The organism is Leptospira selangorensis, from assembly GCF_004769405.1.
In the GTDB taxonomy this organism is placed as follows: domain Bacteria; phylum Spirochaetota; class Leptospiria; order Leptospirales; family Leptospiraceae; genus Leptospira_B; species Leptospira_B selangorensis.
Map to the genome: position 1 here is coordinate 1 of NZ_RQES01000012.1, position 230,686 is coordinate 230,686.

The following is a 230,686-nucleotide window of genomic DNA, read 5'->3' on the forward strand; positions in this document are numbered from 1 at the left end:
ATCTCGCGGGTCACGCTACTCTATATGTTTTCAAAGATCTTTTAAAGATCCCCTCAGGCTTCTTTCCCTCCCGGGCGAACTCCTTCAGGCGTAAAGACCATATTAATTACGTCGCCCAACCCGTCAAATCTCTTTTGTATTTATTGATTCGAATTTTGGATCTTTTTTGAAGAAAATTTAAAGAATTTTCCCGCCAATTTTCATAAAAAGACGGTTAAGTTTCTAAAGTTTTTCGGTTCATTAAGACTCATCTAAGAAATATTTTTTTGAATCTTCTTTATCACAATAAAAACAACTTGCCCGGAAATTCATTTCTCATACACAAGAGACATGCGTTATTCGCGTTACAAAAACTTAATTTACAAAATCGTCTTTTTATTTATCCTTCATACCAATTGTTCGGGCGACCCGAGCAATATTCCTTTATTTCTAGCTACACCTAATAGCGGAGATGGAATTCATATCATACATCCGCATGCAATTACTGAGAATAACGAGATAGTCTCCGGATATACGACCTTTTATATAGATAAAGACGGAAACGCTTCGAATATGACTTTGAAGACGAGTTGGCAAACAAATCTTCCTCATACAATCGGAACAGGCGGATCTTTGCATATAACGGATAGCGAAGATCCGCTTAGCGGAACCATCGTCGGCACCGTGGACGGAATGACTGATACGTTTCGTATTTCAGGATATTACGGAGCTATTCTCGACTTCGTAGCGAACGCGGATCCGAATGATACTTCTACGTCCTGCCCTGTGCGAATCGGCACAAGTATATACTTTAAAGACAATCAGGACGCTACATTTACTTGGACGGATTATTCCTATCAATGGAATCCGTACACTGCAATCGGATATTGTGATTCGACCGATACGATTTGTAATCCTTTAAAAATCATAATCCTGGGTCATAAATTATCAAATGATCAGATCATTTTGGAAGATGCTACAATCTTAATGGATTTTTCCACTAGCACATTTTCAGGTTCCGTAATTATTGAAGGTACTCCTGCTTGGGTCGGAGTAAATAATCCTCCATGCCGTGGAATCTATTCTATTTCCGGATTTATAATCGAACAGGATGATAATCCGATTCCTCATTAGAATTTAAGTGAGAGTCTCCGCGGCAGTGATGCGCAGACCTTTAGTCCCGGCTTAGCCGGGATGAGCGCGACTGCGCGAAGTCGGAACAGCACGGTCCGAGCGATGCGAGGAGCCGCCCTAACCCCATACTCTCTATTTTCAAAGTTGCAAAAAAGTTTCGATTTTGAAAGAAAAAGGAATTCGAATTTGGTCTTTGAAATTTCAAGTTTCTTGCAAATGGAGAAGGGTCGAAAATTTTATCTTTAGATGAGTTCGTATTTTTCTCCAGGAGAATCGGAGCAGTCAGAGATGATAGGTTTGCCCAAGGCCAAAAAAGGCGCGCGGGCATTGGTAGTTGCAGGCGGAGGAATGAAAGGTTCCTTTGCAGGTGGGGCATTGTACGCCATCAACCAGGCAGTACCTTCTACATACTTCGATCTAATTTTGGGAGTTTCTTCCGGCTCCTGCGCTGCAGCTTATTATACTACAGGTTATGAGACGGATTATGCTCATGGTTTGAAGATCCTGGATATTTGGAGAAAAGAACTCACCGGCAGCCAATTGATCTCTTTTTTAAATCCTTTCCGGGGAAAAACTTTTTTAGATCAAGAATATCTAATAGATTATTTGTTCGGGACAAAGTATAGACTCCCTTCCGAATATTTGGAGAAGAAAGAGACTTCTCCTTTTTATGTGGTGGTCACAAATCTTGCAAAAGCAAGGGCGGAATATGTGAAGGCAACCGCCTCCAACGTTTTAAATTTATTGAAAGCCGCAACTTCTTTGCCGATCGCCACCAGAGGGAAATGGAAAGTAGGCGGGCAATATTATGGAGACGGAGGAATATCTGATCCGATCCCTGTAGAGTCTGTAATCCAAGCTGGTTATAAAGACATTACCGTAGTATTAAATAGCCCCGAGGATGAATTTTCAGATCCGATCCCCGGATTCCAAGGTTGGCTTTCTTATCCTTCCAACAAAAAACTTTCTCATATGATCACCAAGGTGCATCATACTATGTACAATCGTGCGGTTCGTATTATTCATTCTCCACCTAAAGGAGTGAAGATCAGAGTCATCTCTCCGGAAGAATCGGAGTTAAGCATGGTCACAACAAGTTCCAAACTTTTAAATCGTTCCGTTACCAAAGGTATGGAAGCTGGACAAAGATTGGTCGCGAACATGATCGCTGAAATTTCAGAACTCAAAAACAAATCCAAACTTTTGAGAAAACTTTTTATTCCTACGATCCGTCCGGAAGAAGGCAAAAGTTGATCTTAGGCTGCTTCTGACAATCTGATCTTTTTCAGATCTCCTTTCCTTTTTAATTCGGAAATTGCAAAATAATATGATTTTCGAACGGAATGTTCGCTGAGTCCCAGATACCAGCCTATCTTTTTGAAACTTTTTTCTTCCGTCACTGCCCCGCAGACTTCGACTATCTGTTTTCTGGACATTTTCCATCTTTCTAAATTTTCGAAATGATTGATCTGCATACCCTGGTAAAGTCTGGAAAGTTTTTCGTTTAATTCTTTTTTCCTAAGCCAGGATTTTCTTTCTTCTTCTATATCTTTTGAATAATAATCGCTTAATTTTAATTTTTTCTTTTTTAGTTTAGAATAGAATAATCTGGATTCTTTTAAGTTTAAGGGAATCCTATGTTTTAGCTTTAGAATAAGGGAAACAATCGGATCCATTTCAGCCAGAATATTTTGGATTAAAAGAGAAGTTTCCTGGGTTTGGCTCAATATATCATTAGTGAATTCGGATCTAGGATCGTAAAATCTTTCGAATCCATCCGATAAAATTTCACTTTGATTGAGCCGGATCTCCTTCCTTCTTTGATTCCATATTAGATTTTTAGTATATGTCGTAAAAAATGCAGGGAAATTTGAATATCCTCTTTCCTTGAATAAATGTAATACTTCTTCCGCATCCAGAACCAGTTTTAAAACGATCTCAGAACAGGAATCTTCGTCCAAATGATATCTTCCTTTGGCGAGCGTCCAGGCCCAGATCCATGCTTCTTTTAGAAAATTTTCTGAGTTCCCTTCTCTAAAATAAAATTCAACGGAAGAGATAAGTCTTTTGTCTTTTTCGGAGTTTTTTTCCATGATCGGATTTCGAAATAGAAGATACGATCATCTACAAATATAAAAAAGGAACCGTTCGCCTTAGGTTCGATTGTAGAGGCTAAGACGAACTTTTTTGGATTTTTTTAATTCGCGATCCCGACTGTGAGACTTGCGATATATCCTCCTGTGGAAGAGTCCTCTGTAATTGTACATAATTCTAAACTTAGATCGGAACTTGAGTTATTAAATATATTATCATAACAATTTCCGGGAACGGAAGTGTTTTGACCATGAGCTGAATATAAAGAAGTATTATATACTGTTTTTGTAATGTCTTCCGGGAAAGCGATTTGAGAAGTAGCTACGAGCCCATTATTCAAATACACTTGAAAATGAATATGAGTCACCCTTCCAGAATACCAACCGGGATAGATCGTTGTAAAATTTACGATCCCTGAACTATCGGTAAGTTGTATCCCTCTGCAGAATGTTTCTCCTATATAATTTTTGGCCCCCAAATATCCGGATTCGCTGTATCCTGAATAATATCCGTCCTTATCACAATGCCAAATATCCACTCTTGCATTCGAGATAGGATTACAATTATCATTTATATTTTGGATCGTTAATACAAGACTCAAAGGAATTCCTGTTTTTCCTTCCGTGATATCTTGGCGAAAATAAGAAGAATTAGAGCTCAGATCCAAAGGATAAGGACCTTCCGTTTCTTGCGGGATCAAAGCGCATACGGAAGAACTATAAACGTCGGAAGTATTACAGGAAGAAGTATCCAGAATTCCTTGTAATAAGCCAAGATTAGAAGGAGAACTATCCTTTTGAGAATTACAGGAATTGGCAAGCCCTGTAAAAACCGCGCCTGATACGAATATACTTTTCAGAAAATCTTTTCTTTTCAATGCAAACTCCGTATTCTCTCTCATTGGAAAGAGAGATTTGATTTAGATATTTTTTGCATCTAGATAAACCCGGTTAGGAAAGAAGGTTCCCGGGAAATGTTATAAGAAAGTTTTTTACAAAATAAAAATGATCTTTATTCGGATAATAATGTTCCTTAAGGATAGAAAACATAAAATGAAACTAAATCATAATATTATAGGTCGCAATAGAAAATAAAACTAAGGAACTAACAAACTCCCGCAAGAGAACCCTATTATGAAAAAATTAATCTTATATTCAGCACTAGCACTCAGCTTAACCGGAACTACATTCGCACAACCAAGCGGCGGCCCCGGAGGACCTCCGGGAGAAGATCCATGCAAAACCGAAAGACAAACCTATTGTAAGGATTCCAGACATGGCCATGAATCCGATCGTTGTTTGAGAGAATACATGTCCAAACTATCTGAAACTTGCAAAAATCATATAAACGAAATGATGTCTCGTTTCGAAAAATTCAGATCAGCCTGCGCAGCTGATGAAGAAAAATATTGTAAGAACGTTGAACGCGGACATGCTCATATGAAATGTATGAGAGAGAACGAAAGTAAGTTATCCGCCGCATGTAAGGCCGCGCTTCCATCTCCTCCTCCTGGAGGCGGACCTAGAATGTAGGATTTCGCTCTTACCTAGGCTGGCAAAATCCCTGGATCATACTCGTCCGTAGGCAAAGGAGTACATCCGGGAATTTTGCTCCAGTCAGGTTCGTCCCCAATATGACGATAAGAGTGGGACCAAAGAATCCTATCTTTCAAAACTAAAAAAACGCCGGGCATTCTAAGTAAATGCCTACCTTGGACTCCGTAAAAATTTCCTTTTGCAAGTGCACGTACTGCACTCACCCAAACTTCCGGGCCGGCTAATTCGATTAAATTACCTTCAGGAACATCGATCTGGTCATAAAAAGAAACGTTTGGATTTGAGATCGCTTTTGCTTCCGGCCAGAATCTGGAAAAAAATTCTTCTCCTTCCCTCACAGACTCAGGATATACAAATAAAACGGGAGGGAATGCAGCCATTTCCGAACTGAAAACACGAAGGTCTTCCACTGTTTCTCTGCAAAATATACAACCAAGATGACGCAGAAAAACGACCAAACTAGGTTTTTGAGGAAGATTGTCCCCGAAACTTAAGCCGGTTAAATTTCTTCCATGGACCTGGGATTCCAAAATTTCTTTCGGTAGGAATTTCATCTCTCTTTCAAATCTTCCACGATACCGTAAAGGAAATCGATTGCTTTTCTAGTCCTTAGACGAATTTCTTTCTACAATGGATTTGCATCTTGTAGACATTATCATCTCTCTTCTGACCCTCACAGCAATGGAAATCGTTCTAGGAATCGATAATATTGTATTTCTTTCTATTGTAGTTGGTAAACTTCCTAAAGAACAACAAGCAAGCGGACGTACAATCGGTCTTTTAGCCGCATTAGGCTTCAGGATAGGTTTGTTATTTACCGTAAGTTGGCTTGCAAGTCTCACAAACGGACTTTTCCAAGTCGGAAATTTTACGGTGACCGGAAGAGACCTGATCATGCTTGGCGGGGGACTTTTTCTGATCGCAAAAAGTACAAGCGAGATCCATCATAAAATGGAAGAAGGTGAAACGGATCTGGACACAGGATCTTCTCCTTCTTTTTTTAATGTGATCGTTCAGGTCATCATTTTAGATATTATATTTTCAGTAGATTCTATCATTACTGCAGTTGGACTTTCGGGAAATCTGATGGTCATGGTACTTGCAGTAATCATCTCTCTTGTGATTATGCTCATCTTCTCCGGAAAGGTAAGCGATTTTATAAACGAACATCCTACTATGAAAATTTTAGCTCTATCCTTTTTGATCATGATCGGAGTAATGTTATTCGCAGACGGTTTACATTTCCATATTCCGAAAGGGTATATTTATTTCTCTATGGCATTCTCACTTTTGGTGGAATTCATAAATATGCGGGTTCGTAAGGTAAATCAATCCCCTTAAGAACTCTGGAATTGACCCTCGCTTTTCGATTCCAAATAGCCCAGCTCAGATTATAAAGTGGAGAAGACCAGATATTCGGAAGTATATTTCCGTTCACCGCAAGTTCTAATACCTGGTTTCTCCATTTTTTATAAAGTTTATCCACTTCTTCCGAAACTTCTTTTGTGATCGGATCCAGGGAAAAATTCCTTTCAAGACCGAGAGTATATTCTACTTTTTGAATATATTTCTCCTGCTTCTCCTTTAACTCCGCGCTAAAGACGGAAACTGCCTTATCATAATTTTTCAAACAGAGTCTATATAAAATTTCATGATTCCACCAAAGTGAAGAATCCGGGCTTGCTCCCGGCTGAACAATATCTCCTTGTAAGAAAGTTTTTCCTGGAATGGAGAAAGGAATAAAAACCGACAGAGAAGGAATAGAACATCCTGTCGCCCAAAACTGAGAATAGGCAGGATTAGTATCTAGTTCCGCTACAAATGAAGAAGTTGTCTGGTTGGGAGAAAAGGGACCTCCCGCATGAAGACAAACTGAACCCATACCGGACTGACTAGGAGAATATCCTAAACTCTTAGATGGAAAACCTCCTTGGCTGATAGAAAGAGGGACACTCCCCTTTTCTTTACCTTCTAACCTCAAGATCTGCATCGCTTCCGCAATACCTAACTTGGAACCGAAAAATTTCCCCCCTCCTGTGACGATCTCTCTCCGTATTTTACATTTACTGAAACTAGTGAATAGAGAATCGGAAAATGCATCTTTAAAGGAAAAGGTTTCTCCCTTCTTCAACCAACCCTTTGCTCTCGCAAAATCGATCGCATGTGAATGAAGACCATCATAATCTGAACCCAAGGTTAGACCGTTCGAGATTGCATAAAATCCTTTGACCTTCTTCCAAGCCCAGTATCTATCCGCGGTTTCCAAAACATAAGCTTCTTTAGGATCTGCGATTATAAAACTATTATGATAGAAGAAGTTCCGATTTGAATAACCTCCACATGCATCTTGGCCGAATCTTTCTAAATATTCAATGATAAGGTCTCTTGCTTCTGCTGCAGTATCCGAACGTTCTAATCCGAGACGTAAAAGATCCATCCCGGTCAAACCGTCATTTTTCTTTTCAATCTTAAGTTTTGTGAATACGGCCTCGTTACCGATCACAACACCTTTTGAATTCGCACCCATCTCAGCTCCCCACATATGAAGAGGACGAGAGATCAAAACTTCTCTGGATTTTTTGGAACTAGGAACATCTATAAAGGTAAGTCTTTGCTGGCTTTCCTTAGATACCGTTTCCGGATATCGTACCAAACATTGGGGTTCGTTCGGTTCTCTGTCTGAATTTTTTCCGAAGATCATTTTTCCGGAAGAAGTAGAATCCGGAGTCGCCACGAAAGTATCGCACATGGGCAGTGATCCTAACTCTTCCTATAAGAAGAGCAAGATGTTTTTTGTTTAGAGAACTTCCAAATATAACATAGTCATATCGTCCTTAGGCGGAGAAGAATGTAGACCAAGTATAGCTTCTCCCAGAGAATCCAAAAATACTCTACCGGAAAGAGATGTATAATCTCGGACCAGATCGATGAATGCTTCGTTTCCGAAAAATTCTTTTTCTTTACCATAAAACTCGAACATTCCATCCGAGAACAATAAGACCCTATCTCCGGACTCTAATAAAATTTCGTAATCTCTATTGAATAATTTCGGAAGAGCAAGAAGTACGGTTCCTTTCCCGGTCAATTCTTGCACGGAACCGTCAGACTTTATGATAATTGCTGGATGATGTCCCGCATAGGAATAGGTCAGAGCTTTTTTTTCCAGGTCCAGTCTCATATAAACTGCGGTGATAAAAAACCCGCTTATCATAGTCATTAAAGACTCATGGATCAGAGTTAAACCTTTAGAAGGACTTTCCGCAACAGGGGCAGTAGTTTTAAAAGCCATTACCGCCATAGCCGAAACCATCGCAGCAGAAACTCCATGACCTGCGGCATCTGCAAAGAAAAAGTCAAGCTCCCCTTCTTTGCCCAGATTTGTTTTGATCAAATCCCCACCCACACTTTCCAGAGGTTTAAAATAAGAATAGATCCTAAAATTTCCTGCTTCCGGAAATTCAAGATCCACAAGGCTTTTTTGGGTCTTCTGAGCGATGGCCAATTCTTCTTCGATATTGATCTGGAATTTTTCCATCTGCACATCTGCTTCTAATAAGGTTTCGAATGTTTTCATTCTAAAGCCGATCACAAGAACCGACAAAACTCCGGAAGAGATGAGACCGAAATAATACATCCCGACATCTATCTTAGGATCTTTTACATGCATTCCCACAAAGAACGCGACCGCTATAAAAAGAAGAAGGATCGCTATCAATACCCTTCGGTTGTTAATGGAGACCCCGGTGCTGAATACAACAAGTATCAATCCGAATAAATAACCCAGATATAAACCATTCACATATAAAAGATAAAATGAATGGATACTCATCACGGCGAAATGAAATAGCAAAACCGGTTCGGAGTATTTTTTAAATTTTTCGAATTTAAAACTTAAGAATAAGGAAATACAGATAAGAGTGACATGAGAGACCCTCATCCATCTTGGATCGGAAAGGCCCTCCGAAGCAGGATCGCCTAACAACAAACCGAACCCAGCGAAAAAAAGAAAAAGGGACATCGCGAATCGAAATCGCGAAAGAGATTCCTCTGATAAAAATTCTTTTACGCTTGTGATAGCCGGCGTTTCATTTGTTTTGCTGGAAGAATTGTTCCTTGTAGACATCTGGAATTGCCACCGGTTTACCAGTAGAAAAATTAAACCATAACAGTTCCGCTTTTCCAGTCAACACGCATTCCCCTGCCTGGTTCCACATGGAACAAACGATCGAAAAAGATCTGTTCTTAACGGATTCCAATTTTACGGAAATATCAATCGTTTCCGGAAAACGAACCTGCTTTCTATAATCCATTTCAATATGAGTCAGGACCGGCCCACCTTCCATAGGTTTCTGAGGAGATTCCCAAAGACCCATATCATCAAAATAAGAAGCCCTCGCAGTTTCGAAATATCTCGCATAGACCACATTATTCACATGGCCAAATGCATCCATATCTCCCCAAGCTACTTTTTGTTGAACACTGTAAGGGTATTTTTCCGGTTTAGACATAGAGCTAGAAAAATCGAAGGGAGAAATTCTGGAAAGGAAAGAATTTCGTTTATGTTTCGCACTGAGGACATAGGGACCATTGAGAAAAGTCAAAACAATGAGGAACTTTTATATTTTTTCAACGCGTCTTTAGATATTTCTGCCGGAACAATTTCCTGTAAAAATTTTAAAAATACATCCAATCCGGCTAAATAAGTAACAATTTCGATCTTCACTTTTGGGCCGTAGACACGAAATGCGGACTGGCTAAAAGTTACCTTATTAATCTCTTTCCAGGATAATTCCGATTTATTCCTAAAAAGACCGAAAGATTGGATCGACTTTTTATCTATAATGATTTCGTGGTTCTTGCAATAGAATAGTAGAATTATAGATGCAATCATCATCGGAAATGAAATATAGAAGGCTGTTAGATCTGATGGTAAACTAAACTCACCTAATTTAAAATGAGGATAATATTCCAGAACTAATAATCCGAATAAAAAAATAAGAAGGAAAATAGCTAAATACCAATATATAATCGGAAGTCTTAATACAATTTTATCTCCGACCTCTTTCGGCTTTGTTTGTTTCGCGAGCAAATAAATAATAAATCCAAAAATAGCAACTGCTATTTCTGTCACAATATGATCCAATATCCAATCCAAATCTATCACCTCGAATAATGTAATTTTCTAATATAGGACTTTTCCCTTAAAGACGGTCACTTATTATTTAATAATTTAATAAAACAAGTATTCCATCAGGGTTTTTTCAAAAACTGTTTATATTTTTGAAATGCCCCTTCATATAGATCGGATGTGACTGATTCTTCTAAGGCAGAAAGAAATATTTCAAATCCGGACAAAAGAGGTACAACTTCTATCTGATTCTTCCCGTCGTTCAGAAAAAAAGCGGATCTTTCGAATCGGACAGATTGAATATCCTTCCAGAGAAGCCTTTTATGTTTTCTAAAAACTCCTTCAGATACAATACCGTCCTTTTCCAATACGATCCTATAATTTTTACAATAAAGTATAAGTAAGATCCCTGCTAAAAATAGCAGAAAGGAAACCAAACATAAAATTGGATCTGGAAGACTAAATACCCCATTCTTATAAAAAGCAAAATAAGTATCTCCCAACAGGATGACTGGAACCAAAGAGATTAGGAAAAAACCGGCTAATCTATATAGTATAGGAAGCCTCAAATAACGTTTTGTATTCTTTTGAAACTGAAGTTTATCTGTTTGTTTAATCAAATATTCGAATGTATATGTAAGAGAAAAAGCAAAAACGGATCCAAGCACAAGAACCAGGATCGTTTCTCTTGTGAACCATTCCGTATTTATAAAATTCATACAATGACAGTGGAAGATCTGCGTATAAGCCGGATTTTGTACTCTTGCGAGCGATGATCATTTATCTTGGTCTTTTAGTTACCGAAAAGACTCTTTGCTCTCTACCCACGGCCCTGCAGAACCAACGATGGCCGCCTATTCGAGATTGCACCCGGGAGGGTTTACATTGCCCGCTTCTTCACAAAAGCGGCGGTGGGCTCTTACCCCGCCATTTCACCCTTACTAGAAAACTAGCGGTATATTTTCTGCTGCACTTTCCATATCCGGTTTCTTGCGATCCCGAACTCCGGGAATTACCCGGTCCCGTGGTTCTATGGTGTCCGGACTTTCCTCACAAACTCTCCGAATGAGGGAAAATCCACTCGATCAGAAAAGAAAGCGCGACCATCCGGCAGACCTTCCAATACGAATTTAGAATGAATCCACGGCAAGTCGCTAAGAAAAGAAGAAATGTAAAATTTCCCCGCCTCTATTTTGCAACCTTGCAAGGCAAAATTCTTCTAATTCAATAATGTCATCCAAGAATATACAAAAGCCCCATCCAGGAAGTTCTGAATTAGCCAGAAAAGCATTACGCTGGTTCGGAAGACTTTATGGATCCTTATTTTATAAAACAGAAGTTTATGGATTAGAAAATGTGCCCCAAACCGGAAAAGTTTTAGTACTCTCCAAACACCAAAGGAATGATGATATTCCTCTGGGGCTTTCCAAAGCATTATATCATAGAAGAATGGATATCTGGGCGATCATGAAAGATTCTCTCGCTGCTCCTATTTTCATGGACTATTTTCTAAAATGTGGGGGAATTCCTCTCAATAGAAAAGAACCTAGAAAAAGTAAGAACGATCTTCTATTTGCCAAAAAGGTACTCAATGAAGGCAATATGCTCGTGATATTCCCGGAACAAACCACCATCCCTTATAAAATGGGGAAAGGCCGTCCGGGCGGATTCAGATTTATTGTAGGAAAACCAGAAGAACCGCTAGCAGTTCTTTGCCTGGGATTAGAATATAAACCCAGAGGATTCTTGCGTAGGACCAGTTTTATAGTCCGTGCTGGAAAACTCAGACACTTTGAGCCTGATATGGACCATGAAGATTTCCTTCACGATTGTATGCATGAGATCGCAAGCCTAACCAATCTCAAATACCCATTCGAACAGGCTAAAAAGGCAAACGACTCAAATGGAGATTTAGAACTTCTCGAAACGATCTCTTAGAATCCATTTTTGGCACGCTAAGTCGCTAAGAAAAGAAGAGCCCTTGCTAAAAACGCCAAACCTTCTTACCTTTGCGTCTTTGCGTGAGCCTACAACGTTACTCTTAACATCTCCTTAACGGGGTGGAAGGAACTCCTTACACCCCTCCCTATTCCCAAAGAAGGCCATAATCGTTAAACTCTAGGCATGTTTCAAACAGCGTGCCAACTGGCCCTCAAACTTCCCTATATCGGAATTTCAGATTCGAAATTTGAAAAAAATCTAGTTTTTCCCAGAAACTTGGCACGGCGTTTGCACTATATTAGACAAAGCCTCGGCTGGGAGATAAAAAGATGAACAAATTAATTAAAATTGCCCTAATTTTAAGCATCTCCACTGCAATTTATGCAGAACCTGAAACCAACGTGATCGAAAGTTCGCTCAAGAACTACACACCGGAGACAGACACCCAGCTGGCAAATAAGCTAACTGCCCTTGGTAGCCTAAAACAAAAAACCAGGGACTACGAAGGTGCAATCGCTTTTTACGACCAGTCCTTAGCTGTGAGAACAAAAATCGGTGATAAAGAAAGTTCTGGATACGCTCTGGTCCTTTATCTGAAATCCATCTCCGAATTCCGCCTCGGCAAATCCTGCCAAGCCTTAGAGAACATTAAAGAAGTTATCCATGTATACCAAAAGATTGGTGACCTTGATTCCGCTCTTCACGCAGAGGAAGAAGGTCTTAAAAAATACCAGGAAGCATGCAGCCTGGCTTTTGCGAAACAGCCAAGCCTGACTCTAAACAAGGACTAAGAAACAGCCGGAAATCATCCCATCTCTAGTTCTAACTTCCCTGGTCCGCCCCTTTCGGGGCGGGCGCTTTTTTTGATTTGACTCTGATTTTTTCCATCCTAATCTTACAGGAATTCCTGGGTTGGGATGACTCCCTTTCTTTCCCGTCCAAAAATACGTTTCTTTAGTTTTTTCTGATCCGCATTCGTGCTATGATAAAACTTTGAGAAGCCAATAAATAAATTCCGCGGAGGCTTTACATGAAAATCGTTTTTAATTGGAAAAACTTGGATCATTCCGGAACGGCAGAAGATTATGCCGGAAAAAAATTAGAACGAGTCTCTAAATATATACAAAAGTTAGTTTCGATGGAAATTTCATTCGAACAGGTGCATGGATTGATTAGCGCTAATTTGAATTTAGCTGCGGATGGAAGTAAATTTAACGCACAACACGAAGACAAAGATATTTATTCCTGCATAGACGGTTTAGAAGATAAGATCGTAAAACAAGTAAGTAAACATCACGATAAAAAAGCCGCTCATTGATGGACCAAGACAGGAAGTACGAAGAAGCGATAAAACATTTATCCGAAGGAGAGTTCGAACTCTCTCGAAACATATTCGACTCCCTATTGGAAGAAGATCCGGAAAACCCCGAGTTTGCCTCGGGGTTTTATATTTCTTCTTTCTGGGATCATAGAATAGATCGGATCCATCTCACAAAGGAAGGAAGAGAAAGAACGGGACTTCTATTAGAATTCCTGAAAGACTTCGATTCAGTTTATAAAAGTAAATCATTTCTCAAAGAACTCTCTTATCATTCGGCGATGGGTTCTATTCTACAAGAAACCACTGACCAAGTTCGTATTGCTCTTAGAAAAGAGGGGATACAATCTCTTTCTCCCGGACTAATAGCAGAACTCGCGTATAGACTTTTACTCGCAGAAGATACCGATCTTGCTTCCGAAGTATTGAGAGATTCTTCCGGTCTGGAAAGATTTTCCCCGGAGTTATTATTTTTCAGAGCGGAATGTACTTATTTAAGCGGACAACATTCTCAGGGACTTTTGCTTTATAGAGAAGCTTTTCTAAAAGAGCCGAGCGCTATCCGACTGGAATCTGTTCGTTCAGAGCCAATCTTCTCCGCTATCCAAATCTTAAAGGAAGAATTTAAAGAAGAAGGTGAACTGAAAGAAGCATTGCCTGTTCTTCTTCTCGAAAAAGGAGTATTCAAAGAGATCCGCAAAATGAGCGATAAGGAACTGGAAGCATATCGTTCCGAATTGTTTAGGCTTAGAGATTCTTTGGGACTGCGCAAGGGCGGAACCGAATTTAAGGTAAAGTGTAGAATGATCCAACTCTGCTGTGCATTGCTCGATTCCAGGACTTCCATCCTTTATGGAGAAGTGGCTCAGGAAGCAAAACTTATCTTGGATTCTTTAGATCCGAATTTATATCATAAAAGATTGAAGGTCTAATATAAGGCCTGAGTAAAAAAATAAAGGGAGAATACTTTTGACTCTCGAAAATCCTATCTTGCAAGCCCTGGGTTTAAAAGGCCCACTTATCCTCTCTCCATTGGCAGGAGGTCCTTCCACTCCTGAATTGATTTCTGCAGTTTCTAATGCAGGCGGTCTTGGATCTCTCGGACTTGCTTATGAAACACCTGAACAGATCCGCGCGACCATCCAAAAAACGAGAAACCTAACCTCTAAACCGATCGCAGTGAATCTATTCGTTCCTGCTATAACTCCGGAACTTAGCTCGGACCAAATCAATCAGGCAATCGAAGCCACAAAAAAATATAGAGAGGAGTTAGGAGTTCCGTCCCCTAAACTTGAACCTCCTTATGCACTCGATTTTGACAAACAATTCGAAGAGATGTTAAGCCAAAGACCTGAGGTATTCAGTTTTACTTTCGGACTTCTATCCTCTGATTATATAAAAGAATGTAAGAAAAATCATATCATCACCTGCGGAACAGCCACCACATTAGAGGAAGGTATCTTAGCGGAAGAAAGTGGTGTAGATTGGCTTGTTGCACAGGGTATAGAAGCAGGTGGGCATCGTGGGATCTTCTCCTCAACTGAAGAAGATTCCGGGATCGGATTATTTCCTTTAGTCAGAAGTTTAGTTCACAAGCTGAAAATCCCGGTAATCGCTGCAGGTGGGATTATGGATGGAGCAGGAATTGCAGCTGTTCTCGCTTTGGGGGCGAGTGCTGCACAATTAGGCACTGCATTTTTATTATGCGAAGAAGCGGGAACTTCTAAACCTTATAGAGAAGCTTTACTTTCTAAAAATCGTAAAACAAAAACCACTCGTGCATTTTCAGGAAGGATCGCAAGAGGTTTAGAGAATAGATTTATGAATGAAATGGAGACTGGGAATATTCTGCCCTTCCCCGCTCAAAATGTTTTTACAAGAGATATCCGAAAAAGATCTGCAGAACTTGGGAAGTCCGATTTTTTATCTCTTTGGTCAGGACAAGGAATAGAGTTAATCAGGGAAACGAAGGCTGGTGAACTTGTTGCGGTCTTATTCGAAGAATTAAGAACCGCAACACTATCTCAGTAGAGAATTATTTGCCGGTAGATTCCAGAACGTGGCGGATTTCTTGAGCCGTTCTATAATCACCCTTTTCAATAAAGTATTGCTCTAAAGAACCTAAGGTCTTAGAAGCTTGGGGATTTTTAGAAATCTCAAGAAGATGGCGTGAATTCAAATCCACATCCACTCTTGCAGAAGAAGGAAGATCCACGAATTCACGATCTTCGCCTACTGTAAGGGTTCCGGATCTTTCTGCCAAACTTGTTTCGTTAGAAGAAGAAAAACGACCTACTGTAACTGCGAGAACTAAGATTGCGAGAGCTGCACTGAGGGAGTATTGGAAGGAACGGTTCCAAACAAAACCGCGGGAGAACTTGGACCAAGAGGTTTCTTCATCGAAGCGGACATCTTTGAGTAGATTCTCTAATCTAAGATTGAAATCCTTGGAGAGGTTGATATCTTTCATCTGTTCCGTTCGCAGTTCTGATACTGCTCGGACCAGAGAATTTTCCAATTTAACATGATCCGGATCTTCCTTTTGAAAAATGGAAGAGAATCCGAACTTTGTTCCCTGTTGTTTACTCGTTTGTTTTTCCATACCTTACTACCTAAAAAAGCCTTCGCCCTTCCCATCTTTCATAATCAGATGTTTCAAAAATTCCTTTGCCTTAAAGAGCCGGCTTTTGACTGTTCCGATATTTGTTCCGAGGATCTCTGCTATTTGTGAATAGGACATTTCCTCGAAATACCGGAGCTCGATGACTTCTTTGTATATATCCTCGAGTTCGTTGATTTTGTTGATTAGATAGTTACTCTCGTCGGAAAGTTCTACTTTTTTTTCGAAGCTTATCCGATCATCAGTCACCTGAAACTCGGAATCGTCCATGGAATTCTCCCTGGCCCTCTTTCTTTTGGCCAGAAGGTCCTTGGATTTATTCACCACGATACGGTACAACCAGGTATATACCCCTGATTCCGCCCTAAAATTGCGTATGGAGCGATATCCTGAGATCAGTGCGTCTTGGACGATATCCTCAGCGTCATCCCCATCTTTTACCATGGAGACAGCTTTTCTGTACAATCTTTCCCTATAAGGGCCGGTAAGCTCTATGTATGCTTTATCATCCCCTTCTTTGATCCGTTTTAGAAGTTGGATTTCTTTTTCTCGTACGGTTTGTTTGCGTTGAGGATTGTCGGTTTCGATCATTAGAAGCCTTTACGACATAGGTAGGCTCTTCCCTGGCCTTTGCAATAAAAATATGACGTAAGGAATCGAGCGCTTACGTATGCGATTTTAGGATTTTAACCTTCTAAGGAAAGATTGATGAGTATAAGTGACTCTGTAAGTTCTAATGGATCTCTAAAACGTATTCCGTATAAGAACTTTCGTTTTGAATCTACCTGCTTTGGGATTTTCCAAACTACGTCGCCTAAAAATTCCAAACGTTTACCGGTTCTTCTTTCTATGACTGAACCTTCGATCGGAATGGAACCTGGCAGATCTTCTCCGCTCATTAAGATACAGATACCGGATTCGGAAATATTACCTAGTTTTCCCTCTAACGTGATTAGCCCTGAATCCACCTGCACGATGTACTCGTCGAAATCTCTGGGATAAAATCTGGGACTCCTAGGTTTTTGGCCGGGTTCGCTCATCGATAAGGGTTCAAATTAGAAACGAATTCGACAAGTGTCCAGCGTTTTACTTTTTTCAGAAGTCGAAGTAGATAAAAGGGATCTCTCCATCCGGACTTAAGATCGCAAAACAAAATGCTACCAAAGGATAAAGAGAAAATTCCAACCAAACTGGGATCTTGAACTCCTTTCCTTTTTCATAAATTAGCCAACCAAGATAATGCCCAATGATCACACAAAGTATCGCAGGGATACCTTGCTTTAACATATAAGGTCTAAGTTCTCCACTTTGATACACATACATTCCGTGAATCATTTTCAGAGCGGATTCTATATTTGCGGAACGGAATATAACGCCGAAGGTAACCGCCACTGTGCTCGCATATAAAACTCTAACAGGGGTTAATACTTTATCCCAAGAGTCTGAAATCGTTAGGTTCGGGAACCATTTCGCTTTCCATTCTTTTAATACAGATTCTATTAATAGAAATCCACCTTGGATAGAACCCCAGATCAGGAAGGTCCAATTGGCTCCATGCCAAATCCCTCCCACGAACATTGTGAACCAAACATTGAATCTATGACGGAAAAGCCCTACACGATTTCCGCCCAAAGAAATATACACATAATCCCTGAGCCAAGTGGAAAGAGTGATATGCCATCTTCTCCAATGTTCCGTGACTGACTGAGAAATATAAGGCATTCTAAAGTTTTCAGGAAGCTCATAACCCAATAGAAGCGCTGCAGAATATGCCATATCAGTATACCCACTGAAATCACAATATACCTGCACCCAGAAAAGGAATGCCCCTAACCAAAGTGTTTCCGTAGAATATACATCCGGATTTTTAAAGATGAGATCGGCGATAGGAGAAATATTATCCGATAGTACAACCTTCTTAAAATAACCCATTAGAAAATAGCGGATCGCTTTTCTAAATGGAATATCTTCTATCTTCTTCTCCGTTTGTAGTTGAGGTAAAAAACTTTTGGCGGTGACTATCGGTCCTGCTACTAATTGAGGGAAGAAGGAAACGAATAATGCGAATCTTATGAAGTTCTTTTCGGAAGGAATTGCCCCTCTATATACATCTATCGTGTAACTTAAACTTTGGAACGTATAAAATGAGATCCCTACTGGAAGAACTATTTTAAGAACAGGAAATAAACTCTGGAAGCCGAAAGTATGCAGAAGTGCATTCAGGTTCTCGCTTAAGAATCCGTAATATTTAAAAAACCCTAAAATGAATACAAGGTTCAACACCAAGCTGATTACGATCAGCCTTTTACGGAAAACTTGGTTCTTGGATTCGAAGATCAGATCCGCTAAAAAGAAATCGATTAAGGTGGATAATAAGATCAACCCGCCGAATTTCCAGTTCCAGCTCATATAGAAGATATAACTTACTATGAGCAGGAAGATATGTATGGACGTTTTACGTAGTTTTGGCTCCGGAATAAGCGCCGGTAAAATATACCAATGGGTTACAAATACGAAGGAGAAAAAAAGAAAAAATTCAAGTGTGGGAAAGATCACGTAGGTTCCCTATCAAGCGGGCATTTGCCCTCAAGAACGGCTTTATTATTTAATCCGTCTTTCGGTCCAGAAATATCGAGACTGATACTAGGTCAAGGGATTCTCTTCCCTTTATTGGATCCCTTTCGGGCGGGAATTTTTCAGTCAAGATTTTGCTCCACAAAAAGCAGGGAAGAATGGAAATCTCTTGCAAGATTTTTTCCTTACTTTATTCGTAGTTTCGCATTCCATTCATATAAAGGAGTTCCGTTTTCAATGGTGAAAAACGTTTTAAAAAAAATTATCCTGACCTTGGTACTGGTAGGAGCTAGCTTCGGTTCCTTAGCGAACTGTTTCGGAAAATTCGCACTTGTAAGAGTTTTCTACAATGCTAACGACGGGATCAATGTAGGCGGCGGCCTTCTTGCAAAAATCGTAAAAACGGTTCTATTCTATATTCCTTTCGGATTTTTAATGGCAATCGGTGGATTTATCGACTTTATTCTTTTCAACTTGATCGAGTTCTGGTCTGGAAGTAACCCAGTAGGACTAAACGAGTATGATAAAGAAGGAAGATACGCAAAATCTTTCGAGCAAGACGGAGAAAAACTAACTTTAGTTTATACTGAATTCGGTTCCAGATTGGATCTAACTGCAGTTTCTAAAGAAGGAAAATCAGAAACTCTGACTGCTTTCCGCTCTCAACCTGGAAAATTTTTCGTAGAGAGAGAAGGACAACTTTCCGAGATCGAAGTTACTTCTCAATCAGTAGGATCCCAAGTGATCTTAAAACTTACTGAACAAGGTAAATTAAAATCTTCTAAAGTAGTTGAAGCTCAGAATTTACAGGATCTGCAATTAAGAGCTGCAGAATCCCTTTAATAGTAAAAAGCCTAGTCTTTCGGACTAGGCTGTAAAAGATCCGTTCAGATTTGTGAGCGGATCATTTTCCGATATATCTACTCTCTATCTTTAAAACAGAATTTTTCCCGAGCCCTCGTTTTGCAAACCATCTAGGATTTGCTTCCACTGCATACATTACCTTTTGGGTAGAATGATACAAAACTTGAGTCTGGTTCGGGGCCATCTCATAAACATCGACCAACTTTTTATCTTTTGAAAAATAGCCGATGCTCAAAGGGATTAAAGTATTTTTCATCCAAAAAGATAAATGATCCTCACTAGGAAAAATGAAGATCATTCCTTCATTCTCTCCTAACTTTTTACGGAACATCAATCCTCTCTGCCTGGATTCGTCAGTGTTTGCCACCTCTACAAGTAGCGCATGATCTCCAATATATATGGTAGTTTTTTCTAAATATAGGGGAGAATTATATTCTCCCCAACCCGCCATTGGAAGGCAGATCAAAAAAGTTAGACATAAGAATCTGAAGGTTTTCATGGATCTTCAGAAATTAGGAGGACGTTTTTCTAAGAATGCTCCCATTCCTTCTTTGGATTCTTTTCCAGAGAATAGATTAGAAAATTCTTTTTTCTCCAATTCTTGACCTTTGAATAACTGCATATCTAATCCATTTAAAATGACTGATTTTGCAGTGGAGACTGCAATCGGACCTTTTTTCAGAATGGATTCCGCGGTTGCCTTTGCGGTGGAGATCAAATCTTCTCCGTCTTTAGTAAGTTTATTTAATATACCGATTCGATAAGCTTCTTCCGCACCGATCATATCTCCTGTGAAAATAAGCTCTGCAGCTCTTCCGTATCCTATCAATCTTGCAAGTCTTTGGGTTCCGCCAAAACCTGGGATCAATCCAAGAGAAACTTCAGGCAGTCCTAATTTTGCTTTTTCAGAACCTATACGGATATCGCATGCAAGTGCAAGTTCCAATCCACCACCAAGCGCAAATCCGTTCACTGCAGCTATAGAAACCAATCTGCTTTTTTGGATCCTATCGAATGTGCTTTGTCCAAGGGCCGCAAACTTCTCAGCTCCACCTGCATTTAATTCTTTCATCTTTGCGATGTCAGCGCCGGCAACAAATGCTTTTCCTTGTCCGGTAATGATCACTACTCGGATAGAAGGATCCTTTTCTAAATTATTGATCTCGCTAGTTAATTCGTTTAATAGTTCTTCGTTTAATGCATTTAAAGCAGAAGGACGATTGATCTCTAAAATCGCCAGTTTGCCTTCTTTTTGCAGATGAATCAGTGATTCGCTCATTTATTTACTCCATCTCGATGATCAGGAAAAGTGTGTCGTCTTCGAATTCAGCATCTCCAAAAAATGCGGAGAGTTCTACTTGGACGGCTTCTTTAAACTGTTTTAAATCGGTAAAAGACTTATTTCTGTTCAGGATTTCAATTAGGCCTTCACTTCCAAGCTGTTTTCCTTGTGGATTTCGATTCTCTATCAATCCGTCGGTGTATAAAAACAACCTTTCCGCAGACTGAATAGGCAAAGACACAAGTTCAGCGATCGGCCTTTTGATCCCGAATCCTAATATACTTCCGGTAGTTTCAATTTCTCTAAAGTCATTTCCATTTTGGGAATGCATCAGATATGGATGTCCCCCATTTGCAAAATGGATCTCTTTAGAGATAAAATCGAAAAATATATAAACCGCAGAAGCGTGGTGAGACTTGAACTGCCTAAGAAGTGTCTCATCCAGATATTCAAGTAATCGGACGGGATGAAGTTTAAGACGATAAGGCATGGTCGCTACCATAATTTTGATAAACGACGCGACTAACGCAGAAGCGATCCCATGGCCTGCAATATCGGTAAGGAAAACTCCAGTGTTTCCCTCCCTTAATTGAATAAAATCGTAAAAATCCCCGCCGATCTCGTTGGGAGTGGATCTAAATACCTCGTATTTAAAACCTTTGATACTTACCTCTTCCGGAAATAATGTTTCCTGCACTTTCCTAGCGATCTGAAGTTCATGTTGTAAAAATCTATACTCAGAATCCAATTCGGAAGAAATACGGACTAACCTTCTTACGATCACAACAATCGTTGTTCCGATCAAACTTAAGATCAGATATACAACATCCGGAACGAATAGAACTAAAGGAAATCCAGGAAGAGAGCTATTATTGAGTTTGAAATAAATAAACCCAAGGTGTAATACTATAGAATAAGTTGCAGTTAAGAAGCAGCCCTTCACTTTTAGTCGGAACATTTGGAATAGAACCAAAAATCCGACGAGTAAGAAATAATTATTATAAAGTTGTAAACTATGAAGATCGTCGAAGCTGTAGAATGATTCGTTTAAGATCAACATTACCAAAAAGATAATGCTAAAGTTTGTACCATGAATAACTGCGGGCAGATATTTTCTTTGGAAAGAAAGAACAAGGCTTAGAATATTTAAGCTTAAGATCAGACCGAAATAGATGGTCCCATGAGCAGAATTTTGTATTTCAGGGATTAAAGCTAAAAAATAGACTAAAAAATGGAGAAAAAAAGCGAGTCGAATGAATGACTGATCGATACGAACGAAGTCTTTCCATGCGCTTACTTCCCTGTAATTAAACTCGGTTTCCAGGAAAGACCAAGGGTTGAGTATTCCGCCAGCTTTTTTATTGGATAGATTCATCTAATATAAATTCGTAAATTTCCGATCCGTTAAATCTGATCTTCATATTGAATCCAGACTTAAGATACCGGTCTAATTTTTCCGCTAATTCCAAACCTTCTTTAGAATCCTTAATATTAGAATAATAGAAAGCGGCTGATTTTGATTTATAGTTATACGGAAATCTTTCGTTAATTAGTAAAGTAACGCGAAATCCGCCGGGCCTTGTCTCTAAAACAATATGACTCACATCTTTTCGATTTAAGATCCTCTCATCTATAGGAAGCTCCCAAGGATTGGTCACATCAGAATAGATAGAGACTCCATAAAGAAACGATAAGACTAACCATAACAAGAAAGAAGTCCGAGCAAAATTGCGGGGAAATCTGCAAGTGTTATAAAAAAAGGCACCGGTCTTCATGAGAGACAGGCACAAATCTTACAAAGGGCCTATGAAATGCAAATCAATATCCCTATCTTTCTCTTTTCGATTTTTTGCGATGCAAAGAAAAATACTTTTCGTTCTAGCTCAAGTTTTGCACATTCAAAGCCGCATGTTTTTATGTCGATTGTTTGTCTTATTCATTCTTGTTTTTGAAACCTTCTACTCTTGTAAAGAAGTAGGAGATCCGAATCCTTATGCAGATGTTCTATCTTCTACTCCTCTTTCAAAGATAGAGAACTATGTCGGGTTGGAATCTTCAGACTGGGATTCCAGAATTCTTAATTTAGACAAACATGCCTTAGATTATGTGAATGAATTGAATCGAATAGATGGATTTACCGAATCACCTAGTCCCATTAAAAATCTAAACGTATTCAAATCCATACTAATAGAAGCTTTAAATTCTCAAGCGGGTCCGGTTCTTCCTCTTCTTAAAAATAAACTTCTTCGTATTTATGTATGCGAAAATTTAGGAGGCTCTGCAGTTACGGGGATAGTGCGCAAGAACGGTAAATCAATCGGCGGATTTGTGATCTTAGATACAAATACTCTAAATCGAAACGCAAACGACTGGATCAGCTATAAGGAAAATTCTACATTCCAAAAAGGAAATATAAAGATACGAATCAGAATAGAAGAAGAAAAACAAAACACAAAGGCGAATGCGCTTCGTTATATTCTGCTACATGAATTCGGCCATATACTATCCGAAACGGAAAACATAGGCCCAAGTTTCTTTTTCACTAAAAGATCTTATACAAACTTTGAGTTCTACCAAGGAGTATGGAAATCGGAGAAGGTCAGCTATTCGGATGATTCAATGTTTACCATCCGACCTCAGATCCGTTTCTATTCCGAATCTCTTTCTTTAGATGAGAACTGGGAGAAAATTTATCCGGTCCTCTCTAAAACCCCTTTTCCTACATTATATTCCGCCATAAATGCGGATGATTTTTTCGCAGATTCTTTTGTTTCATACGTTCATGTGGTTTTAGAAAAGAAACCTTGGGAATTGGAAATATTAAAGAACAATAAATCGATTTTTAAAATGGAAAACGGGATCCAAAAGGATTCATTGATAGAACAAAGGAAAATTATAGAGAAAATAATCGTTCCTTAATTTATTTTAGCACGCGAAGCCGCTAAGACCGCTAAGTTTTTTGCTCAACGGTCCAAGATCTTCTTAGCTTAGCGTCTTTGCGTGAATCGTTTTATAGTTTGAACTTATCCACTGACTTCAAGAGTCCTTCGGATTGTTGGTGCATCTCACCAGAGTAAGAAGTGAGATCATCCGCTCCGGAAGCAACTTCCTGGGTTCCTTCAGAAATACTTACGATCGTTTTAGTGATCTCATCTGTAGCCCTCTTCTGTTCCTGGACTGCTTCTTCTATCTGTAAACTGAAACTCATTAGGAAATTCGCTGATTGATGGATGTCTTGGGTGTTCTTCTCTTGGGTCTTAACGGATTCCAAAACCTTCTTCGCAGATAATCCGAAGGAATCCACAGAGGTTCTTAACTTACGAAGTATATCACTCGCCTCTTTTACCTTAGTGTTCCCATTATGAACTGCATTGTTCGTGGAATCCACAAGCTCTCCAATCTCCTGCACGGAAGAAGAAGTTTGGGATGCAAGTTTACTGATCTCTTCTGCAACTACAGCAAACCCCTTACCGGCCTCGCCTGCTCTTGCTGCTTCAATCGCTGCATTTAATGCAAGAAGATTTGTTTTTTCGGAAATTTCAGTGATGATGGATAAGATCTCGTTAATACGACTCGCACTTTCTCCAATCTCATCCATCGCTTGGTTCGTAGCACCCATCGCATTCTCACCTGTCACTGCACGCTCCTGGGATTCGGATGCCACTTGGGATAATGTCTGCATTTCGTTATTAATCGTTCCGATCTGCTCGCGAAGAAGAACTACGTTTGTATCTATCTCCTTCATGTTCTCGATCGCTTTTTCCATGGATCTACGAACATTCTCCGCTGACGCAGCGAGTTCCTCTACTGCCGCAGATGATTCTTCTGCAGCAGAAGCTTGTGCCTGCGCAACATCCGAAAAATTACGACTGGATTCCGCCATTTGATCGGAAGTGCTATTTAATTTTGTAGAAGAAGTTTTGATATCCAAGATGATCTTGGAAAGATTCACCTTCATCAGATCCATTGATTTGAGTAATTTTCCTATCTCGTCTTCTCTTGCTATCTCTATATGAGAAGTCAGATCTCCATCTGCGATCTTCTCGGAGAAACCGATCGCTTCTAATAATCCCAATGTAATGAGCTTATTAAAGATCAAGTTTAGAATAATTAGAATCACCACCATAATAATGAGAGAAGATAGAATCGTCTGTAAGATCACACCCCTCATATCCGACCAGAAGATGGAGTCAGGGATCGATACTTCCACCGCCCAAGGTTTATCATAATTCCCTAATAGAAATGGGAAAAAATGATGCCCTTCCCCTCCTCCATGCAGAGAGAAAGGTTTTCCTTTCGAGATCCCTTCTACTATCTGTTTTAACCATTCTTGGTCCGGGTTCTTTTTACCGACCAAGGACGGATCCTTTCCATTTGCAGCATAGGTTCCATTCGGAGATATAAGTGTGAGATAACCTTCCCCTCTAAATGGTTTAATAGGTCCTAATAATTCCTGCAAGTTTTCCATGGCAAGGTCTATGCCTACTACTCCCGAGAAACTTCCTCCTCTAAATACGGGTTTCACTATGGAAACCATAAGTACATCTTTTCCTCCAACAGGATAAGAGAAAGGATCTGCAACATAATCATGGAGAGACTTTTTAGGAACAGTATAGAATGCTCCCGACTCATCCAGGTTTTCGTAATATATTACAGGCTCTGCAATCACTGCACCTTTGGATTTGTTTACATAAGGCACAAATCTTCCGGTCCCATCGTGATAAGGAGGTTTATTCTTATATCTTGCATCCGGTCCATCAAAGCCGTTCGGTTCGAATACAACCCAGGTCCCGAAATAATATTGGTTTGCCTCTACCAACTTCCAGAGTGCCGCCACTACTTCTTCTCTGGCCGGTTTAGAAGATTCTAATAAAAACTGGGTCCCTCTAAGAGAACCTAATGCGGAATCTAAAAAATCTTTCACTTCATAAGCGAATCTTTCTCCGGCCATTCTGGATCCGTCTTCTACCTGATACTTTAGGCTAAAATAAGACCCTACCGAGTTGATCACGGTCAAAATAACCGAACCCGAGAGTAAAACTATCGATAGATAAAGTGAAATCCTAAACCGAATACTCATTTTATATATTCCTTATATACTTAAAAGTTTTGGCTGAAACCTACGCTAAACCAAACCAAATGAGAAGGGATTTTCTGCAAAAGATAAGATTCCCTTACCGATTGCCTCAATTGATCCGGTATGGTCGTGGAAGTATTGATAAAATCCAATACTAACTGATTGGCTGGACCGTTCACCTTTCCTGGATCCACGATCTTACTATCCTTGCTCGTGCTATTTACGTAACCACCGGTCGCCCCGTAATAATTATCCGTATCATACATATATAAATTAGGCCTATACACGTCCGCTGCCTTCACGAAGAACTTTCCGAAAAAGAAAGTGAGAGTAGAAGTTATATCCTGGATCCCATATCTATTATCCACGATATTATTACTCATCGCATAACCTATATTAACCTGAGGAAGTATCCTGAAAAAATTTCCTTCAAAAAATTCATGCCCCATCGTTAAAGATAGATAGTTTTTTCCCGCCATCAAACCTGCATTCTCTTGAGAGAATTGAGTATAAAATGAAATTGTAGGATTCACATATTGTAAGAAAGGCAATTTCCAAAAGAAGAAATACTCCTGCCAAGCCAAACGAGTGATCTGTGTAGAAGGATTATTTGCTCCGGCAACTCCTTGTGCGGCAGCGGAATTAAATCCTCCTAATGCTGGAGACGTATAAGCTGCGCTCTTTTGAAAAGTATTATAGAACCAAATACCTGCAGTAAAAGTTCCCCAACTGGTTTTCTCGAAATTATAATAGAATGCGTAGAACAAACCGTCCGAACGTTTCATACCGTTCTGTTCTTTTTTGAAACCTGGAACATCCCCACCGCAAGTGGAACCTGTAGTTGGATTTCCCGCCAAAAAGTTCGTTTGAGTATCATAAGGACAAGCAGAGTTTAACGTATCAGGAGAAGGAGCAGAGAACGGGCTTAAAGAACCTGCGGAACCTTGTCCTGCATAACCAGGTCCGGCTCCACCGGGATACATTTGAAATCTTCCGTCATTATCCCTATCATTACGTTCCGTTAATTGAAAGTTCCCCCAAAACTGCACCTGGAAACCTTTTAATGGAGTATTAAAGGTAACAGTAGGTTGGTAAGAAGGAACGAAAGTCATAGCTCTATAACTTTCGTTATCTCTGCGATTCGCGATCTCTCCGGAGAAACTAAGTCCCCGCCAAATAAAGTCCGTGACCACCTCATGTATCACTTCTATAGAAGTATCTCCTGCCCCATTCCCATTACTGGATCCGGCACTCGGGCCATACATATTCGGAGGCCCAGTCTCCACATGACCTTGAGGAATATCCGAAACTTTTTGCGGAGTCGTTTTTTTATCTAAGGTAGAGGTGCCGGTATTTTGTTTGCCTTTTTCATAACTTACCTGAGCTACGTTATCCTTATCTACATAACGAACATAGTCATCATTCTCAGCTACCAATACCTTCTCATCATCCTCCAAAATGATCTTACCTCGGACTACTTGTCCGTTCTTTAAACGAACGAAATCGGCTGAGAATACTTCTCCGAAACCGAAAAGAAAAAATAACCCTGCAGCATATGCAAGCGAACGTTTCGGCCAAACTCCAAGGAACATAATTTTGTCTCCAATATAAACTAGGGCGGGCACCCTATCTTCTCTCGATTTTTCCCCGGTACATAGAGTGGTCTTCTGCGGGACGAGAATCATCAAGAAGACGAAAAGAAATGTGTATTTATCCTAACTCGTCACTCAAAAAATTTTATTCTAAAAAATATTGATAATTTATTTCTGAACACTTGAAATATTTCGAACAGTTTACATTTTCAGCGGGTTTGGGATCAGGAAAATTTTGCCTTATTCTTTCCACACAATCACAACAAAGGCGGAATGAAAAACCAAAGCCTCCCGTATTTTTGTTTTCAAAGTAAGGTTTTCACTTTCTATTAAATAGAGAGTGGATCCCAAAAATACAAAACAAAAGGACAAGGATCTCCAAACGGAGTTAGATGCGGCGACCCAAAGGATTTCCGAGTTAGAGAAAAAATTAGAAAAACTCTCCCACTCGGAATCGGACAATCGTCTTTTGAGATCTTTGATCGATTATTCGCCTTCCGCGATCACGATCGTGAACTCCGATACAGGTATCTTCGAGGTGGTTAATTCAACTGCCGAAATTCTTTTCGGATATACCAGAGAAGAATTCTTAACATTAGGTCCCGCCGATATCTCTCCTGAATTCCAGCCGAATGGAAAATCTTCCAGGCAAGCTGCTTACGAAAAAATATCTCTCGCATTACAAGGAGAAACCCCTGTATTCAGATGGGATCATCGTGATAAGAAGAAACAGATCATTCCTTGCGAAATACATTTAGTAAAGATCCCAGGTTCCACCAATCTAGTCCGTGGAAACATAATCGATCTTAGAAAAGAATTAGCAGCAGAAATTCTACTCAAGACAAGAGAAGAACAATTAGATCTAGTCATTAAAAGTGCGGATCTAGGATTTTGGGACTGGAATATTCCGAATGCATCAGTAATACCTAATGAAAGGTGCGCGGAAATGCTTGGGTATACTCTAGAAGAATTCTTACCCACTTCTGAATTTTGGAGCTCCAGGATCCATCCGGACGATATCTCTTTAATAATAGAAGGATTGAATAAACATATCGAAGGTCAATCCGAGTTATTCGAAACGGACTTCAGAATGTTATGTAAGGATGGAACTTGGAAATGGATACGTTCTAGAGGAAAAGTTTGGGAAAGAGATAAAAACGGAGCTCCCGTCCGAGCACTCGGAATTCATATAGATATTACCGAAAAAAAAGAAACGGAAAAGATCCTAGAAGAAAAAGAAAGATCCCTAGATCTAGCCGTGCAAGGAGCGAACCTAGGTATATGGGATTATAATATCGCAACAAACGAACATCATGTGGATGAGAACTGGCTGAAAATGCTCGGTTATAGTTTGGGAGAAATAATTCCTACCTACGAATTTTGGAATGAAAGTCTTCATCCGGAAGACAAAGACAAAACGAACGTCGCCTGGCAAAGTTATGCAAAAGGAGAATTGCCTGCCTACTCCACAGCGTTCCGTTTAAAATGCAAAGACGGTTCTTATAAATGGATCTTAACTAGAGGAAAAATAGCAGAGAGAGATCCTGACGGGAATCCGGTCCGAATGATCGGTATCCATATAGATATCTCAGAACAGAAACAGATAGAGGACGAGTTAAGAGAAACAAAACTTTTCTTAGACAGAGCCCAAAAGACCGCCAAAATAGGAAGTTGGGAATATGATATACCTTCCGGAAAGATGACCGCTTCCGAAGGATTATACCAAATAATAGAAACAAACGATAGAATGCTAATACCTACATTCGATTATATGCATCCGGATGATAGAGAAAGAGTAGAAGAACATTTCAAAAGATCCGTGATAGAAGGGATCTCGGCAGAAATAGAATATAGATCAATTACTCCATCCGGAAAGGAGAAGGTACTTTTAAACAGAACGGATTTTATCAAAGATTCGGAAGGAAAAGTACTCAAACTTTTAGGAACGATCCAAGATATCAGCGACGAGATCAAAAGAAAAAAAGAAGAAGAACATAAAAGAAATATAGAACGCCTGACTTCTTCCATCTCTACGGAACTTATCAATCAACCTATATTAGAAATAGAAGAAGCGATCGCAAGTGCAGTTCGAAAGATCGTTAAAACTTTCAAAATGTCCAGGGGAAATCTAGTCTTATACGACATGGAAAAATTAGCCAGGACACTCTCGTATGAATTCATCGATCCGAAATCCAATAATCAAGATCCGAGCTGGCCTAAGGAAAGCCCGATAGATCCTAATAATTTCCTTACGAAAAAGATCTTAGATGGGAATATATTTCTGCTAAGCCAGGAGGATTTTCCAGAATCCGATATTAAGAACAAACTGAATATTTTACAGATCCAGTTCTTAATCGCTATTCCACTTACCTTAGAAGGAAAAATAGTCGGAGCCCTAGGCATGAATAGCGAAGTTCCGTTAAACAAATCCAATCTAAAGTTTGGAGAATTCGAACTCAAAAGTTTAAAAACAATCGGAGAGACTCTTACCAACGCGATAGAAAGAAAAAGAAAACATAGTGAACTCATTGCAGAAAGAGACCTTCTTGCAGAGATCATGAAAACTTCGGTAGCTGCGATCACAGTATTAAGCCCTGATGGGAAAATTTTATACGCGAATTCTTCCGCGGAAAAAGTCCTGGGGTTAAACGTAGATCAGATACAAGAAAGAAAATACAATGCACCTGAATGGAAAGCGACTTCAATTGACGGAGGGGAATGGACCGCAAACGATCAACCATTCACTCGAGTACTTACTTCAGGACAACCTGTATTCGATATTCGACATGCGATAGAAGATGAATTCGGAAATAAAAAATTCTTATCCATCAATGGGGCTCCTATCAAGGATGTTTCCGGAAAAATAAAAAATCTAGTTTTCCTAGTCACAGATATTACTGAATCACTTTCAGCTGAAAAAGCATTAAAGCTTAGCGAAGAAAGACTCAGGCTCGCGCTAAATGCTTCTAAGATGGGAACCTGGAGTTGGAATCTAACGGATAGAACAGCCCACTGGTCTTCAGATACCGGATCCATTTTCGGAATAGATTTACAGGATTTTGATAACGCTACTCAAGTTTTCATGGACCTTGTCCATCCTGATGATCAAAATATGATCCGAAAATATGTAAAATCGAGTCTTTTTGGAAAAGAGAATGCAATCAACATAGAATATAGAGTTTTCCATCCTGACGGCACGATTCATTGGTTAGAAGTGAAAGGCCAAGTATATCGCAACTCTAAAAACATTCCTAGACGAATGGCAGGGATCGTAGCAGATATCACCGACAGGAAAAAATCGGAAGAAAAATTAAAAGCAAGCGAGGCCAGGTTCCAAACCTTCTATAGATTTGCAAACGAGGCAATCATCTTCTTAGATCCAAGAACGGAAAGTATCTTGGACACTAACCCTGCTTTTTTAAGAGTATTCGGTTTTAATCAAAAAGATATTCATTCCGTTTCTCCCGTGTCCTTATTCACTCCTGATTCCTGGGCCACATTACATGCAAGGATACGTTCTTTCGAAAGTTCAGAAAACCTGGAACTAAGAGCAATACGCTGGAACGGCCAAGTGTTTTCCGCAATAGGAAGCGTTCATTTTTATACTGAAAAAGAAACTTACGTGGCCGCAGTAAGTCTTTTAGATACTTCCGCTATCCAAGAGGTGGAAGAATTAAAAGTGATTAACGATGAGATCTCTGTCAGGAATAGACTGATAGAGATGCAAAAAAACGAGTTATTAGAAACATTAGAAAACCTTAAAAAAGCCCAGGCCCAACTCATCCAGTCCGAAAAGATGGCGGCCCTAGGACAATTGATCGCAGGTGTAGCTCATGAGATCAATAATCCAATCGGAGCAGTTCAAGCATCCAATCAAAACCTGCAAGAATGCCTGATCCGTTTCCAATCAATTTTACCTGATGTACAAAATGTATTAACCGGAATGAATTCGGAACAGGTAGAATCCTTCCGCCAATTTTTAAGTCTGGTTCGACAGCCAAAAGACCAATTGGCCGGCATGGAAGAAAGGAACGCCAAAAAGAATATTGCAGTTAAATTACAGGAATTGAATATTCCTTCTCCTTATGCAATTGCGGACACTCTAACCGATATGGGATTTAAAGAATTGCCTAAGATAGCACTCCCCTTCCTGGTCTGCGAAAAAGCAAATGTGCTCTTGGAATATTCCGCATTGGAAGCATTCTTTTTCTCAAATACGAATACGATACAGATCGCAGTGGACCGGGTCTCTAAGATCTTATATGCTTTAAAAAACTTCTCCCATTTCGATACCACTTCGGAAAAGATCCCTGCATCTATTACTGAAAATATAGAAACAGTCCTTACAATCTACCAGAACCAACTCAAAAAAGGAATCCAAATTTTCAAAGAATACGAAAGCATTCCAAAAATCTTATGTTATCCGGATGATCTCATCCATGTATGGACAAATTTGATCTATAATTCCCTACAAGCAATGGAGTTCAGGGGAACAATAAATATCAAAGTTTATCAAAAAATGGACTTCATCTGCGTAGAGATAACGGACAATGGGCCTGGGATCCCTGAAAATATTCTAGATAAAATCTTCCAACCGTTCTTCACTACTAAACTTCCGGGAGAAGGAAGCGGCTTAGGACTGGATATTGTGAAAAAGATCGTGGAAAAACACGAAGGAAAGATAGAAGTAGAAACAAGACCCGGATTTACAATGTTCCGGATCCTGCTTCCTTTTATAGAAGTTAAAGTTTAAACTTATCTACTGACTTCAAAAGCCCTTCCGATTGTTGGTGCATTTCTCCTGAATAAGAAGTAAGATCATCCGCTCCAGAAGCAACTTCCTGGGTTCCTTCAGAAATACTTACGATGGTCTTTGTGATTTCATCCGTAGCCCTCTTCTGTTCCTGGACTGCTTCTTCTATCTGTAAACTGAAACTCATTAAGAAATTCGCAGATTGATGGATGTCTTGTGTATTCTTCTCTTGGGTCTTAACGGATTCCAAAACCTTCTTCGCAGATAATCCGAAGGAATCCACAGAAGTCCTAAGTTTACGAAGTATATCGCTCGCCTCTTTTACCTTAGTGTTCCCATTATGAACTGCATTGTTCGTGGAATCCACAAGCTCTCCAATCTCCTGCACGGAAGAAGAAGTTTGGGATGCAAGTTTACTGATCTCTTCTGCAACTACAGCAAACCCTTTACCGGCTTCTCCCGCTCGAGCAGCCTCAATTGCTGCATTCAATGCAAGAAGATTTGTTTTTTCGGAAATTTCAGTGATGATCGATAAGATCTCATTGATACGACTTGCACTTTCTCCAATCTCATCCATCGCTTGGTTCGTAGCACCCATCGCATTCTCTCCAGTCAAGGCTCTCTCCTGGGATTCGGATGCCACTTGAGATAATGTCTGCATTTCGTTATTAATCGTTCCGATCTGCTCACGAAGAAGAACTACGTTTGTATCTATCTCCTTCATGTTCTCGATCGCCTTTTCCATGGATCTACGAACATTCTCGGCTGATGCAGCAAGTTCCTCTACCGCCGCAGATGATTCTTCTGCAGCAGAAGCTTGGGCTTGGGCTACATCCGAGAAATTACGACTGGATTCCGCCATTTGATCTGATGTGCTATTTAGTTTTGTAGAAGAAGTTTTGATATCCAGGATGATCTTGGAAAGATTCACCTTCATCAGATCCATTGATTTGAGTAATTTTCCTATCTCGTCTTCTCTTGCTATCTCTATATGAGAAGTCAGATCTCCATCTGCGATCTTCTCGGAGAAGCCGATCGCTTCTAATAACCCCAATGTAATAAGTTTATTAAAGATCAAGTTTAGAATAATTAGAATCACCACCATAATAATGAGAGAAGATAGAATCGTCTGTAAGATCACACCCCTCATATCCGACCAGAAGATAGAGTCAGGGATCGAAACTTCCACCGCCCAAGGTTTATCATAATTCCCTAATAGAAATGGAAAAAAATATCTTGTATGGCCGGAACCCTTGATCTGAAAATCTTCTCCTTTCAGACTCAGTTCTTTCACTTGCGTACGAATATTTTCTTCAGGGATCGCCTTACCTACCAAGGAAGGATCTCCACCATTTGCAGCATATAGCCCGTCAGGTGAAACCAAGGCCAAATAGCCTTCTCCCCTAAATGGTCGGATAGGCCCCAAGAGTTCCTGTAGATTTGCCATGGCAATATCCGTTCCAACTGTTCCTACAAACTTTCCACCCCGTAGGATCGGTTTTACCATAGAAACCATAAGTACATCTTTTCCACTTACGGAATATACATAGGGATCCGAGATAAAATCTTTTTGGGTCTTTTTAGGAATTCGATAATAAAAGCTGATCGTATCATCCACATCATAAGATTCTGCGAATGTGATCTTTAAATCACCGGTTGCCCTATTCCAATAAGGAATAAACCTACCGGTCGCATCATGATAAGGAGTATTTTTATATCTTGCATCCTGCCCATCGAAAGCATTCGGCTCGTATAATACCCAGGTCCCGAAAAAATGGGAATCTGTTTCGGCTAACTTTTTAAGAGATGCGATCATCTCTTCTCGATTAGGACGAGAAGTTTCCAACATAAATTGGAAACCCCTTAAAGATCCTAAAACGGAATTCAAAAAATTTGAAATTTCATATTGATAACGTTTACCGGCCATAGTAGATCCTGAATCTACCTGAGACTTTAAACTGAAATAAGAGGAGAATGAATTTATACCTGCCAGAACAAAGGAGCCTGACAAAAGTACAATCGCTAAGTAGAGTGAAATCCTATATCTGATACTCATAGTAAAAAGCCCGAAATTATATTTTATTCTGATTTGGGAAAGGAAAAGCGAAAAATAGTGCAGCCGGGTTCACTTTCCCAATTCCAACTGCCTCCGTATTTTTTAGAAATGGAAGCGGCAACCGCAAGTCCGATTCCTGCGCCTACTCCTTCCGATTTTCCGGAAGATAAAACTTCTCCCACTTGTTCTCTAATGTTTTTAGGAATACCGGAACCACTGTCTTCCACTTCACAGATAATTTTGGATTCCGCATCATAGATACTTACTTTAAGTTTTCCTTCTCCGGACATTGCTTGGTATGCATTATCCACTATCTGTGTCCAAAGTCTCACCAAATCTTCCGGAATACATCTCATAGTCGCTTCAGAGATATAATTTCTTTCGACTGTGACTCTGTTACCACCTGCGCCTTCGTATACACCGAGCACAACTTCCATTGTGTCGGAGACCTTGACCCATCTTTCCTTATCTTCTTTCGCGGTCCCTGAATAGGTTTCCAATGCGGATACAATCTTATACATTCTATCAGTGGATCTATGGATCACTTCTTCCGAAATTTCCAATCCTCTGACCGCCATTAAAAATTCGGAGATACGTTCCCATTCGGAACATCTGCATAATTGAAGAATGAACTCGGGACAATTCGCAAAACCTAACTCTGCTACGACTGCAGCTTTATCTCCTGCGTCCTCTATTTGTTCCTGTCTTAAGAACGCCTCTATGGAATGTCTGGTCTCTCTGAACTTTTTGCCGATCTGTTCTTTATCGTTTTCTAATGTTCTTTTTAAGGTGATATTAAAAAATTCTCTCTCCGATTCGTCTGCGTCGCTTAAGTATTCGAAAAGAAAAGGTAGAAGTATCGTAATTCTTTTTACATAAAAGGAAATATTCTCTCTGGATGCTCCGATAGCCCCTAATGGATTGTTGATTTGGTGGCTGACTGCGCCGGAGATCCTACCTATCGCAGCCAATCTTTCGTTTCTAAGTAAAGTTTCCTGCGCGGTTTTTAATTCCCCTAGAGTAACTTCTAATTCTTCTTTTTGGAGTCGGATAATCTCATTACGCGAATAGATCTCGGCAGATTCTCTTAAGATCTTTTCCGATCGGATCTGTTGGTCGATCGCCGCCAACAATTTCTCCTTCATATTCTCTAATGTTATGAAAAGATGATGGATCTCATCTTGGAATTTTCTGGTAGGGATCTGTGCAGAATAATTTCCGGCTCCTAAAGAATCCGCAAACGTAGTAGCTTCCGATAATCCTTCCGAGACGTATTTACAAAAGAATCTATCCAGAAAATATAAACATACGGGTAAGAGTGCAAATGTGATCAGTAAACATCTTAGAATGATCGGACCTAAATCATTCCAAAGAACTGAATCCGGAACATATACTTCAATTGCCCAGTTCTTTCCGTAAGTTCCCATACTGAATGGGAATATGTAGGAGTTCCCACCTTCTACTGGATAAGCAAAAGGTTGTCCGGAAGCTAGAGATTTCTGAATGGACTCTTTTACTTCAGGAGTTCCCGCATTCTTTCCTTGCAGGATTCCTTTAGCGCCATGGACCGCATACTTTCCACCAGGAGAGATCAATGCTAAATGTCCGTCGCCAAACGGCCTCTTGGAAAACAATTCTTCTTCCAAATCGGATAGTTTTAGGTCCAGGCCCACGATTCCTATAAATCTTCCATGGCGACTGATCGGCCGGATCAAGGAGATCATAAAAATATTCACTCCTTCTAACGGATAAAAATAAGGTTCTCCTACAAAGTCACTTAACGTAGCTTTTGGGATCTGGTAATAATTACCGCTTTCATCGGTATTATCGTAATAAACACTTTCTTCTAAGCTGATCTCATCCGGATTCTTGATACTTCTATGAAAGTACGGAACGAATCTACCCTTAGAGTTGGAACCTTTCCGGCCAATAAACGAAACATCCCTTCCATCAAAAAGATTCGGTTCAAAAACCGCGCCTGCTCCTAAAAATCTTTTATCATTTTGAAAAAGATCCACTAGATCCTTTTCAACGGAATCGCGAGAAGGACGAGTAAGCTCCCAACGAGTTTTAGCTTCTCCCACCTTGGAAATTGCTTCGGAAAAAATTTTACGTACTTCGAAGGAGGCACCTTCTGCTTTTGCAAACGCAGCTTCTTGGGAAGAAACTTTCGAATCATAAAATGCGGATGCAGCCACTAACATAGTCAGTAGAACAGAGAACGCAAATAGAACAATAGCGCAATAAAGAGAGAAGCGCGTTCGAAGGCTCATTATGCCCCCCTATTTATTTAAGGGCTGAGGTAATAGTGGTTACTAATTCTTTTTCGTCCCAGGGCTTTTTCAAGTAGCTGTATAAATTGATCTCTTTCTTTAAAGCTTCGACGGAAGCGATATCAGCATGACCTGTGATGATAATCTTTTGGATCTCCGGATATCTTTGGTGAACGATCCTCAAAAATTCGTCCCCTTTGATATTAGGCATCAGCCAATCAGAGATTACGATCAGGATCTTGACTCCTTCCGTTACCAATTCTTCAATGATCTGCATCGCTTCAGACGCATCTAGAGCGGTCTCATAACGATAAGTATCACCCAGATGTCTTTTGACTTGGGATTTCATACTCATCAAAATGAGCGCTTCATCATCAACAAAAAGAATCGCTTTCTCCACCGCTCCCCCGGTACCAACGTATAAATTAGACGAACAAAAACGAAAAAACCCCGGCTCAAAATCCGGAGCAAAACAAGGATACTTACTCTATAAATTATGTTTGCAACTCATTTTCGACTTTATCTCCCGAAAGAATGAGTTACAAGACCACCCGGAAAAAAATAGACCAAAGTACCTATTCAATAATTTTTATCGAAACCGGGGTTATGTCAGGAGAAGGCTGCATAATCAGGTATCCTTGCGAATATTCTATCCCCAGAGAACGTACAACTTTCAGTTCCTCCGGAGTAGAAACGAATTCTGCGACTACTTTCGCGCCGATTCTATGTGCAAGTTCTGTGATTGCAGAAGTCAGAATAAATGCTGTCCGATTTCTTTCCAAAGATTGTATAAATTTTCCATCTATCTTGATGAAGTCGGGTTGGATCTCCAGTAATCTGGAAAAATTCGAGTGCTCTACTCCGAAATCGTCGATTGCAATTTTTGCTCCCAATTCTTTCAGCTCTGCGATCACTTTCAGTCTTTCCGGATTTCCGTGAAAACTTGCAGTTTCTAAAATTTCAAAAGTTACTCTGGAAGGATTGATCCCGTAATGTTCCATTCTAGACAAAGCCCATTTCGGAAAACTTGGGCTTTCCAATTCGGTCTCGGACAAATTGATGGAGAATGAATAAGAAGAATCTGAAAATTTTTTAAGCGCCTTTTCGAAAAGGATAGGGCTGATCCTTCTCAAAAGTCCCGTGGACTTTGCCAGATACAAAAAGCTCGCGGGCGCATAAACTTTTCCGTCTTCCACGATCCTGGCAAGGCATTCGAATTTTTCCACCTTACCTGTTTGGTTGTCCATAATCCCTTGGAAATATGGTACGACATTGCCGGAATGGATCGCCTGGTTCAGTCTTTTTCCAAGATCCATATTGATCTTGTAAAGGTCTTGGTCGTCCATCTTCTCGGAATAGGAGTAAATACCTGATTCAGAATCGAATTCGGGCTCTTGGCTCGCTTTGACGAGTGCAAGCCTTGCCTTATAATATAGATCTTTTTTGCCACTGGCAGTGGCTATGGTCGCATTGATCCGGAAGGAAATTCCGGAAGCCGTAAAATAATCGGAGCGGAGAAGGATCCGAAATGCAATCAAATGAGGCAAAAACTCCTCTTCCGACACTTTGGAGAGGACCGCTACCTCGTCCTCGTATACATGGAAAATTTCTCCGTAGTTCCCAAGGATAGATTTCATAGAATCCAGGAACTTCTTCATTAGATCCTTATAGAGAGAAACTCCGAAATCTCTTGTAGTCAAAGAAGTAGATTCTATTCGTATTAACGCGAGAAGAGAATCTTCTTTTTCTTCGGCTGCGAGATCCAATCTTCTTCTTAATGATTCCAAATTAGGGAGTCCGGAATCTCTATTATAAAGAAGTGCTTCTTCTAATTTTTTATTTAGCTCGGAAAGAGAAATATCTGATTCATAAGAACGGACCGCTTCTTTCACGGTCATGAGTAGATCGTTTGAGTCCCAGGGTTTGGAAAGATATCTGTATAAGTTCGCTTTATTCAAAGCATTTCCCACGGACTCTGCACTCGCCTGTCCAGTGAGCATAATTTTTCTGGTATTCGGATTTGTTTCTTGGATGCGTATTAAGAACTCATCCCCTCTAATCCCCGGCATTACCTGGTCGCTTAATATCGCTGGGATATGAATTCCCGCCTGATTACATTCTTCCACTATTTGGAGAGCGAGTTCTGCGCTGTCTGCCGCTTCTATCTGGTAACTTTTTCCGAAGGCGGATTTGAGCTGCTCTTTGAGTCCCCTCAAGATGATCAACTCGTCATCGACGCATAAAATCACCGATCTTTTAGGCGATTCTTCTGATGATCCATTTTCTTGGTTTTTCACGATCGGATACTCGTAGAACTTGGAATTAGACGTGGAAAAAAAGAATTTCCGGCCCGGACCAAAAGAATATTTTTATTCTTAGAGAGCGTCATGATAAAGATTATTTTTGAAAACGACAAGGAAGTATTCCTCGAGCCTTCCGAATTAAACAAGTCATTATTACAGATTTCGCTGGATGCAGACATCCCTCATATACACGCATGTGGAGGTAACGCACGTTGTTCTACTTGTAGGGTATTGATCCAAGAAGGAGACGAACATCTTCTTCCCCGCAACGAAAAAGAAACGGCGTTAGCTCAGAAGAAGGGTTTTCCGGATAACGTAAGACTCGCCTGCCAGACGAAAACCACAGGTGATATCGTACTCAGAAGATTAGTTATAGATGAAGCTGATAAGGCCCTCGCTTCTACTTTTTCAGATCTGATCTCTGGGATAGAAAAACCTGTTGCGATCTTATTTAGTGATATTAGAGGTTTTACCGGTTTTTCCGAAAGTCATTTGCCTTATGATGTAATTCATATTCTAAATCGGTACTTTTATAGGATGGGAGATAAGGTCCTAAAGTACGGCGGGATCATTGATAAATATATAGGCGATGGACTTATGGCGATCTTCGGTTTAGAAGATCCTGATCCGGTCCGTGCAAACCTAAATGCGATCCGCTCGGCATTGGAAATGAGATCCGAATTAGAAAGTTTGAATACTTATCTCCAAAATCATTTGGGTTCCGAATTCGAAATAGGGATCGGTATCAATTATGGAACTGCAATCCTAGGAAAATTAGGTCATCCATTAAGCATGTCCTTCACTGCGATCGGAGACACGGTCAACTCTGCAAGCAGGATAGAAACAACCACTAAGAAGGCAGGTGCAAAAATTTTAGTCTCTCAAAAGGTTTACGAATCCGTAAAAGAAAGAATTCAGAAAGGAAGAAGTTTCGAAACGAAACTGAAAGGTAAGACCGGGAACTATAGAGTCCACGAAGTATTAGGGACTAAAAATAATTGTGAAGGAAGCACTTGGCAAGAAACAGGATACAGGATCTGGGATAAGATCGATCCTACGGAAGTTGGAGCCTGGCTTCGTATGGTATTTCACGCTTCTTCTATCTTCTCCGCCGATGGAGAATGGTTAGGTCTCGAAGGTTCGATTCGTTTTCCTAGCATCTTAAATGATGAGAATAATCGCGGAGTCGCAAAACAAATTGAAGAGATCATTCATTTAAGAGAAGAAATGGAAAAAGAAGGAAGAGTTGGAATTCCTTCTCTTTCGGATATGATCGCTCTTTCGGGAGCACTCGCACTTCAAAAAGCGGGAGGACCTCAGGTCCATATTCTAACAGGTAGAAAGGATGCGAATTATCCAAGTGGAAGAATGCTTATGCCTGTGGACAGTCCGGACGTAAAGGATTCTTTGGATTATTTTTCTATGATGGGATTTTCCACAAGAGATACGGTTCTATTAATGGGAGTCCATACATTGGGCTGGCATTCTAAGGGTTCTTTTACGGAGACTCCGAATATATTCAATAATCATTATTTTAGGGATCTACTTTTAGACGGTGGAGTCAGAATGCTCGCAACAGACAGGGCACTACTCGGCTCCGAAGAAACCAAAAGAATGGTGATGGAATACGCGCTCAACGAGTCCTTATTTTTCAAAGACTTCCAAGGGCTTTACCAAAGATTGGTAGAACAAAAACGATTGGAAGAATCCTGACTCCGTTTTTTTCTGGAATTAGATGCGATTCCAGCCCGCTTTAGACAAGATCCCGGCTTACGAGGCCGGCAAACCGATTGAACTAGTTGTACGTGAATACGGAATTTCTCCTGAGAAAGTTCTCAAACTTGCCTCCAATGAGAATCCTTATGGTGTATCTCCCAAGGTTTCCGAGGTCATTAAAGAAGCTGTATATAAGATGCCCTTATATCCTGACGACTCCTATAAGGCGTTAAAGGATGCGCTTGCAAAAGCGCATGAAGTAGATGCAAAAAACGTAATACAAGGGAACGGTAGTGACCAGATATTCGATTTTGCGACACGATCCGTTCTAAGCCCTGGAGATAAAATCCTCCAAAACGGCAAAACATTCTCCATGTATTCCATTTACGCAGGACAATGCGGGGCCGAGACAATCCAAACCGGTTCGGAACTCCATGATCTGGACCAGTTTTTAGACCTGTATAAAAAACATTCTCCTAAGATCATATTCATATGCACTCCTTGTAATCCGATCGGGGACGCTTTGGATCAGTCGGACCTATACACTTTTCTCCAAAAAATTTCCTCGGATACGATGGTGGTTTTGGACGCTGCTTATATGGAGTTCGGAAAGACCAGAGATCCTAAAAAAGAAGTCAAAGCGGCGGATGTAATTTCAAAATTCCCGAATGTATTATATACAAATACATTCTCTAAAATTTACGGATTAGGCGGAATGAGGATCGGATATGGTATCGCTTCCGAAGAAATGATCCGCGCATTCTACAAATTGAGACCTCCATTCAATGTTTCTCAACTTTCTCAATTGGCGGCGGCAACTGCATTAGCTGATAGAGAGTTCGTGGAAAATTATCTCAAATCAAACTTAAAAGAGATGGTCCGTTACGAAGAATTTGCAAAGAAGAAGGGCCTTTCTTACTTCGAATCCTATGCAAACTTTATCACGATCAAATTGGACCAAGCAAAATTGGATTCCACCCAAACCTTCGAGACATTGCTGAAGGAAGGGATTATATTAAGAAATCTAAAAAGTTACGGATTGAACGCTTTGAGAATTACGATAGGAAGGCCGGAGCAGAACGACAGGGTATTAGAAAGACTTTCGGAACTCTTATGAGAAGAAGTTCCGGATTTATTTTTCGTATAGATCTGGTCTTAGTCGGACCACTTTTTCGTCTCTGCTTTCTGCCTTTTTAGTGGAGAAATTTACAGCTTCCGAACGAGCAAATTCCTTTCTAACCTGGATAGGTCCAGCGGATTGAAATTGGCTTTTTTCGTTTTTCTCTTTTTCGGATCGAAACATTCGAAACCTCCTTTTTTCGTCTTAAGGGTAAGACCCGCAGTTTCCATATTTAGTTTCGTCTCGAAACAGCGAATTCCTTACCGTATTATGTCAAAATTTTCTAGTTCATTATTACCTTACTCCCTATCTACAACAAGTGGATGACTAGAATATTACAGAAAGATATTTCTTTTAAAGCGAAGGTAGGAACTCCTTTCCGAAAATCCGCCAGGAAGTTTCGAAAAGAAGCCTAGATTAGATTAAGCTGCAACAGAAGATCCAGATTTTTGGGACAATACTCCTACTCCGGATAAAGTATCCTTCACAGGGCAGATCCTTTCTATATGAGCAAGTAGTGAATCCACATTCTCTTTAGGAGAATCTGTTTGGATATCTACTCTATAACGGATTTGAGAAAACCCAGGACGAACTGGTGCAATTTCCTGGAACCCGTCCAAATCCAGATCTCCTTCCACGAATATATGGAAATCCTTTAATTCTACCTTATGAGCTGGAGCATAAAGAGAAACCAAAACTCCGACACAACTTGCAAGACCACCTAACACAAGTTCAACTGGATTCGGCCCTTGGTCCGTTCCACCTAAAATTTCAGGCTCGTCCACTACCCATTTATGATTCCTGGATTGCAGGTTTAGTTTCAAACCTCCTGCCCAAGAAGCCTTACTTTCAAATACAGTATTTGCCATATCTTCCTCCCGAAGTTAAAATCATTCGGGATCCTGGCTTTTGGATGGGAAGAATTTAATATGTTATTACGGATATTTTAGACGTTTTATTGAACAAAGGAATGGACCTTTGCCCAATCACTTGGTCTTACATTTTTTCGCCGGGCAATTCACTGGCCTGTTTGATCCAGGAAGAAAGTTGGGCCTCGTCTATTTTATCAGTCTCTTTGATATCCAGGTAACGAACTTCCTTATGTTTGGATTCACCAGGAGGAAGCGGTTTTAAATGGCTTCCTCTAAAGAAGGCAACCTTAACGTATTTATTGAAAACATGAATTCCAAGAAACCAACCATCTCCTTCGATCCCATATAAAGGAGAGTTCCATTTTACTGCCTTATATACGTAAGGAACAGTGCGGACTATAATTTCGTCCAGCTTTCGCCCTATCTCTTTTTTCCAACCTGGCATTGCGGAAATATATTCTTGGACCGGGCCGTCACCATAACCTTTTGCAATTTGTGGATTACCGCCTGAAAGTAAGACCGGATCCTTTTTTTTAGCCGCAGGTTTAACTTTTACCTTCTTTGCTGGTGCCTTCTTCTTAATCATCTAATCCCTTTCCTTTCAGAATATGAGGGATATACTTTTGGATCCTCGCCTCTCTTGTCTTCGCTTGTTTCGCGGAAGAAAAATGAAGAAGATATCCTCTTTGCCTTCCTGGAGTTAAGGAATCAAAAGCGGATTTTAAATTGGGAGATTCCTCAAGTTTACTTAAAAATTCCTCAGGCATATCAAATTCTTTCGTCTTTTTGAAATTTACTTTTTGGCCCGACTTCTCCACTTCTATAGCATTTTTGATATAAGATTTTAAAGCAGTTTTGAGTTTATCGATTTCTTTCAGATTCGTAAATCGGATCTGGCGAGCCGACTGTACATTCTTGGTTTGTTGGATTAAAATTCCTTTTGGGTCTTTTAATAGTGCACCTTTGAAAAACAAAAATGCACAATATTCTTTGAATCCGTGTATCAAAACTATATTATTGTCCTGAGACGTGTAACAAGGTTGACCCCATTTTAATTCTTCGGTAAGTCCTGAAGCTAAAGCGATCTTACGTAATGCTTCATATTCTTCCTTCCATTGTTTGGCCTTATTAAAAAAGAAATCAACCTTGGGATTCATTGATGGATCAACCTTGTAATTTTCTGTCAGCGGGTCTGAAATACCAGGATACTACAGTAAGCACCAGCAATAATACGGGTCCAAAATATTCTTTTGCACCGTCTCCTGCCGCGAAATGAGAGAACACTGCTCCTGACATTGTAAAGAAAAATCCCGCGTAAGCCCATTCCTTTACCAAAGGATATTTAGGGACAAGAACAGCGATCACTCCTAATAATTTCCAAATACCTAATATGATCATCAAATAAGCGGGATAACCTAAATGTGCAAACATATCCGCTTCTTCTTTCATTTGGATCGTTTGAACGATCCCGGTCGATACCATTCCCAAAGAAAGCCAAGCAGTGGCGATCCAATATATAATCTTATTTCTCATTTCCAAAATCCTATTTTAATTTAATTACGATTTCTTGTAATCTGTTATGAGCCATATTGATACCTTGTGCGAAAGGTAACTTTAATAGCTGGTCTCTATGTGAGACAGACTTGAATATTATGTGCATAGTAAGTTTACTTTTCTCTTCGCCCAATGAGTCGAATTCTAAAAATTCAAGCTGGGGTGGAAAAGTCGAATTTTCCATTTCAAAAGTACGAATAATCTTTTGGTCCGGAACAAATTCATGGATAACGCCATTAAATCCGTGTTTGTTTCCAAGAGGATCTGTGGTTACATATTGCCAGCTTCCATGCTTACTTGCTTCTAATTTCAAAACTTTTGTCCCCATCCATTCTTCTACGATCTCCGGTTCAATATGCGCCTTAAAAAGTAGATCCACAGGAAGATCAAATTCTCTTGTGATCAGCAATTCTTGTTTGCCGTCTTCTGCATCAATTTTGGTTTTTCTTTCCATATTCTATTTTCTTGATTTGTATTTTTTCATTACGGATTCAAGCTTATTGAAGCGATCGTCCCACATGTTACGGAATGGTTCTATAAAGTCGGCAATTTCTTTCATCTTATTCGGATTCAATTGGTAATAAATTTCCCTACCGTTTTGCTCTTGTTTCAGCAATTCGCACTCTGTAAGTATCTGTAAATGTTTGGAAACAGTAGGCCTGGCAGTATCAAAATTAGAAGCGATAGCTCCTGCAGTCATTGCCTGAGAGGCCACTAACAGGAGTATTGCCCGTCTAGTAGGGTCTGCGATTGCCTGAAAAACGTCCCTTCTTAGATTCATTATGTAGTCACTTAACTACGAATAAAAATGTAGCTATTTAACTACGCAACATTTTTTTGAAGTTTTTTACGGAAATTATAAGAGTGGCTTACTCGTAATTTTTGCCGGAGATCTTTTTCCAAATGGAGGCCAGATGTTCTCTGATCTTTCCTTCCATTCCGTTTTTGGTTGGCTTATAGAATTGAGGAGGATTGTCCGAAAGATCGTCCGGAAAATAGGAGAATGGCACAAACCCGCCGAAATCATGAGGATACTTGTAACCCTGACCTGCTCCTTCTTTTTTATGAGTAGAAGTAGGAGCATTTCTAAGTCGGTTTGGGATCTTTAAACTTGGTCCCCTTTCTTTTACGAAAGAAAGTGCGGAACCTATTCCCAAATAAGACGCGTTGGACTTGGGACAAGAAGCTAAGAATGTAGTGACCTGCCCTAAAACGATCCTTCCCTCGGGCATTCCGATCGTTTCTAATGCATGCAGTCCGGCGACCGCCAAAGGTAAACCATGAACGGAAGCATTTCCAATATCTTCAGAGGCCAGGATGATAAGTCGCCTTGCGATGAAGAGCGGGTCTTCTCCTCCTTCTAACATCATCGCTAAATAGAATAATGCCGCGTCAGGATCACTTCCTCTCACCGACTTGATGAATGCGGAGATCACATCATAATGGCTTTCTCCGCTTTGGTCGTATTCGATTACTCTACTTTCTAAGAATGTTTCTATATCGGAGGCCTCTATGGAAGCTCCGGAATCTCTGGAAAGAACGAGTCCTTCTAAATTAGAGAGAAGTTTTCTTGCATCTCCTCCCGAATAACGGACGAGCAATGAACTTGCTTCTTTTGTAATATTAGGTTTTGGATCTAAAGATTCTATTCCTCTGGAAAGTATTTCCAAAAGATCGTTCTCTCCCAATGGTTCAAGTCTGAGTACCTGGCATCTGGATAATAATGGCCTTGTAATTCGAAAGGATGGATTTTCGGTAGTTGCTCCTATTAGAACAATCCCTCCTGTCTCCACTCCTTTTAATAAACTATCTTGTTGAGAAGAACTGAAACGATGTATCTCATCTAAAAATAGAAGAATACTCCCTTCTTTCTCGGATCTTTCTAATAGTTTTTTGATATCTGCAACGCCTGTGGTGACTGCGTTGTATTCTACAAAAGGTAGTTTCCAGGTATTTCCTAAGATCCTGGCGATTGTGGATTTTCCTGTGCCGGGAGGTCCGTACAACAGAATGCTTACCGGTTCTTTATATTTTTGTAATTGAAGTTTTGCCTTTTCCTGTCCTATGACCTGAGCAAAAGAACTAGGCCTGATCTTATGAGGAAGAGGAGCTCTCTCAAATAGACTGCCCAAGATCTTCTTCCAATTCTCTTTGGATCTTACGTATGCAGGAGCGGATTGTAGAATTGCACACATCGCAGGCACTATGACAACATACTAAGGATTGTTCTCTGATCTTTCCATCCAATACATTCTCTATCAATTCGGAAATACGAACAGGTAAAGCGAACCAATCTAAATTTTCTAAGATCAATTCTTTTCTGGTTTTAGGAATGAGTCTGGGAGAATCGTCCTTCATCTAAACTTTTGTACCTTTGTTTATAACTTACGTCAATCCGAATGTTCAGATCCCGATCCATCCGCCCTTTATTAGATAGTAATAAAGAATAAAACGTGGGATCCTAAAAAGTGCCGCTGCAAAAAAAAGATCAAGCCTCATCTTCATTACACCAGCCGCCACCGAAGTCCAAGAGTATGGCAATGGAGTGAGAGCCGCAAGAACCACCGCCCAGAAGCCGAATCTTTTTACGTATACTTCTAACTTTTCTTCATGGTTTCGAATGAACTTGGAAAAGACTGTTAACTTAGGAAGAAGGAATCTTCCTTGGGAATAAGAACATCCTCCCGCAAGTAAAGACCCTACAGAAGCAAAAAAGATTACCCAGAAATCAGGCATCTTTGCCGCTACTGCCAGGATCAAAAATGTATCTGGCGGAAAAAATACATGTACTGAGTCCGCAATGAATATGGAAAGTCCCACTCCCCATACTCCAGTGTAATCCAAAAAGAGCCCGGCAACCTGAGTCACCCTTTCATTAAAAAATCTTGCGAGAACAAGTACTACCAATAACAAGATCACGCTTGCGATCAATGTTTGTCTGACCAAGGTGGAGATTACATTTTCAGTGGAGTTTTTAAGTTCTTGGGATTCCGTTTTCAAATTTTACCTGCGATGAAACATTCTTTCCAGATCTTCTCTGGTTAATTTAACCAAGGTGGGTCTTCCGTGAGGACAACGGGATGGATTCTCACAATAACTCAAACGGTTCAGCATCTCTGCGATTAGATGGTCCGAAAGTTGATCCCCTTTTTTAACTGCAGATCTACAAGCCACACATTTTGCCATAAGATCGTATAACTCAGGCTCGGGAACTTCTTTGCCTCCGGTTCGATTTAAAAAATCAAGAACGATCTCTTTTTCATGTCCCGGCAAAAAGTAACCTGGAACTTCTCGAAGGACCATTGTGTCTTCTCCGAGTGAATCTAATTTTAAACCGACTTCTTGGTATTCACCAAGTCTATCTTTGATATCTTCCGCTTCTTGTTTAGATACGGGAATACGGACAGGAGTGAGAAGAGGTTGAATGCCGTAATTTTTCTTTTTCAGTTTTCTTAATACTTCTTCGTAACGGATCCTTTCGTGGGCAGTGTGTTGGTCTATGATATAAAAACCATCTTCTCCTTCTGCCAAGATAAACGTTTCGAATAAGAGTCCGAAATGTTTTTTAGGAATAAACTCTGAATGTTTGATCGGTATATCCGTTAGATCATCCAATCTGGAGCCGGGACCGACTGCTTCTACAGGAAAAGAAGGAGAATGTTTCACTTCTTCATAAAGTGCTCCTCCTAAAAGTTGTTGTTCCATTCCTGGAGAAGAATTACCGGAAAATGAATATAATGTGGATTCCATCTTTTTAGGTTCAGGTCTTAAAAGCCTGTTTTTTAATTCTAAAAAGCTGACCGGTGTGCTGGATCTAAGTTCTTTTTGGATCAATTGCAAGAAGAATGTATTAAATCCTTCCTCATCCAAGAAACGGATCTCTTTTTTAGCAGGATGAACGTTTACATCTATGGATTCCGGATCTACTTCAAAAAACAAAAAGCAGTACGGATGAGCGTTTGGAGGAAGAAGTTCATCATAACATTTTTTTAATAAATGAGAGGAATATTTGATCTCAACCGGTCTTCCATTCACGAATATGAACTGGCCTGTTCGATTCGATTTATAAAAATCAGGATCGCTGATATAACCTTTCGCCCTCCAACCTTTTCTTTCCAGTTGGACCTCCAACAAATGGTCCCTGAAATTTTCTCCGAATAGGTCTATGATCCTTTCTCTTTTATCTTTAGGGGGAAGTCTATATATCTCTTTATGATCCTGAACGAATCTAAATCGGATATCTTCTCTTGCGAGAGCCTGGACGGTTACCTTGTCACGGATCTTCTTATCTTCTGAACGAACCGATTTTAAAAATTTCCTTCTGACCGGAGTATTATAAAATAGATCCTCAACCAGGATCTTAGTCCCTTGAAAACCAGGGATAGATTCTTTGGAAAGGATTTGTCCTTTTTCCGCCCTCACCTTCCATGCAGTAGGTTGTCCTGTTCCTGTTTCAATCGTGAGTTTGGAAACGGAGGCGATGGATGCCAATGCTTCTCCCCTAAATCCATAAGAAGAAACTAATTCAAGATCTTTTAATGTACGGATCTTACTTGTGGCATGTCTTTGGATCGCAAGAGGGATATCCTCTTCTTCTATTCCAGATCCATTATCCGAAAGAAGAAGTGAGGTCAAACCTCCGTCTCTGGATTCCACTTCGATCGTGTCTGCGCCTGCATCCACTGAGTTCTCCATCATTTCTTTGAGGACTGAGTGAGCAGATTCTATCACTTCCCCGGCGGCGATTTGGTTGATTAATTCCGGACTGAGTTCTTGGATCCTTCCCATATAGTTTGGACCCAGCTTGGAAGGTGGAAATCTTATGTCAAGATTGGATTTCCGGTTTAGATAGAGCAATTTCTAGTATAAATTCGGAACCTTTGCCGGGCACACTTTGGACGGAAATATCCCCATCCATCTTTTGGGCGAGAGCCTTACAAAGTGCAAGCCCGAGCCCTGCTCCTTGGAATGGTTTAGTAACACCGGAATCCACTTGTTGGAACGGATTGAATATAGAACTGAGTTTATCTTCCGGGATTCCTATGCCAGAGTCTTGGACCCTAAATCTAAGCCTATAATCCAGATTGGTGTCTTGGATCTTTTCTCCGGAAAGTTTGACGAATCCTTTTACGGTGAACTTCTCCGCATTTTCCAAAAGGACCAAAAGCATAGTTTTAAATCTTTCTTCATCACCCTCCACAATCTCAGGAAGGTTATCTGAAAGTGTTACACTAAAGTCCAAATTCTTTCTACGGATCTTATCTTCGACCCTCATCGCAGCTTCATAAACAGAAGCTTTAAGGCTAAAACGTTTATTCAAAAGGTATAATGTACCTTTTTCCAAACTGGATGCATCCAACATAGAACCAAGGATGACCATCATAGCATCCCCGCTTCTTTTAAGTAACTCCAACATCTCTTGGTGTTCCGGTTTGAGATCGGAATCCAATAACATCTGAGTGATCCCCATGATCCCGTTCATAGGAGTCCGGACTTCATGGTCTACGTTGATCAAAAATTCACTTTTTGCTTTATTGGCAGCCTCTGCTTCGTCTCTTGCAAATTCTAATTCCCTAGTTCTCTTTCTGACTAATTCTTCCAGATTGGTATTCAGAATTTCTTGGACCTTCTCTCTTTCTCTGAATCCACTTAACATTTTGCTAGACAAAGAAAGAGAATTTCCGAGTACGAATATTCCTACTCCTATCCCACTCAACTCCCATGAATCTAAAAGTTCTGCATGAAATAATATCTCACTTATCATAAAGAATAGAAGGAAAATAAAACCGGTGAGATAGATATAAGCCCCCACCATTTTCTGAGAAACCGCTTTTGCTAAAACAACAAGAGAACAAGCTCCGTTAAACACGAATAATATATATGAAGGATTGATCAGATAAGAATAGATCGCAGGTCCTGTAAACAAAGTGATTAGCGTAAAAATTCCTGCGAAAATATAACTGAGTTTCAGAAAATTTTTACCGAAGCCGGAAGGGAATACTACCAATAAAAAATGGAAGGCCAAAGGCATTCCCATAAACCAGGTGATAAATTCGGTTCTTAGATAAATCTCTGGCCCCACTAAAAAATGTTCCGGAAATAATCTAACTCCGGTGGAATATAATCTTAGCCCAACCGTTATGGAAAGAAGTCCCAGAATGAATGCGGAAGGATCTTTTTTATAAAAAGCAGATACGAATATATGGAATAAACCTAAAAAGAAAAGTCCTCCGCAGAGTATTCCTTCCAAGTCCCTTCTGTCCATATAATAGCGACTTACACATTCTGCAGTGCCTAAGATCGGAGGTTTCCAAAGCCCTCCCTTTCTATATTGGTAATTTGAAATTTCAAAATCAAGATGCGCTGTTCCCTGCCATACCGGAAGGATAGAATAGCTGGTCTTAAGTTCCAGACCATCCTCGGTCGGATCTCCTACTTTCCCAACTTCATTGATTACTTTTCCGTTAAACAGTATTCTATAATTTGTTCCTTGGTCATAAGAAACCAAATGTAAATTTTCTACAGGAGTAGAAGAGACCAAGTCCACTCTATACAATGCTTTTCCGTATTTAGGAAATTCTCCCTCGTCCGAACCTGGCCAATCATGTTTAGTCCAGCTACCAGGGACAACGTTTAAGGAAAATTTTTCAGGCTCTTTGGGAAGACTTGTATCTGGAGCGGCACCCAACCAGGCAAACTTCCAATCTCCCGTCATTCGGAAACATTTTCCCTGGTGGACGGACTTCTCCCAATCTATAACACCATTCTCTAATAAAGCTTTTTTAGGAGAAGGTGTACAGTATGCGAAAAATAAGAATGCCGCCAAAAGAAAGAGCGGATCCTTTTTGGACAAAATTCCCATAGAGTTGGCTATCTTTTATCGATTTGCCGGAAATCGTCCAGGACAAAATCGATGTTAGAGTACGATCTAAAAATTAAACTGAATCCGCCTGAGAACTGATAAACGGGGCCTTAGGAGACAAGAAGTATCCGCTTAAAGAGGCAAATAAGACTGGAGTAAAATTGGAAACTCCAGTTAAACCCGTAAGCAATATAGTAGTACTAATCGGTGTTTTGGTTACGGATGCATTTACGGATGCCATCAAACAGATCAGCAAAAAGGATTCGTTTTCAGAAGGGAAAAAATCCATAAAGAATCTACCTGCCACAGCTCCAACGAAGAATAACGGTATAATAATACCGCCCCTCCAACCGCTGGAAACGGTAATATTGATCGCCAAGATCTTTAATAAAGCAAGAGTCCCGAAAAAGATCCAATTCCCTTTTGTGACTACGATCTCATTCAACTGGTCATGACCAAAATAACGAGTGAGTGGTTCGTAATACGCAATACACCCTAAGAGTAATCCGCCTATGGTAGTCTTTACAAAAATAGGAAGAGTTATTTTAGAGAAAGAAAATTTAGTAATCCTGAATATTCCATAAAATATCCATCCTACGATCGCACCCGCCATCCCGAAACCGATCGCGTATTGGAAATCTTCTATTCCGCCAGGAATATATTGTGGGAATTCCCAAGTAGGTCCTATTCCCATATCAGTCATAAACAAGAATACAAAATACGCACTACAACTGGAGAGAAATGCGGGAAGTAATGCCTCGTAATATTCTACCACATGTCTATGTTGTAGGATTTCCAACGCAAACAAGGCTCCGCCTAAAGGAGAACCGAATAAAGAAGTGAATCCCGCTGCCATTCCGGCAATGGTCATAGATCTAAGCTCTTCTCCTTCTAATCCTATCTTTTCAGCAAACCAGCTTCCGAAAGATCCAGTGATCTGAACTAGAGGAGCCTCCGGTCCTGCACTTCCTCCGGAAGAAATACTAAGCAAAGAAGATAAACTCATCGAAGGATTATTTTTAGGGTCGAGTTTTCCTCCCCTAAAACGAATATTATCAATTACTAATGAGATCTCTCCAGGCTCTCCCAAGAAATAAATGAGGAGTCCGATACCCAAACCGGACAAGGTCATGATCAGAATAATATAATGCCCTTGGAAACCTGCTAAAAGTTTGGTGAGATATTCCAGAATTTTCCAAAATACTGCTGAGAATACTCCTGCAAATAATCCAAGGAGTACATACAGGATACTCCATCTAGAAAGCATGAATGGATTCTTTTTAGATAAGATAAAAATTGGATTTTTTAGAAGAGTTTGGATCCGATCCATATTTCTACCGGTTTGAAAAGTTCAGACAAAAAGAACGGACTCTTTATTTTTCGAAGTGATTACTCCGATTTTATGGACCAGCTCTCCTTTTTCTTCCAAAGCCGCAGTTGCATCTGCCACAGACTCCGGAGAAACGATGACTATGTATCCGATTCCCATATTAAAGGTGGAATACAATTCCTTTTCGGTTAAAGAAGGAAAATCTTTCTGCACTCGGGCAAAGAAAGGATTTTCAGGAAGATTCTCTCGTTTGATCTCAATAGCTAAAGAATCAGAAAGCACTCTAGGAATGTTTTCGTAAAAACCTCCTCCAGTGATATGTACCATTCCTTTTACTTCAACTTTTTTGGTAAGGTTCAGTATACTCTGAACATAGATCCTCGTAGGACGAAGTGCGAATTCTTTTAAGAAATCGACTAACCCTGGATCTGCGGGGAGTTTTCTTCCACCTTCCAAATACAATTTGCGGATAAGAGAAAATCCATTGCTATGAGGACCGGAAGATTCTAAACCTAAAACGATATCCCCAGGTTTGATCTTGGATCCATCTATTAAGTCTTCCTTCTCCACTGCACCTACAACGAACCCGCCTAGATCGTATTCGTCCGGATCCATTGTGCCCGGATGTTCTGCGGTTTCTCCGCCGAGAAGTGCAGCTCCGGAAAGTTTACATCCTTTTACGATACCTGCAACGATCCTTTCCATTCTTTCCGGGATCAATTTACCGCAGGCTATATAATCTAAGAAAAATAAAGGTTCTCCACCGGAGACAAGAATATCATTCACACACATAGCGACCAGGTCTATGCCGATCGTATCATGAATATTGAATAAACGAGCGAGCTCTACCTTGGTACCTACACCGTCGGTCCCGCTAAGTAATATCGGATTTTTATAATTTTTGAGGAAGGAAACGTCGAAGGCGCCTGAAAATCCTCCAAGCCCGCCGAGAACTCTTGGGCCATGGGTAGATTCTACGTTTTGTTTGATCTTTTTGACGAATTCTTGGCCGGCTTCTGTATCGACTCCGGCGGATTTATAACTGATTTCTTCTTGCATGGACCCGCTCCAGAACAGAATTCCCGGCTCGGGTCTAATGCCCAGAAAAAAAGCTATTTCATTTGATCGATTTGTTCCATTGCGGAGAGCTCTCCCGCAGCTGCAGGGCGAACTTTTAGAGCCTTGATCCCAGGTCCCAAGTCTACTGCTTCTCCTGCTTTTACCAAAACTCGTGCCTCATCGTCTTTTCTTGTGATTTGAACACTACCTTCTCTCACTGCGAATGTTCCTGTTTCATTAGCAGGATTTACCTGTCCCCAAAATTGGGTCCCTCTAACGGCAGCTACTACGGTAGGAGTATCGATTGAGATGGATTCGTTCTTTTTCAGTTTGGCGACTTTTACCAAAATATTGCCTGAGTTGATCTTAATATAATTTTGATCCGCTCTCAATGCAGCGATAGAAGCCTCGGAACCACCTAAGAGTCGAACTGTCCCTAAAGTAGTGGTTAGATCAAGAGTAGCATCTTTGTCTGTTTTTACGATTTCTGATTCCACAACACGATCACTCGCCTTCAGGACAGAGCCCGCTTTTTCAGCAGTCGCTTTTCCTACGATAAAGGAGACGATTGCATCCGTAGTTTCTTCTTCTTTAGGTTTGCAGAAGAAGAATAGGCTCGGAACTAATAGGATCACAACTAGCTTTGATATGGATATAGAGTTCATACGGATTCATAAAGCTAATACAAAGCGCCTAGACCGGGAACCAAAAAAATACTCTTTAGGAAAAAAATTTCCACCTGTTATGGGGATACTTTTTGTAATAACTGGGAGGCCAGACCTTCCGTTTCTTTTAGATTATTAGGGGAAGAAAAGAACAGATTATAATTAGGACGCCCTTGTTTTCCATCCAAATGAAGAGATCTGACTAAATGGCGGACGGTCCCCTGGTTCCCATCATGCAGAATTGCCTCCGGATAGAGGTCTTTTATTTCGTTTTTCAAGAATACGTAATGTGTGCATCCCAATACAAGAGCACGAATTCTTTGTTCTTGAGGAATTTTTAATATGTTTTTAAGAAGAAGTTTGGCTTCTCCCCATTTTCCATGATCCACTAGTGTCGCAAGACCGTCACAATTTAAGTGAACTACTCTTTCGGACGCGCCCAATTCGGATTTCAGGGCATGCAGTTTCTCTTCCCTATGAGTAACTGAAGTGGCGAGTAACGCAATTTTTTCTCCAGGGTGGGCCAGAAGTGCAGGTTTGATTGCAGGTTCCATACCGAATACAGGTACGGACAATTCTTCTCTTAATTTAAAAGCGGAAGCAGAGGTTGCAGTATTACAAGCAAGAAGGATCGCATCTACTTCTTCTTTTAAGAAAAAATTACATACATTGCGAGTGAGTTCCAAAACTTCCGAGGTTTGTTTCTCCCCATAAGGAGCATGAGCAAGATCTCCATAATAGAGAAAATTCACGGAATAGGGAAGATCCAAGAGTTCCTTAAGAACGGAAAGTCCTCCCATTCCGGAATCCATTACTCCGATCTTAGGAACTCTTTCTTTATTGTTTCCCATATCCTAAGCGGAAGCTGTATAGTCCTCTATACTCTTTCTCAAAGTATTATAGATCCAACGGAATTTTTCCTCATCTTCTTCTAGAAGTGTTACCCTAAATCCGTCTCTATCAGTACAGAAAGAAGAAAGTGGAACCACACATATTCCAGTAGAAGCCAAAAGATAATACACAAACCTACGATCCGGAGCACAATTCCCGAGAAGAGGTCTGATAAATTCTTCTGCCTTTGGATTAGAGATAGGAAGAGTCATCTTATCCCCTAAAATTCCCTTATCAAATGCAACAGTAAGATAAAATGCACCCTTAGGTTCTACTACAGTAACACCTTTTAATCCTTTAAAAGACTCGGTGGCAAGTTTGGCCTTCTTCTTGAACTTCTCATTTCTTTCTTTTAAATGGGGAAGAAACTGAGGATGGGAATATACTTCCGGGATTGCCATCTGAGGAAGAGTGGTAGAACACACCTCCAACATTTTAGCATCCAAAAGAGTTTTTACATAACGAGCAAAAACCGGATCCTTATCCTTGTTGAATATCTCCAACCAACCACATCTTCCACCTGGCCAAGGAAATTCCTTCGAAACGGAACGAAGAGCCATTCCAGGCACCTTGTTCCCGATCACTTCAGAAAGATGGATTGTTCCTGTTTCGGAATAATTCACATGAGCATATGTTTCGTCGCAGATAAGCATTACATCGTATTTTTCTGCGATCTTTACGATCTCACGCATTACATTTTTATCATATACTGCACCGGTAGGATTATCCGGATTGATTAGAAGAATTCCAGCAATCGAGTCGTTATATTTGACCTTATTCTCAATATCTTCCAGATCAGGCATCCAACCCTGCTCCGGATTTAAATTATAGGTCATATGCTCGTAACCGGAGTGAGCAGCTTCCGCAGAAGATAGTGTAGAATATGCAGGGCTTGGTCCTATGACCCGAGCCTCTCTTCTTAAAAATCCGAAAATTTTAGCGACCGCATCACCTAGTCCGTTGAAAAATAATATATCATCGGCGGTGATTTGCGCTCCGCCTCTTTCATTCACTTTGTCCGCTAAAAAGTTTCTGGTTTTTTCGAATCCTTGAGTAGCCGTATAGGCCCAGGACTTGTCTTCGAGGATCAGATCCGAAACGATTTTTTTCATCCAAGGAGCGACCTTCTCTCCTTTTTGGATGGGATCTCCGATATTCTCGTAAGTAATCGGAACTCCGAGAGCTTCTAACTTTTTAGCGACTCCTACGATCTGACGGATCTCGTAAATGAGAGCATCAGCACCGCTGTGAACGATATTTCTTCTCATGTCTAGCCTTATGATTTTAGAAAAATTATTTCTGTATCAATCTAACGGTCAGTTCTTGCAGGGATTTTTCCCTGTAGATCCTAAGTTTTAACCTGCCGCCTAATCCTACTATTCCGACCTGTTCCCTCAGATCATTAATATTTTTAACTTGGACTCCGTTTGCTTCCATAATGAAGTCATATCGTTTCAAACCGGAACTTTCTGCGGAAGAACCTGAATCCATATCATAGACCAAGACTCCCTTCCAATCTGCGGGAATTCCAAGAGCCTTTCTATGGTCCGGAAGTGGGACAGTCGCCATCACTCCCAGAGTGGCAGGTCGGATAATTCTGCCCTTATTCTCTTCGATGAGCTGGATTATCTTTTTGGCATAATTCATCGGGATCGCAAAACCGATGCCGGTGTTCCTACCAGAATCGCTTCGGATCAAACGATTGATCCCGATTACTTCTCCGTAAATATTAAGAAGAGGCCCACCGCTGGAACCAGGATTGATCATGCTGTCTGTTTGGATATGGGTTTGGCCCGTCTCATCCAGATCTTCTCTATATTTTGCGGAAACAACACCCACTGAAAAAGATCTTTCTAAACCGAAGGGAGAACCGATTGCAATTGCCCAATCCCCCACTTCTATCTTATCAGAATCTCCGAAAGAAACTGGTTTGAGTCCGCTTCCTTCTTTGATTTTCAGAAGAGCGATATCCGCTCTTTCATGGCTTCCCACAAATTTAGCGGGGAAAACACTACCGTCGGAAGCAATTACTTCTATACTTTCCGCATCCAAGATCACGTGAAAATTTGTGACAACATATCCTTTTTCGTGGATGAGAAACCCGCTCCCGAAAGAGGAAAGTTTTTCGGTGCGATAATCGAAATATTGATAAGGGCTTGTAATCGCTTCTGTTTTTTTGGTACGGATAGAAACTACAGAATCCTTTGCGGAATTATAAACATTTCGAAAAGCATTCTGCAATTGGATCCCGGCTCTTTGGTCGGAATATCCGAGAGGTTTGCCGCCTCGGAAAAAGGAGGACAAACCTCCTTCTCCCGGAAGAATGAGGACGAATAGGAATAAAACCAAAAGTCCGATATTGATCCAAACGATTTTAGGAAGACGAATATTCATGCAATCAGACTCAACCCACCTTCTACCTAACGGAAAGAATCGTCGACTAGGATTCTTATCCGGGATACCCGTTTTGTTTTTTCTATTCTTTTCCGGCCAAGGATGTATTCCCTATCTTTATCATTTGGGAAAAGAACAGGCAAAGATATTACTACAAAGAAAAGCAATCTCAGAAGTTTTAGCCGATCCAGAGATACCGGAAACTACCAAAACAAAATTAAAAGAAGTGGAGAAGATCAGAGAATTCGGGATCCAAGAATTGGCACTCTCTCCGGAAGGTGGCTTCAAAAGTTTTGTACAATTGGATAGACCAGCAATCGGTTGGCATGTAAGCGCCTGCCATCCTCTTAAATTCGAATCCTATACTTGGTGGTTCCCCATTGCAGGAAGAGTCCCATACAAAGGATATTTTTCTCTCGAAAAAGTAAAAGAAGAAGAACAATCTTTAAAAGACCAGGGCTTCGATACAAGAATACGAATCACAGCGGGTTATTCCACCTTGGGATGGTTCGAAGACCCGTTATTCTCTTCTCAACTTTATGAAGATCCGGGAGATCTAGCTTCAATCGTTATCCACGAAATGGCGCATGCCACAGTATATTTTCCAGGAGATACTTTATTTAATGAAAGTTATGCAAGTTTTGTAGAAGACCAGGGCTCGGAGGAATATGTCTTAAAGATCGGAGGCCCAAAACTTTTAGAAGAAAGAAGAAAATCGGAAGAAGAAACGAAACTTTATAAAAACTTAATTATAGAAACTGCAAATTCACTAAAGGCAGCATACTCGAAAGGTGACACAGATGATGTGCTAAGAGCCAAAAAATCGGAGATCATCGGCGACTTTAGAAAAAAAATCCTCCAAACAAAATGGACTAAGATCAATTCTAAAAAACTTGCAGAAAAAGATTGGAATAATGAAGACTTCATCGGAATGCTTAGATACAATTCCGGAACCGGGTATTTCAAAAGAAGGTTTATAGAAGTTGGAAAGGATTTTTCTAAATTCCACGAAGAGATGAAAAAGTTAAAAGAGAGAAGTGCAGAAGAGAGGAAAGCACTATTAGAAGAGAAAAATTAAATCGTTTTCGAATGAAAAATTTTCAGGAATAGATTCGTCGATACGTTTTATACTTTTCAAATCAGATACAAATAAGATACTTTCATTCGAATGTCTGGCCTGGGAAAAATCAGAAGATATCCTTATTTTATCCTTCCCTTTTTTCTATTCCAATTCTCCATTTCCTTCTATCCTACCCCTAGCGGACTGGAAACAGGATACCAAATCAAACAAAAGGTCCATAAAAACCTAGTAAAATGGACTCATAAAGCGGATATGGACGAGGATGGGATCTACTCCGGTTGGATGTCGGATTCTTCAGAATATGATCCTTCTTCCGAGATCTCCGATTTTTTAATATCTAGATTCTTTACTAAAACCTCGAAAAAGCAACTTTCCTGCGGATCTCAATTCGTTTTGTCGAATTTGCTCACAGATCTGCCCCCTCCCCTGTCGATTTAAATATTAGTATTTATTAAAATTCTAAATCGTATCCTGAAATCATATAGGGGGTATTCCAGTATGTACTCATACATATTCCGAAAAAAACGTTTTCTTATTCTATTATATTTAAGTGCACTATGCCTTGCTCTGGAGGCAGATCCGCCCGATCCGGAAGCGGAGATAACGGCACCTAACGTTAAATTTATAGACTTAAAAGAAGCGGAAGACTTATTTTTAAAAAATAATCTATCACTTCTTGCCTCCAAATTAGATGCAGAATCCCGGAAAGGAGCCGTATTACAGGCGAGGCTTTGGGATAATCCTTCCGTATTTTTGGATCAGAATATCTATAATCAGAATACGGGAGTTTATTTAGATACCACAAGACATGGACAAACCGCAATCCAAGTCCAACAGTTATTCCTATTAGCAGGCAAACGAGATAAAAGGATCCGTCTCTCCAAATGGAACCAAGAAATTGCGGAGCAATTATTTTATGATACACTTAGGTCCTTAAGATTGGAGCTCAGGTCCACTTTTTACGGTTTATATTTTTCCAAAAAGGCTTTGGAATTTTACGACGAAAGTATTCCCCAGGTAAGGAGTACAATAATAGGCGCAGAAAAAGTTTATAAAAGTAGAGAGATGCTTCTTTCCGAAGTTCTGCGTTTAAAAGCGATCCTATTTCGTTTGGAAACGGATCGTTCCGAGTTAGTAAAAGATATCCTGGATAAGGAAGCTTCTCTCAAAGTATTATTGAATGAGCCGAGTTTTTACGATTCGGAAATTTCTCCCTCCTATATTCCAAATAATGAATATACCCCGCTTACTCCCGGGTTAAATCAGAATGAGCTCATCAATAATGCCATGGAATGGAGGCCGGATCTTAGAAGTATGGAACTTTCCGTCAAAGCGGAACAGACCAATCTTTCTCTACAAAAAGCCATGGCCGTCCCCGATCTCGCTCTGGGCGGAAGCTGGGATAGAGCCGGAAATTATATACAGAACTATTACGGATTTACCGTATCCACGACAATTCCGGTATTCGATCGGAACCAAGGAAATATCAAAACTTCCGAAATGGCTCTTGCTTCGAAAAAGGCTGCATACGAGGAAAAACGTTTGAGCGTAAAAACGGAAGTAAAGGCGGCCCTCGCTAAACTTAAGGAAAAAGAGAGAGTATTCGGCGAATACAGAAATTATTTTACTCAGGATTATAGAAATCTAGCAAATCTAATGATAGAAAATTATAGAAAAAAATACATTACAATTTTACAATTTGCTGATTTTTACGAATCATACAGCGATAGTATAGTGAAAGCGATACGGTTAAATTCAGATCTAATAGAATCTATGGAAATCCTGAATAGTAGCATCGGAAAAACGATCTTAGGAGCGGACAAATAGATGTTTTCTTCTTTGTATGAACGTTATCTGAAAGGAAGACCTAAAAGATGGCTCCTTATTCTCATTTTTATAATATTCTCTTTCTGGCTAAACTCGTGGTATTCTTCCCATAAACAGAAGGAAGCCTGGAAGGAAGAAAAAGATAGAAGTCCCAAAGTTACCGACAACGGACAACATATAGAATTCCCTTCCGATTCTCCTGCACTTGCAAAATTCGAAACAGTAAAAGTGGGGATCGGTAACGCATCTTTTTCTGTCCTTGCTCCTGCAAGGGTGATCGCAAGTATCAATACTTCCGTAAACTCAGGAGAAAAAATCATTCTTTTTGATTCCGGAGAAACCACCCAAATCTACGCCGAATACAAAAGAGGAAGAGCCGTTACTTCCAAGTCATTAAAAGATTTGAATCGAGTCAGGGATATGTATGCAAACCAAGCAGCAACAGGAAGAGAAGTTGCAGAAGCGGAATCGAATTTTGCGATCGCCAAATCCGAAAGTGCGGAAGCGGAATCAAAACTTAGGACCATAGGTTTTAATCCCAAAGAATTGGATTCAGTCACCGGTTCCTCTCTTTGGCTCATCTGCGACGTGCCGGAATCACAGTTGAGCGAGGTTCAAAAAGGAGAAGAAGTACGGATCCAATTCTCCTCCTTTCCCGGAAAAATATTCTTAGGAGAAGCGGAAGCAGTGGGAGAAGTGGTGGATCCTATATTAAGAACCGTTAAAGTTCGGGTCACAATTAAAAATCCCAAGGATAAAATCCTACCTGGAATGTATGCAAGGGTCGATTTCGGTGATCCTAGAACTTCCGTCATAGTATTACCTAATAATTCCATAGTCACAGTGGATGAAAAAAGTTATGTTTTCATCCAGGAAGAACCGGGAATATTCATAAGAAGGCAGGTAGTATTAGGAACATCCGGAGAAGATAGAACGATCATAAACGGAGGCCTTCAAACGGGAGATAACGTGATCATAAACGGAGCCTTTCTTTTAAAAGGTTTAAGTTTCGGATTCTAAAATGATAGATAAACTTATCTCCTTTTGTTTAGAAAATAGGATCCCTAGTATAACCCTTGCTGTCTCCATTTTAGGATTCGGACTTTGGTCCTGGTCCGATCTAAAAAAAGAAGCATACCCGGACGTGGGAGATACTCAGGTAAGCGTAATTGCACTTCTTCCCGGAAAAGCTGCCTTAGAAGTGGAGAGAAGAATCACTCTCCCTTTAGAAAGAGGGTTAAATTCCGTTCCATATGTTCTGACCAGAAGATCCAAAACAATTTTCGGATTAAGCGTTTTACAATTCGTATTCGAGGACGGAATCACTGATTTTACCGCAAGGCAACTCGTTTTAGAAAGACTGAATAATGTTGAATTGCCGGAAGAAGCCGAAGTAAGCCTTGCACCTTTGACAGGACCGGTTGGAGAAATTTTTCGTTATACTATAGAAGCGGATCCGGAATGGACTCCTATGGAACTCCGTACATTACAGGATTGGGTGATCATTCCATCTCTAAGACAGGTCCCCGGTGTAGCGGATATTGTAAACTTCGGAGGTCTTGAAAAACAGATCCATATCATCACCTCTCCCAACAGATTATATAGATATCATCTTTCTCTTTCGGACCTGATGGAAGCGGTTAAAAATAATAACCGAAATACGGGAGGAAATATTCTCACAAGAGGAGAGCAAGGTTTCGTAGTACGCGGATTAGGTGCCATCCAGACAAAAGAGGATATCGAGAATATAGTGGTTACCGCTGTCGGTGGAACTCCGATATATATCAGCAATCTTGCCTCTGTGGAAGAGTATCCCAGATATCCGGACGGATTTTTCAGTTATAGTCTTAGGAATCCGATCACTGGAGAGATCAAAGCTAGAAATTCAGGCATCCAAGGTTTGATCGCGATGAGAAGAGGAGAAAACCCTTCCGAAGTGATCGAAAGAGTCCGAGATAGAATAAACTTTATCAACAAACATCTTCTTCCGAAAGAAGTAAAGATAGTAGCTACGTATGACAGGACAGAGCTAGTAGACTATACGATCCGCACAGTATATCATACCTTATTCGAAGGAGTTAGTATAGTAACTCTAGTTCTGATTTTTTTCTTAGGAAGTTTAAGATCCGCACTCGTGGTTGCTTGCACGATTCCGATTTCATTATTATTCGGATTTACCATGATGAAACTCACAGGTATTCCGGCCAACCTACTCTCTTTGGGAGCGATCGACTTTGGGATCATAGTAGACGGTGCAGTCGTTATGGTGGAGAATATTTTCAGAAAATATTCGGATCACAGAAAAACACATCGGGCTGGGACCGGGTTTGCGGAAATTTTGGATCTTACCAAAACATCCGCCACGGAAGTGGGAAAAGAGATCTTTTTTTCCATCACGATCATCATATTCGCATATCTTCCTATATTCACATTCCAAAGGATAGAAGGGAAATTATTCTCTCCTATGGCATTCACACTTTCTTATGCCATATTGGGAAGTTTATTATTAACGCTTACAGTAATACCCGTGCTCATGGCCTTACTTTATAGGTCCAAAATGGGCTCTTATTCGGATACTCCCCTAGAATGGAAAAATCCGGTTCTGGAAAATCTATTAAAACTTTATGATACTGTAATAAATATCGCCTTAAAATCCCCCGGAAAAACCGTAGGTTACTCTCTTGGGATCGTATTATTTACTTTCACAGTAGGTTTCGCCAGACTGGGGACGGAGTTCCTGCCTGAATTGGACGAAGGCGCAATCAATGTAAGATGTTTTTTTCCGGTCGGTATGCATATACGAGGAGCCGAAAAATATATTCCGTCCATTAAAGAATCATTATTAAAACACGAACAAGTTTCTGTGGTTCTAACACAACTCGGAAGAAATGACGAGGGAACGGATCCTTACGGACCGAATCGTTTGGAAATCCTGGTAGGTTTGAAAGATTACGAACTCTGGAAGGAAAAAATTCCGAAAGCGGAACTTTTAAAAAGAATCAAAAAGGATCTGCAGGACATTCTCCCAGGAGTACAACTTCTTTTTTCCCAGCCGATTTTGGATAATGTTACCGAATCTGTAACAGGAAGCGTTTCTGATCTTGCGATTTTTTTGAATGGAGAAGATCTAAAGGAACTCAGAAAAACCGCGGGCGAAATCCTTGAAATCATTCGAGAAATACATGGAGCCACGGAATCCGGGATAGAACAAGAAAGGGATCAGGCTCAACTCACTATAGAAGTGAACCGAAAAAATTCCGCAAGATACGGGATCAATGCCTCGGATATCCTAAACACTGTGGAAGCGGCAATCGGTGGAAAAGAAGTGGGAGAACTTTACGACGGCCCAAGAAGATTCGATATAGTGGTAAGATACACCACAGACTTCCGCTCCTCTTTGGAATCCGTCAAAAATCTTTTAGTCAGTTCCCCTAGCGGAGGAAGGATACCTCTTTCCGAACTTGCGACGATAGAATTAAAAGACGGACCTACGATCATCCAAAGACAGGATGGAAAAAGACAAATCTCCGTACGCACAAACATTAGGGGAAGAGACCAGGGAAGTTTTGTCCAAGAAGCTAAACAAAAAATTTCCGAAAAAGTAGTACTGCCCGAAGGGATTAATATTGGATGGGGAGGACAATTCGAAAATTTAACTAGAGCAGGCGAAAGGTTAAGGATAGTAATTCCTGCGACCCTCGGGCTTATATTCTGCTTTCTATTTGCGATCTTTAGAATTCCACGTTATGCTCTATTAGGACTTGCAGGACTTCCGATTTCGGTTACCGGAGGAATTCTTGCATTACAGTTAAGAGGTATGAATTTTTCGGTCTCCGCCGGAGTTGGATTTGTTTCCCTTTTCGGAATTTCGACTATGACCTGCGTCTTATTCGTTTCCAGAATGTTACATTTACTTAGTGATGGTCATCATCTGGATCTGAAAAATTCGGTATTAGAGGCGGCAAAATTGCAATTCAGACCGAGAATCATGACTGTTCTTCTAGCTCTACTAGGTTTAATTCCAGCGGCAACCGCCACTGGGATCGGTTCGGATGTGCAAAGACCCTTGGCAACAGTTATAGTAGGGGGTCTAACTTTGGAAATATTTACCCTGGTTTATCTGCCCTGCATATTCTATTTGGTGGAAAAATCGAAATCTCCTCTTGCAAAATCCCACAAATAAAACTAAGGATTATTCTTTTATAATAAAAGAAGTCGTAAATAATCTATAACCGTTCCAATATTTATCTACAGGGTAGACTTCTCTCATCGTATCCATCGTTTTCAAAAAACGGCTCCGAAGAGAAGTTTTAGAGTCTTCTTTTCTGGAGGAAATCTCTTTTAAGAATCTGGAATTATGAGTGTCCGTTTGGAACCCAAGATTTACGATCCCTGGTCCCTTCCAAAATTTTCCTAAATAATATAATGAATCTCTTAAACTTAAAGAAGCATTCCCCAAACCCTCTAGGAAAGAAGAAGCGAGTATCCAAACACCTTGTAAAGTTCCAGGTTCTATATCAGAAACAGATTTATTTCCGAACAGAATTCCTCTCTCTCTATCTTCCACTAAAGGTATCCGAAGCACATGAAATGGAGTGATCGAAGGATTTCCCTTAGGAGAAAGTTCTAAGTTTTCCAATTGGAGCAACTGTGAATACCAGCTCGGAAAGTTTGAATCATCCTTAGTGATAATCCCAAACCCATCCCAGAATTCGTCCTTTTCCTTATGCACAGGATTTTTTAGTAATGTCTCCGGATCTGCCACATAATAGATCTCTTCATCCGCCTTAGGCAATATTGGAGCCAAGAAATGATAAGAAGAAAGATATAGATATGTGGTCTTATTTTTAGAAGGACGAATATTCTGACGAATCTCAGTCTCCAAAGCTTCCCTCAGTAAAACCTCTGCACCACCCTTATCTGCTTCTTCATTATATTTATAAATAGAAGCTCTTAACTTTCGATTGTCTTTGAAAGCGAGGTCACCTTTGGATTTACCTTTTGTAAATTTGATATAGAAAGTTTTCAACCCCAGGTCCATCAAAGCCAAGAACTCTTGGTTTTCAGGAATTTTCTCTTCCAATGAGAAGGATATTTTATTAAAATTAGGAAGATCGGAATAAGAAACAGAACGTCCAAACAAAGCCGAACGAACTGCATAAATTTTATCCTTGATCAGTCCTAAATCGAAAAACGTCTCCGAATCATTTTGTTGAAAGGAAAGAGTCTGCAAATACGTTATAAAATCGTTAAGCTCTCTTCTTTCTGCAGAGATAAACTTTTTCTTTTTTCTATGTTTAACAAAACGATTTGTTAATTCCACAAATTCGGAAGACTTTTTAGTAGAAGCATTTTCGTATTCGGATAGATATTCGGAAAAACCGGACTCTGATATTTTAGCGGGTTTTTTGCCTTCTAAATAGGAAATTTTAGAATTTAAAAATTCAATTTCAGCAGAATAAAGCTCATCCGAAATTCCTTTCGATTTGGAGATCCAATATTTTGCTTTATCATAATCCCCTCTGGAAAGATAAGCCTTTGAAAACTCTAACATGATCCTTGCTTGTCGTGGAAAATTTTTCTTAAAACTTTCCAGTTCCACAAAAGAATTCAAAAATTCTTCCATTTCCTTTCCGGTTTCTTCCGGAAGAGAATAGCGTAGTAGATCCAACACGGAAGATCTGGACTCAGTATCTAATGTTTGGAACAAAGTTTTGGAAGAACTATGGATCTCAGAATATAAAGAAAGAGGGGAGATCCTATGTCCTAACTTTTTACGATTTTCTAAAAATGCCAAATGCCTTGGATAATTTCTCTCTTGCGGGTCCAATTCAATTTGATTAGAATTTTCAGACCAATCCTCCTCTTCTTCCAATAGAGCTTTTTCTTTCTTGATCCGAGCTTCCATCTTTTTCCAAGTTTCCAGATCCGAACCGGAGGAGATAAATTGTTTCGCAAGTCCAAGTTGAGAAATAGCCAAATCAGGATAATAAGCTTCCAGGGCTAGATTAGAAAGTTTTAATCTAAATAAGAAAGGATCGTATTTATCCGCTGAAATATTAGAACTGAGAGAAGTCCCTGGAAATTTCCCCTCTTTTAAGGCAAATATTCCATTTAAAATTTCATTCTTAGTTTCCGGCAGAGAGATTCCACCACAGTCTTTATATTCCGTTTCCAGCAATCTGGACAAACATAAGTTCAATCCTAATTCTTTCTGAGAATTTAGATCTCGATTTTCATAACGTAAGGAGAAAATTTTACCCAAAGAAAAATCAGGTTTTAACCTTTGGTAAGCCCTTAACAGATCCGATTCGATCTTAAGAGCTAAATTAGAATTCGATTCCGCATATGAACGAGCCTTATGTAGACCGGAAAACACTTCGGAAGAATCCGAAATTCTTTCGTCTCTTCTGGACTTAGCAAATAACCTTTCCGCTTCTACATTTCTATTTCCGGATCTTTCCTGAAGTCTTCCGAAACGGATCGCAGAATTGGATAGTTTACCTGTAAAAATTTCCCCCAAGGATTCTTTCACACAAGTTTCGCCGGGACATACATACATCAAATTTACGCCCGATCCGGAAAGCCCCGTGTAAACTTTTGAGATCTGGCGCCAGTTCGGCTTTTCAGAATAAGTAAATATGACCGCACCTAATCTATGTTCTCTCGAAAAAAGTTCTCTTAATTCGAGTGTATCCTTTTTTCTTTCTCCAAAGGTAGAATCTCCTTTTACATCAGGGAAAGGACTTATTAATACATCAGTATCTTCTAATATATCCGTCCAGGAATCAGAATCTATTTTTCTGTAATTCCATCCGCCAATAGGCAAAAAAGAGGAGATCACTTTCGGAGTTCTTTCTTCTTTATTAGAGACCGAAGAAGAAAGTTTAAAGCTGATGCCGGAAATCTGAGATCCCAATGTTTCCCCAATGGATGTATTTCCAGGATCTAAAATAAGATTACGACCTGCATTTTCATAATTAGATTTGATCCAACTTTCCGCTTTGGATTCATTCTCAAAATTCATGATTTTTAAAGAAGAAGCACTTCTGATCCTTGCAAATACGGAACCTCTGGATTCCAATAAACGAATTTCGGTTTCATTCTGATTTAGAACTTCGTCGGCAACTGGGCCGAAAGGATCTAAAAACGCAGTTCTTTTGGGAAATTTTGATCTTAACACTTCTAAAGATTTAGTGACTTGGGCTCCAGATTGAAAAAGTGTAATCTCTTCTTTTTTAACATCCCCTCTTGTCTCCAAGGCATTCTGGTATTTAAAGTAAGTATTTCTGTAGTTTTTCCAATCCGATTCAAATTTTATGTATTCCGCCCTGGCTTCTTTGAATTCCCAATTTCCTTTTTGAAAATTACGAAAATTTAATAATCTCTGCAGTCGTATCCAATCATTAAACGCAGTATTCGTATTTCCGGAGTCCAGTTCCGCCCTGATCTTTGTTTCGTATAAATCCCTTAGTAAAAAACTTTTATTGTCCGAGATCAGATGAAATTGTTTTTTAAGGAGTTCTTCTGCCTTGGATAGTTTTACCTTTGCCTTATCCGGCTTTTTAGAGATTAGATCCAGCCTTGCTTGTAAAACCCAGGTTTGGATCAACTCAGCTCCAAAGTAAAATACATTCGCCATCTCTTCCGCGGCTTTTAAACATTCTTCCGCTTTTTCCAGGTCCCCTAATCTATAAAATACACTAGCCCTACTTAAAAAGTGAAATACCCTTTCTTTTCTCGGGAATGGATCCTTTGAAAGTCCAACAATCTCTTTCGGCAATCCGGAAGGAGTTTCGAGTAAAGAAGAAGAGATCCCTAATTTTTCGAAACCTTCTAACCATTCTCCTTTTTTAAAATTCTCTTCCCCGGAATAATAGAGTAATGTCGCTTTTAATATATCATAATCATAATATTGTTTGTAAAACGTTTCGGAACATACCGAATTTCCTTCCAATAGATCTTCCGACCAGGAAGAGAGACAGTTCTCCATAGATTCTCTTTTGAATCTATCAAGCTCTTCCAACGCTTTGTTTAATTCTTCGGAATATACCTTTTTATCGGAGGCTTCTATAGAAGCGAATAACGAATATAAATATCTTTTAAAGCTACCTGTTGACCTTCCTGATAGGTTTGCAGAGTCTTTTAAGAAATCATTCTCTTCTAAAAACGCTAATTTAGCTTTTTCAAATTCATTTCTTTTATACTGAAAAAACCCAAGGTCTGCATAAGATTGGGACTGCACCAATTGCCCGGCCAAAGTTTTCTTCAAACCTTTTTTACTTACATATTCCAATCGTTTATCTGTTTCTTCCGCGGCTAAACGATAGTTCTGTTCTAAAACAAGATTATTTACTCTGATTCCAGAAGACAATAATGGTTGGAATACCGGAGGAATAGCCTCCGGAAATCTACCTGATCCGGAAATACGGACCGAATCCGGAAGAACCGTTTCAAAAACGAAATCCCAAATAGAATCCCAGACAGATTCCCAAAATTTAGGACTTACCTTTTTGGGTAACCAGAGAGTTGTCCTGGAAGAAGCTAATATCTCCGCCTCTTTTAAATTTTCTTCGGACTTGGAAATATAACCCAACTTTTGATAAGAAATCGCTAATGCGTTTCTGATATTGATTGGGTCTACTAATCGGGAAGGTTCGTTTAATTCCAGAGCTTCCGTCAGATAAGGAAGAGCCAGCGCGTATTCTCCCAATTCCATATGGGATAAGCCTGTTAATGTCCTAAGTAGAGTTAATTTTTCCCTATAACTTTGAAGGTTTTTAGTGTAATCCGTTCCGGAGTATAATTGTAAAAATTCGTTTTTAGAATATATATCGGATGCATTCTTTAGTTTTCGGACCGCGTCTCCATACTTCGACATGTACATGGAAGCACGAGCGGAGTTGAATAAGAAGACCGCTTTTTGTCTATAATCCTCGAATTGCGCCTTAGATATTATATAATTCGAATAAGATTCGACTAAAGAATATTGTTCATCCGCCTTAGGATAGTTTTTAAGTAAGAAATAATTATTACCTAAATTCAATCTAAGATCCGAGAGAGCTTTTTTGTTTTGGAAATTTTCTCCAAGCAACTCTAAGATCTGGCTGTATAACTCTATATTCTCCTCAAAGTTTTTCTCCGGGAAATATTTGGAATATACGTCCTTATACTTATCCTCATCAGTAGGTTCCTTATCATTAGGTTTTCTAGACTTCATGATGTCCACATATTGGTATAACCAACCTAAAAGTTGGTATGCATCATGATAAGTTGGCTCAGCAAATATGATCCATCTAAGCTCATATTCCGCCTGTTTGAAATCCCTAAGAGCCGCCTCTTTTTTGATACGGTCCATTGTTCCGGAATTATAATAAAATGTTTCCCGGATCACGGAACGATTGATCAGATAATACGCATAACCGTATAATGTGGCTAGGTCCAAGAAGGCCCGAGCCCGAGGTAAAATTTTCTCTTTCTCAAAATACTGATCTATATAAACAAGCCCTTCTTTTTTATCCAATGGATCGAATTCGAGAGGATTCAAATTACCTAAAATACTCGAGGCATTCTTTTCACTTATAGATCTGGCCAATTTAAAAGAAGTATCCACCATCAGTTTTTGATAATAGATGGCATAGTCCTTATAAACGGTGTCCTGAAAGAGATTTTTGCTCTTCGCCAGGAACATATTTTCCGTATTATAAAAATAATGTAGAGATGCTTGGAAGAAGTCGGATCGATTCTCATAGTTCCGAGCAAGATTCTCAAAATAGATAAAGAACCTTTCCATCTCTTTATCAGAGATCTCTACTCCGGAATCATGATCATAGTTTTCTAAAAATGTGCGGAGAGATTCCAAAGAATAACGCACACTTCCGAGACCTTTAAAATTCGAGGATCGTAATAGATGAATTTTTAGAAAAAGTGGATCTTTGGGAGTAATCTCTTTTAATAAAGGTTCGAGCAAAGAATTACTTTCCGCAAATGCTCCCTGTCCGAAAAGCCCCGCGGCTTTCGTATACATTAAAAATCTGTATAATACAGTAGAACGTTCTTTGATCTTATTCGAAGATTCTATCTTTTCCGAGAGAGAAATTTTCTCCGAATCCGATTTACCTGCCAATATCTGTTCTTCAAAAAGTCCGTATAAATTCCTAAGTTCGATCGTTTTTGATTCGGATTCATTCGCCGCTTGCAAAAGTGTAGAAGGTATGGTCCAATCCTTCTTCTTTGCTTCTTTCAGTTGTAGGGCACCTATATTTCTTAAAATTTCGTGAATATTATAATATCCAGGAAATCGAGTCACCAATTCCTGTTTTGAATTCAATGAAGCTTCTATTTTACCGGATCTTTCTTCTAAATTTCCGATTTCTTCCAAGATAGAAGCTGCCACCTGAGCATCTGCATTATTTCGAATATTAGAAAAATATTCTTTAATTTCAGAGATCCCTTTATTCTCAGATTCCAAGTAGAATACATAAGCAAGACCCCATTTAGGGTCCATACGAGAAGCGCTCATTTCTTTTTTGATCTCGGAGGTTTTTCCGGACTTTTTATAGAGTGAATATTTTTCGTTTAAAACCTTGGCTCGAAAAATAGGATAAAGTGGATCTTCCTTGTAATATAATTCCAAGGAATCCAATGCCAATAGATAATCATCCAGGGATTGTTTTTTGCCGTATTCTTTTGCCAGTTCAAATTGTGCGGAAATATTAGAAGCCTTCGGGATCGACCCACTCAAAGGAAGAAAATAGATATTTAAGGTTCCATAATATGATGCAGTGAACAGGACACTTCCTCCGTTAAAGGAAGAATATTTCGTATCGAATAAAGAAAAATTTCCGGAGGTAAGTCTTCTTTCTTTCATATCAGAAAGATCCAATCGGATAATCAGACTATTATCTCTCTCGTCCAATTTTCGATTTCCATCCGAATCGGAACGAATAGATGTATAGAATAAATATCTTCCATCAGGAGATAGGCTGGGAGAAAAATCTAAATAAGAATCATTTGTTAGTCTTTTAGATTTCCTTGTATCTAAATCCAAGGAATAGATCTCCCCTTCCCTGGAATCCGCATATGAAAGATATACGATCGATTTTCCATCCTGGGACCAATATGGATTCACTGCCCCTGATTGAGTGAGTAAAATCGGTTTTTCTTTTCCTTCCGTATCCCATAGGATCAGGTTAGGTGTCCCTGGAGTTAGTCTATCCGAAGAGAATAATAATACCCTACTATCCATTCCCCAAATAGGATCCGAGTCCGAAAACCTATCCGACTTAGAAATATCAGAATATTCCGGATTTGTAATAAACTCGAAGTCGTCGTTTAGAAATCTTTTTCCTTCTAAAATCTTTTTAGCCCAGACTTCGGGCTCTATTTCTAAAAGGACTATATCCCCCGCTGTATCATATTGTTCCGATACGAATGCAAGTTTCTTACCGTCCGGGCTAATAGCAGGCTTGTATTCCGAAGAAGGATGTTCCGTGATTGGGACCACTATGGAACTTTTGAGATCTCTAAACCAGATATCATAATTTCCTTTTTGACCCGTCGTATAAAATAGATATCTTCCATCCTTGGTGGTGGAATTATAAAGGTTGTTTCCCCTTTGAACTGTCAAAGGAAACGGTTTATCATTTTCAGGATTGAAATAGTTTTTAGAGATCGGGCCGTAATCGAACTCGATCGGTTTTACCTTTTGTACCGGGATAAAAACAAGGCAATTACTGGATAGAAGTAGGAAAAAAAATAGGACCCAGTGTCTCATTAGACTATTCCTTCTTTTTCCAATTCCCGGAAGAAACTTCGTAATATTCCCCTATATCCACAGAACGGAGCCAAGTGGTTTGGATACTTTCCTTAATGGAACCTTTTTCTTTTTCAGTAATAGTTCGATTCGGATCTGCAAATGCCTTCTTTAATTTTTCCTTAATTATGATGTCTCTATTTTCGTTCGTAAGTTTGATTAGATCATCTATTCGAGACTTTTGTTTCGGATCCTGGGAAATTTTGTCCGCTCCCGCTTCTCTAAGCTTAGGATTCCATCTTACTTTTCCATCCAGCCCTTCTGCCAATACTCCGAGACTTCTGTATTCCCTAAGTTCTCTCGCAAGATACGCAAGAATACGAAGTGCCATATAGAATTGATTATCACCTGTATTTCCAAATTCTTCCTTAATTAGATCTCTTTCCCAGATCTCGGAACCGGAAGAAGAAGTTTTAATGGATGCAATTAACCATCCGTCTTTTTCAAGATTTCGATCTTCTCCCAACATTTGTTTTTCTGCAGCAGTTTGGGTCTGAGTAAACGTGATCGGAGGGGCCTTGATAGGGCAATACACGAACAAAGGAAAGATTGCAAAAAGAATAATATAGGATTTCGGAATATTCTTCATAAGTTTTACTGATTGAAAGTTTCGATCTCGTTTTGGGCACGTTTCAAGAAGTTTGCCAAAGGCATTCTTTGCTGGGACACCTGGTTATTTTCCAACTGGATAATAGTTCCTAAAATGGAACGTTTGAATAGGATCACTGCATATACCAAGCCTTTGGACAATTCCAATTCTATCTTATCTACCGCATAACTGCCGTAAATAAAATCGGTGAGTATATTAGAAGGTGCAAAAATATTGATCGCACTTTTACCAAAATCGTTCCCGATCTGATAGATACTAAAAAACAAATTCAAATTAGGGACCGGATCTCCCAGATTTCTCCCCCAAAGATTCAGATCGGCTTTCACTTTTCCATCATCTATCTTGACCTGAGTTTTCGCTGGAAGCAATTGTTTTAGATCTATATCCTTGACTCTCAAAGAAACTGAATATTCCATTTTTTCAGGATCTCCTGAGCCGACGTTAACGATCATATCCTTACCCCAAATTTCTCCGTCCAGAGTATATACTTTGAGATAATCCATTCGTAAATAATTTTCCGAGTATTCCATATTAGCGGAAAGTCCGGGAGACTCCGCTTTAGGCCTACTATATTCAAAAGGAGTTCCTTTTAAGGAAGGATGGTTTCCAATGATCTGTCGAATCGTAAAATTAGGAGCTGGTGTTCTGCCATAATTCATCACGAATTTTCTTTTATTTCCTTCGATCAGATTTTTGGTCTCTTTAACTGAAAGATCGTGTGCGAACGGAACATCCGCATTCCAACCGTCTATCTTATACAATTTACAATCGTATCCAGGGCAGACGCCGCTCTGTAAAAGTACATTAGAATTTTTAGATATTAAATTCCCTTGGATAAGACTTCCATACCAATTAAATTTAATTCCCGCTTCTCCCTGAAAGAATAATCCTTTGATGAGTCCGGCCTCTTTAGGAGATAAAAGTTTTAATTCTCCTTTTAAACTCGGGATAAATTCTCCCAGAGATGGAGAAGGTCCTGTTTTGGATGCTTTGGTTAATTCTCCACCCAGCCCTAAATATAATTTTTGGGAAAACGCACTTAATTCAAGTTTATCGATTTTGATCTTAGAACTTGGACTTCCGATCATCTTTAGATCTAAAGAAAGTTTTCCGTCTCGTAGATTCATCCCGGGTAGGTCTACTCCTAAACTTCCTTGGATATTTTGTCCGTGATTCCCGAGTGAATAATAAAAATCTCCGTCCAATCCGATCTTCTTACCTACTTGGTTTCTGACGGGGATTATTGTTTCTCGGAGTGATAAAGGAAGAAGAGGAACAAGATGTTCTAAGTCCAGATCCAATCCCGCTTTTTTTAGATCTAATACGAATGGTTCCCCAAGCCCGATCCTTCCACCTGTATTCAATTTTGCAGCAGAGTTACCTTCCGGGGAGAAGGCTTGTAGGTTCAAATTAGATACTAATATTTCCTCCAGGCCCCAGGCTTTTTTAGGAAAATGGAATATAGCTTTTAGGCCTCCGTCCAAATTTATATTTCCGGAGTTTCCTCTTCCTAATGGAAACCTAAAACCTCTGGCTCTTAATTTTAACCCCGCATCTAATTGTGAAAAATCTTTTCCAAAAGCGGAAAGTTCTGCGGAAAATTTTCCCGAATACCCGGCAAGATAATCTCCTAGTCCGAAATTATCCAATTTAAGATTTAGATTCGGGCCTTCCGTCTGGGAATAATTCAGATTTCCCTCTAACAGAATTTCATTATAGATCGCTTTCAAATTTTTGAATGCAAAAGATCTCACCCAGGGAAGAGGGATTTTTGGCCCTGGATCTTTTTCACTCTGGGGGTCGATCCGAATATCCCAATCCAAATTGAATACAGGAATTGAATGTCTCTTCTTCCCTACCCTGAAATCCAATGAGTTTCCGCGAACTTCTCCCAGAACTCTTAGATTGTCCCAATCACCTTCCGCTAAAATAGGAGCAAGGCTTGCTTCTCCGCTCATGGAGAATGAATCAAATCCAAGACTATGCAAAAAATCCGATAAAGGTGCGAGTCTGATCCTGGACTTTTGGATGGCGAGATTCACTTTTCCCGAATCCGCAGCGAAGTCTGAAATTTTTCCACTCCCTTCTAACCAGGTATCTTCCCCTACTTTCCATTCTAAATTTCTAAGTAGGAGCTCCTTCTTCTCCGGTGAAACATCTAAATCGTATTTAAGTGAAAAACCAAAAGGTGCACTGACTCTGTTTGCAATCCGTATAGGTATTTTTTCTGAACCGAGATCGAGCCTGGAATGGAAACCTGACTTGGAGCCTTCTGCCCTTTCCCAAACCAATGTACACCTAAATGGATGGTCCAGTCCACCGGATGAATCTTGGAATTTAAGTTTTATCTGATTCTCCGGATTCAATTTTACTTGGAATTCGTCGATCAGGTCCAAAACTTTCAGATCGAATGGAATTCTTGTAAAACGATTCGTATCTAAAAGAAATCCAAGCTCCAATCCTTCTAATCCTGCTGAGTAAGATTTAGAACCGTTTTCTGAATTTACATGCACATTGATATCTTTCAGATCCAATTCTAAGAATGCACTGACTGGAATATAAGTACGGATCTCCGTAAGAGGTTCCGTTTTCTCGATGGTAGCTTCTTCTTTTTTACTAGGAGGAAAAGTAGAGGAGATATTCCAAATATTCCCTCTTTGTTGGAGGTCCAACTCCAATCCGTGAATGGAAATTTTGGAAATTTTCAATCTTCCGAAAATGACAAGAGGAAGATTATAGGCGATCCCCAACTCTTTAGCGGTCATTACAGGCTTCACACCCCAGTCGGTTGTGGGATATAATTTTACGTCAGTGAATCTGATCCCGTAGAATGGAGAAAAACTCCTGACATTCGCCTCGAACTTTCCCGCAAAAACGGAAGAGGCGATTTTATCTACTAGGATCTGTCCTGTGATTGAGTTAAATAGGAGGTGATAGAAGAGAAAAATCCCCGCAATGATCCCAAGGCGGAGTTTTTTCTTTTTCAAATACTGTAAGAACTCGGAAGCCAACCGAAATGTTTAGGCTAATACTCGAAGGATTCGATAGCCTCTTCCAGCGTTTTGTAGATCTCGAAAATGCTGGCTAACTTTGTAATCTCCATTAGATTTTCGATATCATTATTCAAATTGGTGAATACCATACGACCTTTCAAACCGTCGATATGTTTGTAGATATTAAGAAACATCCCCAAACCGGCTGAGTTGATGAAAGGAACTTTTTTCAGGTCGATGATAAACTTCGGAACGTCACCTTTCGAGATATACTCCTCGATTTTTTGACCAAGTTCGAATTCATTTCCCGCTTTAATCGGGCCTTCGATCTTGATGATGTGAACGTCGTTTTTAGTGGTGACTTTGATTTTCATAACCCTTTCTTGGATTTTTGTGCTTATATAAGATCTGCATTCCAGCCTCCTTGTAAAGCCCTTTTTTGCAGAATTGACCAGTAGAATCCCTCGAAAGCTCCCAAAAATCAAAGAGAAACTAGGTTTTGACTCTGATAGAAATTACAGGAAATATTGTCGACATTTTGGCCGAATACAAACATCGTACCAAGGTCAGCAATGCCCGCAAAGCCCCCTCTTTTATCCCTAGTCATTCCCGTTTATAACGAGGAAAAAACCATCCCCGAACTTGTAAAAAGACTTCGGGGTTTACTCACTATCTTAAAAGAAAAACACCGCTTCGGAAAAGAAGATACGGAAATTCTTTTTGTAAATGATGGTTCGAGAGATGGAACCTTCGATGTATTAAAAAAATTCTGCGAATCAGAGCCAGGTTTTTTTCTTTTAAATTTATCTAGAAATTACGGACACCAGTTGGCGATCACTGCAGGGATCGATACTGCAAGAGGCGAAACAGTCGCAGTCATGGATGGAGACTTGCAAGATCCTCCTGAATTTGTGGCGGACCTTTACGCAAAAATGTCAGAAGGTTACGATGTTGTCTATGCCAGAAGAAAGAAAAGAGAAGGTGAATCTTTTTTCAAACTGATTACTGCTCACGTATTCTATAGGATCCTAAAAAAGCTGACCAGGTTCGAGATCCCAATCGATACGGGAGATTTCAGGATCATGAGCAGAAGGGTGACTAATGTTCTAGTCTCCATGAAAGAACAACATCGTTATATCCGAGGATTGATTGCTTGGATCGGTTTCAGACAAACCGGTTTGGAATATGATCGAGACGAACGTTTTGATGGAGAAACCAAGTTTTCAGTTAGCAAGATGCTCAAGTTCGCTTTGGATGGGATCACCTCCTTCTCCTCTGCCCCGCTTAAATTTTCCTCTTATTTAGGATTTACTTCCGCGTTTTTCGGAGCATTATACACTATCTATATTCTATACTTAAAACTTTTTACTGATAATACGATCCAAGGCTGGACCTCGGTTATGATTGTAGCATTAGTATTAGGCGGGATCCAACTTATCGCATTAGGGATGATAGGCGAATATCTAAGCAGAGTACACGATCAATCCAAGAATCGCCCTCTGTATGTGATCGAAAAGATTTACTCTGCGAGACCAAAATCTAAAAAATGAACCGGACCTTGGATAGAGTTTTAGGCATTTTATTCGGCTTACTTGCCTTATTTGCAACTGGAGTTATGATCTCCAAAAATTGGCAGGCATTCTTAGAGATTTGCCCGATTACGGACCTTCTTACTTGGGATGAGAATATACGACTAACGGCAGTATACGACCAATTCCAAGATTATAGGGACGGTAAAATTTGGAGAGCAACGCTTCCTTTCTTGGAAGCTGCTACCTGGCCGCCTCTTAGGCCGATATTCTCACTTTTACTTTTAGCAAGCCCAGGCGAATGGCCAATCACTTGGAAGGATTCCTTTCTAGGTTTGGCATTTTATGCTCTTTGTTTTCCTTCTATCATCTATATCGTTTCCAGGATTTCAGGGTCTCTTCTTTTCGGAAGTTTGGTTTCTATTTTCGTATTGGCGTTAAGCCTTCATACTTCTGAAACCCCTGCTTATAGTCTTTCTTCTATGTTGGAAACCCAAGGAATGTTCATTCTTCTTTGGGTGTATTGGGGTTTGTATAAACTTTATGATTCCGTAAAGGACTTAAAACCGGGAGAAAGTTTGCCTGTCGGTTCCAAGGTTGCAGCCTTAGTCTCTGCGGTTTTGATACTTCTATTTTTTACTAAGTATCCTTATGGGCTTTTGTTATTCATCTCCATCTTTTTATTCGAGTTGATTTCCAGATTCCCGGAATGGATCGGGTTTATTAGATTCTCCGTAAAGGTCCATTATAAAGGGATCAGACTTTTGTTCCTGATTGTCGTAGTCCTACTCGTTCTTTCATTACCTGTATTGAGAGTAGTGACGGATTGGAATCTGGACCAAAGATCGTTTAAAAAGGTATTATACTTCCTTACAGTTCTTCTTTTCTTGGACTTCAATTATTTCTTATATAAGAATAGAAAAGACTTAGGAGAAATTTCTCCTCCTTCTATCAAAATTCTTTATCTGTATGCGATCCTTCCTTGTTTTATCTGGTTATTCACGAACCTGGATAGGGTGATGAGTTTAGTAAACGCTCAGATGATCGTGAATAAATTTGTTCGCAGTTTTATCTTAAGTTTATTCGAATCTCCCGCAGATAAATTTCCCGCGAGTCATGTATTCAGCGAACCTTGGATTTTTAGGACCTTCTTCTTATTTTCTTTGAGTGCAATCGGTTATTGGCTCTATCTAAACGGAAAAGACAAAACTTCCTCTCCGCAAACAAAAGGAGAAGGAAGAATAGATTCTCTACTTGCAAAGTTGCAGAATATTAGCTGGCCTAAATTTCTAAAAGATCCGTTATTCGCGATCACAGTGATCGTATTCTTGCAATATATCGTCATCGATGCGAGCACAGGGAACAAACAACTTAGGCATGTTTTTTATCCTTTGCCTGCTTTACTTACAATCTTAAGCTTATGGTCTTTCAGATTAATTCAAATTTCTGAAAAGAACAGAAAATTCATCTTCTCCGGGGTTTTCCTATTCTTTTTACTTTGGGCCTCGAGCCTATTCGTGAGAGAATCCGGGTTATTCAGCCAAACGTATTTTTCCAAAAACCAATTTTGTTTAAAAGGATTCGACACCGCAGTATTCGAACCTGCAAGAGAATTTGCAAAAGAGATAGACCCCCAAGGGAAATACGTCGCATTCAATATGTTCCATGACGAGGAGAACTTCCAGACGCCGGGAAGAATTCTCGCATCCGAATTCGATCTTTTGTTCAGGCAAAAAACGGTCGAAAAAGGGAAATATCGCAACGATAGCAAATACAAATGGAAATCCTGGGACGAGTTTGACAAAGCCGTGTATGTAGGACCTTCTTGTGAGTTGCCTCCTAAGGTTCTTTCCAGGGCGGAAAGTTTAGGAATTACCCTAGAACCGATTAAAGAAATTAAACACCCGACTGGAGATTATTGTTTCAAAGAATTTCGTCTTATTAGAAAATAATCGGACTAAACCGAAACCTGTTTTCGGTAAACGGCTCAAGGCATCGTGACTCATCCTTGGTTATTACCCACCATTATTGCGGCTACGCCTTCCGCCTTTTTTCTCATTTTTATCTATCTATATTTATATAAAAAGGAAAGACAGAAGGCTTTGCTTGCCTGGTCCATCTGTTGGATATTCCATCTTTTAGGCTATTTAGGAAATATTATGCAGGTAGGAGGAGCGGACTCTTACAAATATTTTCCTTCCTTCTCCATCGATTTTATCAGAGCACTTTTCCAGTTCTTAGGTTGTTTATATTTTTTAAATAAATCATTTTCCAGACCTTTTCAGATCTTATTCCTATTAACCGGTCTTTGGGCGATATTTCTGGATATAGAGAAAATCCGAGACGCATATATGGTCTGGCCGATCTATATACTAATAGGCGGATCTCAAATTTATACGGGGATCATTTTCCTTAGAACTAAAAACCTAATTCCAAGTTTAGGAAAAAGTATCGCCGGTTGGATCTTCATTCTTTGGGGACTCCATGTACTCAATTATCCTTTCTTACGATTCCATCCTGAATTCGGATTTATAGGTTATTTCATCGCAGGCCTTTTTAGATTTGCTTCTGCAATCGTGATACTACTGGTATTCTTCGAAGAAACAAAGGCGGCACTTTCCAAAACGGAAGAAAATTATAAAAAGATAGTGGATACCACTTTAGAAGGTATCTGGTTAATCAATAAGGAAAATAAAACCACATTCGTGAATTCTAAAATGGCGGAATTCCTGGGAATGAGTGAAAAAGAACTCCTTGGTAAAAATCTTTACGACTTTGTAATTCCCGAAGCAACAGATATCGTAAATAAAAGATTAGAAGAAAGAAAACAAGGAAAAGCGGAAGTCCATGATTTCTATTTCAAACGTCCGGATGGAGAATCTGTTTGGCTCTTAATGTCCGCAAATCCGATATTCGATTCGCAAGGAAATTACGATGGTTCACTTGCGATGTGCACTGATATTACTTATTATAAAAAAACGGAAACTGCGTTAAAAGAAAGTGAAAGACAACTTTCCACTTTGATCCGAAATCTTCCAGGCATCGCGTATCGTTGTGCATACGATCACGACTGGACCATGGAGTTTATCAGCGAGGGTTGTTTCGAACTTACAGGTTATTCTCCGTCCGACTTCGTTTCTAATCGTACGGTTACTTATGGGGAGATCATGCATCCGGAAGACACTGAAAGAGTCTTTCATGAAGTTACGGAAGCAATCGGCAAGAATGTTCCGTATCGCCTTCTATATCGGATCTATCAGCGAAATGGAGAAATGCGATGGGCATTCGAACAAGGTTCAGCCGTCAAAGGTGATAATGGTGAATTGATCGCCTTAGAAGGTTTTATCACAGATTTCACTCAAGTAAAACTTGCGGAAGAAATTATGGCGAATTCTCTTCATGAAAAGGATATCTTGCTCAAAGAAGTCCATCATAGAGTTAAAAACTATCTGCAAGTCCTATCCAGTTTACTCTCTATCCAATTGGAACAGGTAGAAGCAAGTAATCCAACCCAGGTCCTGACAGAATCCCAAAATAGGATCTTGTCTATGGCCTATGTTCATGAATCTTTGTATGGAAAACATAGGATCAGTGACGAATTTTTCCCCGAATTCGTAAGCAGGCTTGTGGATAGTCTTCTCAAATCGTTCGGCCACAAAAAAGAAGAGATCCAAATTTCCCTAAATTGTGAATCCCTTCCTATCAAACAAAATTCAGCGATCCCTATCGGCTTGATCCTGAACGAGTTAGTAACTAATGTTCTAAAACATGCCTTCTCGTATAAAAAACATTCGGAAGAAAAGATCATCAAGATCTCTTTTTACAAGGATGGAAATTGGATCCATTTGGATGTTACGGATAATGGAAAAGGTAAATCCTCGAATCCTAAATCTGAAGATTCTATGGGTCTGGAACTCGTGGATCTTTTGACTAAGCAATTAAAAGGTTCTGTTATGGATCTTTCTTCCGAGCAAGGAACAGTTACTAGGATACGATTCCCAGCTTCTTATTAGGAATTGTGGTTGGGGATTTTTTTGTAGGAGTTCCTACATGGGTTCAAAGGCGCCCCCACCCTGAGCTTTGGGTGGGGGGAGTGGCTCGTGGGAGAGCTCTTTCGCATATATCACAAATTTCGAATCTTAACAATCAAATTTTACATCTCTTTTCTTGTTGGAATTCCTACATTCCAATGTCTATTCTAAACTCTCTGAACCTTTACTTCTCTCAAATTAGAATCCCCCGCTACCTCGGGCTCTCGATTCGTCACTTCTCTAAAAGTATCGAAGTAATTCTCGTGATTCGTCCGCATAATTCTATCCCAAATATTAAAGTACAAACTGTAATTGCAGTTAAAGTATTTATGGTGCATATTGTGGTGAGTAGTAGAATTATGAAGTCTTAATATTCTATTCTCAATAAATCCTTTAGGGAAAAGTTCGAAAGAAAGGTGCCCCAATACGTTCAAAAAATTACTGTAAAAGAAAAATACTATAAGTGCAGTTGTATGCACAGGTAAAAACAGGATCACAAGAGGCACAATCCCCGCTTCCACTACCGCTTCGTACGGATGAAAAGAAAATGCAGCCCAAGGAGATGGGTTAGTAGACTTATGATGTACTAAATGCATTTTTTTGAAAAGAAGAGGATGATGCATCATACGGTGTGTCCAATAAAAATAAGTATCATGCAGGAATATTAAAGCAATAATGCTGAATAATAGATAAGGAACACCATAGTCTTCCACCTTATCGTAGATAAAAGTCCAACCTGCCTTTTTCATCAAGACTACGAGGATCCCGGAAGCGGCGAAGATCGCAAGTGAGATCGCCGAATATTTAAGTTCATGGGAGATTTTATCTTTTTCAGGAAGTTTATTTTGGATGATCTTATGTTTAAGTCTTTCTTTGTAGATCATCCAAACGAAAACATAAGCGATCCCAGCCATCAAAATATAGCGGAACCATAACATACCCAAGGTCAGAAAATAATAGGCGGTATAGCCCATTTGATCCACAATTTCATTCATCCTATTCTCTCCGTGTGTGCACACAGTTTACACGATAGGACAAGGATCAGCCTATCCGAATTTTAAAAATCTCTAGCTGATTTCAAAATCGGCGGTACTTTTTAAGGATTCGTCCCTACCACGATTGCGGCGGAATTCTGTCGGAGTAACTCCAGTAAGTTCTTTAAATGCGCGATTAAATGGTCCCAAGGATTGGTAACCTAGATCCATGGCGACCCGAATGATAGGAATTTCGTCCTTTCCCGAATCCAGAAGTATCTCGCAGGCTTCTTGGATCCTATAACGATTTAAGAAGTCTGGAAAATTTCTAAAACCCATTGCTTGGTTGATTAACCTTCTGAGTTTATATTCCTGTACTTCTAAATCTTCTGCAAGCTGCCCGATTGTCAGGCCTTCCTTTCTATAAAGTTTGGTTTCTTCGAACGCCGAGACTAATTTTTTCTTCAATGCCGGGTCGGCATATACGGCTTTTTCTTCTTTGTCCCCTGACTCTTCCGGTCTTGGATCGACGAGACCTTCTTTCAGCTCGAAGACTAAATACATAAACGCAAGTATAAGTCCCCAGGCAAAGACCACATTCGCTAAATCTAAAATTTCAGATAAGACCTTACCCCTTAGGATCAAGTGAGAAAACATATTAAAAGTGATTACACTTCCGGTCATCAGTATATGGACTTCACGTAATCTTCTTCTTGTCTCGATTAAGTCATCCTTTCGTCCTGAATAGATACGAATGATTGCGGCCACAACGAAACCCAAGGACAGAAGAGTTGGAATGATGATATGGGCAAGAACAGTTTCTGAAACAATAGGCCCTCTCATGTTGATCAGATCCAATACAGGATAAACAGACAACGCAGAGACTCCTACCTTACCGAGAAGTAAAAGCCAATACCAAAATTTGATCTCGAAATGATCTTCGAAGATTGCGAGACTGATCATCCAAAAGAAAAAAGGTAAACTGATAAGACCTGCAAATAAAAATACGCGAATAGAATAAGGGATTTTTAAATCAGGATCCAAGGAAAGAATGATATAACATATGATCCCGAATGAGAACCCTCCGGCGATACGTATCCTAAAATCGTAAATGTACCTCCATCCTAAAAGTCCTATAATGAAGATTAGATTCGAAAGACAGAATAAATGTAATATGTCCGTGATCTGCGAGATCAAATGAGTTCTTCCAGTTTTTCCAATTCTCCCCAAAAGTCCTTTGTTTGTAAACCAGGAAGAAATTTCCTGATCAAGCTGCTATCTATAAAACTGTCCTCTCTATCCATCTTTTCTTCCGGAACAACCTGGATCTTACCATGATCTTCTAAAAATCGGAAGATCTCTAACCATGTATGCCATTGTCCGTCGGATAAAATTAACTCGGAAGGCAGATCATTTCCGAGATAAGATAGAAGCAAACGTACTACTTCCGAAATATCGTCCCCATGGATCAGATTCAATTGGCGTTTAGTCTTTTTAACGGAGCCCTTTCTCGCCCAGTTTGCAGGATTTCTATCCGGTCCATAGATCCCGGAAAGCCTGAGGATCTTACCACCCTTCTCCAAAAATTGTAACTCCGTTTCATAACGATCATGTTCAGGATCTAAAGGAGTTTTTTCAGTGATATCAGGCGTGATCCGTTGATAGATGCTGGTAGACCCAAACATCCAAACCGTTTTAGAGATGGAGAAAATAGAATCAAAAACTTGGTCTCTATTTTCGAGTTTTTGAGCGGGGAAGGTGATAAGGCTCGCGTCAAACTTCGAGCCTTCGTTCTCTTTGCGGAAATTTTCCAAAGCCGCCACATCGGATAGATCCAAAAGAACGGATTCTTCTACTTGCGTAGCTCGAGAAATTCCTATAACAGTATTCTCTTTTTTTAATGTATTTAGAATTCGTAGGCCGGTATATCCCAGCCCAAAAATCGCAAACTTAGGCATTACTCCAAACCGAGTCTTTTATAGATCAGCCCGACTTTATCTAAATAAGGAGAAATTTGGAAGATAGAATCCAGATCTCCAGGTTTCAGAACCTTCTGCACCTTAGGGTCCTCCGCAAGTCTTGTCTTAAGGTTTTGGGAAATATCCGCCCAAACTGCCATCGCATGACCTTGCACGATTGCATACGCGTCTTCTCTGGTCATCCCACCTTTTTCGATCAAGTGGAGAAGAACCTTTTGGGAGAAGATCAAACCTCTTGTGGTTCCCAAAGTCCGTTCGATCGCATCAGGATAGACATGCAGATTTTTTACTACGAATAACATTTTATCCAGAATATATTCTAGAGCGATTGTGGAATCAGGAACTACGATCCTTTCTGCAGAAGAATGGGAAATATCCCTTTCATGCCATAAAGCCACGTTTTGTAAAGCAGTGGAGACATTAGAACGAATCACTCTGGAGATTCCGGAGATCCTTTCACAAATCACAGGATTTCTTTTATGAGGCATTGCAGAAGATCCTTTTTGACCCGGCGAAAAAGGTTCTTCTACTTCTCTACCTTCCGTTTTTTGAAGAAGGCGAACTTCAGTTGCAAAACGATCCAAACTCGCAGCAGTTACGCCTAACGCGGACATATAAGCAGCATGTCTATCTCTTGAAACCACCTGGGTCGCGATCGGATCAGGTTTAAGCCCTAACTTCTCGCAAACATATTCTTCAATGTCCGGTTCGATATTGGAATAAGTTCCGACTGCTCCGGATAATTTTCCTACGGCAACTTCTTCTTTTGCCAGGGCCATACGCACCCTGTTTCGTTTCATTTCTTCATAGAATAATGCGAACTTCAAACCGAGAGTCATCGGCTCCGCATGGATACCGTGAGATCTACCTATACAAGGAAGATCCCTGTATTGGATCGCCTTCTCCTTGATCGCTTCGATCAACTGATCCGTTTTTTTCAAGATCAGATCCATTGCTTGGACCATCTGCACACAAAGTGCGGTGTCTCCAATATCGGAAGAAGTGAGGCCGTAATGCACATGGCGACCTGCAGGCCCGATATAAGAATTCATATTAGTTAAGAATGCGATAACGTCATGGTGGACCTTGGATTCAATTTCCAAAATTTCATCCACATTAAATCTTGCTTTGGAACGGATCTCTTCGAAGTCTTCTTTAGGAACCTCACCTTTTTTCATCCGGGCTTCGGTGGCCAATATTTCGATTTCTTTCCAAATATCGAATTTGTTCTCCAATTCCCAAATTTTAGAGATCTCAGGATTCGAATACCGATCAATCATTCCAGTTTCCTTGGGGAAATACCCCCATTGATAGGATTTTTACCTGGCGCCTATACGTAAACGGTTTTTAGCCCAGCTCGAAAGAGCTTACAAACTCTTTGATCAGATTGATATGGTCTACTTCGGGAGAAGGGTTTTCCTTACTCGGTTCGTATAAATGTTCATCAAAAACATGGTAATCGAAAATTTTAAGCTCGAAGTCAGGTATGGTGATGATGATATTTTCGGAATGGATATCGAAGATCAGTTTTTCTTCCTGAGCAAGATAACGTGTTACTTCTATCACCCTATGAAAGTCCAAGGCGATCTTTTTGAGTTTAGACTTATTGATGATCCCGAATCTATGAGTATCAAAGTTCAATTTCCATTTGGGAAAAAGTGCATCCTGGATAGGATTTTGTCTGACCTTCTCATTCAATCGGATGAATTCTTTTAAGTGTTTTCCAGGTAATAAATTTTGGTTATCACAGGGAGTGAGAGTAACCACAGGAATACCGAACGGGCTTCTCCTAAAACGTAAACCCATAAAAAATCGAGTAGGAAGTACAAGATCAGGGATTAGACTTTTTAATTTCCAATAATGGAGTCTTTCCAATCCTAAACGTGCGAACTTAAAACGGATCTCATCTCTTTTAGATTCCCCCCATGCGGATTTTTGCAAATGATGCATGAGTCCGATCTCTTCCGTTTTTAAATAACGTTCCAGATTATTCTGCACTTCTTTATATAAAGAACCAAAAATAGGATCAGAAGGTAATTTAGATTTTCCTATTTTAACAACTTGGTTCCAAGGAAGTGTATATACGAATTTATAAGAGCCCCTTCCTATATAATTCTCAGAAGCGAGAGGCATAAAATTATCCAAAAACTCTCTACCATATCTATGCGTTATACGAAACACGTGAGATACAGGAAAAAGTCTTTCGTAAAATTTTCGGGCAAAGCCGGATTGCCTAAGGCGAAAGTCGATGGGCAGATCCTCTTTTGGGATCTGAGAATCCGCCCTATCCGGATCAAAAAATAATTCTTTATCAAGGCCCTTTTCCAGGATCTCGATAAAGCTGGGAATCCCAGGAGAGTTCCAAAAATTTCGGATCGCTTCTCCGAATTCGCTGAATCTTCCCTTCTTTGCCATTATAATCCCATTATTTATTTGGAATGATAGTACAAGTCTCTTTTGTAAGTAGGGAGAGCTGTCTTATTCTTCTTAGAATTTTCCAAAGCCTTATCTTTTTCCTCATCGATCCACCATAAAGACTTAGCAGCACCTTCTCCAGAATATCTGGCGAGTGGATTTTCAGGAGTTCCGAATCTATTCCAATAAAGGACTCTTGTAGATTTAATTCCCCAAAGAAGAACGTAAGGAACTTCTTTAGTTAAGATCTTATCTATCTTCTTTAAGATTTCCGTTCTTTTTTTAATATCGAATTCCGTTTTTTGCTGCTCAATGAGTTTGTCTATATCCGGATTTTTGAAACCATTATAATTATTTTGTCCGTTCTCATTCGCGTATTTGGAATCCCAATGATGTTCCGGATCCGGGAAAGAACTTCCTGCACCCCAAGCCGCCCAGGTAACATCAAAATCATACTTGTCCATTCTTTCGGACCAGTTCGCAAGGTCAGTGCTCTCGATCGTGACTTGGATACCCAACTCTTTCACTCTTTCCATGAATAGAGTAAAATATTTTTCCACACTTCTATCCCTTTCCAGGATATGTATCACGAATTGTTGCCCGTCTTTTTCCAGGAAACCTTTTGCATTCGGTTTCCATCCTGCCTCAGCAAAAAGTTTTTTGGCAATTTCTGGATCATAGTCGATCGCAGGATTCGGCAATTGCCCTTCTTCCCATACGGAACCGTAATAAGAATCAGTGAGCTGATATTCTCCGAATGCAAGTTTATCCACCATAAGTTTTCGATTCACCAAATGAGCGATCGCCTTTCTAATACGAACATCGTCGAAAGGTTTTCTTCTCATATTGAATGCCCAACCCTGGAAGCCCGATTTTTTATCGTTATAGATCTTTTGTTTTACGATATAATTCTTATCGAAAGGTTCTCCCGTTGTATCCTGGACCCAAGTCGCAGCCTTATACACAGGATATAGATCTATATCACCTTTTTTGAATGCTTGGAATGCCACCGCGTCATCGTTAAATACTTTAAAGATGAGAGTATCGAAGTTGTCAGTTCCTTTATAAAAAGGATAAGCCCTCATCCAATAGTCATTCCTACGTTTCATCTTCACATAGATGCCTTTTTTCGCGGACTGCAATTCATAAGGACCGGAGATTACAGGGAACTCGAAATTTTCCTTATTAAAGTCCTTTCCGTTATAATAATGTTCCGGAAGAATAAAGAACTCATATGCGATAAATTCGAAGTTTTTCCAATGGATCTCTTTTTGAGTAAATTCAACTTCGTGTTCATTCACTAACTTTGGAGCTTCGAAACGAGAAAGGTCGATCCTATGAAGTGCGGTATTATTTTTCTTATTCATGATGATTTCATAAGTGTATAATACGTCTTTAGCGGTAATAGGTTTACCATCGCTCCATTTGGCGTTTTTATCCAAATTGAATGTAAAAGTTTTTTTATCGGAAGAGATCTTCCAAGAAGAAGCAAGTTTAGGAAGAGGTTCCAATGTAATCGGATGTCTTTCTAAAAGTGGCTCGAACATCTGACCAAAGATCTCGGCGGTAGTGGAAAAATTTTCCAAATACCAATTCAAAGATTTAGGATACTGATGGCTATAGATCCTAAATATCCCTCCCCTTTTTGCGTTAGGAGAAGAAGACGGATTCGGCTTTCTCAATGCTTCCGGGATACTATTAGGATCTCCCTCCCAAGGAAGATCTTCAGTCGCCACTGAAATTTGGACTTCTTCCTTCTCTTTACAGCCGCTTGAAACGAACGTAATTACGGATAATAAAAGTGTAAAATAGCAAATGTTTAGGAGTTTGGAATTTTTTAGAGCAAGGTTCAAAGCACACCTCTTAGGAATGTTCGTGTTCGAAAGCTTCCGGGAAAACCCGATTTCAGGCAAACTTAAATGTAAAATTTTCGATGAAAAGATAGAAGTAGAAGAACCTACAACTAAACCTTATTTAACCCTATGAGCGAAGACCACATCGGGAATACGTTTTAAGTTGCCTAGGATTTCCTTTAATTGGTCCAAATGTTCCACTTCTATCATGAAGCGGGCCATCAAAGTATCCTTTTGCACTGTAGAAGCTCCGGCCTCCAGGATATTCGTCTGGGTTCCGGAGATACTTTTTACCATCTCCAAGTAAATTCCCTGACGATCTTTAGCCTTCACTTCTACTCGAACAGGTACCGGCTCAGTCTGGCCATAATCCCAATCCACTGTGATCTGTCTGAGTTGCTCTTCTTCTCTTTGTTTTAACGCTACACTACAGTTCTTTTTATGAACGGAAACACCACGCCCTCTAGTTACAAATCCTATGATCTGGTCTCCAGGAAGAGGAGAACAACAACCCGAAAGTCGCACCGGAATATCTCTAAGTCCCGCGACTAAAATTTTTCCGCCCGCAACTTGGCCTTGTACTTGAGTTTGTTTAGAAACTTTTTCGGAAGGTTTACGTTTGAGTTCTTCTAATACTTCCGCATTGAGAGTAAGTTCCGCAGCACTCTCGGCGCCTTGTGCTAGATCCTTGCTGGTCTCTTCTCTGAGTTTTCTGAAATAAGCGCGTAACTTTTGTCTGGCAGAAGGAGTTTTAACAATACGAAGCCAGATAGGAGAAGGTTTGGATCTTTTATCCACAACAACTTCTACCTGGTCACCGCTACGTAATTCCGTACGAAGAGGGATCATTCTACCGTTGATCTTTGCTCCTTTACAATGCAAACCCACATCTGTGTGAATCCTAAATGCGAAGTCTAGAACCGTAGCACCTTTAGGAAGTTGTATAATTTCTCCCTTAGGAGTGAAAACAAATACCTCGTCTTCATGAAGATCGTATTTTAATTCTTCTAAAAATTCTTTAGGATCTAAAGAGGAATCCTGCCAAGTCTGTAGGACTTCCAACCACTTAACCGTTAGATGTCTTTCATTGGCGTGAGTTTTACCTTCTTTGTAAACCCAGTGAGCTGCGATCCCGAATTCAGCGATCGCATTCATCTCAGCAGTACGGATCTGCACTTCCAAAGGTTTTCCATCCGGACCGATCACAGTCGTATGAAGTGATTGGTACATATTCGTTTTAGGAGTCGCGATATAATCCTTAAATCTACCCGGAACAGGAGACCAAAGTGTATGGACAATCCCGAGTACACCGTAACAGTCTTTGATCTCGTCCGTAACGATACGGATCGCTCTTAAATCAAAAATTTCGTCGAAGGTTTTTTCCTTCGTTTTCATCTTACGATAGATGGAGAAGAAATGTTTTGCTCTTCCTTCTACATTCGCGTTGATTTGGATCTCAGCGAGTCTTTGTTTTAGGATCAGCTGAAGTTTTTCTATATAATCTTCTCTTTCAGACTTTTTAGCACTGATCCTTTTTTTAATGTCCTGGTATTCTTCCGGAAAGATAACTTGGAATGCCAAATCTTCCAGCTCTGATTTTACTGAATAAATACCAAGTCTTCCTGCAATTGGAGCGTATAAGGAAAGAGTTTCGTTAGCGATCCTTCTCTGCTTTTCAGGAGGCTGAAAAGAAAGAGTTCTCATATTATGGGTCTTATCCGCAAGTTTGATCAGAATAACTCGAATATCCTGGATGGTAGCGATAATGATCTTTCGAATATTCTCAGCAGCCTCCGTCTCTTTGGATTGGCTTTTAATCTGAGAAATTTTAGTCACACCTTCCACAAGTTGAGTGATCTCTGTTCCGAAATCTCGGACCATATCATCTCTTGTGTATTTTGTGTCTTCAATCACGTCATGAAGGATCCCTGCAGAGATTACCTTCTCATCCAGACCTAACTCATATAAAATAAAACCAACTTGAAGAGGGTGAACAATATAAGGTTCTCCCGAAAGACGGAACTGTCCTTGGTGAGAATCTTCAGAGACCTTATAAGCCTTCTCGATCATTTCCAAGGCTTCGGGCCCCATGGTTTCCCGAACTCCTTCGATTAACATTTCTTTGGTGGCAGGAGCCTTAACAAATCCCATTCTTAGGTCCTTATATCCAAACCAAGATCCAAAAATCTGGTAGTATGAGTCAGATATCCCATGCTAACTCCTACTCCAGGGAACTCGGACAACGCTTCCAGCTTTTCCGGGGTGATCCCTCCGGAACACTCTATTAGGATTTTAGGATTTTTTTCATTTACCCTTTGGAACGCTTTGCGTGTATCAGGTATATTAAAATTATCTAATAGTAAAACGTCTGGTTCCGCTTCGAGTGCGTCTTCCAGTTGGTCCAAGGAATCTATTTCCAGTTCCACCATTCTTCCAGGAAAATTGGATCTAATCTTTCCTACGGGAATTTTTGCAGATCCGAATAAAGCCAAATGATTGTCTTTGATCATTGCCATTTCAGAAAGATCCAATCTATGGTTGGAACCTCCTCCACAGTACACTGCATACTTTGCAAGTTTCCTGTAACCTGGCAGGGTCTTTCTGGTATCCAGGATCATTATACCCTTAGACCCGTACTGATCTACGATCTTTCTAGTAGAAGTAGAAATACCGGAAAGATATTGTAAGAAGTTTAGAAGGATTCTTTCTACACGCAACATGGAGAGAAGGCTTCCTTGTATTTCTGCGATCTTATCTCCTTTGGCAAATTTTTCTCCGTCTTTAAGGAAGAAGTTAAACTGCAAATCTCCGCCGGAAAGTTTGGAGAGCACCTGAGATACACTGCTACCGCAGAGAATACCTTCTTCCCTTGCGTTTAAATATGCGATTGCTTTTTGATCAGGAGAGAATAAGGAAACAGACGTTATATCTTGGTCAGGACAATCCTCGTCCCATGCCATTTTAGCGAGAGGAAAATAATCCGCCTCGCTCGTCTCTGATATAGGCTTAGTATAAGCCCTCTTCACTTTGAATTCACCGCTAAGTAAAACTGTTTCGAATAATAAATGAGGATCAAGCGGAATTCTAGATTTTCAAACTCCAGAAAAAAAGAAAGGCCCGGAAAAATCCGAGCCTCACATTTGTTAGAGTTGCTAAAATATTAGACTTATATTAACGAGCTTCTTCGTCGCTTTCCTGTTCACCGGAATCAGAAGGTTGCTCATTTTCTGTAGAAGGTGCCGGAGTAGAAGGCTCTTCTTCTTCCGGTTCTTGCTCAGAAGTGGAAGCAGGAGGAGTTGTAGTCTCTTCCTTCTTTTCTTCCGGAGTAGAAGCTTCTACTTTATCACTTCCAGTCTGCTTTTTAGGAGCTTTTTTAGGATCGAACTTAGTGGATCCTTTAGCAGGTGGAATTAGCAATACTTGTTTTGGATAGATCAAGTTAGCATTTCTGATCTTGCTACGGTTCGCTTCGTAGATACGTTTCCAAAGTTTAGAAGTACCGTAATGTTGTTTGTAAGCAGCAATTCTCCAGAGGCAATCTGCAGGAATTTTCTTACGAACTACGTATTTTTTCCAACCTTCAGGAAGTTCTCCGGAAGAAGAAGCAGTTGAATCTTCTCCTTTTCTGGTGGAAGAAGAACTAGAATCTCCTGCATCACCTTTGCGACCTGCAACAGAAGACCCGGTCCGTAATCTTTCTGCGATATCATCAGACTGGTCTACTACGATGCGAGAAAGTCTGATCGCTTCTTCGGATCGACCGATAGAATCTTCGTATTTTTCGGAAGAATATAACTCTTCTGCGGAAGCTAAAGACTCATCCGCCGCTTTTAAGTTCTCGTCAGCTCTTTGGTAAGAAGTTTGGAGATCTTTGCTGGATTTCAGTTTGGACTGATCAATTCCAGATAGTTTATCCTTAGCTTTTCCGATAGAATCTTTTGCTTCTACCTTCTTCTTAAGTGCGTAAGCTTGGATATTTTTTGCTACGAGTTCTGCTGATTTTTTACGGATATCATCAACTTCGGAATAACCTTCTTTGATCTTTCCTTCGTCGATTTTTGCTTTTGCAGCATTCAAACGTTCTCTTGTTTGAGCAACTTCAGGATCTTGGCCACCTGCATATCTGTCAGCATCATCCAGATTTTTTTCGATGTCTGCAAGAGAATCGATCAACTGTTGCTTTTGAGAAAGAGCCAAAGACTTGGCGTCAGTTGCCGCCTTTTTGGACTCGAGATACTTTTTATTACTTTGTTCGTACTGATCGAAAGCAGCAAGACGAGTTCTAAGTTTCGCGTCGTCTCCGGATTCCTTAGGATAGGATTCCAAAGTACGGTCAGCATTGTCTCTTAGAGTGTCCCCTTCTTTCTTAAGCTCTACTGCATTATTATAAGGTTCTGCAGCGAGTTGAGAAGCATAAGCCTCATCCGCTTCATTGATAGCGGTGCCTGCCTGTGCTTTTGACTCTTCAGTCAATTGAGGATAAGATCTTTCTAATGCATCATACGCTTTGCTTTTTGCGTATTCAGCGCTTTTTTTGGTCTCGCCCAAGTCTTCGTTAGAAGCTTTTTCATGAGCTGTCAAAAGACTTTTGCGAGCTTCCTCGAATTCTCCGGAAGCGTATCTTTCTGCGCCTGCATCTTTAGCGCGAGTGATAGCGGTTTTTGCTTCCGCCAATTCTTTTACGGGTAGTTCCGACCCACAGGCAACTAGGAATCCTAAAACTCCCAGTACCAATGATGGGAACGATATAGCTCGAAAAGTTTTCATTTATTTTGCACCAGCCAGAGGATCGTTAAAAAAGTGCCTTACTTATTTGAAGGCAGCGACTGCATCAGCTTCGTTATCAAAGATCTCGAAGAATGATGTTAATTTAGTTAATTCAAATACCTTTCTTACGGAACCCGCAACGTTGATAATTTTAAGTCCGCCCTGGTATTTTTTTAAATTAGAGAGGCTGGAAATCAAAGCACCGATTCCGGATGAGTCGATATAAGAGACCTTTTCCAGATTGATAATAGTATAGTATTTCTGCTCTTCAATGAGCTTTGCGATCACATCCTTAATCTCAGGGGCATTGTATAAATCGATCTCCCCATTGATGTCCAGAATTACGATGTTACCGCTTTCCCTTCTGGTGATTTCCATAAAAAATCAGCAACTCCTTTCTTTATCTGTTTGAACCATCCTACAATAGGGGGGTCATTCTCTATATAGTCAACGAGAAATTTCCGGTCTTTCGTACAAATTTTTCCATTTAACGAAAAACTCGCTGAAATTTCCAACTTCGATGGAATGTCGAAGTTCTTTCATGAACTTTTTCATAAAATACAGATTATGGTACGTGCTCAAGGAAAATGCACTTAGCTCTTTCACGTGATGTAGGTGTCTGATATACCCAATACTGTATCTTTTACACACTTTACATTCGCATTCCGGGTCCATAGGCGCATCTAGGAGCTTCCATTTTTCATTTCTGAGATTCACTTTCCCTTGAGAAGTGAACACTTGGCCGTTTCTTGCGTTGCGGGTGGGAAGAACGCAGTCAAACATATCGACTCCATTTCGCACTCCTTCCAAAATATCCGGAACAGTTCCTACTCCCATTAGATATAGAGGTCTAGTCCTGTCGGTGTAGGAAGAAATTCCTTCCATAGTCCGAATAAAATCAGGTCTTGGTTCTCCGACGGAGAGACCTCCGATCGCAATTCCGGAAAAAGGAAGTGAGCGGATCTTCTCCAAACTCTCCAATCTTAGATCTAAATTGGTTCCACCTTGGAAAATTCCGAATAGAAATTGGTTACGTTTGTCTTTCGCCCAATAGTTTACGGCTTCTTCTGCCCAGCGATGAGTTCTGTCTAGAGCATCTTTGATCCGAGAAACGGTTCCATCTCCAGGAGGACAATCGTCCAACACCATCATGATGTCCGAGCCGATCGCTCTTTGGATATCGATCACTTTCTGTGGAGTGAAAAAATGAGGACTTCCGTCGATATGAGAACGGAATTCCACTCCTTCTTTCTTAAATTTCACAAGAGAATTCAGACTAAAAACTTGGAAACCGCCGCTGTCTGTGAGAAGAGCTTTTTTGTAAGAAACGAAGTTTTTGAGTCCGCCGAATTTTTCCAGGACTTCTGTGCCTGGGCGAAGATACAGATGATATGTATTCCCTAAGATCAGTTCGTAACCTAACTCATCAATGTCGTCAGAGTCCAAGGACTTGACGGCACCTCTTGTGCCCACAGGCATGAATACAGGTGTTGGAATTTCTATTCCGTTGAGAGATAAGGTACCGGTTCGAGCGAAAGAATTTGGATCCTCAACTCTGGATCTATAGATCATTTTTTGTTCGGACAATTCGGATCCAAACAAGTGCCGTAAATATTCAAGCTATGACCAGTGATCTTAAATCCGTTGCTTGCAGCGGCCTGCTCTTGCAACTGTTCGATCCTCTCGTCCATGAATTCTACGATCCTGCCGCAATCTCCACAGATAATATGATCGTGATGAGTATGACCTATGATATGTTCGTAATACTTATAATCTTGGCCGAAATTATGCTCCTGCAATAATTTCGCTTCCACCATGATGGATAAGATTCTGTAAATGGTGGCCTTGGAAATTTTATCCCTTTGGTCCTTGAATTCTTCCAAAAGGCTTTCCGCGGTAAAGTGATTGTGCAGGGAGAAAATACGTTCTGCGACTAACATCCTTTGGTTGGTGATCTTTAGTCCCTTTTTCTGTAAGTAATCAGAAAAAGTTTTCATCTCCATCCGGATGGAATCGTCTACGGTTTTCAGAATTTCAGTTTCTCGGTCTTTATTCATTTTTTAGGAGGAATGGAACTTCACTTGCAGAATTTTCCTTTCGGATCAAGGAATCTGGGTGTTCACATTCTTTTCCACAATTTAAGATCCGGTTATGAGAATTATCAAGTGGAATTTCATTTTTAGGAAATGAAATACTACTCTTCCTCACCTTCTATCTTGCCTGCTATAGAATAGTACCAGGCTCTTTCCAATTCTTCTGCGATACGAACCGCAAGAATTTTGAGTAATCTGGTCTGGGCCTGCCCTTCTGTTTCCATAAAACCGACTTGGTCGGAATAGATAATTCTTGCAGGGATTTCAGTTCTTTCTAATGGAATTTTTTCGCCACCGGCTTTCTGGAGTTCTACCTTGCAAACAACGAACATTTCTTTGCTGAGCTGTTGGCCACCCTGATCCAAAAGAGCTCCTACCTGTTGGTAATGACTGATCTCTCCGTAGATACGATATGCGGCTTGGGACTTCTCCCTGGTTTGGATAAATCTTCCTCTATAATTGATCTCTTGTTTTACCAGATCGGAAAGAGTGGTATGCATCGCGATCCCATAGGAATTGTTCCGGAAATTCTGCACATACACTGTACGTCTGGAATCAGGGATAGGAATGCCGTCAATTTTAGGAGGATTACCGGGCTCCCGAGTGAGATATGTACAAGAACTTAGGCAAAATACCAGAAAAATCGGAACAAGAAGCCTCATAACATCAGGCTTTTCTCCAAGTATGAGGCGGCAAGAAAATTTCGTAGATTTCAGGCTTTACAATTTAGAGGAACCGGATCTGAATTCGCAAATGGGAAAAAATTTCCTGAAACTTTTTCCACAAATCCCTTTTCGATCCGGACTCTTAATTCTGCTATTCATACTTGCATGGGCAGAAGGTAAGGCAGGCGAAACCGGTTCCAAAGTGTCCGCAGTTTCTCCCAATCTGAAAACAAATCCGGCCGTTCAAAAAAATATTTGGGATGATCTCACTCCTGAGGTTTTGGCCGATCTCGGTAATTTAGGTTTTCCCATGGAGATGGAAACTCCTATCTCGGGTTCCTATGCGGAATACAGAGTACATCATCTTCATATGGGCTGCGATTTTAAAACATTCCATACGAACGGGATCGCTGCAATTTCTCCGTTCCAAGGTTATGTAGAATCGATCGGTCAATCCACAAAAGGATACGGCTCTAATATAATTTTAAAATCCTCCGGTTCTAATCTCAAGGCTAAGTTCGCTCACTTGTTGGATTTCAAAGGTTTCAGAAAAGATCTAGATCTGTTACGCGAAGCTTTGGCATTACTCAGCAGTGGAGAATTTCAGGTAAAACTTTCTCCAGGTTCTTATAATCTCCCTAAAGGAGAAAATATAGCAAGATTAGGAGAATCCGGAACTGGAGTCAGTCATTTACACTTCGAATTACATTTACCTAATGGAACATTAAACCCTCTCCCCTATTTGCCTTTGAGAGGAAAGGACAGATATTCTCCGGAACTTTTGTTATTGTATGTGGATTCCGAAGACGGAGTACAAGCTAGATTACCTTTGGAAAAAAAGGGAGAAGGTAAATATACACTTCCAGGAAATCAAAAACTAAACCTTGCGGGAGGGGTTCGTTTTAGGTTGGGTGCTTATGACCAAATGACCTCCAGGAACAAGAACAATTTATTCTTTGCAGGACTCTATAAGGACGAGATTGCTTTATACGAAAGATCTTTTAGAGGAATGAGTTATGAAGAAGCAAGGATCCACCATGATATTTTCGACTCGAACCGTTCTTCTTTAAATCCCCCTGTTTATGTTTATAATCTATTCCCCGCAAAAGGACCGAGCATAGATCTTAGAAATTTCGAAACCGGAAGTATAGTTAAATTGGTTCTCAAAGCTTCCGATCATGCAGGAAATCACTCTGTTCTCCCCTTAGAAATAGAAGTCGGAACGGTAAACGGAAAAAGACCATCTATTACAAAAACTGAATTCACTTCGGCTGATGGTGTTTTAAAGATCAAAACTCCCGCAAAAACAACTTACGGCCAAGGCTCATTACTTTTCAAAAAAATAGAAAAATTGGAAGAAGATCTTAAACTTCCGGAAGGACTAAAATCAAAAGGTGCGATTTACGAATTGGAATCTACCGATCTATCTTGGGTGGGAGAAGCGGAACTTAGCTGGAGGGGTGCGGCACTCGGCAAAAAAGACGGGATCTATATTTACGATAAGGCTTCTAAAAAATGGTCAGCTTTAAAACAAAAAGGCCAATTGGGCTTACTGACAAAATTAGGAGCACTCGCAATTCTCACTGACGATGCAAAACCGGCAGTCAATTATCCGTATCTGATCACAAGACACAGAAGGATCAAAGGCCAGGAAGAAGAAGGAATCGAAGAAAGATTATATTCAGTTTCCGACACAGGTTCCGGTTACGCAGGCGGCGCGGAAGTTTTACTAGAAGGAGAGGTTTACCCTAGTGAGTTCGACGCGGACCGTAAAATGTTGATCATCAAATTCCCTAAAACTTTCTCTGCATGGAAAAAGTATATGCTTCTTCAGATCCGTATCAAAGACAGGGCTGGAAATTCTTCCGATTGGTTTACTGACTTGGTTCGGTTCTAGTTCCCACAAATAAAAAACCCCGCGAACTTTCGCGGGGTTTCAAACTTACAAGATTAAAGTTTGTAGCTTTCTTAATCCTGGTTTTGGAGAGAGTATCTGCTGATTTGCAGAACCTTAAACTTAGTTTCTGCTCCACCAAGATTTAAAGAAGCGTTATCTCCCACTTTTTTACCTAAAAGAGACTTAGCAAGAGGTGACTGATAAGAAATAATATTCTTTTCAGTATCTGCGTCCCAAGCTCCCAAGATAGAATAAGTTTGGTCTTCTCCACTGGACTCGTTTTTGAGTTTTACAGTGGTTCCGATATTGATACGATCCGTTTTCACGTTGGAAAGATCTAAAACGATAGCAGCTTTGAGTTCCGCTTCCAGTTTTTTGATCTGAGCTTGGAGCTGGACTTGTTTTTCCATAGCGGCTTTATATTCCGCGTTCTCTCTTAAGTCCCCTCTTTCCTGAGCCTCTCCGATATCTCTGGAGTTTTCAGGCATCTCAACGTTCACCAAATGTTCGAACTCTGCTTTTTTAGCGTTTAGAGCACGACGAGTAACAAGAACTACGTTTTCCGGAATTCTCGCCAGAACATCCTCATCCTCTTCATCATCATCCTCTTCTTCCCAGATCAAATCCGGTTTCAGAACTCTGATAAGAGCCATCAGTTTGTCTTTTTCAGTCTCTTCGATATAAGGAACTTCTCTATAAAGAGCATAAACTTTACGGATATATTCGGAGTCTCCGTTTTGGATCGCCTCGCTGATCACAGCTGCCTCATTTCCGAATAGGATCTCTTGGCAGGTGTTCTTAAGCTTGGTTCCTTTTTCCTCTATCTTATTTAGAGGTTTTAATAAACGAAGAACTCTCAGGATTAGATCCTGTCTAGAAACGTTCATCCATTCTTCTTCCCAAGTTTTGAGAAGGATAGATTTTGCCACCCAAAGGAATACTTCAGGATTTTCTTTCGCACGGCTGGATGAGGTTTCGATGAATAAGTTTAGTTCAGCGAATTTTCCGTCAGCTTCCAGAACGGAAACAACGTATTTGTTATTCTTAACTGGAACTTCGAAAAGAAGTCCAACCAGGATATTGACCCAATCAGAATGGGATTTTTTCACTAAGTCGACGAAAGACTTTTTGATATCTAAGTTGCTGATCTTAGAAGAATACTCCAGGACCTCTTCTCTTTTAAGAGACTTAACGATCTTGGAAACATCATCCAATTTTTGGTATCTTTGGAAATCATAAGGACTTCCGTCCTCTCCTTCCATGGTAGAAGCGACTTCGTCCAGATACAGATAAGCAACTATCTTGCGGAATGAATCGTGAGTTTGCTCTTCTTCAAAATAATGATGAGCGAAAGTATCTATCGCTGATTCAGCTTCTTCTTTATTTCGAAGCGCTTCGATAGCGATGTCTAAACGTTTAGCAGGATCCGCATTCGCGTTGAATTTTTCGGTCAATTCTTCGGCGTAAGTGATCGGTTTTTCTCTATACCAAAGTTCGTCTTTTTTCTTAGGATTAAAGCCCAGGTTATCTTCTTTTTTGATAACATTCTTTGCTTTGTTCCACCATTTCGACCAATCGACTACCGGGATAAATTTTCCTGCGATCTCCGCCTTCATTTCCGCAACCAACATATGGTTTTCGAAAGAAGTTAATAATTCCTTAAAGAAGCCAGGAACATCAGTCTCGAATAAAGAGACAACGGAAGCTTTATCTTCATAGAACCTCACCCAGATATGATCTCCTTTCAGAGGTTTCAAACTGGTGATCGCCATCTGGATGGAAAGTTTATGATTTTTTTTATCTTTAAAGTCTACGAAGATAGAATCTCCGTTAGGCGAAATGGAAACGATCTTACCTACTCCCCAGTTTCTATGAAGAACGTAGTTACCGGTATCGAATACGATGTTTCTTTCGAAGTTGGAAATACAAACCTTAACAGGCTTTCTGTTATTTCCTAACTCGGACATTTTTAAGAAATCTTCCAACAAGCTGTGGTTGGCATATTTCAGTTTATAAACTCTGATCAGTTCGTTTCTTGCTTTATTGGAAACAGGTTCATGATCTAGGATCTTTTTCAAAAGATAGATCACTCGGTCCCAATCTTCCGTAATCTTGAACGGCTCTACTAGAGGATAAAGATAACCGGCAAGGCGGGTCTTTTCGCGGTGGCCTAAAAGGATACGTTCTATCTTTTCTACGAACTGGATATCGTCGTAACTATTGGTTACGAAAATAGGCCAGATCTCTTCGAACTGCACATACTCTTTAGTTTTTGCGAAAGTTTCGATCGCTTGTTTTAGATAAGCGACTGCTTTCTCTTTGTTTTCATCAAGAATTGCTAATGCGTATTTTTTAGCGATTTCCGGGTTCTTGCGATCTTGTTTTGCAAGTTTTTCCAGAATAGGCTTCAGCTCTTTATTCTTCTTTAGTTTTTCAAGAGCTTCTGCTTTAAAACGAAGAGCATAACGATCCTCTCCGAATTTTAAAATATTATCAGTGATATGTTCAATGATGACCCATTTGCTGGCTTGTTTGAAGGAATCCAGTAAAGTCTTGAAATAAGAAGCAGCGTCTATACTTCCTTTTTGTAGTCCAAGTAATCCAAGCATGTATCTTGCAGAAATACTTTCAGGATGATCAGCAAGATGTTCTTCTAATTTGGTTTTAGATGAATCTATAAGCCCGGATGATTGAAAGGATTCTATAAGATCGTCGTAAATTTTAAATTTAGATGCTGGAATGGAATTTGCGTCCGAGCGTACATAAATCTCCTCGTTAAAAAGAGAAGTCAGCTTGTCCAGTTCGCTGGCAGGCTTAGTTTCCGCGGTTGTCGCAGTTTCGTTAGACATAGGAATTACTCCGCCGACGGGGTCGGCATTCAAAAATAGGTTCGGATGGGCGGTTTTTTTGTCTCTTAAGAGCCCTTTCAGATCAATTATAGCAGCTTAGGCTTATACGTAAACTAGAATTTGGAGAGAAGAGGTTCAGAGCGGCTTTACTTATCACTCAGGGAGTCATTTTGGCTTTTATTTCTCACGCAGAGTCGCTAAGTCGCAAAGGTTTTGGTCCTACATACTCAAAAGCTCCCTCTGTGCCTTTGCGTCTCCGCGTGCAATAAAACTCTGCGGCTCTTAAAACAAAAAACGCGGGAGAGTCCCGCGTTTTCGTTAGAGTCGGATTGTGGGAAAGGCTTACTTGCCGTTTCCACCACCTTCACATTCTTTCTCAGCTTTCACTTTCAACATCTTATCCAACTTACGTTTAGAGCGGCAATCATCCGCATCGAAGTCGATAGATGCTCCGTCGAAGTGAACTTCGAATACGTCAGAAAGAACTCTTAGCTCATCAAAGAAGAGGTAAACAGTTTCTCCACTCGTATCGTTACGAGAGCGAATTTTAAATTGTTTGAATACAAGTGTCTTCACTTGAGGGAAAGAGTTTACGTCTTGAGGAACTCCCGGAGGAATTTCAAAAGTAAGAGGTCTCCAACCGATAAAGTCCAGATCTCCAAATTGGAAGATATGAGAGTCACCTTTCCAGTCTTCTAACCAACCCTCTAGGTTATACTCGTTACCACGACCGCAAACCCAAACAGAAACCGCTTTTACGATCCCTGGGAATTCAACACCATAGATCTTGAATTCTTTTCTTTTATTGTTCGCGTCCAAATAAGCCATTTTACGAGTGATCTCGTATTCAGGAGTGCGAGGAGGACGGATACTTACTGAGTTATCTCCTGGGAAAGTGAATGCGAACTTCACTCCCAAAACTTTTCCAGTTCCAGCATCTACGTTCTTGATATCTCCAGGTTTTCCAGGAAGAAGTTTAACTTCTCTCAATGCTTGGGCATTGGAAGCAGTAGGTTGATATTGACCTTGTTGTCCTTGAGGAACAAGAGTATCTTTATCAGTAGCAACTTCCCAACCATAAGGGGCAGCACCTGGAGGATTATCCCAAGATTCTACAGTGATGGAGCGTAACTCCATTCCACTTACGTCGATTCCGGTAGGAGATTCGATCCCACCTTTTTTCTTTTTGATAAATTGCGCGCTCACGGTCCCGAGAAGAAGGATGGAAGAAATACCTACTACTACTGCCGCGGTGATTTTAGTTTTTTTGCTGAGGTTTTTCATACGTGTCCTACCGGAGTAATATCACCAATTGTCCTTAATTTCAGAACCAGGATACTTCGTATCAGATTTATCGGCACGAACTTCTAAATCATCTACATAAAAGTAGAAGCTTCCGCCCACTTCATGAACATCGGAAGTCACGAAAATGGAAACGAATCTTAGGTTCTTATCCAATAATGCAAATCTGGTACTTTGAGGAACGAATCCTGGAACAGTTGCAGTTAATTTTCTCCAACCGAAATAATCCAAGCGACCCATTCTGATATTATGGGTTTTTCCTCTATAGTCTCTCAGTTTAACAAATAGAGTATGACGGAATTTTCTTCCCAGAGCCCAAATAGAGATCTGGCGAGCTTTTCCTTTTACGATATATTCGTGAGGAGGGAAAACTTCTACACGATCGAATCCTCTATCGGTATAATGAGTTTTGATTCCGAGGATATGGTTCTTTTCTAATTGGTCTCCACCATTATCCGGAACAGTATTCTCGTCGAACACGTCACGGATCAGACCTCTTTGAACCATCTTAAGAGTTTTAGTCTCTCCCAGGGGAGTAGTAGACTTAGCTCTCCAGTCTTCGGACTCCTCGAAGTTTTCGAGTATAATTTTCTCGAGGGGATCCGGTGCTTGGCCGCCTTGACCACCGCCTTGGTTCCCTCCCGCTGGCTGCTGACCGGAAGTTCCGGTAATCGCCAAGAAAAAGAGAACGCTAGCTAATAAGTACGTCTTTTTCCCCATGAGAACATCTCCTAAAGATTTAGTGCAATCCAATCTAATTCTGAGAGGGAGGGATCTCCGTAATATCTCCATCCTGAATCAGGTCTTGGAACTTACGTAATACCTCGATCATCTTTCCGACACCTTCTGCCGGAATGAATATGGAAGATTTTTTGCTATTGGACCATTCGGAAACTTTTAAATAGTATCCGTTCTCATTCCGTTTTAGATCTACCAGGAACTTTTTGTTCTGGGTGGCGACCTTCTCCGTTAGGATTTCGGGGTCCAAATAGATTTCTCCTTCCCGTCTCTGTGTATAAATATCGGTAGCCTAAGTTGCAAAATTAGCCAAGTAAAAAGTTTTTTGCGGTTCGGGAGAAAAAATCGAAAAAATTCCACCCTTCAACCGAAAAGCCGCCTACACCCTCCGCCCTTTTAAGCGACATAACTAATGTTTCCTCTTATTCCATACAAGGATCCCGATGATCCAGATATAGTTTAAGGCGAGAAGGCCTGCAAGTCCCAGGACTCCCATATTGAACAAAACTTCTTCCGGATTCGAGATCGGTAGAAGGATCCTAGGATTTTTGGGAAGATCGAAACCGAACTTTTTACAGGCTTCCAGAATGGCCTCCGCATAATATGAGTTCAACCCTGCGATATTCGAATGAGACAGAGACTGCCCTACCCTCGCGTTCTGCTTCTCCCAATCGCATACTTTTTCGGAGAATTGTGGGCAGACTGCCCAGGTCAGGACCTCGTCACCTTCTTTCCAATCGGATGAAACCCAGGGTGCCACATGGAAATACAATGTTTTCTTAATAGAGCCAGGAGTGGTCTTAGTGACCTGGTATTTATACAAAAACTTGGAATCCGTGAATCTATAGATATGAGAATTGGAAACACCGCTTTCTTTCTGAAAGATAGTCTGTTCCGGGGATTTTAACCCCAGGAAGAAGCCGAATGCATGGCTAAGATAGAGCGCAGAAACAGGTGCGGAGATAAAGCCCAGGAATAATGCGAAGAATATACTATTTCCGTAAAACTTGGTCAGCCTTAGGGTCATAAAAAACATGGGAAGAAATAAAAAACCAAGGCAGGCGATCGTGGAGATCAATGTCCCGAAAAGACCTATCGGTAAGAAAAGTGCGGCCATTCCATTTACAAATAGAAGACCTAAACCAAGTAATCTCCAAGGAGGTTCCGGTTTTTTAGGTTTTTGGTTTTCCCAGTTTTTGACTAAGGCAAACATTCCCTCCTATTCTACGACGACAGAGGAAGAAAATCCACTCCAGATTTTTGTGCCTAAGGCCTCTAATTTGCTTGGATAGGCCAAAGAGAATAGTATTCCCCTGGTCCCTCTTAAATAAAATTTTTCCAAAACTATAATTTGGCTCTTGCGACCATCTTCTCCCACAAAATCGAAACTCGTTCTATATAGATCCCCTTCTTTTTTACGAAGATAATTCCATTCTCTCATTGTCCTGGAATTAATCCCTCTAAGTGAGTCCCAAATTAGATAGTAGTTCTGTGCATTAAAGATTGAAGGATGAAAATGAAGTGTAGTTCCGACAGTGAATACGATCCGATCCGGTCGGAAAAATAAGATCCCTTCGCTACTCTTTCTATATTCTTTTTCCCAAGTAGAAGGTCCTCCTTCTACCGGAAAGTTTTGGTAGAATCTATGCACCTGCCAAAGATAATCCGGATCTTCTCCCGAAAACTCCCTGTCCTCGTCTGGAAATAAATAAGTCAGATCGGGAGGAAGATCGAATGAATATGCAAAGTCCGAACTTCTGATCTTTAAAACTTCAGGTGTCCAACAACCGAATGGATCCGTAAACCTTTGCAGCTCTTTTTCTTTATGCGCATATTGGTCTAAAAATTTTCCCAGAAGTTTTGCTGTTTTTTCATAACCTTCCGGTACCAGTTTTCCATATCTCAATCGATAACAGTACATGGAACCTTTCAAGAGTCGGATTGCAGAATACGGATTTGCATGTTTTTGCAAACTTTCCGCCTCGCTATAATGTAGATCCAATTCTTGTCTGTTCGGAAATACTTCTTTATAATTCCGATCCAGGATCATCTCCACCTTTCCGTCCTTATAAAAACGATAATTGCGAGATCTGGAGTCCGTTTTCCAAACATAATGTGCGCTTAAACGAAAAGCAGTTTGGAGCCTATTATAGAGTAGTTCTTCTTTTTTTTCTTGGTCGGAAAACCAAGGCTGGCGCAGAAGTGGGTCTAGCTCTTGGGCAGAAATGGGCACAGTAAAAAAAGCAAGGGCAATCGAATTATAAAGGATAAACAGAAAAATAGTATATAATAATTTTATAATATACAAGACACGCGAGAACGGATTATTTAAAACCCGCGATTTCACTTAAACAGACCTTCTAATTCCCTTAGAGCGCTAATCCCTACGATCTCCATTCCGGGAATTTTTTCAAGCTCTGCCAGATTTCCTTTAGGAAGAAATACGGTTTCTATCCCTACACCTTTCAGCTCTTTTAATCGAAGGGAAACTTGCCCCACAGAACGAACTTCTCCGGATAATCCTACTTCTCCAATGACTGCAAATCCTGATTGAACAGGTCTTTCAGTATAACTGGAAAGTATAGAAGCACAGATCGCAAGGTCGAGTGCTGGTTCGTCCACTTGCAATCCTCCTGCCAGGTTCCCGAATATATCACATTCTGATAATGTATGTCCCAAGTATTTTTCGATAACTGCCGCAAGGAGTATGAGTCTTCGAGTGTCGGGACCTTCTGCCATTCTTCTTGCTTGAGAATAATTTGTCCTACTTACCAAGGCTTGGACTTCTACACTGAGAGCTCTGCTTCCTTCTACAACAGAACTGATGACCGATCCACTTTTTCCTTCCGTGAGAGAACTGATAAATACTCTTTGTCTGTCTTTTACTTCTTTTAAGCCGGATTCCAACATTTCGAAAACTGCAAGGTCTCCCACTGCGCCGAATCTGTTTTTTACGGCACGAAGAAGTCTGAAATAATTCAGTTTGTCCCCTTCGAAGTACAATACCGTATCGACTAAATGTTCCAATACCTTAGGACCTGCGATCGCTCCATCCTTAGTAATATGTCCTGTCATTATAATCGGGATTCCGGTACGCTTTGCGGTTTCCAAGAGAACCTGTGTACATTCTCTAAGTTGTGTAACTGTTCCTGCTTGGTTGGGAAGTGCTTCTCTCGTAAGAGTCTGGATCGAATCTACAAATACCAGATCGGGGGCAATATCCTCGACCATCGCGGAAATATTCTCCGCATATGTTTCGGAGGAAAGAAGAAGATTCTCTGATAGAACATTCATCCGCGCCGCTCTTAAACCCACTTGAGCCGCAGATTCTTCACCGGAAATGTATAAAATTTTTCTGCCTTGAGAGATCATACTTCTACTGATCTCTAAGATGAGTGTGGACTTACCTACTCCAGGTTCTCCACCTACTAAGATCAAACTTCCAGGAACAAGTCCTCCGCCTAAAACCAAATCCAATTCGGAAAGCCCCGAACTCAGACGTTTTGTATCATCGGAAGGAATCGAATCTATAGGAACAGGTTCTTTATATACTGCGGATTTTTTATAACTGGGAGAAGAGGAAAAACGATCCCCTCCCGATTCTTCTACGATCGTATTCCATTTTCCACAGGATTCACATTTACCTGCCCAACGGGAAAATTCCTGTCCGCAAGATTGGCAAAGAAAGGTTTTGGAAATTTTCTTTTTCAATGTTCGAATAAATTCTCCATTTGGAGCCAATCAATCTGATTGAATACGGGAAGACATTGGAACGCTTCTTGTGCGAGTTCATATCTTCCTTCTCGAATCAATATCTGAGTAAGTTTTTGGGAAAGAGAGATCAGGAATAAAACATCTCCGGATGCATATTCGATCTGATCCTTAGTTAAACTTTGAGCACCCCAATCGGAGGACTGATTTTTTTTATCCAAGGTCTCGTCGAAAAATTCTCTGATAATATCTTTCAGACCATGTCTGTCTGTATAAGTGCGAGCAAGCTTGGATCCAATCTTAGTACAAAAAACTCCCTTGGTTAAAATCCCAAGTCTGTATCTTAAGAATAAAGTATCCATCCTAGCGAAATGGAATACTTTTATAATATCAGGATTTTCGAATAATTTCTTGAGTAGAGGAGCTTCCGTTTGGTTGGGCAGAATTTGTACCAGGCTCACTCTATTTTTGGAATCACAGATTTGGACCACGCAAAGACGATCTCTTCTTGGATTTAAACCCATCATTTCGCAATCTACTGCCAAATGATCGTCTTCTAAATATTCTTTGAATCTCTCTTCTGAAAGATCGCCCGGAAAAAGATCCGGCTTATTGTTCGCGCGGTTAGATGCCATAAAGCCAAAATAATCGAATAGGATCTCAGGTCCGCAAGAAAAGTCCTGCCTCTCCGGCGGTTTTTTTCCTTTTCTATCTTTCGAATCAGTAAACCATCGTCCTAGAATGAAAGCAATTTTGCGAACCCGTATCTATGAAGAAGAACAAAAGTCTCAGTTTGAGTTCCCGGCAGGAAGAGCAGAGACCAAGAGTGATTGCGGGAATTATAAGTTTTCCTTTAAATTAGTCAAATCCCAGGGCAAATCCACATATGCTCCCATTTTAGAATGGATAGCAGAAAGAAGGCCCCCTGCAGGTTTAGAACTCCTTACCTTCGAGTGGGAACTTCCTTCTCATGGGATCAAAGAAGGAAAAATTTTCAGACATGGATACCAGTCCTGGAGTCTTTCCGCTGCAGAAGATCTAAAAGATGCAGACATTGCTCCGAAAATAGGTTTCTTACATTATGCCCAAGAGAATGTTTACTCGGAACATGCGGGAGAAGAAGGTAACTGGATCTCAGAAGCCTACGTTATCTTATTACCTAAAAACGAAGACACTAAGTTTTTTGCTGGGGCAGTTTCCAAAGGAGAAGAAGGAGTTAAGTTTAAAATTCTGACCTCACCTTCTTCCAAAAAAGGCGCGGAGGATTTTTTCAGCGGAGATATTAGAGTAGTATATGATTTCTTCCGCTTCGAAGATTTTAAAGGAAATAAACTACCACTTACCCAGATCCGTGTTTCCAAATTTACAGGCGACGAAGCGATCTTTATTAAAAATTATTTCGCAGAACTTGCAAAAAATCTAAAAGTAAAACTTCCGGAAACACAGGTCCCAACAGGTTGGTGTTCTTGGTATCATTATTATACCAAAATTTCAGAGAAGATCATTCTTCAAAATTTGAAAGAACTTAGATCCAAAAACCTAGGATTAAAAGTTTTTCAAATTGATGATGGTTACCAAGCGGAGATTGGAGACTGGTTAGAAACAAATGATCGTTTTCCGGGTGGAATGGGCTTACTTGCAGAAGCAATCCGTTCCGAAAAATTAATGCCTGGGATCTGGCTTGCTCCATTCCTAGTTCGTAAAAAATCCAAATTTTTCCAGAAATTTCCGGAAGCAGTTTTAAAAGACAGAGATGGAAATCCGGTACCTGCACTTTGGAATCCAAATTGGGGAATAGATCATACTTATAGTTTAGATGTGACCCACCCTGCTTCTAAAGAATTTTTAGCCACGGTCTTCAAAACTATCGTTAAAGAATACGGATACAAATACCTAAAACTGGATTTCTTGTATTCTGCATTACTTCCTGGTTGGACTTATGACAGAAGTTTATCGCCTCATACTCGTTATGCGGAAGCGATTAAGTTCATCCGAAAAGTAGTCGGAAAAGATATATTCATCCTAGGTTGTGGAGCTCCAATGCTTCCATCTGTCGGACTATTTGATGCAATGAGAATTTCCTGTGATGTGGCACCTTTCTGGTATCGAGAAAAATCCAGGATCCTAGTAAAAGATAGAAACGGGCTCTGCACGGAAAGAGCACTCATCAATGATATCACCAGAGCTTCTATGCATAGAACACTTTGGTTAAATGATCCGGATTGTTTGTTAGTTCGTAAAAAGAAAAATAGTATGACGGAAGCCCAGACAAAGATCATGGCAAGTATCATGTCCGTGTCTGGAGGAATGTTATTCGTTTCAGACGATCTTTCGCTGGTAAATGAAGATCGACTTGAATTATTACAAAAAAGTTTAACACTCCAATCCAAGTGTAGAGGTAAAACCCCTCTTCCAGTAGGACTCGGAACTGAGTTTTTCCCGAGCGCTCTATACAATCCTTCCGGTTATTTAGGGATTTGGAATCCAAGTAACGAAAAGAAAGAGATCTCACTCTCCTTATTCTTCCCTTGGGATAAAAAGAATTCTATTGATTATTGGACTGGAAAAAAACCGGAGTCCTTAGAGATAGATTCCCGTAAAAAAATTCTCAAAATTGAAATGGAACCTTGGTCCACTGTGGTCCTATATTCCGGAAAACAAAGTTGACTCTTACTTAAATCGGGAAGAGAATAGGCGCGAACGTGTCAGAAACTTTCTTCCAAAATTAGGAAGATCAAAGACGAGGTACATCAATGAAATTTTTTCACAAAATTCTGGGAGCAGGTTTACTTATATTCGGTATCCTACTTTCCCAAAATTGTTTTATAGATTCCATATCAAATTCACTTTCTAAATCTTCGGACTCACTACAAAGTATTTCTAATGCTGTGGTATCCGTAGTTTCTTCCGTTTCCTCTTCTTCCAAAGACGAAGCTGCAGAAAAGAAAGGATATAAAAGAGACGTAGAGAACCTAACCGCTTTCTATTTACAAACCGGATCCACTCGTTCTTCCGAATTTGAATCTGACTTAGCAGAACTCGCTTCTAAAAACGGAGTGATTAACTGGAAAAATTCAGAGAGCACTTATGTTTCCATCGGAAGAGGACTCAAAAAAGCGGGAGTAAGCGAAGAAGGTTTTAAAAGTTTTGCTGCAAACATAAACTTCAAACCTGAGATTGCAAAAGCTCTGGAAAGAGGCTATCTTTCCCTCTAATTTGAGATCGAATATATATAAGCGGCCCTTTAAACAGGGTTGCTTATATCTTCTTTTTTTACTTCTCCCTTTTTCTAATCTCCGCTCTGAAAACAACTATTTAGATTTTATCTATGTGGATGCAAACACCGGGCAATCCAGCGGTGGGCATTCTGCACTTAGATTCGATGATACAGTCATCCATTTTCAATATTATCCGGACGAAATATTCAGAGTAGTTCGAGAATCCTACGAAAGATTTTCCTATTCTTATAATACTTATTCCAATCGAACCAGTAAGATTGCAAGAGTAGAAATCTCAGAAAAAGATCTGGATAAGATCAGAACCGGATTTGAAAAACTGGCATTGATCCAATTCAAACATCTTAAAAATTTAGAATCCATTCGAGCGGATGTACAATTCCTAAAAGAAATACAAAAACCGGAAAAGAATATAAAGATCAGGACATTCGGCTATTTTAAAAAAGAAGAAGGAACCAAACTTTTCTCTTTAAAAGAAGAACTGAATTCCATACTCGGAAAAGGTTGGCTCGGGAAGATACGAACTCAGATCAAAAAAGAATTAAACTCTGCATATACCGAAGAAAAATTTGCGACATTCTCTGAGGCGCCGGCTGTCCAAAACGGAACGTATCCGTTTTATAAAGAAGGAATTTCTTCCTGGTTTTTACCCAGATTAGAAAAACTTTCCGTTTTAGAAATCCTGGATTTAGGATATTCCCTAGATCCTGAAACAATCTTTCTTTCTTCCGGAACCTCTTTAAGCGAAGAAGAAAAAACAAAACTAATCTTATTACGCGACTCATTAAAACTTTCCATTATAGAACTCATCAAAGAGGAAAATTCGAATTGGGGTCATAGCGTTCTAGTCAATCTGGCCAGATTTTTAGTTTTGGAAAAAAGTATAGAAGAAGGTAAACTTTTCTTTTTAGTGACCTTCCCTGAATCAGTGTCCCAAATCACTCCAACCACTTGGTCCAAGGATAAAAAAAGTGTGGAAGCAAGTTCGGATCTATTATTAGAAGCTTCTAAAACTTTTAGAGAAAAAAGGATAAAATCCGAAAACCTTACGGAAGAAAATTATCTTATATGGGAAGATCTAGAAAATCGGGACTGGGAATTGAGAACAGGATTAAGTAGAGGAATTTCGATCCGAAATACTTTTGATCGACTTTCTCCCGATCTTTCCGGAAATTCTGTATTTTCTTTCCCTACTCCTGAATCAGAAATTATCTCAGAATATTTAACCCGCTCCGAAAAAGAAGAAGAAACATATTATGATAATCTGAAACGTTTTTATACTTTCAAACTGATCACCAAAAACTGCACATCCGAAATTTTTGACTCCTTAGAATTTATCTTAAATGAGAAGGAATACGGAATAGTTCTTGGAAAAAGGATAGATCCCCACTCTTCTCTCACTTTTATCCCGTTTATCGCCTATGATTCCATTACTGAAAAATGGAATGTAAAAGAGGAAACAATAGAGCTTTCTCATAGAAAGGTAGCTTTGAAAAAATTGTACGAATCTAATCCCAAATTGAGAACTTATTTAAAAGAATCCAATGTTTTTAGCTCCAGTATTTATAGGAGCAATCCGGATGATCATATGTTTGTGTTTTTTACGGATGATATAGTTTTACTCAGACCGATTTATGGGATCGTAAATTTAGGCTGGGGGATCGGTAATTTTACAGTCGGGATATTCACTAGCCCATTCGACAAAGGGAGAAGATTACAAAACGGACTCCAGTCCGCATTCTTCTCCTTGCCTGAATTACTATTTTTTAATATCCGGAAAGGGACCTTTCCCGGAGCAAAGCCGAATGTATCGGAAACGAAATTAGAGCCTCAGAAGTAAATAACTGGAATCATCCCTAAATTCTCTAGTAGGCAAACTTACCTTACTGAAAGTGCGGATCGCTTCCTGGTAATCCTCTATGCTCAGGCCCTTTTTGCGGACCTCTTCCAACTCTTTGAATAGAGGACTGGAAAGGCTGTTTAATAACCCATCACTGTATAAGAACAAAACATCTCCGGATTCATAAGAGATCTCATGAGACTCGAATTCCAGTGCATCCATGATCCCGAGTAATTGTCCCGATTTTTCGTTCAGTAGTTTTTGTCCGGCAGCCTGGTATAGAACAGGGAAAGGATGGCCTCCCCTCGCATAACAGATTGTCTTTTTTTCCAGATCGATCACTGCAACTGCAGCAGTTAAACTATGAGTTCCTATCTCTTGGGAAAGTTCCAGGTTCATTCTTTTAAGAACATTAGAAGGGTCCTGGCTTTCTTTATAAGCTTCTCTTGCGATACTTGTCATAAGAAGTCCTATAAGTCCAGAAGTGACTCCATGATCCTCGATGTCTCCGAGTAGGGCCATTACCTTATTCCCTATTTTAGAAAGAACATAAAAGTCCCCGCTCACGAAAGAAGCCGGAGTATTATCCACAACCACTTCTAAGGGAGAGATTACAGGAACAGAAAGTATCTTTTTTTGGATCTTAGAAGCGAGTCTTAGATCTCTCAGGATATTTTCATCCCTAGCTTCCTTCTCCTTTAGCAAAGTATAATAATCCAATGCTCTTTGGACCGCAATACGAACTGTTTGTAGAGAAAATGGTTTTAAAAGAAAATCGGAAGCCTTATGAGTGAGAGAAGTCACCACATTATTGATGTCTCTTTCTCCGGTCATCATAATGACCTGAGTGGCAGGATTCAAATTTTTGAAATAAGGTAGGACATCCAACCCGCTGGTTTTTGGCATGTGGATGTCTAAGAAGACGATCGGGTTGGATTCTTTTTCGAAATATTCCTTACCCTTCTCCACTGAATCAAAAAAAGTAGAATTGTAACCTAATTTGGAGAGAAGAATTTCTAGGGCTTCTCCTACATCCCGATCATCGTCTATGATCAGAATTTCAGGTTTAATCGTAATTGATGTCATCTAATCGATCCTAGAAAATTCCCTGGTCTCGGAAATTCTGGCAACCATAGAATCATACTGTTCGTCAAACAAGGATTTTTCGAGGTACGGATTGGTCGCGGACACCATTTCTCCGTAACTCCAGGAGTATACTGCAGAGGTCTGGTTGTCTAAAATTTTTCCGGAATGGATGGCTCCGGAGAGAGATCTTAGGTTTTCTTTTTTAAAACATCTGAGTAGAGCCCTAAATTCTCCTTCTTTTTCAGGAGCTAAGTATCTGAAATTTTTATGAAATAGAACTGCGTCGTGAAAATATTCGGGAATATTAAAAGCTCCCGCTGCCCCGATTTTTCCGGAAAGTAAACGGATAAAAGAAGTGATCTCGTTCATAATATTCAGGCCTGGATATTCCTGGCCCTCGAATAGTTTTTTCTTTTCTCCTAATTTCCCGAGCCTTACGTTTTGGCTTAATAACCAATCTATATAGATCATGGGAAAAGATTCGTTTATCTTTTTGAAAAGAAAATCGGAGAATTTTAAACGCATATGGACTAAAATTTCATTCTCTTCCGTTTTGATATAAATACGATTATCTACTTCTGAAATTCCATGGATCTCTAATTTAGTTTTCTGGAATCCTCTGAACTGTAACATTTCGAACATTCCGGATTGTTCCAAAAGTTCGTGCACTTCTTTGGCGGAGAATCTATTGAATAGAGTGTCTTCTATCCCTAAATGTGTTTTGAATTCCCTATTTACATCTATGAGACCTAATGCCTCTGGATCGATATAACTCTGACCCGATGTGGATTTATCTGAACCGGAAAATATACTCATGTAATTAAATTAAGGATGCGAAAACCCTGATCGTATTAAAATGAATACGAACCGTATCATTGAAGTTCCTTGCATAACCGCCTGCGGGCATAACCACCACAGGAATATCCAAAGAATCCGCAAAAGTTTTCACCATTTTATCCCTTGCCTTCAATCCGTCGAAAGTGAGCTTTAGATCTCCTAAAGAATCATCTTCGAAAGGATCTGCGCCCGCAAAATAATAGATCAGATTCGGTTTGAATTCTTTTTGGATCTTATCCAAACCTTCTTGCAAACGGGAAAGATATGTTTTGTCATTAGTCCCGTTGTCCAAAGGTATATCCAGATTGGACTTCTCTTTTTTAGGATATAACTCTTCTTGGTGCATGGAAAAAGTCCAAACGGAAGGGTCTCCTTGGAAAATTCTAGCGTTCCCATTTCCTTGATGAAGATCCAGATCTATAAATAAAACCTTTCGCTCCGGATATTTTTGCAGATAAAGTTTCGTCGCGATCGCTGCGTCGTTCAGATAACAAAAACCTTCTGCACGATCGGGCATACTGTGATGGAATCCCCCACCGATATGATATACGTATTTATAATTTTCGGTCATCTCGGTCGCGAGAATGGTGCCTCCCACTCCCAGACAAAAACTTCTGACCATGGTTTGGTTGAGGGGAAGCTCCGAATACATGGTCCGATCCGTATATCTCAAATTCATAAAATCTGAAATGAATTCCGGAGTATGGACTAGGCTTAATTCTTCCTCTCCGACCGGGGCCGGTTGGAGGGCAGGCAAAGAAGAAAGTTTCGGATCTTCCTTGACTTGATTGTATATCATTGCGTATTTACGTGCGGGGAATACGTGAGGACCAAGGTCCATATTGTATTCCGGATGATAAACTAGAGCGAGCCGTTCTAACTGTTGGCGCAATTGGGTGTGCCTTTTTTTTCCCAAGCTTACCCTTCCGTTTCGCCCCGTAAAGAACGAAATAGCATTCTTAAATACGTCCAAATTTTCGGAGGTTCCCATTCATGTTTAGCCCGGAAAAAAAAACCAAAATGGTCTGCACCATCGGTCCTTCTTCCTCAGATGAAAATACTATCACCGCACTTCTCCGAGCCGGAATGGATATCGCGAGAATGAACTTCTCTCACGGCACTCACGAAGTTCACAAAAAAGTTTTTGAAACTTTGCGAAAATGCGAATCCGAATCCGGCGTTCCTCTAGGTATCATGGCGGATCTACAAGGACCAAAAATCAGAACCGGAAAACTCCGGGTTCCCCAAATCGAATTAGAAAAGGGAAACAAGATCAGACTTTTACCCGACGCGGAATACTTAGGAGATTCCGAGGCGGTCGGCACTACCTACCCTGCCATGATAGAAGATCTTCGTTCGGGAGACAAACTATTAGTAGATGACGGTAAACTCGTACTAGAAGTCGAATCCAAATCAAGCAAAGAAGCCGTTTTAAAAGTTATAATCGGAGGAATTCTAAAAAGCAACAAAGGAATTAATTTGCCTGGAACTCCTATCTCAGCTCCGGCACTTTCCGAAAAAGATCTATCGGATCTGAAGTTTGCATTAAATTTAGGGGTGGATTACGTCGCATTAAGTTTCGTAAGAAGAGCCTCAGACCTAGAACTCGCCAGAGAGATGATGAGAGGCACCCAAACAGGACTCATCGCTAAAATAGAAAGACCGGAAGCGATCCGTAATATAGATGAAATTTTAGAAGCGGCAGACGGGATCATGATCGCAAGAGGTGACCTAGGTGTCGAAGTGGAAACGGAAAGAGTCCCGGTTTTACAAAAAGAACTTATCTATAAAGCGAACCGCGCGGGAAAACCCGTGATCACAGCGACACAAATGTTGGAGTCCATGGTGGACAATCCAAGACCTACCAGAGCAGAAGCAAGTGATGTTGCAAATGCGGTGATGGACGGAACAGATGCAGTGATGTTATCCGGAGAATCCGCGAGTGGAAAATATCCTGTGGAATCCGCAGAGATGATGGCAAAGATCCTAAGAGAAACTGAAAACTTAGATCGAATCTACGAGATCCATTGGAATTTAAAAAAATCCGAATTAGAAATAGAAAGAGCCGCACTTGGTTCTGCTGCAAGAGAGATAGCTCATAGTATCAATGCAAAAGCGATCGTGAATTTTACAAGAAGCGGATATTCTGCACTTATCACTTCAGAGATGAGACCTAAGGTTCCCATTCTTTCCTTTACTCCTTATTTAGCGACTGCAAGAAAGATGAAATTATATCGAGGTGTTCAACCTTATGTTATGCCGTTCATGGAAACTTTCTTTGATATGATCCGTTATATGGAAACTAAACTTCCGGAAGATGGAATGTTGGTCCAAGGAGATATAGTTGTGATTCTTTCCGGAGCCCCGGGAGGAGAAGCTAAGTCCGTAGATTTTTTACAAATTTATAAAATACGATAAAAACCTATCATGATCAAATATATTCTGAGTTGGTTCCTTCTTCTTTTAGCCGCATTATTGAATGCGGCCATACGAGAATTGGCCTATAAGGATTTTTTTGAAGAACATCTTTCCCACCAGATCTCCGTTTTTACCGGACTCTTTCTGATCTCGGTGCCCATATTATACGTTTCCAGAAAATGGCCGTTTAAAAGCAGGACTCATGCTTTTTCGATCGGACTTGTATGGTGTTTTATGACGGATCTTTTTGAATTTCTAATGTTCTTGCGGGTTTCAGAAAATCCATATAAGGATTTTCTAAAGGTCCATAATATTTTCACAGGAGAATTTTGGATCTTGATATTGGTTTGGGTAGTGATCTCTCCGGTCTTGTTTTACGGCTCCGGTCCGAGATTGCTTAAAATAGATTAAAGGATCTTGATCCCAGCTTCAGCAAATTCTTTCAGGACTTCTCTGGAGATCCTTGCCTTCTGGTTCCTTTTTTCTTTGATATGAGTGAGGTAACGAAGAGAGAATAATACCCCTCCCTCCTCGATGGTCATATATACGATCGGAGTAGTTGTTCCGAGTCTAACTAGATAATTTTTAGAAAGCTCTCTAACTGAATAATCTATTTTATGTTGGTCTATTATAGATCCGTTTTTCAAAATCCCATTCAGTAACTTTTCTGTAGCTTCCCAATTCTCACTATAAGGGATCTTAATCCTGAATTCATCCCAAACGAATCCCATTTTTTCCTTCACTACATATACTTTATGAAGAATGATCGTATGATTCGGAAGATGCACCAAACGATTCGTGGATTGTTCCGATTTAGGATCGGGACTCAACTCCATCAAAGTAAAACGATTGATCCCTATATTGACCACGTCTCCTTTGATACCTTCAATCTCGATCCGGTCCCCTACTTCAAATCCGTTACTACCGTGAATAAGTAACCATCCCACATAATTTAAAGTGATATCTTTTAAGGAGATCACTATACCCGCTCCCGCAAGACCCATTACTGTAGGCAGATAAGATAGTCCGGAAAAAATTACGGGCAGAAGGGACACTGCTCCCACAACCACGAATAAGATCCGCGTCACTCTTCTTCGGTTATAACGAACCGAATTATCCGCAGGAGGACTGATCCGATCGAAACTCAAAACGAAAGTTTTGTAAACGATGATCAAGGTCAGGATAAAATATACGACCAGAACGAACTCTTCCGTAATGGTTCTTTCCTTAGAGTTTAGAAGGAAAATCGGATTTATGAGTCGGAGTATTTCTTCCATAACGAGAGGACCCAGGCTAAAGAAACTCTAAGCCAAGGCAAGGTTAATTCTAATCCATCTTCTTCTGTTTTCTAAATGCAGAAGCGATCTCATTCAGTTCGACAGGAATATCCCAAATCGGATTTCCAGGGGATTGAAGAAGAACGAATCGAACCGAATTACCCACATTCTTCTTATCATGAAGAGTATGTTTTGCTACCTGAGTGGATTTACTTTTGTCGTGATATGGAAGATCATATGCTTTCAGGATCTTTTTCAGACCTTCTATCCAAGAGACATCCAGTTCTTGTTTTTCTACGGAAAGTATGATCGCAGTCAATAATCCGATAGAAACTGCTTCTCCATGAGAATACCTTCTGTAATTCGTAAGAGACTCTATCGCGTGAGCGGTAGTATGCCCCAGGTTCAAAACTTTTCTTAAACCGGTTTCTCTTTCATCTTGGGAAACTATATTAGCCTTATATAAAATAGAACCCACAATCAATTCCAATAGTTCAGGAGAAGTATGGTCATAGACGGATTTATCGTTCGAGCGGACCTTCTCCAGATATTCTCCTCCTGACAAAAGACCGTGTTTTACGATCTCAGCCATTCCGCATCTCCATTCTCTTTTAGGCAATGTAGACAATGCGATCAAAGGTAAATATACAAACTCAGGTTGGTAGAAGGAGCCGATCATGTTTTTCCCAAGATCGGCATTCACTGCAACTTTTCCACCCACAGAAGAATCTACTGAAGCAAGTAAAGTCGTAGGAATTTGAGCGAAACGAATCCCTCTCTGGAATGTGGAGGCGATAAATCCCGCAAAATCACCTACCACTCCGCCACCCAGCGCAAGGATCAAACTTTTACGGTCTGCTCCGAGCTCTATCAGTTTATTATAAACTTCTGCAGTGCGAAGAATATGTTTATTCTTCTCCCCGCCTTTAATATAAATTTCGTGGTGTGGAATTCCTAGATTGGAAAGTTCCGATTCGTAAAATTTGGAAAACAATCCCGAAAGTTTTCTTTCCGTAAGTATAAATATGGAAGAAACGGGATAGAATCTTTTGATCGTTTCTCCGAGACCTCTGAAATCCGAGTGGATCTGAACTTTATATTCTTTTGAAAATGCTCTAATCTGTACTTCCCGGATAGGATTCATTTATCATATACCCATTGGCTTCGTATAAAAGGAGCCGGTTTGTATTTTCCAGAAGAAAGAAAATCCTTAATATCCGGTCTTATATCCATTTCTAAAACCGCACCCAAAGGAAAATAGCCGAATCCAGTGATCGCTTTCTCTTTCAGGTTCACTTCCGGATCTTGTTTTTTAACGGTGGCTAAGAACACCAACTGAAGAAGATGACGATTCCCCTTGGGATCTATGGACTCGTTCAAGAATAGAAAATTTGCACTGGTGATATCCAAAGAAAGTTCTTCTTTTAATTCTCTTTTCAGAGCGTCTTCCGCACTTTCTCCGAATTCAATTCCCCCGCCCGGCAATAACCAATAATAGGCATCCTTCTTTTTTTGCTGCAAAAGAAGGATCTCTCCCTTACGATTTCGGATCAAAGCGGCCACTCTGACCCTTAAACCTTTCTTTTTAAAAAAGAATTCCATATTAGATTTCATTAAACCTTGATCTTTAAGGCCTTTAATAATTGTTTCGCAGCGTCTTGTTCCGCGAACTTTTTATTCTTTCCCTTACCTTCCGCGGAGTATTTGTCCCGGATGGATACACTAACGTAAAATGTCTTTTCGTGATCCGGGCCTATCTCTTTTAGTAATCTGTAGGAAGGTAGAAGTTTGAATTTTTTTTGGCAAATTTCCTGGAGGATGGATTTATAATCCGTGGCCTCTCTTACCTTATCGGAATTTTTAACGTAATCTATAAGATGTTGGAGTATAAACTTCTCCGCAGCTTCCATTCCTTGGTCTAAATAAATAGCTCCGACCAAAGATTCGAATAGGTTTGCCCCCAATTTTTTTTGGGCGCCCCCCTGACCTTCTCCTCTTCCTAATAAAACGTAAGAAGTCAGTCCCAGTTTTTCGCTGAGTCCGTTTAACATTGCTGTAGAAACCAAGGTTGCTTTTTTTCTGGAAAGTTCTCCTTCATTTGCAGAAGGATTTGTCCTGTATAAATATTTTGCGACCACGAGTCCGAGAACTGAATCTCCTAAGAACTCAAGTCTTTCATTGTCTTCTTTGTACTGTGGATTTTCGTTCCGAAAAGAACTATGTATGAATGCGATTTCTAAATAAGAAGGTTTATTAAATTTTAAACCAAGCTCGGACGCAAGTAGAGAAGGATCCTTTCTATTCTTAGGATCAGTCTTATTTTGATTCTGATTGTGTTTTTTTTTTATCAAAGGATTTTGATAAAAGGAATGGAAGAAAGACTTCCGAGTTCCCTAAAGAACCCGGAGGTCTAGTCAATTAGGACTTTAGAGTGTCGATGAACTTAATTACGTCTCCGACGGTTTGGATCTTTTCAGCATCCTCATCGGAAATTTCAACGCCAAACTCTTCTTCAAGAGCCATAACGAGTTCAACTGTGTCAAGAGAGTCTGCACCAAGGTCATCAATGAAGTGTGCTTCAGGAGTCACTTCTGACTCATCCACTCCAAGTTGCTCAACGATAATAGACTTAATCTTTTCGAAATCTGCCATTTGTTTCCTCCGTACCACCGAAGTGGTATGTAAGTTTTAGTTAGGTTTAGAATCGGGGATGAATTCATCCACCGATTTTTAAACATTTTTTTCTCAAATGTTTTGGCAAGCGATAACGGATTGGAAACGGGAAAAAAACAGAATATTATCCGATTTTCTTTTTCATATTTTTTTCAAAGAAGACGTTCTATAACTTACGTATTGGATCGACTTAATGGATCAAAAATTCCAGCCCAGTCCCATATTCAAATAATCAAAAAGTCACATTTCTAATATTTGATATTGAGACTGTTCTCGATCATTCGTTCGAACGGCGTTCGGATTTATAATTTTATGGAACATTACGAGAATCTTTCTAAGAAAGGTTTGATTGGTTCTGCAAAAAAACAAAAGCCCGGAAAATTCCGGGCTTTCTACCTATTATTCAGATTAAGATCTGAAGTATTAGGCTTGGACTCCTGGGAGGAATCCCCCACCGTTCACTTCGATCAATTGTCCTGTAATGAAAGAGGAAATATCGGAAGCTAAGAACGCGATAGTATTCGCGATATCATCCGGTTGTCCTGCTCTTTTTAAAGGGATTGCAGCTACCATTGCAGTGCGGATCTTTTCAGGGATCGCGTCTGTCATTTCAGTAGCGATAAATCCTGGAGCGATCGCATTACAACGGATCTTACGACCAGCCATTTCCAAAGCGACTGCTTTAGTCAGACCGATCACCCCTGCTTTAGAAGCGGAGTAGTTGGTTTGTCCAATATTTCCGTTCACTCCTGCGATGGAGGAAAGGTTGATGATGGATCCACCATTAGGATTTTTTGCCATAAATTTAATAGCGGATTGAATACAGTTGAAAGTTCCAGTCAGGTTCACTGCGATTACAGCATCCCACTGTTCTTGTTTCATTCTAAGCATAAGAGTATCTTTAGTGATACCTGCGTTATTCACTAGAATGTCTATTGAACCGAAATTATCCACAACAGCTTGGATACCAGCTTGAGCGGATTCTGCGTTCGCTACGTTTACAGCGACTCCGATTGCTTTTACACCTGTAGCTTTTGCGATTTCGTCCGCAGTAGCTTTACTTGCCTCTTCGTTTAAGTCGGCAATGACAACGTTGGCGCCTGCTTGCGCGAGTTTAAGAGCGGTTGCTTTACCGATTCCGCGGGCAGCCCCGGTTATAATGGCGTTTTTGCCTTTCAAATCGATCATTGGTTTTTTCCTTACCAGATTCTGCGGTTAGCGTATTTTTAGGGCCTGGGGGGTCAAGTGATTCTGGGTGTAGCGTTCACCCTGGGAGACTCAGAGAGCAGAGTTTAGAACTTGGCCTTCTCTATATCTTCTTTGATGCGCTGGTTCACGTCCCTTTCGGCACATTCTACCACCACTCGGATCGCATTTCGAACCGCATGTGCATTCGAAGAACCATGCCCTATCAAACAGGTCCCTTCTACACCAAGTAGAAGTGCTCCGCCGTATTCAGCATAATCCAATCTTTTCTTGATCGCAGTAAATGTTGGTTTGAGAAGAAGTGCCCCTGTCTGTGCAAGACTGGATTGAGCGATACTCTCCCTAAGCACAGCGAATATGGATTTGGAAAGACCTTCGGTTGCCTTTAGGACTATATTTCCTACGAAGCCGTCGCAGACCACAACGTCCACGTCTCTTCCTCCACCATACAGATCTCGTCCTTCTACATTTCCTACAAAATCGATCGGTAGTTTTTTAATATATTCGAAAGCCTTTAAGGTGATTGAATTTCCCTTCTTATCTTCTTCTCCATTTGATAAGATCCCAACCTTGGGTTTATGGATATTGAAGATCAGTCTGGAATAAATCTCTCCCATGATCGCGAATTGTGCCAGATACTCAGGCTTACAATCCACGTTCGCACCGGCATCTAAAAGAAGCGTAGGAGCTCCTTTCTCTCTTGGAATAGGAGCAGCAATAGGAGGTCTAAGAACACCTGGAATTCTTCCTAAATACAATAATGCAGCCGCCATAGTGGCTCCAGTATTTCCGGGAGAGAACATACCAACACAGGTTTTATCAGCGACTAGTTGAGCCGCTTGCACAACGGAAGAATCTTCCATGGCACGCACCGCGATGGAAGGAGAATCGTTCATGCCTATAATTTCACTGGCGTGAACAATCCTGATCTTGTTTGTATCGTATTCGTATTTGAGGAGGGCCTCGCTGAGATCTTCTTCTTTCCCAACGAGAATGACATTTCTGCCGTCTTGATTTACCGCGTTAACGGCACCTTCTACGATCCTATCAGGACCGTAGTCGCCGCTCATTGCATCGACGGCGACCCACATATTGATTAGTTCTCTTCGCTAGTCTTCCTGACTTTCGGTTCTACCACTACACGGTCTTTGTAAAAACCGCAAACAGGGCAGATTCTATGAGGAGGTCTGAAGGAATTACAGTTCGGGCAAGGAACTAGATTCGGTTTGCCGATCGCATGATGGGCCCGTTTCATCCTCACTTTTGATTTAGATTTTCGTCTCTTAGGAACTGCCATTGTTTTTCTCTATAGATAATGTCGATTTACGACTATGTTTTTTTTAAAGGCGGAATTCACAACTGTTTTTCGGTCAAAGCGAATGATTCTAAGAATTCCCCTACTTCCGCCCGTTTTGTGTATAAGGCGGATCGGTTAAATACCAATCTCGCCGTGGATTCCATAATAATTTCAACTTCTTCCAGATTATTGGCTCTGAGAGTCCCGCCTGTGGACACTAAATCCACGATACAATCGGATAATCCCACCAAAGGAGCGAGCTCAATACTTCCGTAAAGTTTGATGATCTCGCAATTAATCCCTTTTTTCAGAAAGAAGTCCTTGGCGATATTCGGATATTTTGTCGCCACACGAACCTTTCTTTCCCCAGAGCTAAGGCTCCAACCTTTTGGGCCAGCTACTGAAAGCCTACATTTCCCTATCGCTAAATCCAAGGGAAGAAGAAGGTCATAACCACCTTCCAATAATACGTCCCATCCCACAATACCGGCATCTGCGGAATTCTGTTCCACGTAAGTCGCCACGTCTTGGGAACGGACCAGTAGTATACGGACCTTTCCTTTCGGATCTTTATATATAAGTTCTTTGGAATCGGGATCGGGACGGCCGGAAAGCCATCCCCTTTCAAGCATAAGTTCTATGCTGTCTTCGGCAAGCCGTCCTTTCGGAAGGGCCAAAGTCAGCATTTAGTTTACCTGGCTGCTTTTTAGTAGAAGATAAGTAGCTAGTTCTCTAACTGCTTTAAATTCTTCGGAAGGAGAAGCGATGTCTTGGTCCAAAACTTTTTTAAGTAGATCGACTGCTTCTTCTTTTTTGCCGTTTTCTAATTTCAAACGACCTGCTTGGTAAAGGCTCCAAGCGTAAAATCCAGAAACATTCTTGCGGCTGCTTAAAAGAGAAACGGAAACTCCGTAATCTGATTCTGCTTCCGTGAGTTGGTTTGCACTTTCTCTATAATTTCCTGCGATATAAAAATAGTAAGCCTTCACTTCCGGAAGCTCGTCTATTTTTTTACCTGCAAATTCTAACTTCTCTGCCGCTTTTTGGTATTCTCCGTTTTTAGCGTATAGATCTCCCAAAGTTTTGGAAAGTCTGATATCTAAAGAAGGGGAACTATAAGTAGAAGCAATAGTTTCGTATTTTTTGATCTTATCAGCGATCTCTGTCATTGGAGAAAGAGCCAACTCCTTCTCCACTTTTTCGATGGCGAGGGTGCCCTTACGGAATTGTTCTGCTCTGTATTCGTTCCAGCTAACAACAACCAGAACGGTTACGAATAAAACACCTACTCCGAATAAAACCTGCTTTTTATTCTCTCCAATCTTGGAGAATAAAATCGCAAAAAATCTTTCTGCTCCGGTTAGACCTGGATAAGGATCTATATCCGTAATAGAAGCACCTGTTTTAGGTTCGAATCGTTTCATCCAAAACTCCGAGAGTCGTCCTTATTTTAAGGAAGAATTGATAAAGCTGCCTAAACTTTCTCTGGAAGGAGTATCGGAAGTTTTCAAATACTTCGCCATCTCTTCTCTTTCTAAGGCTTTGTCGAAATCCTTGATAGACAAAGAGATCTTTTTGTTTTTGGAATCGATCTTAACTACAGCACATTTTACGATATCGCCAGGCTTATAAGACTCAGCCAAATTGGTGTCTTTTCCACCAGGGATCTCGGAAATGTGAACCAGTCCTTCGAAACCAGGTTCGATTTCTACGAACATACCGAAGTCAACGATACTTTTGATCTTTCCTTGAACAACGGAACCGATAGGATAACGATTTCTTAATGCTTCGTAAGGATGTTCTTGTAGTTGTTTTAATCCGCAAGAGATCCTTTGTGCGTCGAAGTTAATGTCTAGGATAATATACTTAACCTCTTCTCCTTTTTTAAGTAAAGAAGTCGGGTTCTTTTGTTTTTCATCCCAAGTGATGTCGCTGATGTGGATCAGACCTTCGATGCCGTTTTCCACTTCTACGAATGCGCCGTATTTAGTAATACCGGTTACTTTTCCAGTTAGAACATTTCCAACTCTAACTTCAGGACCTAAAGCGTCCCAAGGATTCGGTTGGAGTTGTTTTAAACCTAAAGATAATCTTCTGCTTTCGAAGTCGATGTCTAGGATAAGAGCTTCTACCTCTTGTCCTTTTTTCAGAAGTTCTTTTGGATGAGGAGGTTTTTTAGCCCAAGTCAATTCAGAAGTATGAATTAAACCCTCTAAGCCCTCTTTCAATTCTACGAATGCACCAAAATTAGTAAGAGAAGTAACGGTTCCACGGATGACCATGTCTTTTTCCAGGGAACGTTTTGCCCAAACCCAAGGATCTTCATACAATTGTTTGAGTCCTAATGCGAGTTTGTTATTTTCCTTCTCCATTTCAAGGATTTGAAGTTCAATCTCTTGTCCGATGGTGAAGTATTGTTTGAATGGTGCGAATTTTTTATAAGAGATATCTCTTTGTCTGAGAAGTCCTACAACTCCTTCCAGATCACAGAAAACTCCGAAGCTTGCAATTTTGGAAACGGTTGCTTTAACCTTGTCTCCAACATTTACTTTAAGAGCAAGAGCGTCCCATTTCTCATTATTCACTTCGTCTAGAAGTTTTTTTCTGGAAACAACTCCTGAACGGGTGCGTTCATTGATCTCGATCACTTTAAAATCGAGTTCTACACCTTTGTAATTTTCTCCATCGGAGAATTTATAACTAAGTTGAGAAGCTGGAAGGAAAAGTTCGGAACCTTCTACGTTAACGATGTAACCTTTTCCTTTGATCTCATTTACCAAACGTCCGCTGACTTGGTAATTATTTTTAAATGCGTCTTTAACAACTTCCCAACCTTTTCTTTGGTCGGCTTCTTTTTTAGAAAGGATACATCCGGAGTCTGTGGACTCTTTTCTTTTTACGAGTGCTGTAACTATGGATCCAAGTTCCGGTTTTTCGTCGAACTCGGAGCGAGGAATTCTTCCCTCTTGTTTCAATCCTTCGATTGCCACATAGACGTTATCGTTGTCTACGGATACGACTTTACCTTCGACCACTTGGTCTTTGCGAATTTCGGCTTCGTCGTTTTTCTTTTCTTCCCACTGTTTGAAAACTTCTGCAAAAGTGGACTTGTCTTGTTGGCTACTCATACGGATTGAAATACTCGGTGTTTGATTGGGATTAGTGCGAATCGTTATAAATGCCAGAGTCTAGGCACCCAAGGATCTTACTAATTACACTATTTTTTGGCAGGTTATCTGTGTCAATGAGGATTGCGTCCTCCGCTTTCCGGAGGGGGGCGATTTCTCTTTCCGTATCGGATTTGTCACGGATAACGATCTCTTTTTCGATTTCTTCTAAATCCGAACGAATACCTTGCTCTAATAATTGATTATATCTTCTTTCTGCTCTAACTCTGGAAGAAGCCGTCAGAAAGAATTTGTAACGAGCGTCCGGAAATACATGGGTACCTATGTCTCTACCGTCCATCACCAGGCGATGAGTTTGAGATAATATTCTCAATTGAGAATTTACGAATTCTCTGAAGACAGCTTTGTCGGCTATGTATTTGATCTCTCTTGTAATCTCGGGAGTTCTGATATCTGTGGAAACATCTTCTCCATTTAAGAAGATATGATTTTCCCCTGTTTCTGAAAATTCACAGAAAATTTCTACACCTTCCGTGAGTGGTAGGAACTCCTTACCGGATAACCAATCGGAAAAGGAAATAGAAGAATTTTTAGATTTATAGATCTTATAAATATGAAGAGTTAATGCGCGGTAAAATGCTCCCGAATCCAAATATTCGAATCCAAGTTTTTTAGAAAGTTCACGAGCTACCGTGCTCTTGCCTGTCCCGGCAGGCCCATCTAATGCGATTACGTTTTCCGTCATTGCATAAAACCTTCCAATAAAGATTCGAATCCAGGAAAAGAAGTTTCAATCCAAGAAGTTTCATCCGGATGAATTTCCAAACCGCTCACTGCTTTTAGGATCATAAAACTCATCGCGATCCTATGATCCATCTTAGTGAAAATGTTCACAGAGTTTCCCGACAGCCAGGAAGAAAGTTCGGAAGAATTTACACTGGAACCAATTTCAGGGATCTCATATCCATCCGGATATTCATGCACCGTGATCCCGAGATTTCGGAGATTTTCTACCATCGCGGAAATTCGATCCGATTCTTTTGCACGTAATTCTTCTGCATGGCGAATGATAAATCCACCTTTTGCAAAAAGGCCTGCGATCGTTAAAATTGGGATCTCATCGATTAGAGAAGGGATCCATTCTTCTTTAATTTCAGAAAAACGTAAATTAGAAGAAACTGCTTCCAGATCTCCTACAGGTTCCCCACATTCTATTCTCTGATTATGCACGATAATTTTCGCACCCATTGCTTCGAGCGCGTGAAGAATCCCGATGCGAGAAGGATTTAATCCTACATTCTTTACAAGAACAGAACCTTCTTTTAATAAAACTCCGAGCACTAAGAAGAATGCAGCGGATGAAATATCCCCAGGCACTTTGAATTCCTTGGCCTCGAATATATAAGGGGGCTCCATTTTAAAATGAGTGGGAGAAATAAAGTTCAGCTTATTTCCTAAAAACCGGAACATATTCTCTGTGTGGTCTCTGGAAAGAATATCTTCTTCGTATTCTAAAGAAGTTTCGGAAGCCATTGCTGCCAACATCAGACAGGATTTTACCTGAGCGGAAGCAATAGGGCTTTTATAATGGAAGTCGGATAGTTTTTTTCCAATAATTTCAAGAGGCGCCTTATCGTCCTTTCCGGAGATAGAAGCTCCCATAGAATTTAAAGGTTTTATAATACGGGACATCGGCCTTTTTTGGAGGGAATGATCCCCGGTTAAAGTGGCTTTAATTCCTTGGAGCCCACAGAGTAATCCGGCGGATAATCTGATCCCAGTTCCTGCGTTCCCGAAATCCAAAACATCCTTAGGAGATTGAAGAGCATGTTTACCAGGGCTTGTAAAAACATATTCTCCTTTTGAGATCTTCTCCACTTTCAACCCGAGTTGGGTAAAAGCTTTCATTGTATTCAAAGGATCTTCCGCTTCCAAAAACCCGGAAACATGAGATGCCCCTTTGGATAATACGGAGAATAATACGCTTCTATGAGAAAGAGATTTGTCTCCCGGAACTATGATCTCTCTTCCGGAAGATTTAAGGATTCTTGGAATCATTTTGTTTCTTTAAAATTGCGTCCCTATCTATACGAGATTGTTCCATGAAGGACTCCCAACGTTTTAGGTCGAGCGGCTTTTCTGGACTTAACTCCGAAAGAAGTTTATCCAATCTATCCTTATAGTCCAGGAGTGCCTTATAGATCTCTTCTTGGTTAGAAGAAAAGATAGGTGACCACATTTTAGGATTAGAACCTGCGATCCGGGTCATATCCCTAAAACCTCCACCGGTCAAAGGCAAAGGAGAATTTTGGGTGAATTCTCTCACACATCCGTTTTCCCATACCCAATTTGTCATAAGAGAAGAGATCAAATGAGGAACATGGGAAACATAGGATAAGATCTTATCATGATCATGTGCAGGAATTTCAGTAGTGGACATTCCTAAAAATTTCCAAAAACTTTCTATCTCAGAATATGCCTCGTCGGTTGCACCTTTCGGTCTGGTCAAAATACAAAGTCTATTTTCGTATAGATCCACATTTGCAAATTCCAAACCTGATTCTTCAGAGCCGCACATTGGATGAGAAGAAATATATCTATGTTCTCCAGTAAGAACCGACTCCACTGCATGAGTAATCTCCTGTTTCGTGGAACCCATATCGGTCAAAAGACCTTTGAATCCGGAAGGAAGTTTAGAGATTACCTCTACGGTGGTATTCACCGGAACTCCAAAAACAATCAGATCATATGATTCCCAATCTGGAGATTTGGAAAATTCTTCCGCAGTAAAAATTTTATCTGCTGATTTAAGCCGGATCCCCTTCTCCTTACTGGAAGGTGATCCTACCACTCCCACAATCTCTGCAGAAGAGTTCTTTTTTCGTAAGGCCAAAGAAAGGGAAGCACCCATCATTCCCAGGCCATAAATCAGGATTTTAGAAAAATCGGTTTTCACGGGTTAGGTGGAGAGATCGGATAAGATCCCAAAATCCTGAGATAGATTGTATTTTCTTTTAATACGTTCAAGACCTCTTCGATCTGAGGATCCTTTTTATGACCTAAAAAATCTATAAAGAAGTTATACTCCCAAGAAGTCCTGCGCGTAGGTCTGGACTCAATCTTGGTCATATTGATCCCTTTATCAAAGATAGGTTTTAATACTTTGTATAAAGATCCTGGTTTATCCGGGATAGAGAATACCACTGAAGTTTTATCATTCCCGGTCGGAGGACATTGGTTTTTACCGATGATCAAAAATCTGGTGGTATTGTCCGACATATCCTCGATAGATTCTCGAACCAGATCCAAACCGTAAATTTCTGCAGCAATGGAAGAAGCTATTGCTGCACATGCTTCCTTCTTCTCCGCGACAATACTCGCAGCTCTGGAAGTAGAAGGAGTTTCCGAAACTTCCACATGAGGAAGGTTTGCGGCGATCCAATTTCTACATTGGGAATTTGCGATCTTAATGCCGTATAAGGTTTTGATCTTAGAAAGATCATGTTCGAACCCTAATAGATTCAAATGTATCTTGAGATAAATTTCAGAATAAATATTTAGATCGGAAACTAAGAACTGATCCAAAGTGGAGTTTACAAGTCCTTCGGAAGAATTTTCCACAGGAACCACTCCGTAATCCACCTTATCCGTTTCTACTGCACGGAATACTTCCGGAATAGAAGGAAATTCAGTGGCCTCTACGGAAGTCCCGAATCTTGCACGAACTGCTTGGTGAGAAAAAGATCCTTCCGGTCCAAGATAACCTATCTTTAAACCCTTCTCCACGGAGAAGGATCCGGACATGATCTCTCTATAAATTGCAATGAGCACCTTGTCCGGAAGTGGTCCTCCGTTCAGTCCAAGGATTTTTTCGTAAACGTCCTTTTCTCTATCGGGACGATAGATCGGTTCGTTATTTTCTCTTTTGATCTCTCCGATCTCGGAGGCAATCTCCGCCCTGGCCTGGATAGCCTTTACGATTTCTTTGTCCAGGGAATCGATCTTGTCCCGGAACTCTTTCAATTTGTCGTTATTCTTGGCCATTCTCTATCAAATCATCCAGGTTTTCGAATTTTAATTCCTTCACTTCCACAGGGGCAGGTAAATCGGTCAGTTTATTTAATCCGAAATGTATTAAAAAATCTTTAGTGGTTCCGTACAATGCAGGTCTTCCCGGAACTTCTTTATTACCAACCGGTTTAACCAGTTTTTTAGATATAAGAGAAGTTACCATCGCCCTGGAAGAAACTCCCCGAATATCATCAATTTCAGATAATGTGATCGGCTGTTTATAAGCGATGATCGCTAAAGTATCCAAACTGGAACGTGAAAGTTGTTCTCTCTTCTTCTCTTTGAAGAGCCTTGCTAAAATTTCGGAATATTTTTCGTTCGTAGAAAATTGATAAGCGCCTGCGATCTCTCTAAGAACGAATCCTCCGTCCTTCTCTTGGTAATCCAAGATCAACTCGTCGAGTATATCGCGAGCTTCCTGTTTTTCGCAGTCTATGGATTTTGCGATACTGGCTAGTTTAAGCGGCTCTCCGGAAAGGAAAAGCAGCGCTTCTATCAGTCCTTTTAAGCCGGCTTTGTCGCGTTCCACGGTTCTCCCACCAAGAATATACGGATTTCGCCGAAAGTTTTATGCTGGCGGATGGATACAATTCTCTGTTTGCAGAGCTCCAACATTGCCAGAAAGACGGCTACTATCTCGGCTTTCTCCGGCTTGACCGTAGAAAACAATTCTTCAAAGGAGATATCCGAACGTTCGACGAGCAGTTCGGAAATGGTACCCATCTTTTCCTCGACAGAATACCTGTGGGGCGCGGTAAGTAAAGCGGGAATCTCAGCTTCGTCTTCCCGTTTTTCCAAGATCTCATTAAATGCGGAAATCAGGTCTAAAAGGCTTAGATCCAGCCAGGACTCGGACTCGTCTATAACCTGGTTGGTCTCTCTGGAAAATACTCCAGCCTGGACCTTATCCACATCCCCCATTTTCTGGGCGGTTAATTGGAATTTTTTATGTTCTAGAAGTTTTTCGACCAGTTCAGGTGGAAGAGGAGGATCATAATCTTCTTCTTCGAAACCTGGATCGGGTAATAATGCTTTAGATTTGAGATAAACTAAATTAGCGGCCATAAGAGCGTATTCCGCTCCCATGTCTATATGAATACTTGCAGAAATCTTAATGAAGTTTAGAAAGTCTTGGGTGATTTGAGAAAGGGATACTTCAAATATATCCACCTTATAACTTTCGATAAGAGACCAGAGAAGACTTAAAGGTCCCTCTGTAATACCACCTTCGGAATTGTTCCATTGAACTACGAAGGATTGTGTGGCGTTTTCTCTCTCCATCTCTTTATGAATTCAGTGCTTTTTCTGCCGCCTGTTGCAATCTTTCAGGTGAGAAAGGTTTTACTACGAAATCCTTCACTCCCATCTTGATCGCTTTCGCAAGAAGTTCTTCCTGACCAAGAGCAGTTACCATGATGATACGTGCTTTCGGATCTAATTTAAAAATTTCCTGGGCTGCTTCGATCCCGTCTTTTTCTCTCATGGTGATATCCATGGTGACTAGATCCGGCTTGATCGCTTTGTACTGATCAACAGCGATATTTCCGTTTTCGGCCTCGCCGACGATCTCATGCCCTCCGGCGACGAGTGCGTCCTTCACCATGGTCCTCATGAATTTTGCATCGTCTACTACGAGAATTCTGGCCATAATTTTAGTTTCCCCTTTCTTTAAGAATGGAAAGTATCCTTGATGTTATTGCGCTTACTGGTTCTACGAACTGAACCCCACCCATTTCGATGGCTTGGCGATTCATTCCGAAGATCACGGAGCTGTCCTCGTCTTGGGCAACAGTAGAAGCTCCAGTCTCTCTCATTCTGAGAGTCGCTGCCGCTCCATCTTTTCCCATGCCGGTCATAATTACACCGACTAAGGCGCTCCCGTATTCCCGGATTGCGCTGTCGAATAAAACTTCGACTGAGGGCCTGTGTCCATTTACCAACGCTTCCCTACCTAAGGCAATCCATTTACGTCCTGCCTTAGATTCGATCTTCAAATGTGCATCACCCGGCGCCACGTAACCTGTTCCGGGGCGAACTTCTTCTCCGTCCTCGGCTTCCTTTACTGTGATTTTAGAATGATCATTTAAACGAGAAGCAAAGGCTTTCGTAAAACCCACAGGCATATGTTGTACGACGAAAATTGGTAGATGAAAATTCTCCGGAAAATCAGAAAAAACAGTCTGTAATGCCTTCGGACCACCGGTCGATGTCCCAATACAAACCGCTTCTACGGTTTTCTTTTCATCTTTGAAAATTTTACTTTTGACCGTTTCTACGATTTTTTTGGGATCAAGCCCCGCATGACTTGGTCGTAAACTATCGAAATAAGCGAGTATTCTATTTTTGAGAACTGTTCCAATTTCTTCCGGATTAAATTGATTACTAGAAGAAGGTTTCGGAACGAAATCTATGGCTCCGTATTCTAATGCTTTGAAAGTTGCATCCGCTCCGTGTTGTGTCAAAACGGAAAGCATCATTACCGGAATACCCAATTTTCGTTTCTGCAGTTCTTGGAGTGCGGAAAGCCCATCCATCACAGGCATTTCCACATCTAAAATTACAATATCAGGTCGCAGTTTTGTCGCAAGTTCAATACAATCCACTCCGGTTTTACCCGTAGCTATAACTTGGATCCGACTTTCTTTTTTGATCTGGTCCGAAATAATATTTCGCACCAAGAGAGAGTCGTCTATAATCACGACCCGAATCGACCCGTCCGCAGGTGTTCCTACCACGACAAAATCCTAGTGTTTAAAATTTCGGAAGCAAATCCATGAGTTCATCAAAGTCCGGAAGGAATAAAAGTACTCCTAACAGGTTGTTTCCCTCATGATTAAATTCAGTGAGCATACTTAAGAACTTAGTTCTTTCCGGTTTAACTACATCCAAAACTTCTAAGAAGGTTCCTTCCACAAGTTCCGGAACATCCGGCATCACACCCACTTTCGCCTTATTGGAAATAGAGTTCAAAACGGAGGCACAAACAATGTTTGCGATCTCAGACAGAACACTTCTAGTATCATCATCCAAAGCATCTCCGCTCGGATTAGTATCTAAAAGTTCTCTGGCAAGATTTTTGGCATTCTCTCTGGAGAACATCATAAGCATGTTCCCGTTCAGATCTCCGGTCATTCTGACCTTCATTCCGTAGAATTTATCGTCAGAGAAACGGATCTCGGAAGCCAAACCTTCTTTATCATTCATGATAATTTCAGGAATAAACAGATCCACGTTCCTATTCAGGATCTGGGAAAGTACCATACCGGCATTCATCATACCTGTGTTTACCACGGATTCGATCTTCTTGATCTGTTCCTTGCTCAGGTTTCCGGTGAATTCCTTAGAGTGGGAAACGGACATCATTCTCTGTTTTTTCTGCTCTAAGAAACCTTCTATAATATGATCTGCTCTTTTTCTTTCTTCGTCGGAAACCGGAGAATCGGAAATCAACTCGTTGATATGAGATCTGTAAGCCTCTTCCATTCCTTCTTTTTTAGCGGCAGGTCTTTCCAGAACCGCAGTATTGGAAGAAAGTTCGGAAGGAGTTTCCGTAGAAGTGATCAATTTTTCCTCGGAAGGTCGGATCTCCATAGTGGTCTTGATCGGAGTGGAAGAAATTTCTCTTTCGAGTTCTTCTTTTGCTACGATTACCTTTTTGGATTCTTCCGATTTTTTACGTTCGCTCTTCTTGCGACGCTCTCTCTCACGAGTAGTGATCTCATGTAATTTATGGTTATAAACGTTAGTAGGGTTAGAAGTTTTTTGAATATACTTCTCTTCTTCCGTTTCGATGGTTCGGATCGTGCTGATACGTTTCATCGTTTCGAGATGATAGTTCACATATCTCGCATTCTCTTCCAACTCTGCGGCAAATTCCACAAGTCCCGGAATATCTAGAACCATAATAATGGTTCCATCTCCCATGATGGAAGCTCCGGTAAGTCCCTTGATATTTTTGAAGTTTTTCTCCAAGGACTTGATGACCGTCTCGTGTTTTCCTACGAGTTCATCCACCATGAAGCCTAACTTGCGGCCTTTGTATTGAACGATAACGACCGGAAATTCTTCTCTGTCCGTTTTGTCCTGAAGTCCCAAGATACGATTCAATCTGTAGATAGGAAGAACCTCTCCTCTCAAATTGATGATCTCGTTTCCTTCTAGAGTAGTGATCTGTTCGTTGTTTACCTTGATTGTCTCGTTCACTTCCGAAAGAGGGAAAGCGTAAACTTCTTCTTCCATTACGATCAGGATAGAAGGAATAATCGCAAGCGCCTGAGGGAAGGATAGAACGAAAGAAGTTCCTGATCCTTTCTGAGATTGGATCAGGATTTTACCTTTGAATTCTTGGATGAGGCTATTCACCACGTTCATTCCGACACCACGACCAGAAATATCTGTGATCCTGTCTGCGGTGGAGAAACCCGGAGCAAAAATGAATTGGTAAATATCACTTTCTTCTAAAGCAACTGCGTCGGTTTCGGAAACGAGCCCCTTCTCAATTGCTTTTTTACGGATCTTGTCCAGATCCAATCCGCGACCATCGTCACGGATCTCTACCATAATATTGCTACCGCCTTGGTAAGCGTTCAACTCTACTATACCGGTCTCAGGTTTACCTAATCTTCTTCTTTCTTCAGGAGGTTCGATACCATGATCCACAGAATTTCGGATCAAGTGAAGAAGTGGCTCTCCTAAAGCATCGATCACTTTTTTATCGAGCTCGGTAGACTCTCCATTTAAGACCAGGTCCACTGTTTTGCCGGTTTCTAAAGAAAGGTCTCTGACCAAACGAGAGAAACGACGGAATACTGTAGAAATCGGGACCATCCGAATATTCATAATACCGGATTGAAGTTCTTTGGAGATACGATTGATTAGATCGATACGACCTTTGAGTTCGTTGAACAATTGGTCATCCCCGAATGTGCGGAGAAGATCATCATAAATTTTTTGGAAGCCGGAGTTAGTGATTACAAGCTCGCCCACATTATTCATGAGCTGGTCCAATTTGTCGGAGGATACTTTAATACTTTTTAAAGTAACTTTAGCCTCAGTGCTTCTTTCTTCCTCATCCAGTTGGTAGGAAGAAGAAACTCCGGTTTCAGAATAACCGCTGAGTTTATATTCCTGGATCATCAGGTTTTCTACCATGTCCACGTTTGCGGCCTTGGTAAGTTCTTCTTGGGATTCGGAACTTACGATCAGGATAGAAAGATACGGAGCCTCTGTCCCATTTTCCAATTCTTCCGCGCTAGGTTTAGTGCGAAATACTTGGCCTAAATTTTTCAGGTTTTGGACAATAAGAGTATAACGTAACCCTTTCATCGGGGAATCTTTTTTGAGTCCCACTTTTAAGAGCCAAGTTTTTCCGGATCCGTTACGAAGGATTTCTTCGATCTCTTTTTGATCATCCGCATCTAGATCAATTCCGTTGCCTTGAACTTCTTCTTGTTTAGCAACTGGAGCAGCAGATTGAGAAACGGATCTTGCAGAGCCGCTCGGAGCGGAAGCAACGTCAGGATTTTTTTCGTAAGCTTCGAGTCTTTGGATCATATCCGTATAAGGAGTATCCACTTTTTTGCCGGAAGCAACATTCACGATCACGTTCTTAATCAGATCAAAACATTGGAAAAGTAAATTCACTAAAGATAGATTAACTGCAAGTTTTCCATCTCGGATACTTTGGAGAAGATTCTCCATTTTATGAGCGAGATCAGAAAGGTTATATAATCCAACGAAAGCGGCCGAACTTTTTAAAGAGTGAGCCGCGCGGAATATATCATTGATGGTTTGAGGATCGGATTGGTCCTTTTCCAGTTTCAGAAGGTTCGCATTTAGTTCTTCTATCTGATCTTCGGATTCTTCTAAAAAGAGTTCCGTGTATTCGCCAAGTACTCCTGCCATTTACGCTTCCTCCCCTGCATAATCCATTACCTTGGAAAGATTCAAGTTTAGGATCAGAGATTCTTCGAACTGGCTGACTGATTCTATAAGTTCGCTATAATTTACGCTCAGGTCTTCATCCGCTTGGCTGACCTTATCTTTGCGGATCTTAACCACCTGTTTTACCGAGTCTACAAGGAGCCCTGCCCTTTTTTCTCCAGTAACAACTACAATGATCCGAGTGGAAGGAAGAATATCACAAAAACCTAATCCAAAAAGTTCCTTCAGATCCATGATAGGAATGATCTCACCTCTTAAGTTGATCACTCCTAATATAAAACCTTCTACATTAGGAATTCTTGTAATAGGTACCGGTTTTAGTATCTCGTGGATATACAGAATATCGATCCCGAAAATTTCCTTATCCACTTCGAATGTGAGAAATTCCTGGATGGTATCCAGTTCTTTTTCTTCTTGGTTTTGTTCCGCGTGGTTGTTTTTATCTATGGTTTTCACCGGTTCTCCGCCACTTACTCTTTCAAAACGGAAACTTTGGGCACAAGTTTCCGGCTTAGTACATTGTCGACACGGAGCCCCCTGAAAAAGAAACTCCCTATCAAATTATCCGACTGATTTTTCTCCCATTTTCCCGGGAAAGCAATGGTTTTTTTTCTCCGTAATCACTGTACCTGCTTTCAGATCGTGGGGTTCTGCGGAAAAATCGCAAGGGTATAGGTCCTCAAAAGAAAGGCCAATCATTTTTTCGGAAAGGATATCCTTTAAAGAACGATCGTAAAAACCCTTGCCCCTTCCGAGCCTTGCCCCCTCCCCATTCCAACCCAGGGCCGGCACTATAATCCAATCCGCATCTTCCGGTTTTAATAAACCTTCTCCCATTGGTTCCAAAATGCCAAATGCACCCGAGTTAAATCCGGAACCTAGTTTAAATTCAAGTCCTGAATTTGTTACTTTTGGAAAAAATATGTCCAAATCTAAACTTCCTATCTGTAAAGAAGGGCCTAACGGTAGAAAAGGAGAAATTTCAAAATCATCAGCTACATAAGAAATGATTTTTAATTGGGTAGAAGATGAAAAATGTCTCAGAAATTCCAGAAGACTTGCGCGGATACTTTCTTCTTTTTCTTTCCTGGAAGGAACTTCCAAGAGAAGGGATTTAATTTTTTTTCTGGCTTCCGATTTAGAAACCAAATCAAAGATCTCCGATCAAACCTTCTTCCAAAAGAGTGATCAATTTTTTGGTCTTTTCTTCCGCTTCGGGAGAAGAAGGTCCTGATTCGCTGGTTTGATTTTTGGATTGTTCCAATTCGTCTGCGAAGTTTAAAGCGGCAAGCACCGCGAGTTTCAATTTAGGTGCGTTAGGCATTCCCAATTGTAACTCACGGACTTTTCGGTCCACCAATTCGGCTAGCCTATGGATATACTCCGGATCGGTATCGCCTACAATGGTATAGTCGTCGCCCAGTATACGAGCTTTGACTCTTTCACTCATAAAAATTACTTAGGATCGTCTTCGATGACTAAGAAGTCGTCGTCTTCGTCCGCATCGAATACACTGATAGCGTCATCATCATCTTCGATAATGATATCATCATCGTCAGCGGAAACAGGACTGAAGTCGTCGATCGGTTCATCAGTGATAATGATCTCGTCGTCTCCTCCGGAAGAATCGGAAGATTCAGTTAGAACGGAAATATCATCGTCCTCGTCATCCAGAAGAATGATCTCATCGTCTTCGTTAAAATCTTCGTCGGAAGAATCTCTAACTACTGATGGAGCAGAAGAAGCCGCTGCGCCCGCAACAGCACCGGCTGCCGCGCCTGTAGCAAAAGAAGAACTTGAACTAGGCTTAGGTGAAGAAGAAGTAGAGGAAGATCCGCTGCCGGATGCAGGAAGACCGTCTAAACGTCCCAGAAGTTGATTGATCTTAGCTTCGAGTGCACGTTCTCTTTCTTTAATTCCTTCCAACTCTGCGTTTGCTTTTTGGAGTTGTTCGCGGAGAGAAGAAAGTTCTTTTTCTTTCTCTTCCATCGCCAGTTTCATCTGGTCATTTTCCGCGCGAAGAGATTCGTTTTCTGTTTCCAGGCGACCGTTTTCCGCCCGAAGGTCGCCAATGAGTTCGAGTGCTTTTAGGACTTTGCTCTCGAGCTCCTCAATTGTCTCCATAGTTAACATAGTGCGAACCTCATTCCCCTTTATCGGAGTGGTTTATTTTGTAAAATTACACTTAGAGCGAAATTCCGCCTAAATAGTTTCGACCTGCCGCATTGGCAAAATCCATCCCATTTTTCATCTTTCTCAAAAAGAGAAAAACCTTTTTTTCTAAAAACAAAGAAAGCCCGTAGAATTACGGGCTTTTTCAGGCGGGGAGATCCGAAAAATCGGACCTTCCTAAGGGCGAATATTGATTACGCCGCTACCTTGATTTTTTCAACTAAAGCGTTGAAAGTTTCTTTGTCGCTAAACGCAAGTTCTGCAAGGGCTTTTCTATCCAAAGAAATATTGGCTTTTTTCAATCCGTACATGAACTGAGAATAAGAAAGTCCAGCTTCACGAGCTGCAGCATTAATACGGATAATCCAAAGTTTGCGGAAATCACGTTTTTTAGCTCTTCTGTCTCTGTACGCCCACTGACCAGCTTTCATTACCGCGGATTTCGCAGTTCTGTAAAGTTTGGATCTCGCTCCTCTAAAACCTTTTGCGGTTTTTAGGATTTTTTTACGACGATTCTTGTGTATGGTTCCGTTTGTTGCGCGTGGCATTATCGAACTCCGTAAGGCATGAGTCTAACGATTGCTTTCCAATCCGCATCCACTACCAAAGTCATTCCTCTAAGACGACGACGTCTTTTAGGTCCTTTTTTGGTAAGAATGTGACGGGTGTTCATACTCTTCCGTTTTATTTTATTATTTTTGGAAAACTTGAACCGTTTAGCTGCGGCTCTATTTGTTTTAAGCTTAGGCATTTCCCCTACCTCGATAATTCCTGAATATTTACTCTATTGCTTTGCAGCAAGAGGTGTGATAACTACAACGATTTGGCGGCCGTCTAACACTGGTTCTCTTTCCGGAGTACCGACCGATTTCAAATCTTCTACCATTCGATTGACTACATTCATCCCGAGTTCGGAGTGCATCATTTCACGACCGCGGAAGCGAAGGCTGACTTTAACTTTGTCACCTTTTTGAAGAAACTCCACAGCGTGGCGTTTTTTAATATCGTAATCATGTTGTTCGATCCTTGGACGGATCTTCACTTCTTTCACGTTGATTACGTGTTGTTTCTTCTTAGCTTCCTTACTCTTTTTAAGTAGTTCGAACTTATATTTACCGTAATCGATGATCTTGCAGACATGAATCTCTTGGTCACCAGATACTTCTACCAGGTCCAAGTTTTCTTCTTTAGCGCGCCGTAAAGCTTCGTCAAAAGAAACGATCATTACACCGTCATCCGACACCAATCTTACCTGGGACACCCCTGTAATTTTCTCATTAATTCTATGAGTAAATAGCTTATCGGTGGGTTTCGGTTGAGGCCTCTTCTGCATTCAATCTCCGGTTTTTTCCAATTTTTTGGCTAGTAGGCTAGCTTTCAAGCGATTTTCTCTACGGATAGCCTAGTTCATCAAGTAGAATTTAGTTCAAAGTCCTTCTGAGACTTCCTTTTCCAATAAAGAACGGAACTCGGAATAAGACATAGAAATTGTTTCTTCCGAGCCTCGTTTTCTGACCGCAACAGTGCCGGAATCCTTCTCCTTTTGGCCCAATACCAGAAGGTAATTGGCTTTTTTCAGAATAGAATCTCGGATCTTGGCGCCGATCTTCTCATTTCTGAAGTCGGCTTCCGCCCGGAAACCGGAATCAATCAGATTTTTCAAGATCTCGGATCCGTATTCCTGCACATTTTCAGTTACGGTTAGAACGCGTATTTGGTTCGGAGAGAGCCAAAGCGGGAACTTACCTTCGAAATGTTCTATTAGTATCCCGATAAATCTTTCCAAGGAACCGTAGATTGCTCTATGAACCATGACCGGTCTTTTTTTGGCTCCGTCTGAATCGGTATAATCCAACTCGAAACGATCCGGCATGGAGAAGTCTATCTGAACAGTCCCGCATTGCCACATTCTTCCGATAGAATCCTTTATATTAAATTCTATCTTAGGTCCGTAGAATGCACCTTCTCCTTCTTTGATCGCGTAAGGAATTCCTCTTTTTTCCAAAGCCTGCTTGAGAGCGTTGGTTGCAAATTCCCAATCTTCGTCCTTACCTTGCGATTTTTCAGGACGAGTAGCGATATAAGTTTTGAATTCTTGGAATCCAAACTTCTTATACACATTAAAAGTGAAGTCGATGATATCCAACACCTCTGTTTCCAGATATTCCAAAGGTGCATAGATATGTGCATCATCTTGGGTGAATGCTCTTACTCTGAAAAGTCCATGAAGAACTCCATGTAATTCATGACGATGTACACTTCCTAATTCTGCAAATCTAAGAGGAAGTTCTCTGTAAGAGTGAAGATGGTGTTTATAGATCAAACTACAACCAGGACAGTTCATCGGTTTGATCGCGAACTCTTCTTCGTCGATCGAAACAAAATACATGTTCTCGTTGAAATTATCCCAGTGACCGCTTCTTCTCCATAACTCGGAAGAAAGTACAGCAGGAGTTTTGATCTCTTGGTATCCACGTTTGGCACATTCTTTACGAATATAATCCGCTAATGCATTCCAAAGAGTAGTTCCTTTAGGATGCCAGAAAGGAAAACCGGGAGCTTCCGGTTGGAAGGAGAATAGATCCATTTCTTTTCCGATCTTTCTGTGATCTCTCTTCTTTGCTTCTTCCATTTGGAAGGTATACTCGTCCAATTCCTTCTTACTTGGAAATGCGATCCCGTAAATTCGGGTGAGCATACGATTGTTCTTATCCGCTTTCCAGTAAGCGCCGGAAAGTGCAGTCAACTTGAATGCTTTCAAAAATCCGGAACGAGGAATATGGGGCCCTCTGCAAAGGTCGAACCATTCTCCCATTCCATAGATAGAAACTTTGTCGTCGGGAATTTGACCGACGATCTCTACCTTATAGTTCTCTCCCATTTTTTCGAAAACGGAGATTGCTTCTTTTTTATCCCAGACTTTGCGGAAAACTTCGTGGTCGTTATCCACGATCTTTTTCATCTCCGCTTCGATCTTCGGAAAATCTTCCGGAGTGATCACAGTTTCTGTAAAATCGATATCATAATAGAAGAAGCCTGGTCCATTTTCGATCACAGGACCAACGGTTAATTTCGCGTCTTTGTATAAATTCTGGACCGCCATTCCGAGCAAGTGAGCCGCGGAATGTTGGAAGGTTTCCCAACCTTCTTTGTCCTGGAAGGTCAAAACTTCCAGCTTAGGTGTTGTGTTAGGGGTGGTTGTGGAATCAATGGTCCGGCTCAAATCCAAAACGTTTGTGCCATCCAAGCGGACTGCTAACGCCTTGTTCTTTAAGAACGGAAGTTGGGATTCTATAAAATCCTTATATGAGGAACCGGAGGATACTTCTTTAGAACTTCCATCCGGTAAGATAAATTTGACTGACTGATTTTGAACTGCCACAGCTACCCCTGCTTCCATTCCGTCGATACACGGTTTTTTTCGCAAGCGTCTTAGAGTTCCTATAAAATTCTGGGTGATTCCACTTGACCCTTGCCTTCGGTGCGAAAGCCTGTCCTTAATGAAAGCGTTCTTGGTTTTAGAAAACGGGGACGTATACGAAGGTGAGTCCTTCGGCTACGAAACTGAATCCGTCGGGGAAATCGTCTTTAATACTTCCATGGCGGGTTACCAGGAAATTCTCACCGATCCTTCCTACGCCAACCAAATCGTAACTCTCACTTACCCGATGATCGGGAACTACGGGATCCATCCTGAAAATATGGAGTCCGGAAAGATCCAAGCTTCCGGGATGATTGTGAAGGAATATGTGGATCGTCCTTCCAACTTCAAAGCCCAAAAGACATTATCTCAATTTCTAAAAGATTATAAAATTCCCGGGATCCAAGGAATCGATACTCGAAAGTTGACCCGCTTTATCCGCACGAACGGCTCACCTAATGGCGGGATCTTCGTTGCAAATGAATACTCTGATTCTTTTTTAGCACAAGTGAAGAAGTTCCCGGGAATTGCAGACGCAGACCTCGCGAAAGTCGTCACCACTGATAAAAAATACGAGTTCGGATCTGGCGCAGGAAAAAAATATAAATTAGCAGTTTATGATTACGGCGTGAAAACGAATATCCTTCGACTCTTGGACGCAGCGGGTTTTGCGGTTTCCGTTTATCCTGCGCAAACTCCTGCTTCTGAAATCATGAAAGATGGTGTAGACGCTTTCTTCCTTTCGAATGGTCCAGGAGACCCCGCGGCTTGCACGTACGCGATCGATTCTACAAAAGCTATATTAGAAAATAATTATCCTCTATTCGGGATTTGTTTAGGACATCAGATCATTGGTCTAACCTTAGGGAAAAAGACTGAAAAAATGAAATTCGGTCACAGAGGCGGAAACCAGCCTGTGAAAAGTTTGGAGACCGGCAAGGTGGAGATCACTTCACAAAACCATGGCTTCGCTGTGGTTGCGGAGTCTTCCGAAAAAGAACCGATCTCTTTTATTAATCTAAATGATGATACCGTAGAAGGTATTTTGAAATCGGGTTATCCTCTTCTGTCGGTTCAATACCACCCGGAAAGTTCTCCAGGTCCGAATGATAGTAGATACTTATTCCAGAAGTTCTACGATTTAGTGGATTCAACTAAGAAGAAATAAGCTCCAGGCGTGTTGGAATTCCAACAAAGATCCACCTTGCCAGGCTGGCTACTTCAGTTTTTCCAAATACTTAGCAAGATTGCCGATATGTTGTTTAGCACCTTCAATTGCACCAAATTTTTCATTCACTCTTTCTAGTTCTTCTTTGCTCGGGAAGATCTGTTCCATTGTAAGATTTGTGCCTTCTCCCACTTGTTCGAATATAATTTTTGATTCGAAATGAACATCGTGATCACCTTCTCCATCTCCAAGATGTTTGTAGAGAATATGATGAGACTCTTTAATATCAGTGAATTGGATCTTATTCTTATAATCATGTCCATCCGGCCCATGCATGATAAATTCCCAAATCCCGCCGTTGGTAAAATCCATATGTTTGGTAGTTAATGTAAATCCGTCCGGTCCCCACCATTCTGCAAGATGTTCCGGCATTGACCATACCTCGAAGAGAAGTTCTGCAGATACATCGAAGTATCTTTTGTAAATGACCTTGTTACCTTCTACAATTGTTTCCACGTTATTTCTTATCATGGGCTCTCTCCTTTTTGACTTTCAATACGTATCGATCCAACTTATCCAGGCGTTTATTCCATAGATCGATTATATCCAATAACCAATCTTCCATTTCATTAATGCTTGATCCGTTTAAGCTATAGATACGTTTTTGCGCTTCCTTCTTCATGTTAAGGACTTTGGCACTTTTTAAAATTTTCAAATGATGAGAAATGGCAGGCGGGCTTATTTTAAAATTTTGCCCGATCTCGGTTGAAGTAAGTTCTCCATTTTTGGCCACCAATCTCACTATTTCCCTTCTTGTATCATCTGCAAGGGCGGCAAAAGCATTCATAATCCATTATTTAAACGATTATTTAATTAAGTCAATATTTAATTAAATGCTTATTTAAATAAATACGTTGCTTTAGTTTAGGATAAGGAAGAATGGGATATCTGAAATGTTGGAATTCCAACACGGATTCTAAGGTTAGGATCCGGTTGACGAAGGGAGGATTTTGTGATAAGCGGGAATGAACTCTCCCACGGGCCACTCCCCCCACCCAAAGCTGGGAGGGGGCGGTTTTGAACCCAATGTAGGAACTCCTACAATATTATCCCGATAAACTATATCAGGATTCTTCTATCAGTTCCAACATTCTTTCTTTCTCTCTGGTATCCGCAGGATAACATAGAGTTTGGTTTGCTGTGGAAGTCTGGAAGTCTTTGTTCTTTCTATCCAATTCTACAATTCTGTTTCGGATCTTACGGACTACGATCTGGGTCTCTTCTCTATCTTTTCCGTCAAGGACGACTACGTATTTTCCTTGGCCCACTCTATAACAGTAATCCGTTTCTCCCAAATTTTCCTGGATGGATGCTCTGAGTTCTTCACAGTAATGAGCGAAAAATCCTGCACCCTTAATGCGAACCATTCTGGTTGCATTTTGGACCTTGAAAACGGTAAGACTAAAAGGAGTTCCTATTTTAGAAGACCTTGAGATCGCTTCGTCAATTCTTGATTCAACAGGACTGAATGGATCTCTGAATACGGCATCTCTTTCTTCTAACATTAATAAATTAGAAAGTACTGGAGAAGCGATCTCTGAAATTCCTACTGCAGTTTCTCGATCCGTATCTGTCCAAGGCCTTTCTGTTTCGTGAATGAATAACATCCCCACAAGCCAGTTCAGATTTAAGAACGGAAGAATATCGAAATCATGCATGAGTCCGATCTCATCGTTGGATAATTGAGATAATAGTTCCGGATTTTTTCTAAAATTCGCAATCCTGAATACGCCAGGAACATTGGCAACTATCCCAACTAAGTTGGAATCCAATCCTAATCTGAACTTTCCGGAGGTATCAGGTGTGAGTAAATTTGTTCCGAATACTTTGTATTCTTTTCTGGTACTTCTATCCAAAAGTAAGAAACTCCAACGTCTTAGCCCGAGTTCTTTTTTTAATACTTCTACAAGATAGTCGTATGCCTCGTCCATATCTCGGACCCCGGCCAGGTCTCTTGCAGTTGCAAGTATCCTTTCGTTACTTTTGACAACCTGATTCAATCGATCATTTTCTTGGTGAAGAGCTTCCAGGTCCATGATCCTTCTCAATACGGATCCGGCCATTTCCCCTACGATCTTCAAGAACTCTAAGTCTTCGATCGTGTAGTCTTCACCCTCAATCGTTTTACTTAATATTATAATTCCATAAAACTCATCATAACTGCGGATCGGGACGAGCATTTCTGCTTCTGTTTTTTCCAGGATTTCCTTTTCTTTTTTAGGAGGAGAATGTTTTAAGATCTCTTTCGCATATACTACGGAAGGAGTTTTTAATGCTGCCTGATAACTTTCATCCCCTACTTCTAAAACCCAATCAGGATCCGCTCCTATTCCTTGGGCCTCCACAACTCTGAGCACATCATATTCTCCATTTGTAGAAGAGAAAACTACGATAGATTCGGCCCCGATCTGTCCTTGGATGGAAAAACTTAAGTTTTCGAAAAAGTTCGTAAAATCTTTGGATGAGGAGATCTCTTTAGAAATTTCAAATGCGGATAAATAGTTCTCCAATTTTTTGCGAGAAGCAATCTGCAAATCGATAGGCATCGTAGAATAATCTGAATCGTCATCGAATAAGAACTGAGCATTTTCCGTATCGCTTTGCTCTTTGCTAAAAGGACGAGTTGCTTCTTGATTAGCCTGGTTCTCAGCATCCTTAACCCAATCATCGAATGGATCCTTAATAGCATCCGGTTTAGGCAGGCCCGAAGGGATTTTCTCTTCTTCCTTTACTTCTTCCGCCTTGGATAATAATCCTTTGTTTGGAGTTTCCTCAGGAAGATCTCCGAAGTCTGCTCCCAGATCCGAATCTTCTAATCCTAATCCAAGATCAGGATCCATTTCAAAATCTGATTCTTCTTCCGAAACAGAACCGAAGTCAGCAGAAGAAAGATCAAAATCGCTGCTTGTATCTTCTCCAAAACTTTCCTCACCGAAAGCGGAATCGGGAAAAGAAACTTCTGCATCCGAACCGTCCGCGCCAAAATCGATATCTCCGAAATCTGCGGAAGGTGAATCGAAACTAAAATCGTCTTCGGAGGAAGTGGAAGCAGTTGCAGGTTCGAAATTAGTAGGATCTTCGTAAGCGGAGGCCGCCTTCTCTTTTCTTCCGCCAAAATCCATAGCCTTTTCTAAAAGACCTTTGGCACGTACTGCCATGGATTTTTTTAGAAGAGAAGGTTTTTCCTCTCCGGAGACTGCCACCGAAGAGGAAGAGGTTTTGGCTCCGGATTCTAAATTCCCGGAACGAATAAGACGAGTGACCTTGTCTAATAGACCCATCGTCAAACGCCGATTTGTTTCATTAATTTCTTATAAAGTTCGAAATAATCTGAACGAGAGAAATCACGGATCATATCGTCAGGAAGATTTCCGAGTAGCTCATCTAAATAGAGAAGGATCCGTTTCATCTCGTCTTGAGTAGGAGTTGCCTCGCCCGTCTCAGCTTCTTCAGCAGAAGCTCCTGCTTGGCGAACCTCTTCCAAAGGAGAGAGTTCATTCTCGTCCGCATACTCGTCTAAGATAAAATTAAGTTCCGGTTCCGGAGCCAATTTTTCTATTGTTGGGATAATCTCCCCGCCCACATCATCTGCAAAGTCCAAACCTGAAATTTGGATATCATCTTCGAAGGAGCCTAACGCATTTAAGTCGTTTGCTTCAGGAGGAGAAGATAATAATTGGTCCAGGTCCTCTGAATCAACTTCTTGAGGAGTTTCATCGGAGAGTAAATTTCCTAATTCGTCATTGGATAATGTAATAGGTTCATCTGCTTCTTCTCCCAGATCCCAGTCGGAAGGTGCAGCTACCGCGTTCTCTGCTCCTGCGCCCAGATCATTCAGATCCGCAACAGGTCCGTCCCAATCTATATCATAATCGGATGATACATCAGGAGTTCCAATATCGTCCAACTCGTTGATCGGAAGTGAGATTGGCTCTTCTGAATCTTCCATCAGATCGTCAGAAGCAGTCTCTAGTTCAGGCTCTTCTTCCAATAAATGCCCTAACTCATCTTCGGAAAGAGCGATAGGCTCATCTGCTTCAGAGTCTAAGCTAAAGTCTCCGAATTCTACAGGAGCTACGTCTTCATGTTCTATAGGCGGAGCATCCGCAAATATATCCGCATCGGAAGCTTCTTCATCTCCCGAAGATAATAAATCTCCTAACTCGTCGTCGGAGAGTGCAATAGGTTCGTCTTCTTCCGAATCTAAAGAGGAAACTGCCTCTTCTTCACCGGAGAGTAAGTTTCCAAGTTCATCATCCGAAAGTGCAATCGGCTCGTTATCATCCAAATCGGAGGAAAGATCTAAAGAAGTTCCAGTATGTTCTTCTTCCTCTTCTGTTCCGGAAGATAATAAATTTCCAAGCTCGTCGTCTGAAAGTGCAATCGGTTCATCCGGATCAGAAGCCTCAGAGAAGAAATCTTCTTCTGGAGTTTCCACAGGAGAGAAATCCATCTGATCAGAATCTGAACTTCCTAATATATCTTCATCACTTGCAGAGGTGAAGTCTCCTAAAGATTCTTCGAAAACTTTTTCTTCCGACTTAGCATTGTCTTCGAAATCTCCTAGATCCAATCCGGTATCCAGAGGATTTTCTTCTTCGCTCAGTCCGAAATTATCAAAATCGGAAACAGGAAGAGAAATGGATTCGTCCTCTCCACCAAATTCGTCTTTAGTTTCTTCCGAATCGGAATCAAAATTAAAATCGCTTAGGTCTAGTTCAGAAGAAGGATCAGTATCTTCTTCCATTCCAAACTCCGACTCTGCTGTAGGAGCTCCTACAGAATCCAGATCGTCTAGTTGGATACTCTCGATCTCATCCTCATCTCCGGAGGATAATAAATTCCCAAGCTCGTCGTCAGAGAGTGCAATCGGCTCGTTCGCTTCTTCTTCCATATCCAAATCGGAAGAAGTATGTTCTTCGGAAACGGAACCAAGATCAAGGTCTCCAAAATCTCCCATCTCATCGAAAGAACTTTTGTTCTCTAAAGAAGTATCATCACCTTCTAAAAGATGATCCAATTCGTCCGTGGAAAGTGCGATGTCCTTTTCTTCTTCACCGTCGAAGTTAATGTCCTCGGTCAATTCGGAAGAAGGCATAGAAATATCGTCTCCACCCAAATCCCCGAATCCTTCTTCTTCCATGTTCGGACTGAAGTCTTCAGCCATAATATCGTCCAACTCATGCTCAGAGAGAGAAATTGGACCTTCATCATCGGAAACTATTTCGTCTTCGAAAGTTTTGGAACCGGAATCTTCCGGAGCAGAAACTTCTTCTTCGTCCATGGAGAAGTCTGCAAGGTTGGAGCCTATATCAATATTATGTAATTCATCATCGGAAAGAGAGATCGGTGTCTCATCATCCAGGTCCGCATCGGAAAGTCCAACCACCTCGTCTTGGTCGGAAGAATCCCCTCCCCAATCAAATGGTTGGTCGTCTGAATGAAATGCGGAAGAAGGGACTTCTCCAGGTTGTGAGAAATCTCCCAAGTCCAAAGAGCCTAAATCTCCGAATGCTTCCTCATGATTTTCGGGTAAAGAAGAAGGGGATGATTCTTTCCAAGAAGGAGCAGAGGAAGAAGATGTAGTAGGAGAATTCAGGTCATCATCGATATCCAGAAGTCTGTCGATCTCAGCATCGATCATTGGATCTGTGAGTTCGAAATCAAAGTCTTCGTCCAAATGAACGGACTCATCAAGTTGACTTAGGTCTGAGCCAAAATCAGTTTCTTCAGGTTCGAAATTAGGAATATCATCCGGGTAATCGTCTCCGGATGAAGCGAGTAATTCCTCAAATCCTTCGCTGTCTGGAGAATCTCCCGGAACGGAATCGAAATTAAAATCGGAAGAATCTCCATCGTTAGCCAAGAGAGAATCTATTTCGTCCAAGCTCATTTCACTCGGATCAAAATCCTCTCCATTTCCGGCTGGAAACCCCTCTCCCTCGTCTATCGTAAAATCGTCCGCCATGCTTCCTACAGTATGCTAAAAATCCGTCTGTCTAATTCGGAGGATCTCCTAAGTTGTAGGAAATACAATCCGAAAAAATTTCGAGACAGTCCTCTTATATTAGAAGACCTTTTCTCTTATAATGGGAAACTTCTTCGGGCTTAACCGATAGAAGTGTCCCTTAATAATTTTCGGAATTTGGAACCCCTAAATATTAGCGGGAAGCCGCTAAAATTCGGGTTTTTGCTTTTAGGACGAGAGTATTTTTCTCGTTGGAGGCAGGAAGAGCTTCCGCTTCTTCTAGGGCTTTTTGGGCGGCAGCAAGGTCGATATCTTCTTTCAGGCTACCGTGGTCCGTCAAAATTGTAACTTTATTGTCTCTTACTTCGAAAAATCCGCCTTCGATTGCGGCAATTTTCGTTTTATTTCCTTGTCGGACTTCCAACACTCCGATCCCAAGCAGGGAAACAAGAGAAGTATGGCCCGGATACACTCCGAAAAACCCTTCGTTTCCAGGCACGACGATGCTGTCCGCATCGCCGTGGAAGAGTAGTTTTTCTGGAGAGATTACCGATACGTCTAGCTTGGCTGCCATCGATTATGCTCTCAGGTTTTTGGACTTCTCGATCGCGTCTTCTATGGTTCCTACCATGTAGAAGGCTTGCTCTGGAAGGTGGTCGCAATTTCCTGCGATCAATTCTTTGAAAGAGCGAACTGTATCTGCAAGTTTTACGTATTTTCCAGGAGATCCAGTGAATACTTCCGCAACGTGGAAAGGCTGAGAAAGGAATTTCTCGATCTTTCTTGCTCTCGCAACCAGAACCTTATCATCTTCAGAAAGTTCGTCCATACCAAGGATCGCGATGATATCCTGAAGATCTTTATAACGTTGAAGGATCCTTTGAACCTCACGAGCAACACCGTAATGTTCCGCACCCAAAACTTCTGCGTTCATCACGCGGGAAGTAGAATCGAGTGGGTCAACCGCAGGATAAATTCCTTTATCGGAGATCGCGCGAGAAAGAACCGTAGTCGCATCTAAGTGAGCGAACGCGTTCGCAGGTGCAGGGTCAGTCAAGTCGTCCGCAGGAACATAAATTGCCTGAACGGAAGTGATGGATCCCTTACGAGTGGAAGTAATACGCTCTTGGAGAGCACCCATCTCTGTAGAAAGAGTCGGTTGGTATCCCACCGCAGAAGGCATACGTCCAAGTAGAGCAGATACTTCCGATCCCGCTTGGGAGAAACGGAAGATATTGTCTACGAAGAGTAGTACATCTGTTCCGATGGAATCACGGAAATGTTCCGCCATTGTAAGAGCAGAAAGAGCAACACGAAGACGAGCACCAGGTGGCTCATTCATCTGACCATAACAAAGCACGGTCTTGTTGATAACTCCGGATTCTTTCATCTCTCTCCAGAGGTCGTTTCCTTCTCTGGTTCTTTCACCAACACCTGCGAATACGGAAAATCCACCGTGTTGTTTCGCGATATTATTGATCAACTCTTGGATAAGAACTGTTTTACCTACTCCGGCTCCTCCGAAGAGTCCGGTCTTTCCCCCTTTGATATAAGGAGCAAGAAGGTCGATAACCTTGATCCCTGTTTCGAATACTTCCGTTTTAGGGGAAAGGTCTTCGTAACTTGGAGCGGCTCTGTGGATAGGTTTACGCTCTTTCACTTGGATAGGAGCGCCTTCATCCACTGGATCTCCCAGAACGTTAAAAATTCTTCCGAGGGTCACGTCCCCAACTGGAACGGAAATAGGAGCTCCTGTATCAGAAACTTCCTGTCCTCTTACAAGGCCGTCAGTGGAAGAAAGAGCGATCGCTCTTACTGCACTACCACCGATATGCTGTTGCACTTCGGCGATAATTTTTTCCTTTTTGCCTTCTACGACCGCGTCGATTTCAAGCGCGTTAAAAATTTCGGGCAGATGTCCGGACTCGAATTCGATATCCAAAACGGATCCGATGATTTGTTTTACTTTACCTTTGCTCATCCAAGTACTCCAATACCAGAACTAGTTTAGCGAGTCCGCACCCGCTACGATCTCCGAGATCTCCTGAGTGATCTTCGCCTGACGAATACGGTTGTAACCGCGGGTCAGAAGTTTGATCATCTCGGAGGCCGCGTCCGTTGCGGATTTCATGGCCACGCGCTTTGCGATCTGCTCGGAACAATTCGCTTCCAAGATCGCCTTTAAAAATGCAGTTTTTACCACTAAGGGAAGAAGAGATTCCAGAATATCAGCCGGGCTTGGCTCATATAGAACGTTGGAACCTACATTAGCTTCTCCTTGTGCTTCAAACGGAAGAACCTTAGTAATATCAGGCTCTTGGTTTGCAGAAGAATGATAAACAGTAGAAATAATTTCCACCGAATCCACTTCTTCATTTGCAAATAGACCCAAGAAGAAGTCCGCAAACTCTTCCGCTTCCTTGTAACCGGACTTATCGTCGATATGAGTATAGGTTTTTTCTATTTTCTCTTTTGCGAATTGGAAATAGGAAATTCCTTTTTTACCTACGACAAAAAGTCGAACGTTTACACCCTGATCTTTCAATTCTTGGATGCGAGTTCTTGCTAAACGGATTGTTTTGGAGTTATATCCTCCACAAAGACCTCTGTTAGCAGTGATCACAAGAAGAGCTGCAGAGCGAACCGTATTCGGTTTTCTTAAATAAGGACTTTTTACTACGGAAGCAAGGGATGCGAGCGCTCCCACCAATTCCTTAATTTTATTAGAGAATGGATGAGACGCGTTCACCCGATCACTCAACTTTTTGGATTTAGCCGTAGCGACCATTTCCATAGTTCGAGTGATCTTCCGAGTGTTCTTAACGGAGCTGATCCGTTTCTTTATTTCCCGAGGTGTAGCCAAGATTTTTCTCCGCTTACTTCAGGTTCCTAACAAAGTCAGCTGCGATAGAGGCGATAACCTCTCCCAGTTTTCCTTCGTCCGAAATTTTCTTTTCGGTGCGAATAGCGTTCAATACTTCAGGTTGTTGTGTGCGAAGAACGTTTAATAAATGTGCTCCGAACTCTCTAACTTTAGGAACTGGAACCTTGTCCATATGTCCTCTAGTTACCGCAAAAATTTCGACCACTTGTTCTTCTACAGGATAAGGGCTGGAAACAGGTTGTTTCAACATCTCAACGATGCGATATCCTCTGTCCAACTGAGCCTGAGTGATTGGATCTAAGTCCGTTCCAAGCTGAGCGAATGCTTCCAACTCTCTGAACTGCGCTAATTCCAGTTTCATTTTTCCAGCGACTTGTTTCATCGCTTTGATCTGAGCTGCGGAACCAACACGAGATACGGAGATACCCACATCCACTGCAGGACGAACCCCTGATGCGAATAAGTTGGATTGCAGATAGATCTGACCGTCAGTGATCGAAATCACGTTAGTCGGAATATAAGCGGAAACCTCACCTTCTTGAGTTTCGATGATAGGAAGCGCGGTTAAGGAACCTGCTCCGTATTTTTCATCTAATTTAGCCGCTCTCTCTAATAAGCGAGAGTGAAGATAGAAAACGTCTCCAGGATAAGCTTCGCGGCCCGGAGGTCTACGAAGAAGAAGACACATTTGGCGATAAGCAACCGCTTGTTTTGATAAGTCATCATAAACAACTAAGGTAGCTTTTTTCTCGTTATACATGAAGTATTCCGCGAAGGAACATCCAGAATAAGGAGCGATATATTGCAGAGGAGCAGGATCAGCAGCAGTTGCGGAAACCACGATTGTGTAATCGAGAGCTCCAACCGCTTTCAGTTTTTCCACGATAGTCGCTACAGTGGAAGCCTTTTGTCCGATCGCTACGTAAACGCAGATAACTCCGGAACCTTTTTGGTTGATGATCGTATCCAGAGCGATGGAAGTTTTACCAGTTCCACGGTCTCCGATGATCAACTCCCTTTGTCCACGGCCTATCGGGATCATTGCATCGATACTTTTGATACCAGTTTGAAGAGGCTCTTCAACAGGTTGTCTTTTGGAAATACCAGGAGCAGGACTTTCTACCGCACGAGTATGTTTGGTATTGATTGGCCCTTTTCCATCCAGAGGCTCACCGAGTGGATTCACCACACGTCCGAGCATTTCCGGTCCTACCGGAACTTCTAAGATCTTTCCAATTCTTTTAACTGAGAATCCTTCACGGATATTTTTGTAATCTCCGTAAATGATCACACCCACGGAATTGTCTTCCAAGTTGAAGGCCTGACCGCGAACTCCGTTTTGGAATTCTACAAGTTCTCCAGCCATCACGTTTCTGAGACCGAAAACTCGAGCGATACCGTCCCCTACTTCCAGAACAGTTCCGACTTCTTCGACACCCAGATCTTTTTTATAATTTAAAATTTCCTGTTTGAGGACCGACGTAATTTCGTCTGTTTTAATTTTCATACACCACTCCGACCGGTAATTTGCTGTCCAGCAAGGTTTGCCTTACTTTCTTAAGTTGGCTTTTCATGGAAGAGTCGATCGCCAAGTCTTGGAATCTGACCACGAAACCTCCGAGAAGGCTCGGATCTTCACTTGCTTCCAAGATGAACTCCGATTTGAATCTTTCTTTTAATACTTCCCTTAATTTAGAGAGAGAAGCCTCATCCATAGCGGGATAACTTTTGACTTTCGCGCGAACTCTTCCTGCTTTACGATCCAGTTCTTCTTTTAAAGCTTCGTGAATTTCGGAAAGAAATGAGAATCTTCCCCTACGAAGAAGCACCTGTAAAAAATTCAGAGTGATTTCCGAAATTTTCCCCTGGAAGGTCTTTAATAGAACAGCTTCCTTATCTTCCCTTTTAACGGAAGGGGTATCGAAAAAATCGCGGAACTGCGGTTCTATACGGAAAATACTTACGATAGAATCCAATTCCTGTTCGGCTTCTTCCGGAGAAGAACTAGCGTCCGCAAAAGCGGCCGCGTATGTTTTTGGGATCGCAGAATAACTCATGTTACGCGCTCAGTTTCTTGATCTTGCCTAACTCGTTCTCGATAAAGGACTTATAATCGTCAGCTTTTAACTGTTTCTCCAGAACCAGAGCCGCGACTTGAACGGTCATGTCCACGATCTGCCCTTGGAGTTCTGCCAATGCTTTGGATTTTGCGAGTTCGATATCTTTCAGTGCAGTATCTTTAAGAGCCTTCACTTCTTTCGAAGCATCATCCAACATTTTGTTTTTCAGGTTAGTAGCGTCCGATTTGGCTTCCGCTACGATTCCGTTAGCTTGGTCCTTTGCTTGAGCGATTCTTGTTTCATAATCTTTCAGCAGAGATTCCGCTTCGGAACGTACGTCAGCAGCCTTACGAATATCGTTTTGGATGGTCTCAGCTCTTTCATCCAGAGCTTTGAGGATCACATCCCAAGCGAAAACTTTAAGGATAATGACGACTATTGTGAAGGTAATCAGGGTCCAAATGATCAGACCCGGATTAACGTCTAATAGTGCGCCTAATCCCCTGTCAGCTGCCAAGAGAAACAAGATTATTTACCTTCAGCCGGTGCAGAAACTTCAGTTTTAGCAGAAGCTTTGCTAACTGCTGTATTTAGAGTTCCACCTGCAAGGAACGCAATAACGATTGCGAACAGAGCCGCACCTTCGATAAGGGCTGCAGAGATGATCATTGCAGTTTGGATTTTTCCAGCTGCATCAGGTTGACGGCTGATTCCTTCAGCAGCAGAGCCACCGATTCTTCCGATTCCGAGTCCTGCGCCTAAAATAGCGAGTCCAGCTGCGATTCCTACTCCAATGTATCCTAGTCCGAATTCCATTTTATTACTTTCTCCTATTTGAAATCAAAACGCTTATATAAAATTAGTGCCTATGCATGCTCGAGCCCACGAAGAGCGAAGTAAGAAGAGCGAAAACGTAAGCCTGCAAGAAGGCCACGAACAATTCTAAGAAATAGATCGCGGTAGCTCCAAAAACCGAGATCGGCGCAACTCCCCAAGATTGGAATTGGAAAATAAATCCGAGTAACGCTAAGATGATTACGTGTCCTGCAGTCATGTTTGCTAAAAGACGCACAGTGAGTGCAAATGCTTTAGCAAGTGGAGAAATGATAAACTCCAATGGCCACATTAAAAGGTATAGAGGTGCAGGAACTCCATTCGGAACCGAATGAAGAATGAACTTTGGTCCTTGGTAAATAAATCCAGTTCCGTAGATCAGAAGTAAGGTGATAAGTGCAAGTGTAACAGTAACCGAAACATCACCAGTTACAGTAATACCGTTCCAAACTTTTGCGATCCAGATCGGTTCATGGTGAGCGGAAGCAGCATGTGCTTCTGCAGCAACTGGAACTTCTTCTCCCGCATTTACGGATTCGATTCCGAGCTGGATCACTTCTCCGACTGGAGGAATGAGTCCCATCAAGTTACAGAATAGAATGAAGAAGAATAATGTGAAAATATAATGATAATAAGAATGACCGTGACCGTCCGTGTTTGCATCCACAACATCCTTTTTCAAGAAAGTTACAAAAGCCTCGACTCCGTTAGCGAATCTGCTTTGTATCTTTAAAGGATTTTTTGCGATCAATCGAGCGGCAGGAATAAATACGATCAGAAGAAGAAAAGAAACAATCCACATCATCGTAACACGACGAGTGATATGAAGATCGATACCGCCGACAAAATGGAATCTATGACCTGTGGAATGATCTACGAAGATGTTTTCTGCATGAGGATCGAAATTCTCATGTCCTTCGAAAACTTTCGTCCCTCCTACGTTGAAAGGAAACTCAGCATGGTCCATTAAGTGGTGAACCAACACCTCGTTCAAATCAAAAGGTTTAGAAGCTTCTCCCTCGGAAGCAAATAATGGAAGTGAGAACAATAATAATGCGGTTGCGAAGATTTGTTTCAACATACTTGTAAAGGATCCTCTCGTAAACGACAGGAAAGAAGAGTTTTGGGAGCACCACCCAGGGTTCTATTTCCCGCAAAGTACCTTTAAACCGCTCTTTGAAGCGTTTTAAGGGGTCACCTTGCGAATACCAATATTAAAAGGTTGGCGAAATGGGCAATAAAAAAACCGATCACAAAACCTTCACGTTCGCCTCTCCAGATAAACAGTACTAAAACGGCTAAATGAATAAAAAAAGACAGAACAGTCGTTCCAAATTGGATTAAAAAACCTTCTTTGGAATGTTTCCAAAGTAGATAAAATCTAAAATTGTAAATAAGTAAAGATAGGAAAAGAGATATTACAATTCCCTTCCAAAAGGATAAGTCGGAAACTTCGTAGAACCGAAACCATAATCCGAAGATAAGTAGAAGGATACCAAAACCTAAATAATACTTTTTAGGCTGCAGTAACCCGTCCGAGTCCTTTATCCCCAAGGCGAGAAACCTAATCCTTTTTGTCGAATTGGGAAACTCTGGTGAGAAGATAGTAAATCCCGTAACCGAATCCAAAAACCGCCCCGAACAAGATCCCGAAAGGAGACCAACCGAAACGTCCATCCAGATACCTTCCTATAAAAACGGAAGCGATGATGATAAAAGCAAACTCCGTCCCCACACTAGCAAGCTGCCAGGGAGAAACATCCTTATTTTCTGGAGGTTTTTGATCCGGTTCGCTCATGGTTATTCTAATACGGTTCCGATACGATACCAACGGACCTGCATTCTAGGAATTCTATAAAATATAGTACTCTTGAACCAGTTCATATTAGAACCGATATCTCCACATTTCGATCTAAATTCTTCCGGATCGTATTTTTGAGCAGAGTCTCCGTTCATCCCGAGATCTTCCGCACTCTTATAAGCGCATACATGGTCTTTCCAATTAATGGAGAAGTATATAAATGCAGCTTTCCCAAGTATATTGTCCCTAGGAACAAATCCCCAAAATCTGGAGTCGGAAGAATTTGTGCGATTATCTCCCATCATCATATAATGATCATCAGGGATCACACAACCGGTAACTTGGAAACATTCCGCATCTTTGAATTCGTGGGTATAAGGACGGGTGTTTCCTTCGATCACATAATGTTCGAAGCCTGGTTTCTTTTCTTTAAAAAGATAGTATTGGACTGCTGCGTCATCATCCAGGTCATCGAATAGATTTCCTTTTTCTTCGTCCTTAAAGTCGTAAGCGGAGAAGTCCGTTTTTCCTTTTTCCATGTATTCTATTTTGCCATAGACTGTTGGAAATCCATCTCTCTCATGTAATACCTTTACGATCCGGATTCTATCTCCAGGAAGACCGATCACTCTTTTTACGAATCTTTTTGGGAACCATCCTTCTTTCTCTTCAGGAGAAACTGCTCCATCGGGAGGGATAAAGGTTACGATATCCCCTCTTTTAGGATCATCGTATCTTTTAAGTTCCGTATCCGTAAAAGGAAGCCTGAGAGAATATCTCATCTTATTTACGAATAGAAAATCCCCTATCTTCAAAGTGGGAAGCATGGATCCCGAGGGAATATTGTTCGCGTCCAAAACTGAGGATTTAAAAGCTAAAACTAATAAAACGATAAAAAAGAAGGAGAGAGTGGAATCTACCGATTCTTCTCCAAAGATTTCCTGGATCCATGTAGGAAGTTTTTTCAAAAAGGTACTGCCCTTCGGCTGGCTCATAGGTCTATTGATACGGGATCGGCATTTCCCGTCAATTCAGAAGACTGAATGCTCGCTTTAGAGGTTCGCGCGGAGTTCACTGAGAAAATTGTTACATGCCGCCAGTTTCATTGGCGAGATATGTTTCTATTGTTCTATCCAAACATAAAGCTTCTACCCCGCCTCCCCCGTTATCGAAGTATTGCGGATCAGTTTTTGGAGCATAAGATAATCAGATTCCTGGAGCAAGGGATAAGTTCCACTCCCCCGCGAAGGATCGAACCGGGGTCACAAAAATCGCGACCGCGATTTTTTGACCGGAGGTGAGAGCCTGGTCTGAGCTTTAGCGAAGAACGCGGCCAAAACCCACCCCCAAAAGACCTTTTCAAAGAGTTAAAATTTTTAAAAATCCTTACAGTTTTTTCGAAAAGGACGATATTAGAAACGTGAAAGAGCAGATAGACCGCAAAATTATCGAACTTCGCCGCCACCTGATTTCTTTGAAACAGAGTTATCCTATCGTAGGATTGAAAGGAGGCACGGAAACGGAAGATATGGATTCGGACGAAATCCGAGCACTCCATATCGTGGCCAAAGATTTGGTTCCGGTCACTGTTAAGATCGGCGGGCCTGAAGCAAGGACCGATATCCGTATGCTTGCGAAAGAAGAGATCGAAGGGATTTCAGCACCTATGATCGAATCTTCTTATGCGCTCAAAAATTTTATTTCTACTCTTAAAAGTATGCTAAGTCCTGTGGCTTTCTCTAAGGTTACTAAGGCAATCAACCTGGAGACTATCACAGGTTATAAAAATTTACTAGAGATTGCCGACTCGAGCGCATTCGAGGAACTGGATCAGGTGACGGCAGCAAGATCTGACCTCTCCGCTTCTATGGGTATGATCCCTGATGATAAAGAAGTGATGAAAGTTACCCGCACCATCATTGCTATTTCCAAAGACAGAGGCAAAAAAACTTCCGTTGGTGGAACGATCACAAAACAAAATTTCAGAAAGATCGCCGAAGAGATCCGTCCAGATAAGATTAACTCCAGACATGTTTGTGTGGACGCTATGAAATCTTTGGAAAAATTTCCGGAAGAAATAGCGGAAGTTATGCTCCAATTTGAGATCGAATTGTATGACCTATTTTCTCTTTTGAAACCCGAGAAGGCCTACGGTTATAAGAATAGAATGGAAACCAATCGAGAAAGGATCGGATCCAGAAAGGTTCTCTATTCCATTCGGTAAACAATGGCCAAAGATACAAGAGACCTAATCCTAAGAACTTCCCTCAAATTATTTTCAGAACAAGGGTATCACGGCTCTACCATGAGGCAAATCGCCCAGAGAGCCGGTCTGTCTTTGGGTCTTGCATATCGTTATTTTGAATCTAAAGAATCCATTTTAGAAGGGATCATCGAGTCTCATGATACGATCCTTAAAAAATATCTTCCGGAAAAATTGAATACTTCGGAGAATAGAGCGGAGCTTATCCAATTCTTAGGTGGACAGATCATTAAATTGGTAAAGGAGAATGAAGAATATCTCCGCTTGTATTGGAGTCTTATGCTCCAGCCAAAGATCCATAGATTAAAAAAACGAAATATTCATTTGGTAAACCTGATCTTTTATGAAAATTCCAAGAAGATCATATTGGCTTTAAAACCGAATTATACCGAGTTCGAAGTAAAAAATCTTACTTCTGCGATCATAGGTTATATGATCAATCATTTGACGAATAAGAGGGAGTTCACTCTGGAAGATTTCCGAGCGTATATAGTATACGCATTGGAGAATACCTAAGGCTGATAAAGCTCTCGGAAGAAACCCGTATTAGGACAATAAGATGATACGTTTTCTTTCCTTCCCTACTCCCAAAGAAAAAAATCCCATTTCCAAAGCGGTGATCCGAAAAACGGACGCCGCGTTCTTGAAAAACTTCTCCCTCGCAAAAACTCTGAATAAAGAAAAGGTTTGGATCGATGTAGAAAATCCAACCTCCGAAGATCTGATCTTTTTATCCAAAAACTGCGGATTCCATGATCTTGCGATAGAAGATTGTGTGAACAGAAACCAAAGGCCTAAATTTGAAGATTATGAGGACCATGCGTTTATCGTTCTCCATAGTTTTAGATCAGAAGGAGAACAGTCCTTTTCTGCGACTGAAACACATGTATTTTTCAATCGTAAATTTATCGTTTCAGTTCATGAACATAAGGAACCTTTGATCGATTCTCTTTGGAATCGGACTCTTACGGAACTGAACTTTGCGTCAAAGGGAACGGATCATGTTCTTTATCTTCTATTCGATCTTTTGGTGGATTCTAATTTCCCGATCTTAGACCAGATCTCCGAACAGATCACAGATCTGGAAAATCAGATCCTGACGAGCGAGATAGAGCCTGACTTCATTACGAATATCTTATATGTAAAAAGAAATTTAGTCAGAATGAGAAGGGTACTTTCTCCCCAAAGAGAAGTTCTGAATCTGATCATGAGACATGAGGATAAATTTCTCTCCGAAAAGGTTCGTTTTTATTTTAGGGATGTATACGATCATTTGAGTCGACTCGTAGAAACCATAGATATGGACAGGGATTTGATCGGGAACTCCATGGATGCTTACTTCTCCATTCTATCCCAGAAAACCAACGATATCATCAAACGATTGACCTTAGTTTCGATGATCTTTATGCCACTCACCTTCTTGACCGGTTTTTTCGGGATGAATTTTGCGGACCTTCCTTACGGCAATAAACTAATTCTGAGTGCCTCCCTTACCACCATGCTTGCCATTCCAGGAAGTATGATTTTATATTTTAAATATAAAAATTGGTTCAAAGATTAGTCCAAGTCTTATGGACAAAAAAATTGCAATCGTTACTGGCGCAAGCCGAGGTATAGGCGAAGAAGTTTCGAAACAACTTTCCAAATCAGGGATCCACATCCTATGCGCTTCCCGCAAAAAAGAAGACTCCGAAAAGACTGCATCTTCCATCCGCAAAGAAGGAGGATCCGCAGAGGCTTTTGCTTTGGATGTTTCCGATCCGGATTCCATCGATATGTTCCTGGAAGAAATTCTACCTAAATATCCTAAGATCGATATACTTGTGAATAACGCAGGTGTATATCTAGACAGCGGTTCTATAGAGAGCACTACTTTAGAAATGTTGCAAGGAACCTTGGACACTAATCTGATCGGGCCTTTTCTTCTTTCCCAAAAGATCTTAGGTGTGATGAAGAAGAACGGTTATGGCAGGATCGTAAATGTTAGTTCAGGTATGGGACAACTTTACGATATGAGTTCCGGCTATGCCGCGTATCGTATTTCTAAAACTGCATTGAATGCCCTTACTCGAATCTTATACTCCGAATCTTCCGGCAAAGATATAAAAGTGAATTCTGTTTGTCCCGGTTGGGTAAGAACAGACATGGGCGGAAAGTCTGCGACTCGCTCTGTGGAACATGGCGCCGAGACTATTGTTTGGGCGGCTCAGTTAGATAAGAGCGGACCAAGTGGGACTTTTCTGAGGGATAAGAAAGAGATTCCTTGGTGAGAGGGCGGAGCCAGAGGTTCGGAGAGTTTCCGTTTGTCGGAATTCCAACGTGGATTTGAAGGTGAGGATTTCGTTGACGAAGTGAGGATTCTGTGTTAGGCGTGTAAGCGCTCTCCCACGGGCCACTCCCCCCACCCAATGCAGGGAGGGGGCGATCTTAATTACAATGTAGGAACTCCAACATTACCTTACTTTCCGAAAAGGCCTTTCACTCCGTCTACAAATTCCCGTCCAACTGGAAGATTTGTTTCATCTTCATCTTTTAGATAAATTGTATATGCACCACCCGCTTGTGATTTTGCTGCAGAGACAAGATTGCGGTTCACCATATGTTTTCTATGGATGCGCAAAAAATCAGTCTTAGGTAATTCTTTTTCTAAATCGCCGAGCAGTTTAGCGGTTTCATAATCTCCATCTTTTGTATGTAGAACGGAACGTTTTCCATTGGCGGTTAGATAATAAAGATCCGCATATAAAACCCGATGGATCAAACCTCCATCACGAAAAACGAATACTGGATCCGGTTCACCGCTTGCCCTGGAGTTGGAAATGGTTTTTAACTGCAGATGATGAAGCGCTCTTTCCATACATGCGGAAAATCTTTCCTTTGTATATGGTTTTAAAAGATAATCGCATGCCCCGACTTCAAATGCTTTGAGTGTATGTTCCCTATAAGCGGTGGTGAAGACCAATACAGGAAGATTTTCGCCGATCTCTTCTAAAACTTGTAGGCCGGTTTTTTCGGGAAGATTGATGTCCAAGAACACCAGATCGAATTTTTCTTTTTTAAGAAGGTCGATTGCCTGGGAGCCTGTTCTTGCTATCCCGCCTACTTCGAACTGAGGCCAATCTTCCAAAAATTTGCGAAGAAGGTCCCTGGCAGGAACCTCGTCTTCTATCACTAAAACCTTATATAGCACGCTATTCATCTTGATGCGAATTCCAATCTTAATGTGGTGATTCCGAATTTATCTTTTTCTAATTTGAGTTCCGCTTCCCCGAAATTATACTCTAACCTGGATTTTATATTATTTAAGGTGCGAGAGAATTCGGATTTCTTATATTCAGGTAACAAATGGTGCTCTTGTTTTTCGTTCCCATTATTTTTGATTTCTATTTTTATTCTTCCAAAACTTTCGGTGGCGCTTATCTCTAATATCCCTGCCTCGGAACGATTCTCTAATCCGTGTTTGAAACTATTTTCAACTAATGGCTGTAAGGTGAGAGGAGGAATCCTAAGCCTCGAAAAATCTCCCACCTTTTTGATCTTGATCGTCAAAGAATCCGAAAACCGGATCCTTTGCAATTCTAGATAGTTTACCGTAAAATCCCACTCTTCCGAAAAAGGTATCGTTTTTTCGAAAATCCTATCTGATAGGAATCTATAAGTTTCAGAGAGTAAAATTAAAGCATTATCCGCTTTTTGAGGGTCGGTTACTAACAAAGAATGTATGGTATTCAAAGTATTGAATAAATAATGAGGATCCATCCGGTTCTGAAAGGTCCTGTATTGGATATCTTTCAGCTCACTTTCCATCTTCTTCCTTCTTTCTATCAGGATCTGCATGGATTTTTCTAAGAATGAAATGAATAGGGCCAGTATTAGGCTACTCAGAAGAATATTATAAGATCCTCCGTGCGGCCTTTCGACCCCTTCTCCGGCTAATAATAATACATGAATGATTCCGCCTGACGCAACTCCCAGAACAGATGCGATCGCAGAGGCGACCACCAGAAAGGCGCCTGTGAAAAACGCCCCTTTGTTCATTCGGTTCAAAAATTCTACCGAAAACTCCACGATGGAACATACACAATGTGTAGTTACCTGTGTAGCCAAAAACACCTTCCAAAAAGGAGCCTTGGAATTATGAGCGACTAACAATGAATTCATTGTGCCGATCACCGTGTTAATGGTTAACCAGAATAATATCTTAAAAGTGCGCATAGAAAGAATGGTCGAAAACTTTTTTCCGGGTCCGACTCCACTGATCCTGTATTCTTTTAACCCGTCGATTCCCTTTTTGCAATCTTATTCCAGTGAAAGTATCGTTTATTCCAATCGAATGGAAACTACAGAAATCGGATCGACCATCACGTTAAATACAAAGTCTGGTAGACAGGAGAGTAAGGATAGGTTTATCTAAACGAAATTTTTTCTTTACGACTTTTGTCGGCAAGTAATCGAGGGGGACCTCTTTGAAAAGGACATCTATTCGAAAACTGATCACCGCTGCATGTTTTATTATGGGATCCGTAAGTTTATCCGCAGAGGAAATCGTTACCACTAAGAAAGACGAACCGGACGGTTTCTACGGTTTGAAGATTGGCGGCATCCTCTCCCCTTCTTATAATCAAAGAATGAGAGACGGTGGTTCCGGTCTTGCTAATACATATCCTAATGAGGAGCCTGGCTTCTCCACACCTTGGACTCTTTTGACCATTAATAAAGAATTTAAGGAAACAGGTGTCAGCCTGGAATTATGGGGAGAATTATTACGTTCTGCTCAAGTGAGTGCTGACACAAGAATGGATGGAGGGGTTAAATCCAATCCGTATATTTTAGGGATCAGAAGGGCATTAATACGTAAAACCTGGGAAACCGGACTCGGGGAATACTCGCTAACGTTCGGAATGCAGGAACTCCCGCATACATACACCCAATGGAAAAATTATTGGAGATGGAGATATGTGGACAAAGGACCTCTAGAAAGTTTAGGATTTGCGCCTGCGCCCGCCGACATCGGGTTAGGCGGAACAGGGAAATGGGACACCCTATCCGCCCAGGTTATTCTTTCCAATGGCGAAGGTTACAGGCAGACCCAAAACACCGACTCCACAGGTTTTGATCTTTCTTCCAGAGTTTCGTATGAGCCTAAAATCGGTGAAGAGAATCGTATCGGACTTCATTTCTTTTATAGATCCGCTAATTTAACCGGAGCTGCTACTTCAGATTGTAAAGAAGGAACAGCATGTCTTGCATCGGATAATAATCCTTCTACCAGCCTCAGAAAAGATGTTCGTTCCCTAGAAAGTGACTCTTATGCGGTAGAAGCTAATTTTGATCGTAAAAAAATTCTTAACTTCGGACTTGGATATGTGTTCAGAAAACAAAAAGGCGGAGAAGTCCGAGATGTTTCCAAACCATTCGGCGCGGTGACTCCAGGTTTGGATTCCACAGGAACTGCTGCCTATGCCTGGTTGTCTTTAGGATGGGGAGATTTTAGGATCGTGGGTAGATTAGAGGGAGGAAGCGGAAGAGACGGAGTTCTCGCCGCAAACCGAACTCAGATAAATCAGATCATGCCGGGAACTCCTGAATCGGATTATTGGAATATACAAACCAATACTATTGGACCTCTGGTAAGCTCTTCCGGTTATTCTGTTCGTTCTTCTTTTAGGAGAGGTTCAGTATTCGCAGAATGGAATATTACGGATTCTTTACGTGTTTCTATCGGATATACCGAATCCAGGAACAGGGACAAGGACGGAGGAAGAGAACAATCCTATGTGGACGGATCCGGAAACGAAAGGACCAAAGCGGAATATTTACAACAATTCCAGGGCGGTGCAAATAACGGGATCGTGTCCTACGGCCGCCTGACCAAGGAGCTAACTCTTTGGACCACCATCGAATTTTAAGGAGATATTTATGAAACTAAGAATGTGGATGATCTTAAGCTTATTACTTTCCATCGGTTCCTTGGTTTTAGTAAGCCAAGAGAATAAGGAGAAGGACGCAAGAGTTTCCTTCCTGATCGGAAAAGTGCAGCTACAAAAAGGCGGCAAGGGAAGTTGGAATATTTTAAAACTAGGAGATCTGGTTTCTGAAGGGGATATAGTTTCTACAGGAAATGCTTCTAAAACCACACTACTCTATAAGGGTTCCGAGTTTAAAATCCTACCGAATACAAAACTGAAAATTTCAAGTCTGTATAATGAATCCAAAGATGGTAAGTTGGAAGTGCAGAGCGGATTTGCCTGGTTCCAACTTGTGAATCTAAAAGGTAAAAAATTCGAAGTAAGCACTCCCACTACCACTGCAGGGGTAAGAGGAACTGCATTCTCCGCATTCCATGATCATAAGACCAAGGATTCTTCCTTCTGTACTTGCGAAGGTAAGGTTTTGATGAATGGAACAGGAGATCCGAAAGACGGTACCATGCAAGAAAAAGGAAATGGCGGTTATTATCCGGGCGGCGGAGAAGAGCCTAAAAGAAGTTCTTACGAAGGTATTATCGTAAAATTTAAATCTCTTCCTCCTTTCAAGGATCTAATGAAAAAGAATATTTCCTTAAAGAACTGTTTATCCTGCCATACACCTCAAGGCTGGACTCCGGAAGACTCCGTTCCAAGTGATGAGACTTACGGCGGAGGAAAAATGTAAATCTTCTATAAAGATTTTGGAATGTATAAGAGGCTCGGGAAACCGAGCCTCTTTTTTTATCTTAAGGGCAGGCGATAGCATTTCCAGGATTAGAGGCAAACGCTCCCTGGAACTGAAGCCCTCCGAATAGATAAGGATATGCTTCCGAATTTGGAATAGGGATAGTAACCAATCTCAATTTATCCGTAGTAGATTGCAGATTACATTTATTCCCGGAACTAACATTTGTGATCGCATCCAAGGTTAATGAACTAGGCAGAGGAACCTGTCTTAATACGTTATTTACCAAAGGAACGATCAATGAACGGATCAAAGGATCCACCACTTGGAAAATTCCCTTAGGATCCAAACCAAAAGGATTAAATGTAGGTCCTTCCAGAATGTCCATCGTATAAGACATGCTCGCTTCGTCCTTTCTGATCACAAGACTCATCGCGTTCAAATTATTATACTGAGGTTTTCCGGTAGGGTCCGGATTCACAAATGGAATAAAATTGAAGGAACCATCCCCCTTTAGGCTTACACGCACCGTGTTCAAAAGATAACGACAACTGTTTGCAGCATTATCTGCGGCAGCTGCACTACAAGGCACAGAGCTTCCATTACCTACATCCGTTCCAGGAAGTCTTCTACCGTATATCCTTAATTCCAAATCGGTAAAGTTCACTACCAGGGTAGGAAGAGAACTTGCGCCACCAAATTTGAACTCGCCATTCGGTGCATGGATAGCGTATACGTCAATGTCCACATCATCACTCGCACTTACATTCGGAACAAATTTACTAGGATCGCCCGGTTTCAAACCTACCAAAGGCCTGCCTGGAGATAAGATATTTAGCAAGGTTCCCACCTTAACTAATTCTTGAGTCAATTCAAAGAGAGGATCGGAACCTGCATACTGTTTGATCTGATTTATAAATTGTTTATTGATCCTTAAATTTAAGGCGCCATTTTGCCAGAGACTATAAGCGGCCTGAGTAACAGTATCAGCATTCAAGGTAAGAAGTAATCCGGGATTGGCATTACTTCTGGAGAATGGATATGTTTTTGCCATAGCGGTCCCGGTCGGAATGGGACGAGTGCTCACAAAACCGGTGGCTAATTGATGCCCATGATAATTCGGGTCCGTGTTTGCAAGAGGAGTTTTGGCCACCAAAGATACACTTGCGGAAGTTAGTATTCCCTTATTAGTTCCGTCCGATTTTACAACCGCATCGTTTTGAGCCATCAACCTTAAGGACAAAGGAAAATTGTTCAAAGGTGCCGGCAAATAATCCGGCAAAGTCACATCCAAACCGGGATTATTCAAAGAAACTAATACTGCATTCATCGCCTCCACAGATACCCTCTCCACGATATCTCTCAACATGGACTGGGTAATATAAGGAGTTGCCTGTGGAACTGCGTTATTCGCTACACTTTCCGTAATAGGAGAGAGCCAAGAACCCAAAGTATCGGTAGCGGCCAGTAAATTTACACCTGCAACATTTAAGTTATTCACCCATTCAGATACATAAAAGTTCCCGTTGATCCCATCCGTAGGCGTATATGGAGTTTTGACCGCGACAGCAATTTTCCCCGAGGAATCAAAACTTGCATTCGCCTTTGCTCTCGCCAAACGAGAAGTATAAGGTGAGTTCGGATTCAAAGTAGCTGTGGTAGAGAATCCGTAAGTATCATCATTTCCTAATAAACAAGCAAGGCCGGTACAATCATGAGAATAACCGATCGTTGTGATATCTATCACGGATCTTTTACCGTTTAGATCTACTCCCATTACACCGTCTGCTTGGACATAAATTGAGTCCGTAATATTCGTAGTATTATCCGGAGCTAAAGGAGGAACGACTACGTTATTAATGTACACGTCCAACCACATAGGAAGATTTCCCAAGAAGCTTGCGGTAATATTGAATGCTCCCGTATTTCCTGCGATCCCACAATATCCATTTCCGAATTGGCCTGACATATCCCCATAGGTCTTTACGTAATTTACAGAGATCGGGAAATCGTTCGCGGTAATAGACCAGAAATCTATACATCTTCTGTCGGAAAAGTTACCGTTACCGTCAGGGTCTCTAAGAGGAGTAACGTCCGTAGTTTTGGGAGATCCTGAAAAATCGTTAAATGTTTTATTTGTGATCTTAAAATCCGCATGAGCGAATCTTTGCAGAATATTAGAAAATAATTTTAAAGTCTGGGCTTCATCAAAGACTGCAGCGGAGGCATTAGAGATCAAAGCATATGGATTAGAGTTAACTTTCCCATAATTGAATCCGAAAGACCTACGAAATGTTTTACCGTCAGCGGTAGAGATCAGGAATTCATAAGCATTCCCACCTTGGAAAGGTTTTAGTCCGACTTTTGCTCCGGAAAAAGTATTCAAGTTTAAGGAAGAAGCTAAAGGTACGGTCATGTCGCAAGGAGAAGCGGCACAAATTACATGTTCCGCAGTGGAACCCATATGTTTTAATTTGATACTTTGGATTTGATTCGGATTATAAGGATTGGTGAAACTCGCGTTCAGATTCATGGAAATCGTACCTGGAGTCGCATCCAAATAAGTCAGGTCCTTTTGGGAATTCGCGGGACCTACTCCCGTGCCATTTAAGGACATTGTAATATAGTAATCCGGCTCCGTAATAAAACTGACAGTATAAGGTTGAAGGTTTCCTCCTTCTAATCCTTTAGAGGCTGAAGTTAAAGTGAGTTTGTAAGTGGTATTTGCTTTTAATTCTCGATACGGATCGAATATCAATCTTCCCCCAGACTTCCAATAGAAGGTTCCTCCTTTTTCACTAGAAGGTCCAGGAAGAAGAGTTCCGTTATCTTCCGTAAAAACAAAGTCAGCCTTTACTGTGCTTGAAACCATCGGTTCAGAGAATACGATCTCTAAACTTTTATAACGGTCTACCTGAGTGAGACTGGCTAAATTAAGAACGACCTGAGGCCCGGTGGCACCAAAATCGACTGGTAAAGTGGTAGGAGTATCTGTTTCCGTATAATTAATATTATTAGAAGTTCCTGGAATAGAACCTCCATCATCGATAGGAATCCCTATGGAACTAAGAAAGGAATCGAGCATCCCTCCACCTTTTTCAGAATCTTTACATCCAAAAAATAAAAGGGGTACTGCCAGACAGGTTATAACAACCGTCCGTTTAATAAAAATTCTATCTCTTTCACCCAATCCGGTAACCATCTTTTTTCTCCAGTCTTCAATCGCATGATTTCTTTCGAATTCGGCCGGAATTGGCACCCGTCAGTGCCTATCCAACCTCGAACAGGACCTTCTTCTTTCGAAAAATTGCCCCATCCTTAAGAGTTTATTTTCAATTTTGGAGAAAACTCTTGGTTCAGGATTTATTCTATTTTTATAATATTATCTTTCTATACTTATCCCTCTTTACTTTCTACTCATATGTTATTAAGGACATTGCACCACTGTTCCAGGATTTGTAGCAGCAGCTCCTTGGAACTGAAGCCCTCCAAATAAATACGGATAAGGTTCCGTATTCGGGATCGGGATAGTGATCAGCTTCAGTTTATCCGTAGTAGACTGAAGATTACATACCGCTCCGGAAGAAAAGTTAGTGATCGCAGAAACGTTCAACGACTTAGGTAGAGGCACCTGACGTAATACGTTATTCACCAAAGGAATGATCAATGAACGGATCAAAGGATCTACCACTTGGAAAATCCCCTTAGGATCTAAACCGAACGGATTCACCGAATTTCCTTCCAGAATATCCAGAGTATAAGCCATACTGTTCTCATCTTTTTTGATCACAAGGCTCATAGCGTTCAAATTATTATACTGAGGTTTTCCGGTAGGATCCGGATTCACGAACGGAATAAAATTGAAAGACCCATCCCCTTTGATACTTACACGCACTGTATTCAAAAGATAACGACAACTATTTGCAGCAGAATCAGCAGCTGCGGAAGAACAGGTTATCGAACTTGGGATAGGATATCCGATTTGAGTTCCGTTCGGCCTTCTTCCATAAATCCTTAATTCCAAATCCGTAAAGTTCACAACTAAAGCAGGAATAGAATTCGCTCCGCCAAACTTAAACTCTCCATTAGGAGCATGGATCGCATACACATCGATATCCACATCATCCGAAGATTTTACGCTTTGGATCAGCTTACTAGAATCAGTTGGATTCAAACCGACTAAAGTATTTCTACCCGGAGCCAAAATATTCAATAAGGTCCCTACTTTTACTAATTCTTGGGTCAACTGGAATAGAGGATCAGAACCTGCATAAGCAGTGATAGAATCTATAAAAGGTTTATTGATCCTTAAATTTAAGGCACCGTTTTGCCAGAGACTATAAGCAGCCTGAGTAACAGTGTCTGCAGTCAGAGTTAAAAGTAGCCCTGGGTTTGTAGAACTTTTAGAGAAAGGAAAAGTTTTAGTAAGCGCATCTCCAGTCGGAATAGGACGAGTGCTTATAAAACCCGAAGCCAATTGGTGCCCGTGATAATTCGGGTCCGTATTTATAAGAGGAGTTTTAGCTACCAAGGCAACAGAAGCAGAGCCAACAAGTCCCTTGTTCGCCCCAGAGACTGTAGGAACCACATCTGTTTGGAATTTCAATTTTAAAGAAAGCGGAAAACTTTGTAAAGGTGCAGGAAGATAATCCGGCAATACCACATCCAAACCTGGATTCGCTAAAGAAGTCACAACTGCATTCAGCGCGTTAGGTGCAACCTTCTGGATAACGTCCTTTAACATAGATTGAGTAATCGCAGGTTTTAAAGCTGGGACCATATCGTTCGCGATGGAGGCAGTTACGGAAGATAGAAGGTCAGCCGCCCAAGAAGTAGAATCCACATAGTCTACCGAGTCTAAAGTCCCAGCATTATTCTTAACTCTTAAATGATCGGACCATTCTTTTGTATAAAAATTATCGGAAGTAGTGTTTGCAGGAAGAGCAGCTATGGTTAAAGGAGTTTTAATTGCTATATTAAATTCTCCGTTTGAATCCACCAGAGTATTCGTATTTGCAACTGCAGCACGAGGATTTGCGGTCTCATTCAAATTCACTTCTGCGATAGTAGTGAAATAGAACTTACTGCCAGAACCAACAAGTCCGAGACCAATCGAATTCCTGTTTCTTGCAATGATTGCAAGATTAATAATCGCCTTACGGCCGTTAATGCTTACTTTCAGGTTATTATTTGCAGGAACACTTAAACCAGCTGTGATCGTAGGATCAGTCCCTGTCATAGCAGGAATATTGACCCCAGTGATGTAGACGTCCATATCGAAATCTGAACAACCTAAGAAACATCCATTACCAACAAATGCTCCTGGATTTGCTCCAGATGCTCCACAATACCCATCTCCATTATCAGGATCTGTAGAATCACCAAAGCTGCGGATAAAATTGATCTCAGAATGATAATCTATACAATAGCTAGTTCTCTTTGCAGTACTCTTAGGATTATTCGAAAAATCTGAAAAAGATTTATTAACGATCTTATAATCGTTTTTAGCAAATCTTTCTAAAATTTGGCCGAACAGTTTTAATGCCTGAGTCTCGTCAACGATCGTTGCTGCACCATTTGTGATCAAAGCATATGGACTAGTATTTACTTTTCCATAATTGAATCCGAATGATCTACGAAACACTTTACCATTTGTAGTAGTTACCTCAAAGATATAAGCGTTCCCACCTTGGAAAGGTTTTAGTCCTGCTTTAGCTCCTGAGAAAGTATTTAAATTCAAAGAAGAAGCAAGAGGAGCGGTCATATCGCAAGGAGGGGCCGCACAGATCACATGCTCTGCAGTAGAACTTAAATGTTTCAGTTTAATCGTCTGGATAGAATTCGCACCACTGATCGAAGAAGTAAAACTCGCGTTCAAATTCATAGCGATCGTACCAGGAGCAGCATCCGTATAAGTTAAATCCTTAGAAGAGTTTGCAGGACCAACTGCTGTTCCGTTTAACGTAGCGCCGATCAAATAATCTGGCTCGGTAGTGAATTCTATCGTGTAAGGTTGAAGATCTCCGCCTTCTAAACCTTTAGAAGCGTTAGTCAAAGTAAGTTGGTATTTAGTATTAGGTTTCAATTCTTTATAAGGATCGAAAATCAATCTTCCACCAGATTTCCAATAAAAAGATCCACCCTTCTCAACAGCAGGACCAGGTAATAGGGTCCCTGATTTTTCTTTCAGAATAAAATCGCCGGCCACACTAGACTGTAACATAGGCTCAGAGAAAACGATTTCTAAACTTTTATAACGGTCCACTTGGTCAGTAGAAGACAAGTTCAATAATGCTTGGGGTCCTGTAGTTCCGAAATCCACAGGAAGAGCAGCTGGTTCATCCGTATCCTTATAAGGAGTTAAAGACGCACTAGTAGGAAGGCTTCCTCCGGAATCGGTAGCAATACCTAGACTTGCAAAGATAGAGTCGGAAAGACTCGTTTGTTTTTCTCCACCGCATCCAATGGATACTAAGATTAAAGCGAAACCGATAAGTAAAAATCCCTTGAGTGTCTGCGTCTTCATTTGTGTCGGTAGTCCAGTTATATATCTATTTTTCATCTTAGTGAGAATATCGCATTCATATCGTCCCAGTACGTCGACGTGGGCTGACCTTCATTCCAATTATCATAGAAGAAAGCATCGGATCCGGAGAAACGACGACCTCTTTCATAAATATCCCCGAACAATCCAATCAATGTTCCTGCAGAATACAGGAACGCCCTGTTATCCATAAGGGAAGTTTGGATCATATCGGATCTTAGAAGTACTTTGGTATTTTCGAATAGTTCTTCTACGGTGTATTGAGAAGACATGTTCGCATTTTTCTCCAAGAAACTGAAGAAGCTGCCCGGTTTACCCAATTGGTAACCTGTCGCGTATAAGTTCCTTCCGTAAGGAGCCATAGAATCCAAAACAGGAGGAAGACTTGTGGTCAAAATATCGGAAAGAGTATATGTTCTTGTGTCCAGAGCAGTATTACTCGGATCAGTATCATCTCCCACATAGAAGAGAGAAGAAATAAGATCCAAGGTATTTGTAATCTCACCAGCAGTGAGTTGGATATCCAACAAGAGATCCAATAAGAAATCCAAAGATTTCACCAAAGACCAACCGGAAGACCTGGAAACGTAGTCACGGATTCTTCTGACCAGATCATCTACTTTTACCCAGGTAGGCGCATATAGATCGTTTCTAGGCCGATCATCGTATTTGTCGGCGATACGGAACACTAACCAATCAATTCCTTCATCGATTGCGAATTGGTTCGGACAATTGGTCTGGAAACTGGCCTCTCCACCACAATCTGACCAAAGTTTTGTCTGGCCTAGGATGCCGGAAAGACCATCCATCACTTTATTTCTAGCATCCGTTTTCGCAGGGTCCCCAAGATTTGTAGTGAACTTGATCAGCCCGGAAAGAATATCAGTTTTACTTAATAGATCCAATGGACCGTCTGTCATCCGGTTACGATCAGTGCTTGTCGGAGTGGAAGTTCCTTCTATCAAGACGCTTAATAAAGTTCTATAATTTTTAGAAGCTTTGTATTCTACAGGAGTGGCTTTCGGATTTCGTATGCCAGTATTAATCCCTACAGTTCTGATTTGAATGAAAGAAGGTCCATTAGCAGGAACTCCTGTGCCTTGGATCGGGCTTACATTTGAATCATAAACTCCGTTAGGTCCATAGGTTTGGTCTGGACCAAAATAAACATAAGGACGAGAGAAAATCTCTGCAAGACCTGTAAATAATTTGTACGGGTTCTTTCCAGCAGCTCTATTTGCTGCAATTTTTGCGTCATCTCCCAGCGCTTTTGCCAAAGCCACAATGAACGGAGTCAGACGATTTCTTTTATTCCAGTTTGTGTTTACTTGAGAAGGAGGAGTGTCGGTAGTTCCCAAAAAACCAAGTTGTTTGATCACACCTGCATTTTGAGATATTACAGGTGGTATCATTCCATAGATTGTAGCTGGATCAGGGACCAAGAGAGGGAATAATGCGGAATAAACTGCGGTAACTTGGAAACCTTCGTTACCTGCCAAACCGTATCCCCAGCCTTCTACTAAGAAAACAGAATCGCCAGGTTCATTGGATATATCTTGGATATTTGTATCTTGAACAACCCAAGGTCCAGCTTGAGTGCTTGAATCAAAGGACTTAAGTGGAGTTCCTTTTTTCTGCCAAATCCCGTTGAAGTTTGTACAATCATCTTTTAACGGACCACAATTCGGACTAAGATTCATCATCCCCATTATCCCGTTACCGATCGCGGTAATGAATAAAGCTTCTTGGTAAGTAACGGTCGCAGCTAATTTAGCTCTTACCGGAAGAACCGCTACGAATCTTTTTTCGTAGAGTAACCATTGTAGATTTTTATAAAATGCTTCTTCTGCACTTGCTACTAAAATTGGAGCGGGAGCTGTTTCAGTGATCGAATAGAATCCTTTGTTGGTCAATACGGCTGAAGCAGCAGTTTGATCCACCCCGCCTAGATAAATACGTCTTTCTCCGCCAGTTCCAGGATCGATTTGTGTATAGTATTTAGAGGTATTCCAACTAGGTTGGTATTGTAAAGGATTCCCATTAGGAGCGATCGGTTGCCCTCCACCGTCAGTTTGGCTATAATAAGGACCATAACCTTCTAAAGTAACCTTAACGATCCAATCCAACATCCAAGGAACGGTCTTATTGTACAACTTATCGAATGTTGCCTCTGACGCAGAATCCGTAATTTGTTGTGTTTCCCCGCGAGAAACTGCTTCTAAAATGGAAAGAACTCTCGTATTCAAACCTATTTTGTAAACCGAGCCGTCTCTAAAGACCTTTGAGCTAGTGCGGCTCAATTCAGTAATATTCTTAAAATTGAATGGATTGGTGATGTCTGTCCCAATGATGGAACCCATGCTAAACATCGCATCACCTAAGGTCAGCTCCCCGCCTGTTGTGTATGGAGCTGAAGTCGTTAAAGCATTATGAGTTAACTGGGTCGGATCCCATCTGTAACCGTAATTATCCGCAAGTGTTAAAACAATAAATAGAGTTTCTAAAGAAGAAAGAGGACGGCTATCCACATCTGTTTGGCGATTTTTTCCATCCCCATCTAATTGTAAAAGATCCTTAAAAGTTTGGCTCGATCCGGAAGAATTCCGCATAAAATCCAATAAATATGCATTCTTTGCAGTCTCTTTCAGAACGTTTACAGTTACATCTCCCTGAGCAAAAATTAAACCTTTGATTGTTACAAACAAATCCTGTAACATCGTTCTCAATTCAGCAGGCTTTAATGTGCCTCCCGGGTTATTATAAGCTGCATTCGTAGAATATTCGTTAGCGGTCGTCTCTGCAGGAGAAGTAGTATTTATAGTGAAAAAGTTCTCAGCGTTTATTATAAAATTCTTAAATGATGTCTGAGGAGTCATTTGATCCGCGAAACCCGCAGCTTTATACATCATCTCGCCGAAATCATAAATTAAAGAGATAAATCCTTCTTTTAAGGAACGATCAGTTAGAAGAGAAGGAGCAAAAAATCCACCTAATAGATTTTCAACTCCGGTACGGAATGTAGTATTTTTACGTAATCCTTTATAAAGAAAATCTTCTATATCATGAAGAGTGTCTATCGAATCCGGATCGGTCAAAATGTCCGCAGTATCATGGATAGATGTAGCGACTTGATTCGCAGTTTTCGTATTATACTCGATCAAAAGTTGATTCGCGCCAAGAGGCATCAAATTGCGAACCACGGGTTTATTATAATGACGGATTTTTTCAAAAACCGGCTGGATAGAAGAATATGCAGCAGGATTCGAAGTTTGCATCTTTTCAATCATGTCTGCAAGGCCCAAAGAAAGCGTTTGCACACTAGTTCTACTCTGCAACATAGCGGATTCTAAAGCGCGGATTGTGCCTAAATTATCAGTTCTTGGTGCTTGTGAGAGTGCATCGCCCAAGGCTTCATTAAAGCCGACTGGGTCCAAATTGGTGAAAAAGCTCTTCACTACAGGATAAGGATTCAAAAAACTGAATAAAGAAACACCTTTGTAATCGTCGGTATTATCTGAGAATTGAGAAATTCCGTTTTTATCCGTTCCAGCGTGAGAGCAGGCTCCGGATAATGATAATATAAGAGAAATGAAAATTATATTTTCCTTAAAATCCAGGAGTCGAAATTTCCCCCCGGTAAGCTCTCCTATTGGCAGCATCTTCATCCCTTAAACCTCTCTGGGTCCATGTTCGCTTTTTTGAACAATTGTTATTTTTTAGAACCAGAACGGCCTCTATTTATACCGTGGTTCCAAAAAACCTTCAATCTTTTTTTATATCAATTGTTCGAATCGTGTATCGATCGCTATACTGGTACATACTATAACGGTATAGACAAGGACTTTTTTCACTATAATTGATGATTTTTGGGATAACGTACGTTATTTTTAACTGTCTTATACGTCTCTTATTTTCTCAGAATTCCACTTAAAATCATGTTCTAAAGCATGATTTAATCTAGGTTTCGAATAAACGCACGTTTACTTTTTGGAAAGTTTTTATTGACTTTGGACAATTAAAAAGGCGGGGAAAAATAAAAAAGGCCGAGAAATTCCCGGCCTTTTTTATTACATTTTGAATCTAGAAATTAAGCAGTCGCCGCTTTTCTTTTATAGATAGCGTATCCGATTGCTGCAAGCCCCAATATCAGCCAGATATACCAGAACTTCACAAGAAGAATGGTAACTGCAGTAATCACAAATGCTACGACTCCAAATACGATCGAAAGTGCCGCTTTTCCCAATTCTCCCACAAAAGGAACAAAACTTAAAAGAGAAAGTAACGGTCCTGCGAGAAGATTGAAACTTACCCACATTGCGATAAAACAACCCAACCTCATCAGCCATTTTGTTGTATTATCATCACTTTGGATATCCTTCATAGTGGTTTGGTAATCACCCACAGAAGCGTTTAAAAATTTATTACCTTCTGCGCTAGTGAATTCACTTATAGAACTTCCACTCACCGATCCCACGAAAGTCATACTTTCTTCCGGAACCGGAACTAAAGATACACTGATCCTCTCACAACCTTCCGTTTGATCGCTCGCGCATTTTTGAGTTAAATAGATATAATCCCCTTCAGCGATCCCTTTTGTTAAGTCTCCCGATCCGGGACTCACAGACGGAACAGCAGAAGTTAGATCCACTTTACTCAAATTCACGCTGAAAGTTTTGCCGTCTTCAGCCTTTACTTTCGCGTCGGAAGCTACGGAACTTTTATCATCCACAGTCGCCTTATAGAAAGGTTTAGACTTACATGCTGGATCTTTGAAATTTTTAGGATTTTTAGGAGAAGAGATCCAATCCAATTCACAATCGTAGACCGTTTTTTTGGTTTTAGAATCTTCTTTGCTCGTTTCTTCCCAAGCATATACTTCGGAAGATTGAGAATAGGAAATATATTTTCCAGGTTTTACGAATTCACCGCCTAATTGATCGGCACTTAATTTACCCGTTACGTAAGACGCAACCCCAGCCTTTGCTTGGGACGCAGGTAACGCACCTTTAAGAGCCGCACTCGCCTGTTCGCAAGTTTCCACTTGAAATATCAAATATAAGGAAAGAGGGAATAATACTACCCCAGCCAACATTCCTTTGAACGAGTCACCGATCGATCCGAATATGCTCGAACCTTCCCCTGATTCTTCAAACGCCATGAAAAAACCTCCCAACTGGCCTTAAAAAAGACGAAAGGGCATTCTACATTCCACACAATTCGGTAGGCAATATCTTTTTTCCAATCTGAAAAGAAGAAGGTCACGTATCCAAACGTACGTTTTGGAAAAAGTTAGAATGCGTTTTTTTAAAATATGAGAACGCGAAACTGTAGAAGGATTAAAAAAGCTCCAGCCAAGCCTTGCGGATATCCGATTTTTCCATAAAGTAGGTACCGATAAGTGCGGCATCCACATGGGAACGGAACTCATCCAAATCTGCCTTGCTCTTGACCCCGGATTCTCCAACTTTCACTATATTAGGAGAAAGTTTAGAAGCCACCTTAGGAACCAGATCCTGATGAATGCTAAAATCATCCAGGTCACGAGTATTGATACCTACGATGTTTGCACCCGCCTTGGCAGCAATGAGAGCTTCTTCTTCCGTATGGATCTCGGTAAGAACATCCATATTATATTTTTTGGCTTCTTTGATCAGTTCTGAAAGTTTTTCAGGCGTGAGAATGCGGACGATGAGTAGAATTGCTGCAGCTCCGAATTCTCTAGCTTCTGCCACTTGTTTTGTATCTATTATAAAATCTTTTCTTAATATAGGTATATTGACCTGAGAAGAAACGTTTTTGAGATCTTCGAGAGATCCACCGAAAAATTTTTTATCAGTAAGAACCGAAATCGCAGTGGCGCCGCACTCTGAATAAGTTTTGGCAATGGAGACTGCATTGAATTCTTGCCGGATGATCCCGGCAGAAGGACTCATTTTTTTACATTCTGCGATGATTGAAAATTTGCGGGAACGAAGTGATTGCCACAAACCTACTCCGGAATATGGAGCAGGTTTATATTCGGGAATGGTTTCGATTTCCCTTTTCTTTTCTTCTACGATTTCTTGGAGAACCCGATGTAACGCCATCATCGGTTATGCACGAAAGGTTCGAAGCGCTTCGTCCTCAGTTTCGCGGATATCAAATAGAGAGGTAAGTTCGATCACATCGAAAATTCTTTTAACCGCCGGTTTGATCCCGCAGATTTTAAGACCGCCTTCTTTTGCGTTCAATTTTCTGAGTGTAGAAATGCAAGCCCTGAATCCGGATGAAGACATATAGTCTACGTCTTGCATGTTCAAAATAACCCTGGTATGTCCTTGGTTATCGATTAGATCGTTCAGATTTTCTTCCACCTCGTTTGCGATAGAAACGTCCAAACGTCCCTTGAGGTAAACTATTAGAACTCCGTCCTGTACCTTATGATCGAGCAAAGGAACCTACCCTAGCGATAATTTAGAGACAATTCTCGATGCAAAAAATAGCCTGTCAACCAAGTTCCCCAAGATGAAGAATTTTCCTACCTCCTTATTAGGCCAAAGAGTCCTGGTTCTCGGCGGGGGAGTTTCCGGCATGGCGGCTCTCCGACTCTTGAAAGAGAGACAGGCGAATGCTGTTCTTTGTAATTCGGAAGCCTTGCCAGATTTGAATGTAACGTTCGTAGGCGAAGATGTAATTTTAGCGGACCTTCTTCCAATCGCACTCATCGTAAAAAGTCCGGGAATTTCTCCTTCTCATTCCGTAATTTCCCAAGCAAATTCTCTCGCAATCCCAGTAGTTTCCGAAGTAGAATTAGCGAGAGCCTTCTATTCCGGAAAATTGATCGGAGTCACAGGCACGGATGGAAAATCCACCACCACTTCTCTCACTACTCATTTAGTTTCCGCTGATTTTCCTGGAGCGACTGCTGGAGGAAATATCGGTTTGGCTTTCAGTGATTTTTGCCTAAAACCGGTTCCACTTTCCGTGTTGGAACTTTCCAGTTATCAGTTGGAAGATTCCGGTCCTTTAGAACTTAACGTATCTGTAATATTAAATCTTGCCTCCGATCATTTAGAAAGGCATAAAAATTTAGATAATTATTTTGCCGCCAAAACTCGGATTGTGGATTCTTCTAACCCTCGTCATACTCTTGTGACCAGTTCCAAACTTTTTAAGGAAAGGATCCAAAAACTGGGATGGTCCTGCAAAATTTTAGTCTTCGGAAGAGAGTCAGGAAATGATGCACTCATTTCGGAAGAAGAGAAAACGATTAAAACCGCCAATGCGGTTTATGATACGAATGGGTTTCCTCTTCCTGGAGGCCATAATTTGGATAACCTGGCTGCTTCTATCCTAGCCTCTGAAGCAATCGGTGCAAAACCGGAACATATCCAGAGTTTAATCGGAACTTTTAAAGGTCTTCCTCATCGATTTCAACATGCTGGTAAGGCAGCAGGCATTTCTTTTATCAATGATTCCAAATCTACGAACCTTCATAGTATGCTTGCAGGTTTAGGCACCTGGAAGGACAAAAAAGGAACCTTCTTAATTTTAGGCGGAAGACCAAAAGTAGAACCGTTAGAACCTCTAAAAGAATTTTTAGCCTCAGGTATCGGCTGGGTCTTATTAATAGGAGAAGCTAGAGAAACCTGGGCACCGGTGATCTCCCCTATCTTAGGTTCTCATTTAATTTTAGCGGAAAATTTGGAAGAAGGTTTTTCTCAGATCAAAACCGCAGTACGTTCAGGTCGAGCGAGAGTTTCATCAGTGGTATTCTCGCCTGCTTGCGCGAGCTTTGATCTATATAAAAATTTTGAGGAAAGAGGAGAACATTTTTTAAGATTAGTCTCCGATTGGGCCAGAGAAGAACCTTAGATTTATTTAATATGTCCTTGGTGGTTTAATTTTTCCCAGACCTTGGACTCTACGAATACTTTTAATAGATCTCCGTCCAAATGATTTTCCTTGGCTTCCATTTCTAAAATGTCCAATGCTCTATCTACCGGAACTGCTTTTTTATAAGGTCTATCCTGATCCGTTAATGCATCGAATATATCCGAGATTGTCATGATCCTGGATTGGATCGGGATATCTTCTCCGGAAAGTCCTCTTGGATATCCTGTTCCATTTAATTTTTCATGGTGAGCATGCGCGATTGTCGGCACCATTTTTAGATCATTTGTCCAAGGGATCTTACTCAAAAATTGGAATGTATGCTCCACATGGGATTCTATCTCTTTTCTTTCGTCAAAATCCAAAGAACCTTTTTTGATGGTTAAAAATCCGAACTCGTAAGGAGAAATAAGTTCTACATTTTCTCCTTCGGTTGTAATGTATTGCATCTTAGCGATTTCTTCCAAGAACTGAGAATTAGCCTCTTCTAATATAGAAGGTTCATTACTTTGGCTGATGATCTGGAACATAGAAGTGAGTCTTTTACATTCTTCGTTAAATTCAAACTCTATCGCTTTTTCGAAATCGGAATATCCGGTAGGTCCATGTTTTTTTAAATATTCCACTTTTCTTAAATTCAATTTAGATTCGAAATCTTTCTTTAAATAGCGGAATCTCCAATCAATTAGACCGATCTCCAGATCTTCCAATTTTTTGGCCTTAACCAAAACTTTTTCTCTGACTCCTACTTTTCCGAAATCATGAAGTAAAGAAGCGTATCTGATCTCTTTGAGTTGTTCCTTGGAAAATTTTGTTTCCTTATATTTTCCGAAGTCCACACGATCTAATGTTTCCGCAAGTCCCACTGTCAATACGGCCACTCTGAAGGAGTGACCACTCGTGGTTGGATCCCTTGCTTCGATCGCATTTACGGATGCAGTTACAAATCCTTCGAATAATGTTTCGATCTCTCTAAGTAAATAATTGTTTTGAATGGCGACTGCAGCTTGTCCTGCAACTCCAAGCACCAATTGCGTGGAATAATCATCGAAAGGTTGGATCTCATCTCCTTTCATTTGGTCCACAGTCAATTTTTGATTAAAATTCCTCTTACGATTGATGAGCTGAAGTACTCCGACTACGTCTCCCCTATGGCCTTTCATAGGAACAACCAGCATGGATTTTGTATGATAATTCGATAATATATCAAAATTATTATTGAAGGAGAATTCAGCATCCTCCGGCAGATCGTATACATCCTGGATATTTAAAACTTTACCGGTCTCCGCAACATAACCTGCAATACTGGATTTATTGATAGGAAGAATAAACTCCTCCGTATCTATGCTCAATGCGGAAATTTTGAAACGTAGGTTCCGAACAAATCCGATATCGTCTTGTTCTACTAGATACAAGGAACCTGAATCAGCGTTACAGATCTCTCTTGCGCTATACAAGATCTCTCTTAGAAGTTTATCAAAATCTTTTTCGTTAGCGAGGCTAATACCGATCCTAGTCAATCGGTTGATCTCATATTTTGCAGTATTGATCTTATGTAATAGATCAAACTGATCAGTGATCATATGCAGATGTAAAAATCCGTTTGCGAATGTTTTAGAAAGATGAAGGTCGGAAGTGATCTCAGGTAATATTCCAAAAATCAGATCATCTTCGATTTCGGTATTTTTATAACCTTCATAACCAAGGTCGGCATTCAGAATGAACCTTGCCAAGATCAGAGGATTATTCTTTAGCTGTTCCCTAATCTTACTATGTTCCGATTCTAATGTTTTGTCGGAGATATAAAATAAAATGTCTACGAATTGAGGAGTGTCTCTAATCTCTACGGACTCAAAAAAGTCTTTTAGATTGATCAGATCAGCCGTCATCTTGGTGCGGAGGATCGAAAGCCTTCCGGCAAGAGTCGCGGAATCCGTTACAATATATTGCTTAAACTTGGATTCCATCCTGATTATCCCATCCTAAGCATCTTTTAAAATCGTGAAAAGGAGTTTTTTTAAGTTTTAGCCTTACGTAATCTTCGAAAAACGGCCGTTTGGCCTAATTATTCTTCCTTTCCGAATATACTTTATCCTTAATGATCTTTGCCCAATCCTTTACGGATTTTTGAGAATGCTCATAACCTATTTCATATAATCTTTTGTATTCGTCCCAATCGAACGTAGAAAAATCTCTCACCGGTAATTCGACGAATATATCAGAATTTTCTTTTGTTTTAAGAAGATTATTTCGACTGGATAATAACATAGATCTCATGAACAACTCACCTATATGAGGGAAGGAATATTTATCTTCCTTTTTCATGAACTGATTTCCCAAAAGTTTTAAGGCAGAAGGTCCTTCTCCCGGAAATCTTGAGTCGACGAGTAATCCGTACGTTTGGTCCTTATTCGGTTGAGAGCCCGCTCCTAAATCTACGGAGATCAATACATCTGCACCTTTTCTTCTCACTAGAGAACCAGGAAGATTATCCCAAAGTCCGCCGTCCACAAACAAAGCGCCGTCAGTATAGAATGGAGGAAAGATCCCCGGTATAGATGTGCTCGCTCTAATCGCCTTCCAAACTTCTCCATCTTCGAATACTTTCGGTTTTGAATTTGTAAGATCACATGCCACAGCTAAAAAAGGGATCAATAGGGTTTCTATTTTTCTATCCCCGAAAAATTCTTTGATAGCCCTGGAGTATCTAGCACCTCTTAAAATGGAAACGAACGGGAGTGTATAATCTCTTGTAAGTTTTGCTTCTATCCAAACTTCTTTGATCAACCTAAGAGATTCGTCGAATCCATAACCCATCGCAAATAATCCGGCCATAATGGATCCCGAACTAGTTCCTCCGATCAGATCGATCGGTATACCTGCCTCTGTTAAGGATCTGAGTAATCCTAAATGTGCAAAACCTTTTGCACCTCCACCCGATAGGGCAATTCCTACGGATCTACTTTCTAATCTTCTTGCGATCCGATCGAATTCTCCGGCTCTATTCTTTCTCAAGATAAGCTTTTGGCCCGGCAATTCATGTAGAGTATTTTCTAATTCTTCCCAACGATTATAAGAATACTGCAAATAGATTACGGATTCTTTCGTGGTTTCACCCAGACTTTCTCCTTGGATCAAATTCCAAGAATAAGAATTTTTTAATATTGGTCTCCCGGTTTCGGCAAGAAGAAGTATACGGTCCGCTTGCCTAAGGCTCGCTTCCGTCCAAAGAGGATCTCCAGAAGGTCCTACTTCGAATACTACGTTATCATATTCCTTTTCTAAACCGCCAAACCAAGAGAGAATATCCGGGATCCCGAATCGTATTCCATTTTTTTGATAGATTTTTTTATCTTTTAAAAACTTAGAAAGTTTTTCCTCGTTTACCGGAAATGCGGAACCGAATGATTTTAAAGATTTGGAAAGTTCGTTTGAAAAACTTCTGAGTGGAAAACCTTCCGTGACCGGAACTAATGCGATCGTATGAACTTTTCTACCAAAACGGGAAGACTCTCTATTTTTCTGCCCCAATCTTCTGGCGATTGTTTCGGTCACATGAAATAAGGCTTCCGGAGATTCAGAGATAAATTTTCTAAATCCATTCCTGGAGATCTGGATTACCTGAGAAGAACGAACTGCATATACGGAAGCGGAACGAGGCTCTCCTGTGAGTAAAGACATCTCACCAATGATATCTCCCTTTGCAAATTCTCCTTCTCCCGTAATATTTCCTTGTTCGTCGGAAACGCTGTATCTAAATCTTCCGGATAATATTACAAAAAGTGAATTTCCAGGTTCTCCTTGGAGCATAAGCCTTTCTCCACCTGGAACATATAACCATCTCAGGTAAGGAGTCAATTCTCCTATTTTTTTACGATCTATATGAAATAGTAATTCAAGATTAGATATAAATCCTAAAAGTTCCTTATGACTAGGTTCATAAGACGCCATCCTGAAAAATCTTTTAGTCTCTAATCTTTCCTTCCAACGTTTAGAAGTTTCCGGATGTTCAATTTCCCATTTATGCCAACTTTTAGCACTGATCCTTAAAAGTTTAGAGTCCGTTTCCGTTCTTACTCCGAACTTTCCTTCTTTCCAATGAAAGAATCCTGCCTCTCCAAAATGAGATCCGGGCCCGAGGCTTCGGATCATTAATTCTTCTCCGGAAGAAGCCTTAGTAAATTCTTCACATTTTCCTTCTAAAAGGAAATAGAACCAGGAGGAAGATTTTTCGGAAGCAATGAGGACTGTGCCAGAGTTTACAGATTTATATTCGAAAAGTCCTGCAAAAGAGGAGGCTTCTTCCGGATCCCAATCCCGGAATAATTCCTGGTTGGATGAAAATACAGATCCGAAACGACTGTTCTTCCCATCCTGTTTGTTTTTTGTTCCGACTTTTTTCTTTTTTTCTCTCACTGCGTTAGTCTCAGGTATAATCTAAAAAAACAAGCTAAGTAGAAGAAATAGATACTGCAATCGGAAATATACTTTTATGAGGTTTATGAAAGAAAAACGCCCGAAGGAAAAATTCCCACGGGCGCAAACAAAATGAATAGGAGATCTAAGTTAACGATTAACGTTTCAGACCCAGGACTTCCTGTAACATTTGGTCCGTGGTAGTGATCGTTCTGGAGTTCGCTTGGAAACCTCTTTGAGTAACGATCATATCAGTAAACTGATCAGAAAGATCCACATTCGACATTTCTAATAGACCCGCGTTGATCTTTCCTCTACCTGCAATACCGGCTTCTCCGATCAAAGGTTCACCCGAGTTATTGGAGAATGCAAACATTGTATCTCCAGCCTTATCCAAACCAGCCGGGTTATTAAAGACTGCAGTCGCAATTCTTGCTAAAGGTTGTTTAATACCGTTGGAATAAACACCTGTAACAGTTCCGGAATTATCAATGGAGAAAGACTCCAGATATCCCATAGTATATCCGTCTTGTTTCACTGCTTTAGTAGTAAAGTCGGAAGAAAATTGGGTGATCCCGTCTACCATTCCAGTCTCGCCTAAAGAAAGATCAAAACTTTGAACTTGCGGATTACCAGGAAGTTTGAAAGAAACTTTCGCGCTCAATTTCCCCGTGTTCATCACATCTGTTCCATCGGAAACATAAACAATCTTTCCGTCAGGAGTGAATCCGAACTCAAGCTCGGTAAGTCCAGGCATTTGAGTGTTTTGTCCACCTGTTGCCGCAACATCCACTGAAAGTTGAGTAGAATCAGTTAAGGATGTTCTTGCTTTCCAAGTATTCTCGCGCACTTTATAGAATTCCATTTTGAATTCTCTCTCAGCACCTTGGTCATCAAAAACCTTGATAGTAGTGACATGCCCTCTTCTCGCCTTAGGATCCGGATCATTGATCATTGCAGTGATCTCTTCAGGAGTAGCATCAGGCGGAACTGCTTGCACGGAAGAATTCAAGTTGGATCTGAAATCCACTTTGGAAGTAGCTCTTGCAGGTTCTTTAGAATATACCGGAATTACGATGTCTTCGATAGATGCAGAAGAGTTGATATACTTATTCCCTTTTTCATCGAGGCGGGAATTCCAACCTTGCACCTTCAACCCGTTTGCAGGGTTTACATAATAGCCATTCTTATCTAAGTTAAACGCACCGGCTCTGGTATAGAATTGTTTGTCTCCATCTTTAACGATAAAGAAACCTTCTCCAGAAATCGCAACGTCAGTGTTCTTGCCAGTAGTTTGCAAAGAACCTTGGGTCATAATCTTATCGATCGCAGCGATCAATGATCCAAGACCGACCTGTTGAGGGTTGACCCCTCCGATGTTTTCCTTAGGCTCAGAAGCTCCTCTTAACTCTTGGGAGATCATATCCTGGAAAGTAACACGTTCCGTTTTAAAACCGTGGGTGTTCACGTTGGAAATATTGTTACCGATTACGTCCATCCGCACTTGGTGGTTTTTTAAACCGGAAACTCCTGAATAAAGGGATCTCATCATGGCGCTTATACCTCGAAATTTTCTATTTAATTAATAATTGCTATCGTTCGGTTTTCCGGGAAAACTCCAGCCTGGAGCTCCGGAACTTGTTTCTTCAAAACCGGAATCATTCTGGTTTTGTAATGTTTCTGGAAATTGTTGTGTTTGCTGGGACTGTAAAGATTGCGATGTAGGAGCTCCTACAGGCGCATTAAGAGAAGATCCTGCTCCGGTAGGTCCTGCAGTTTTCGGAGCTGGTGCTCCAGCTTTCCCCTCTTCCTGATTGAGTATTGCAGGATCAGTAATCAAAGTGATTGCATCGATTTCTACAGTTCTACCGTTCACTCTTACGAAAGATTTACCTTCTCCGTCGAAGAATAATGCTCCTGCAGTTCCTACTACATTCTCTCCGGTCACAAAATCAGGACCGGAAACAATTTTTCCTACAAGAGAGAAACTTTGGCGATTGGTCATCTTACCGATCCCTTGGGAGATATTATTCATCTGCTCTAAGGAAGAGAACTGAGCCATCTGCGCGATAAAGTCTTGGTCTTTAACAGGATTGGTAGGGTCTTGGGAAGAAAGTTGAGTGATCAACAGTTTTAGAAAATCATCTTTTCCTAATGCTTTCGCAGTGGAACGGACCTCGATACCTTGGAGACCGCTTTTTTCTTCTTTCTCCAATTTATCAAAATGCTTCCTTAAATCGTAACTTCTGTCTCCTTCGAGATAACGGCTACGTGTAGCTTCATTAGAAACCGCGTTTGCTTCAGGCATGATCCTCTCCTTAAACCAAGATGTTTAAGCGTTTATCAGTATTCTTTTCGGCGAATTCTGAATTTTCTATAGAGTCCATTTCTGGAACTTCTTCCAAATCGGAAGAATTCGAAAAACCGGAAGCATCAAATCCAAAACCTTCTTGGTCAAAGAATCGGGAAGAATCTTGTCCATCCCAACTCATACGTAATGAATCCTCTGACTCCACTATTAAGGACTGAAGATCTAGTCCTTGCTCTTTAAAATCTTTGCGAAGTTGTTCCAGATCACCTGCAAATAATTTTCTCACCTGATCGGACTCTACTAAAATTTTACCTTGGACCTTATCGTCCTCTACAGTGATACGTAAGGAAACTCTTCCTAACTCTCTAGGATTCAATCTAAGAGTAGCTTCCGATCTGCCATTCTCGACTATATTCAATTTTGCTGATTGAACCAATCTCTGGAAGTTTTCCTTCATTTGAGAACGATCCAGAGCGGAACCCGAATTAGTTTTGGAAGTTTTAGAATTTTGTCCTGAGACTTCTTGGTTCTTCTCCACTACCCCAAGGCCGGCTTTTAAAAGGGTAAATGTGGTCTCGCTCCCGTTTCTTTGGGAGAAATCCTGATTCCCAGAACCTTTACCGGAAGTATCCGATTTAGAAGTTTCCTCTACTTGAGCCGCTTTCGCCGCTTGGTTTTTGGAAACCATAGAAAGAGTTTCTTGTTTTTTCTCTCTAGTGATTTTCCAATTATCCGATTCAGGAATAAAATTTTCTTTATGAGAATCTTTTAATACGGTTAGGATCTTTTCTTCGTTTGCAGGTTTGGAAAATTTACGCGCTTCTTCCAAACTTTTTAAACCTTCGTCCAGACTTTCTTTCTCTGGAGTTTTTTTGGCTTCTTTAGTAGAACGTTTTTCTTCCGGCTGATTTAATTTTAGAGCAGAAACATTTCCTGCTTCTTCTTTTTGTTCAGCCTTAGTAGATTCTTCTTTGGAATGTTTCTGGATTTTTTTGGGCGATACTGACTCTTCTTGATTTGCAGCGCTCGCGATATCCTTTTCTTTTTTAGACTCGAGTCCCGCCAAGAATATGCTCATCTGAGTGATAAAAGGAGAATCTAATTCTTCTGATTCGAATTCTGCATCAATCTCTTCTCCTATCTCAGAATCAGTTTCTCCTAATTCCGCCTTTTGGATCTTCTTCTCGGAAAGACGAACTAATTTTTCATTCTCTTCTTCGGAATCGGTTTCTTCTACTTCTTCCTCTTCGGATCTTACAAATAATTCAGGCTCTTTGGACTCTTCTAATTCGGAAGTTCTTTCTTCTTTGATCTCCGACTTCTGCCCTTCTTCCAAAACTTTTTGGGAGCGGAGTTGAATGGACTTCATCAGATCCATAAAGCTCACGGAAGGAGCGGAAGTTTTTTCAGAAACGTTAGATACCTTTGGTTCCGCTGATACCGAATATCCTTCTTCTCTGCCTGGTCCTTCCGTTCTGATCTGCATAGTTCGCCCCTTGCAGTATAAGGATCGAAAGATCTACGGATTCCTTGATATAATTATAAGATTATCTTCTTCCTTTATTGGGTTATGTCACATTGAAAATCCGCAAATTTTCAATGATTGCATTAAGGCGTTAACTACTGCTCAATTATAACCTGCAAGCTCTTCCAAGATCCATGCATGGGCATCCTGGACGGTTTTATGTAGGTCTTCCAACTTATGAAGGTCCATTTTAAGGGAGCCATTTTCAAAGTGCAGATGCACATGTCCACAATTGGCACATAGATCCACTATAAAGTAGTTTCTCTCAGAAATCCGGATCGGGCGGCAATATTCTTCCATTTTGTCCTCTTTCCTCGAAGGTTCTTTTTTGTGAGAAAATTGTCAAATTGATTTTGAGTCTCATTATTGACAAAAAATCAATCCATATCATAAACTAGCAAAATGAGAAAAAGAGTAAAGGATCACTGAGGTTTATATCCCGTTTGTATAAACAAAACTTGGAAACCCATTACAGATCCATGAAAATAAAAGATAGTGATAAAAATCGCTTGTCCCTGATAATGAACAACTAACGTTAAATATGCATCTTCAATATATATGATAAATCGAAAAAAGTTATATCCTAAAACAATAATGTTTTTATTTCTACTATTCTTTGCAACCGGTTGTGAATGCCCCGCGCCTTGTGTAGGAAATGTAGTGGACCCGGCCGCAAAAGCAATTCTTTATCTACTTCTTACTCAAACTCCGCAATTTTCCGGCTCTTGCGTTTTACAAAATGATTGTATTCAATTCGAAAATGCAACAAATGAATCGACCCATTTAAGTATCTGCAATTTTCGAGGAGGGCAGTACAAACATAATGTCAGTTGTGATCTATCTGGAAAATCCGCTGAATGTTCCCTTCTAAAAGAAACATCTATCTTTAGATTAAAATATTTTTATGGAAACTTTTGGGGAAATACCGAATCAGCGGAACATTGTGAAACAAATCTAAGGGGAATTTATTCCACTTTATGATTAGAAAAAACTTCTTACAGATCCTTTTTCCTTTCGGTTTGGTACTATTATTGTTTTTCTATCTATCTGCGCCTTTCCCGAATGATTCACCGGGATGTTGCAGTGCTCCCGCTAGCAACTGGCTAGATTTGCCAAACTATACCTCTTGTAATACTCCGGAGTCATCCAGTTGCACAAAGTTAAAGGTATATTTAGATATTTCGATGGAAAGATTATGCGCTATTTACTTTCCAAAGTCAAATCCAGTTGATAATTGTTCAAAGACTAGTAGTGTTGCGACTTGTTCAATAAACGATTATAGTTTGAAAAAAATCTATTATACTACCGGATCTACACCTTGGGACAAAAATTCCGCAGGTATAGATTGTTCGAACTTAGGTGGAACCTTAGAATAAACTAAAAATTCAAGACTTACTTAGAACTATGGATCTCTTGTAGAGAGCGAATGGTGAAACCTTTATCAGTCATCTCTATCATCCCTTTGATCAAAGCCTTAGCTGCACTTGCAGTAGTTAAACAAGGTATCTTATAACGGATTGCTGCTTGGCGAATCGCAAAACTATCATCTCTGGTCACTCTACTAAGAGGAGTGTTCAGTATAAGATGGATCTTGTTTTCGCGGATATAATCCAATGCAGTAGGGAACTGATTATCGTATACCTTATTGATCTTAGAGGAAAGTATTCCATTTTCGGATAAGAACTTATGAGTTCCTTCCGTAGCGATCAAAATGAATCCTAAATCGGAAAGATCCTTGATATACTTGAGTAGATCCTTTTTGTCCTTATCGTTCACGGAAACGAATACAGTTCCCTGAGAAGGAAGTTCTTCTCCGGCCATGTACTGAGATTTTAAGAATGCTTCCCCAGCGGTATCGGCGATTCCCATCACCTCCCCTGTAGATCTCATTTCCGGTCCGAGGATTGTGTCCACTCCGGGAAATTTATTAAAAGGTAATACTGCTTCCTTCACATTTACTGTCGGGAATGCCATTTCTTTTGGAAGAGGAAGTTGTTTTAATGTCTCTCCCATCATGATACGGGTAGCATATTTTACGATAGGATGACCAAGAGCTTTGGATACAAAAGGAACCGTTCTGGAAGCGCGAGGGTTTACCTCGATCACATAAACTACTTCTTCCTTAACTGCATACTGGATATTGATCAGACCCTTGACTTGTAATTCTAATGCAAGTGCTCTTGTCGCGATCCTAATATCATCCAATACTTTTTTGGACAAGGATTGTGGAGGAAGAACGCATGCAGAATCTCCTGAATGGATCCCCGCTTCTTCTATATGCTCCATGATCCCTGCGATAAATACATCTTTGCCGTCGCAAAGTGCATCTACATCCACTTCTACAGCATCTTCTAAAAAGGAATCTATGAGTAATGGTCTGTCTTCTGAAATTTCTTCAGCCTTCTCCATATACTTATCCAGTTCTTTTTCTTCGCTGATGATAAGCATTGCCCTTCCGCCCAATACATAACTTGGGCGAACAAGCACAGGATAAGTGATATTATTTGCGATCTTTCTAGCTTCTTCCATAGAAGTAGCTATTCCGTTTTTAGGAGAGATCAATTTCAGTTTTTCTAATACTTCTGCGAAACGTTTTCTGTCTTCCGCTCTATCGATAGAATCAGGGCTTGTTCCTAAAATCGGAACTCCCCTACTTTCCAGATCTTTTGCAAGTTTGAGAGGCGTTTGTCCACCGAATTGGATAATCACTCCATCCGGTTTTTCTTTCTTATAGATCTGAATTACATCTTCTAAGGTAAGAGGTTCGAAGTATAATCTGTCGGAAGTATCGTAGTCGGTAGAGACTGTTTCAGGGTTGGAATTCACCATGATGGATTCCACTCCCAGATCTTGTAGGGCGAAGGAAGCGTGGCAACAGCAATAATCGAACTCGATCCCTTGTCCGATCCTGTTCGGTCCGCCGCCCAAGATGATCACTGATTTTTTAGATGTTACATTTGTTTCGTCTTCTTCATCGTAAGAAGAATAGAAATAAGGAGTATAAGCTTCGAATTCTCCGGCACAAGTATCGATCCTCTTATAGATCGGTTCTATTTTAGAAGATTCTAATACTTCTTCCAGATTTTTTTCTTCTTTTTTGAGGATAGAACCTATCTCTGCTTTTTTCTTATCAGGAGTTTGCGAAGTAGAAAGTATCTTTTCTATTTCTGCTTTTTTAGCAAGAAATGCCAATTGTCTATTGGAGAATCCCGCTTTTTTCAGTTTCCCCAATACTGAATTCCCTTTTTGAGCAAATTCTTTTTCTAAATTCTGTAGGTCTTCGAATTGGTATAAGAACCAAGGATCTATTTTGGAAAGGTTATGGATCTGCTCTACGCTATAACCTTCTTCTAATGCTTTTTTAACATAGAAGATCCGTTTATCGTTTGGTCTGCGTAAGAATGAATCTATTCTTTCTTTTCTTTGAGGAACAGATAAAGTATGGAACTCGACTAACTCCGCGAAATTTCCGTCGGAACCGAAGCCGAATCTATCGATTTCAAGGGAGCGCATCGCCTTCTGGAAACTTTCTTTGAAAGTTCTTCCGATTGCCATGGCTTCTCCCACGGCTTTCATCTGGACTCCGAGTGTATCGTCCGTACCAGGGAACTTCTCAAAAGCAAATCTAGGGATCTTTGTCACCACATAGTCGATAGATGGTTCGAAAGAAGCAGGAGTAACTCTTGTAATATCGTTTTTGATCTCATCCAAGGAATATCCGATGGAGAGTAACGCAGCTATCTTTGCGATAGGGAATCCAGTCGCCTTAGAAGCAAGTGCGGAAGATCTGGAAACACGAGGGTTCATCTCGATCACGATCACATCGCCGTCTTCTGGATTCACTGCGAATTGGATATTGGATCCGCCTGTTTCCACTCCGATCTCTCGGATGATACTGATGGACATATCCCTTAAATTTTGGTATTCCTTATCGGAAAGTGTCTGTTGAGGAGCAACTGTGATAGAGTCCCCGGTATGAACTCCCATAGGATCTATATTTTCAATAGAACAAATGATTACTACGTTATCCGCAAGGTCCCTCATGACCTCTAACTCAAATTCTTTCCAACCAAGAACGGATTGTTCTAATAATACCTGGCTGATAGGAGAAGCCTTAAGACCTTTTCCGACCACTTCGTCAAAGGTCTCTTCGTCATAAGCGATCCCTCCACCGGTTCCACCCAAAGTGAATGCAGGTCTTACGATGAGAGGAAGTCCTATTTGAGCCTTGATCTCTGCCGCTTCTTTCAGATTCGTCACGAGCCCGGAGCGAGGAACTTTAACCCCGATCTTCTCCATAGCTTTCTTAAATAGTTCTCTATCTTCTGCCTTTTTGATCGCGTCAATTTTGGCACCGATAAGTTCTACATTATATTTTTCTAATAATCCAGCGTTATGGCAGGCCAATGCAAGGTTTAATGCTGTTTGACCTCCTACAGTAGGTAGGATCGCATCCGGCTTTTCCTTTTCCAAAATTTTTTGGACGACTGAAACAGTCAGAGGTTCCACGTAAGTGGCATCCGCAAGATCCGGATCAGTCATGATAGTAGCAGGATTGGAATTGAGAAGAATAACTCGAATTCCTTTTTCTCGAAGGGCTTTGGCGGCCTGGGTGCCGGAATAGTCGAATTCACAGGCTTGGCCGATAACGATCGGCCCGGATCCCAGGATCAGAACGGAGCGGAGATCTTCCCTTTTGGGCATATTATTTCCAGGATTTTTATTCTGGCCTGTACTTCAAGTCTTTCCGAACAAGAAAGAAAAAAGCGGTTAGATCAAAGTTCTGATTTTGGGAGGAAATAATCTCCCGCCTTCTTCCATTTCCCTGAACCGATCAGTAGGAGCTCCAACTTACGTTGTAAATCCCCACAATAAGAAGCAGGAAGAGGTTTCGTATTCCATGGATCAGAAATTCGATCATAACAGGTATACACGACTCCGTTAGGACTTGGAATGTAAATCAGCTTCTTAGTCCCGGTTTGGAGCATTCTATGTTTGGAAAAAAGAACGGTCTCTTTTGCATAAGGATCAGAAACAGTCACACTATTCCCGTCATTCGGATCGATTGTATGTAGCTCCAGAATATTCGGATAACGGATCCTATCCTTCTGAAAAAAATGATCCCCTCGATCCGAGAACCAAATCCCGGTCTCAGAGTATACCGAACGATCTTCCGGCCAGATATCCGTCTTTGGAAGTTTGGTCAGGTCCCTTCCATGCAAAGAAAGTTCCGGGTTTGTTGGAACTCCTAGAGTGGACAAAACAGTAGGAAAAAGATCTAAAGAAGTAGTGATCCCTTTAAAATTCCTGGTTTCTTTTCTTTCGAAAGACTTAGGGAATTTGATGATAAGAGGGATTTTGGTAACACCTTCCCCTCTTAAATGTTCTCCATGGCCATGACTATGATCTTCTTCAAATAAGGACTCTCCATGATCCGAGGTGAAAATGATAAGTGTATCATCGTACAGCCCTCTTCTTTTCAGTTCTTCCAAAATTTTCCCGACGGAAAAATCAAAGGCGGTTAATGAGGCTGAATAAATAGATCGGATTTGCTCCTGTTCCCTTTTATCAGGCTTCTCCGAATTACTCGGATCCACGAAACGGAAATATTTAGAAGGTCCGTAATAACTCGGATCAGTATTCTTATAAAAAGGATAAGGCGGGCTATAAGGGAAATGAGTTACCGAAGAAAAATACAGAGCAAAAAAGGGACGATCCTTCTTATCAAATACTGAAAATAGATCGGTAAGAATGCGAGAATCATCTCCCAGGCTAGGAAGAGATCTGATAGAAGAAAGATATTCTCCTCCTCCAAAAAAGGTCCCGGTCAAAACAGGAAGAAAAAATACCTGAGATTCAATCGTTCTCTGCTGGGTTAAAGTTTCCGCACTAAAATTAGGAGCATATACATTTTGAAATCCCCAATTCGCTCTCGGAAAAATATCTCCGGCAAATGAAGAAACCACATACGTTCTATGAGATTTTCCTAAAATACCCGGAAGTGTGGGAACGGAATTTCCCAACTTAGAACGATCTTCTCTATCCGGGAACATATCCTGTATCCCATGTTCAAAAGAATATTTTCCGCTTAAAAAATCCGCCCAGGAAGGAAATGTTCTAGGAATCGTAGAATGATGGTCCCGAAACACAAGAGATTCGGAAGCAAGTCGATCTATATTCGGAGTTTTATCCTTCTCTCCTTTTACAAATCCTAATTGGTCCTGGCGGATACTATCCGCAGAGATGATAAGCACATTCGTATTCGAAGAATGTTCCAAAACTTCTTTAGATACGGCTCTATTTTCTTGGGCGCGATTAAAAAAAGAAAATCCAAAACCAAAGAGCGCAATCGCAATAAAGGCCAAATCTTTTTTAGATCTAGAAAATTGGATATCGAAGGAATAAAATGCTGAAGCGACCAAAACTCCCCAAGCGGATCCCAAAAGATGGAAAGAATAGAATAATATTATAAAAACAGAATACCGAATCAGAGATATGTAAGACTTGGATTTCCAAAAAGCCAAACCGGTTCTGGCCACTTGTACGACTAAAAATAAAAACAGAACAGATTTAAAGAAGAAGGGAGAAAAATGATCCGTAATAAAATATAAAAATCCGACCATCCAAGAATGTCTATAATAGAAAAATTCTCCATAAACTTGCGGATACTCGGAAACAGATCCACAAAACAATAGAAATAAAACAGAAGATAGAATTAGATAAATTTTATATATTCTAATATTCTTTCCATGTTTCCATTCGGAAAAATCAGGACCTAAAGATAAGATCGCTGCTCCTACAAAAAAAGCATAAGAAGAAGCGAATACTCCGCCTAAATCTCTCAGCAATAAAGGAATCAGCCCGTAAAAAAGAGAAATAAATTCGCTGATATCCACTCCCATCACATGTAAAGAAGTATTGGTGAGTAGGCATAGAAGGGTCAGAACAAATACGAAAACCCCCGAATGGATCCAAGGATTTCCGGAGTTAAATTCCGATCGGATGATATTTTTAAATTTAAGCCAGAACTCTGACATTCAAAGTATTCCTTCCGAAAGAACGAGGAGTAAATCCTTCCCAGTTCAAAGGAAGAGGAGACTGAACGATAATCGCAGCCACACCTGGCTCATTTTGGGCGATCTCCTCCACTACGTTTTTCAATTTTTCAGTTTTTTTATCCCAGAAAGAATAAGGAGGATCCATAAAATACACTTTTGTTTTTTCGGGAATATCGAAGCCGGAATAAAATCTAAAAGCGTCTTTGCGTAAAACTAAATGAGGTTTTCCTAATTTATCCAAAACACCTTTTAGGCTTTCGAATCTATCCCAGGCAAGTTCCAAAAAGACTGCTCTGGCAAAACCTCTACTCAATGATTCTATCCCCATTTGTCCTGAACCGGCAAATAGATCTATAAATGCGGAATCTTCCAGATTCAAACGACCCTGGAGCTGTAGAGATTCAATAATATCAAATAATGATTTCTTAATGATCGCAGGGGTAAAATTACTCTTACCCTCAGGGCTAACTGGAGAAGGGATCAATCTTCCTTTCAATTCCCCGGTCTGGATCCTTAAACCCTTTGAACCTTTTGTTTTTTTTCCCGGTTTCATTTTTCCTCTTTTCTCTTTTCCAGATTCATCTCTAATATCCGGATCCGTTTCCCCAATTTCGAATCCGAGGGAACGGATTTGAGCCTTGCCAGAACGGAACTCGCCGTCTCATATTCCTGAGAAGAATACAATATGCAGGCGTATGTGTAAACACCTTCGGAGTATCGAACGGAAGACTCTCCCTTATTCAGGAAAATTTTTCCCCAGCGAGTGCCTGATTCATAAGATTCTAAAACAAGTGCACGTTCTAAAAATAAAAAAACGGAATTATAAAAAATAGAAGGTTGTTCCTTGGATCTGGAATAAATGCTTAATAGGGTCTTATCTATCTCTTCTAAACTGGACTCGGAAGCAACGTATAATAAAAGGATCTTATAATCCAGTTCTCCTGATCTAAGTCCGGATCTGGAAACTTTTACTAAGGTGTCGTAGTTTCCTTTTTTATAATATTCATACACTTGATCGAAATCAACCGAGTGGATAGAAGTCGAAAATAAAAAGATTACGGTAAGTATTAGGGAAGCGGCCCGAAATAATGCTTTAGAAAAAAAGCCGGACCGCAAAAAGATTAGAGTTCGATTACGTTTGAAGAGCCACACATGGAGCAGATATGATTTTCTGGGCCGTCGTAAGATCCTTCTGCATCATCTTCCCAACGATGATCACAATCCTCGCATACAAAAGTTACGGCGTCCTCGTCGAGGTAATCCTCGTCGCCGTCTGTTTCGTAATCCTCGTCAAAATCATAATTATAAGGCATATTTACACGGAATCCAGGAGGGGTCCGAGAGTCAAGCTAGAGTAGGAATTCCAACCCCAAAAAATAAGTGAAAGGTCCAGGCTTTTTTTAGAATCTGACTTTATACATGCTCTACCAAGCCAACCACAGAAGTTACAGAAAAAAAGCGAATTACAAACCGTTAGTGTTCTTTTTGATCCTGCTAGGTTTGGCAGGGATCGCATTTTTTTTCAGGCAAGATATCAAAAATCTGTTCGCAGGAGATAGACGTTTACTTCTCGAGAAAGAGAGAAAACTACTCCAAGAAGGGATCGTAAAAGGTGAGCCAAAAGAAGGAGAGATCAAAGAATTCAAATCTACCGCAAAAGATTTCGTCACTTCTAATCCAAAAGAAGGGATCTCTTACCATTATGCTGCTCTTTCCGGATATTATGAATTTTTACTATTAGGTTTTAGATTCGATTCCGTCACTCTTTCCAAAATTGCATACACAGGTTTCCAGGAATTTTTAGAACAAGACAGTTCTTACCTTCCTCTTGTAGAAGATTCATATAGACAGGCGTTGAGGGCACAAGCAATTGACCCTGAATTCTTAGAATCGACTGACAATCGTTATCTGATAGCGTTCGGAGAATCCATCCGCCAAAAATTGAGTCGTTCCGCATTAAATAAACTTCTGATCTCGATAGAGCCTGAAAAATTAAGTCCTGAATTGAAATCGGGTTATGCTTGGACCTGTTTGGTAGGAAGTGCGCTTTCTGGAAATACCGAGTTCTTGAAAAAAATACTTTCTCAGCCGGATATCTCAGGCTCCCTCCTACTTTCCGCAAGAGAATCGGATTTTTTGATCGCATTATCCGAATTCAGAGCTGGCCAATATGTTTCTTCCTTAAATTATTTAAGAAGGGTCAAAAATATAAATGAGGATTTTTTAACCGGAAGTTCCAAAATTTTAGAAGCAAGGATTTTTTATTACCAAAACCTTTCTCCTAAAGCGATCGTATTATTAGAAGAATATTATCCGAGCTCGGGCGATAGAAAAGAAGAAGTTTTAAACCTAGCGAGAGAGATCCTTTCTAAAAACCAAACCCTGAAAACAAAATTGCCCGTAGAGGATTAAGAAAATGAAATATTCTTTCTCTATTTTACTTTTAACTTTTTTAGGATGTGGAATAAAGCCGGTTCCACCTCCCGCAGGACAATTCTGCGAGCCGATGCTTAAAAACACACAATGTGTGTATCTGGACTTCAGAAACTCTAAGGCGATCTTAGAGGATAAAGAATATCCAATGAAGTCCACAAGTATCTTGAATTTTTCTTATAAAGTGGACGAAGTATTCTACGAAGTAGAAGTTCTGAATGAAAACCGAGTAAAGATCACGGGCACAAACGGATTCCAAAAAACATTATTAAAATTGAAAGATAAAGACGAGAGAAAGAAAGAATACGCCAAACTATGGAAGGCAATCAAGGATCTGTTTTAATATTAGTCGCTTCGCTTCCTAACACCCGAAATTGAATACTCGTGGATAATCCGGACTTCAAAACGGGCTATATAGAAATTACCTTTAGGTTTCCTTTTTTACCGTATTTAATGATTTCTTTATCTTTAGTAACAAGTTCCGCATTTAGAACTCTCGCAGTTGCTACGATGATCCTATCCGCCGGATCTCCGTGAAAGGAATCAGGTAAATTTACACTTTCTACAATTACTTCCGGAGTTAAGTGATGAGGTTGGATCCCGGGAGCGTTATATGCATCTTGCAACCATCGATTCAAGGTTCCGGAGATTTGGATCCTTTTTTTGGCAACGAGCATTCCCACTTCCCAACCGGATATTTCGGAAACGAATAACCCTCTATTAGGGATATGCTTATATAATTTCCTAAGAATAGGTTCTTTCTCTATTTTAGGATCTCCTTCCATAAGCCAGATCCATGCATGAGTATCCAGAACGATCATCTATTTAGAATCCGCATCCCAACGTAATCCTAAACTAGGAACGATATCTTCATTCTCTTGGATCCTTCCTTTTAGATAACCGAATAGGCGGGCAGCAGTGCTATCCTTGATAGTCACGAGCTTAGCCACAGGTTTTCCATGTTTAGTGATAATCACTTCTTCCTGGGTTTCGTGGACTCTGTCCATTAGGCTTAGACATTTGGTTTTGAATTCGGCAGCGGAAAGTTGCATACTTCTAGAATTATAATATGACCAGTCGTTAGTGTCCAGTTTTTTATTCGAAATTCCCCGGAATCCTCATTCCACTTGAATTTTAAAAGAATATATGCCCCAGATTTCCCAAACTACTCGAATGAGCGATGTAGACATTCTTCCATTAAATAATTTCAGAAGTACCGACCGGATCACAAAAAATGCTCGCTGGAATGAGTTTTTTCTCCCCTATTGATTCCTACGCATATGAGTGATTCACGTCGTAAAACTCGTTTTTTTATTTTAGCAATTCTTATTTGTTCTCTATTCTTCTCCTGTGCCGAAGCAAAAGGAAAAGAAAGACCCAAGGCGGAAAATGGAATCTTAGATCTAAGCAATTGGGATTTCGAAAAAGATGGAACAGTAGAATTAAACGGAGACTGGAGATATTATTGGAAGGAACTCATTCCTCCTAAAAATTTCCAAGACGATCTTGTTTCAGATCCAAGCGGGTTCATTCCTGTTCCTGGTGTATGGAATGGACATCCTTTAAAAGGAGAACCTTTACCTGCAATAGGATACATCACCTATCACCTAAGATTATACTTACCCGAACATGCTCCCGATCTTGCAATACGAATAGACGACGGCCAAGGTTCTGCATATTCCTTATATTGGAACGGCAAGTTAGTCGCTTATAATGGGCATCCAGGCCCTTCTCCGGAAGAAGAAAGTCCCGAATATCTTGCTCAAACAAGCTCCGTTTCTCATTCAAAACAAGTGGATCTAGTGATGCATATTTCGAATCACTACCATAGAAACGGCGGGTTCCAAATGCCGATCTTACTCGGTGACTCTTCCCGAATTTTTGCGGCAAGAGATCGGAACAGAATGACTAACGCGTTTTTGGCAGGATCTTTACTCATCATGGGTCTTTATCATATGGGTCTTTTCCTATTTCGCAAAAAAGAAATGGAGATCCTTTGGTTCTCCCTTACTTGTCTTGCTATCACTTCCAGAGTACTTACCAGCGGAGAAAGATTTATAGGAGAAGCGTTCAGAAATGTTCCTTGGAATATTTTTATACGTGTAGAATATCTCTCCTTTTATTTAGGCGTACCTTTTATGGCTATGTTTATGAGGACTTTGTATCCTGCTCAATTCAGGAAAACATCCATGATCGTTATTTTAACATTATCACTCCCTCCATGTTTATCGATTATAGTCCTTCCTCCTGCACTTTTCAGTTATACACTCCCTTATTACCAAGCATTGATCGTATTGGGCGGAATATATGGTATGATCATGTTGACCATAGCTATATTCAAAGGTTTACAAGGCGCAAAATTAATGTTACTCGGTTTGGGAATATTCTTTGCAGCCGTTTTGAATGACTTTATTTTTTACCAATTCCACGTCGGACCTGGGTATCTAACTCCTGCCGGTCTATTCTTATTGACATTTGCAGATGCGGCTTTGTTGGGTAGAAGGATCGCAACTGCGTTCAATACCAGCGAAGAATTATCAGTCAATCTGGAGAAAAAGGTAGTAGAAAGAACAAAAGAACTAGCGGAAGAAAGAGACCGAACAGATTTACTATTATTGAATATTCTTCCTAAACCTGTTGCAGAAGAATTAAAATTAAAAGGATCTGTGACTCCCGTATATTACGAATCTGCAAGCATACTATTTACGGACTTTGTAGGATTTACTAAAATTGCAGCGGAGATGGTACCAAAAGATCTGGTAGAAGACCTACATAATTGTTTTTCCGAATTCGATTCAATCGTATCACGTTTAGGTTTAGAAAAACTCAAAACAATCGGTGATTCTTATATGTGTGCCGGAGGAATTCCTAATACGAACTCTACTCACCCAGTGGACAACTGTTTGGCCGGTTTAGAATTTCTAAGGTTTATGAATAAGATGGCTGAGTCCAAATCACAAATGGGACTTCAATTCTGGGAATTAAGAGTTGGTGTTCATACTGGACCGGTGACTTCCGGAGTAATAGGATCCAATAAATTCGCTTATGATGTTTGGGGAGATGCGGTCAATCTTGCGAGTAGAATGGAATCCTCAGGTAAACCGGGGCATTTAAATATTTCAGGCTCCACCTACGAACTAGTGAAAGATTTTTTTGTATGCGAGCATAGAGGAAAGGTCCAAGCAAAAGGAAAAGGAGAAGTGGATATGTATTTTGTGAATTCTATTCGCCCTGAACTTTCCTTGGACACAAAAGGAATTTCTCCAAACGAAAAATTCGAATCTCTAAGAAACGAATTAAATCTGAAATTAAGCGCGGTATGATCTTCTAAACGAAGTACGAACGGAAAGTTGGAATTATTATCTTCTATAAATACGAGGGAAGATAAAAGTAATTCCGTAAATCATTCCTTGCGCTTTTACATCTTCAGGAACTCTTCCGAAATTTTGCCCTCTTAAAGCATCCACACAGGATTGGTCCACTAAGGATTGTCCTTGGGAAGAGATTAGTTTTGTATCGATAACCTGGCCCGCATCGTTTAATAAAAATTGGACTTTTGCTTCCCCAGGTTCTATCGCTTCTCGGATCACTGTTCCAGCGCCGTCACGATATCCAAAGTTTCCTCCACCGGGAGGAGAAAAACTTTGCTCAATCTGGCGGAGCATTCTTTTGAAATATTCATAACCCACTAACTTCTTAGTAGGAATACTCATAGAAGAACTTCCATCCCAACGAAATAACATATCTTGTTGGAAACGATAATTCATTGGGATTTTTGTCATTCTTCCGGTAGCTGGAGTTTGCTCCGGAGTTTGTTCATTAGGATTCGTAAATTCTACGGGATCCTGTTTTAGGATAGCGACCTCATATACTTTTTCTTCTTCCGTTTTCTTTTGGGCATTTTGAGGACTTGCCTTGGAAGGATTTTTGAAAATATTTCCCATTACGAATTCACGAAAAGGAGAAAGTGTATGAAAACCTTTCTCCTTGGTGATACCACCGGAACCCGCAGACTCTACATTAGACAATGCCTTGTATTCGTCCTTGATCTTTTTGTCTACGAACTCCTGCTCTAATAGGACTTCGTAAATTTTTTCTCGTTCCGCTCTTTCTTTTACCTGAACGATCGGGTCTTCTCCCAAGATCTTAAATAGAATATTGCGTGTGAATAAGTGAGCTACTAAGAATGAAGCGAATGCAAATACGAAAAAAGCAGCGAATAGAAGGCGACGATCGTCTTCTCCTAAATCTCCTGTATTATCTATTTCACTTTTAAAAAAGGCCGGGAGCCGCATCTTCTTCTATTCTTTTGCCGAAAGCCGGAGGGACTCTGTCCATCAGCTTATAAGCCTTCTCCGTGGCTACTCTACCGGAAGAGGTTCTATTGATCAAGCCAACTCTTACCATGTAGGATTCGTAATGGTCTTCCAGAGTCCTTTCTTCCTCTCCGATTACTGCGGCGATCGGTTTTAGACCAACAGGGCCACCCTTGTACCTATCGATCATACATTCCAAAATCTGGCGATCCATTCTATCCAGGCCCAATTCGTCTATCCCCAGGCGGAAAAAAGCCTCTTCGCAGGCGGGGATTCGGATCTGTTTTTCTCCTTTTACCTCTGCAAAGTCCCTTACTCTTTTGAGTAAATGGTTCGCGATCCTTGGAGTTTTTCGGGACCTTCTTCCTATCTCGAATGCGGCGTTCTCTTCTATCTCGTAACCCAAGATCTTGGAAGATCGAAGGACGATATCTTTCATTTCAGCATCGTCGTAATATTCCAAACGGAAATGGATACCGAATCTACTCTTGAGTGGATCAGAGATGAGTCCGCTCCGAGTGGTGGCGCCGATCAAAGTGAATGGTTTTAATTTGATCTGAATGGTCTGAGCTGTGATCCCCTCTCCCACAAGAAGATCGATCATGAAATTTTCCATCGCAGGATATAGGATCTCTTCTACCTTGCGGCCTAAGGAATGAATTTCATCTATAAATAATATATCTCTCTCTTCCAGATCGGTGAGTAATTTTGCGAGGTCTGCTCCTCTAGTCAAAACAGGAGCGGAAGTTACTACGATCCTAGTGCCAAGTTCTTGGGAAATGATACCGGCAAGTGTAGTCTTGCCAAGACCAGGAGGCCCTGATAAAAGTACATGATCCAGGGCCTGGCCTCTTTTTTTAGCGGCGCCTACAAAAACACCTAGATTGGACAGGATCTCTTTTTGTCCTATAAACTCGGAGAATAAGGAGGGACGAAGAGATATCTCATCGTCAAATTTATCCTCCGGATTTAAGGTATGTCCTGCCAAAAGATTTATTCACTCCGCCAGCTTGACTGAAATTTTTAAGATCTGGCCTTTTCTAAATACGACAATCGAAACACGTTGTCCTACTTTAGAAGCTCTGATCTTAGAAACCACATCGTTTGCGTTCTTGATCTTTGTTCCGTCTATTTCCAGGATCACGTCTTCTACATCGATACCTGCTTCGGCGGCAGCGCTACCGTTCTGTACCTGGCGAACGAATGCACCTTCCGGTCCGGAAAGTTTGAGTTCTTTTGCGGTTTCTTCGGTAAGATCATCCAACGCGACACCTAAGCGAGCACGTTTGACTTTTCCACCGGATTTTAATTCTTCTACGATTGCCTTAGCTTCATTGATTGGAATAGCAAAACCTAGACCGATAGATCCACCACTTGGAGAAACGATCATACGGTTGATACCTACCACTCTTCCATTAATATCGAGAAGTGGTCCTCCTGAATTTCCTTGGTTGATCGCAGCATCCGTCTGGATATAATGAACTCCAGAATTATCGATTCCACCTCTTCCTACTTTGGAAATTACTCCTACAGTCATGGATTGTTCCAAACCGAATGGAGCACCGATCGCGATCGCCCAGTCTCCCACTTTCACGGCAGAAGAATCTCCTATCTCAATCGGCTGAAGATCTTGGTTCGCTTCTACCTTTAAAAGGGCAACGTCGATCATCGGGTCTGTTCCGATCAACTTAGCGGAAACAGGCTCTTTAACATTCTTAAAAACTACTTTAAATTTATCGAAATTACGAACTACGTGATCGTTGGTGAGAATATATCCTTCTTTATTGAGGATAAAACCGGAACCAAGTCCGCTCACTTTTCTTTTTTGATTTCTTACTCTACCTTGAGGTCCGTAAAAGAATTCTTGGAATGGATCATTGTATTGAGGAACGTTTACTGTTCCTTCGGTTGCGATTAAAACAACACTTGGAGAAACGTTTTCATAAACTTCTTCAAATGCTTTTTGGATGGAGACTGCTGCTTTCGCAGATGCACTTGGCTCTCTATCTGATTTTGCATTTAGAAATAATGCACTGTCATTTCCTGTTCCGCAATACAAGATCGGAGAGAGGATCACTCCGGCCATTACGGATATGCCTATCACCAGGAAATTTTTGAATCTGTCGGTTTTTTTCATGGATTCCTGTCCTCGGGAATGGGATTCCGGTAGATGAGCTTTCAGCATTCGAAGCAAAACCACTCATGTCAAGTGGCTTTCGAATCCAAACGCATGGCACAAATACCAGGATTTTACGTTTTTGAAGGTTTAGACGGAAGTGGCAAAAGTACCCTATCTGTCCGAGTCTTAGACCTTCTTACCTCCAAACATGTTCCAGCAATTTGTTTTGCGGAACCAACTCGGTACGAATCCGGGCTTTATCTTAGAAAATTTTTAAGCGGAGAAATTGAACTTTCTCCAGAAAACCAAATCAAAGCATTTTTAGAAGACAGAGAAGTTTCGCTCAGCCGAAATATCCTACCTTCACTCTCCCAAAAAAAGATCGTGCTACTCGATCGATATATGTATTCCACTGCGGCTTATCAATCTGGGGAATTTTTCTCAGCAAAAGAGATCCTGAAAAAGAATTTAGACAGAGGATTTCCTGAACCCGAAAAAGTTTTTTATCTGGAAATACAACCGGAAGAAGCTTTAGCGAGATTGAAGGGAAGAGACACTACTAAAGATAGATTTGAAACGATCAGCGCTTTGACTAAGATCAAAAAGGCTTACGAAGAAATTCTTCCGGAGAATACCATCCGTTTAGATGCAAAACTCCCCACGGAAGAATTATTAAAACTAGTAACCGAAAAAATCTCTTATTGAACCAAGGATTGTTGCAGAGTTTTTAAGGTCTCTTCATGGATAGAAGCTTCCTTGTCCAGTTGAGCTGCAAGTTCTACTAACTTCTTTTTACGAGCTTGAGAAGAATGATGTTTTGGTTCTGTGGAAGCAAGTTCTCTCAAATGGGTTGCTTCATTTCTTTTCTTTTTGGAAAGATTGACCAGGTATTTTTGGAACGCTTCTTTTTGCTCTGCGGTGGATAAACTTTCCACCAATGCCTTTTCGATCAGTTTTGTTTCTTCTTCTGCGGAGAAGGAAGAAAGTGCAAATGGAAATAGGGACAGAATTGAAATTAGTCCGACAAGTGATTGGATCTTCATCTTGACTCTCTTTGATAGTTCTAAGGCCGATTTGTATTTTTGGTCCGGCCGAACTCAAGTGTTTATAAGATACAAATCCTGAACAGCAAATTTCTATACGCCGAGATTCTTAGAAAATCTGGCCTATATCGATGAATAATTGAGAATCTTCTCTGGACTTAGCATAATCTATCAAGATAACCGTGGCCTGGTTCCAAATAATTCGAAGGCCCGTGCCGTAAGAAAATTTATAACCTTGTGTGCTTATATCATGATATCCGTTCCATACTCTACCAAAATCATAAAATGGAACAAGACTCAAAGTAACCAACTGATCCCAAAATTTGAATGCTCCGAATCTCCAACGTATCTCTAAATTTCCGAAACCGATCATAGGAGCGATAAATCTTTCCTGTCTATAACCTCTTAGAGTTTGAAGACCACCCAATCCGTTGATCGGCCCATCAATGGACCACATATAACGATATTCTGAAAAAGGAACCTCACCTTTTGAATAATGAAGTCCCGCTCTTCCTGCCACCACAAGCTCTTCGAAAAGTTTCGGGAAAGGCATATAGAAAAATTTACCTTGGGTAAAAAACTTCTCAAACTCGAAATCCGAACCGGCACGTTTGGAAGAAGAAGAATAATTCATCTCTAATAAAACACCGGAATCAGGATCCGGTTCGAAATCTCTAGTATCGTAAGCAAGTCCTATATGGATATAATTTACATTTCCACCGTGATAACCATTAATAAGACCTGCTTGGTAATCTTTGGTAAGTTTAGATATTCCGTTCGGATAAGAAGAACCCCAACCAGTGGAAGGATCCCTCGCTACAGAATAATAATCTCCATTGGTAGCAATCCTTCCATTCGGATAATCATAAGTTCGGATCACGTTTTGGGAAAACTCAGGAGCAATGATCCAGCGGAAAGCTCCCCAGAAAGTTTTATCGACCGAGAATGTAGCGGTAGAAGAACGAAATTCGTATGTATTATATAAAACATTACTTTCATACGGATATACGGATCCGGGAGAAGAAGGTCTGCGATAGGAAAGAGCATCTTCAAGATCGGAAAAACTTCCGCCATTTTTCAATTGGCCTGTAGGCTGATTCCTATCTCTATACTGAATTTCGCGTAACGTATCGGTTCCGATCCCGAAATACTGAGAGTTCTTATTTGTGCTATAAGAAACACTTGTCTTTAATCTATAGGCGGTGTCGAAAAGAAACGGACTATCAAAAGTAAACTCATAGTAGTCCGCACCTTTCGTAGTCTTGTATGCTTGAGCACCGAATCTATATTTGTAAGGTTGGAATTCAAAATAAGGATCGGAACGATTTCCATTCTGGTATAAAAATCCTCTGGCACCGTAACCTTGTCCTCTTACAGGATCTTCTGAAAAAACAGGAAGGCCGGTCGCATACCAACCGCTTCTTTTTTCCTCCAGCTCTTGTTTAGAGAGACGTTTGGATTCGTTTAGGTCGATTGCAACCTTCTCCCCTTCCGAAAAAATCGAAACAGGGATCAAGATACAGGCTAGAAAAAAATGCCGAAGAGAAAACATGCAACCGCCTATGGGCAAGTTGAATAAGAGCAGTAAAATGTAAGCTAAAAACCTCTAAAACTTTCCAGGCATTTGGGTAAAAACCGACTTCCAGGAATCAGATTGACTGCACGGGCAATTCTCAAAAACTCACCTACATAAGTACCTATAGCTCAACGGATAGAGTACAGGCCTCCGGAGCCTGGGGTCCGGGTTCGAGTCCCGGTAGGTACAAAATCCCAAACTTACAAATCAAGGGACTCGAAGCGAAAGCTGGAAAGCGATCTTAGCGACCCATAGGGAGCGTGAAAAGATCGCGAGCGAAACACAGGATGTGTTGAGCCCAGCTTGAGACGCCCCAGAGCTTAGTTGGCCAGGATGGACAACTGCGTCGGGGCGAGTCCTTAATAGCAATGCATTACAAATTGCGTAACGGCTAGTCCCGGTAGTTACACAGCTCACTTTATATCCAATTAACCAGCTTTAATTCCTTAATCCTTTTGAATTCTTTTTCATTATTAGTCACAAGGATATGATCATTCGAAATAGCCTGAGAGGCTATTAAGAGATCAAAAGGACCTATCGGCTTCCCCGACTTTTCTAAACTGAAACGTAATTTAGCGGCGATTGCTGACGAATTGCTATCAAATGGTAGTATATTCAAATATCCAATAAAATCGGCCAATGCTCTTCTATTCTTTTCTTTATGAAGGCTTTTTTCAACGCCAAAGTATAATTCAAATTCTGTAATAGAAGAGATATAGATATTCTCTAAAGCTACCTTCTTAAATTTTTTATAAACCGAATCAGGTCTTTGATTTATGATATAAATGCAAATGTTTGTATCTAAAAGATACTTATTCATATAGGATCACGCCTATCATAATCCTTAGGCTGATCCCTTTCTATTTTTAAATCATTGGAAAATTCATTTAGAGTATTCCAAAGTCTATCTACAGCATCCTCTATAGGAGTTAATACTACGATCTCCCCTTCCTTATGGATATAGACTTCTTTACCTTTAAATCTATATTCTTTAGGAAGGCGGACTGCCTGGCTGTCTCCATTTTTGAATATTTTGGCTCGATTCATATATATATTAAAATATATATTTTTTGCAATGTCAAGACCTTTGTAATACGCAAAACGGCTACATTCGTCTGAAGTTCGGCTACACGAATAATCTCCGGAAAAAGAACTTCTCATATCCTTAATGAATCTGAATAGGAAATACCGCTTATACAAGCATCTCTAATCAAGGAGAATACCTATGAAGATTATTATTACAGGTTCACTCGGACATATCAGTAAACCGCTTGCGGAAGATTTGATCGCCAAGGGTCATTCAGTTACCGTTATCAGTAGTAAGCCGGAACGAAGGAAGGAAATAGAAACGATAGGCGCGATTGCTTCTATCGGTAAAATGGAAGATAGCGAATTTTTATCGCAAACTTTTCAAGGTGCGGATATAGTCTATGTTATGGAAGCGATCGGCTACGAGAGCTTTTTTGATCATAACCTGGATATAATGGAAACAATTCGTCGGATTGCAAATAGTTATAAAATAGCCATCGAACAATCCGGAATTAAGAAAGTGATCCATTTGAGTAGTATAGGAGCGCATACCAATTCGGATAGTGGGATACTTGCCTTTCATCATGACGCGGAAAATATTCTAAAAAAATTGCCAAACGACGTTTCGATTAAGTTTATGCGTCCGGTGGGATTTTATTATAATATGTTCGCGTTTATACAAACGATAAAGACAAGAGGGACTATCATCTCCAATTATGGAGGAGACGAAATAGAACCTTGGGTTTCCACTTCGGATATTGCGAAGGTAATTGCAGAAGAGATTGAAAAACCTTTTGAAGGAAGAAGTATCCGTTATATCGCAAGTGACGAGGTTTCACCGAATGAAATCGCAAAAATTTTGGGAGAAGAGATCGGAAAGCCTGATCTAAAATGGGTAGTTATCTCCGATGAAGAAGCATTGAACGGTATGATCGCAGCCGGAATGAATCCAAAAACTGCAAAAGGTTTTATGGAAATGAACGCGTCCAGAAGAGGCGGAGTATTATATGAAGACTATTTCCGGAACCGACCTAAATTGGAAAAGACCAAATTAAAGGACTTTGCTAAAGATTTTGCTTCGGCTTATGAAAGAATAAACTAGGCTTACCGTGAAAGAAATTCAAAAACCATATAGAATTAAGACCATCAGCGAGTTTCATCAGTTGAGAGGTTTACCAAAACCGGAACATCCTTTGATCAGTGTAGTGGATTATGGATCTATTATACATTCTTCGGATTTTAATCTTACGAGTTGGACTCTCGATTTTTATTCCATTTCTTTAAAAAGGAACTCTGCCGTAAAAATGAAATATGGGCAGCAGGAATATGATTTTGACGATGGTATCTTGTTCTTTATGGCTCCCGGTCAAGTTTTTAGGATCGAGATCGGTAATGATAGAAAACCCGAACATTCCGGATGGATCTTGTTGGTCCATCCGGACTTTATCTGGAATTCCACATTGGCAAAGAATATTCGGAAATACGAATATTTTGATTACTCAGTGAACGAGGCCTTATTCCTTTCCGAAAAAGAAGAAGTCGTATTAAATGATATCGTGGGTAATATTCGCCAGGAATACCATTCCAATATAGATAAATTTAGCCAGGATATCATTATTTCCCATATCACTACTCTACTCAATTATGCGGAGAGATTCTATCATCGTCAATTTATCACAAGAAAGATCACGAATCATAAAATCTTGGATCGTTTGGAAGAAATTTTAGTCGAATATTTCCGAGAAGGAGACCTGAGAGAAAAAGGTCTGCCTTCGGTGCAATATGTAGCGGAGCTATTGAATGTTTCTCCGAAATATCTAAGTGGTCTACTGAACGTATTAACCGGTCAGAGCACTCAACAACATATTCATAATAAGTTGATCGAACAGGCAAAAGAAAGATTGTCCACTACCGATTTACCGATAACCGCGATCGCTTATGAACTCGGTTTCGAACATTCTCAATCTTTTAGTAAACTATTCAAAAGTAAGACAAAACTTACTCCTGTGGAATTTCGTCGTTCGTTCAATTAATATTGTCCAACGATCAAGAAATCATATATTAAGAACCCTAGGTATAGAATTCCTTGCAATTTTAAGGCATTTCATTTAGTCTAATAATCCTCTGGGCAACCGGAGTCTTATGGCATCTTAAACAAACCCACCCCAATCGATTTTTTATAATCTGCGCTCAGACAGCGCAAAGGGTTTGTTATGCAATCAAGTATCGTCGCAAATGACGTCTCTTTCGAATTTTCGGACGGACGTATTCTATTTCAAAATTTTAATTTTTCTCTTGGACAAGAACGTACTGCTCTTGTGGGTCCAAACGGTATCGGAAAATCTTATCTTGCCAAATTGATCTCGGGAGAGATCGAAACGAGCAAAGGTAAAATTTCCAGAAATTCTACGATCTCTTATTTACCTCAAAGAGAAAAACCGGAACGGATCACTGTGGAAGAATTTTTACAAAATTATTCCTGGTCACTTCACGGAGAAAAACTTTTAACAGGGATTGATCGCAACCTTTTTTGTGATCAATTGAGCGGAGGACAATGGATGAGAGTCCGTCTTGCAGAAAGACTGGAGGATCAATTTCTAATTTTGGATGAGCCCACAAACGATCTGGACCAAGATGCCAAAAAAGTTTTGATCCGGTTCCTAAAAGAATATGAATACGGATTTTTGCTCATATCTCATGACAGAGAATGCCTGAAACTCTGTGATACCATTTTAGAATTATCTAATCAAGGTTTAAACAAATATGGAGGAGGATGGAATTCCTACGAGGAAACAAAAGAAAGGGAAAGAAAAAATTCTTTAGCTGCCTTGGAAAAAGCGAGAAGAGAAAGAGATATAGCTCGAGCGGAAAGAATAGAGCAGATAGATAAACAAGAAAAAAGAAATCGAAAAGGTGAAAAGTCCGCCGCGAAAGGTGGAACTCCTAAAATATTATTAGGCGCTCGTAAAAGAAACGCACAAACAACTTCAGGAAAAATAAATTCCTCCGGTCTAGAAAAAGCGAATGAGAAGATCAGGGAAGTTTATGATGCCATGGATCGAATAAAAATAGATCCGATCATGTACGCGGATCTTTCCGGAAAAGAAATACCTTCTCAAAAATTAGTCGCAGAAACAAAAAACTTTAATATCCGATTACAAGACTGGATCTATGAGAATAATTTAAACTTCTCTTGGAAAGGAAATATACGGATCGCGATCAAAGGTGCTAACGGTTCCGGAAAATCCACCTTATTACAAGCGCTACTCGGCTCCAACTTCGAAACAACTGGTTCTATTACTTTAGGAAAATTGAATACTCTCTACATAGACCAAAGATGTAATCAATTGGATGATTCCAAATCGATCTTTGAGAATGTGAGAGATGTTTCCACCTTAGAAGAAAGCGAAATTAGGAATGGACTCGCAAAATTCCTATTTTTCAAGGACACAGTTTTTCAGAAAGTATATAGCTTAAGTGGAGGAGAACGTTTGAGGGCGGCATTGGCAAGAGGGCTGCTAAGTACGGAAAAAGCGGAACTTCTACTTTTAGATGAACCCACAAATAACTTGGATTTAGGAAATATAGAATTTCTGGAAGGGCTGATCAGTGAGTTTAAGGCTGCGGTTATCATCGTTTCTCACGATGAGATGTTTTTAGAAAACTGCGGAATCCGGGAAGAATTGGCTATAAAACACATTCTAAATGTGACCAATTAGTCATTTTTTCTTGACATTTCTCAAGACCTAGGTATATCACTTCCTCTAAATATAGAATACGGAGAGAAAGATGTTCCTTCCTAAAGCTCCCCCCTATGATGCCTTGGCCTGGGCGAAAATGTCGTTCGCGGACAGGGCTCGTTTGTCCTGCCAAGCCTGGGCAGTCCAAGGTTACGGCTCCCCTCTTGGAGCATATATCGTTTACGTTCTAAAGATAGCATTATACATCGCAGGTTGGATCTATTTTTGTTCTTTTAGTCCAGGACTCGGAACCTGGGGAACCATCTCTTGGTGGTTTGTTCCTGTTGCTTTCCAAAAAGCGATCGTTTGGAGTTTGCTATTCGAAGTATTAGGGCTTGGGTGCGGAAGCGGTCCTTTAACCGGAAGATATTTCCCTCCTGTCGGCGGGTTCTTATATTTTCTAAGACCTAAGACAACTAAAATGCCTTTATTCGAAGGAGCTCCTATTATCGGAGGAAGAACCAGAGGAATTTTGGAAATCGTAGCTTACGCGTCGGTTTTAGTTTATTCCGTTCTATGTTTGATCCATCCTGCTCCGGGCTTCGAACAATTTTTACCGATCATCATTAGCTTGGTCATTGCCGGAATATTAGATAAAACTGTTTTTCTGGCAGCAAGAGCGGAACATTATTGGGTAACGATAGTCGTATTTGCATTCGCACAGAATTGGATTGCAGGTGCAATGATCGTTCAACTTTCTATCTGGTTATTCGCAGGATTTTCTAAACTCAACTCTCACTTCCCAAGTGTAGTTTGTGTGATGGCAAGTAATAGCCCATTCACTCCATTTGCTTGGTTCAGAAAGGCGATGTATAAAAATTACCCGGAAGATCTTCGTCCTTCTTCTACTGCAGTAGCGAAAGCGAATATGGGGATCGTTTTGGAAATGGGAACTCCAATCGTTCTATTTACCGCGATCATGACCGGTTCTCAAACGGTTCTATACTTAGGACTCGGAATGATGGTATTCCTACATAGTTATATCACAAGTAACTTCCCGATGGGAGTTCCGATAGAATGGAACTTCTTAGTAGTTTACTCGGGCTTCTTCTTATTTGGAGCAAACCCTAACATCACTCCTTTCCAATTAGATTCTGCACCTGTTGCAGCATTCTTATTCGTATTCTCCTTAGCTCTTCCGATCATCGGAAACATCAGACCGGATTGGGTTTCCTTCTTACTCGCAATGAGATATTATGCAGGGAACTGGGCGGTAAGCGTGTGGATGTTCAAAGAAGATAGTTATAAAAAATTAGAGAAGCTTACCAAAACTTCCGGATGGTTGTACGACCAATTGGATATGTTCTATAAAAGAAAAGTATCCGTAGGTTTAGTGAGTAAGGTAATGGCCTTCAGGCTTATGCACTTACATGGAAAAGCATTCCAAAAAATAGTGCCGAAAGCGGTTAAAAACTTTGAAAAGTACGAATGGGTAGAAGGTGAACTGGTAGCAGGAATGGTAGTAGGCTGGAACTTCGGAGAAGGTCACTTACATAGCGAGCAACTACTAAGATCCGTACAAGCACAATGTGGATTCAAGGATGAAGAGTTACGTTGTATCTTTATAGAAGGTCAACCATTAGGAAAATCTACTATTAACTATAGGATCCATGACGCTGAAAAAGGATTAATAGAAGACGGAAAGATAGAAGTTGCCGATTTGAAGGAACTCCAACCTTGGCCGACTAAATAATGGATTTCAGCTCCGAAGAATATGATATTTGTATCATAGGATCCGGCCCGAACGGATTGGCAGCCGCCTCCGTTCTGGCAGGTTCCGGACTTTCAGTTTTAATACTGGAAGCTTCGGATACGATAGGCGGCGGTTTACGAACAAAGGAGTTAACCTTACCAGGTTTTCATCATGATGTTTGTTCCGCCGCACATCCTATGGGAATTTTATCTCCCTATTTAAAAACACTTCCATTGGGAAAACATGGGCTGAAATGGATAGAACCGGAAGCTTCCGTAGCCCACCCTTTGGATGGAGAATCTGCAGTATTACTCAAACTTTCCTTGGAAGAAACCGCAGAAAATTTAGGTGTAGATAAGAAGTCCTATATAAAACTGATCTCTCCATTTTTAAAAAATCCTGAAGGGTTATTGTCTGATGCATTAGCTCCTCTTGGAATTCCTAAACATCCATTTTTATTAGCAAGGTTCGGATTATTAGGATTACAACCCGCAAAATCACTCGCAAACTTTTGGTTTAAAGAAGAAAGAGCAAAGGCATTATTCGCCGGCTGTGCAGGACATGCGATCTTTCCATTAGAGAAATTTTTAAGCGGAGCTCTTGGACTTTTGTTCTCTTTAACTGGACATGTTCGTTCTTGGCCGGTAGTAGAAGGCGGATCTGCAATGATCGCAAAATCTCTTGAGTCTTATTTAAAAGGACTCGGAGTAAAAATCCAAACGAACTATAAAGTTTCGAGCCTAACACAACTTCCCAAAACAAAAGCAATCCTATTTGATACGAGTCCGGACCAATTAGGATCAGTTGCAGGAAATACATTATCTTCTTCTTATATTAGCAGGATCTCATCTTATAAGTATGGGCCGGGAGTATTCAAGATGGACTGGGCATTAGATGGACCCATCCCATGGAAAGATCCGAATTGTTTAAAAGCGTCCACAGTCCACGTAGGCGGAAAACTTTCCGAAATTGCGAAAGCAGAATCGGAAGTCTGGTCCGGAAAACATCCGGATCGTCCTTATATGTTGGTAGTCCAACAAAGCCAATTCGATCCGACCAGGGCTCCTAAAGGAAAACATACAGGATATGCGTATTGTCATGTTCCTTCAGGTTCCACAAAGGACATGACTGAAATTTTAGAAAATCAGATCGAAAGATTCGCACCAGGCTTCAAGGACAGAATATTGGCCAGACATTCCATGAACACGAAGGACTTTTATTCTTATAATTTAAATTATGTAGGTGGAGCGATCACGGGTGGAGCGGCAGACCTTCCTCAGGCATTCTTTAGGCCGATTGCAAGAATGAATCCATATACCACTCCAAATCCTCATATTTATATTTGTTCCGCATCCACACCTCCCGGAGGAGGAGTGCACGGAATGTGTGGATACTACGCAGCCAAAACAGTATTAAAAAAAATTCATAAACTAAAATCGATTCGTTATTAAAAATGAAACTAGAAACTTCAGGGTCCAGAAGACAGGACAATAAAACAAAGAATAGGAACGCGATCTTAAACGCAGCCCGCAGGGTTTTTGCTACGATCGGATTCGAGGCATGTTCCACCAGAGAAATTATCCGAGAAAGCGGCCTTGCCCAAGGCACATTCTATAATTATTATAAAGATAAAGAATCCGTAATGCAGGATATTGCGGATGAATTAGCTGAAGGTATCCGAAGAGGGATCCGAGAGGCCAGAGCAAAGGCGGAAACCCCTTTGGCTTTTTTAAGCGACGCTTATTTTGCGGTCTTTCATGTGATGATGCAGGATAGAATTCATTTGGATCTATTAACCAGGAACAGAGATATTATCCGAGGTTATCTTTTCCAAGGCGGTTCCATGACGTATATCCTGGAAGAATTGGATAGCGACTTAGAAAGAATGGTGTCGAAAGGCGGTTTTCCCGCTCATCCTATCCGGATTACCTCGGTAATGATGGTAGCCGCAGGTTTCGAAGCTATGGTTCTACTTGCAAGAGAAGACGGTTATAATCTTAGAAAATTATCCGATTATTTAGGACTTCTTTTCCAAGGTGGGATCACCAATGTTTCCACGGTGATCCAGGAAGATCGAGAGTTATTGGGGGGATAGGACTTTCTATCCAACTTATTTAAGCCGGGTCAGACTTCTCTTTCAGGTTTTATGAGGGCTATTCGTACTTGTACCCATATGTCTGTCCAAGAAAAGGTCGTTCGGAACCAAATTGCAGGTTTTATTGCTCAAGTAGCTCGTAAAAGAATCTAAATCCGCTGCGACTCCTAAAAATTTGATCACTAAAGCGCAAGTGTCCACGTCGTGCTTTTTATAATATTTTGATTCATCCAGATTAAAAACTGTCTCATCTATAAAGGAGGCCAACATAACCTGTGCGAGTACATAAGAATCCAATTGGGATCCCGTATAACCTTGGTCAGTAAAGTATGCAGTTGCAGTCATATAGTCCCCTATTTTCGCTGCAGCTAATAATTTATCTTTTGCAACATCTCCTTTATAAGTATCAGTTAATCCTAATGTATCCACTGCGATACAATTCGCCATAAGAACTGTAATCAGCATCGTAATATAGATTCGTTTCATTGTTTTCATTTACCTTTATTAATTTAAATTTATTGCTTTCATAAAATCAAGATTCGATCCCAAGATCACAAACCGGCTCTCGTTCATCGGGGCGGTTCTTTTCTATCGTAAATTGGATTTCAAAACCTTTCCGAATCAGTTCAGGATCTTTAGGAGGTTCTCCAATCGGCATTCGTATCGGGTCGGAACCTAAAGTTCGTATTGCTGGAAGTATTTTCATTCGGACTGAATGACCTTGCGGAAGATCGAATTCAGGCTCAGCACCCTCTCTCCTTTGGTCAGCTATATCATTTATAAGAACTTTATATTGGTTTTTACCCGGTAAAAGAGGCATCCAGTATTCACAATCATAAGCGAAGTAATCCCTACGATCTCCATGTAAGAATTGATTTATCTTATAACGGGTTAGAAGATCCTTTTTGTGAATATAACAGTCTTCCGAAGGATTTATTGAACGGAGAATGGGATCTTTTTCAGTATAAGGAAAATAAACATTCGGATCCATCCATTTTAGAACAAAATAATATTGATTTATCTTCGAAAAAAAACGGTTCGGTTCGTAATTTTTACGGTCTTTGAAATTTTTAATTTCAAATTTTAGATAATTCTGATGAAATTCCTGTGGAGTCCATCCCCCTCTATATTCACTTAGACCAACTAAATTAATGCACCCTGAAAGAATGCAAAAACTCAAAATTGTGAGAAATCGATTCAAAAAATTCCTATACATGCATCCCATACAGAGTCCGCCGATTTTAGATCAGTCTTTCTTAATCTCACAGGGTTTAATCGGGTCTAAATTTGGAGTGGGCTCTATTGTTGGGATAATTTCGTATCTATTATTGGCACTCCTCGAATTCTCAAGACGTTCTGCAAAGGTCTGAGGATCCGGATAAGGAATTCCTTTTTCTTTAAAACTTAAACGAATAGAATGATTTGGAGGAAGATCTATTTCGGCCTGTAACTTTCCGGAGAATTGTGTTCTTTCACTACCGAACGAAAATCGGTATAAATTTTTGCCAACATTTGTTGGCATTTTATATTCACACCCTTCCATAAAAACAAAGCGGATATCAGATTTTAGTCGATATGGCAAATTTTCAAATTTCGAATAATAAATCTTCCAATAATCTCCCTTCGGATTTATACTAGATGGCGAGCCCAAGAGTGGATTTGTATCTCCAAAAAAAACAAATAAATGATATAGAAATTGATTTTCACTACCACCAATATTTGTTTCATTTTCTTTTTGTGAAATGAAGTTAAACTTAATATAAGTATTTTGAAAATTATCAATTGTCCTGTGCCAATAATATGTTTCGAACCCGTAACGCATCCCTATACAATTCTCAAGGAAAAGAAATAATATTAATATTTTATACAGTTTAAATCTCATTTTAAAGACTACCACCACAGGCATCATAAGATTTATCCCCCAATGTATAAGCAAGACCCACGCCCGGATACATCAAACCGATTGTACCTGCCGCGGCACTACCCCAATCCTTACTGATTAAATCGTAAGCCAAGCCCACATAACTTAGATATTCTAATCCAGCCACAATACCTACTTGAGTTGACCCCACTGGTGCTACCCCAGTCAATCCTTGAGCCAACCAAGGCATCTGTATAAGGGCGAATCCTCCTACCATAGCAACGGCTTGACCTACAGCCGCATAACAACCTGCAATTCTCGCATTCTTCTCATCCCAATGTATATTATTGAAACTTGATTTAGAATATCCGCCTACTACATAAGCTTGCAAAGTATATGGAGACAATACGGAACCTACCGCAAGAACTCCTACCCCTAACCCAGTATAGACCAAGATAGGCACGAGCGCGCTCACAAGCAGAGCAGTTGCCACTGCAAGCGCGAGAGCAGTGGTCACCAAAGCGGATACGACTGATAATGCGGCCATGGCCACATAAGCGGCTGCTCCAATTGCCGATGCAGCCAATGCTGCGGCCAAAGAAGCAGCTAAAATGCCGGTAACTGCTGCCACAACTGCAAGTGCAGCACCCACAGTAATTGCAGTTGCTGCCACTAAGGTAGCAGCTCCTAAAGCAATAACCCCTGCTCCCAATGCAAGTCCGAGCCCGGTTGCAACAACAGCAACTGCTGCAATAGAGGCAACTGCACCTATCCCTAAGGCAGTCCCTATCACGGCCATCGGATTGATTGCCATTGCAATTCCGAGTCCTGCATCACTCCATCGTTGGGAGCTTACATAAAACGCATTTTGAAAGAAGCTACTTAATGAAATGCTAAAGTTTAAAAACCCGAGCCCGTTTCGGTCAAAAAAACTGCTCAGAATACTGTTCCCGCTTGGATCTGTGTATTTGATCGGATTTCCTTCGGTATACATGTACAGATCCATTCCCATCGGCCTTGTTGTGTCCATGACCGAGTCTGCCTGTAAAAATCTGCCGATCAAAGGATCGTAATATCTTGCCTTGAAGTAATATAGACCTGTTTCTTTATCTTCTTCTTGTCCGTTGTATTTATAACGGAACACATCCGGTCCGGAGGAATCGTTTCTTTGGATCTCACCGTATGGTTTATAAGAAATATGTGATGCTCCTCCCTGGTCCCCTCCTGCGATCCTATTTCCATTTCCATCTGTGGCCATTGTGATGGAACCTAAATGATCCGGATGAAGAAATAAGAATCCACCGACAGGAAGCCCTGCTCCGGAACCTGGTCCTCCAGGTTCATAAGGAGTATTTACATTCGGAGTATTAGAATCGAATTGTGGAGGAAGTAACCAAGGTGGATTTCCATTACCGCCAGGCATCAAAACAGAACAGTTGGAAAAAGAAACGATCAGTATCGGAGAAGTAAATTTTAAGACGGATCTCCAAAGCCCTTCTCTAAAGGATAGAAGTCCGAATCCTAAACCTAATAGGATCGTTATATACAAAAATCCTAAATTAGTTCCTGGAACTAAAAATAGATATTTAATTCCTCGGATCGAATTATCTTTTGCTGCCCAGGCTAAAGTTTTCCACGCAGACCCTATCCGTGAACTTCCTGAAGAAATACTAGCGCCTTGGTAATTTACAAGTACTGCATCCGTTCTGGTCCATTGCGCTACTAGATCTCCTGAATTTCCTCGGAAATACAATGTATGTTGAGGAGATTTTCCCGGAGAGATCGAAACCTCGTACAATCCGCCTAAGCTGATTGTCTTACTGGAATCACTCGATTTTGTTTTTCTTATTCTGGTTCCCGAAAAATCATAATCAAATCGGATATGATCCTGATCTTCCGTTTGGATCTCTCTTAATTTTTGAAAAGGGTCATAACGGAAATTCTCTCCATTTCGGGAGATAATATTTCCGGAACCGTCATAAGAATATTGATAAGAATGGTTTTGTCCTATTACCTTAGTGACCGCATTCTTATGAGAAGGATTTTCGTAAGAATAGGATAAGTTCCCTTTTTGGAGTAATTTCCCGGAATCTGAATATGTATATTCTTCTGTTCCGTAAACTCCTGAAGCCGCAATTAATCTATTGACCGAATCATATTGGAAGTTTTGTGTCCTGGCCGGATTCTTTTTATCTAAAATAGAAAGATAATTTCCGAACTGATCGTAATTATACTCTACACTTTGGTAAATTTCGGTATCTTTAACGGAAACAAATCTACTTGGCCTCCGTTTTATTAAATCATAATATATATCCGTTCTGACACCGTTCCCCAATTTTCTTTGGATCTTAAGCTCTCCATCTTCTAAGATAGGGCCTTGGTATTGAACGATTGGAAATTCGGAACCGCTTCCATCTCCAGGAGTCAATGTAATCCCGGAAAGAAATCCTGCCTCGGAATATAAGTTTTTTGAAATACTTCCGTCCGGATAAGTGACTTCCTCTATTTGGTTTTGTAGATTATACTTTTTACGGATTACGAAATTCAGATCTTCTTCGGTAAGTTTTTTTATGATTAAGTTTTGATTTCCTCTTAGATCGTATCCAAACTCAGTTGTTCCTAGCGGATCAGTGACCTTGGTTAATCTTCCGATCCCATTCTCTTTTTCGGGATCATCATATTCGTATGAATAATACACTGCCCCAGTTTCAGGAGAATTTCCTTTAACTTGGGAAACCCTACCTAGACTATCGTAAGAATATTGAACGCTGGAACCGTTTTGGTATTTTTGTTTGGTTAATTTTCCGGAATTAGGATCGTATTCATATTCAATCTTACCCGAATCCGGATGAACTACCTTAGTCTTTCTTCCTCCAAAATCGGTTTCTATCGAAGTGATCCCACTTTCCGGATCTATGATCTCGGAAATTCTTCCCGCGGAGTCATAAGTATAACGTGTGGTCTTTCCGAGTTGTGTAGAAGAAATTACCTGACCAAGCTCATTTCTCTCCTCAACGATTTCTTTAATTAGATTTCCGTTAAGAAGCTCCCTGGTTTTGGAGACCAAACCTATATTCTCGGATTCGATCACTCTCCCGTCATTTCTTTCACTTTTGGTTTGGTTTCCTTCCTGGTCATACGTATAATCCGTCCAGGAGAAAGGATTGGATCCTTCTAAGTATGGATCGATTTTCTTGGTAACCTGACCTTCTAAATTCCGGCGAGTCTCCTCCACCAGAACATATCCGTTTACCAGACTGCTTCTTTTTTTAGAAACTTTGGTAATATTATTACTCAAATCTTCCTGCCAAGTCTCACCATTACTACGTCGGAAGATTTTTCGGACAAGTTGATTCTCTAGGTCCCCGGTGTTTTCATATTCGATTTTTTCAGACCAATCGTTTTCCCCCGGCAAATAACTTTTTGATGGTCTTCCCTGAGAATCGTATTCCGTTCTGGAAATTCCCCCGTTTTCGTCCGTATTGGATAATTCCAAACCATTCGAAAAATCGTAGGTTTTTAATGTGACCTGCCCCAGACCGTTAGTCATCTTAAGGGGATATTTATGTAGAATATTATCATATTCTACAGTGATCAAATTTCCGTTAGACTCTTTTACTATATTCGGATTCCCATATGAGTCGTAAGCCTGGATTACCTCTGTTTTCCAAACACCGGGACTCATCTCCTCTTTTACCGATGATATTTGAAAATTAGAATATTCTATTTTTCTATGAGAGACTATTTCTCCATTCTTCAAAACTTGGATATCTATAGGTTTTCCTAAAACACCCTCGGTCCAATCATTCAGATAAAAAACCTTTTCACCGGCAGTAGTCCCGTTGATACTCGTATCCTTTTTAATAATATTCCCGTAAGTATCATAAGTTTTAGTTACTGTAGAAGATTGGAATAACTGTCCTGCTCTATATACTGTCTCCAAACTATCCGTTTCTAAGATCTGTATTCCGCCGTTCGAAGAGAAAGATTTTTGGTAATTTTTATAGAATTCTGAAATTTTGATCCCATTTTTGGATTTTGTTTGGGTAGTAGGAATTCCAACAGCCTCTAAATAAGGAGAATCATATTTTGTTTCCGTAATTGAGTTGGAGATAGTATTTTTCTCCTCCATCTTCTGGAACCCTAAATAGCCGGAATTTCTGAACCCACCTCTATAAAATCTGGAGAAGAAGAACCTGTATGAATTTTCTCCAAAGATCGTAGCTCCCGCTTTTTGTGTAAGTTTGGTCGTTAGAAAATCGGGAAATACTAAAGGAAGAATTTCTGGACGGCTCGGATCATATAAACCTAATCCGTTAGCCGTAGGATGATTTTTAGAAAGAGAATATTCTAACTGAACGCTTACATTTCCTTCGGAAACATAAGAACCGTTTTCTATCTTGGTCAAAAGTCCTGCAGGAACTTCGGAACGAAATCTCAACAGATGTAATTCTAGATTAGATTCATAAGGAAACTGACGATAACCAACCGAATTCACAAATGGAATACTGGAAGGTACCGAATACTGAAGAGGTTTTTGATCTCCGTTCAAACCTAAAAGTTCAGGTTTACCGTCCCCATTTATATCCAAAGGAAGAAGGTATCCTCCAGTCGCCCAAGACTCGTCTCCATCCTCGGAATAAGACAGGTTTCCACCCGAATCCGTTTTAGAGTAAGAAACGATCAATTTAGAATCAGAAGAATCATATCGGATAAAATCCGCTCTTCCATCTCCGTTTAGATCTATGAATTGTTTTCTATTTCTCCAGTTAAAATATGCATTGTCCGAAGAACTTCCGTTCGTGTTTACCGAAGGGAGATAATCTTTCAGATCTATAGAAGTTTCATAATATGTTATATTCGTAATGTTTACTGAAAAATTCCGAACGGTTATAGTTTGTGGAAGAGAATCTTCATCCTCATTATCCGGTTCTTCCGTGCTACTTACATTCGCTCTTAGAATATCCGGGACACCGTCCCCATTTAAATCCCGGACAAAATCCTGATTCCAATACAAAGAAAAACCGGGAAGATAATCGGACATGGAAGTGTCGTAAACTTGTACTGTAAAATATGGATTTGCGAGATCTGAATAATTATATATAACCTTATCTTTAATCCCATCGCCTGTAAGATCAATCTCAACATAAACCTGGCTGGAAGTAGAAGAATTCTGTTCTTGTTTGGAAGCAAAAGCTCCATTCACATTCACGGTTTGATAGGCAGCACCACCATTCGTCCTAAATTTTCTTCCGTCGAATGGATAATAGTGAATCGTACCCTGGCTTGTAGCTCCGGAGAAAAATGCAAAATCCGGATAACCATCCCCATTCAGATCCGAAAGGAATTGGTCTCCAGCATTTCCGAAAGAAGATCTGGAAATTTCAGTTTCCTCTAATTCTACCAAATTTCCGTTCTTAAAATCGTAGAATGTTAAGATCAATCTTGGATAGGAAGTCCCGTTGATCCTGAGCAAATCGGGGATTCCATTCTTATCCATATCCACAAATCCTTGGAAAGAATTTCCTGGATCCGTAATATTCAATAATTGTGATTTTTGGAAACCTAAACCGGTAGAAAGATAGATTTGGATCTTAGTAGAAGTTTTCGCCTGCAAAATATCAGTCTTTCCATCTCCATTTACATCCGCTAAAAAATGAAACGGTGTACTTTGTTGTAGGTTTTCCGCAATAAGTTCAGGGTATTCTACTGAGTTTAGATCAGGGCCGTAATATACGATTCCCTTGGCACCGTTTGATTTTAGTACCAGAAAATCCGTCTTACCGTCTCCATTAAAATCCCCAGGGAAAATTTTACCTTCCGTAGTAACTCCAAGCGGATTTCCCTTGGATTCTCCGCTCAAGGAGATAGGATCTAAGTTTTCAGTATCCCAAGAAGAAAATTTAGAAACTGAAAATCTTTGGTTATCCATATTTCCCAAAACACGGACCATCTCTGGACTTCCGTCCCCATCTACATCCGCAGGAACTGCGAAAGACATTTCCACACCATTCGTGCAAATATCCTGGAAACTCTCCACCCCCATCTTACAAAGATAAGGAGCAGTTAAATGACTCGCAAGCATACAACCAGCATCAGCAGTGCAAGCACAAGCCGCAACAGTAGCGTCACAGAAAGATTTTACACTCGGATTGAAAGCTCTATAAGAATTTTGGAATGTTTTTCCGGAAGATCGTACATATTGAGCCTGAGTAGACCTAGTCGAATAAGAAAATACGATCGATTTAAAATTTTTACGATGAAAAGAAGAAAGAAATGTTTCACCGTCTACGGTATCGTAATCAAACTCGTAAGACTCGCTTAAATTTTCGGAACCGGAAGATTCTTTTGCATATACTTCGATTTTTTCCAATCTTTTCTTTCTAGAAAGAGGTTTAGTCAGGGCAAAAATTTTCTCTCCGAATCTTTCCGAATGATCCTCATAGATAAAAAGTATTCTAGCATTTCCCCTGGCGTATACGATCTCTTTTGGCAAAACATCCGCAGATTGTAAATTTTCAGGATCATATTGGATATCATAACCATTCCCGAACCTATCTCTGACCTTATCCAAATAAAAAGCGATAGGCACTCCATCCGAATCCAATCTGGAATTCGAACCTCCGGAAAAATTTTTGCCGTATTCGTAAATGATTCCGTTTTTATCCCGAACCTTCCAGACAGAACCATCGAACTCTGTTTTAGAAAAACTTTCGATTTTGAATTTATAATTTCCATTCGCATCCGAGATCATCTCGCCAAATTGAGAAGAAGTATATCCATCTGAAGAAGCAAAATGAACTCCCAGATTTGGATTTTTAGAGATCTGAGGAAATCCACTCAAAGACCAACCCTTCCCTAAAATCCCGGAACCGGAGCCCGAATATTGGATATTGATCGAAGGAATTATATCTCCGGTTCCAGGAGGAACTTGGATAGAAAGTGAAAACCCAGGTTTACCGTAAGAATTAACACTGACATCCGGAAATGGAAGAGGTATCTCAGTCTCTAATCCGAATAATGTGGAGAAAAAAGAATAGATCGGGCGAATAGGATTCCAGGCTAAGAGCAGAATCGCACTACACAATATAAGAATTACATAATATCTTCCAGTCCTAAACATTAGCTTGCCAAATCCTTTTATAAATTTCCGGATTTTACTCCGAAAGGGAATTAGCCGAGCTGTGAGCACTTCACCTAAAGGTGATCTTTATATATAAAAGCACTAACGCGTTTAAAATTTCCTATGTCAAACATAAATATCCTAATTTAGGATATTAAAAGTCATAATCTCCACATTCTTTTTTCAAATATCCTGAATCAGGATTCACGTTAATTGCGTATTTTGGAATTTAGAATCAATATTCCGCATCGATATCCCAATTTGGTAAAAAGTAGAAGTTCCCTAAAGGAACATACAATATTTAAAATATACTAAATTGGGATATTTTATGGGAATTCAAAATAATTTTCTTTCTTTTTACTCGAAGAAGTCACATCCCATCTAAATAGATGATCTGAATTTTCTTTTTAGATCTTCTCCCGTGTTTTATGTCTAAAAAATTCGCCTTTGTATTTTACGGGATCTTCTTCCCTTCTTATCTTTTCGCTTCTGAAATATTATTCAAGAATGGAGATGCCTATATCGCGGAAGAAGTTTCAGAAGAGCAGGAATATGTTCTTCTTTCCTGGAAAGAGAAAAAATATAGGATCCCCAGGTTAGAACTCCAACGAATCGATCCAAGGAAGAAGGGACCGGATTCTTCTTATCGTTATTCAGAATTCAAATTAACGGATGGAACCCAACTAAAGGGCATTTTAATCGAAAAAAAGGAAAACAAACTTATCTTAAAAACGGAACTCGGTTTTGTCGAGTTGGATAGATATAAAATTCTCTCTCATAATTTTGATGAGATCTCTTCCGAACCTCCGAACATTCCGGAAAAATATCTATTAGAAACTTCTAAACAAATAGAATGGAGGATCGGCTTTTTCGGTTCCGGATATTATTCCTGGGGTCCATGGGGACAGGCATTTCCTATTACATACGGAGGAGGTGTGTTTTTAGAAAAAGATGCGAGCTCAAATTTTTGGTTTTATGGAGTTTCTTCCGAGGTTTCGATCGGAAAAGGTAAGAACGAAAATCTAAGTATCTGGAGCCAATCCGCCTATTTAGGAAAATATTACGGAAATTCCTCTCCTTATTGGTTATTAGGAGCAGGTTTCAGTAATCTAACTCGAACCGGGGACGAAAAGATCTCCTCGGCCAATCCTGATCTAATTTTTGAATTCGGTTGGAATTGGCGGACCGAGTCCAGATCTTCCATTCGATTCGGTATCCGTTCCCAATGTAGTATAGAAGAAGGTTCCAATTTTTGCAGATCCGGCCTCCGATTTTCCTGGGGGTTTGCGATATGAGGAGAATATATTCCGTTTTTATAATTTTTTCTATATCCTTACACTTATCCTTTTGCACAGGCTCCGGTTTATCTGAAATTTTAGGAGAAGAATCTGCCAGAGCAGAATTCGCATTTGTAGCAAAATTAGGCCCTAATTCGGCAGTTCTTTCCTGGAATTGTTCTCATCCTGCAAAAGGTACAATGTATACAAACGATGGAATACTTCCTAGTATCCAGTCATCTAAAACTCATTTTTTAGAATGGAAACATTTAAGCGCGAATACTTCTTATAGAGTAATCTTAACCTGCGGGTCTCAAAAGATAGAAGAAGGTAGTATTTTAGAATTCAGAACTTGGATCTCGAACGATCCTCCTAAAACAAGGGGTATTTGGATCTTAGGTGGAATTGCGAATGACGGACTCCCTATTAAAGAAGTGGATCTATTCGATCCGGTGACGGATACCTGGTATTCTTCTATTACGAATATTCCTAGTCCCAGGATTTTCTCTTCGATCGTTCATCATAAAAACAAAATATACATTATCGGAGGAATGGAAAATATTTCCGGGACCTATGTTTCTTCTTCTAAGGTAGAAGTTTATGATCCGTATGCAGATGTATGGGAAACAAAATCTTCTTTGCCTTCGGGTTCGATTGGTGCAGTGGTAGGTTCTGTCGGAGATGAGATCTATATTCTTTCCGGTTCCAATTCCAGTGATATGACGAACGGTCCCGTATTTAATACAATTTTAAAGTTCTATCCGGAACTTGGAATAACTGGCCAATGGATCTCTTTCTCTTCTGCTTCCACGATATTCAGCAGAGTGGATATGGCAGGTTGTGCGATCAACGGTGTAGTTTTTTATACCGGCGGTAGGACTTACAATAGTGGGAGTGCAAACTCAAGCACGGACGGTTTTGCTGCTTCTGCAAATACTACTACTTCTTTTAGCGAACCTAGTTTAGGAGAATCAAAACATGGAGCTGCCGGAGTTTGTATTTTACCTTCTTCCCAAGATCCCTTTCCGGCTGACGGCGTTTATTTTGCAGTTGTAGGAGGTTCAACAGGTTCCGGAAATGTATTCCAACCTGCGACTTCTATTATTCCTACAAACAGAACCGAGTTTTATCAATTGGGCTCTTCTTCCTTTTCTTTAGGACCAACCCTTCCTGCTTCTCTATATTTTCCTGCGGTCCAAACTTCCTATGAGACTCGTAAAATTTTTTCTTTTGGAGGAGCTTCTTCTATTAATATTCCTGAAAACACCGTATATTCTTTGGATTCGGGAAATCCATTAGGTTCCGCTTGGACAACTCATTCTCTTTCTATGCCAAGAAGGAGATATTCTCATAAAGCGATTCGGATCGACAGATGAAAATAATGTTCTGGAAATCGGCAATTTTTAGAATGATCACGTTCTTTATTCTTCTAATCTCTCCTTTATTTTTATTATCAGAAGAAGGTAATCTAGAAGATAGATGGATCCAAGAAGGAAACATCTTATTAGAATCCAAACAATTCGAAGAAGCTTTAGTATTAGCAAATTCCATTTTAGAATCGGATCCTTCTAACTCTAAGGCTGAATTTATTTTAACCCAAGCCTGGATCGGAATCGGTAAAGAAGAAAAGAAAAAGGGAAATTTTAATAAGGCGAAAGAATATCTAGGAAAAGCTTATGAGAAATGGCCTTTAAATGAAAGTATTCGAAAGGAACTTGCGGAGTTAGAAAATAGTCCTCATCAACATAAAAAACCGTCCATATCTTCAGGAAACAATTCTTATATACAAAATGTATTCAACAAAAACACGGAAGATCTGACTAACAGTATCAACCTTCTCCGCCTAGAAATCGAAAAACTAAAAGGTGAATTAGAAACGGAAAGACAAGGACGTTCTAAAGAAAACCTAAATGAAATCAATTTTTACTGGGTTTATTTTCTTTTAGGAATACAAATTATAATCTTATTTGCAATATTTAGAAAAATATAATATCACCTGACCCAAAACTTCCCAAAAATTAAGCGCTAAAAGCGACCCCTCTTTCCGCAGCGATCTCTCTGGCTGTTTTTCCATCTTCCGTTTTTAGATCCGGATCCGCACCTTTCTTCAATAATAAAGAAACGATCTGTTCATTTCCCTGCCTGGAAGCTGCGATATGAAGTGGAGAAAAACCCCCGTCTTGTGTAAAGTTCGGATCCGCACCATTCTCCAAAAGTAATGCAACCGCATCCGCTCTCCAAGAAGCAACGGCAGAATGTAATGCAGTATTACCGATCGATAATTTACTTTTGGATTTCGCGTGTATGTCCGCACCCTTCTCCAATAAAAATTGAATAATGGAAAGTTTTCCGAAATGGGAAGCAAGATGTAAAGGTGTCCAGCCATCCGGGCTATAAGAATGAACGATACTTGGATTGGAGTTTACGAGTTCTTTCACTCTTTCCTCATGTCCTAAAGCAGCCGCTTCGAATAGATTGAGCGGAATTCCTAAGGTAAGATATGAATTTACTATATCTTCTTTGCCGTAATAGAGAGCGAATAGTACGGGAGTGATCCCTTCCGGATTTTGCTTGGAGGCTAGATCCGGACTTTCTCTCAATGAATAGATAACTTGAGCTTTATGACCTGCGGCGATCATTTGGAACATATCGGAAATCAAGCAATAGGCCTCCGAAAAACAACGAAGGATCATCCATTCTTTTAGTGCTTTGTCAATCCGGTTTCGACCGAGAGTAAAGAATTCGATCGGAATTATTCTTTGAGCTGTATCAGATCAAAGGGTTGGAGGTCCACAGAGATAGGTGCAGGAGTTAAAAGCCGATTATCTCCGGTATCGAACATTGTAACGCCCGGCTGAGAGAATTGGGTATTGGAAACGTAAAGTATTTCGTCATCCGCAAGCAAGATCGTTGTCAAACTCGCGTCATAGGAGGAAGGAATAAAAAGTAAAGTCCCCAACTTCTGGCCCGTGCTTGGATTAAATACTTGTAATGTTTTATTGAAGGAGGCATCCAAAACACTTGCGTAACCCAGTTGCTCGTTTTTGACCTGCACTCCGAGTATATCTCCTCCAGCGGCAGCTTCCGAAAACAAAAAGCCTGAGCGGAAAGTCCGAGAAGAAAGCCTAAATGCCACTACCCCGCCGTCAATCTGGCTCAAAAAACCCATTCTATTTGCTGCGGCAAAAACGATATGGGTCTCTCCGAAAAGATCTAATAGCTGGGGTTTGCCCACCGGATTCGGAACAGGAAATGTATAAGAGGAAAGAATAGAATCGGTTACGGTATCTATTTCCAAAAGAATAGATCCCCAAGGACCCGGTGGAAAATATCCAGTAGGATCATTTCGATCCAATCTTTGTAATACTACAAAGAGGCTTGTGCCGACGATCTGCATTCCGGACATTTCAGGTAGATTATCGGGGATCGCGCTCGGTTCGGAATAACCTCCCAGATCGATCTGCCCTAAACTTGCTCCCGTCAAAGGATGAATAATCCTTAATATTCTAGACCCATAAAGCGATATATAAGCCTTGTTCTGACCTAGGATCGCAATATCGGCGGGATTTGTGCCGGAACCCATAGACCATTCCGATATAGTCTGGAATCCGAAATTGGGATCCAAAACTTGGACACTATCCCTATTTAAACGATTTAGAATATATACTTTATCATTCCCGAATCTAGCGATAGCATCGGAATGAATCGGAGTTAATCCGGGATAAGAAAGAAGAAGTTCAGGATTTACTACCTTAAATCTGCCCCCACTTGCAAAATCAGTGGTCACCACTCCGATATTATTCGGAAGGTTCGGAGTTAAAAATAAAGTATATAAAGGTGGTCTTTCTATATCTCCGCAGAAGGAAAAGAAAATAAACAAAGAAGGAAGAATGGTTCGTGATATAAATCTCATCTTAAAACCTCCCACTCAAGGTGATAAACCAATTTCTTCCTGGAAGAGGATATCCTACAATATCCTCCACTCTTTTATCTCCCATATTCCTAAGATCTATACTTAAGAGAAGTTCTCTCGGAGTCTTTTCTCCTTTTTTGGTGGGATCTTCTTCTTCGGGAGAAGAATACAATACAAGTGTAAGATATGCGTTCCAAATCTGACGAGCAGGTTGGTAATTTACATATTCATTTGTCCTATCCTTAAAAACTGCTCCTACATACACACCTTCAAATCCAAGCTCCCATCTTTTTCCTCTATACGCGATTGTTCCGGAGATCTCATGCTTAGGCCTAAGAGGAAGATATTTACCGTTTAGATAAGGTGCAGGAGAAGTATTGATTGCTTCTTGGTAGGTATATTCTAATAAAAATTTCCAACCCTTGTATTCGGTTTTATGAGAAACTTCTGCCCCATCAATCCTTGCAGAATCCACATTTTCCGGTCTCAAGGTAAACTGTGAATTAGGGATGAAAAGGATCATATCCTTGATCCTTTTTCTAAAATAGGAAATCGTAATATTGGATTTGAGTTCTCCGTTTTTATATCTTCCCGTGACACCCGCATCCCCATTCTCACTTCTTTCCGGTTTAAGAGAATCGTTTGCGATGATTGTTCCAACTTCTCCGAATAGTTCCAAAAAACTCGGGATCCTATATTGTTTAGCGATATTAGATTTGAATTCCAAAGAATAATTTTCTTTTTCCCAAAACCTCCAAAGAAGTCCCGTTTTAGGATTCGAAAACTCAGTGGTTTTTGTGGCAGAAGCGAACGGATCTTGTTTTCTATACCAAGGTTCGTCGGACTGGAATTTGTCTCTGTAAGAATCCCAGGAAACTCCAGGAGTCAAAACTAGTTTCCCGTCTAAAAATCGAAACTCGTCCTCTACTTGAAAAGTAGTATAGGTCCTTGTTTTTCCGGGCTCGTATTTTAGATCTATATTTTGAGGAGTACTTCTGGATCTTTCAAAAGTTTCCCTTTCTATCCCGGCGTGAAATTTCAGAATTTGATAATATTCTAATAAATATAGTGTGGGAGTAATTTGGAATCCAGACTGCCCCATAAAAGCGGTGGAATTAGGAGTTCCTTTGGAAAATTCAGATTTTGGATCGAATAGATCGTCATTCGTAAAGGAGGTAAAAGCACGAGTCTCTAATCTGAGCAAACCATCGAATATACCTTTCGTATCCGTTCCGAGAGAAGTAGTATTTCTAAGATACCTACGATGAACTTGTTGAGTTTGGTTACTTGCAGGTCCTGGAATTCCATGAAATCTATAATTTAGATCATTCCAAAATTTGATCTTGGTTGCTCCGATATCTCCGCTCAGTCCTAACATTCCCGAAGTTCTTTCGTATTGAGCGTTCCTTCTTTTGTCGATCGTGTCATCCAGAGGATTGACGAGTAAGGTCCCATGATTGTTTAGATAAGAAAAGTTCTGGTCGGATTTTTCGCCGAGCAAGAATACACTAGTGCCAATTCCGCCATAAGTTCCCGTATGCGTTATGCTACCTTTTCCGGTATTAAAACTTCCGGCACCTATATTAACACGAGTTTTAGGAGGACCGCTTCCTGTTCTTGTGACTAAGTTTACACTTCCACCGATTGCGGATCCTGAAAATCCGACGGGAGCGCCACTTCTATAAACTTCTATACTTTGTAAATTGTCGAATGGAAGATCTGCGAGGTTTACTTCTCCCCCTTGCGAATTATTAAAGGGGACTCCGTCTATGAAGATCCTGGATTGGTTCGGATTTGTTCCTCTAAGAGATAGAGTGGAATAAGAACCTAAACCACCGTATCTTCTGATCCTTACTCCTGCTTCTCTTTCTAAAACATCCGGAAGATTCGTATAACGTGCATTGTATTGGTCCAGATCTATGGAAGTCTGGAAACCTGTTGGGTTCTTTCTGAAATTTTCAGGCTGAGAATTGGAACCGGTCTTTCCCACTACTTTTACAGTGGAAGTTTCAGTCTTCTGGGTCTCTTGGGAAAATATTTGGACGGAAAATAAAAAGAGCCCTAGATGAAGTATCCTGGAAAATCGTTTAGGTCTTTTATACATTGAGGCCTTAACTCCCGAAAGCCAGAGAATTGAAAGTAGCTCTGATAGGTTTTCTGACTCACGCCCGATTCGGACCCTTCCCGTCTTTCGACAGTGGTTTTGACCGATCGTTTAGGCGTTTACAGCTGCGGGTACAGCTCCGGATTTTCACCGGATTCCCTTTTCCGATCTACTTGCAAGACCAGGTTCCCAACCCAAGTCGGAG

At 40.6% G+C, this 230,686-nt stretch carries 195 protein-coding genes, 1 tRNA gene, 1 other RNA gene and 1 riboswitch; of the genes, 51 read left to right on the top strand and 146 right to left on the bottom strand.

All coding sequences use genetic code 11. From position 1 onward, the window contains the following. The first annotated feature begins 552 nt into the window (after window positions 1-552). Window positions 553-1,113 (top strand): hypothetical protein, encoded by a 561-nt coding sequence (locus tag EHO58_RS08100; protein WP_135679608.1) that lies wholly within the window; start codon window positions 553-555, stop codon window positions 1,111-1,113. A gap of 246 nt (window positions 1,114-1,359) precedes the next feature. Then, window positions 1,360-2,367: a patatin-like phospholipase family protein gene (locus tag EHO58_RS08105; protein WP_135628535.1), complete on the top strand. Its 1,008-nt coding sequence runs from the start codon at window positions 1,360-1,362 to the stop codon at window positions 2,365-2,367. A 2-nt stretch (window positions 2,368-2,369) separates the two neighbouring features. Here EHO58_RS08105 and EHO58_RS08110 read toward each other — a convergent pair whose 3' ends face one another. Next, window positions 2,370-3,206, bottom strand: a complete 837-nt coding sequence (locus EHO58_RS08110) for an RNA polymerase subunit sigma-70 (RefSeq protein WP_135679609.1) — start codon at window positions 3,204-3,206, stop codon at window positions 2,370-2,372. Window positions 3,207-3,310: 104 nt separating this feature from the next. Beyond that, on the bottom strand, window positions 3,311-4,084 hold the full coding sequence (locus EHO58_RS08115; protein WP_167483201.1) for an intradiol ring-cleavage dioxygenase: 774 nt from the start codon (window positions 4,082-4,084) through the stop codon (window positions 3,311-3,313). 256 nt (window positions 4,085-4,340) lie between these two features. On the opposite strand from EHO58_RS08115, the gene EHO58_RS08120 reads away from it, so the two are divergent. Further along, the gene (locus tag EHO58_RS08120) at window positions 4,341-4,739 is read left to right on the top strand and encodes a hypothetical protein (RefSeq protein WP_135679611.1); all 399 of its coding nucleotides are present in this window, start codon (window positions 4,341-4,343) and stop codon (window positions 4,737-4,739) included. 14 nt (window positions 4,740-4,753) lie between these two features. On the opposite strand, the gene EHO58_RS08125 is transcribed toward EHO58_RS08120, so the two are convergent. After that, on the bottom strand, window positions 4,754-5,317 hold the full coding sequence (locus EHO58_RS08125) for a SelL-related redox protein (RefSeq protein WP_135679612.1): 564 nt from the start codon (window positions 5,315-5,317) through the stop codon (window positions 4,754-4,756). 76 nt (window positions 5,318-5,393) lie between these two features. On the opposite strand from EHO58_RS08125, the gene EHO58_RS08130 reads away from it, so the two are divergent. Then, window positions 5,394-6,104 carry a TerC family protein gene (locus EHO58_RS08130; protein ID WP_135679613.1) on the top strand — a complete coding sequence of 237 codons (711 nt, stop codon included), beginning with the start codon at window positions 5,394-5,396 and terminating at the stop codon, window positions 6,102-6,104. Here the strand turns inward: EHO58_RS08130 and EHO58_RS08135 are convergent. From EHO58_RS08135 to rnpB, 6 genes are all read right to left on the bottom strand, one after another. Next, window positions 6,064-7,512: a peptidase C69 family protein gene (locus tag EHO58_RS08135; protein ID WP_135679614.1), complete on the bottom strand. Its 1,449-nt coding sequence runs from the start codon at window positions 7,510-7,512 to the stop codon at window positions 6,064-6,066. The genes EHO58_RS08130 and EHO58_RS08135 overlap by 41 nt on opposite strands. Window positions 7,513-7,560: 48 nt before the next feature. Next, window positions 7,561-8,781: a PP2C family protein-serine/threonine phosphatase gene (locus tag EHO58_RS08140; protein ID WP_244241105.1), complete on the bottom strand. Its 1,221-nt coding sequence runs from the start codon at window positions 8,779-8,781 to the stop codon at window positions 7,561-7,563. 67 nt (window positions 8,782-8,848) lie between these two features. Beyond that, window positions 8,849-9,271, bottom strand: a complete 423-nt coding sequence (locus EHO58_RS08145; protein ID WP_086446347.1) for an acyl-CoA thioesterase — start codon at window positions 9,269-9,271, stop codon at window positions 8,849-8,851. 89 nt (window positions 9,272-9,360) lie between these two features. Beyond that, window positions 9,361-9,918, bottom strand: a complete 558-nt coding sequence (locus tag EHO58_RS08150) for a hypothetical protein (protein ID WP_135679616.1) — start codon at window positions 9,916-9,918, stop codon at window positions 9,361-9,363. A 95-nt stretch (window positions 9,919-10,013) separates the two neighbouring features. Further along, window positions 10,014-10,610, bottom strand: coding sequence for a YdbT family protein (locus EHO58_RS08155; RefSeq protein WP_135628545.1), 597 nt, complete (start codon window positions 10,608-10,610; stop codon window positions 10,014-10,016). Between the two features lie 9 nt (window positions 10,611-10,619). Continuing rightward, an RNA gene (gene rnpB, locus EHO58_RS08160) (RNase P RNA component class A) lies at window positions 10,620-11,010 on the bottom strand. Window positions 11,011-11,121: 111 nt separating this feature from the next. Here rnpB and EHO58_RS08165 point away from each other — a divergent pair. The 5 genes from EHO58_RS08165 to EHO58_RS08185 all read left to right on the top strand — a co-directional run bounded on the left by EHO58_RS08165 (window position 11,122) and on the right by EHO58_RS08185 (window position 15,181). Next, window positions 11,122-11,829 carry a lysophospholipid acyltransferase family protein gene (locus EHO58_RS08165; RefSeq protein ID WP_208728752.1) on the top strand — a complete coding sequence of 236 codons (708 nt, stop codon included), beginning with the start codon at window positions 11,122-11,124 and terminating at the stop codon, window positions 11,827-11,829. Between the two features lie 332 nt (window positions 11,830-12,161). After that, entirely contained in the window at window positions 12,162-12,623 is a 462-nt protein-coding gene (locus EHO58_RS08170) for a tetratricopeptide repeat protein (protein ID WP_135628546.1), read from the top strand. A 239-nt stretch (window positions 12,624-12,862) separates the two neighbouring features. Then, window positions 12,863-13,150 (top strand): ribosome hibernation-promoting factor, HPF/YfiA family, encoded by a 288-nt coding sequence (gene hpf / locus EHO58_RS08175; RefSeq protein WP_020771476.1) that lies wholly within the window; start codon window positions 12,863-12,865, stop codon window positions 13,148-13,150. Next, complete coding sequence (locus EHO58_RS08180; protein ID WP_135679617.1) at window positions 13,150-14,082, top strand: hypothetical protein; 933 nt, start codon at window positions 13,150-13,152, stop codon at window positions 14,080-14,082. The genes hpf and EHO58_RS08180 overlap by 1 nt, the downstream gene beginning before the upstream one ends. A gap of 37 nt (window positions 14,083-14,119) precedes the next feature. Next, the gene (locus EHO58_RS08185; protein WP_208728754.1) at window positions 14,120-15,181 is read left to right on the top strand and encodes an NAD(P)H-dependent flavin oxidoreductase; all 1,062 of its coding nucleotides are present in this window, start codon (window positions 14,120-14,122) and stop codon (window positions 15,179-15,181) included. A 4-nt stretch (window positions 15,182-15,185) separates the two neighbouring features. Here the strand turns inward: EHO58_RS08185 and EHO58_RS08190 are convergent, their stop codons facing one another. The 4 genes from EHO58_RS08190 to EHO58_RS08205 all read right to left on the bottom strand — a co-directional run bounded on the left by EHO58_RS08190 (window position 15,186) and on the right by EHO58_RS08205 (window position 18,326). Continuing rightward, the gene (locus EHO58_RS08190; protein WP_100722850.1) at window positions 15,186-15,752 is read right to left on the bottom strand and encodes an LIMLP_12425 family protein; all 567 of its coding nucleotides are present in this window, start codon (window positions 15,750-15,752) and stop codon (window positions 15,186-15,188) included. A gap of 6 nt (window positions 15,753-15,758) precedes the next feature. Next, complete coding sequence (locus tag EHO58_RS08195) at window positions 15,759-16,361, bottom strand: RNA polymerase sigma factor (RefSeq protein ID WP_008595323.1); 603 nt, start codon at window positions 16,359-16,361, stop codon at window positions 15,759-15,761. Window positions 16,362-16,456: 95 nt separating this feature from the next. Next, window positions 16,457-16,810: a PilZ domain-containing protein gene (locus EHO58_RS08200; RefSeq protein ID WP_100722852.1), complete on the bottom strand. Its 354-nt coding sequence runs from the start codon at window positions 16,808-16,810 to the stop codon at window positions 16,457-16,459. 55 nt (window positions 16,811-16,865) lie between these two features. Next, the gene (locus EHO58_RS08205; RefSeq protein ID WP_135679619.1) at window positions 16,866-18,326 is read right to left on the bottom strand and encodes an MBOAT family O-acyltransferase; all 1,461 of its coding nucleotides are present in this window, start codon (window positions 18,324-18,326) and stop codon (window positions 16,866-16,868) included. 255 nt (window positions 18,327-18,581) lie between these two features. Here EHO58_RS08205 and EHO58_RS08210 point away from each other — a divergent pair, with 255 nt between their 5' ends. Next, window positions 18,582-19,187 (top strand): DUF3332 family protein, encoded by a 606-nt coding sequence (locus EHO58_RS08210; protein WP_100723218.1) that lies wholly within the window; start codon window positions 18,582-18,584, stop codon window positions 19,185-19,187. A 61-nt stretch (window positions 19,188-19,248) separates the two neighbouring features. Here the strand turns inward: EHO58_RS08210 and EHO58_RS08215 are convergent, their stop codons facing one another. Genes EHO58_RS08215 through EHO58_RS08230 form a run of 4 tightly spaced genes read right to left on the bottom strand, consistent with a single transcriptional unit; the run spans window position 19,249 to window position 22,265 of the window. Continuing rightward, window positions 19,249-19,659 (bottom strand): DUF192 domain-containing protein, encoded by a 411-nt coding sequence (locus EHO58_RS08215; RefSeq protein WP_244241127.1) that lies wholly within the window; start codon window positions 19,657-19,659, stop codon window positions 19,249-19,251. Between the two features lie 54 nt (window positions 19,660-19,713). Continuing rightward, on the bottom strand, window positions 19,714-20,487 hold the full coding sequence (locus EHO58_RS08220; RefSeq protein WP_135679621.1) for an enoyl-CoA hydratase-related protein: 774 nt from the start codon (window positions 20,485-20,487) through the stop codon (window positions 19,714-19,716). A gap of 4 nt (window positions 20,488-20,491) precedes the next feature. Beyond that, window positions 20,492-21,865, bottom strand: a complete 1,374-nt coding sequence (locus tag EHO58_RS08225) for a PP2C family protein-serine/threonine phosphatase (RefSeq protein WP_135628554.1) — start codon at window positions 21,863-21,865, stop codon at window positions 20,492-20,494. Then, entirely contained in the window at window positions 21,849-22,265 is a 417-nt protein-coding gene (locus tag EHO58_RS08230) for a hypothetical protein (protein WP_425269435.1), read from the bottom strand. Before EHO58_RS08230 ends, EHO58_RS08225 begins: the two co-directional genes overlap by 17 nt. 133 nt (window positions 22,266-22,398) lie before the next feature. Between EHO58_RS08230 and EHO58_RS08235 the strand changes: the two genes are divergently transcribed. Continuing rightward, window positions 22,399-23,409 (top strand): hypothetical protein, encoded by a 1,011-nt coding sequence (locus EHO58_RS08235; RefSeq protein WP_244241106.1) that lies wholly within the window; start codon window positions 22,399-22,401, stop codon window positions 23,407-23,409. Window positions 23,410-23,500: 91 nt separating this feature from the next. Here EHO58_RS08235 and EHO58_RS08240 read toward each other — a convergent pair whose 3' ends face one another. Together EHO58_RS08240 and EHO58_RS08245 are read right to left on the bottom strand one after the other, a co-directional pair. Further along, window positions 23,501-25,570, bottom strand: a complete 2,070-nt coding sequence (locus EHO58_RS08240; RefSeq protein ID WP_135679623.1) for a methyl-accepting chemotaxis protein — start codon at window positions 25,568-25,570, stop codon at window positions 23,501-23,503. Window positions 25,571-25,590: 20 nt separating this feature from the next. Next, the gene (locus tag EHO58_RS08245; RefSeq protein ID WP_135679624.1) at window positions 25,591-27,159 is read right to left on the bottom strand and encodes an LA_0442/LA_0875 N-terminal domain-containing protein; all 1,569 of its coding nucleotides are present in this window, start codon (window positions 27,157-27,159) and stop codon (window positions 25,591-25,593) included. A gap of 340 nt (window positions 27,160-27,499) precedes the next feature. Between EHO58_RS08245 and EHO58_RS08250 the strand changes: the two genes are divergently transcribed. Beyond that, complete coding sequence (locus EHO58_RS08250; RefSeq protein ID WP_135679625.1) at window positions 27,500-31,912, top strand: PAS domain-containing protein; 4,413 nt, start codon at window positions 27,500-27,502, stop codon at window positions 31,910-31,912. Here EHO58_RS08250 and EHO58_RS08255 read toward each other — a convergent pair. From EHO58_RS08255 to EHO58_RS08270, 4 genes are all read right to left on the bottom strand, one after another. Further along, the gene (locus EHO58_RS08255; RefSeq protein ID WP_135679626.1) at window positions 31,902-33,968 is read right to left on the bottom strand and encodes a methyl-accepting chemotaxis protein; all 2,067 of its coding nucleotides are present in this window, start codon (window positions 33,966-33,968) and stop codon (window positions 31,902-31,904) included. The two genes, EHO58_RS08250 and EHO58_RS08255, sit on opposite strands and share 11 nt — an antisense overlap. Window positions 33,969-33,991: 23 nt before the next feature. Beyond that, window positions 33,992-36,241, bottom strand: a complete 2,250-nt coding sequence (locus EHO58_RS08260) for an ATP-binding protein (protein WP_135628560.1) — start codon at window positions 36,239-36,241, stop codon at window positions 33,992-33,994. A gap of 13 nt (window positions 36,242-36,254) precedes the next feature. Continuing rightward, window positions 36,255-36,641, bottom strand: coding sequence for a response regulator (locus EHO58_RS08265; RefSeq protein WP_008597002.1), 387 nt, complete (start codon window positions 36,639-36,641; stop codon window positions 36,255-36,257). A 175-nt stretch (window positions 36,642-36,816) separates the two neighbouring features. Then, window positions 36,817-38,538: an EAL domain-containing protein gene (locus EHO58_RS08270; RefSeq protein ID WP_135628561.1), complete on the bottom strand. Its 1,722-nt coding sequence runs from the start codon at window positions 38,536-38,538 to the stop codon at window positions 36,817-36,819. Window positions 38,539-38,628: 90 nt separating this feature from the next. On the opposite strand from EHO58_RS08270, the gene EHO58_RS08275 reads away from it, so the two are divergent. Continuing rightward, entirely contained in the window at window positions 38,629-40,257 is a 1,629-nt protein-coding gene (locus EHO58_RS08275) for a peroxidase family protein (protein ID WP_244241107.1), read from the top strand. Window positions 40,258-40,279: 22 nt separating this feature from the next. Next, window positions 40,280-41,377 carry a histidinol-phosphate transaminase gene (gene hisC / locus EHO58_RS08280; protein ID WP_135679627.1) on the top strand — a complete coding sequence of 366 codons (1,098 nt, stop codon included), beginning with the start codon at window positions 40,280-40,282 and terminating at the stop codon, window positions 41,375-41,377. A 15-nt stretch (window positions 41,378-41,392) separates the two neighbouring features. Here the strand turns inward: hisC and EHO58_RS19550 are convergent, their stop codons facing one another. The 18 genes from EHO58_RS19550 to EHO58_RS08365 all read right to left on the bottom strand — a co-directional run bounded on the left by EHO58_RS19550 (window position 41,393) and on the right by EHO58_RS08365 (window position 57,007). Then, entirely contained in the window at window positions 41,393-41,563 is a 171-nt protein-coding gene (locus EHO58_RS19550) for a hypothetical protein (RefSeq protein ID WP_165780259.1), read from the bottom strand. 239 nt (window positions 41,564-41,802) lie between these two features. After that, window positions 41,803-42,249 carry an OsmC family protein gene (locus EHO58_RS08285; protein WP_135679628.1) on the bottom strand — a complete coding sequence of 149 codons (447 nt, stop codon included), beginning with the start codon at window positions 42,247-42,249 and terminating at the stop codon, window positions 41,803-41,805. A 127-nt stretch (window positions 42,250-42,376) separates the two neighbouring features. Next, window positions 42,377-42,838 (bottom strand): DUF1801 domain-containing protein, encoded by a 462-nt coding sequence (locus tag EHO58_RS08290; RefSeq protein WP_135679629.1) that lies wholly within the window; start codon window positions 42,836-42,838, stop codon window positions 42,377-42,379. Next, window positions 42,831-43,409, bottom strand: coding sequence for a YdeI/OmpD-associated family protein (locus EHO58_RS08295; RefSeq protein WP_135679630.1), 579 nt, complete (start codon window positions 43,407-43,409; stop codon window positions 42,831-42,833). Before EHO58_RS08295 ends, EHO58_RS08290 begins: the two co-directional genes overlap by 8 nt. Before the next feature lie 7 nt (window positions 43,410-43,416). Continuing rightward, window positions 43,417-43,785 carry a DoxX family protein gene (locus tag EHO58_RS08300; RefSeq protein WP_135628566.1) on the bottom strand — a complete coding sequence of 123 codons (369 nt, stop codon included), beginning with the start codon at window positions 43,783-43,785 and terminating at the stop codon, window positions 43,417-43,419. Between the two features lie 10 nt (window positions 43,786-43,795). After that, window positions 43,796-44,260, bottom strand: a complete 465-nt coding sequence (locus EHO58_RS08305) for an SRPBCC domain-containing protein (RefSeq protein ID WP_135679631.1) — start codon at window positions 44,258-44,260, stop codon at window positions 43,796-43,798. Between the two features lie 3 nt (window positions 44,261-44,263). Next, complete coding sequence (locus EHO58_RS08310) at window positions 44,264-44,587, bottom strand: ArsR/SmtB family transcription factor (protein WP_100710562.1); 324 nt, start codon at window positions 44,585-44,587, stop codon at window positions 44,264-44,266. An 88-nt stretch (window positions 44,588-44,675) separates the two neighbouring features. Next, a complete protein-coding gene (locus EHO58_RS08315; protein WP_135679632.1) occupies window positions 44,676-45,938 on the bottom strand; it encodes a replication-associated recombination protein A in 1,263 nt (420 codons plus the stop codon). Then, the gene (locus EHO58_RS08320) at window positions 45,922-46,164 is read right to left on the bottom strand and encodes a hypothetical protein (protein WP_135679633.1); all 243 of its coding nucleotides are present in this window, start codon (window positions 46,162-46,164) and stop codon (window positions 45,922-45,924) included. Before EHO58_RS08320 ends, EHO58_RS08315 begins: the two co-directional genes overlap by 17 nt. 45 nt (window positions 46,165-46,209) lie before the next feature. Next, entirely contained in the window at window positions 46,210-46,806 is a 597-nt protein-coding gene (locus EHO58_RS08325; RefSeq protein WP_135679634.1) for a YqaA family protein, read from the bottom strand. 3 nt (window positions 46,807-46,809) lie between these two features. Then, window positions 46,810-48,594, bottom strand: a complete 1,785-nt coding sequence (gene mutL / locus EHO58_RS08330) for a DNA mismatch repair endonuclease MutL (protein WP_135679635.1) — start codon at window positions 48,592-48,594, stop codon at window positions 46,810-46,812. Between the two features lie 37 nt (window positions 48,595-48,631). After that, window positions 48,632-50,668 (bottom strand): sensor histidine kinase, encoded by a 2,037-nt coding sequence (locus tag EHO58_RS08335; RefSeq protein WP_135679636.1) that lies wholly within the window; start codon window positions 50,666-50,668, stop codon window positions 48,632-48,634. Window positions 50,669-50,741: 73 nt separating this feature from the next. Beyond that, on the bottom strand, window positions 50,742-51,998 hold the full coding sequence (locus EHO58_RS08340) for a chloride channel protein (protein ID WP_135628573.1): 1,257 nt from the start codon (window positions 51,996-51,998) through the stop codon (window positions 50,742-50,744). 21 nt (window positions 51,999-52,019) lie between these two features. Next, the gene (gene purM / locus EHO58_RS08345) at window positions 52,020-53,057 is read right to left on the bottom strand and encodes a phosphoribosylformylglycinamidine cyclo-ligase (RefSeq protein WP_135679637.1); all 1,038 of its coding nucleotides are present in this window, start codon (window positions 53,055-53,057) and stop codon (window positions 52,020-52,022) included. A gap of 53 nt (window positions 53,058-53,110) precedes the next feature. Then, complete coding sequence (lsa19, locus tag EHO58_RS08350; RefSeq protein WP_135679638.1) at window positions 53,111-53,722, bottom strand: adhesin Lsa19; 612 nt, start codon at window positions 53,720-53,722, stop codon at window positions 53,111-53,113. A 77-nt stretch (window positions 53,723-53,799) separates the two neighbouring features. After that, window positions 53,800-54,573: a glutamate racemase gene (gene murI / locus EHO58_RS08355; RefSeq protein ID WP_135679639.1), complete on the bottom strand. Its 774-nt coding sequence runs from the start codon at window positions 54,571-54,573 to the stop codon at window positions 53,800-53,802. Between the two features lie 3 nt (window positions 54,574-54,576). Continuing rightward, the gene (locus EHO58_RS08360; RefSeq protein ID WP_135679640.1) at window positions 54,577-55,881 is read right to left on the bottom strand and encodes a pyridoxal phosphate-dependent aminotransferase; all 1,305 of its coding nucleotides are present in this window, start codon (window positions 55,879-55,881) and stop codon (window positions 54,577-54,579) included. Between the two features lie 25 nt (window positions 55,882-55,906). After that, complete coding sequence (locus EHO58_RS08365; RefSeq protein ID WP_135628578.1) at window positions 55,907-57,007, bottom strand: S1C family serine protease; 1,101 nt, start codon at window positions 57,005-57,007, stop codon at window positions 55,907-55,909. On the opposite strand from EHO58_RS08365, the gene EHO58_RS08370 reads away from it, so the two are divergent. The 5 genes from EHO58_RS08370 (at window position 57,006) to EHO58_RS08390 (ending at window position 64,098) form a co-directional block, all read left to right on the top strand. Then, the gene (locus EHO58_RS08370) at window positions 57,006-58,085 is read left to right on the top strand and encodes an aminopeptidase (protein ID WP_135679641.1); all 1,080 of its coding nucleotides are present in this window, start codon (window positions 57,006-57,008) and stop codon (window positions 58,083-58,085) included. The two genes, EHO58_RS08365 and EHO58_RS08370, sit on opposite strands and share 2 nt — an antisense overlap. A 90-nt stretch (window positions 58,086-58,175) precedes the next feature. Next, window positions 58,176-58,526, top strand: a complete 351-nt coding sequence (locus EHO58_RS08375; protein WP_135628580.1) for a hypothetical protein — start codon at window positions 58,176-58,178, stop codon at window positions 58,524-58,526. A 60-nt stretch (window positions 58,527-58,586) separates the two neighbouring features. After that, the gene (locus EHO58_RS08380) at window positions 58,587-59,915 is read left to right on the top strand and encodes a TolC family protein (protein ID WP_135679642.1); all 1,329 of its coding nucleotides are present in this window, start codon (window positions 58,587-58,589) and stop codon (window positions 59,913-59,915) included. Next, window positions 59,916-60,935, top strand: coding sequence for an efflux RND transporter periplasmic adaptor subunit (locus EHO58_RS08385; protein ID WP_135679643.1), 1,020 nt, complete (start codon window positions 59,916-59,918; stop codon window positions 60,933-60,935). Window position 60,936: 1 nt separating this feature from the next. After that, on the top strand, window positions 60,937-64,098 hold the full coding sequence (locus EHO58_RS08390; protein WP_135679644.1) for an efflux RND transporter permease subunit: 3,162 nt from the start codon (window positions 60,937-60,939) through the stop codon (window positions 64,096-64,098). A gap of 9 nt (window positions 64,099-64,107) precedes the next feature. Here EHO58_RS08390 and EHO58_RS08395 read toward each other — a convergent pair whose 3' ends face one another. Genes EHO58_RS08395 through EHO58_RS08410 form a run of 4 tightly spaced genes read right to left on the bottom strand, consistent with a single transcriptional unit; the run spans window position 64,108 to window position 75,707 of the window. After that, on the bottom strand, window positions 64,108-71,691 hold the full coding sequence (locus tag EHO58_RS08395) for a TolB-like translocation protein (RefSeq protein WP_135679645.1): 7,584 nt from the start codon (window positions 71,689-71,691) through the stop codon (window positions 64,108-64,110). A 4-nt stretch (window positions 71,692-71,695) separates the two neighbouring features. Further along, window positions 71,696-72,319 (bottom strand): DUF1318 domain-containing protein, encoded by a 624-nt coding sequence (locus EHO58_RS08400; RefSeq protein WP_135679646.1) that lies wholly within the window; start codon window positions 72,317-72,319, stop codon window positions 71,696-71,698. A 5-nt stretch (window positions 72,320-72,324) separates the two neighbouring features. Continuing rightward, complete coding sequence (locus EHO58_RS08405; RefSeq protein WP_135679647.1) at window positions 72,325-75,351, bottom strand: LIC_11026 family protein; 3,027 nt, start codon at window positions 75,349-75,351, stop codon at window positions 72,325-72,327. A 14-nt stretch (window positions 75,352-75,365) separates the two neighbouring features. After that, window positions 75,366-75,707, bottom strand: a complete 342-nt coding sequence (locus tag EHO58_RS08410) for an STAS domain-containing protein (RefSeq protein ID WP_008594836.1) — start codon at window positions 75,705-75,707, stop codon at window positions 75,366-75,368. A gap of 198 nt (window positions 75,708-75,905) precedes the next feature. Here EHO58_RS08410 and EHO58_RS08415 point away from each other — a divergent pair, with 198 nt between their 5' ends. The 3 genes from EHO58_RS08415 to EHO58_RS08425 are packed head-to-tail and all read left to right on the top strand — an operon-like array spanning window position 75,906 to window position 80,875. Further along, entirely contained in the window at window positions 75,906-76,883 is a 978-nt protein-coding gene (locus EHO58_RS08415) for a glycosyltransferase family 2 protein (protein WP_135679648.1), read from the top strand. After that, window positions 76,880-78,814, top strand: coding sequence for a hypothetical protein (locus EHO58_RS08420; RefSeq protein ID WP_135679649.1), 1,935 nt, complete (start codon window positions 76,880-76,882; stop codon window positions 78,812-78,814). Before EHO58_RS08415 ends, EHO58_RS08420 begins: the two co-directional genes overlap by 4 nt. Window positions 78,815-78,859: 45 nt before the next feature. Beyond that, window positions 78,860-80,875 carry a PAS domain S-box protein gene (locus EHO58_RS08425; protein ID WP_135628589.1) on the top strand — a complete coding sequence of 672 codons (2,016 nt, stop codon included), beginning with the start codon at window positions 78,860-78,862 and terminating at the stop codon, window positions 80,873-80,875. 185 nt (window positions 80,876-81,060) lie between these two features. Here the strand turns inward: EHO58_RS08425 and EHO58_RS08430 are convergent, their stop codons facing one another. From EHO58_RS08430 to EHO58_RS08490, 13 genes are all read right to left on the bottom strand, one after another. Then, window positions 81,061-81,888 (bottom strand): sterol desaturase family protein, encoded by an 828-nt coding sequence (locus EHO58_RS08430; RefSeq protein WP_135679650.1) that lies wholly within the window; start codon window positions 81,886-81,888, stop codon window positions 81,061-81,063. Between the two features lie 72 nt (window positions 81,889-81,960). Then, window positions 81,961-83,064: an AraC family transcriptional regulator gene (locus EHO58_RS08435; protein WP_135679651.1), complete on the bottom strand. Its 1,104-nt coding sequence runs from the start codon at window positions 83,062-83,064 to the stop codon at window positions 81,961-81,963. Then, a complete protein-coding gene (locus EHO58_RS08440; protein ID WP_135679652.1) occupies window positions 83,061-83,825 on the bottom strand; it encodes a Rossmann-fold NAD(P)-binding domain-containing protein in 765 nt (254 codons plus the stop codon). The genes EHO58_RS08435 and EHO58_RS08440 overlap by 4 nt, the downstream gene beginning before the upstream one ends. Further along, window positions 83,825-85,126, bottom strand: coding sequence for an adenylosuccinate lyase (gene purB / locus EHO58_RS08445; RefSeq protein WP_135679653.1), 1,302 nt, complete (start codon window positions 85,124-85,126; stop codon window positions 83,825-83,827). The genes EHO58_RS08440 and purB overlap by 1 nt, the downstream gene beginning before the upstream one ends. A 67-nt stretch (window positions 85,127-85,193) precedes the next feature. Next, window positions 85,194-86,261: a hypothetical protein gene (locus EHO58_RS08450; RefSeq protein WP_135679654.1), complete on the bottom strand. Its 1,068-nt coding sequence runs from the start codon at window positions 86,259-86,261 to the stop codon at window positions 85,194-85,196. Between the two features lie 14 nt (window positions 86,262-86,275). Beyond that, window positions 86,276-88,114 (bottom strand): extracellular solute-binding protein, encoded by a 1,839-nt coding sequence (locus tag EHO58_RS08455; protein WP_135679655.1) that lies wholly within the window; start codon window positions 88,112-88,114, stop codon window positions 86,276-86,278. A gap of 117 nt (window positions 88,115-88,231) precedes the next feature. After that, complete coding sequence (locus EHO58_RS08460) at window positions 88,232-90,265, bottom strand: RelA/SpoT family protein (protein WP_135628596.1); 2,034 nt, start codon at window positions 90,263-90,265, stop codon at window positions 88,232-88,234. A 2-nt stretch (window positions 90,266-90,267) separates the two neighbouring features. Next, window positions 90,268-91,140 carry a carboxylating nicotinate-nucleotide diphosphorylase gene (gene nadC, locus EHO58_RS08465; RefSeq protein WP_135679656.1) on the bottom strand — a complete coding sequence of 291 codons (873 nt, stop codon included), beginning with the start codon at window positions 91,138-91,140 and terminating at the stop codon, window positions 90,268-90,270. A 145-nt stretch (window positions 91,141-91,285) separates the two neighbouring features. Beyond that, complete coding sequence (locus EHO58_RS08470) at window positions 91,286-92,881, bottom strand: lipoprotein LipL71 (RefSeq protein ID WP_135628598.1); 1,596 nt, start codon at window positions 92,879-92,881, stop codon at window positions 91,286-91,288. 42 nt (window positions 92,882-92,923) lie between these two features. Continuing rightward, complete coding sequence (locus tag EHO58_RS08475) at window positions 92,924-93,259, bottom strand: STAS domain-containing protein (protein WP_008595243.1); 336 nt, start codon at window positions 93,257-93,259, stop codon at window positions 92,924-92,926. 69 nt (window positions 93,260-93,328) lie between these two features. After that, the gene (gene tgt, locus EHO58_RS08480; protein WP_167483209.1) at window positions 93,329-94,453 is read right to left on the bottom strand and encodes a tRNA guanosine(34) transglycosylase Tgt; all 1,125 of its coding nucleotides are present in this window, start codon (window positions 94,451-94,453) and stop codon (window positions 93,329-93,331) included. Then, window positions 94,450-94,938, bottom strand: a complete 489-nt coding sequence (locus EHO58_RS08485; protein WP_008595524.1) for a Fur family transcriptional regulator — start codon at window positions 94,936-94,938, stop codon at window positions 94,450-94,452. The genes tgt and EHO58_RS08485 overlap by 4 nt, the downstream gene beginning before the upstream one ends. A gap of 137 nt (window positions 94,939-95,075) precedes the next feature. Further along, a complete protein-coding gene (locus EHO58_RS08490; RefSeq protein WP_135628600.1) occupies window positions 95,076-95,636 on the bottom strand; it encodes an LPS assembly lipoprotein LptE in 561 nt (186 codons plus the stop codon). Window positions 95,637-95,727: 91 nt separating this feature from the next. Between EHO58_RS08490 and EHO58_RS08495 the strand changes: the two genes are divergently transcribed. Further along, entirely contained in the window at window positions 95,728-97,536 is a 1,809-nt protein-coding gene (locus tag EHO58_RS08495) for a M23 family metallopeptidase (protein WP_135679658.1), read from the top strand. Between the two features lie 71 nt (window positions 97,537-97,607). Here EHO58_RS08495 and greA read toward each other — a convergent pair whose 3' ends face one another. The 8 genes from greA to EHO58_RS08535 form a co-directional block, all read right to left on the bottom strand. After that, window positions 97,608-100,385, bottom strand: coding sequence for a transcription elongation factor GreA (gene greA / locus EHO58_RS08500; RefSeq protein ID WP_135628602.1), 2,778 nt, complete (start codon window positions 100,383-100,385; stop codon window positions 97,608-97,610). Between the two features lie 342 nt (window positions 100,386-100,727). Continuing rightward, window positions 100,728-101,669 carry a flagellar filament outer layer protein FlaA1 gene (flaA1, locus tag EHO58_RS08505; RefSeq protein WP_135628603.1) on the bottom strand — a complete coding sequence of 314 codons (942 nt, stop codon included), beginning with the start codon at window positions 101,667-101,669 and terminating at the stop codon, window positions 100,728-100,730. Between the two features lie 21 nt (window positions 101,670-101,690). After that, window positions 101,691-102,407 (bottom strand): flagellar filament outer layer protein FlaA2, encoded by a 717-nt coding sequence (gene flaA2 / locus EHO58_RS08510; RefSeq protein ID WP_135628604.1) that lies wholly within the window; start codon window positions 102,405-102,407, stop codon window positions 101,691-101,693. Window positions 102,408-102,441: 34 nt separating this feature from the next. Beyond that, a complete protein-coding gene (locus EHO58_RS08515; protein ID WP_135628605.1) occupies window positions 102,442-102,675 on the bottom strand; it encodes a DNA-binding protein in 234 nt (77 codons plus the stop codon). 159 nt (window positions 102,676-102,834) lie between these two features. Next, window positions 102,835-103,638, bottom strand: a complete 804-nt coding sequence (locus EHO58_RS08520; RefSeq protein WP_135628606.1) for a hypothetical protein — start codon at window positions 103,636-103,638, stop codon at window positions 102,835-102,837. Between the two features lie 6 nt (window positions 103,639-103,644). Further along, window positions 103,645-104,700, bottom strand: coding sequence for an LIC10775 family protein (locus tag EHO58_RS08525; RefSeq protein ID WP_425269438.1), 1,056 nt, complete (start codon window positions 104,698-104,700; stop codon window positions 103,645-103,647). Between the two features lie 68 nt (window positions 104,701-104,768). After that, complete coding sequence (gene radA, locus EHO58_RS08530; protein WP_135628608.1) at window positions 104,769-106,136, bottom strand: DNA repair protein RadA; 1,368 nt, start codon at window positions 106,134-106,136, stop codon at window positions 104,769-104,771. Then, the gene (locus EHO58_RS08535; protein WP_100710526.1) at window positions 106,133-106,771 is read right to left on the bottom strand and encodes a ribonuclease D; all 639 of its coding nucleotides are present in this window, start codon (window positions 106,769-106,771) and stop codon (window positions 106,133-106,135) included. The genes radA and EHO58_RS08535 overlap by 4 nt, the downstream gene beginning before the upstream one ends. Before the next feature lie 106 nt (window positions 106,772-106,877). Here EHO58_RS08535 and EHO58_RS08540 point away from each other — a divergent pair, with 106 nt between their 5' ends. The 3 genes from EHO58_RS08540 (at window position 106,878) to EHO58_RS08550 (ending at window position 111,212) form a co-directional block, all read left to right on the top strand. Beyond that, a complete protein-coding gene (locus tag EHO58_RS08540; protein ID WP_135628610.1) occupies window positions 106,878-108,803 on the top strand; it encodes a glycoside hydrolase family 36 protein in 1,926 nt (641 codons plus the stop codon). An 86-nt stretch (window positions 108,804-108,889) separates the two neighbouring features. After that, window positions 108,890-109,351 carry a putative lipoprotein gene (locus EHO58_RS08545; RefSeq protein WP_135628611.1) on the top strand — a complete coding sequence of 154 codons (462 nt, stop codon included), beginning with the start codon at window positions 108,890-108,892 and terminating at the stop codon, window positions 109,349-109,351. A 115-nt stretch (window positions 109,352-109,466) separates the two neighbouring features. Beyond that, window positions 109,467-111,212: a hypothetical protein gene (locus tag EHO58_RS08550; RefSeq protein ID WP_244241111.1), complete on the top strand. Its 1,746-nt coding sequence runs from the start codon at window positions 109,467-109,469 to the stop codon at window positions 111,210-111,212. Here EHO58_RS08550 and EHO58_RS08555 read toward each other — a convergent pair. The 3 genes from EHO58_RS08555 to EHO58_RS08565 are packed head-to-tail and all read right to left on the bottom strand — an operon-like array spanning window position 111,195 to window position 114,027. Continuing rightward, the gene (locus EHO58_RS08555) at window positions 111,195-112,298 is read right to left on the bottom strand and encodes a SpoIIE family protein phosphatase (protein WP_135628613.1); all 1,104 of its coding nucleotides are present in this window, start codon (window positions 112,296-112,298) and stop codon (window positions 111,195-111,197) included. The genes EHO58_RS08550 and EHO58_RS08555 overlap by 18 nt on opposite strands. Continuing rightward, complete coding sequence (locus tag EHO58_RS08560) at window positions 112,299-113,114, bottom strand: hypothetical protein (protein ID WP_135628614.1); 816 nt, start codon at window positions 113,112-113,114, stop codon at window positions 112,299-112,301. It lies immediately after the preceding gene. A gap of 4 nt (window positions 113,115-113,118) precedes the next feature. Next, entirely contained in the window at window positions 113,119-114,027 is a 909-nt protein-coding gene (locus EHO58_RS08565; protein WP_208728756.1) for a histone deacetylase family protein, read from the bottom strand. Between the two features lie 101 nt (window positions 114,028-114,128). On the opposite strand from EHO58_RS08565, the gene pyk reads away from it, so the two are divergent. Together pyk and EHO58_RS08575 are read left to right on the top strand one after the other, a co-directional pair. Continuing rightward, complete coding sequence (gene pyk / locus EHO58_RS08570) at window positions 114,129-115,553, top strand: pyruvate kinase (protein WP_135628616.1); 1,425 nt, start codon at window positions 114,129-114,131, stop codon at window positions 115,551-115,553. Between the two features lie 9 nt (window positions 115,554-115,562). Continuing rightward, window positions 115,563-115,964 carry a hypothetical protein gene (locus EHO58_RS08575; RefSeq protein ID WP_135628617.1) on the top strand — a complete coding sequence of 134 codons (402 nt, stop codon included), beginning with the start codon at window positions 115,563-115,565 and terminating at the stop codon, window positions 115,962-115,964. Here the strand turns inward: EHO58_RS08575 and EHO58_RS08580 are convergent. The 28 genes from EHO58_RS08580 to thrS form a co-directional block, all read right to left on the bottom strand. Then, on the bottom strand, window positions 115,961-116,830 hold the full coding sequence (locus EHO58_RS08580; protein ID WP_135628618.1) for a mechanosensitive ion channel family protein: 870 nt from the start codon (window positions 116,828-116,830) through the stop codon (window positions 115,961-115,963). The two genes, EHO58_RS08575 and EHO58_RS08580, sit on opposite strands and share 4 nt — an antisense overlap. Window positions 116,831-116,879: 49 nt before the next feature. After that, window positions 116,880-117,974: a 3-dehydroquinate synthase gene (gene aroB, locus EHO58_RS08585; protein WP_135679662.1), complete on the bottom strand. Its 1,095-nt coding sequence runs from the start codon at window positions 117,972-117,974 to the stop codon at window positions 116,880-116,882. Continuing rightward, on the bottom strand, window positions 117,971-118,432 hold the full coding sequence (locus EHO58_RS08590; RefSeq protein ID WP_086446343.1) for an NUDIX domain-containing protein: 462 nt from the start codon (window positions 118,430-118,432) through the stop codon (window positions 117,971-117,973). Before EHO58_RS08590 ends, aroB begins: the two co-directional genes overlap by 4 nt. 11 nt (window positions 118,433-118,443) lie before the next feature. Continuing rightward, entirely contained in the window at window positions 118,444-119,181 is a 738-nt protein-coding gene (rnc, locus tag EHO58_RS08595; protein WP_425269436.1) for a ribonuclease III, read from the bottom strand. Window positions 119,182-119,248: 67 nt separating this feature from the next. Further along, on the bottom strand, window positions 119,249-119,482 hold the full coding sequence (gene acpP, locus EHO58_RS08600) for an acyl carrier protein (RefSeq protein WP_008594933.1): 234 nt from the start codon (window positions 119,480-119,482) through the stop codon (window positions 119,249-119,251). Window positions 119,483-119,926: 444 nt separating this feature from the next. Beyond that, window positions 119,927-120,691, bottom strand: a complete 765-nt coding sequence (fabG, locus tag EHO58_RS08605) for a 3-oxoacyl-ACP reductase FabG (RefSeq protein WP_135628620.1) — start codon at window positions 120,689-120,691, stop codon at window positions 119,927-119,929. A gap of 104 nt (window positions 120,692-120,795) precedes the next feature. Then, window positions 120,796-121,800, bottom strand: a complete 1,005-nt coding sequence (gene plsX / locus EHO58_RS08610; protein ID WP_135628621.1) for a phosphate acyltransferase PlsX — start codon at window positions 121,798-121,800, stop codon at window positions 120,796-120,798. 5 nt (window positions 121,801-121,805) lie between these two features. Further along, on the bottom strand, window positions 121,806-122,006 hold the full coding sequence (gene rpmF, locus EHO58_RS08615) for a 50S ribosomal protein L32 (protein WP_008593555.1): 201 nt from the start codon (window positions 122,004-122,006) through the stop codon (window positions 121,806-121,808). Window positions 122,007-122,062: 56 nt separating this feature from the next. Next, window positions 122,063-122,692, bottom strand: a complete 630-nt coding sequence (gene hisG, locus EHO58_RS08620; protein ID WP_135628622.1) for an ATP phosphoribosyltransferase — start codon at window positions 122,690-122,692, stop codon at window positions 122,063-122,065. Continuing rightward, window positions 122,693-123,430: a tetratricopeptide repeat protein gene (locus tag EHO58_RS08625; protein WP_135679663.1), complete on the bottom strand. Its 738-nt coding sequence runs from the start codon at window positions 123,428-123,430 to the stop codon at window positions 122,693-122,695. Window positions 123,431-123,451: 21 nt separating this feature from the next. Then, window positions 123,452-125,176, bottom strand: a complete 1,725-nt coding sequence (locus EHO58_RS08630; protein ID WP_279632286.1) for a 30S ribosomal protein S1 — start codon at window positions 125,174-125,176, stop codon at window positions 123,452-123,454. After that, on the bottom strand, window positions 125,166-125,879 hold the full coding sequence (gene cmk / locus EHO58_RS08635) for a (d)CMP kinase (protein WP_135628625.1): 714 nt from the start codon (window positions 125,877-125,879) through the stop codon (window positions 125,166-125,168). The genes EHO58_RS08630 and cmk overlap by 11 nt, the downstream gene beginning before the upstream one ends. Next, a complete protein-coding gene (aroA, locus tag EHO58_RS08640; RefSeq protein ID WP_135679664.1) occupies window positions 125,876-127,192 on the bottom strand; it encodes a 3-phosphoshikimate 1-carboxyvinyltransferase in 1,317 nt (438 codons plus the stop codon). The genes cmk and aroA overlap by 4 nt, the downstream gene beginning before the upstream one ends. Next, window positions 127,173-128,090: a prephenate dehydrogenase gene (locus EHO58_RS08645; protein WP_135628627.1), complete on the bottom strand. Its 918-nt coding sequence runs from the start codon at window positions 128,088-128,090 to the stop codon at window positions 127,173-127,175. The genes aroA and EHO58_RS08645 overlap by 20 nt, the downstream gene beginning before the upstream one ends. Continuing rightward, complete coding sequence (gene pheA, locus EHO58_RS08650; RefSeq protein ID WP_135628628.1) at window positions 128,087-129,178, bottom strand: prephenate dehydratase; 1,092 nt, start codon at window positions 129,176-129,178, stop codon at window positions 128,087-128,089. Before pheA ends, EHO58_RS08645 begins: the two co-directional genes overlap by 4 nt. Then, window positions 129,165-129,704: an SMC-Scp complex subunit ScpB gene (scpB, locus tag EHO58_RS08655; RefSeq protein ID WP_411550350.1), complete on the bottom strand. Its 540-nt coding sequence runs from the start codon at window positions 129,702-129,704 to the stop codon at window positions 129,165-129,167. The genes pheA and scpB overlap by 14 nt, the downstream gene beginning before the upstream one ends. Window positions 129,705-129,709: 5 nt before the next feature. Further along, window positions 129,710-130,486, bottom strand: a complete 777-nt coding sequence (locus tag EHO58_RS08660; protein WP_135628630.1) for a segregation and condensation protein A — start codon at window positions 130,484-130,486, stop codon at window positions 129,710-129,712. Between the two features lie 4 nt (window positions 130,487-130,490). Continuing rightward, on the bottom strand, window positions 130,491-130,853 hold the full coding sequence (locus EHO58_RS08665; protein ID WP_008594408.1) for a response regulator: 363 nt from the start codon (window positions 130,851-130,853) through the stop codon (window positions 130,491-130,493). A 4-nt stretch (window positions 130,854-130,857) separates the two neighbouring features. Beyond that, window positions 130,858-131,940 (bottom strand): protein-glutamate methylesterase/protein-glutamine glutaminase, encoded by a 1,083-nt coding sequence (locus EHO58_RS08670; protein ID WP_135628631.1) that lies wholly within the window; start codon window positions 131,938-131,940, stop codon window positions 130,858-130,860. Between the two features lie 16 nt (window positions 131,941-131,956). Next, the gene (locus tag EHO58_RS08675) at window positions 131,957-135,109 is read right to left on the bottom strand and encodes a chemotaxis protein CheW (RefSeq protein WP_135679665.1); all 3,153 of its coding nucleotides are present in this window, start codon (window positions 135,107-135,109) and stop codon (window positions 131,957-131,959) included. Next, the gene (locus tag EHO58_RS08680; RefSeq protein WP_411550349.1) at window positions 135,110-135,595 is read right to left on the bottom strand and encodes a chemotaxis protein CheW; all 486 of its coding nucleotides are present in this window, start codon (window positions 135,593-135,595) and stop codon (window positions 135,110-135,112) included. A 114-nt stretch (window positions 135,596-135,709) separates the two neighbouring features. After that, the gene (locus EHO58_RS08685; protein WP_135628633.1) at window positions 135,710-136,297 is read right to left on the bottom strand and encodes a 5-formyltetrahydrofolate cyclo-ligase; all 588 of its coding nucleotides are present in this window, start codon (window positions 136,295-136,297) and stop codon (window positions 135,710-135,712) included. A gap of 1 nt (window position 136,298) precedes the next feature. Next, window positions 136,299-136,598 (bottom strand): cell division protein ZapA, encoded by a 300-nt coding sequence (locus tag EHO58_RS08690; protein WP_135628634.1) that lies wholly within the window; start codon window positions 136,596-136,598, stop codon window positions 136,299-136,301. Between the two features lie 5 nt (window positions 136,599-136,603). Beyond that, entirely contained in the window at window positions 136,604-137,281 is a 678-nt protein-coding gene (locus tag EHO58_RS08695; protein ID WP_135628635.1) for a hypothetical protein, read from the bottom strand. Window positions 137,282-137,514: 233 nt separating this feature from the next. Beyond that, window positions 137,515-137,868 carry a 50S ribosomal protein L20 gene (gene rplT / locus EHO58_RS08700; protein ID WP_008595819.1) on the bottom strand — a complete coding sequence of 118 codons (354 nt, stop codon included), beginning with the start codon at window positions 137,866-137,868 and terminating at the stop codon, window positions 137,515-137,517. Then, complete coding sequence (gene rpmI / locus EHO58_RS08705; protein ID WP_010514334.1) at window positions 137,868-138,071, bottom strand: 50S ribosomal protein L35; 204 nt, start codon at window positions 138,069-138,071, stop codon at window positions 137,868-137,870. The genes rplT and rpmI overlap by 1 nt, the downstream gene beginning before the upstream one ends. A gap of 33 nt (window positions 138,072-138,104) precedes the next feature. Continuing rightward, window positions 138,105-138,653, bottom strand: coding sequence for a translation initiation factor IF-3 (infC, locus tag EHO58_RS08710; protein WP_100722938.1), 549 nt, complete (start codon window positions 138,651-138,653; stop codon window positions 138,105-138,107). A 93-nt stretch (window positions 138,654-138,746) separates the two neighbouring features. Beyond that, complete coding sequence (thrS, locus tag EHO58_RS08715) at window positions 138,747-140,720, bottom strand: threonine--tRNA ligase (protein ID WP_135679831.1); 1,974 nt, start codon at window positions 140,718-140,720, stop codon at window positions 138,747-138,749. Between the two features lie 100 nt (window positions 140,721-140,820). Here thrS and carA point away from each other — a divergent pair, with 100 nt between their 5' ends. Then, window positions 140,821-141,909 carry a glutamine-hydrolyzing carbamoyl-phosphate synthase small subunit gene (gene carA / locus EHO58_RS08720; protein ID WP_135679666.1) on the top strand — a complete coding sequence of 363 codons (1,089 nt, stop codon included), beginning with the start codon at window positions 140,821-140,823 and terminating at the stop codon, window positions 141,907-141,909. 48 nt (window positions 141,910-141,957) lie between these two features. On the opposite strand, the gene EHO58_RS08725 is transcribed toward carA, so the two are convergent. The 14 genes from EHO58_RS08725 to lepB form a co-directional block, all read right to left on the bottom strand. Continuing rightward, the gene (locus tag EHO58_RS08725) at window positions 141,958-142,440 is read right to left on the bottom strand and encodes an SRPBCC family protein (protein ID WP_135679667.1); all 483 of its coding nucleotides are present in this window, start codon (window positions 142,438-142,440) and stop codon (window positions 141,958-141,960) included. Beyond that, on the bottom strand, window positions 142,427-142,756 hold the full coding sequence (locus EHO58_RS08730) for a metalloregulator ArsR/SmtB family transcription factor (RefSeq protein ID WP_135628638.1): 330 nt from the start codon (window positions 142,754-142,756) through the stop codon (window positions 142,427-142,429). Before EHO58_RS08730 ends, EHO58_RS08725 begins: the two co-directional genes overlap by 14 nt. Window positions 142,757-143,033: 277 nt before the next feature. Further along, a complete protein-coding gene (locus EHO58_RS08735) occupies window positions 143,034-145,250 on the bottom strand; it encodes a GAF domain-containing protein (protein WP_135679668.1) in 2,217 nt (738 codons plus the stop codon). A 2-nt stretch (window positions 145,251-145,252) separates the two neighbouring features. Beyond that, window positions 145,253-147,937 (bottom strand): midas domain-containing protein, encoded by a 2,685-nt coding sequence (locus EHO58_RS08740; protein ID WP_135679669.1) that lies wholly within the window; start codon window positions 147,935-147,937, stop codon window positions 145,253-145,255. A 193-nt stretch (window positions 147,938-148,130) separates the two neighbouring features. Continuing rightward, on the bottom strand, window positions 148,131-148,511 hold the full coding sequence (gene atpC / locus EHO58_RS08745; RefSeq protein ID WP_135628641.1) for an ATP synthase F1 subunit epsilon: 381 nt from the start codon (window positions 148,509-148,511) through the stop codon (window positions 148,131-148,133). A 3-nt stretch (window positions 148,512-148,514) separates the two neighbouring features. Next, the gene (gene atpD / locus EHO58_RS08750) at window positions 148,515-149,918 is read right to left on the bottom strand and encodes a F0F1 ATP synthase subunit beta (protein ID WP_100722948.1); all 1,404 of its coding nucleotides are present in this window, start codon (window positions 149,916-149,918) and stop codon (window positions 148,515-148,517) included. Window positions 149,919-149,939: 21 nt separating this feature from the next. Then, window positions 149,940-150,800, bottom strand: a complete 861-nt coding sequence (gene atpG / locus EHO58_RS08755) for an ATP synthase F1 subunit gamma (RefSeq protein ID WP_135679670.1) — start codon at window positions 150,798-150,800, stop codon at window positions 149,940-149,942. A 13-nt stretch (window positions 150,801-150,813) separates the two neighbouring features. Further along, window positions 150,814-152,328 carry a F0F1 ATP synthase subunit alpha gene (gene atpA, locus EHO58_RS08760; RefSeq protein ID WP_086446202.1) on the bottom strand — a complete coding sequence of 505 codons (1,515 nt, stop codon included), beginning with the start codon at window positions 152,326-152,328 and terminating at the stop codon, window positions 150,814-150,816. Next, the gene (gene atpH, locus EHO58_RS08765) at window positions 152,318-152,878 is read right to left on the bottom strand and encodes an ATP synthase F1 subunit delta (RefSeq protein WP_135617001.1); all 561 of its coding nucleotides are present in this window, start codon (window positions 152,876-152,878) and stop codon (window positions 152,318-152,320) included. Before atpH ends, atpA begins: the two co-directional genes overlap by 11 nt. A 1-nt stretch (window position 152,879) precedes the next feature. Then, window positions 152,880-153,407 carry a F0F1 ATP synthase subunit B gene (locus tag EHO58_RS08770; RefSeq protein WP_086446200.1) on the bottom strand — a complete coding sequence of 176 codons (528 nt, stop codon included), beginning with the start codon at window positions 153,405-153,407 and terminating at the stop codon, window positions 152,880-152,882. A gap of 2 nt (window positions 153,408-153,409) precedes the next feature. After that, complete coding sequence (gene atpE / locus EHO58_RS08775) at window positions 153,410-153,697, bottom strand: ATP synthase F0 subunit C (protein ID WP_020771187.1); 288 nt, start codon at window positions 153,695-153,697, stop codon at window positions 153,410-153,412. 43 nt (window positions 153,698-153,740) lie between these two features. Then, on the bottom strand, window positions 153,741-154,796 hold the full coding sequence (atpB, locus tag EHO58_RS08780; protein WP_135628644.1) for a F0F1 ATP synthase subunit A: 1,056 nt from the start codon (window positions 154,794-154,796) through the stop codon (window positions 153,741-153,743). 483 nt (window positions 154,797-155,279) lie between these two features. Then, window positions 155,280-155,513, bottom strand: coding sequence for an AtpZ/AtpI family protein (locus EHO58_RS08790; protein ID WP_135628645.1), 234 nt, complete (start codon window positions 155,511-155,513; stop codon window positions 155,280-155,282). A 2-nt stretch (window positions 155,514-155,515) separates the two neighbouring features. Continuing rightward, window positions 155,516-156,511: a signal peptidase I gene (gene lepB / locus EHO58_RS08795; protein WP_244241112.1), complete on the bottom strand. Its 996-nt coding sequence runs from the start codon at window positions 156,509-156,511 to the stop codon at window positions 155,516-155,518. A gap of 425 nt (window positions 156,512-156,936) precedes the next feature. Here lepB and EHO58_RS08800 point away from each other — a divergent pair, with 425 nt between their 5' ends. The 4 genes from EHO58_RS08800 to EHO58_RS08815 are packed head-to-tail and all read left to right on the top strand — an operon-like array spanning window position 156,937 to window position 160,049. Then, entirely contained in the window at window positions 156,937-157,740 is an 804-nt protein-coding gene (locus EHO58_RS08800; protein WP_135628646.1) for an aldolase/citrate lyase family protein, read from the top strand. 3 nt (window positions 157,741-157,743) lie between these two features. Next, the gene (locus EHO58_RS08805; protein WP_086446196.1) at window positions 157,744-158,295 is read left to right on the top strand and encodes a TetR/AcrR family transcriptional regulator; all 552 of its coding nucleotides are present in this window, start codon (window positions 157,744-157,746) and stop codon (window positions 158,293-158,295) included. A gap of 43 nt (window positions 158,296-158,338) precedes the next feature. Beyond that, entirely contained in the window at window positions 158,339-159,340 is a 1,002-nt protein-coding gene (corA, locus tag EHO58_RS08810) for a magnesium/cobalt transporter CorA (protein WP_135628647.1), read from the top strand. 10 nt (window positions 159,341-159,350) lie between these two features. Next, a complete protein-coding gene (locus EHO58_RS08815; RefSeq protein WP_135679671.1) occupies window positions 159,351-160,049 on the top strand; it encodes an SDR family oxidoreductase in 699 nt (232 codons plus the stop codon). Between the two features lie 188 nt (window positions 160,050-160,237). Here the strand turns inward: EHO58_RS08815 and EHO58_RS08820 are convergent, their stop codons facing one another. Then, window positions 160,238-160,978 carry a LytR/AlgR family response regulator transcription factor gene (locus EHO58_RS08820; RefSeq protein ID WP_135679672.1) on the bottom strand — a complete coding sequence of 247 codons (741 nt, stop codon included), beginning with the start codon at window positions 160,976-160,978 and terminating at the stop codon, window positions 160,238-160,240. Next, on the bottom strand, window positions 160,975-161,940 hold the full coding sequence (locus tag EHO58_RS08825; RefSeq protein WP_100723228.1) for a sensor histidine kinase: 966 nt from the start codon (window positions 161,938-161,940) through the stop codon (window positions 160,975-160,977). The genes EHO58_RS08820 and EHO58_RS08825 overlap by 4 nt, the downstream gene beginning before the upstream one ends. 305 nt (window positions 161,941-162,245) lie before the next feature. Between EHO58_RS08825 and EHO58_RS08835 the strand changes: the two genes are divergently transcribed. Continuing rightward, window positions 162,246-163,688 carry a hypothetical protein gene (locus tag EHO58_RS08835; RefSeq protein WP_135679673.1) on the top strand — a complete coding sequence of 481 codons (1,443 nt, stop codon included), beginning with the start codon at window positions 162,246-162,248 and terminating at the stop codon, window positions 163,686-163,688. 10 nt (window positions 163,689-163,698) lie between these two features. Next, a complete protein-coding gene (locus EHO58_RS08840) occupies window positions 163,699-164,433 on the top strand; it encodes a FecR family protein (protein WP_135628651.1) in 735 nt (244 codons plus the stop codon). A gap of 61 nt (window positions 164,434-164,494) precedes the next feature. Here the strand turns inward: EHO58_RS08840 and EHO58_RS08845 are convergent, their stop codons facing one another. The 6 genes from EHO58_RS08845 to EHO58_RS08870 form a co-directional block, all read right to left on the bottom strand. Then, a complete protein-coding gene (locus EHO58_RS08845) occupies window positions 164,495-167,518 on the bottom strand; it encodes an Ig-like domain-containing domain (RefSeq protein ID WP_244241113.1) in 3,024 nt (1,007 codons plus the stop codon). A 342-nt stretch (window positions 167,519-167,860) separates the two neighbouring features. Continuing rightward, a complete protein-coding gene (locus EHO58_RS08850) occupies window positions 167,861-170,959 on the bottom strand; it encodes an Ig-like domain-containing domain (RefSeq protein ID WP_135679674.1) in 3,099 nt (1,032 codons plus the stop codon). Window positions 170,960-170,991: 32 nt separating this feature from the next. Continuing rightward, the gene (locus tag EHO58_RS08855; RefSeq protein WP_135679675.1) at window positions 170,992-174,636 is read right to left on the bottom strand and encodes a hypothetical protein; all 3,645 of its coding nucleotides are present in this window, start codon (window positions 174,634-174,636) and stop codon (window positions 170,992-170,994) included. Window positions 174,637-175,064: 428 nt separating this feature from the next. Beyond that, window positions 175,065-176,135: a TMEM43 family protein gene (locus EHO58_RS08860; protein WP_135679676.1), complete on the bottom strand. Its 1,071-nt coding sequence runs from the start codon at window positions 176,133-176,135 to the stop codon at window positions 175,065-175,067. Between the two features lie 178 nt (window positions 176,136-176,313). Further along, window positions 176,314-177,066: a beta/alpha barrel domain-containing protein gene (locus tag EHO58_RS08865; RefSeq protein ID WP_135628656.1), complete on the bottom strand. Its 753-nt coding sequence runs from the start codon at window positions 177,064-177,066 to the stop codon at window positions 176,314-176,316. A 3-nt stretch (window positions 177,067-177,069) separates the two neighbouring features. Next, a complete protein-coding gene (locus tag EHO58_RS08870) occupies window positions 177,070-177,408 on the bottom strand; it encodes an STAS domain-containing protein (protein ID WP_008596972.1) in 339 nt (112 codons plus the stop codon). A gap of 73 nt (window positions 177,409-177,481) precedes the next feature. Between EHO58_RS08870 and murD the strand changes: the two genes are divergently transcribed. Continuing rightward, entirely contained in the window at window positions 177,482-178,831 is a 1,350-nt protein-coding gene (gene murD, locus EHO58_RS08875; RefSeq protein WP_135679677.1) for a UDP-N-acetylmuramoyl-L-alanine--D-glutamate ligase, read from the top strand. A 2-nt stretch (window positions 178,832-178,833) separates the two neighbouring features. Here the strand turns inward: murD and EHO58_RS08880 are convergent, their stop codons facing one another. The 6 genes from EHO58_RS08880 to EHO58_RS08905 form a co-directional block, all read right to left on the bottom strand. Then, window positions 178,834-180,816: an HD domain-containing phosphohydrolase gene (locus tag EHO58_RS08880; RefSeq protein ID WP_135679678.1), complete on the bottom strand. Its 1,983-nt coding sequence runs from the start codon at window positions 180,814-180,816 to the stop codon at window positions 178,834-178,836. 94 nt (window positions 180,817-180,910) lie between these two features. After that, complete coding sequence (locus EHO58_RS08885) at window positions 180,911-183,265, bottom strand: cyclic nucleotide-binding domain-containing protein (RefSeq protein WP_135679679.1); 2,355 nt, start codon at window positions 183,263-183,265, stop codon at window positions 180,911-180,913. Window positions 183,266-183,422: 157 nt separating this feature from the next. Continuing rightward, the gene (gene flgE, locus EHO58_RS08890) at window positions 183,423-184,817 is read right to left on the bottom strand and encodes a flagellar hook protein FlgE (RefSeq protein ID WP_135616978.1); all 1,395 of its coding nucleotides are present in this window, start codon (window positions 184,815-184,817) and stop codon (window positions 183,423-183,425) included. A gap of 30 nt (window positions 184,818-184,847) precedes the next feature. After that, complete coding sequence (locus EHO58_RS08895; RefSeq protein WP_135679680.1) at window positions 184,848-185,573, bottom strand: flagellar hook capping FlgD N-terminal domain-containing protein; 726 nt, start codon at window positions 185,571-185,573, stop codon at window positions 184,848-184,850. Window positions 185,574-185,583: 10 nt separating this feature from the next. Beyond that, window positions 185,584-187,062, bottom strand: coding sequence for a flagellar hook-length control protein FliK (locus tag EHO58_RS08900; protein WP_135679681.1), 1,479 nt, complete (start codon window positions 187,060-187,062; stop codon window positions 185,584-185,586). Window positions 187,063-187,203: 141 nt separating this feature from the next. After that, on the bottom strand, window positions 187,204-187,401 hold the full coding sequence (locus EHO58_RS08905) for a hypothetical protein (RefSeq protein WP_086446179.1): 198 nt from the start codon (window positions 187,399-187,401) through the stop codon (window positions 187,204-187,206). Window positions 187,402-187,761: 360 nt separating this feature from the next. Between EHO58_RS08905 and EHO58_RS08910 the strand changes: the two genes are divergently transcribed. Continuing rightward, a complete protein-coding gene (locus EHO58_RS08910) occupies window positions 187,762-188,082 on the top strand; it encodes a hypothetical protein (protein WP_135628663.1) in 321 nt (106 codons plus the stop codon). 411 nt (window positions 188,083-188,493) lie between these two features. Here EHO58_RS08910 and carB read toward each other — a convergent pair whose 3' ends face one another. The 5 genes from carB to EHO58_RS08935 form a co-directional block, all read right to left on the bottom strand. Next, on the bottom strand, window positions 188,494-191,805 hold the full coding sequence (carB, locus tag EHO58_RS08915) for a carbamoyl-phosphate synthase large subunit (RefSeq protein WP_135679682.1): 3,312 nt from the start codon (window positions 191,803-191,805) through the stop codon (window positions 188,494-188,496). A 71-nt stretch (window positions 191,806-191,876) separates the two neighbouring features. Beyond that, window positions 191,877-194,138, bottom strand: a complete 2,262-nt coding sequence (locus EHO58_RS08920; protein WP_135679683.1) for a sulfatase family protein — start codon at window positions 194,136-194,138, stop codon at window positions 191,877-191,879. Next, window positions 194,119-194,712, bottom strand: coding sequence for an RsmD family RNA methyltransferase (locus tag EHO58_RS08925; RefSeq protein WP_135679684.1), 594 nt, complete (start codon window positions 194,710-194,712; stop codon window positions 194,119-194,121). Before EHO58_RS08925 ends, EHO58_RS08920 begins: the two co-directional genes overlap by 20 nt. Further along, window positions 194,709-195,275 (bottom strand): hypothetical protein, encoded by a 567-nt coding sequence (locus EHO58_RS08930; RefSeq protein WP_425269437.1) that lies wholly within the window; start codon window positions 195,273-195,275, stop codon window positions 194,709-194,711. Before EHO58_RS08930 ends, EHO58_RS08925 begins: the two co-directional genes overlap by 4 nt. A 5-nt stretch (window positions 195,276-195,280) precedes the next feature. Beyond that, complete coding sequence (locus EHO58_RS08935; RefSeq protein WP_100722977.1) at window positions 195,281-195,472, bottom strand: hypothetical protein; 192 nt, start codon at window positions 195,470-195,472, stop codon at window positions 195,281-195,283. A gap of 106 nt (window positions 195,473-195,578) precedes the next feature. Between EHO58_RS08935 and EHO58_RS08940 the strand changes: the two genes are divergently transcribed. Continuing rightward, window positions 195,579-196,571: a hypothetical protein gene (locus tag EHO58_RS08940; RefSeq protein WP_135679685.1), complete on the top strand. Its 993-nt coding sequence runs from the start codon at window positions 195,579-195,581 to the stop codon at window positions 196,569-196,571. Between the two features lie 4 nt (window positions 196,572-196,575). Then, window positions 196,576-196,935 carry an LIC12806 family lipoprotein gene (locus EHO58_RS08945; protein ID WP_135679686.1) on the top strand — a complete coding sequence of 120 codons (360 nt, stop codon included), beginning with the start codon at window positions 196,576-196,578 and terminating at the stop codon, window positions 196,933-196,935. Between the two features lie 67 nt (window positions 196,936-197,002). Here the strand turns inward: EHO58_RS08945 and EHO58_RS08950 are convergent, their stop codons facing one another. Beyond that, window positions 197,003-197,413, bottom strand: a complete 411-nt coding sequence (locus EHO58_RS08950) for a type II toxin-antitoxin system VapC family toxin (protein WP_135628669.1) — start codon at window positions 197,411-197,413, stop codon at window positions 197,003-197,005. Beyond that, on the bottom strand, window positions 197,414-197,644 hold the full coding sequence (locus EHO58_RS08955) for a type II toxin-antitoxin system Phd/YefM family antitoxin (RefSeq protein ID WP_100722981.1): 231 nt from the start codon (window positions 197,642-197,644) through the stop codon (window positions 197,414-197,416). It abuts the gene before it with no gap. 228 nt (window positions 197,645-197,872) lie between these two features. Between EHO58_RS08955 and EHO58_RS08960 the strand changes: the two genes are divergently transcribed. After that, on the top strand, window positions 197,873-199,915 hold the full coding sequence (locus EHO58_RS08960; RefSeq protein WP_135679687.1) for an adenylate/guanylate cyclase domain-containing protein: 2,043 nt from the start codon (window positions 197,873-197,875) through the stop codon (window positions 199,913-199,915). A 36-nt stretch (window positions 199,916-199,951) separates the two neighbouring features. On the opposite strand, the gene EHO58_RS08965 is transcribed toward EHO58_RS08960, so the two are convergent. Genes EHO58_RS08965 through EHO58_RS08975 form a run of 3 tightly spaced genes read right to left on the bottom strand, consistent with a single transcriptional unit; the run spans window position 199,952 to window position 203,045 of the window. Next, on the bottom strand, window positions 199,952-200,887 hold the full coding sequence (locus tag EHO58_RS08965) for an energy transducer TonB (RefSeq protein ID WP_135628671.1): 936 nt from the start codon (window positions 200,885-200,887) through the stop codon (window positions 199,952-199,954). Further along, a complete protein-coding gene (gene ruvB, locus EHO58_RS08970) occupies window positions 200,865-201,896 on the bottom strand; it encodes a Holliday junction branch migration DNA helicase RuvB (RefSeq protein ID WP_135679688.1) in 1,032 nt (343 codons plus the stop codon). Before ruvB ends, EHO58_RS08965 begins: the two co-directional genes overlap by 23 nt. 9 nt (window positions 201,897-201,905) lie before the next feature. Then, window positions 201,906-203,045, bottom strand: a complete 1,140-nt coding sequence (locus EHO58_RS08975; RefSeq protein ID WP_165780258.1) for a S1C family serine protease — start codon at window positions 203,043-203,045, stop codon at window positions 201,906-201,908. 93 nt (window positions 203,046-203,138) lie between these two features. Here EHO58_RS08975 and tmk point away from each other — a divergent pair, with 93 nt between their 5' ends. Beyond that, window positions 203,139-203,732: a dTMP kinase gene (gene tmk, locus EHO58_RS08980; RefSeq protein ID WP_135679689.1), complete on the top strand. Its 594-nt coding sequence runs from the start codon at window positions 203,139-203,141 to the stop codon at window positions 203,730-203,732. Here the strand turns inward: tmk and EHO58_RS08985 are convergent. Together EHO58_RS08985 and omp85 are read right to left on the bottom strand one after the other, a co-directional pair. Continuing rightward, complete coding sequence (locus EHO58_RS08985; RefSeq protein WP_100722986.1) at window positions 203,726-204,070, bottom strand: LIC10421/LIC12816 family protein; 345 nt, start codon at window positions 204,068-204,070, stop codon at window positions 203,726-203,728. The two genes, tmk and EHO58_RS08985, sit on opposite strands and share 7 nt — an antisense overlap. A 109-nt stretch (window positions 204,071-204,179) precedes the next feature. After that, complete coding sequence (omp85, locus tag EHO58_RS08990) at window positions 204,180-205,622, bottom strand: Omp85 family outer membrane protein (protein WP_135679690.1); 1,443 nt, start codon at window positions 205,620-205,622, stop codon at window positions 204,180-204,182. A 141-nt stretch (window positions 205,623-205,763) separates the two neighbouring features. On the opposite strand from omp85, the gene EHO58_RS08995 reads away from it, so the two are divergent. Beyond that, window positions 205,764-205,835: transfer RNA gene (locus tag EHO58_RS08995), tRNA-Arg, on the top strand. A gap of 229 nt (window positions 205,836-206,064) precedes the next feature. On the opposite strand, the gene vapC is transcribed toward EHO58_RS08995, so the two are convergent. Both vapC and vapB read right to left on the bottom strand, forming a co-directional pair. After that, window positions 206,065-206,466 (bottom strand): type II toxin-antitoxin system tRNA(fMet)-specific endonuclease VapC, encoded by a 402-nt coding sequence (gene vapC, locus EHO58_RS09000; RefSeq protein ID WP_135679691.1) that lies wholly within the window; start codon window positions 206,464-206,466, stop codon window positions 206,065-206,067. After that, window positions 206,463-206,693 carry a type II toxin-antitoxin system antitoxin VapB gene (gene vapB / locus EHO58_RS09005; RefSeq protein ID WP_135679692.1) on the bottom strand — a complete coding sequence of 77 codons (231 nt, stop codon included), beginning with the start codon at window positions 206,691-206,693 and terminating at the stop codon, window positions 206,463-206,465. Before vapB ends, vapC begins: the two co-directional genes overlap by 4 nt. Before the next feature lie 178 nt (window positions 206,694-206,871). Here vapB and EHO58_RS09010 point away from each other — a divergent pair, with 178 nt between their 5' ends. The 6 genes from EHO58_RS09010 to EHO58_RS09035 all read left to right on the top strand — a co-directional run bounded on the left by EHO58_RS09010 (window position 206,872) and on the right by EHO58_RS09035 (window position 214,203). Then, window positions 206,872-207,777, top strand: coding sequence for an NmrA family NAD(P)-binding protein (locus EHO58_RS09010; protein WP_135679693.1), 906 nt, complete (start codon window positions 206,872-206,874; stop codon window positions 207,775-207,777). A gap of 7 nt (window positions 207,778-207,784) precedes the next feature. After that, window positions 207,785-208,708 (top strand): helix-turn-helix domain-containing protein, encoded by a 924-nt coding sequence (locus tag EHO58_RS09015; RefSeq protein WP_244241114.1) that lies wholly within the window; start codon window positions 207,785-207,787, stop codon window positions 208,706-208,708. Between the two features lie 180 nt (window positions 208,709-208,888). Beyond that, window positions 208,889-210,394, top strand: a complete 1,506-nt coding sequence (locus tag EHO58_RS09020) for an ATP-binding cassette domain-containing protein (protein ID WP_135679694.1) — start codon at window positions 208,889-208,891, stop codon at window positions 210,392-210,394. Between the two features lie 70 nt (window positions 210,395-210,464). Next, a complete protein-coding gene (locus tag EHO58_RS09025; protein WP_135679695.1) occupies window positions 210,465-212,108 on the top strand; it encodes a DUF3556 domain-containing protein in 1,644 nt (547 codons plus the stop codon). Next, window positions 212,108-213,559, top strand: a complete 1,452-nt coding sequence (locus tag EHO58_RS09030; protein WP_135679696.1) for a phytoene desaturase family protein — start codon at window positions 212,108-212,110, stop codon at window positions 213,557-213,559. Before EHO58_RS09025 ends, EHO58_RS09030 begins: the two co-directional genes overlap by 1 nt. Before the next feature lie 2 nt (window positions 213,560-213,561). Continuing rightward, window positions 213,562-214,203, top strand: a complete 642-nt coding sequence (locus EHO58_RS09035; RefSeq protein WP_135628681.1) for a TetR/AcrR family transcriptional regulator — start codon at window positions 213,562-213,564, stop codon at window positions 214,201-214,203. Window positions 214,204-214,245: 42 nt separating this feature from the next. On the opposite strand, the gene EHO58_RS09040 is transcribed toward EHO58_RS09035, so the two are convergent. The 4 genes from EHO58_RS09040 to EHO58_RS09055 form a co-directional block, all read right to left on the bottom strand. Beyond that, window positions 214,246-214,689, bottom strand: coding sequence for a TIGR04452 family lipoprotein (locus EHO58_RS09040; protein WP_244241115.1), 444 nt, complete (start codon window positions 214,687-214,689; stop codon window positions 214,246-214,248). 46 nt (window positions 214,690-214,735) lie between these two features. Beyond that, window positions 214,736-215,194 carry a hypothetical protein gene (locus EHO58_RS09045; protein WP_244241116.1) on the bottom strand — a complete coding sequence of 153 codons (459 nt, stop codon included), beginning with the start codon at window positions 215,192-215,194 and terminating at the stop codon, window positions 214,736-214,738. Window positions 215,195-215,449: 255 nt separating this feature from the next. After that, window positions 215,450-216,112 (bottom strand): hypothetical protein, encoded by a 663-nt coding sequence (locus EHO58_RS09050; protein WP_135679699.1) that lies wholly within the window; start codon window positions 216,110-216,112, stop codon window positions 215,450-215,452. Beyond that, window positions 216,087-223,187, bottom strand: coding sequence for an RHS repeat-associated core domain-containing protein (locus EHO58_RS09055; protein ID WP_244241117.1), 7,101 nt, complete (start codon window positions 223,185-223,187; stop codon window positions 216,087-216,089). Before EHO58_RS09055 ends, EHO58_RS09050 begins: the two co-directional genes overlap by 26 nt. A gap of 428 nt (window positions 223,188-223,615) precedes the next feature. Here EHO58_RS09055 and EHO58_RS09060 point away from each other — a divergent pair, with 428 nt between their 5' ends. Genes EHO58_RS09060 through EHO58_RS09070 form a run of 3 tightly spaced genes read left to right on the top strand, consistent with a single transcriptional unit; the run spans window position 223,616 to window position 226,454 of the window. Beyond that, window positions 223,616-224,482, top strand: a complete 867-nt coding sequence (locus EHO58_RS09060) for an LA_3334 family protein (RefSeq protein ID WP_135679700.1) — start codon at window positions 223,616-223,618, stop codon at window positions 224,480-224,482. Beyond that, window positions 224,479-225,840: a Kelch repeat-containing protein gene (locus tag EHO58_RS09065; protein WP_135679701.1), complete on the top strand. Its 1,362-nt coding sequence runs from the start codon at window positions 224,479-224,481 to the stop codon at window positions 225,838-225,840. The genes EHO58_RS09060 and EHO58_RS09065 overlap by 4 nt, the downstream gene beginning before the upstream one ends. Beyond that, window positions 225,837-226,454: a tetratricopeptide repeat protein gene (locus EHO58_RS09070; protein ID WP_135679702.1), complete on the top strand. Its 618-nt coding sequence runs from the start codon at window positions 225,837-225,839 to the stop codon at window positions 226,452-226,454. The genes EHO58_RS09065 and EHO58_RS09070 overlap by 4 nt, the downstream gene beginning before the upstream one ends. Window positions 226,455-226,482: 28 nt before the next feature. Here EHO58_RS09070 and EHO58_RS09075 read toward each other — a convergent pair whose 3' ends face one another. The 3 genes from EHO58_RS09075 to EHO58_RS09085 form a co-directional block, all read right to left on the bottom strand. Beyond that, the gene (locus tag EHO58_RS09075; protein ID WP_167483210.1) at window positions 226,483-227,121 is read right to left on the bottom strand and encodes an ankyrin repeat domain-containing protein; all 639 of its coding nucleotides are present in this window, start codon (window positions 227,119-227,121) and stop codon (window positions 226,483-226,485) included. A gap of 95 nt (window positions 227,122-227,216) precedes the next feature. Next, the gene (locus EHO58_RS09080) at window positions 227,217-228,377 is read right to left on the bottom strand and encodes a YncE family protein (RefSeq protein ID WP_135679703.1); all 1,161 of its coding nucleotides are present in this window, start codon (window positions 228,375-228,377) and stop codon (window positions 227,217-227,219) included. 1 nt (window position 228,378) lies between these two features. Next, window positions 228,379-230,481, bottom strand: coding sequence for a TonB-dependent receptor (locus EHO58_RS09085; RefSeq protein ID WP_135679704.1), 2,103 nt, complete (start codon window positions 230,479-230,481; stop codon window positions 228,379-228,381). Window positions 230,482-230,507: 26 nt separating this feature from the next. Further along, a riboswitch (cobalamin riboswitch) is annotated at window positions 230,508-230,682 on the bottom strand. Window positions 230,683-230,686: the final 4 nt, after the last annotated feature.

Coding starts and splice junctions, on each gene's coding strand:
- flaA1 (WP_135628603.1), bottom strand. CDS start 101,669: ATGAAAAACCTCAGCAAAAAAACTAAAATCACCGCGGCAGTAGTAGTA.
- EHO58_RS08365 (WP_135628578.1), bottom strand. CDS start 57,007: ATGAATATTCGTCTTCCTAAAATCGTTTGGATCAATATCGGACTTTTG.
- EHO58_RS08235 (WP_244241106.1), top strand. CDS start 22,399: ATGTTTTTATGTCGATTGTTTGTCTTATTCATTCTTGTTTTTGAAACC.
- EHO58_RS09065 (WP_135679701.1), top strand. CDS start 224,479: ATGAGGAGAATATATTCCGTTTTTATAATTTTTTCTATATCCTTACAC.
- EHO58_RS08580 (WP_135628618.1), bottom strand. CDS start 116,830: ATGGAAGAAATACTCCGACTCATAAATCCGATTTTCCTTCTAAACTCT.
- EHO58_RS08230 (WP_425269435.1), bottom strand. CDS start 22,265: ATGAAGACCGGTGCCTTTTTTTATAACACTTGCAGATTTCCCCGCAAT.
- EHO58_RS08430 (WP_135679650.1), bottom strand. CDS start 81,888: ATGAATGAAATTGTGGATCAAATGGGCTATACCGCCTATTATTTTCTG.
- EHO58_RS08955 (WP_100722981.1), bottom strand. CDS start 197,644: ATGCAACTTTCCGCTGCCGAATTCAAAACCAAATGTCTAAGCCTAATG.
- EHO58_RS08275 (WP_244241107.1), top strand. CDS start 38,629: ATGATAAAGATTATTTTTGAAAACGACAAGGAAGTATTCCTCGAGCCT.
- EHO58_RS08740 (WP_135679669.1), bottom strand. CDS start 147,937: ATGGCGGACGATTTTACGATAGACGAGGGAGAGGGGTTTCCAGCCGGA.
- EHO58_RS08300 (WP_135628566.1), bottom strand. CDS start 43,785: ATGAGAAATAAGATTATATATTGGATCGCCACTGCTTGGCTTTCTTTG.
- EHO58_RS08450 (WP_135679654.1), bottom strand. CDS start 86,261: ATGGCAAAGAAGGGAAGATTCAGCGAATTCGGAGAAGCGATCCGAAAT.
- EHO58_RS08695 (WP_135628635.1), bottom strand. CDS start 137,281: ATGTTAACTATGGAGACAATTGAGGAGCTCGAGAGCAAAGTCCTAAAA.
- EHO58_RS08560 (WP_135628614.1), bottom strand. CDS start 113,114: ATGAGTATATTTTCCGGTTCAGATAAATCCACATCGGGTCAGAGTTAT.
- EHO58_RS08125 (WP_135679612.1), bottom strand. CDS start 5,317: ATGAAATTCCTACCGAAAGAAATTTTGGAATCCCAGGTCCATGGAAGA.
- EHO58_RS08850 (WP_135679674.1), bottom strand. CDS start 170,959: ATGAAGACGCAGACACTCAAGGGATTTTTACTTATCGGTTTCGCTTTA.
- EHO58_RS08395 (WP_135679645.1), bottom strand. CDS start 71,691: ATGAGACACTGGGTCCTATTTTTTTTCCTACTTCTATCCAGTAATTGC.
- EHO58_RS08665 (WP_008594408.1), bottom strand. CDS start 130,853: ATGGCCAGAATTCTCGTAGTAGACGATGCAAAATTCATGAGGACCATG.
- EHO58_RS08340 (WP_135628573.1), bottom strand. CDS start 51,998: ATGGATCGGATCCAAACTCTTCTAAAAAATCCAATTTTTATCTTATCT.
- omp85 (WP_135679690.1), bottom strand. CDS start 205,622: ATGTTTTCTCTTCGGCATTTTTTTCTAGCCTGTATCTTGATCCCTGTT.
- EHO58_RS09060 (WP_135679700.1), top strand. CDS start 223,616: ATGTCTAAAAAATTCGCCTTTGTATTTTACGGGATCTTCTTCCCTTCT.
- EHO58_RS08440 (WP_135679652.1), bottom strand. CDS start 83,825: ATGCCTAAGTTTGCGATTTTTGGGCTGGGATATACCGGCCTACGAATT.
- EHO58_RS08735 (WP_135679668.1), bottom strand. CDS start 145,250: ATGGGTCTATTAGACAAGGTCACTCGTCTTATTCGTTCCGGGAATTTA.
- EHO58_RS08105 (WP_135628535.1), top strand. CDS start 1,360: ATGAGTTCGTATTTTTCTCCAGGAGAATCGGAGCAGTCAGAGATGATA.
- EHO58_RS08200 (WP_100722852.1), bottom strand. CDS start 16,810: ATGAGCGAACCCGGCCAAAAACCTAGGAGTCCCAGATTTTATCCCAGA.
- EHO58_RS08255 (WP_135679626.1), bottom strand. CDS start 33,968: ATGAGTATCAGATATAGGATTTCACTCTACTTAGCGATTGTACTTTTG.
- EHO58_RS08725 (WP_135679667.1), bottom strand. CDS start 142,440: ATGATAAGAAATAACGTGGAAACAATTGTAGAAGGTAACAAGGTCATT.
- EHO58_RS09080 (WP_135679703.1), bottom strand. CDS start 228,377: ATGAGATTTATATCACGAACCATTCTTCCTTCTTTGTTTATTTTCTTT.
- EHO58_RS08660 (WP_135628630.1), bottom strand. CDS start 130,486: ATGGAGAGAGAAAACGCCACACAATCCTTCGTAGTTCAATGGAACAAT.
- EHO58_RS08145 (WP_086446347.1), bottom strand. CDS start 9,271: ATGTCTAAACCGGAAAAATACCCTTACAGTGTTCAACAAAAAGTAGCT.
- EHO58_RS08375 (WP_135628580.1), top strand. CDS start 58,176: ATGTCTGGCCTGGGAAAAATCAGAAGATATCCTTATTTTATCCTTCCC.
- EHO58_RS08400 (WP_135679646.1), bottom strand. CDS start 72,319: ATGAAGAATATTCCGAAATCCTATATTATTCTTTTTGCAATCTTTCCT.
- EHO58_RS08120 (WP_135679611.1), top strand. CDS start 4,341: ATGAAAAAATTAATCTTATATTCAGCACTAGCACTCAGCTTAACCGGA.
- EHO58_RS08420 (WP_135679649.1), top strand. CDS start 76,880: ATGAACCGGACCTTGGATAGAGTTTTAGGCATTTTATTCGGCTTACTT.
- EHO58_RS09025 (WP_135679695.1), top strand. CDS start 210,465: ATGTTCCTTCCTAAAGCTCCCCCCTATGATGCCTTGGCCTGGGCGAAA.
- EHO58_RS08865 (WP_135628656.1), bottom strand. CDS start 177,066: ATGATGGCGTTACATCGGGTTCTCCAAGAAATCGTAGAAGAAAAGAAA.
- EHO58_RS08220 (WP_135679621.1), bottom strand. CDS start 20,487: ATGAGCGAATCACTGATTCATCTGCAAAAAGAAGGCAAACTGGCGATT.
- carA (WP_135679666.1), top strand. CDS start 140,821: ATGAAAGCGTTCTTGGTTTTAGAAAACGGGGACGTATACGAAGGTGAG.
- EHO58_RS08815 (WP_135679671.1), top strand. CDS start 159,351: ATGGACAAAAAAATTGCAATCGTTACTGGCGCAAGCCGAGGTATAGGC.
- atpE (WP_020771187.1), bottom strand. CDS start 153,697: ATGGAATTCGGACTAGGATACATTGGAGTAGGAATCGCAGCTGGACTC.
- EHO58_RS08260 (WP_135628560.1), bottom strand. CDS start 36,241: ATGAGCCTTCGAACGCGCTTCTCTCTTTATTGCGCTATTGTTCTATTT.
- corA (WP_135628647.1), top strand. CDS start 158,339: ATGATACGTTTTCTTTCCTTCCCTACTCCCAAAGAAAAAAATCCCATT.
- EHO58_RS08965 (WP_135628671.1), bottom strand. CDS start 200,887: ATGCGGCTCCCGGCCTTTTTTAAAAGTGAAATAGATAATACAGGAGAT.
- EHO58_RS08110 (WP_135679609.1), bottom strand. CDS start 3,206: ATGGAAAAAAACTCCGAAAAAGACAAAAGACTTATCTCTTCCGTTGAA.
- EHO58_RS08285 (WP_135679628.1), bottom strand. CDS start 42,249: ATGGCAAATACTGTATTTGAAAGTAAGGCTTCTTGGGCAGGAGGTTTG.
- EHO58_RS08625 (WP_135679663.1), bottom strand. CDS start 123,430: ATGAAACGATTCGAACCTAAAACAGGTGCTTCTATTACGGATATAGAT.
- carB (WP_135679682.1), bottom strand. CDS start 191,805: ATGCCCAAAAGGGAAGATCTCCGCTCCGTTCTGATCCTGGGATCCGGG.
- hpf (WP_020771476.1), top strand. CDS start 12,863: ATGAAAATCGTTTTTAATTGGAAAAACTTGGATCATTCCGGAACGGCA.
- EHO58_RS08215 (WP_244241127.1), bottom strand. CDS start 19,659: ATGGCGGGTTGGGGAGAATATAATTCTCCCCTATATTTAGAAAAAACT.
- EHO58_RS08295 (WP_135679630.1), bottom strand. CDS start 43,409: ATGAATCCCAAGGTTGATTTCTTTTTTAATAAGGCCAAACAATGGAAG.
- EHO58_RS08840 (WP_135628651.1), top strand. CDS start 163,699: ATGAAACTAAGAATGTGGATGATCTTAAGCTTATTACTTTCCATCGGT.
- EHO58_RS08855 (WP_135679675.1), bottom strand. CDS start 174,636: ATGCTGCCAATAGGAGAGCTTACCGGGGGGAAATTTCGACTCCTGGAT.
- EHO58_RS09085 (WP_135679704.1), bottom strand. CDS start 230,481: ATGTATAAAAGACCTAAACGATTTTCCAGGATACTTCATCTAGGGCTC.
- EHO58_RS08415 (WP_135679648.1), top strand. CDS start 75,906: ATGCCCGCAAAGCCCCCTCTTTTATCCCTAGTCATTCCCGTTTATAAC.
- lepB (WP_244241112.1), bottom strand. CDS start 156,511: ATGAGCCAGCCGAAGGGCAGTACCTTTTTGAAAAAACTTCCTACATGG.
- EHO58_RS08960 (WP_135679687.1), top strand. CDS start 197,873: ATGAGTGATTCACGTCGTAAAACTCGTTTTTTTATTTTAGCAATTCTT.
- EHO58_RS09045 (WP_244241116.1), bottom strand. CDS start 215,194: ATGGATCCGAATGTTTATTTTCCTTATACTGAAAAAGATCCCATTCTC.
- EHO58_RS08190 (WP_100722850.1), bottom strand. CDS start 15,752: ATGGAAAAACAAACGAGTAAACAACAGGGAACAAAGTTCGGATTCTCT.
- thrS (WP_135679831.1), bottom strand. CDS start 140,720: ATGGAAGCAGGGGTAGCTGTGGCAGTTCAAAATCAGTCAGTCAAATTT.
- infC (WP_100722938.1), bottom strand. CDS start 138,653: ATGCAGAAGAGGCCTCAACCGAAACCCACCGATAAGCTATTTACTCAT.
- EHO58_RS09030 (WP_135679696.1), top strand. CDS start 212,108: ATGGATTTCAGCTCCGAAGAATATGATATTTGTATCATAGGATCCGGC.
- EHO58_RS08490 (WP_135628600.1), bottom strand. CDS start 95,636: ATGAGGCTTCTTGTTCCGATTTTTCTGGTATTTTGCCTAAGTTCTTGT.
- EHO58_RS08130 (WP_135679613.1), top strand. CDS start 5,394: ATGGATTTGCATCTTGTAGACATTATCATCTCTCTTCTGACCCTCACA.
- EHO58_RS08370 (WP_135679641.1), top strand. CDS start 57,006: ATGCAATCAGACTCAACCCACCTTCTACCTAACGGAAAGAATCGTCGA.
- EHO58_RS08360 (WP_135679640.1), bottom strand. CDS start 55,881: ATGAGAAGAAATATCGTTCACAGCGGTGCTGATGCTCTCATTTACGAG.
- EHO58_RS08920 (WP_135679683.1), bottom strand. CDS start 194,138: ATGTCAGAGTTCTGGCTTAAATTTAAAAATATCATCCGATCGGAATTT.
- EHO58_RS09035 (WP_135628681.1), top strand. CDS start 213,562: ATGAAACTAGAAACTTCAGGGTCCAGAAGACAGGACAATAAAACAAAG.
- EHO58_RS08385 (WP_135679643.1), top strand. CDS start 59,916: ATGTTTTCTTCTTTGTATGAACGTTATCTGAAAGGAAGACCTAAAAGA.
- EHO58_RS08100 (WP_135679608.1), top strand. CDS start 553: ATGACTTTGAAGACGAGTTGGCAAACAAATCTTCCTCATACAATCGGA.
- vapB (WP_135679692.1), bottom strand. CDS start 206,693: ATGAATCGAGCCAAAATATTCAAAAATGGAGACAGCCAGGCAGTCCGC.
- EHO58_RS08195 (WP_008595323.1), bottom strand. CDS start 16,361: ATGATCGAAACCGACAATCCTCAACGCAAACAAACCGTACGAGAAAAA.
- plsX (WP_135628621.1), bottom strand. CDS start 121,800: ATGTGGGTCGCCGTCGATGCAATGAGCGGCGACTACGGTCCTGATAGG.
- EHO58_RS08555 (WP_135628613.1), bottom strand. CDS start 112,298: ATGACATCAATTACGATTAAACCTGAAATTCTGATCATAGACGATGAT.
- greA (WP_135628602.1), bottom strand. CDS start 100,385: ATGTCTAACGAAACTGCGACAACCGCGGAAACTAAGCCTGCCAGCGAA.
- murI (WP_135679639.1), bottom strand. CDS start 54,573: ATGGGAAACAATAAAGAAAGAGTTCCTAAGATCGGAGTAATGGATTCC.
- EHO58_RS08335 (WP_135679636.1), bottom strand. CDS start 50,668: ATGGGAATTTTGTCCAAAAAGGATCCGCTCTTTCTTTTGGCGGCATTC.
- EHO58_RS08575 (WP_135628617.1), top strand. CDS start 115,563: ATGATCAAATATATTCTGAGTTGGTTCCTTCTTCTTTTAGCCGCATTA.
- EHO58_RS08135 (WP_135679614.1), bottom strand. CDS start 7,512: ATGTGCGATACTTTCGTGGCGACTCCGGATTCTACTTCTTCCGGAAAA.
- EHO58_RS08380 (WP_135679642.1), top strand. CDS start 58,587: ATGTACTCATACATATTCCGAAAAAAACGTTTTCTTATTCTATTATAT.
- cmk (WP_135628625.1), bottom strand. CDS start 125,879: ATGACGGAAAACGTAATCGCATTAGATGGGCCTGCCGGGACAGGCAAG.
- EHO58_RS08790 (WP_135628645.1), bottom strand. CDS start 155,513: ATGAGCGAACCGGATCAAAAACCTCCAGAAAATAAGGATGTTTCTCCC.
- EHO58_RS08535 (WP_100710526.1), bottom strand. CDS start 106,771: ATGGCATCTAACCGCGCGAACAATAAGCCGGATCTTTTTCCGGGCGAT.
- EHO58_RS08925 (WP_135679684.1), bottom strand. CDS start 194,712: ATGAAACCGGGAAAAAAAACAAAAGGTTCAAAGGGTTTAAGGATCCAG.
- EHO58_RS08470 (WP_135628598.1), bottom strand. CDS start 92,881: ATGAAAACTTTTCGAGCTATATCGTTCCCATCATTGGTACTGGGAGTT.
- EHO58_RS08675 (WP_135679665.1), bottom strand. CDS start 135,109: ATGGCAGGAGTACTTGGCGAATACACGGAACTCTTTTTAGAAGAATCC.
- EHO58_RS08180 (WP_135679617.1), top strand. CDS start 13,150: ATGGACCAAGACAGGAAGTACGAAGAAGCGATAAAACATTTATCCGAA.
- EHO58_RS08320 (WP_135679633.1), bottom strand. CDS start 46,164: ATGAAGGACGATTCTCCCAGACTCATTCCTAAAACCAGAAAAGAATTG.
- rplT (WP_008595819.1), bottom strand. CDS start 137,868: ATGCCACGCGCAACAAACGGAACCATACACAAGAATCGTCGTAAAAAA.
- EHO58_RS09055 (WP_244241117.1), bottom strand. CDS start 223,187: ATGTTTAGGACTGGAAGATATTATGTAATTCTTATATTGTGTAGTGCG.
- rpmF (WP_008593555.1), bottom strand. CDS start 122,006: ATGGCAGTTCCTAAGAGACGAAAATCTAAATCAAAAGTGAGGATGAAA.
- EHO58_RS08940 (WP_135679685.1), top strand. CDS start 195,579: ATGCTCTACCAAGCCAACCACAGAAGTTACAGAAAAAAAGCGAATTAC.
- EHO58_RS08880 (WP_135679678.1), bottom strand. CDS start 180,816: ATGGAATCCAAGTTTAAGCAATATATTGTAACGGATTCCGCGACTCTT.
- EHO58_RS08540 (WP_135628610.1), top strand. CDS start 106,878: ATGAAAGCAATTTTGCGAACCCGTATCTATGAAGAAGAACAAAAGTCT.
- vapC (WP_135679691.1), bottom strand. CDS start 206,466: ATGAATAAGTATCTTTTAGATACAAACATTTGCATTTATATCATAAAT.
- EHO58_RS08805 (WP_086446196.1), top strand. CDS start 157,744: ATGGCCAAAGATACAAGAGACCTAATCCTAAGAACTTCCCTCAAATTA.
- EHO58_RS09040 (WP_244241115.1), bottom strand. CDS start 214,689: ATGAAACGAATCTATATTACGATGCTGATTACAGTTCTTATGGCGAAT.
- EHO58_RS08225 (WP_135628554.1), bottom strand. CDS start 21,865: ATGAATCTATCCAATAAAAAAGCTGGCGGAATACTCAACCCTTGGTCT.
- atpC (WP_135628641.1), bottom strand. CDS start 148,511: ATGGCAGCCAAGCTAGACGTATCGGTAATCTCTCCAGAAAAACTACTC.
- EHO58_RS08860 (WP_135679676.1), bottom strand. CDS start 176,135: ATGGCGTTTGAAGAATCAGGGGAAGGTTCGAGCATATTCGGATCGATC.
- atpD (WP_100722948.1), bottom strand. CDS start 149,918: ATGAGCAAAGGTAAAGTAAAACAAATCATCGGATCCGTTTTGGATATC.
- EHO58_RS08170 (WP_135628546.1), top strand. CDS start 12,162: ATGAACAAATTAATTAAAATTGCCCTAATTTTAAGCATCTCCACTGCA.
- EHO58_RS08900 (WP_135679681.1), bottom strand. CDS start 187,062: ATGCAGATCAGAACGGAAGGACCAGGCAGAGAAGAAGGATATTCGGTA.
- EHO58_RS08290 (WP_135679629.1), bottom strand. CDS start 42,838: ATGATTAAGAAGAAGGCACCAGCAAAGAAGGTAAAAGTTAAACCTGCG.
- EHO58_RS08825 (WP_100723228.1), bottom strand. CDS start 161,940: ATGAATTCATTGTTAGTCGCTCATAATTCCAAGGCTCCTTTTTGGAAG.
- EHO58_RS08730 (WP_135628638.1), bottom strand. CDS start 142,756: ATGAATGCTTTTGCCGCCCTTGCAGATGATACAAGAAGGGAAATAGTG.
- EHO58_RS08985 (WP_100722986.1), bottom strand. CDS start 204,070: ATGAAGATCCAATCACTTGTCGGACTAATTTCAATTCTGTCCCTATTT.
- EHO58_RS08210 (WP_100723218.1), top strand. CDS start 18,582: ATGGTGAAAAACGTTTTAAAAAAAATTATCCTGACCTTGGTACTGGTA.
- EHO58_RS09020 (WP_135679694.1), top strand. CDS start 208,889: ATGCAATCAAGTATCGTCGCAAATGACGTCTCTTTCGAATTTTCGGAC.
- EHO58_RS08975 (WP_165780258.1), bottom strand. CDS start 203,045: ATGAAAAAAACCGACAGATTCAAAAATTTCCTGGTGATAGGCATATCC.
- EHO58_RS09070 (WP_135679702.1), top strand. CDS start 225,837: ATGAAAATAATGTTCTGGAAATCGGCAATTTTTAGAATGATCACGTTC.
- EHO58_RS08820 (WP_135679672.1), bottom strand. CDS start 160,978: ATGAATAGCGTGCTATATAAGGTTTTAGTGATAGAAGACGAGGTTCCT.
- EHO58_RS08895 (WP_135679680.1), bottom strand. CDS start 185,573: ATGCCTGAAGCAAACGCGGTTTCTAATGAAGCTACACGTAGCCGTTAT.
- EHO58_RS08590 (WP_086446343.1), bottom strand. CDS start 118,432: ATGGAATTCTTTTTTAAAAAGAAAGGTTTAAGGGTCAGAGTGGCCGCT.
- tgt (WP_167483209.1), bottom strand. CDS start 94,453: ATGATCTATAGATCCAGAGTTGAGGATCCAAATTCTTTCGCTCGAACC.
- murD (WP_135679677.1), top strand. CDS start 177,482: ATGAAGAATTTTCCTACCTCCTTATTAGGCCAAAGAGTCCTGGTTCTC.
- acpP (WP_008594933.1), bottom strand. CDS start 119,482: ATGGCAGATTTCGAAAAGATTAAGTCTATTATCGTTGAGCAACTTGGA.
- lsa19 (WP_135679638.1), bottom strand. CDS start 53,722: ATGAACTCTATATCCATATCAAAGCTAGTTGTGATCCTATTAGTTCCG.
- flaA2 (WP_135628604.1), bottom strand. CDS start 102,407: ATGGGGAAAAAGACGTACTTATTAGCTAGCGTTCTCTTTTTCTTGGCG.
- EHO58_RS08410 (WP_008594836.1), bottom strand. CDS start 75,707: ATGAAAATCAAAGTCACCACTAAAAACGACGTTCACATCATCAAGATC.
- EHO58_RS08935 (WP_100722977.1), bottom strand. CDS start 195,472: ATGCCTTATAATTATGATTTTGACGAGGATTACGAAACAGACGGCGAC.
- aroB (WP_135679662.1), bottom strand. CDS start 117,974: ATGAATCCTATCCGGGAAGTACAGATTAGAGCATTTTCAAAAGAATAT.
- EHO58_RS08845 (WP_244241113.1), bottom strand. CDS start 167,518: ATGCTCGATTCCTTTCTTAGTTCCATAGGGATTCCTATCGATGATGGA.
- pyk (WP_135628616.1), top strand. CDS start 114,129: ATGTTTAGCCCGGAAAAAAAAACCAAAATGGTCTGCACCATCGGTCCT.
- flgE (WP_135616978.1), bottom strand. CDS start 184,817: ATGATGAGATCCCTTTATTCAGGAGTTTCCGGTTTAAAAAACCACCAA.
- EHO58_RS08310 (WP_100710562.1), bottom strand. CDS start 44,587: ATGAATCTAAGAAGGGACGTTTTTCAGGCAATCGCAGACCCTACTAGA.
- EHO58_RS08245 (WP_135679624.1), bottom strand. CDS start 27,159: ATGTTCCTTGGAGTTTGGCCGAAACGTTCGCTTGCATATGCTGCAGGG.
- atpA (WP_086446202.1), bottom strand. CDS start 152,328: ATGAAAATTAAAACAGACGAAATTACGTCGGTCCTCAAACAGGAAATT.
- fabG (WP_135628620.1), bottom strand. CDS start 120,691: ATGATCGATTTGAAAGGCAAAAACGCCATTATAACCGGGGCTGCCCGC.
- purB (WP_135679653.1), bottom strand. CDS start 85,126: ATGATTGATCGGTATTCGAATCCTGAGATCTCTAAAATTTGGGAATTG.
- pheA (WP_135628628.1), bottom strand. CDS start 129,178: ATGGCCAAGAATAACGACAAATTGAAAGAGTTCCGGGACAAGATCGAT.
- rpmI (WP_010514334.1), bottom strand. CDS start 138,071: ATGCCTAAGCTTAAAACAAATAGAGCCGCAGCTAAACGGTTCAAGTTT.
- EHO58_RS08520 (WP_135628606.1), bottom strand. CDS start 103,638: ATGTTTGCCTTAGTCAAAAACTGGGAAAACCAAAAACCTAAAAAACCG.
- EHO58_RS08690 (WP_135628634.1), bottom strand. CDS start 136,598: ATGAGTGAAAGAGTCAAAGCTCGTATACTGGGCGACGACTATACCATT.
- aroA (WP_135679664.1), bottom strand. CDS start 127,192: ATGATTCCAAGAATCCTTAAATCTTCCGGAAGAGAGATCATAGTTCCG.
- EHO58_RS19550 (WP_165780259.1), bottom strand. CDS start 41,563: ATGTTTCGATCCGAAAAAGAGAAAAACGAAAAAAGCCAATTTCAATCC.
- tmk (WP_135679689.1), top strand. CDS start 203,139: ATGGCACAAATACCAGGATTTTACGTTTTTGAAGGTTTAGACGGAAGT.
- EHO58_RS08155 (WP_135628545.1), bottom strand. CDS start 10,610: ATGAATTTTATAAATACGGAATGGTTCACAAGAGAAACGATCCTGGTT.
- EHO58_RS09050 (WP_135679699.1), bottom strand. CDS start 216,112: ATGATGCCTGTGGTGGTAGTCTTTAAAATGAGATTTAAACTGTATAAA.
- EHO58_RS08140 (WP_244241105.1), bottom strand. CDS start 8,781: ATGTCCCTTTTTCTTTTTTTCGCTGGGTTCGGTTTGTTGTTAGGCGAT.
- EHO58_RS09010 (WP_135679693.1), top strand. CDS start 206,872: ATGAAGATTATTATTACAGGTTCACTCGGACATATCAGTAAACCGCTT.
- EHO58_RS08390 (WP_135679644.1), top strand. CDS start 60,937: ATGATAGATAAACTTATCTCCTTTTGTTTAGAAAATAGGATCCCTAGT.
- hisC (WP_135679627.1), top strand. CDS start 40,280: ATGCGATTCCAGCCCGCTTTAGACAAGATCCCGGCTTACGAGGCCGGC.
- EHO58_RS08495 (WP_135679658.1), top strand. CDS start 95,728: ATGGGAAAAAATTTCCTGAAACTTTTTCCACAAATCCCTTTTCGATCC.
- EHO58_RS08475 (WP_008595243.1), bottom strand. CDS start 93,259: ATGGAAATCACCAGAAGGGAAAGCGGTAACATCGTAATTCTGGACATC.
- purM (WP_135679637.1), bottom strand. CDS start 53,057: ATGCAAGAAGAAATCAGTTATAAATCCGCCGGAGTCGATACAGAAGCC.
- EHO58_RS08165 (WP_208728752.1), top strand. CDS start 11,122: ATGTCATCCAAGAATATACAAAAGCCCCATCCAGGAAGTTCTGAATTA.
- hisG (WP_135628622.1), bottom strand. CDS start 122,692: ATGCTGACTTTGGCCCTTCCGAAAGGACGGCTTGCCGAAGACAGCATA.
- EHO58_RS08950 (WP_135628669.1), bottom strand. CDS start 197,413: ATGATCGTTCTGGATACTCATGCATGGATCTGGCTTATGGAAGGAGAT.
- EHO58_RS08305 (WP_135679631.1), bottom strand. CDS start 44,260: ATGGAAAGAAAAACCAAAATTGATGCAGAAGACGGCAAACAAGAATTG.
- EHO58_RS08905 (WP_086446179.1), bottom strand. CDS start 187,401: ATGGAAGAATATTGCCGCCCGATCCGGATTTCTGAGAGAAACTACTTT.
- atpB (WP_135628644.1), bottom strand. CDS start 154,796: ATGTTGAAACAAATCTTCGCAACCGCATTATTATTGTTCTCACTTCCA.
- atpH (WP_135617001.1), bottom strand. CDS start 152,878: ATGAGTTATTCTGCGATCCCAAAAACATACGCGGCCGCTTTTGCGGAC.
- EHO58_RS08460 (WP_135628596.1), bottom strand. CDS start 90,265: ATGGGATTTGTTAAGGCTCCTGCCACCAAAGAAATGTTAATCGAAGGA.
- mutL (WP_135679635.1), bottom strand. CDS start 48,594: ATGGGAAGGATCCAAGAACTCAGTCCGGAATTAATCAACCAAATCGCC.
- EHO58_RS08485 (WP_008595524.1), bottom strand. CDS start 94,938: ATGAATAAAGACCGAGAAACTGAAATTCTGAAAACCGTAGACGATTCC.
- EHO58_RS08240 (WP_135679623.1), bottom strand. CDS start 25,570: ATGAGTATTCGGTTTAGGATTTCACTTTATCTATCGATAGTTTTACTC.
- EHO58_RS08545 (WP_135628611.1), top strand. CDS start 108,890: ATGAAATTTTTTCACAAAATTCTGGGAGCAGGTTTACTTATATTCGGT.
- EHO58_RS08945 (WP_135679686.1), top strand. CDS start 196,576: ATGAAATATTCTTTCTCTATTTTACTTTTAACTTTTTTAGGATGTGGA.